This window comes from Micromonospora sp. NBC_01796 (assembly GCF_035917455.1).
GTDB lineage: Bacteria > Actinomycetota > Actinomycetes > Mycobacteriales > Micromonosporaceae > Micromonospora_G.
In genome coordinates, this window is the sequence record NZ_CP109078.1 from 3,324,748 (window position 1) to 3,552,962 (window position 228,215).

The 228,215-nt window shown below is 70.7% G+C and carries 214 protein-coding genes, 1 tRNA gene, 2 pseudogenes and 3 riboswitches (2 of these 220 only partly in view); of the genes and pseudogenes, 124 read left to right on the top strand and 93 right to left on the bottom strand.

Annotated features, from left to right (window positions below; genetic code table 11):
- From OIE47_RS15375 to OIE47_RS15405, 7 genes are all read left to right on the top strand, one after another.
- Positions 1-54: the 3' portion of a Rossmann-like and DUF2520 domain-containing protein gene (locus OIE47_RS15375; RefSeq protein ID WP_326562172.1), read on the top strand. The gene continues 912 nt to the left of window position 1, outside the view; only the last 54 of its 966 coding nucleotides appear in the window; the start codon falls outside the window, past its left edge; the stop codon is at positions 52-54.
- A 103-nt stretch (positions 55-157) separates the two neighbouring features.
- On the top strand, positions 158-1,054 hold the full coding sequence (gene panC / locus OIE47_RS15380; protein ID WP_326562173.1) for a pantoate--beta-alanine ligase: 897 nt from the start codon (positions 158-160) through the stop codon (positions 1,052-1,054).
- On the top strand, positions 1,054-1,482 hold the full coding sequence (panD, locus tag OIE47_RS15385) for an aspartate 1-decarboxylase (protein WP_326562174.1): 429 nt from the start codon (positions 1,054-1,056) through the stop codon (positions 1,480-1,482). The genes panC and panD overlap by 1 nt, the downstream gene beginning before the upstream one ends.
- Before the next feature lie 119 nt (positions 1,483-1,601).
- A complete protein-coding gene (locus tag OIE47_RS15390; protein ID WP_326562175.1) occupies positions 1,602-2,513 on the top strand; it encodes a septum formation family protein in 912 nt (303 codons plus the stop codon).
- Between the two features lie 84 nt (positions 2,514-2,597).
- Entirely contained in the window at positions 2,598-4,283 is a 1,686-nt protein-coding gene (locus OIE47_RS15395) for an L-aspartate oxidase (RefSeq protein ID WP_326562176.1), read from the top strand.
- Positions 4,280-5,215, top strand: coding sequence for a carboxylating nicotinate-nucleotide diphosphorylase (nadC, locus tag OIE47_RS15400; protein WP_326562177.1), 936 nt, complete (start codon positions 4,280-4,282; stop codon positions 5,213-5,215). The genes OIE47_RS15395 and nadC overlap by 4 nt, the downstream gene beginning before the upstream one ends.
- Positions 5,216-5,218: 3 nt before the next feature.
- A complete protein-coding gene (locus tag OIE47_RS15405) occupies positions 5,219-5,977 on the top strand; it encodes a type III pantothenate kinase (protein WP_326562178.1) in 759 nt (252 codons plus the stop codon).
- 10 nt (positions 5,978-5,987) lie between these two features.
- Here OIE47_RS15405 and OIE47_RS15410 read toward each other — a convergent pair whose 3' ends face one another.
- Positions 5,988-6,731 carry a class I SAM-dependent methyltransferase gene (locus OIE47_RS15410; protein WP_326562179.1) on the bottom strand — a complete coding sequence of 248 codons (744 nt, stop codon included), beginning with the start codon at positions 6,729-6,731 and terminating at the stop codon, positions 5,988-5,990.
- Between the two features lie 152 nt (positions 6,732-6,883).
- On the opposite strand from OIE47_RS15410, the gene lysS reads away from it, so the two are divergent.
- The 3 genes from lysS to OIE47_RS15425 all read left to right on the top strand — a co-directional run bounded on the left by lysS (position 6,884) and on the right by OIE47_RS15425 (position 12,130).
- Positions 6,884-8,338 (top strand): lysine--tRNA ligase, encoded by a 1,455-nt coding sequence (gene lysS / locus OIE47_RS15415; protein ID WP_326563105.1) that lies wholly within the window; start codon positions 6,884-6,886, stop codon positions 8,336-8,338.
- A 108-nt stretch (positions 8,339-8,446) separates the two neighbouring features.
- Positions 8,447-8,797 carry a histone-like nucleoid-structuring protein Lsr2 gene (locus OIE47_RS15420; RefSeq protein WP_326562180.1) on the top strand — a complete coding sequence of 117 codons (351 nt, stop codon included), beginning with the start codon at positions 8,447-8,449 and terminating at the stop codon, positions 8,795-8,797.
- Between the two features lie 801 nt (positions 8,798-9,598).
- The gene (locus OIE47_RS15425) at positions 9,599-12,130 is read left to right on the top strand and encodes an ATP-dependent Clp protease ATP-binding subunit (protein ID WP_326562181.1); all 2,532 of its coding nucleotides are present in this window, start codon (positions 9,599-9,601) and stop codon (positions 12,128-12,130) included.
- 157 nt (positions 12,131-12,287) lie between these two features.
- Here OIE47_RS15425 and OIE47_RS15430 read toward each other — a convergent pair whose 3' ends face one another.
- A complete protein-coding gene (locus tag OIE47_RS15430) occupies positions 12,288-13,220 on the bottom strand; it encodes an A/G-specific adenine glycosylase (RefSeq protein WP_326562182.1) in 933 nt (310 codons plus the stop codon).
- A 138-nt stretch (positions 13,221-13,358) separates the two neighbouring features.
- Between OIE47_RS15430 and OIE47_RS15435 the strand changes: the two genes are divergently transcribed.
- The 3 genes from OIE47_RS15435 (at position 13,359) to OIE47_RS15445 (ending at position 15,398) form a co-directional block, all read left to right on the top strand.
- Positions 13,359-13,871, top strand: a complete 513-nt coding sequence (locus tag OIE47_RS15435) for a glycine cleavage system protein R (RefSeq protein ID WP_326562183.1) — start codon at positions 13,359-13,361, stop codon at positions 13,869-13,871.
- 107 nt (positions 13,872-13,978) lie between these two features.
- Positions 13,979-14,527, top strand: coding sequence for a peptide deformylase (locus OIE47_RS15440; RefSeq protein ID WP_326563106.1), 549 nt, complete (start codon positions 13,979-13,981; stop codon positions 14,525-14,527).
- Positions 14,528-14,648: 121 nt separating this feature from the next.
- Positions 14,649-15,398, top strand: a complete 750-nt coding sequence (locus OIE47_RS15445; RefSeq protein ID WP_326562184.1) for a hypothetical protein — start codon at positions 14,649-14,651, stop codon at positions 15,396-15,398.
- 61 nt (positions 15,399-15,459) lie between these two features.
- On the opposite strand, the gene disA is transcribed toward OIE47_RS15445, so the two are convergent.
- The 4 genes from disA to OIE47_RS15465 form a co-directional block, all read right to left on the bottom strand.
- On the bottom strand, positions 15,460-16,644 hold the full coding sequence (gene disA, locus OIE47_RS15450; protein ID WP_326562185.1) for a DNA integrity scanning diadenylate cyclase DisA: 1,185 nt from the start codon (positions 16,642-16,644) through the stop codon (positions 15,460-15,462).
- A gap of 164 nt (positions 16,645-16,808) precedes the next feature.
- Positions 16,809-18,248: a DNA repair protein RadA gene (gene radA, locus OIE47_RS15455; RefSeq protein WP_326562186.1), complete on the bottom strand. Its 1,440-nt coding sequence runs from the start codon at positions 18,246-18,248 to the stop codon at positions 16,809-16,811.
- A 117-nt stretch (positions 18,249-18,365) separates the two neighbouring features.
- Positions 18,366-19,103: a hypothetical protein gene (locus tag OIE47_RS15460; protein ID WP_326562187.1), complete on the bottom strand. Its 738-nt coding sequence runs from the start codon at positions 19,101-19,103 to the stop codon at positions 18,366-18,368.
- 152 nt (positions 19,104-19,255) lie between these two features.
- Positions 19,256-20,143 carry a UbiA family prenyltransferase gene (locus tag OIE47_RS15465; protein ID WP_442792098.1) on the bottom strand — a complete coding sequence of 296 codons (888 nt, stop codon included), beginning with the start codon at positions 20,141-20,143 and terminating at the stop codon, positions 19,256-19,258.
- Here OIE47_RS15465 and OIE47_RS15470 point away from each other — a divergent pair.
- The 4 genes from OIE47_RS15470 (at position 20,142) to OIE47_RS15485 (ending at position 23,942) form a co-directional block, all read left to right on the top strand.
- The gene (locus OIE47_RS15470) at positions 20,142-21,008 is read left to right on the top strand and encodes a methyltransferase domain-containing protein (RefSeq protein ID WP_326562189.1); all 867 of its coding nucleotides are present in this window, start codon (positions 20,142-20,144) and stop codon (positions 21,006-21,008) included. The genes OIE47_RS15465 and OIE47_RS15470 overlap by 2 nt on opposite strands.
- Before the next feature lie 65 nt (positions 21,009-21,073).
- On the top strand, positions 21,074-22,243 hold the full coding sequence (locus tag OIE47_RS15475; protein WP_326562190.1) for an acyl-CoA dehydrogenase family protein: 1,170 nt from the start codon (positions 21,074-21,076) through the stop codon (positions 22,241-22,243).
- Positions 22,237-23,316, top strand: a complete 1,080-nt coding sequence (locus OIE47_RS15480) for a type III polyketide synthase (protein WP_326562191.1) — start codon at positions 22,237-22,239, stop codon at positions 23,314-23,316. The genes OIE47_RS15475 and OIE47_RS15480 overlap by 7 nt, the downstream gene beginning before the upstream one ends.
- The gene (locus OIE47_RS15485) at positions 23,310-23,942 is read left to right on the top strand and encodes a hypothetical protein (RefSeq protein WP_326562192.1); all 633 of its coding nucleotides are present in this window, start codon (positions 23,310-23,312) and stop codon (positions 23,940-23,942) included. Before OIE47_RS15480 ends, OIE47_RS15485 begins: the two co-directional genes overlap by 7 nt.
- 37 nt (positions 23,943-23,979) lie before the next feature.
- Here OIE47_RS15485 and OIE47_RS15490 read toward each other — a convergent pair whose 3' ends face one another.
- Positions 23,980-24,744 carry a hypothetical protein gene (locus OIE47_RS15490; protein ID WP_326562193.1) on the bottom strand — a complete coding sequence of 255 codons (765 nt, stop codon included), beginning with the start codon at positions 24,742-24,744 and terminating at the stop codon, positions 23,980-23,982.
- Positions 24,745-25,071: 327 nt separating this feature from the next.
- Between OIE47_RS15490 and OIE47_RS15495 the strand changes: the two genes are divergently transcribed.
- The 4 genes from OIE47_RS15495 (at position 25,072) to OIE47_RS15510 (ending at position 27,964) form a co-directional block, all read left to right on the top strand.
- A complete protein-coding gene (locus OIE47_RS15495) occupies positions 25,072-25,557 on the top strand; it encodes a CarD family transcriptional regulator (protein WP_121157498.1) in 486 nt (161 codons plus the stop codon).
- A gap of 66 nt (positions 25,558-25,623) precedes the next feature.
- Positions 25,624-26,328 carry a 2-C-methyl-D-erythritol 4-phosphate cytidylyltransferase gene (gene ispD / locus OIE47_RS15500; protein ID WP_326562194.1) on the top strand — a complete coding sequence of 235 codons (705 nt, stop codon included), beginning with the start codon at positions 25,624-25,626 and terminating at the stop codon, positions 26,326-26,328.
- A 35-nt stretch (positions 26,329-26,363) separates the two neighbouring features.
- The gene (ispF, locus tag OIE47_RS15505; RefSeq protein WP_326562195.1) at positions 26,364-26,837 is read left to right on the top strand and encodes a 2-C-methyl-D-erythritol 2,4-cyclodiphosphate synthase; all 474 of its coding nucleotides are present in this window, start codon (positions 26,364-26,366) and stop codon (positions 26,835-26,837) included.
- Positions 26,838-26,896: 59 nt separating this feature from the next.
- Entirely contained in the window at positions 26,897-27,964 is a 1,068-nt protein-coding gene (locus OIE47_RS15510; protein ID WP_326562196.1) for a tetratricopeptide repeat protein, read from the top strand.
- Positions 27,965-28,093: 129 nt separating this feature from the next.
- On the opposite strand, the gene OIE47_RS15515 is transcribed toward OIE47_RS15510, so the two are convergent.
- Positions 28,094-29,263, bottom strand: coding sequence for a homogentisate 1,2-dioxygenase (locus OIE47_RS15515; protein ID WP_326562197.1), 1,170 nt, complete (start codon positions 29,261-29,263; stop codon positions 28,094-28,096).
- Between the two features lie 95 nt (positions 29,264-29,358).
- Here OIE47_RS15515 and OIE47_RS15520 point away from each other — a divergent pair, with 95 nt between their 5' ends.
- From OIE47_RS15520 to OIE47_RS15530, 3 genes are all read left to right on the top strand, one after another.
- On the top strand, positions 29,359-30,216 hold the full coding sequence (locus OIE47_RS15520) for a hypothetical protein (RefSeq protein WP_326562198.1): 858 nt from the start codon (positions 29,359-29,361) through the stop codon (positions 30,214-30,216).
- Positions 30,213-31,418 (top strand): fumarylacetoacetase, encoded by a 1,206-nt coding sequence (fahA, locus tag OIE47_RS15525; RefSeq protein WP_326562199.1) that lies wholly within the window; start codon positions 30,213-30,215, stop codon positions 31,416-31,418. Before OIE47_RS15520 ends, fahA begins: the two co-directional genes overlap by 4 nt.
- 250 nt (positions 31,419-31,668) lie before the next feature.
- Positions 31,669-31,872, top strand: coding sequence for a DUF397 domain-containing protein (locus OIE47_RS15530; protein WP_326562200.1), 204 nt, complete (start codon positions 31,669-31,671; stop codon positions 31,870-31,872).
- 107 nt (positions 31,873-31,979) lie between these two features.
- Here OIE47_RS15530 and OIE47_RS15535 read toward each other — a convergent pair whose 3' ends face one another.
- Both OIE47_RS15535 and OIE47_RS15540 read right to left on the bottom strand, forming a co-directional pair.
- Positions 31,980-32,183 (bottom strand): hypothetical protein, encoded by a 204-nt coding sequence (locus tag OIE47_RS15535; protein ID WP_326562201.1) that lies wholly within the window; start codon positions 32,181-32,183, stop codon positions 31,980-31,982.
- Positions 32,180-32,767: a hypothetical protein gene (locus tag OIE47_RS15540; RefSeq protein ID WP_326562202.1), complete on the bottom strand. Its 588-nt coding sequence runs from the start codon at positions 32,765-32,767 to the stop codon at positions 32,180-32,182. Before OIE47_RS15540 ends, OIE47_RS15535 begins: the two co-directional genes overlap by 4 nt.
- Positions 32,768-32,944: 177 nt before the next feature.
- Between OIE47_RS15540 and OIE47_RS15545 the strand changes: the two genes are divergently transcribed.
- The 3 genes from OIE47_RS15545 to OIE47_RS15555 all read left to right on the top strand — a co-directional run bounded on the left by OIE47_RS15545 (position 32,945) and on the right by OIE47_RS15555 (position 34,421).
- Entirely contained in the window at positions 32,945-33,883 is a 939-nt protein-coding gene (locus tag OIE47_RS15545; protein ID WP_326562203.1) for a helix-turn-helix domain-containing protein, read from the top strand.
- Positions 33,880-34,080, top strand: a complete 201-nt coding sequence (locus OIE47_RS15550; protein WP_326562204.1) for a DUF397 domain-containing protein — start codon at positions 33,880-33,882, stop codon at positions 34,078-34,080. Before OIE47_RS15545 ends, OIE47_RS15550 begins: the two co-directional genes overlap by 4 nt.
- A 143-nt stretch (positions 34,081-34,223) precedes the next feature.
- The gene (locus OIE47_RS15555; RefSeq protein WP_442792158.1) at positions 34,224-34,421 is read left to right on the top strand and encodes a DUF397 domain-containing protein; all 198 of its coding nucleotides are present in this window, start codon (positions 34,224-34,226) and stop codon (positions 34,419-34,421) included.
- A 187-nt stretch (positions 34,422-34,608) separates the two neighbouring features.
- Here OIE47_RS15555 and bluB read toward each other — a convergent pair whose 3' ends face one another.
- Positions 34,609-35,241: a 5,6-dimethylbenzimidazole synthase gene (bluB, locus tag OIE47_RS15560; protein WP_326562206.1), complete on the bottom strand. Its 633-nt coding sequence runs from the start codon at positions 35,239-35,241 to the stop codon at positions 34,609-34,611.
- 33 nt (positions 35,242-35,274) lie between these two features.
- A riboswitch (cobalamin riboswitch) is annotated at positions 35,275-35,471 on the bottom strand.
- 144 nt (positions 35,472-35,615) lie between these two features.
- Between bluB and OIE47_RS15565 the strand changes: the two genes are divergently transcribed.
- Entirely contained in the window at positions 35,616-36,128 is a 513-nt protein-coding gene (locus OIE47_RS15565; protein WP_326562207.1) for an SRPBCC family protein, read from the top strand.
- A 54-nt stretch (positions 36,129-36,182) separates the two neighbouring features.
- A complete protein-coding gene (locus OIE47_RS15570; RefSeq protein ID WP_326562208.1) occupies positions 36,183-37,442 on the top strand; it encodes an outer membrane protein assembly factor BamB family protein in 1,260 nt (419 codons plus the stop codon).
- A gap of 36 nt (positions 37,443-37,478) precedes the next feature.
- On the opposite strand, the gene OIE47_RS15575 is transcribed toward OIE47_RS15570, so the two are convergent.
- The 6 genes from OIE47_RS15575 to hppD form a co-directional block, all read right to left on the bottom strand.
- A complete protein-coding gene (locus OIE47_RS15575; protein WP_326562209.1) occupies positions 37,479-38,474 on the bottom strand; it encodes a hypothetical protein in 996 nt (331 codons plus the stop codon).
- Between the two features lie 25 nt (positions 38,475-38,499).
- Positions 38,500-39,054: a hypothetical protein gene (locus tag OIE47_RS15580; protein WP_326562210.1), complete on the bottom strand. Its 555-nt coding sequence runs from the start codon at positions 39,052-39,054 to the stop codon at positions 38,500-38,502.
- Between the two features lie 142 nt (positions 39,055-39,196).
- A complete protein-coding gene (hisC, locus tag OIE47_RS15585; protein ID WP_326562211.1) occupies positions 39,197-40,315 on the bottom strand; it encodes a histidinol-phosphate transaminase in 1,119 nt (372 codons plus the stop codon).
- Positions 40,312-41,334 carry an RDD family protein gene (locus tag OIE47_RS15590; protein ID WP_326562212.1) on the bottom strand — a complete coding sequence of 341 codons (1,023 nt, stop codon included), beginning with the start codon at positions 41,332-41,334 and terminating at the stop codon, positions 40,312-40,314. Before OIE47_RS15590 ends, hisC begins: the two co-directional genes overlap by 4 nt.
- Positions 41,331-42,080, bottom strand: a complete 750-nt coding sequence (locus OIE47_RS15595; protein ID WP_326562213.1) for an RDD family protein — start codon at positions 42,078-42,080, stop codon at positions 41,331-41,333. Before OIE47_RS15595 ends, OIE47_RS15590 begins: the two co-directional genes overlap by 4 nt.
- 10 nt (positions 42,081-42,090) lie before the next feature.
- Complete coding sequence (gene hppD / locus OIE47_RS15600) at positions 42,091-43,299, bottom strand: 4-hydroxyphenylpyruvate dioxygenase (protein WP_326563107.1); 1,209 nt, start codon at positions 43,297-43,299, stop codon at positions 42,091-42,093.
- A gap of 133 nt (positions 43,300-43,432) precedes the next feature.
- On the opposite strand from hppD, the gene OIE47_RS15605 reads away from it, so the two are divergent.
- The 5 genes from OIE47_RS15605 (at position 43,433) to OIE47_RS15625 (ending at position 51,855) form a co-directional block, all read left to right on the top strand.
- Positions 43,433-43,948 (top strand): Lrp/AsnC family transcriptional regulator, encoded by a 516-nt coding sequence (locus OIE47_RS15605; protein ID WP_326562214.1) that lies wholly within the window; start codon positions 43,433-43,435, stop codon positions 43,946-43,948.
- Between the two features lie 83 nt (positions 43,949-44,031).
- A complete protein-coding gene (locus tag OIE47_RS15610) occupies positions 44,032-45,480 on the top strand; it encodes a hypothetical protein (RefSeq protein ID WP_326562215.1) in 1,449 nt (482 codons plus the stop codon).
- 101 nt (positions 45,481-45,581) lie between these two features.
- The gene (locus OIE47_RS15615; protein WP_326562216.1) at positions 45,582-47,252 is read left to right on the top strand and encodes a fumarate hydratase; all 1,671 of its coding nucleotides are present in this window, start codon (positions 45,582-45,584) and stop codon (positions 47,250-47,252) included.
- Between the two features lie 258 nt (positions 47,253-47,510).
- Positions 47,511-50,408, top strand: a complete 2,898-nt coding sequence (locus tag OIE47_RS15620; RefSeq protein ID WP_326562217.1) for an AfsR/SARP family transcriptional regulator — start codon at positions 47,511-47,513, stop codon at positions 50,406-50,408.
- Between the two features lie 37 nt (positions 50,409-50,445).
- Complete coding sequence (locus tag OIE47_RS15625) at positions 50,446-51,855, top strand: class II fumarate hydratase (protein ID WP_326562218.1); 1,410 nt, start codon at positions 50,446-50,448, stop codon at positions 51,853-51,855.
- 12 nt (positions 51,856-51,867) lie between these two features.
- On the opposite strand, the gene OIE47_RS15630 is transcribed toward OIE47_RS15625, so the two are convergent.
- Positions 51,868-52,515 carry an IclR family transcriptional regulator gene (locus tag OIE47_RS15630; RefSeq protein WP_326562219.1) on the bottom strand — a complete coding sequence of 216 codons (648 nt, stop codon included), beginning with the start codon at positions 52,513-52,515 and terminating at the stop codon, positions 51,868-51,870.
- 92 nt (positions 52,516-52,607) lie between these two features.
- Between OIE47_RS15630 and cysS the strand changes: the two genes are divergently transcribed.
- The 3 genes from cysS to OIE47_RS15645 all read left to right on the top strand — a co-directional run bounded on the left by cysS (position 52,608) and on the right by OIE47_RS15645 (position 58,250).
- Complete coding sequence (cysS, locus tag OIE47_RS15635; protein ID WP_326562220.1) at positions 52,608-54,023, top strand: cysteine--tRNA ligase; 1,416 nt, start codon at positions 52,608-52,610, stop codon at positions 54,021-54,023.
- Positions 54,023-55,183 carry a 23S rRNA (guanosine(2251)-2'-O)-methyltransferase RlmB gene (gene rlmB, locus OIE47_RS15640; RefSeq protein WP_326562221.1) on the top strand — a complete coding sequence of 387 codons (1,161 nt, stop codon included), beginning with the start codon at positions 54,023-54,025 and terminating at the stop codon, positions 55,181-55,183. Before cysS ends, rlmB begins: the two co-directional genes overlap by 1 nt.
- A gap of 310 nt (positions 55,184-55,493) precedes the next feature.
- On the top strand, positions 55,494-58,250 hold the full coding sequence (locus OIE47_RS15645; protein WP_326562222.1) for an Hsp70 family protein: 2,757 nt from the start codon (positions 55,494-55,496) through the stop codon (positions 58,248-58,250).
- 126 nt (positions 58,251-58,376) lie between these two features.
- Here the strand turns inward: OIE47_RS15645 and OIE47_RS15650 are convergent, their stop codons facing one another.
- The 7 genes from OIE47_RS15650 to OIE47_RS15680 form a co-directional block, all read right to left on the bottom strand.
- Positions 58,377-59,408 (bottom strand): aldo/keto reductase, encoded by a 1,032-nt coding sequence (locus OIE47_RS15650; protein ID WP_326562223.1) that lies wholly within the window; start codon positions 59,406-59,408, stop codon positions 58,377-58,379.
- Between the two features lie 214 nt (positions 59,409-59,622).
- Positions 59,623-60,324 (bottom strand): hypothetical protein, encoded by a 702-nt coding sequence (locus OIE47_RS15655; RefSeq protein ID WP_326562224.1) that lies wholly within the window; start codon positions 60,322-60,324, stop codon positions 59,623-59,625.
- Between the two features lie 102 nt (positions 60,325-60,426).
- Positions 60,427-61,077, bottom strand: coding sequence for a DUF624 domain-containing protein (locus OIE47_RS15660; protein ID WP_326562225.1), 651 nt, complete (start codon positions 61,075-61,077; stop codon positions 60,427-60,429).
- A gap of 147 nt (positions 61,078-61,224) precedes the next feature.
- Positions 61,225-62,130, bottom strand: a complete 906-nt coding sequence (locus tag OIE47_RS15665; RefSeq protein ID WP_442792099.1) for a carbohydrate ABC transporter permease — start codon at positions 62,128-62,130, stop codon at positions 61,225-61,227.
- Entirely contained in the window at positions 62,130-63,113 is a 984-nt protein-coding gene (locus tag OIE47_RS15670; RefSeq protein WP_326562226.1) for a carbohydrate ABC transporter permease, read from the bottom strand. Before OIE47_RS15670 ends, OIE47_RS15665 begins: the two co-directional genes overlap by 1 nt.
- Before the next feature lie 33 nt (positions 63,114-63,146).
- Positions 63,147-64,499 carry an ABC transporter substrate-binding protein gene (locus OIE47_RS15675; RefSeq protein ID WP_326562227.1) on the bottom strand — a complete coding sequence of 451 codons (1,353 nt, stop codon included), beginning with the start codon at positions 64,497-64,499 and terminating at the stop codon, positions 63,147-63,149.
- Between the two features lie 19 nt (positions 64,500-64,518).
- Positions 64,519-65,661 (bottom strand): LacI family DNA-binding transcriptional regulator, encoded by a 1,143-nt coding sequence (locus OIE47_RS15680; protein WP_326562228.1) that lies wholly within the window; start codon positions 65,659-65,661, stop codon positions 64,519-64,521.
- A gap of 300 nt (positions 65,662-65,961) precedes the next feature.
- Here OIE47_RS15680 and OIE47_RS15685 point away from each other — a divergent pair, with 300 nt between their 5' ends.
- The 11 genes from OIE47_RS15685 to OIE47_RS15735 all read left to right on the top strand — a co-directional run bounded on the left by OIE47_RS15685 (position 65,962) and on the right by OIE47_RS15735 (position 82,877).
- Positions 65,962-67,290, top strand: a complete 1,329-nt coding sequence (locus OIE47_RS15685; RefSeq protein WP_326562229.1) for a Gfo/Idh/MocA family protein — start codon at positions 65,962-65,964, stop codon at positions 67,288-67,290.
- A 19-nt stretch (positions 67,291-67,309) separates the two neighbouring features.
- Positions 67,310-68,743, top strand: coding sequence for a glucuronate isomerase (gene uxaC, locus OIE47_RS15690; protein ID WP_326562230.1), 1,434 nt, complete (start codon positions 67,310-67,312; stop codon positions 68,741-68,743).
- Positions 68,740-70,035 carry an enolase C-terminal domain-like protein gene (locus OIE47_RS15695; RefSeq protein ID WP_326562231.1) on the top strand — a complete coding sequence of 432 codons (1,296 nt, stop codon included), beginning with the start codon at positions 68,740-68,742 and terminating at the stop codon, positions 70,033-70,035. The genes uxaC and OIE47_RS15695 overlap by 4 nt, the downstream gene beginning before the upstream one ends.
- Positions 70,026-71,552, top strand: a complete 1,527-nt coding sequence (locus OIE47_RS15700; protein WP_326562232.1) for a mannitol dehydrogenase family protein — start codon at positions 70,026-70,028, stop codon at positions 71,550-71,552. Before OIE47_RS15695 ends, OIE47_RS15700 begins: the two co-directional genes overlap by 10 nt.
- Positions 71,549-72,826 carry a Gfo/Idh/MocA family protein gene (locus tag OIE47_RS15705; protein ID WP_326562233.1) on the top strand — a complete coding sequence of 426 codons (1,278 nt, stop codon included), beginning with the start codon at positions 71,549-71,551 and terminating at the stop codon, positions 72,824-72,826. Before OIE47_RS15700 ends, OIE47_RS15705 begins: the two co-directional genes overlap by 4 nt.
- A gap of 239 nt (positions 72,827-73,065) precedes the next feature.
- Positions 73,066-74,415, top strand: coding sequence for a pectate lyase family protein (locus tag OIE47_RS15710; protein ID WP_326562234.1), 1,350 nt, complete (start codon positions 73,066-73,068; stop codon positions 74,413-74,415).
- 110 nt (positions 74,416-74,525) lie between these two features.
- Positions 74,526-76,148, top strand: coding sequence for a pectate lyase family protein (locus OIE47_RS15715; RefSeq protein ID WP_326562235.1), 1,623 nt, complete (start codon positions 74,526-74,528; stop codon positions 76,146-76,148).
- A gap of 225 nt (positions 76,149-76,373) precedes the next feature.
- Positions 76,374-78,947 carry a pectate lyase family protein gene (locus OIE47_RS15720; protein ID WP_326562236.1) on the top strand — a complete coding sequence of 858 codons (2,574 nt, stop codon included), beginning with the start codon at positions 76,374-76,376 and terminating at the stop codon, positions 78,945-78,947.
- A 75-nt stretch (positions 78,948-79,022) separates the two neighbouring features.
- Positions 79,023-80,618: a pectate lyase family protein gene (locus OIE47_RS15725; RefSeq protein WP_326562237.1), complete on the top strand. Its 1,596-nt coding sequence runs from the start codon at positions 79,023-79,025 to the stop codon at positions 80,616-80,618.
- Positions 80,619-80,689: 71 nt separating this feature from the next.
- Positions 80,690-82,282, top strand: coding sequence for a pectate lyase family protein (locus OIE47_RS15730; protein ID WP_326562238.1), 1,593 nt, complete (start codon positions 80,690-80,692; stop codon positions 82,280-82,282).
- Positions 82,283-82,454: 172 nt separating this feature from the next.
- On the top strand, positions 82,455-82,877 hold the full coding sequence (locus tag OIE47_RS15735; RefSeq protein WP_326562239.1) for a DUF4362 domain-containing protein: 423 nt from the start codon (positions 82,455-82,457) through the stop codon (positions 82,875-82,877).
- A 7-nt stretch (positions 82,878-82,884) separates the two neighbouring features.
- Here the strand turns inward: OIE47_RS15735 and OIE47_RS15740 are convergent, their stop codons facing one another.
- The 3 genes from OIE47_RS15740 to OIE47_RS15750 form a co-directional block, all read right to left on the bottom strand.
- Positions 82,885-85,113 (bottom strand): caspase family protein, encoded by a 2,229-nt coding sequence (locus OIE47_RS15740; protein ID WP_326562240.1) that lies wholly within the window; start codon positions 85,111-85,113, stop codon positions 82,885-82,887.
- A complete protein-coding gene (locus OIE47_RS15745; RefSeq protein WP_326562241.1) occupies positions 85,097-85,471 on the bottom strand; it encodes an effector-associated constant component EACC1 in 375 nt (124 codons plus the stop codon). The genes OIE47_RS15740 and OIE47_RS15745 overlap by 17 nt, the downstream gene beginning before the upstream one ends.
- Positions 85,472-85,572: 101 nt before the next feature.
- Positions 85,573-86,538, bottom strand: a complete 966-nt coding sequence (locus OIE47_RS15750; RefSeq protein ID WP_326562242.1) for a helix-turn-helix transcriptional regulator — start codon at positions 86,536-86,538, stop codon at positions 85,573-85,575.
- 63 nt (positions 86,539-86,601) lie between these two features.
- Between OIE47_RS15750 and OIE47_RS15755 the strand changes: the two genes are divergently transcribed.
- The gene (locus OIE47_RS15755) at positions 86,602-87,717 is read left to right on the top strand and encodes an epoxide hydrolase family protein (RefSeq protein ID WP_326562243.1); all 1,116 of its coding nucleotides are present in this window, start codon (positions 86,602-86,604) and stop codon (positions 87,715-87,717) included.
- Positions 87,718-87,779: 62 nt separating this feature from the next.
- On the opposite strand, the gene OIE47_RS15760 is transcribed toward OIE47_RS15755, so the two are convergent.
- The 3 genes from OIE47_RS15760 to OIE47_RS15770 form a co-directional block, all read right to left on the bottom strand.
- Positions 87,780-88,613 carry an endonuclease/exonuclease/phosphatase family protein gene (locus OIE47_RS15760; protein ID WP_326562244.1) on the bottom strand — a complete coding sequence of 278 codons (834 nt, stop codon included), beginning with the start codon at positions 88,611-88,613 and terminating at the stop codon, positions 87,780-87,782.
- A gap of 281 nt (positions 88,614-88,894) precedes the next feature.
- A complete protein-coding gene (locus tag OIE47_RS15765; protein WP_326562245.1) occupies positions 88,895-89,215 on the bottom strand; it encodes a hypothetical protein in 321 nt (106 codons plus the stop codon).
- Positions 89,212-89,496 carry a hypothetical protein gene (locus OIE47_RS15770; protein WP_326562246.1) on the bottom strand — a complete coding sequence of 95 codons (285 nt, stop codon included), beginning with the start codon at positions 89,494-89,496 and terminating at the stop codon, positions 89,212-89,214. The genes OIE47_RS15765 and OIE47_RS15770 overlap by 4 nt, the downstream gene beginning before the upstream one ends.
- Before the next feature lie 353 nt (positions 89,497-89,849).
- Between OIE47_RS15770 and OIE47_RS15775 the strand changes: the two genes are divergently transcribed.
- The 3 genes from OIE47_RS15775 (at position 89,850) to recD2 (ending at position 93,592) form a co-directional block, all read left to right on the top strand.
- Positions 89,850-90,671 carry a helix-turn-helix domain-containing protein gene (locus OIE47_RS15775; RefSeq protein WP_326562247.1) on the top strand — a complete coding sequence of 274 codons (822 nt, stop codon included), beginning with the start codon at positions 89,850-89,852 and terminating at the stop codon, positions 90,669-90,671.
- The gene (locus OIE47_RS15780; RefSeq protein ID WP_326562248.1) at positions 90,658-90,846 is read left to right on the top strand and encodes a DUF397 domain-containing protein; all 189 of its coding nucleotides are present in this window, start codon (positions 90,658-90,660) and stop codon (positions 90,844-90,846) included. The genes OIE47_RS15775 and OIE47_RS15780 overlap by 14 nt, the downstream gene beginning before the upstream one ends.
- A gap of 529 nt (positions 90,847-91,375) precedes the next feature.
- Positions 91,376-93,592 carry an SF1B family DNA helicase RecD2 gene (gene recD2, locus OIE47_RS15785; RefSeq protein WP_326562249.1) on the top strand — a complete coding sequence of 739 codons (2,217 nt, stop codon included), beginning with the start codon at positions 91,376-91,378 and terminating at the stop codon, positions 93,590-93,592.
- Between the two features lie 85 nt (positions 93,593-93,677).
- Here recD2 and OIE47_RS15790 read toward each other — a convergent pair whose 3' ends face one another.
- Both OIE47_RS15790 and OIE47_RS15795 read right to left on the bottom strand, forming a co-directional pair.
- The gene (locus OIE47_RS15790) at positions 93,678-94,265 is read right to left on the bottom strand and encodes an RICIN domain-containing protein (protein WP_326562250.1); all 588 of its coding nucleotides are present in this window, start codon (positions 94,263-94,265) and stop codon (positions 93,678-93,680) included.
- Between the two features lie 44 nt (positions 94,266-94,309).
- Positions 94,310-94,765, bottom strand: a complete 456-nt coding sequence (locus OIE47_RS15795) for a hypothetical protein (RefSeq protein WP_326562251.1) — start codon at positions 94,763-94,765, stop codon at positions 94,310-94,312.
- A 352-nt stretch (positions 94,766-95,117) separates the two neighbouring features.
- Between OIE47_RS15795 and OIE47_RS15800 the strand changes: the two genes are divergently transcribed.
- Complete coding sequence (locus OIE47_RS15800) at positions 95,118-96,419, top strand: NlpC/P60 family protein (protein ID WP_326562252.1); 1,302 nt, start codon at positions 95,118-95,120, stop codon at positions 96,417-96,419.
- Entirely contained in the window at positions 96,404-97,042 is a 639-nt protein-coding gene (locus tag OIE47_RS15805; protein ID WP_326562253.1) for a C40 family peptidase, read from the top strand. Before OIE47_RS15800 ends, OIE47_RS15805 begins: the two co-directional genes overlap by 16 nt.
- An 87-nt stretch (positions 97,043-97,129) precedes the next feature.
- On the opposite strand, the gene OIE47_RS15810 is transcribed toward OIE47_RS15805, so the two are convergent.
- Positions 97,130-98,221 carry an ABC transporter ATP-binding protein gene (locus OIE47_RS15810; protein WP_326562254.1) on the bottom strand — a complete coding sequence of 364 codons (1,092 nt, stop codon included), beginning with the start codon at positions 98,219-98,221 and terminating at the stop codon, positions 97,130-97,132.
- Positions 98,222-98,541: 320 nt separating this feature from the next.
- On the opposite strand from OIE47_RS15810, the gene OIE47_RS15815 reads away from it, so the two are divergent.
- Positions 98,542-98,615 (top strand) — tRNA-Thr (locus OIE47_RS15815).
- A gap of 126 nt (positions 98,616-98,741) precedes the next feature.
- A complete protein-coding gene (locus OIE47_RS15820) occupies positions 98,742-99,329 on the top strand; it encodes a hypothetical protein (RefSeq protein WP_326562255.1) in 588 nt (195 codons plus the stop codon).
- Positions 99,330-99,419: 90 nt separating this feature from the next.
- On the opposite strand, the gene OIE47_RS15825 is transcribed toward OIE47_RS15820, so the two are convergent.
- Both OIE47_RS15825 and OIE47_RS15830 read right to left on the bottom strand, forming a co-directional pair.
- Positions 99,420-99,611: a hypothetical protein gene (locus OIE47_RS15825; RefSeq protein WP_326562256.1), complete on the bottom strand. Its 192-nt coding sequence runs from the start codon at positions 99,609-99,611 to the stop codon at positions 99,420-99,422.
- On the bottom strand, positions 99,608-100,177 hold the full coding sequence (locus OIE47_RS15830) for a hypothetical protein (RefSeq protein WP_326562257.1): 570 nt from the start codon (positions 100,175-100,177) through the stop codon (positions 99,608-99,610). The genes OIE47_RS15825 and OIE47_RS15830 overlap by 4 nt, the downstream gene beginning before the upstream one ends.
- 87 nt (positions 100,178-100,264) lie before the next feature.
- Between OIE47_RS15830 and OIE47_RS15835 the strand changes: the two are divergent.
- From OIE47_RS15835 to OIE47_RS15855, 5 genes and pseudogenes are all read left to right on the top strand, one after another.
- Positions 100,265-100,360: pseudogene (locus OIE47_RS15835) on the top strand (ASCH domain-containing protein); the annotation flags it as partial.
- A 46-nt stretch (positions 100,361-100,406) separates the two neighbouring features.
- Positions 100,407-100,988 carry a hypothetical protein gene (locus tag OIE47_RS15840; protein ID WP_326562258.1) on the top strand — a complete coding sequence of 194 codons (582 nt, stop codon included), beginning with the start codon at positions 100,407-100,409 and terminating at the stop codon, positions 100,986-100,988.
- 106 nt (positions 100,989-101,094) lie between these two features.
- Positions 101,095-101,331 carry a hypothetical protein gene (locus OIE47_RS15845; protein ID WP_326562259.1) on the top strand — a complete coding sequence of 79 codons (237 nt, stop codon included), beginning with the start codon at positions 101,095-101,097 and terminating at the stop codon, positions 101,329-101,331.
- Between the two features lie 107 nt (positions 101,332-101,438).
- Entirely contained in the window at positions 101,439-102,722 is a 1,284-nt protein-coding gene (locus OIE47_RS15850; protein ID WP_326562260.1) for a VWA domain-containing protein, read from the top strand.
- On the top strand, positions 102,722-103,591 hold the full coding sequence (locus OIE47_RS15855; protein WP_326562261.1) for a peptidase: 870 nt from the start codon (positions 102,722-102,724) through the stop codon (positions 103,589-103,591). Before OIE47_RS15850 ends, OIE47_RS15855 begins: the two co-directional genes overlap by 1 nt.
- A 97-nt stretch (positions 103,592-103,688) precedes the next feature.
- On the opposite strand, the gene OIE47_RS15860 is transcribed toward OIE47_RS15855, so the two are convergent.
- The 5 genes from OIE47_RS15860 to OIE47_RS15880 all read right to left on the bottom strand — a co-directional run bounded on the left by OIE47_RS15860 (position 103,689) and on the right by OIE47_RS15880 (position 106,878).
- Complete coding sequence (locus tag OIE47_RS15860; RefSeq protein ID WP_442792100.1) at positions 103,689-103,925, bottom strand: RNA polymerase subunit sigma-70; 237 nt, start codon at positions 103,923-103,925, stop codon at positions 103,689-103,691.
- Positions 103,926-103,963: 38 nt separating this feature from the next.
- Positions 103,964-104,407 (bottom strand): HNH endonuclease, encoded by a 444-nt coding sequence (locus OIE47_RS15865; RefSeq protein WP_326562262.1) that lies wholly within the window; start codon positions 104,405-104,407, stop codon positions 103,964-103,966.
- Positions 104,408-104,571: 164 nt separating this feature from the next.
- Positions 104,572-104,697 (bottom strand): hypothetical protein, encoded by a 126-nt coding sequence (locus OIE47_RS15870; RefSeq protein WP_326562263.1) that lies wholly within the window; start codon positions 104,695-104,697, stop codon positions 104,572-104,574.
- Between the two features lie 87 nt (positions 104,698-104,784).
- Positions 104,785-106,317 carry a hydroxysqualene dehydroxylase gene (locus OIE47_RS15875; RefSeq protein ID WP_326562264.1) on the bottom strand — a complete coding sequence of 511 codons (1,533 nt, stop codon included), beginning with the start codon at positions 106,315-106,317 and terminating at the stop codon, positions 104,785-104,787.
- Positions 106,318-106,392: 75 nt separating this feature from the next.
- The gene (locus tag OIE47_RS15880) at positions 106,393-106,878 is read right to left on the bottom strand and encodes an MSMEG_6728 family protein (RefSeq protein ID WP_326562265.1); all 486 of its coding nucleotides are present in this window, start codon (positions 106,876-106,878) and stop codon (positions 106,393-106,395) included.
- A 110-nt stretch (positions 106,879-106,988) separates the two neighbouring features.
- Between OIE47_RS15880 and OIE47_RS15885 the strand changes: the two genes are divergently transcribed.
- Both OIE47_RS15885 and OIE47_RS15890 read left to right on the top strand, forming a co-directional pair.
- Positions 106,989-108,788, top strand: coding sequence for a potassium channel family protein (locus OIE47_RS15885; protein WP_326562266.1), 1,800 nt, complete (start codon positions 106,989-106,991; stop codon positions 108,786-108,788).
- A gap of 395 nt (positions 108,789-109,183) precedes the next feature.
- Complete coding sequence (locus tag OIE47_RS15890; RefSeq protein ID WP_326562267.1) at positions 109,184-110,647, top strand: O-antigen ligase family protein; 1,464 nt, start codon at positions 109,184-109,186, stop codon at positions 110,645-110,647.
- 601 nt (positions 110,648-111,248) lie between these two features.
- Here OIE47_RS15890 and OIE47_RS15895 read toward each other — a convergent pair.
- The gene (locus OIE47_RS15895; RefSeq protein WP_326562268.1) at positions 111,249-111,449 is read right to left on the bottom strand and encodes a DUF397 domain-containing protein; all 201 of its coding nucleotides are present in this window, start codon (positions 111,447-111,449) and stop codon (positions 111,249-111,251) included.
- Between the two features lie 7 nt (positions 111,450-111,456).
- On the bottom strand, positions 111,457-112,308 hold the full coding sequence (locus tag OIE47_RS15900; protein WP_326562269.1) for a helix-turn-helix domain-containing protein: 852 nt from the start codon (positions 112,306-112,308) through the stop codon (positions 111,457-111,459).
- A gap of 114 nt (positions 112,309-112,422) precedes the next feature.
- On the opposite strand from OIE47_RS15900, the gene OIE47_RS15905 reads away from it, so the two are divergent.
- The 3 genes from OIE47_RS15905 to OIE47_RS15915 all read left to right on the top strand — a co-directional run bounded on the left by OIE47_RS15905 (position 112,423) and on the right by OIE47_RS15915 (position 115,386).
- Complete coding sequence (locus tag OIE47_RS15905; RefSeq protein ID WP_326562270.1) at positions 112,423-112,803, top strand: hypothetical protein; 381 nt, start codon at positions 112,423-112,425, stop codon at positions 112,801-112,803.
- A gap of 125 nt (positions 112,804-112,928) precedes the next feature.
- On the top strand, positions 112,929-113,330 hold the full coding sequence (locus OIE47_RS15910) for an SCP2 sterol-binding domain-containing protein (RefSeq protein WP_326562271.1): 402 nt from the start codon (positions 112,929-112,931) through the stop codon (positions 113,328-113,330).
- The gene (locus OIE47_RS15915) at positions 113,320-115,386 is read left to right on the top strand and encodes an amylo-alpha-1,6-glucosidase (RefSeq protein ID WP_326562272.1); all 2,067 of its coding nucleotides are present in this window, start codon (positions 113,320-113,322) and stop codon (positions 115,384-115,386) included. Before OIE47_RS15910 ends, OIE47_RS15915 begins: the two co-directional genes overlap by 11 nt.
- Positions 115,387-115,453: 67 nt before the next feature.
- Here the strand turns inward: OIE47_RS15915 and OIE47_RS15920 are convergent, their stop codons facing one another.
- The 3 genes from OIE47_RS15920 to OIE47_RS15930 are packed head-to-tail and all read right to left on the bottom strand — an operon-like array spanning position 115,454 to position 117,435.
- Positions 115,454-115,792 (bottom strand): XRE family transcriptional regulator, encoded by a 339-nt coding sequence (locus OIE47_RS15920; RefSeq protein WP_326562273.1) that lies wholly within the window; start codon positions 115,790-115,792, stop codon positions 115,454-115,456.
- Positions 115,789-116,166 (bottom strand): type II toxin-antitoxin system RelE/ParE family toxin, encoded by a 378-nt coding sequence (locus tag OIE47_RS15925; protein ID WP_442792101.1) that lies wholly within the window; start codon positions 116,164-116,166, stop codon positions 115,789-115,791. The genes OIE47_RS15920 and OIE47_RS15925 overlap by 4 nt, the downstream gene beginning before the upstream one ends.
- A gap of 42 nt (positions 116,167-116,208) precedes the next feature.
- Positions 116,209-117,435, bottom strand: coding sequence for a DUF4032 domain-containing protein (locus OIE47_RS15930; RefSeq protein WP_326562274.1), 1,227 nt, complete (start codon positions 117,433-117,435; stop codon positions 116,209-116,211).
- Between the two features lie 211 nt (positions 117,436-117,646).
- On the opposite strand from OIE47_RS15930, the gene OIE47_RS15935 reads away from it, so the two are divergent.
- The gene (locus OIE47_RS15935) at positions 117,647-118,429 is read left to right on the top strand and encodes a phosphatase PAP2 family protein (RefSeq protein ID WP_326562275.1); all 783 of its coding nucleotides are present in this window, start codon (positions 117,647-117,649) and stop codon (positions 118,427-118,429) included.
- Between the two features lie 91 nt (positions 118,430-118,520).
- Positions 118,521-119,705: an APC family permease gene (locus OIE47_RS15940; protein WP_442792159.1), complete on the top strand. Its 1,185-nt coding sequence runs from the start codon at positions 118,521-118,523 to the stop codon at positions 119,703-119,705.
- On the opposite strand, the gene nagA is transcribed toward OIE47_RS15940, so the two are convergent.
- The 3 genes from nagA to OIE47_RS15955 are packed head-to-tail and all read right to left on the bottom strand — an operon-like array spanning position 119,702 to position 122,723.
- Positions 119,702-120,811: an N-acetylglucosamine-6-phosphate deacetylase gene (nagA, locus tag OIE47_RS15945; RefSeq protein WP_326562277.1), complete on the bottom strand. Its 1,110-nt coding sequence runs from the start codon at positions 120,809-120,811 to the stop codon at positions 119,702-119,704. The genes OIE47_RS15940 and nagA overlap by 4 nt on opposite strands.
- 11 nt (positions 120,812-120,822) lie before the next feature.
- Complete coding sequence (locus OIE47_RS15950; RefSeq protein ID WP_326562278.1) at positions 120,823-121,797, bottom strand: ROK family protein; 975 nt, start codon at positions 121,795-121,797, stop codon at positions 120,823-120,825.
- Positions 121,794-122,723: an SIS domain-containing protein gene (locus tag OIE47_RS15955; protein ID WP_326562279.1), complete on the bottom strand. Its 930-nt coding sequence runs from the start codon at positions 122,721-122,723 to the stop codon at positions 121,794-121,796. Before OIE47_RS15955 ends, OIE47_RS15950 begins: the two co-directional genes overlap by 4 nt.
- Positions 122,724-122,914: 191 nt before the next feature.
- On the opposite strand from OIE47_RS15955, the gene OIE47_RS15960 reads away from it, so the two are divergent.
- The 4 genes from OIE47_RS15960 (at position 122,915) to OIE47_RS15975 (ending at position 126,362) form a co-directional block, all read left to right on the top strand.
- Positions 122,915-123,700, top strand: coding sequence for a DeoR/GlpR family DNA-binding transcription regulator (locus tag OIE47_RS15960; protein WP_326562280.1), 786 nt, complete (start codon positions 122,915-122,917; stop codon positions 123,698-123,700).
- Positions 123,701-123,880: 180 nt separating this feature from the next.
- Positions 123,881-124,822, top strand: a complete 942-nt coding sequence (locus tag OIE47_RS15965; protein WP_326563111.1) for an ATP-binding cassette domain-containing protein — start codon at positions 123,881-123,883, stop codon at positions 124,820-124,822.
- Entirely contained in the window at positions 124,819-125,829 is a 1,011-nt protein-coding gene (locus tag OIE47_RS15970) for an ABC transporter permease subunit (RefSeq protein WP_326562281.1), read from the top strand. The genes OIE47_RS15965 and OIE47_RS15970 overlap by 4 nt, the downstream gene beginning before the upstream one ends.
- Before the next feature lie 116 nt (positions 125,830-125,945).
- On the top strand, positions 125,946-126,362 hold the full coding sequence (locus tag OIE47_RS15975) for a DUF3263 domain-containing protein (protein WP_326562282.1): 417 nt from the start codon (positions 125,946-125,948) through the stop codon (positions 126,360-126,362).
- Between the two features lie 36 nt (positions 126,363-126,398).
- Here OIE47_RS15975 and OIE47_RS15980 read toward each other — a convergent pair whose 3' ends face one another.
- Positions 126,399-126,614, bottom strand: coding sequence for a hypothetical protein (locus tag OIE47_RS15980; protein WP_326562283.1), 216 nt, complete (start codon positions 126,612-126,614; stop codon positions 126,399-126,401).
- A gap of 281 nt (positions 126,615-126,895) precedes the next feature.
- On the opposite strand from OIE47_RS15980, the gene OIE47_RS15985 reads away from it, so the two are divergent.
- Positions 126,896-127,738, top strand: a complete 843-nt coding sequence (locus OIE47_RS15985; protein ID WP_326562284.1) for a hypothetical protein — start codon at positions 126,896-126,898, stop codon at positions 127,736-127,738.
- Between the two features lie 204 nt (positions 127,739-127,942).
- Positions 127,943-128,434, top strand: coding sequence for a GNAT family N-acetyltransferase (locus OIE47_RS15990; protein WP_326562285.1), 492 nt, complete (start codon positions 127,943-127,945; stop codon positions 128,432-128,434).
- 203 nt (positions 128,435-128,637) lie between these two features.
- On the opposite strand, the gene OIE47_RS15995 is transcribed toward OIE47_RS15990, so the two are convergent.
- The gene (locus tag OIE47_RS15995; protein ID WP_326562286.1) at positions 128,638-129,216 is read right to left on the bottom strand and encodes a CGNR zinc finger domain-containing protein; all 579 of its coding nucleotides are present in this window, start codon (positions 129,214-129,216) and stop codon (positions 128,638-128,640) included.
- Between the two features lie 209 nt (positions 129,217-129,425).
- On the opposite strand from OIE47_RS15995, the gene OIE47_RS16000 reads away from it, so the two are divergent.
- Positions 129,426-130,139: a type 1 glutamine amidotransferase domain-containing protein gene (locus OIE47_RS16000; protein WP_326562287.1), complete on the top strand. Its 714-nt coding sequence runs from the start codon at positions 129,426-129,428 to the stop codon at positions 130,137-130,139.
- A gap of 77 nt (positions 130,140-130,216) precedes the next feature.
- Here OIE47_RS16000 and OIE47_RS16005 read toward each other — a convergent pair whose 3' ends face one another.
- The 8 genes from OIE47_RS16005 to OIE47_RS16040 form a co-directional block, all read right to left on the bottom strand.
- A complete protein-coding gene (locus OIE47_RS16005; RefSeq protein ID WP_326562288.1) occupies positions 130,217-131,392 on the bottom strand; it encodes a DUF1996 domain-containing protein in 1,176 nt (391 codons plus the stop codon).
- A 294-nt stretch (positions 131,393-131,686) separates the two neighbouring features.
- Positions 131,687-133,981 (bottom strand): AAA family ATPase, encoded by a 2,295-nt coding sequence (locus OIE47_RS16010; RefSeq protein ID WP_326562289.1) that lies wholly within the window; start codon positions 133,979-133,981, stop codon positions 131,687-131,689.
- 78 nt (positions 133,982-134,059) lie between these two features.
- Positions 134,060-134,683 (bottom strand): hypothetical protein, encoded by a 624-nt coding sequence (locus OIE47_RS16015; RefSeq protein ID WP_326562290.1) that lies wholly within the window; start codon positions 134,681-134,683, stop codon positions 134,060-134,062.
- Positions 134,684-134,721: 38 nt separating this feature from the next.
- The gene (locus OIE47_RS16020; RefSeq protein WP_442792102.1) at positions 134,722-135,519 is read right to left on the bottom strand and encodes a GTP-binding protein; all 798 of its coding nucleotides are present in this window, start codon (positions 135,517-135,519) and stop codon (positions 134,722-134,724) included.
- Complete coding sequence (locus tag OIE47_RS16025) at positions 135,497-135,997, bottom strand: DUF742 domain-containing protein (protein WP_326562291.1); 501 nt, start codon at positions 135,995-135,997, stop codon at positions 135,497-135,499. Before OIE47_RS16025 ends, OIE47_RS16020 begins: the two co-directional genes overlap by 23 nt.
- Positions 135,994-136,470 (bottom strand): roadblock/LC7 domain-containing protein, encoded by a 477-nt coding sequence (locus tag OIE47_RS16030; protein WP_326562292.1) that lies wholly within the window; start codon positions 136,468-136,470, stop codon positions 135,994-135,996. The genes OIE47_RS16025 and OIE47_RS16030 overlap by 4 nt, the downstream gene beginning before the upstream one ends.
- The gene (locus OIE47_RS16035) at positions 136,467-139,337 is read right to left on the bottom strand and encodes a sensor histidine kinase (RefSeq protein WP_326562293.1); all 2,871 of its coding nucleotides are present in this window, start codon (positions 139,335-139,337) and stop codon (positions 136,467-136,469) included. Before OIE47_RS16035 ends, OIE47_RS16030 begins: the two co-directional genes overlap by 4 nt.
- Positions 139,324-140,550: a hypothetical protein gene (locus tag OIE47_RS16040; RefSeq protein WP_326562294.1), complete on the bottom strand. Its 1,227-nt coding sequence runs from the start codon at positions 140,548-140,550 to the stop codon at positions 139,324-139,326. The genes OIE47_RS16035 and OIE47_RS16040 overlap by 14 nt, the downstream gene beginning before the upstream one ends.
- Before the next feature lie 370 nt (positions 140,551-140,920).
- Between OIE47_RS16040 and OIE47_RS16045 the strand changes: the two genes are divergently transcribed.
- The 7 genes from OIE47_RS16045 (at position 140,921) to paaN (ending at position 150,212) form a co-directional block, all read left to right on the top strand.
- Positions 140,921-143,869 (top strand): alpha/beta fold hydrolase, encoded by a 2,949-nt coding sequence (locus OIE47_RS16045; RefSeq protein ID WP_326562295.1) that lies wholly within the window; start codon positions 140,921-140,923, stop codon positions 143,867-143,869.
- A 1-nt stretch (position 143,870) separates the two neighbouring features.
- On the top strand, positions 143,871-144,755 hold the full coding sequence (locus OIE47_RS16050) for an ABC transporter permease (RefSeq protein ID WP_326562296.1): 885 nt from the start codon (positions 143,871-143,873) through the stop codon (positions 144,753-144,755).
- Positions 144,756-144,896: 141 nt separating this feature from the next.
- Positions 144,897-145,229: a type II toxin-antitoxin system RelE/ParE family toxin gene (locus OIE47_RS16055; protein ID WP_326563113.1), complete on the top strand. Its 333-nt coding sequence runs from the start codon at positions 144,897-144,899 to the stop codon at positions 145,227-145,229.
- Positions 145,226-145,540, top strand: coding sequence for a transcriptional regulator (locus tag OIE47_RS16060; protein WP_326562297.1), 315 nt, complete (start codon positions 145,226-145,228; stop codon positions 145,538-145,540). The genes OIE47_RS16055 and OIE47_RS16060 overlap by 4 nt, the downstream gene beginning before the upstream one ends.
- Positions 145,541-145,667: 127 nt before the next feature.
- Positions 145,668-145,800, top strand: a riboswitch (SAM riboswitch).
- Between the two features lie 11 nt (positions 145,801-145,811).
- Entirely contained in the window at positions 145,812-147,110 is a 1,299-nt protein-coding gene (gene thrC / locus OIE47_RS16065) for a threonine synthase (protein ID WP_326562298.1), read from the top strand.
- 321 nt (positions 147,111-147,431) lie between these two features.
- Positions 147,432-148,472 carry a GNAT family N-acetyltransferase gene (locus tag OIE47_RS16070; protein WP_326562299.1) on the top strand — a complete coding sequence of 347 codons (1,041 nt, stop codon included), beginning with the start codon at positions 147,432-147,434 and terminating at the stop codon, positions 148,470-148,472.
- Between the two features lie 66 nt (positions 148,473-148,538).
- Positions 148,539-150,212, top strand: a complete 1,674-nt coding sequence (paaN, locus tag OIE47_RS16075) for a phenylacetic acid degradation protein PaaN (protein ID WP_326562300.1) — start codon at positions 148,539-148,541, stop codon at positions 150,210-150,212.
- A gap of 77 nt (positions 150,213-150,289) precedes the next feature.
- On the opposite strand, the gene OIE47_RS16080 is transcribed toward paaN, so the two are convergent.
- Positions 150,290-150,856 (bottom strand): GNAT family N-acetyltransferase, encoded by a 567-nt coding sequence (locus OIE47_RS16080; protein WP_326562301.1) that lies wholly within the window; start codon positions 150,854-150,856, stop codon positions 150,290-150,292.
- Between the two features lie 315 nt (positions 150,857-151,171).
- Here OIE47_RS16080 and OIE47_RS16085 point away from each other — a divergent pair, with 315 nt between their 5' ends.
- Together OIE47_RS16085 and groL are read left to right on the top strand one after the other, a co-directional pair.
- On the top strand, positions 151,172-151,375 hold the full coding sequence (locus tag OIE47_RS16085) for a cold-shock protein (RefSeq protein WP_121157415.1): 204 nt from the start codon (positions 151,172-151,174) through the stop codon (positions 151,373-151,375).
- Positions 151,376-152,152: 777 nt separating this feature from the next.
- Positions 152,153-153,775: a chaperonin GroEL gene (gene groL, locus OIE47_RS16090; RefSeq protein WP_326562302.1), complete on the top strand. Its 1,623-nt coding sequence runs from the start codon at positions 152,153-152,155 to the stop codon at positions 153,773-153,775.
- 53 nt (positions 153,776-153,828) lie between these two features.
- Here groL and OIE47_RS16095 read toward each other — a convergent pair whose 3' ends face one another.
- From OIE47_RS16095 to OIE47_RS16105, 3 genes are all read right to left on the bottom strand, one after another.
- Positions 153,829-154,023, bottom strand: a complete 195-nt coding sequence (locus OIE47_RS16095; protein ID WP_326563114.1) for a hypothetical protein — start codon at positions 154,021-154,023, stop codon at positions 153,829-153,831.
- Between the two features lie 170 nt (positions 154,024-154,193).
- On the bottom strand, positions 154,194-155,186 hold the full coding sequence (locus tag OIE47_RS16100; RefSeq protein WP_326562303.1) for a GNAT family N-acetyltransferase: 993 nt from the start codon (positions 155,184-155,186) through the stop codon (positions 154,194-154,196).
- Positions 155,187-155,232: 46 nt separating this feature from the next.
- A complete protein-coding gene (locus OIE47_RS16105; protein ID WP_326562304.1) occupies positions 155,233-157,698 on the bottom strand; it encodes a S8 family serine peptidase in 2,466 nt (821 codons plus the stop codon).
- 78 nt (positions 157,699-157,776) lie between these two features.
- On the opposite strand from OIE47_RS16105, the gene OIE47_RS16110 reads away from it, so the two are divergent.
- From OIE47_RS16110 to OIE47_RS16120, 3 genes are all read left to right on the top strand, one after another.
- Positions 157,777-159,591, top strand: coding sequence for a glycerol-3-phosphate dehydrogenase/oxidase (locus OIE47_RS16110; RefSeq protein WP_326563115.1), 1,815 nt, complete (start codon positions 157,777-157,779; stop codon positions 159,589-159,591).
- A gap of 79 nt (positions 159,592-159,670) precedes the next feature.
- Positions 159,671-160,264 (top strand): hypothetical protein, encoded by a 594-nt coding sequence (locus tag OIE47_RS16115; RefSeq protein WP_326562305.1) that lies wholly within the window; start codon positions 159,671-159,673, stop codon positions 160,262-160,264.
- Positions 160,265-160,330: 66 nt separating this feature from the next.
- Positions 160,331-160,897, top strand: a complete 567-nt coding sequence (locus OIE47_RS16120; RefSeq protein ID WP_326562306.1) for an NADAR family protein — start codon at positions 160,331-160,333, stop codon at positions 160,895-160,897.
- Positions 160,898-161,076: 179 nt separating this feature from the next.
- Here OIE47_RS16120 and OIE47_RS16125 read toward each other — a convergent pair whose 3' ends face one another.
- Positions 161,077-162,477: an FAD-binding oxidoreductase gene (locus OIE47_RS16125; protein WP_326562307.1), complete on the bottom strand. Its 1,401-nt coding sequence runs from the start codon at positions 162,475-162,477 to the stop codon at positions 161,077-161,079.
- 36 nt (positions 162,478-162,513) lie between these two features.
- On the opposite strand from OIE47_RS16125, the gene OIE47_RS16130 reads away from it, so the two are divergent.
- On the top strand, positions 162,514-162,774 hold the full coding sequence (locus OIE47_RS16130) for a DUF4031 domain-containing protein (protein WP_326562308.1): 261 nt from the start codon (positions 162,514-162,516) through the stop codon (positions 162,772-162,774).
- Here the strand turns inward: OIE47_RS16130 and OIE47_RS16135 are convergent.
- Complete coding sequence (locus tag OIE47_RS16135; RefSeq protein ID WP_326562309.1) at positions 162,771-163,433, bottom strand: HD domain-containing protein; 663 nt, start codon at positions 163,431-163,433, stop codon at positions 162,771-162,773. The genes OIE47_RS16130 and OIE47_RS16135 overlap by 4 nt on opposite strands.
- Positions 163,434-163,553: 120 nt before the next feature.
- Between OIE47_RS16135 and OIE47_RS16140 the strand changes: the two genes are divergently transcribed.
- Positions 163,554-164,756: an FUSC family protein gene (locus tag OIE47_RS16140; protein ID WP_326562310.1), complete on the top strand. Its 1,203-nt coding sequence runs from the start codon at positions 163,554-163,556 to the stop codon at positions 164,754-164,756.
- Positions 164,757-164,908: 152 nt separating this feature from the next.
- Here OIE47_RS16140 and OIE47_RS16145 read toward each other — a convergent pair whose 3' ends face one another.
- Positions 164,909-166,219 (bottom strand): aminotransferase class V-fold PLP-dependent enzyme, encoded by a 1,311-nt coding sequence (locus OIE47_RS16145; RefSeq protein ID WP_326562311.1) that lies wholly within the window; start codon positions 166,217-166,219, stop codon positions 164,909-164,911.
- 44 nt (positions 166,220-166,263) lie between these two features.
- A riboswitch (SAM riboswitch) is annotated at positions 166,264-166,385 on the bottom strand.
- 128 nt (positions 166,386-166,513) lie between these two features.
- Here OIE47_RS16145 and OIE47_RS16150 point away from each other — a divergent pair.
- Positions 166,514-167,950 (top strand): PrsW family intramembrane metalloprotease, encoded by a 1,437-nt coding sequence (locus OIE47_RS16150; protein ID WP_326562312.1) that lies wholly within the window; start codon positions 166,514-166,516, stop codon positions 167,948-167,950.
- Here OIE47_RS16150 and OIE47_RS16155 read toward each other — a convergent pair.
- Positions 167,941-168,279, bottom strand: a complete 339-nt coding sequence (locus OIE47_RS16155) for a GroES family chaperonin (protein WP_326562313.1) — start codon at positions 168,277-168,279, stop codon at positions 167,941-167,943. The genes OIE47_RS16150 and OIE47_RS16155 overlap by 10 nt on opposite strands.
- A gap of 178 nt (positions 168,280-168,457) precedes the next feature.
- Here OIE47_RS16155 and OIE47_RS16160 point away from each other — a divergent pair, with 178 nt between their 5' ends.
- Positions 168,458-169,765, top strand: a complete 1,308-nt coding sequence (locus tag OIE47_RS16160; RefSeq protein ID WP_326562314.1) for an AI-2E family transporter — start codon at positions 168,458-168,460, stop codon at positions 169,763-169,765.
- A 19-nt stretch (positions 169,766-169,784) separates the two neighbouring features.
- Here OIE47_RS16160 and OIE47_RS16165 read toward each other — a convergent pair whose 3' ends face one another.
- On the bottom strand, positions 169,785-171,842 hold the full coding sequence (locus OIE47_RS16165; protein WP_442792160.1) for an ATP-dependent DNA helicase: 2,058 nt from the start codon (positions 171,840-171,842) through the stop codon (positions 169,785-169,787).
- Positions 171,843-172,060: 218 nt separating this feature from the next.
- Between OIE47_RS16165 and OIE47_RS16170 the strand changes: the two genes are divergently transcribed.
- On the top strand, positions 172,061-172,564 hold the full coding sequence (locus OIE47_RS16170) for a DUF402 domain-containing protein (protein WP_326562316.1): 504 nt from the start codon (positions 172,061-172,063) through the stop codon (positions 172,562-172,564).
- Positions 172,565-172,601: 37 nt separating this feature from the next.
- Here the strand turns inward: OIE47_RS16170 and sigJ are convergent, their stop codons facing one another.
- Complete coding sequence (gene sigJ / locus OIE47_RS16175) at positions 172,602-173,603, bottom strand: RNA polymerase sigma factor SigJ (protein WP_326562317.1); 1,002 nt, start codon at positions 173,601-173,603, stop codon at positions 172,602-172,604.
- Between the two features lie 216 nt (positions 173,604-173,819).
- Between sigJ and OIE47_RS16180 the strand changes: the two genes are divergently transcribed.
- From OIE47_RS16180 to OIE47_RS16190, 3 genes are all read left to right on the top strand, one after another.
- Positions 173,820-174,722 (top strand): PPK2 family polyphosphate kinase, encoded by a 903-nt coding sequence (locus OIE47_RS16180; RefSeq protein ID WP_326562318.1) that lies wholly within the window; start codon positions 173,820-173,822, stop codon positions 174,720-174,722.
- A 153-nt stretch (positions 174,723-174,875) separates the two neighbouring features.
- Positions 174,876-175,502, top strand: coding sequence for a DUF47 domain-containing protein (locus OIE47_RS16185; protein WP_326562319.1), 627 nt, complete (start codon positions 174,876-174,878; stop codon positions 175,500-175,502).
- A 4-nt stretch (positions 175,503-175,506) separates the two neighbouring features.
- Positions 175,507-176,520, top strand: a complete 1,014-nt coding sequence (locus tag OIE47_RS16190; RefSeq protein WP_326562320.1) for an inorganic phosphate transporter — start codon at positions 175,507-175,509, stop codon at positions 176,518-176,520.
- Positions 176,521-176,619: 99 nt separating this feature from the next.
- Here the strand turns inward: OIE47_RS16190 and OIE47_RS16195 are convergent, their stop codons facing one another.
- The gene (locus OIE47_RS16195; protein ID WP_326562321.1) at positions 176,620-177,615 is read right to left on the bottom strand and encodes a Gfo/Idh/MocA family protein; all 996 of its coding nucleotides are present in this window, start codon (positions 177,613-177,615) and stop codon (positions 176,620-176,622) included.
- A 603-nt stretch (positions 177,616-178,218) separates the two neighbouring features.
- On the opposite strand from OIE47_RS16195, the gene OIE47_RS16200 reads away from it, so the two are divergent.
- Both OIE47_RS16200 and OIE47_RS16205 read left to right on the top strand, forming a co-directional pair.
- Positions 178,219-178,428 (top strand): DNA-binding protein, encoded by a 210-nt coding sequence (locus OIE47_RS16200; protein ID WP_326562322.1) that lies wholly within the window; start codon positions 178,219-178,221, stop codon positions 178,426-178,428.
- Positions 178,429-178,599: 171 nt separating this feature from the next.
- Complete coding sequence (locus tag OIE47_RS16205; RefSeq protein WP_326562323.1) at positions 178,600-179,487, top strand: NUDIX hydrolase; 888 nt, start codon at positions 178,600-178,602, stop codon at positions 179,485-179,487.
- An 87-nt stretch (positions 179,488-179,574) separates the two neighbouring features.
- On the opposite strand, the gene pstB is transcribed toward OIE47_RS16205, so the two are convergent.
- The 7 genes from pstB to OIE47_RS16240 all read right to left on the bottom strand — a co-directional run bounded on the left by pstB (position 179,575) and on the right by OIE47_RS16240 (position 186,879).
- On the bottom strand, positions 179,575-180,351 hold the full coding sequence (pstB, locus tag OIE47_RS16210; RefSeq protein ID WP_326562324.1) for a phosphate ABC transporter ATP-binding protein PstB: 777 nt from the start codon (positions 180,349-180,351) through the stop codon (positions 179,575-179,577).
- A gap of 20 nt (positions 180,352-180,371) precedes the next feature.
- Positions 180,372-181,409 (bottom strand): phosphate ABC transporter permease PstA, encoded by a 1,038-nt coding sequence (gene pstA / locus OIE47_RS16215; RefSeq protein WP_326563116.1) that lies wholly within the window; start codon positions 181,407-181,409, stop codon positions 180,372-180,374.
- Between the two features lie 41 nt (positions 181,410-181,450).
- Entirely contained in the window at positions 181,451-182,548 is a 1,098-nt protein-coding gene (gene pstC / locus OIE47_RS16220) for a phosphate ABC transporter permease subunit PstC (protein ID WP_326562325.1), read from the bottom strand.
- 44 nt (positions 182,549-182,592) lie between these two features.
- Positions 182,593-183,696, bottom strand: a complete 1,104-nt coding sequence (pstS, locus tag OIE47_RS16225; RefSeq protein WP_326562326.1) for a phosphate ABC transporter substrate-binding protein PstS — start codon at positions 183,694-183,696, stop codon at positions 182,593-182,595.
- A gap of 213 nt (positions 183,697-183,909) precedes the next feature.
- Positions 183,910-184,851 (bottom strand): mycothiol synthase, encoded by a 942-nt coding sequence (gene mshD, locus OIE47_RS16230; RefSeq protein ID WP_326562327.1) that lies wholly within the window; start codon positions 184,849-184,851, stop codon positions 183,910-183,912.
- Between the two features lie 68 nt (positions 184,852-184,919).
- Positions 184,920-185,900, bottom strand: a complete 981-nt coding sequence (locus OIE47_RS16235; protein WP_326563117.1) for a polysaccharide deacetylase family protein — start codon at positions 185,898-185,900, stop codon at positions 184,920-184,922.
- Between the two features lie 250 nt (positions 185,901-186,150).
- Positions 186,151-186,879: a winged helix-turn-helix transcriptional regulator gene (locus OIE47_RS16240; protein WP_326562328.1), complete on the bottom strand. Its 729-nt coding sequence runs from the start codon at positions 186,877-186,879 to the stop codon at positions 186,151-186,153.
- 261 nt (positions 186,880-187,140) lie between these two features.
- On the opposite strand from OIE47_RS16240, the gene OIE47_RS16245 reads away from it, so the two are divergent.
- The 5 genes from OIE47_RS16245 to OIE47_RS16265 all read left to right on the top strand — a co-directional run bounded on the left by OIE47_RS16245 (position 187,141) and on the right by OIE47_RS16265 (position 190,722).
- Entirely contained in the window at positions 187,141-188,247 is a 1,107-nt protein-coding gene (locus OIE47_RS16245; protein ID WP_326562329.1) for a hypothetical protein, read from the top strand.
- A gap of 250 nt (positions 188,248-188,497) precedes the next feature.
- Complete coding sequence (locus OIE47_RS16250) at positions 188,498-189,226, top strand: LmeA family phospholipid-binding protein (RefSeq protein ID WP_326562330.1); 729 nt, start codon at positions 188,498-188,500, stop codon at positions 189,224-189,226.
- Between the two features lie 81 nt (positions 189,227-189,307).
- Positions 189,308-189,385 carry an Ms5788A family Cys-rich leader peptide gene (locus OIE47_RS16255; RefSeq protein WP_311202345.1) on the top strand — a complete coding sequence of 26 codons (78 nt, stop codon included), beginning with the start codon at positions 189,308-189,310 and terminating at the stop codon, positions 189,383-189,385.
- A gap of 164 nt (positions 189,386-189,549) precedes the next feature.
- Complete coding sequence (locus OIE47_RS16260; protein WP_326562331.1) at positions 189,550-190,398, top strand: sulfurtransferase; 849 nt, start codon at positions 189,550-189,552, stop codon at positions 190,396-190,398.
- A 3-nt stretch (positions 190,399-190,401) separates the two neighbouring features.
- A complete protein-coding gene (locus OIE47_RS16265) occupies positions 190,402-190,722 on the top strand; it encodes a DUF1416 domain-containing protein (protein ID WP_326562332.1) in 321 nt (106 codons plus the stop codon).
- Between the two features lie 152 nt (positions 190,723-190,874).
- Here OIE47_RS16265 and OIE47_RS16270 read toward each other — a convergent pair whose 3' ends face one another.
- Positions 190,875-195,269, bottom strand: a complete 4,395-nt coding sequence (locus tag OIE47_RS16270) for a S8 family serine peptidase (RefSeq protein ID WP_326562333.1) — start codon at positions 195,267-195,269, stop codon at positions 190,875-190,877.
- 349 nt (positions 195,270-195,618) lie between these two features.
- Between OIE47_RS16270 and OIE47_RS16275 the strand changes: the two genes are divergently transcribed.
- Positions 195,619-196,053, top strand: a complete 435-nt coding sequence (locus OIE47_RS16275) for a winged helix-turn-helix domain-containing protein (protein ID WP_442792161.1) — start codon at positions 195,619-195,621, stop codon at positions 196,051-196,053.
- Between the two features lie 79 nt (positions 196,054-196,132).
- Here OIE47_RS16275 and OIE47_RS16280 read toward each other — a convergent pair whose 3' ends face one another.
- Positions 196,133-200,248 (bottom strand): S8 family serine peptidase, encoded by a 4,116-nt coding sequence (locus OIE47_RS16280; RefSeq protein WP_326562335.1) that lies wholly within the window; start codon positions 200,246-200,248, stop codon positions 196,133-196,135.
- Positions 200,249-200,572: 324 nt separating this feature from the next.
- Between OIE47_RS16280 and OIE47_RS16285 the strand changes: the two genes are divergently transcribed.
- The 4 genes from OIE47_RS16285 (at position 200,573) to OIE47_RS16300 (ending at position 203,516) form a co-directional block, all read left to right on the top strand.
- Positions 200,573-201,058: a winged helix-turn-helix domain-containing protein gene (locus OIE47_RS16285; RefSeq protein ID WP_326562336.1), complete on the top strand. Its 486-nt coding sequence runs from the start codon at positions 200,573-200,575 to the stop codon at positions 201,056-201,058.
- A gap of 50 nt (positions 201,059-201,108) precedes the next feature.
- On the top strand, positions 201,109-201,987 hold the full coding sequence (locus OIE47_RS16290) for a hypothetical protein (protein WP_326562337.1): 879 nt from the start codon (positions 201,109-201,111) through the stop codon (positions 201,985-201,987).
- Between the two features lie 141 nt (positions 201,988-202,128).
- Complete coding sequence (locus tag OIE47_RS16295; RefSeq protein WP_326562338.1) at positions 202,129-202,926, top strand: inositol monophosphatase family protein; 798 nt, start codon at positions 202,129-202,131, stop codon at positions 202,924-202,926.
- 26 nt (positions 202,927-202,952) lie between these two features.
- On the top strand, positions 202,953-203,516 hold the full coding sequence (locus tag OIE47_RS16300; RefSeq protein ID WP_326562339.1) for a GNAT family N-acetyltransferase: 564 nt from the start codon (positions 202,953-202,955) through the stop codon (positions 203,514-203,516).
- Here the strand turns inward: OIE47_RS16300 and OIE47_RS16305 are convergent.
- Positions 203,510-203,884: a DsrE family protein gene (locus tag OIE47_RS16305; protein WP_326562340.1), complete on the bottom strand. Its 375-nt coding sequence runs from the start codon at positions 203,882-203,884 to the stop codon at positions 203,510-203,512. The two genes, OIE47_RS16300 and OIE47_RS16305, sit on opposite strands and share 7 nt — an antisense overlap.
- Before the next feature lie 14 nt (positions 203,885-203,898).
- Here OIE47_RS16305 and mtfM point away from each other — a divergent pair, with 14 nt between their 5' ends.
- Together mtfM and OIE47_RS16315 are read left to right on the top strand one after the other, a co-directional pair.
- The gene (gene mtfM / locus OIE47_RS16310) at positions 203,899-204,003 is read left to right on the top strand and encodes a small membrane protein MtfM (protein ID WP_308714086.1); all 105 of its coding nucleotides are present in this window, start codon (positions 203,899-203,901) and stop codon (positions 204,001-204,003) included.
- Between the two features lie 29 nt (positions 204,004-204,032).
- Complete coding sequence (locus tag OIE47_RS16315) at positions 204,033-204,608, top strand: FABP family protein (RefSeq protein WP_326563118.1); 576 nt, start codon at positions 204,033-204,035, stop codon at positions 204,606-204,608.
- Positions 204,609-204,729: 121 nt separating this feature from the next.
- Here the strand turns inward: OIE47_RS16315 and OIE47_RS16320 are convergent, their stop codons facing one another.
- On the bottom strand, positions 204,730-205,587 hold the full coding sequence (locus tag OIE47_RS16320) for an aminotransferase class IV (protein ID WP_326562341.1): 858 nt from the start codon (positions 205,585-205,587) through the stop codon (positions 204,730-204,732).
- Between the two features lie 118 nt (positions 205,588-205,705).
- Here OIE47_RS16320 and OIE47_RS16325 point away from each other — a divergent pair, with 118 nt between their 5' ends.
- From OIE47_RS16325 to OIE47_RS16340, 4 genes are all read left to right on the top strand, one after another.
- A complete protein-coding gene (locus tag OIE47_RS16325; protein ID WP_326562342.1) occupies positions 205,706-206,131 on the top strand; it encodes a Fur family transcriptional regulator in 426 nt (141 codons plus the stop codon).
- Positions 206,132-206,150: 19 nt separating this feature from the next.
- The gene (gene ygfZ, locus OIE47_RS16330; protein WP_326562343.1) at positions 206,151-207,263 is read left to right on the top strand and encodes a CAF17-like 4Fe-4S cluster assembly/insertion protein YgfZ; all 1,113 of its coding nucleotides are present in this window, start codon (positions 206,151-206,153) and stop codon (positions 207,261-207,263) included.
- A gap of 86 nt (positions 207,264-207,349) precedes the next feature.
- The gene (locus tag OIE47_RS16335; RefSeq protein ID WP_326562344.1) at positions 207,350-208,189 is read left to right on the top strand and encodes a 3-keto-5-aminohexanoate cleavage protein; all 840 of its coding nucleotides are present in this window, start codon (positions 207,350-207,352) and stop codon (positions 208,187-208,189) included.
- 45 nt (positions 208,190-208,234) lie between these two features.
- Positions 208,235-209,197, top strand: coding sequence for an asparaginase (locus OIE47_RS16340; protein ID WP_326562345.1), 963 nt, complete (start codon positions 208,235-208,237; stop codon positions 209,195-209,197).
- A gap of 79 nt (positions 209,198-209,276) precedes the next feature.
- Here the strand turns inward: OIE47_RS16340 and OIE47_RS16345 are convergent, their stop codons facing one another.
- Positions 209,277-210,074, bottom strand: coding sequence for an alpha/beta fold hydrolase (locus OIE47_RS16345; RefSeq protein WP_326562346.1), 798 nt, complete (start codon positions 210,072-210,074; stop codon positions 209,277-209,279).
- A gap of 172 nt (positions 210,075-210,246) precedes the next feature.
- On the opposite strand from OIE47_RS16345, the gene OIE47_RS16350 reads away from it, so the two are divergent.
- From OIE47_RS16350 to OIE47_RS16365, 4 genes are all read left to right on the top strand, one after another.
- On the top strand, positions 210,247-210,867 hold the full coding sequence (locus OIE47_RS16350) for a helix-turn-helix domain-containing protein (protein WP_326562347.1): 621 nt from the start codon (positions 210,247-210,249) through the stop codon (positions 210,865-210,867).
- Positions 210,868-210,869: 2 nt separating this feature from the next.
- Positions 210,870-211,694, top strand: coding sequence for a hypothetical protein (locus OIE47_RS16355; RefSeq protein ID WP_326562348.1), 825 nt, complete (start codon positions 210,870-210,872; stop codon positions 211,692-211,694).
- A gap of 70 nt (positions 211,695-211,764) precedes the next feature.
- The gene (locus OIE47_RS16360; protein WP_326562349.1) at positions 211,765-212,079 is read left to right on the top strand and encodes a DUF2516 family protein; all 315 of its coding nucleotides are present in this window, start codon (positions 211,765-211,767) and stop codon (positions 212,077-212,079) included.
- Positions 212,076-212,966, top strand: coding sequence for an alpha/beta fold hydrolase (locus tag OIE47_RS16365; RefSeq protein WP_326562350.1), 891 nt, complete (start codon positions 212,076-212,078; stop codon positions 212,964-212,966). The genes OIE47_RS16360 and OIE47_RS16365 overlap by 4 nt, the downstream gene beginning before the upstream one ends.
- Positions 212,967-212,997: 31 nt before the next feature.
- Here the strand turns inward: OIE47_RS16365 and OIE47_RS16370 are convergent, their stop codons facing one another.
- Positions 212,998-213,696, bottom strand: coding sequence for a nucleotidyltransferase domain-containing protein (locus tag OIE47_RS16370; protein WP_326562351.1), 699 nt, complete (start codon positions 213,694-213,696; stop codon positions 212,998-213,000).
- Positions 213,697-213,780: 84 nt separating this feature from the next.
- Here OIE47_RS16370 and OIE47_RS16375 point away from each other — a divergent pair, with 84 nt between their 5' ends.
- Positions 213,781-214,728 carry an SDR family oxidoreductase gene (locus OIE47_RS16375; RefSeq protein WP_326562352.1) on the top strand — a complete coding sequence of 316 codons (948 nt, stop codon included), beginning with the start codon at positions 213,781-213,783 and terminating at the stop codon, positions 214,726-214,728.
- Positions 214,729-214,760: 32 nt separating this feature from the next.
- Here OIE47_RS16375 and OIE47_RS16380 read toward each other — a convergent pair whose 3' ends face one another.
- The gene (locus tag OIE47_RS16380) at positions 214,761-215,768 is read right to left on the bottom strand and encodes a helix-turn-helix transcriptional regulator (RefSeq protein WP_326562353.1); all 1,008 of its coding nucleotides are present in this window, start codon (positions 215,766-215,768) and stop codon (positions 214,761-214,763) included.
- A gap of 130 nt (positions 215,769-215,898) precedes the next feature.
- Here OIE47_RS16380 and OIE47_RS16385 point away from each other — a divergent pair, with 130 nt between their 5' ends.
- The 3 genes and pseudogenes from OIE47_RS16385 to OIE47_RS16395 all read left to right on the top strand — a co-directional run bounded on the left by OIE47_RS16385 (position 215,899) and on the right by OIE47_RS16395 (position 216,990).
- The gene (locus tag OIE47_RS16385) at positions 215,899-216,729 is read left to right on the top strand and encodes an EI24 domain-containing protein (RefSeq protein ID WP_326562354.1); all 831 of its coding nucleotides are present in this window, start codon (positions 215,899-215,901) and stop codon (positions 216,727-216,729) included.
- Positions 216,729-216,842 (top strand): annotated as a pseudogene (locus OIE47_RS16390) (macro domain-containing protein); the annotation flags it as partial. The gene OIE47_RS16385 and the pseudogene OIE47_RS16390, both read left to right, overlap by 1 nt.
- A gap of 16 nt (positions 216,843-216,858) precedes the next feature.
- Positions 216,859-216,990 carry a hypothetical protein gene (locus tag OIE47_RS16395; protein WP_326562355.1) on the top strand — a complete coding sequence of 44 codons (132 nt, stop codon included), beginning with the start codon at positions 216,859-216,861 and terminating at the stop codon, positions 216,988-216,990.
- Between the two features lie 25 nt (positions 216,991-217,015).
- On the opposite strand, the gene OIE47_RS16400 is transcribed toward OIE47_RS16395, so the two are convergent.
- From OIE47_RS16400 to OIE47_RS16420, 5 genes are all read right to left on the bottom strand, one after another.
- Positions 217,016-218,032, bottom strand: a complete 1,017-nt coding sequence (locus tag OIE47_RS16400; protein ID WP_326562356.1) for a LacI family DNA-binding transcriptional regulator — start codon at positions 218,030-218,032, stop codon at positions 217,016-217,018.
- A gap of 271 nt (positions 218,033-218,303) precedes the next feature.
- On the bottom strand, positions 218,304-219,728 hold the full coding sequence (locus tag OIE47_RS16405; protein ID WP_326562357.1) for a GH1 family beta-glucosidase: 1,425 nt from the start codon (positions 219,726-219,728) through the stop codon (positions 218,304-218,306).
- Between the two features lie 322 nt (positions 219,729-220,050).
- On the bottom strand, positions 220,051-220,812 hold the full coding sequence (locus tag OIE47_RS16410; protein WP_326562358.1) for a maleylpyruvate isomerase family mycothiol-dependent enzyme: 762 nt from the start codon (positions 220,810-220,812) through the stop codon (positions 220,051-220,053).
- Between the two features lie 226 nt (positions 220,813-221,038).
- Entirely contained in the window at positions 221,039-221,830 is a 792-nt protein-coding gene (locus tag OIE47_RS16415; RefSeq protein ID WP_326562359.1) for a class I SAM-dependent methyltransferase, read from the bottom strand.
- A gap of 34 nt (positions 221,831-221,864) precedes the next feature.
- Positions 221,865-222,629 (bottom strand): SDR family oxidoreductase, encoded by a 765-nt coding sequence (locus OIE47_RS16420; protein ID WP_326562360.1) that lies wholly within the window; start codon positions 222,627-222,629, stop codon positions 221,865-221,867.
- 185 nt (positions 222,630-222,814) lie between these two features.
- Between OIE47_RS16420 and mshA the strand changes: the two genes are divergently transcribed.
- Both mshA and OIE47_RS16430 read left to right on the top strand, forming a co-directional pair.
- On the top strand, positions 222,815-224,200 hold the full coding sequence (gene mshA / locus OIE47_RS16425) for a D-inositol-3-phosphate glycosyltransferase (RefSeq protein WP_326562361.1): 1,386 nt from the start codon (positions 222,815-222,817) through the stop codon (positions 224,198-224,200).
- A gap of 25 nt (positions 224,201-224,225) precedes the next feature.
- Entirely contained in the window at positions 224,226-224,759 is a 534-nt protein-coding gene (locus tag OIE47_RS16430) for a YbjN domain-containing protein (RefSeq protein ID WP_326562362.1), read from the top strand.
- A gap of 95 nt (positions 224,760-224,854) precedes the next feature.
- On the opposite strand, the gene OIE47_RS38010 is transcribed toward OIE47_RS16430, so the two are convergent.
- Complete coding sequence (locus OIE47_RS38010; RefSeq protein WP_442792103.1) at positions 224,855-225,265, bottom strand: hypothetical protein; 411 nt, start codon at positions 225,263-225,265, stop codon at positions 224,855-224,857.
- 27 nt (positions 225,266-225,292) lie between these two features.
- Positions 225,293-225,478, bottom strand: coding sequence for a hypothetical protein (locus tag OIE47_RS38015; protein ID WP_442792104.1), 186 nt, complete (start codon positions 225,476-225,478; stop codon positions 225,293-225,295).
- A gap of 10 nt (positions 225,479-225,488) precedes the next feature.
- On the opposite strand from OIE47_RS38015, the gene OIE47_RS38020 reads away from it, so the two are divergent.
- Complete coding sequence (locus tag OIE47_RS38020) at positions 225,489-225,746, top strand: hypothetical protein (protein ID WP_442792105.1); 258 nt, start codon at positions 225,489-225,491, stop codon at positions 225,744-225,746.
- 369 nt (positions 225,747-226,115) lie between these two features.
- On the opposite strand, the gene OIE47_RS16440 is transcribed toward OIE47_RS38020, so the two are convergent.
- Both OIE47_RS16440 and OIE47_RS16445 read right to left on the bottom strand, forming a co-directional pair.
- Positions 226,116-227,396: an MFS transporter gene (locus tag OIE47_RS16440; RefSeq protein WP_326562364.1), complete on the bottom strand. Its 1,281-nt coding sequence runs from the start codon at positions 227,394-227,396 to the stop codon at positions 226,116-226,118.
- 111 nt (positions 227,397-227,507) lie between these two features.
- Positions 227,508-228,215: the 3' portion of an MDR family MFS transporter gene (locus tag OIE47_RS16445; protein WP_326562365.1), read on the bottom strand. Its footprint extends 579 nt past the window's final position; the window shows 708 of its 1,287 coding nt (coding positions 580-1,287); the start codon falls outside the window, past its right edge; it ends in the stop codon at positions 227,508-227,510.

Consider the following 228,215-nt stretch of genomic DNA (forward strand, 5'->3'; position numbering starts at 1 on the left):
GACGCGGTGTCGCTGCTCGGGGTGCTGGCCGACCGGCAGCGGCAGTCGGTCTGATGACAACCGGCCGGGTTGACCTCGCCGCGCAGGGCAGCGTCGCCGGGCAGGGCAGCGTCGGGAGCCGGGGAAGCGCCGGCGAGCAGGGAAGCGAGGAGCGGGCATGACCGAGGTGGTACGCACCCGGACCGAGTTGGCGGCGGCGCGCGACGCGCTGCCGGGCACGGTCGCGGTGGTGATGACACTCGGCGCGCTGCACGCCGGGCACGAGGCACTGCTGCACGCAGCCCGCGAGCGGGCCGACCACGTGGTGGTGACGATCTTCGTCAACCCGTTGCAGTTCGGGCCGACCGAGGACTTCGACAAGTATCCGCGTACCTTCGACGCCGACCTGGCGGTCTGCGCGGCGGCCGGGGTGGACCTGGTGTTCGCGCCGTCCCGCGAGGAGATGTACCCGACCGGGGCGCCGCTGGTCCGGGTCGACCCCGGACCGCTCGGCGGGGAACTGGAGGGCGCCAGCCGCCCCGGTTTCTTCCACGGGGTCCTCACCGTGGTCCTCAAGCTGCTCCAGGTGGTCCGGCCGGACTTCGCGTTCTTCGGCGAGAAGGACTACCAGCAGCTCACGCTGGTCCGCCGGATGGCGCTCGACCTGAACGTACCGGTGGAGATCGTCGGTGTGCCCACGGTCCGGGAACCGGACGGACTCGCCCTTTCCAGCCGTAACCGCTACCTGTCGGCGGACGAGCGGGTGACCGCGTCGAGCCTGTCCGCCGCCCTGCGGGCGGGCGCGACCGCCGCGGCGGCCGGGGTCGGCCCCGACGTCGCGCTCGCCGCCGCCCACGAGGCATTCCAAGCCACCGGTACGCCGGGCGCGAAGCTCGACTACCTGGTTCTGACCGACCCCGACCTGGCTCCGGCCCCGCTCGCCGGCCCGGCCCGGATGGTGGTGGCCGCCTGGGTCGGCGGCACCCGCCTGATCGACAACCTGGCCGTCCGGCTCGCCGGCCCGGCCACTGATTCGCTCGGCCACCCGGCCGTTGATTCGAAGGAAGAAATCTGATGTTCCGCACCATGCTCAAGTCGAAGATCCACCGCGCCACGGTGACCCAGGCCGACCTGCACTACGTCGGTTCGGTGACCATCGACGAGGAGCTGCTCGAAGCCGCCGACCTGCTGCCCGGGGAGAAGGTGGCCATTGTGGACGTCACGAACGGGGCGCGGCTGGAGACGTACACCATCCCCGGCGCCCGGGGCACGGGTGTGATCGGTATCAACGGTGCCGCCGCCCATCTGGTGAACCCCGGTGACCTGGTCATCATCATCGGGTACGGGCAGTTCGAGGACGCCGAGGCGCGGTCGTACCAGCCTCGGGTGGTGCACGTGGACGCGGACAACCGGGTGATCGAACTCGGTGCCGACCCGGCCGGGGTGGCCCCCGGTATGGCCGACGATCTGGTCCGGGGCGACCTGGTGGCGGACGTCAGGTGAGCACACCGAACTGATGGGTCGAGCACGATCGACCACTTCGCCGAGGCGACGCAACGGCACCGGACGGCTACGCTGTGACTCAGCCGTCCATACTGGTGCCGCCCTGGGGGAGGGACGCGATGCGTCGTTGGTGGAGCGTCCCCGTCGCGGTGGGAGTGGCGGTCGTGCTGCTCAGCGGGTGTGGGAATTCGGCCGGGATCGACGGTTCGCTGATGGACGACTGGGCTCCGCTGGCGGAGGCGAAACCGTTCGTCCCGCCGGTCGGCACCTGCCATCCGGCAGACCCGGTCAAGGTCGCCCCGCTCTCGTCGTACGAGCCGGTCGACTGCACCGCCCCGCACCGGACCGAGACGGTGCACGTCGGCACCTTCGCCGGTGTTGCCGCCGGCCGGGAGGTGCCGCCGGTGGAGGGTTCGCCGGAGATTCGTACCGCCTTCGGCGAATGCGACGGGAAAGCGCGGGAATACGTCGGCAACGAATGGCGGGCTGGCCGCCTCCGGCTGGAGGTGGCCCTTCCCTCCCCGGTCGCCTGGACGGGTGGTGCGCGGTGGTTCCGGTGCGACATGGCGGAGGTGGCCAAGGTCGAGCCCACCAACGGCGTCGTCACCAGCCGTACGGCGAGCGTACGGGGTGCCCTGAAAACTCCGTCCCCGCTGGGTCTGACCTGCTACACGATCAATCGAGCGGCGAACCGGAGCATCACCGGGATGGTGGCCGTCGACTGCGCCAAGGCGCACAACAGCGAGTTCGTCGGGGTGTGGAAGGCGCCCGAGATGAACTACCCGACCAAGGACCTCGACTGGGTCCCGATCTTCGGCGAGTGCCAGAAGTTGATGGCGACGCACATCGGGACGCCCAATGACGTCAACCTTGCGTTCCGCGCCGGTGTGGTTCCCCTGCCGCCCACCCGCGACGACTGGCAGGCAGGCAACCGGGGCATCCGCTGCTACCTGGACCTGTACGGCGACGGCACGGTCAACCGCCCGCTGCGGGGCGGCGGTCTCGCGGCGCTGCCCATCCCCACCAAATAGCCGCATCAGCGATCCGATCAGATCCAGATCACCCTCGCCGCCCCCGGCGGTCGGGCCGTGCGTCGAGCGGGGTTCACTGTGCTGATGCATGTGCCGACCCTGGATCTGCCGGTGTTGCCCACGCTGCTCGCCGCACCCGCACCGGGCTGGGTGGAGACCACCGACGTGGTGGTGGTCGGGTCGGGTATCGCCGGGCTGACCGCCGCGCTCCAGTTGCGTGAGGCGGGTCTGCACGTCACCGTCGTGACGAAGGTCAACATCGATGACGGTTCCACCCGCTGGGCCCAGGGCGGCATCGCCGCCGTACTCGACCCGCTGGACACTCCCGCCGCGCACGCGTACGACACCGAGGTTGCCGGGGTCGGGCTCTGCGACCCGGAGGCGGTCCGGGTGCTGGTCGAGGAGGGCCCGGCCCGGCTGCGCGAACTGATCCGGATCGGCGCCGAGTTCGACCGCAACGCGGACGGGTCGCTGATGCTCACCCGCGAGGGCGGGCACCGGACCAACCGGATCGTCCACGCCGGTGGTGACGCCACCGGTGCTGAGGTGCAGCGCGCCCTGCACGACGCCGTCGGCCGGGACCCGTGGATCCGGCTGGTCGAGCACGCGCTGGTGCTGGATCTGCTGCGCGCACCCGGCTGGGGGGACGCACCGGGCCAGGCCTGCGGCATCACGCTGCACGTACTCGGTGAGGGCAGCGAGGACGGGGTCGGTGCGATCCTGGCCCGCGCGGTGGTCCTCGCCACCGGCGGAATGGGGCAGGTCTTCGCCGCCACCACCAATCCGGCGGTCTCCACCGGGGACGGTGTGGCGTTGGCGATCCGGGCCGGTGCAGCCGTCACCGACCTCGAGTTCGTCCAGTTCCACCCGACCGCCCTGATCAGCCCGGCCGACGCGACCAGTGTGCTCGGTGCCGCCCAGCAGCCGCTGGTCTCCGAGGCGTTGCGGGGCGAGGGGGCGTACCTGGTCGACGCGGACGGCAAGCGGTTCATGGTGGGTCAGCACGAACTGGCCGAACTGGCCCCGCGCGACGTGGTGGCGAAGGGCATCCACCGGGTGCTGGTGGCCTCCGGGGAGGACCACGTCTACCTGGACGCCCGGCACCTCGGCGCGGAGTTCCTCAACCAGCGCTTCCCCACCATCGTCGCCTCCTGCCTGGCGATCGGGATCGACCCGGCGGTCGACCTGATCCCGGTCGCGCCGGCCGCGCACTACGCCTCCGGTGGTGTCCGTACGGACCTGCACGGCCGTACCTCGATCCCGGGCCTGTACGCCTGCGGCGAGGTCGCCTGCACGGGTGTGCACGGGGCGAACCGGTTGGCCAGCAACTCGTTGCTGGAGGGGCTGGTCTTCGCCCGGCGGATCGCCGACGACATCGCGCACAACCTGCCGCCGCAGGTGCAGCCGGCGCCGGGCGGGGCCTGGCAGGGCGGCACCGGCTGGGTCGTACAGCCGGAGACCCGGACCACCCTGCAACGGGCGATGAGCCGGGGTGCCGGCGTACTCCGGTCGGCGGAGTCGTTGCGGGCGACCGCCGCCGAACTGACCGGGGTCGCCCTGAGCCGGGGTGCGCCCCGGACCGCGAGCTGGGAGGCGACGAACCTGGTCACCGTGGCGTCGGCGCTGGTGACGGCGGCGTACGCCCGTCAGGAGACGCGGGGCTGCCACTGGCGGGAGGACTTCCCGACGGTGAGCGACGAGTGGCGGGGTCATCTGGTCGGTTCGATCGGACCGGCCGGCGAACTGGTGGACACCTGGGAGGCGCTGTGAGGACCGCTACCGAGGACGCGTTGCGTACGGCCGGACTGGATCCGGTGGTCGTGACCCGGATCGTGCAGACCGCGCTGGAGGAGGACCTCGGGCCGGACCGGGTCGACGTGACGAGCGTGGCGACGATTCCGGCCGGGCAGGTCGACACGGTCGACGTGGTGGCCCGCGCCGACGGGGTGGTGGCCGGGCTGGCCGTCGCGGCGGCGGTGTTCGAGCTGGTCGGTGACGAGGTGTCCGGCCGTACGGTCGAGGTGGTCGTGCACGCCCGCGACGGCGACCGGGTGGCCCGCGGCGACGTGCTGGCGACGGTGACCGGGCCGACCCGGGTCCTGCTCACCGCCGAGCGGACCGCGCTGAACCTGCTCACCCGGATGTCCGGGGTGGCGACCCACACGCGGGCCTGGGCGGACGCCCTGGTCGGGAGCAAGTCGACGGTGCTGGACACCCGCAAGACCACGCCGGGCCTGCGGGTGCTGGAGAAGTACGCGGTCCGGGCCGGCGGCGGCACGAACAAGCGGATGGGCCTGTACGACGTCGCGATGATCAAGGACAACCACAAGCTCGCGGCGGGCGGGATCGCCCCGGCGTACCGGCGGGTCCGGGAGGTCTTCCCGGAGGTCCCGATCCAGGTCGAGGTGACTGACGTCGCCGAGGCGGTCGAGGCGGTGGAGGCGGGGGCGAAGTTCCTGCTCTGCGACAACATGACCACCGGTCTGCTGGCCGAGGTGGTGGCGGTTGTCGGCGACCGGGCGGAACTGGAGGCGACCGGTGGGCTGACCCTCGACGTGGCGGCCGAGTACGCGGCCACCGGGGTCGACTACCTTTCGGTTGGGGCGCTGACCCACTCGTCGCCTATCTTGGACATCGCACTAGACCTCCGGCCGGCAGATCACGGCCGGGACGAGGGTACGGACCTGGAGCACCGGGGCTGACGAATGCTGCTCTGCATCGACATCGGTAACACCAACACCGTTCTGGCGACGTTCGACGGCGACAAACTGGTCCACTCGTGGCGGATCAAGACCGATGCCCGGTCGACCGCCGACGAGCTGGGCCTGAAGTTCCGTGGGCTGCTCGCCGGTGACGCGGTGGAGATCACCGGGGTGGCCGCCTGTTCGACCGTACCGGCGGCGCTGCGGTCGCTGCGCAGCATGCTGGGCCGCTACTACGCCGACGTACCGAGTGTGATCGTGGAGCCGGGGGTGAAGACCGGGGTCCAGTTGGCGATCGACAACCCCAAGGAGGTCGGTGCCGACCGGGTGGTGAACACCCTGGCCGCGTACACGATCTACGGGGGGCCGTCGATCGTGGTCGACTTCGGCACCACCACCAACTTCGACGTGATCAGCGGCCGGGGCGAGTTCCTCGGCGGTGCGTTCGCCCCCGGGATCGAGATCTCGTTCGACGCGCTCGCCGCCCGCGCCGCCCAGTTGCGCAAGGTCGAGCCGACCAAGCCGCGTTCGGTGATCGGCAAGAACACCGTCGAGTGCCTCCAGGCGGGGCTCTACTTCGGCTTCGCCGGGCAGGTGGACCGGATCGTCGAGCGGATGACCCAGGAGTTGGGCGAGGTGCGGGCCGTGATCGCCACCGGTGGCCTGGCGCCGCTGGTCATCGGCGAGTGCGCCACCATCACCCACCACGAGCCGATGATCACCCTGATCGGCCTGCGGATGGTCTACGAGCGCAATCTCTGACCCGTCCGGGTCAGCGGCGGCGGGCCCGGTAGACGGTGGTCCGGTAGGGCAGGTCGAAGGTGTCCCGTCCGGCCAGGTCGGGGTGGTGCAGGGCCAGGTCGCGTACGGCCGTTTCCAGGTCGTGTTGCCGCTGCTCGGAGGCGGTCAGATAGTAGGACCGGGTGCCGACCAGCCCGACCAGGGTGTCGGCGGTGTGCTCGGTGCCGTGGTGGAACTCGGCCCGTTCCAGCGGCTCGAAGTCGTCGCCGAACGTGGTCAGGTCGGGTGCGGTGTCCACGCTCGTCCGGCCGGCGAAGTCGGCCAGCAGCCGGCTGAGCGCGGCCACCCAGGCCACCGACTCGTCCCGGCTGTTCCAGATCGGCGCGAAACGTCCGCCGGGGCAGAGCACCCGGGCGGCCTCGGCGTGCGCCCGGTCGCGGTCGAACCAGTGGTACGCCTGACCGGTGATGACCACGTCGGCGTCGCCGTCCGGGAGGGGCATCGACTCGGCGCTGCCGGCCAGCGCCGTCGTGCCCGGGGTGGCGACCGCCAGTTGGGCCCGCATCCCCCCGTCCGGTTCGACGGGTACGACCCGGTGCCCGAGCCCGAGCAGTTGCCGGGTCAGGATGCCGGTCCCGGCGGCGAGGTCCACCACCCGGACCGGGGCGGGAGCGTCCACCGCCCAGGCGAGTGCGTCCACCGGGTACGTCGGACGGAAGCGGTCGTAGGTCTCGGCGGCCGCCCCGAACGACAGCGCCTGGTCAAGATCAGCCATGGTCCGATGCTATCCCCGGGTTATCCGCTGCCCGGTCGGAAGGCACTTGAGTAGGCTCGGGGAATTCTGCCGAACTCACTGTCCTGAGGAAGCCTGCCGTGACCGAGCACATCCCCGCCCCCGCCGAACCCGTGGACGACCTTCCGGAGCAGATGCGGGTACGGCGGGAGAAGCGGGACCGCCTGCTCGCCGACGGCGTCGAGCCGTACCCGGTGGGTTATCCGCGTACCGCGACCCTGGCCGAGGTCCGCGCCAGGTACGTCGACCTGCCCACCGACACCCAGACCGGGGACACGGTCGCGGTGACCGGTCGGGTGATCTTCATCAGGAACAGCGGCAAGCTCTGCTTCGCCACCCTGCGCGACGGCGACGGGACCGAACTCCAGGCGATGATCTCGCTCGACCGGGTCGGTGCGGAGCGGCTGGAGGAGTGGAAGCGTCAGGTCGACCTCGGTGACCACGTGGGGGTGACCGGTGAGGTGATCACCAGCCGGCGTGGCGAGTTGTCGGTGCTCGCCGGCTCGTGGATGATCACCGCCAAGGCCCTGCGACCGCTTCCGGTGGCGCACAAGCCACTCAGCGAGGAGGCGCGGGTCCGGCAGCGTTATGTCGACCTGATCGTCCGGCCGCAGGCCCGCGACACCGTTCGTACCAGGGCGACCGCCGTACGGAGCCTGCGCGATTCTCTGCATGCCCGGAGTTTCGTCGAGGTCGAAACCCCGATGCTCCAGTTGCTGCACGGCGGGGCCACCGCCCGGCCATTCGTGACGCACAGCAATGCACTCAGCACCGACCTGTACCTGCGAATCGCCCCGGAGCTTTATCTGAAGCGTGCCGTGGTGGGCGGGATCGACCGGGTCTTCGAGATCAACCGTAACTTCCGTAATGAGGGCATCGACTCCTCGCACTCTCCCGAGTTCGCGATGCTCGAGATGTACGAGGCTTACGGCGACTACGACACTATGGCCAAGCTCACCCGGGAACTGGTGCAGGAGGCGGCGTACGCGGTGGGCGGCTCGCACGTCGTGACGCACGCCGACGGGACCGAGTTGGACCTGAGCGGCCAGTGGCGTACGACGACGCTCTTCGGCTCGCTTTCGGAGGCGCTCGGCGAGGAGGTGACGGTCTCCACCGATCGGGCACAGCTCGTGCGGTACGCCGAAAAGGTCGGCCTGGGGGTCGATCCGAAGTGGGTGCCGGGCAAGCTCGCCGAGGAGCTGTTCGAGGAGCTGGTGGTGCCCGGACTGCGTGAGCCGACGTTCGTACGGGACTACCCCGAGGACACCAGCCCGCTCGTCCGCGCCCACCGTGAGCAGCCAGGACTCACCGAAAAATGGGACCTGTACGCGCTCGGATTCGAACTCGGCACCGGCTACTCGGAACTGGTCGACCCCGTGGTGCAGCGGGCCCGGCTGCTCGCCCAGGCGCAACTCGCGGCGAAGGGCGACGATGAGGCAATGCGCCTGGACGAGGACTTCCTGCGCGCCTTGGAGTACGGAATGCCGCCCTCCGGCGGCGTCGGAATGGGAATCGACCGGCTGCTGATGACCCTCACCGGGCTCGGAATTCGGGAAACCATCCTCTTCCCCTTGATCCGCGCGGAGTAGTCACGTAAGTCCTGTTGAGTAATTTCCGGGTCCTATTGACGCAACGAGCGCGTTGCGGGCTATTGTGCTCTTGTTTGCGGAACACCCTGCTCGAGAGGATTACGGCACGTGGCCAAGCAGATCATTCACAAGCTTGTCGATGACCTTGACGGCGGCGACGCGGACGAGACTGTCAAGTTCTCGCTCGACGGCGTTCAGTACGAGATCGACCTGTCGAAGAAGAACGCCGGGAAATTGCGGGACCTATTTGCGCCGTACGTCGCGTCCGGCTCGAAGGTCGGTCGTGGCGGCGTTGTCGTCGGTGGCCGGGCTGCCCGCGGGCGCGGTGGCGCCACCGCGGACCGGGAGCAGAACAAGGCGATCCGGGCCTGGGCCAAGAAGGAAGGCCGGGACATCTCCGACCGCGGGCGCATCCCGCAGGAGATCGTCGACGAGTACCACGCCAAGGCCGGCCGCTGAGGCTACGGTCTGACCGGCTCCCCGCGCCGGGTCCGGAGCGAATGCGACGCTTCTGGCCCGGCGCTGGACTTTTTCCCCCAACATCCCATATGTGCGATTTGCCGTATCACCAGGAACACGCCCCCCTGCGCCCCCCACCATCACCGACCACCCCACCCACCCCACGTACCGCACCCCACCCACCCCACCCCACCCCACCCCCACCCCACCCCCGCACGAAGCAGCGCGGCGATCTTGCAGTTGTGGCTGTTCACAAATCCCATCAAGGCCACGATTCGGGCGCCACAACTGCAAGATCGTCCACGTCGCGGGTGGGGACGGGGTGGTGGGGGCTTCGGGGTGGGTGGGTGGGTGAGGGGGTGGGGGGTTGCTTGGTCGGCACGGGGGGGCTTGTCCATGCTGTTGGGGTCCGGGTGCTCGCCGTTTGATGGGCGGAGATCTCCCATCCGGCGCCCGGAGGGTCCGGAAAGATCTGCGGCCGTCGGGAACGAACCGGGCGGCGCCGACGTTGTCCACAGGCAGTGGAAGAGTTATCCACAAGCTGTGGATGGACTCGGGACTGCCTGTGGACGTCAGACCGCCCCGCTGGATTTCGCTCTACGCGTAGAGCCGGGGGCCGGGGAACACGCTCTGAGCGCGGGCAGTTGGGAAAAAACGTCGCGGACGTGGCGCATTCCAGCAACACACGACCTCAGAAGAGTCGGTTCGCGGCGATAGAGTGATGGCACGGGTGTCACCTGGACGCCCGGGCGCTGGCCCCGCCAAGATCAATGGCGCACGGCACGTGAGGAGCACGAGGGCATGTTCGAGCGGTTCACCGACCGAGCGCGGCGGGTTGTCGTCCTGGCTCAAGAAGAAGCCCGGATGCTCAACCACAACTACATCGGTACGGAACACATCCTGTTGGGTCTCATCCACGAGGGCGAAGGCGTCGCCGCAAAGGCTCTGGAGAGCCTGGGCATCTCCCTGGAGGGCGTCCGCCAGCAGGTCGAGGAAATCATCGGCCAGGGTCAGCAGGCGCCGAGTGGGCACATCCCGTTCACGCCGCGGGCCAAGAAGGTGCTGGAGCTGTCTCTGCGCGAAGCGCTGCAGCTCGGCCACAACTACATCGGTACGGAGCACATCCTGCTCGGTCTGATCCGTGAGGGTGAGGGCGTCGCCGCCCAGGTGCTGGTCAAGCTCGGCGCCGACCTGAACCGGGTCCGCCAGCAGGTGATCCAGCTCCTCTCCGGCTACCAGGGCAAGGAGCCGGCTGCGGCCGGAGCCGCGCCGGGTGAGGCCGCGCCGTCCACCAGCCTCGTGCTGGACCAGTTCGGCCGGAACCTGACCCAGGCCGCCCGCGAGGGCAAGCTCGACCCGGTCATCGGGCGCGAGAAGGAAATCGAGCGGGTGATGCAGGTGCTCTCCCGCCGTACCAAGAACAACCCCGTCCTGATCGGCGAGCCCGGGGTCGGTAAGACCGCGGTCGTCGAGGGGCTGTCCCAGCGGATCATCAAGGGCGAGGTGCCGGAGACGCTCAAGGACAAGCAGCTCTACACGCTTGACCTGGGTGCCCTGGTGGCCGGCTCGCGCTACCGCGGTGACTTCGAGGAGCGCCTCAAGAAGGTGCTCAAGGAGATCCGCACCCGCGGGGACATCATCCTGTTCATCGACGAGATCCACACTCTGGTCGGCGCTGGCGCCGCCGAGGGCGCGATCGACGCGGCAAGCATCCTCAAGCCGATGCTGGCCCGTGGCGAGCTGCAGACCATCGGTGCCACCACGCTCGACGAATACCGCAAGCACCTGGAGAAGGACGCCGCGCTCGAGCGCCGGTTCCAGCCGATCCAGGTGGGCGAGCCGTCGCTTGCCCACACCATCGAGATCCTCAAGGGTCTGCGTGACCGGTACGAGGCCCACCACCGGGTGAGCATCACCGACGCCGCGTTGGTCGCGGCGGCCACGCTGGCCGACCGGTACATCTCCGACCGCTTCCTGCCGGACAAGGCGATCGACCTGATCGACGAGGCCGGGGCCCGGATGCGTATCCGCCGGATGACCGCGCCGCCAGACCTGCGCGACTTCGACGAGCGGATCGCCCAGGTACGTCGGGACAAGGAATCCGCCATCGACGCGCAGGACTTCGAGCGCGCCGCGCAGCTGCGAGACAAGGAAAAGCAGCTGCTCGGCCAGAAGGCCCAGCGGGAGAAGGAGTGGAAGGCCGGCGACCTCGACGTCGTGTCCGAGGTCGACGACGAGCAGATCGCCGAGGTGTTGGCGAACTGGACCGGTATCCCGGTCTACAAGCTGACCGAGGAGGAGACCTCCCGGCTGCTCCGCATGGAGGACGAGCTGCACAAGCGGGTCGTCGGCCAGGAGGACGCGGTCAAGGCGGTGTCCAAGGCGATCCGGCGGACCCGGGCCGGCCTGAAGGACCCGAAGCGGCCCTCCGGCTCGTTCATCTTCGCCGGCCCGTCGGGTGTGGGTAAGACCGAGCTGTCCAAGGCGCTCGCCGAGTTCCTCTTCGGCAGCGAGGACGCCCTCATCCAGCTGGACATGTCCGAGTTCCACGACCGTTACACGGTGTCCCGGCTCGTCGGTGCGCCCCCCGGATACGTCGGTTACGACGAGGGTGGCCAGCTGACCGAGAAGGTGCGTCGGCGGCCGTTCTCGGTGGTTCTCTTCGACGAGATCGAGAAGGCCCACCCGGACGTGTTCAACACGCTCCTCCAGATCCTGGAGGACGGTCGGCTCACCGATGGTCAGGGCCGGATCGTGGACTTCAAGAACACGGTCATCATCCTGACCACCAACCTGGGTACGCGGGACGTCGCCAAGGCGGTGTCGCTGGGCTTCCAGGCCTCTGAGGATTCCGAGTCGAACTACGAGCGGATGAAGCAGAAGGTCAACGACGAGCTCAAGCAGCACTTCCGGCCGGAGTTCCTCAACCGGATCGACGACACGATCGTGTTCCACCAGCTCAACCAGAACGAGATCCTGCACATCGTCGACATCATGATCCAGCGGATCGAAACTCAGCTCCGCAACAAGGACATGGGGCTCGAGCTCACCGACAACGCCAAGAAGTACCTGGCGAAGAAGGGGTTCGACCCGGTGCTGGGCGCCCGGCCGCTACGCCGGACCATCCAGCGCGACATCGAGGACAACCTGTCCGAGCGGATCCTGTTCAACGAGCTGACCCCCGGTCAGATCGTGGTGGTGGACTGCGAGGGCGACCCGGAGAACATCGACAAGTCCAAGCTGGTCTTCCGCGGCGCGGAGAAGCCGGTGCCGGTGCCCGACGCGGTGCCCGCCGACCTCGGCAACACGGCCCCGGCCGGAGCGGACGAGTAAGCACCCAGCACCACAGCACCACCCACCAGCGCGGCCCCGGCAGGCAAAAGCCTCCGGGGCCGCTCTGCACCCTCCCCACCCCTCCCTCGCCCCACCCCTCGCCCCGTCGATCTAGGGCAAAAGCGTGTGATTAGAGATCAACAAGCAACCTTTTGCCCTAGATCGACGATGAGAGGGGTGGGGGAAGAGGGCTGGGAGGGGGAGTTATGGAGGGGGAGGTGGGGAGGGCGTAGGTGGCGTGCGGGAGGGCGGCCACCAGGCCGTCTTCGACCAGGGTGCTCAGGGCGCGGACGCGCTGGGCGTCGTCGGCCCAGACGGGGTCGAGTTGGGCGATCGGGACGGGGGCGGTCGCGTCCCGCAGGACAGCCAGGAGCAGGCCGCGTACCTGGCGGTCGGTGCCGGCGTAGCCCTGTGGGCGACGGGACGGGCCGGTCGGCGGCAGGGCGCCCGAGGCCAGCCAGGCGCAGCGGTCCGCGAGCGGGCAGTCCACGCACCGGGGCGCGCGGGCGGTGCAGACCAACGCCCCCAGCTCCATGAACGCGGCGCTGGCCCGAGCCGCCCTGGCCGGCTCCACCGGAAGCAGTTCCGCGGTGGCGACCAGGTCGGACGGGCGGGTTGCCGGACCGGCGTCCGGAGCGCCGGCCACCGCCCGAGCCACCAGCCGCCGTACGTTCGTGTCCACCACCGGGTGCCGCTGCCCGTACGCGAACGCGAGCACCGCCCGTGCGGTGTAGTCGCCGACACCGGGCAGGGCGAGCAGGGCGGTCAGATCGGTCGGGACCGCGCCACCGTGCCGCTCCACCAGCGCCACCGCGCAGTCCCGCAGCCGCAGCGCCCGACGGGGGTAGCCGAGCCGCCCCCACATCCTGATCGCCTCGCCGGGTGGATCCGCGGCGAGTTCGGCCGGCCCCGGCCAGCGGGCCAGCCACGCCCGCCAGGCGGGCAGGACGCGTACCACCGGGGTCTGCTGGAGCATGACCTCGCTGACCAGCACCGCCCAGGCGGTCACGCCGGGCTCCCGCCACGGCAGGTCGCGGGCGTTCTCGTCGTACCACCGGATGGCCACGGTGGCGAGCGTTGGTTCGGACATCGCGCCCGATCCTGTCATGGCCGTCGGGGGTGCGACAGCGGGCCGGGACGCGCCCGGGCCGTCGGCCACCGTCCCGCAGCGTGGACGGGCGGGCCGGGCGGGGGCGGGAAGCGGGCGCCGATCGGGCAGAATGCCCGGATGAGTCAGCTCGCGATCACCGTCATCGGTCATGACCGGCCCGGCATCGTGGCCGACGTGGCGGAGCTGCTCGCCCGGCTCGGCGCCAACCTGACCGACTCCACCATGACCCGGTTGCGCGGGCACTTCGCGATGACGCTGATCTGCGTCGGCCCGACCGCCGACGAGGTCGAGGCCGCACTCGTCCCGCTGCGCGCGGACGGTCAACTGCTCGCCACCGTACGGTCAGTGCAGGCGGACGGGGAGCAGCCGCCGACCGGGGAGCCGTACGTGCTCGCGGTCCACGGCGCCGACCGCCTCGGCATCGTCGCCACGGTGACCCGGGTGCTGGCCGAGTACGGCGGCAACGTCACCGACCTCACCACCCGGCTCACCGGGCCGCTCTATCTGATCGTGGCCGAGGTCGACCTGCCGCCCGGCACAGCGGGCCCGCTGGCGGACCGGTTGACCGAGGTGGCCGCCGGCCTGGACGTCGAGGTGACGCTACGGCGAGCCGACTCGGACCTGCTGTGACCGCCGAGGACACCGGCAAGGTGACCGCAGCGGAGACCGGCCCGGTGCCTGCCGGCGGTACGGCCCCGGCCGAGGGAAGTCCGGCGGCGGTCGTACAGGACGTCGGGCTGGCGGGCTGGACACCTGCGACGCTGACTGCGCTCGGTGTGGTGGGACGCGTGCTCCCCGTCGTCTGCGCGCCCGACCCGGTGCTGAGCCGGGCCGGTGCCGACGTCGACCCGACCTCGGACGAGGTGGTGCAGCTCGCCGCCGACCTCATCGCCACCATGCGTGCCTCACCCGGCTGCGTCGGGCTCGCTGCGCCGCAGGTCGGCGTCGGGGCGCGGGTGTTCGCGGTCGACGTGACCGGCCACCCCAAGGCGGTGACCGTGCACGGCACCTTCGTGCTCTGCAACGCGACCGTGGCCGAGGCGAGTCGGTGGCGGCCGGGCCGGGAGGGCTGCATGTCGGTGCCGGACCTGACCGGTGACGTCAAACGGGCCAGCCGGCTCGTGGTGACCGGCGAACTGCCCGGTACGGGCGAGGCGGTCCGGCTGGTGGCGGACGGCTTCGAGGCACGGGCGTTGCAGCACGAAATCGACCACTGTGCCGGTTTACTGTTCCTCGACCGGGTGGCCGGTGCGCACGCGGTGTACCAACGTAAGGTCTACCTGTGATCATGGGCGGATCGGCTTGGCCCACAGGGGATTCCGGGCTCTCGAACCGGCGATTCCGGCCCCGCGAACCCCGGCGCGTCGCCCGAGTCCGCCGAGTGCACCCCGATACGGTGAACGCATCATGCGTTTGACGGTTGGCCCCCTGTCACCCGCCGTCTACTGGCGGCGTCGAGCCGTCGTGCTCGGCGCGGGTTTGCTCTTTCTCATCGTCGTGCTCTGGTCGTGCACCCAGCAGCCGGACAAGCCCGGTCCGAACGCGGGCAACACCACGCCGACGACACCGGCCGAGGTGCAGCCCACCTCGTCGATACTCACGCCGGAGAGCGGTGCGCCCGCTTCGGATCCAGCGGTGGACCCGTCGGCCGGCGTCGACCCGGCAGCGGGGGACCCGCAGCAGCCGGCGGGCGGTGATCCGGCGGGCGGTGACCCGGTGGTCCCGCCGGTCGGGACGATTCCGGACGTGCCACCGCCGGCCGCCGGTTCCTGCACCGACGAGGAGATCTCGGTGGTGCCGGTGCCGCTGGCCAAGTCGATCCGGCAGGGCGGGACGGTCGGCCTGCAGCTAGAGGTCAAGAACACGTCGAACCGCACCTGTAGCCGCGACCTGGGCGCCGACCTCCAGGAGCTGTTCATCAAGCGCGGTGCGGAGCGGGTCTGGTCCTCCGACACCTGCGGGGCGAAGGGCACCAGCGTGGTGTCGCTCGCGCCGAACGTCAAACACACCTTCCAGGCCGACTGGAACGGCAACCGGGACACCAAGTGCAGCGGTGCCCTGGCGGCCGGACCGGACGCGGAGGCCGGCGAGTATCAGATCTTCGCTCGGCTCGGCACCAAGCACAGCGACCCGGTGACGTTCACCATCACGAGCTGAGCACCGGCCTTCAGGAGGTACCGACCCCGGTCGCCACCCACGCTTGGTGGCTGGCCGGGGATCAGACGTACCGCTCCAGGATGGACGCTTCGGCGAGCCGGGACAGGCCTTCGCGTACGCCACGGGCCCGTGCGTCGCCGACCCCGTCGACCGCCTGGAGGTCCTCGACGGTGGCGCCGAGCAACTGCTGGAGGCTGCCGAAGTGACCGACCAGCCGGTCGACCACCGCGCCGGGCAGCCGGGGCACCTTGGCGAGCAGCCGGAAGCCGCGTGGGCTGACCGCCGCGTCCAGCGCGTCGGAGGCACCCGGGTAGCCGATCGCCTTCGCCACCGCGACCAGGTCGATCAGCTCGGTGGCGGTGAGCAGGTCGAGTTCGACCAGGGCCTCGTCGAGCGTACGGGCCTTGCGTCCGGTGGGCAGGTAGTCGCGGATCACCAGGGTCCGGTCGGCGTCGACACCGGCCATCAGCTCGTCCAGTTGCAGGGCGAGCAGGCGGCCGTCGGTGCCTAGTTCCACCACGTAACCGGCGATCTCGTCGGCGATCCGGCGCACCATCTCCAGCCGCTGCACCACGGCGACCGCGTCCCGTACGGTGACCAGGTCCTCGATCTCCAGTGCGGAGAGGGTGCCGGAGACCTCGTCGAGCCGCAGCTTGTAGCGCTCCAGGGTGGCGAGCGCCTGGTTGGCCCGGGACAGGATCGCGGCCGAGTCGTCCAGCACGTGCCGCTGGCCGTTGACGTAGAGGCTGATGATCCGCATGGACTGGCTGACCGAGATGACCGGGTACCCGGTCTGCCGGGCGACCCGTTCCGCGGTGCGGTGCCGGGTGCCGGACTCCTCGGTCGGGATCGACGGGTCGGGCATCAGGTGTACGGCCGCCCGGACGATCCGGGTGCCGTCGCTGGAGAGCACCACCGCACCGTCCATCTTGCACAGTTCACGGACGCGGGTCGCGGAGAACTCGACGTCGAGCGGGAAGCCACCGGTGCAGAGGGTCTCGACGACCTTGTCGTAGCCGAGCACGATCAACGCGCCGGTACGGCCGCGCAGGATGCGCTCCAGTCCGTCGCGCAGGGCGGTGCCCGGCGCCATCAGCGCGAGATTGGCGCGCAGCGGGTCACCGGTGGTTCCGGGTACGTTCACGGTCACCCCCGCGCTGATGGTGCGTGCCAGTGAACCCACGGCGCTGCCGTTGGCCGGGGCACTCGCGCCAGCGCTTCTGCTCGCGTCGCGGTCGGTCGGCACCCGGACAGTCTACGGACCGGCATGCACTCGGTGCTGCCGCGGTTACTGTGATGTGCCACTGCGCCCGTTCCCTTCGCCGCGATCGGGGTCCGCGCCACTGCGGCGCCGACCATCCGGGGTTTCGTCACATTCGGTCGTACCAGGATTTATCAGGGACTTTCCGGTCACTCGGCCGACACCCGCGCGGCCTGCTGCAGGGCCGATCGTACGTCGGTGACCTCCAATACCCGCATGTTCTCCTGGCTCACTCCGGTCGATTCGGGTCCGCAGCCCTGCGGTACCAGGGCGAACCGGAATCCCAACCGGGCCGCTTCGGCCAGCCGCCGGGGCACCGCGCCCACCCGGCGTACCTCGCCGGTGAGGCCGACCTCCCCGATCGCCACCAGGTTCGGGGCGATGGCGAGGTTGAGCCCACCGGACGCGACGGCGAGCGCCACCGCCAGGTCGGCGGCCGGCTCGACCACCCGGATCCCGCCCACGGTGGCGGCGAAGACCTCCCGGTCGTGCAGGGTCAGTCGCTCCGTACGGCGTTGCAGCACGGCGAGCACCATGGCCAGCCGGGCCGAGTCGAGGCCGGAGACCGTACGCCGGGGCGAGCCGGCGACGGTGGCGCCGATCAGGGCCTGCACCTCGGTCAGCAGGGCCCGCCGCCCCTCCATCGCGACCGTCACGCAGGTGCCCGGCACCGGCTCGGTGTAGCGGGTGAGGAACAGCCCGGACGGGTCGGCCAGGCTGCTGATCCCGCCCTCGTGCATCTCGAAGCAGCCGACCTCGTCGGCGGCGCCGAACCGGTTCTTCACCCCGCGCACCATCCGCAGGGAGGAGTGCTTGTCGCCCTCGAAGTGCAGCACCACGTCGACCAGGTGCTCCAGCACCCGTGGGCCGGCGACCTGGCCGTCCTTGGTGACGTGTCCCACCAGTACGACGGCGACGCCGCGTTCCTTGGCGACCGACACCAGGGCGGCGGTGACCGCCCTGACCTGGGTCACCCCGCCCGGCACCCCGTCGCTGGCCTGGGTGGCGATGGTCTGCACCGAGTCGAGCACCAGCAGGCCGGGCTTGACCGCGTCGAGGTGGCCGAGCACCGCCCCGAGGTCGTTCTCGGCGGCCAGGTAGAGCTGTTCGTGCAGGGTGCCCATCCGCTCGGCCCGCAGCCGGACCTGGCTGACCGACTCCTCGCCGCTGACGACCAGGGACGGGCTGCCTGCCACCGTGGCCCACTGCTGCGCCACGTCGAGCAGGAGGGTGGACTTGCCGACACCGGGCTCACCGGCGAGCAGCACCACCGCGCCGGGCACCAGGCCGCCGCCGAGGACCCGGTCCAGCTCGCCGATGCCGGTCGGTCGGGCCTTGGCCGGGGCGGCGCTGATGGTCGCGATCGGTCGGGCCGGCTCGCCCGGCACGCGGGAGCTGACCACCCGGCCGGCGACCGTCGGTCCGGTGACGGTCTCGATCACCGCACCCCACTCGCCGCACTCGGGGCACCGGCCGACCCACTTGGGCGGCTGGTGCCCGCAGGCGTCGCACTGGTAGGCGGGCCGGGGCTCACGGGCCGTGGCTCGGGAGCGCGTGGGGGTCGCGCGGGGAGCGGGGGGCGGGGTCACCCCGCGACGTTAGCCAATCCGTACGACGAAACGGGCCGGTCGTGGTCACTGCCACGCCGGCCCGGTTCGGAGATCTTGTGGTGCACCGGCGTTCGCCGGCCTCGCTGTTCGGTGAGATCAGCCCTCGTGGCCGTCGCCACCGACGATCGGGGTGGCCGGCGGGGCGGCCGTCAGCGGGATCGCGACCGGGGCGGGCGTCTGGATCTGCTGACCGCCGAAGTCGAAGACAAGTTCCACCGACTGTCCCGGCCGCAGCGCCTCGTGGAGCCCGGCGAGCTGCAGGAAGCTGCCGCTGGTGGGGCTCAGCACGACGTACTCGTGTGCCGGGATCTCGATCTTCGCCGGCTGGTTGATCGGCGCCTGGCTGGTCGCGGCGGCGCTCGGCGAGGGGGAACCGCTGGCGGCCCCCGACGGGCTGCCGCTGGGCGAACCGGACGGGCTGCCGCTCGGGGACCCGGACGGGCTTCCGCTGGGCGAGGCCGGCGCCGACGGCGAGGCACTCGACGCGCTGGGCTGCGGGCTCGGGGCGAGCTTGCCGCCGAGGATCACGCCCTGGGCGCTGGTGGTGGTGACCGACACCGTCACCGGTTTCGCCGAGTCGTTGTAGATGGTGACCTCGAGCGGCGCGTCCGAACCGGCCGGGTAGCCCTTGGTGTCCTTGTAGACGACCGCGAGGTTGCGCAGCTTGAAGGCATCGTCCGCCGTCTGGGTGTTCACTCCGGAGACGGTCGGCCGCATGGCCGCGGTCTCGGCGATCTGACCCGTCCCGCACCCGGAGAGCAGCAGAGCGGCAGCGGTCGCCGCACCACCCAGCAGCAGTACGGCCCGCCGGGGTCGCCTGATCGAGCGCGTCACGTCGGTCCTCCTCGTTGCGATCCGCGCCCAGCTGACACCGAGCGCGGTGGCCATACCCGCGCAGACCGGCCTCCAGGGTAGTGGGGTGTCGTCCCGTCCCGTACGCCGACCCGGTTAACCGGTGCGTACGGCACTGACCAGCCAGAACCCGTCTACACCACCCGTCCGCTGGCAACCAGGAGCACCACGTCGATCACGGCCACCAGCATCACCGCCCGGAACACACCGATCGCTCGTTCGCCCCGGCGGCCGGCCGAGCGGCTGGCGTACCAGCCGGCCGGAAGGACCACGGCGGCGGCCGCGATCGCCGCGAGCCCCGCCCACGACGGCGGTCCGGACGGGCCGAAGACGAGCACCGCGGTCGCGCTCAGCAGGAGTACGGCGGCGGCCACCCGAGAGCCGGCCGGGCCGATCCGGTGCGGCAGCCCGCGCACCCCGGTACGGGCGTCGTCGTCAAGATCCGGCAGCACGTTCGCGAAGTGCGCACCGGCGCCGAGCAGCGCTCCCGCCCCGACCAGCCAACCGGGCGGGGCGGGCGACCCCGGCAGGGCGAGTACGACAAACGCCGGCAGGGTGCCGAACGAGACCGCGTACGGCAGCACGGAGACCGGGGTGAACTTGAGCGGCCAGTTGTAGAGCAGGGCGGAGAGCAGCGCCACGCTGATCGCCACCGCCGCGGTCGGGTTGAGCAGCAGTCCCAGCGCCGGGGTGGCGAGCGCGGCGGCGAGCCCGCACAGCAGCACCAGGTTGCGGTCGAGCGTCCCGTTGGCCAGGGGCTTGTCGGTCCGGCCGACGGCGGCGTCCCGGTCCGCGTCGAGCCGGTCGTTGAGCCAGCCGACCGCCAGTTGGGTCGCCAGCACGGTCGCGGCCACCGCCACGATGCCGCCGGGCCGGTGTCCGACCCCCCAGGCGAGCAGCGCCGACACGCCGGTCACGGCGACCGCCGGCTCGGGGTGACTCGCCCGGACCAGCCCCAACACCATTCGCGACATAGAAGAAGTCTGTTCGTTACCGGCGAGTCGTGCCAGGCTCAACGCCATGGCGAGTGAGGATCCCGAGGTGGGCGACGTCGAGACGGCGCGTGCCGGGATCCCGGTCCGGCCGCGTAATGATCCACGACAGTACGACGATCTGGCCGACGAGTGGTGGCGGCCGGATGGTGTCTTCGCGATGCTGCACTGGCTGGCGCAGGCACGGGCACAACTGGTTCCGACGGCGACCCGCGCCGGGGCGGTTCTGGTCGACATGGGCTGCGGTGCAGGTCTGCTCGCCCCGCACGTGGCCGGGCACGGTTACCGGCACGTCGGGGTGGACCTGACTCGTTCGGCGCTCGCCCAGGCGGCCGGGCACGGTGTGGTCCCGGTCAACGGCGACGCCACCGCGCTGCCACTGAGGGACCGGTGTGCCGACGTGGTGGCAGCGGGTGAGCTGCTGGAACACGTACCGGACTGGCGGGCGGCGGTGGCCGAGGCGTGTCGGGTGCTCCGTCCGGGCGGGACGCTGGTGCTGGACACGCTCAACGACACGGCGATCAGCCGGCTGGTGGCGGTGACGGTCGCGGAGCGGGTGCGCGGGGTGCCCCGGGGGATCCACGACCCCCGGTTGTTCGTCAACGCGCGGGCGTTGGTCGCCGAGTGCGCCCGGCACGGCGTGGCGCTGCGACTGCGTGGGATCCGTCCCGCGGTGCCGGGCCTGCTGCGCTGGTTGGCCCACCAGTCGGCCAACGGTGCCGGCGCGGCGGTCGGACGCTCGGCCGAGGCCGGAGGCACGTCGACCGCGCGCTCGGGTGACGACGACGGCGGCGGCGTGATCGGGCGGGTGGGCCGGGGCTGGGGTACGGCCCGGATCGTGCCGACCCGGTCGACCGCGGTCCTCTACCAGGGCCGCGGGGTGAAGAACGGGTAGGGGTTCGGAGCACGGGTGGGCAGGCGGTAGCCGGCGGTACGAGGGACGTGCAGGAGGGGGCAGGTATGGCGGTGGACGCGCTCGGAGCCGCGCGCCGGTTGGCGCCACGGTTGGCCGCGCGAGCGGCCGAGCATGACCGCGAGGGCACGTTTCCCGTTGAGGATTTCGTGGATCTCCGGGATGCGGGCCTGTTCGGGCTGATGGTGCCGGCGACGCTGGGCGGGATGGGTGCCCGCTTCGCCGAGTACGCCGCGGTCGCCACCGAACTCGGCCGGGGCAACGGTGCGACGGCACTGGTGTTCAACATGCACGCGTCGGTGACCGGTGCGCTCGGCGCGGTGACCGAGGAACTCGCCGAGGCGCTCGGCGTACCGGACGAGGCGTTGGCGGCGCGGGACCGGCTGCTCGCCGAGGCGGCGGCCGGAGCCTGGTACGGAGTCGCGATGAGCGAACGGGGTGCCGGGGCCCGGCTGTCCCAACTCTCCACGGTGTACGAGCCGGTGGACGGCGGTTTCCACATCAAGGGCGCGAAGACGTTCTGCTCCGGTGCCGGTCACGCGGACGCGTACCTGGTCGCGGCCCGGAGCGTGGCCGACCAGTCGGTGGTGTCGCAGTTCCTGGTGCCGGCGTCGGTGGACGGGCTGCGGGTCGAGCCGACCTGGGATTCGCTCGGGATGCGGGCGACCGCCTCGCACGACCTGCACCTGGACGTGACGGTGCCGGCGGACCGCCTGCTCGGCGGGGTCGAGGGCCTGGCCCTGGTGGTGGCCCAGTTGATGCCGCACTGGCTGGTGGCGAGTTACGCCGCGGTCTACGTGGGGGTGGCCCGGGCGGCGGTGGACGCGGCGGTCGCGCACGTCAACGCCCGCAACCTGGGCGAGCTGCCGGCGATCCGGGCCCGGATCGGTCGGGCGGACGCGGCGGTGGCCGCGGCCGAGCTGGTGGTGGCGGAGGCGGCCCGCCGGGTGGATTCCGAGCCCGGTGACGCGGACACCAACCGCTGGGTGTGGCGGGCCAAGCTGCTCGCCGGGACCACGGCGGCGGAGGTGGCCGCGTCGATGCTGGAGGCGGCGGGGACCTCGGCGACCCGGCGGGGTCATCCGCTGGAACGGCTGTACCGGGACGCCCGCTGCGGCTCGCTGCATCCGGCGACCTCCGACGTCTGCGCCGACTGGCTCGGTGTGGCGGCGATCGGCGGGGACCCGGACCGGGACGGGTCGGCACCCCGATGGTGAGCGGCGGCGGTACGAGCGGGTTGCCGGTGATCGCCGGCCTGGGCGTCGCCCTGCCGCCCCGGGCGACGCAGAGCGACCTCTGGACGGGCTTCTTCGCCGAGCACTTCGGCGGTACGACCCGCGCCCTGGCCGAGCGGATCTTCGCGAACTCGGGGGTGGTGACCCGGCAGGCGGCGGTGAACCCGCTGCTGGAGGACGTCTCGACCTGGCCGACCGAGCGGCGGATGCGCCGTTACCTGGTGGAGGCGTTGCCGCTGGGCAAGGAGGCGGTCGGCCGGGCGTTGACCGACGCCGGGCTCGCCGCCGGTGACGTGGGCCTGTTCGCGGTCTGTTCCTGCACCGGGTACGTCACCCCGGGCCTGGACATCCTGCTGGCCCGGGACATGGGCATGTCCACCGCCACCCAGCGGCTGTTCATCGGGCACATGGGCTGTTACGCCGCGTTGCCCGGGCTCGGGGCGGTGAGTGACTTCGTGGCCGCCCGTGGGCGGCCGGCGCTGCTGCTCTGCGCCGAGCTGACCAGCCTGCACATCCAACCGTCGTCGGCCCGGGTGGACACCCAGCAGATCGTCTCGCACGCGCTCTTCTCGGACGCGGCGGTGGCGACGGTGCTCGTCCCGGCCGGACGCCCCGGGTACGCGGTCCGCGAGGTTGTCGCGGTGACGGACACGTCGACGGCCGACCACATGACCTGGGACGTCACCGACACCGGATTCCGGATGGGGCTGTCCCCGCGGGTGCCGCAGGTGCTCGCGGTGCACGTCCGTGCCCTGGTGGAGGACCTGCTGGCCCGGCACGGGCTGGCCATCGCCGACGTGGACGGGTGGGCGGTGCATCCGGGCGGTCCGAGGATCCTGAACGTGGTGGAGCGGGAGCTGGGCCTGGGTCCGGAGGCGCTGGCGGACTCCAGGGCCACCCTGGCCGAGCACGGGAACTGCTCGTCGCCCACGGTGTTGCTGATCCTCGACCGGCTGCGGTCCATGCCCGTGCCGCCGCGCCTGGTGGTGATGCTCGCGTTCGGCCCCGGTCTCACCCTGTACGCGACCCTGCTCGAATTCTCCGCGCCGTGCTGACCGGCACAACCGGCGGCACGACCGCCGACCCGACCAGCGCCGACCCGACCAGCGGTGGCAGGAGCGCCGACCCGACCAGCGGTGGCAGGAGCGCCGACCCGACGAGGGGTACCGGTCTCCTGCTGGCCCTGGGAACGGCGGCGGTGCTGGCGGTCGGGGGCTGGTGGTGGGTTGCCGCAGCGCCCGCGCCGGCCGTGTCGGTCGCCGAACCGCCGGTCGTACCGCAGGTGGTGCCGTCGGTGGGGCCGTCCGACCTGTTCTTCCTGATCGATCCGGAGACCGGGGAGGTGGTGGTGCCCGACGCCGGCAACGTGCTGCCGGAGTTCCCCGGGACCGTGCGCCGGGACCTGTTCTCGGTGCACGAGGGGACCAGCACCGACTGGCCGGTCCCGGTCGAACCGGGTGGGCGCTACCTGTTGCAGTACGTCTGCACCGGTCCGGGCGAGCTGACCATCCGGGTCGACGGCATCCGTACGGGGAAGACCGAGACGGCGCTTGTCTGCGGGGACGGGTTCACCAGTACCGAGGTGACCGCGGCCGACGCGCGGATGGTCATCCAGGTGTCCCGATCGCGCCCGCAGCCGGGACGGGCCGAGGTGGCGATCCAGTTGCTCGCCCTGTCCTGACCCCGCTCCGGGCAGGGCGAACCCACCGGGGTCGGCCTCAGCGTCGGGTGAGTACGGGCAGGTTCGCCTGGTAGTCGGCGGGCGAGGTCAGCGTGGGCAGGACCCGGACGATCTCGCCGAAACGGTCGACCAGTACGGCCGTCGCGACGCCGGGTTGTGGTTCCACCTGGATGGCGCCGCGCAGTTCGGCGGCTGGGTCGGCCAGCGCCCGCAGCGGTGCACCGCCCACCGGTGGCGCGCTCGGCAGCGGGCTGGGTTGGGACCGGCCGCTGGTCACCACGACCACCGTGACCCCGGCTGGTGCCGCCGAGGCTGCGGCGCGTACCTGGTCGGCGCAGGCGCAACTGTCGGTGAGCAGGATGACCGCGGGCAGGAGCCCGCGCAGGGCGACCGGGGCGGCGTTCGAGTCGACCAGGTCGAGCGCGGGCAGGGTGGCGAGGGCGGGCAGCGTACGGCCGGGGCTGCCGCCGGTGCTGGTGCGCGGGGCGGCGGGTTGGCGTTGCTGGCCGGGCCAGACGACGGCGAAGAGGCTGCCGAGCGCGGCGATCAGCGCCAGCGGCATGATCAGCAGGGTGAGCCGGACCGCGCTGAGGCGGCGGGTGGAGCCGAGTCCGAGGCGTCGCCGCCAGGTCGACCGCCGGGCCCGCTGGCGCAGCTCACGGCGGACCAGTGCCGCCTCGGCGGCCAGTTCGGCGGGGTCGTCGGGGATGACGATCGGACCCCAGTCCGGCGGCAGGTCGGGCAGGCCGTCCGGCGGTCCGCCGTTTTCCGGCCAACCCTCGCTGTTTCCCGGCGTGCCCATCGTGCCCCCTGGCCGGTCACGTGATAATGGATCGGGCTCCTCGTCCAGCGTCCCGTACGGGGGCCCTTACCGCTAGTCTCCGGCGCCCCCTAAGGGGGAGAGATATGATTGAACCACCGGAACGCCCTACATCCGATTCTTCCGACTAGCCTCGCCGGCCGGTGATCCGGAGGTTACGGAGCGTGGTGGAACTCGTGGTCTGGCGGCCTGTCAAGCGGAAGAAAGACCTCTCACAGGGCCTCTGAGCTGCGCTAATGGTCAGGACTGAGGTGGGACATCGGTGCCTGAGCGTGTTACCCTAGACACAGCGAAAGGGGTTTCGAACCTATGGTTTTCAGTGTCGGCGAGACCGTTGTTTACCCCCACCACGGGGCCGCACTCATCGAGGCAATCGAGACTCGGGTCATCAAGGGCGAGCCAAAGCAGTACCTCGTCCTCAGGGTCGCTCAGGGTGACCTGACGGTCCGGGTGCCCGCTGAGAATGCCGAGATCGTCGGCGTCCGCGAAGTGGTTGGCGAAGAGGGCCTGGGCAAGGTCTTCGATGTCCTCCGGGCTCCTCACACGGAGGAACCGACCAACTGGTCGCGGCGTTACAAGGCGAATCTGGAAAAGCTGGCTTCCGGAAACCCCCTGAAGGTGGCGGAGGTTGTTCGCGACCTTTGGCGCCGGGAGCGGGAGCGGGGCCTGTCGGCGGGCGAGAAGCGGATGCTCGCCAAGGCCCGCGACATCCTGGTCGGCGAGGTCGCGCTCGCCGAGAAGAGCACCAAGGACGAGGCGGAGAACCTCCTCGACAAGGTGCTCACCGAGGCGTAACACCCGAGCAGGGATGATCCGCCTGAATCCCTCTCATGGATTCGCAGAGAAGACGAGGACCGCGACGTGACCGCGCAGCTCAATCCGCGCGGTGACGTCGCGGTCCTCGTTCCTGCGGCGGGTGCCGGCGTACGACTGGGGCCCGGCGCTCCGAAGGCGCTCCGGCTGCTCGCCGGGGAGCCGCTGCTGGTGCACGCGGTGCGCCGGATCGCGAGCGCGCCTTCCGTACACACGATCGTGGTTGCCGCGCCGCCCGCCGAGGTCGAGTCGGTGCGCCGGCTGCTGGCACCGATCGCCGAACTGACCGTGGTTGTCGGTGGCGCCACCCGACAGGCATCGGTCGCCGCCGCCCTGGCCGCCGTACCGGACGGGCCGTCGATCGTGCTGGTGCACGACGCGGCGCGGGCCCTGATCCCACCGGTGCTGGTCGAGTCGGTCGCCGCGACGATCCGGGCCGGGCACGACGCCGCCATCCCGGTCCTCCCGGTGATCGACACGGTCAAGGAGGTCGACGCCGAGGGTCTGGTGCTCGGGACCGTGGACCGGTCCGCGTTGCGGGCCGTACAGACGCCGCAGGGCTTCCGCCGGGAGGTGCTGGCCGCCGCGCACGCCGCAGCCGTCGACTCGCTCACCGACGATGCCGGGCTGGTGGAGAAGCAGGGCGTACGCGTCACCTGCGTGCCCGGATCGCCGTACGCCATGAAGATCACCCAGCCGTTCGACCTGGCCCTGGCCGAGCACCTGTTGCAGAGCCAGCCGGGCGCCGCCTGACCGGTCCCGGTCCGGCCGATCGGTACCCTGTCCCGGTGATCGTTCCCCGGGTCGGCATCGGCACCGACGTACACGCCTTCGAAGCTGGCCGGGCCTGCTGGGTGGCGGGCCTGCACTGGCCCGGCGTCGACGGGCTGGCCGGGCACTCCGACGGTGACGTGGCCGCACACGCCGCCTGCGACGCACTGCTCTCCGCCGCCATGCTGGGCGACCTCGGCGCGAACTTCGGCACCGACCGGCCCGAGTGGGCAGGCGCGGCCGGGGTGGTCCTGCTCGCCGAGACCGCCCGCCGGGTACGGGCCGCCGGGTTCGAGATCGGCAACGTGTCGATCCAGGTGATCGGCGTACGGCCGAAGATCGGTCCCCGGCGCGACGAGGCCCAGCGGGTGCTGGCCGAGGCGGTCGGCGCCCCGGTGTCGGTCTCCGGTACCACCACCGACGGCCTCGGGCTGACCGGCCGGGCCGAGGGGCTGGCCGGGCTCGCGGTGGCCCTGATCCATTCCCGTTGACGGTCCCGGCCATCCATTCCCGCCGAGGCGTGTTCGTCCGGCCCGTCTAGGCTCGGGCGGTGTCCAGCGACGCCGCACCCGAACAGCACGCCTCCGCCGACGACTACCTTCAGCGGGCCGACCTCATGGCCGAACTCGGCCGGTACGACGACGCCGTGGCCGAATTGGGCTACGCCATCACCCTTGACCAGGCGAGCGTACGGGCGTGGACGATGCTCGCCCGGGTCCAGTTGGCGGCGGAACGCCCCGAGGAGGCCCTGACCGCCGCCGACACCGCGGTTGCCGTGTCCACCGCGACGGCGGCCGTACCCGGTGCCGCACCGGACTGGGCGGCCCCACTGGTCGCCCGGGGGCTGGCCCTGGTCGACCTGCGCCGGTTCAAGGAGGCCGCCGAGGTCGCCGACGAGCTGCTGCGCCGGGGACCGGCGGACGCGTACGCCCAGCGCAGCGCCGCCGCGATCCTGGCCGATGCGCGCAACGGCCAGCCGGCGCTGAACGCGGCCTGGCGTGGGGTCGAGCTGGCTCCCCGGGAGGCGCAGGCGCACCTCGTTCTCGGCATGGTCGCCGCCCGGCTGAACCTGTTCGACATCGCCGAGCGGGCCTACCGGGAGGCGTTGGACCTCGATCCGGAGCTGGCCGAGGCCCGCAACGACGTGGGGCAGAGCCGCCTGGAGCGGCGCCGGTACGTGTGGGCGCTGGAGGAGGTGGCCGCCACCGTCGCGGTCACCCCGGTACGCACGAACAGCGCCCGGTCGGTCGGCGAGAGCCTGCTCCGCCTGGTCCTCTACGGGGCCGGTTACTCGATCGTGGCGGCGGTGCTGGTGGCGTTCATGGCCACCGGCAGCGGTGGCGGTTCGAGGGTCTGGGCGGCGCTGTTGGCGATCGTCGGCGGGGTGCTGCTGTGGCGGTTCGCCTCGGCCGTGCCCGGCCTGGTCCGGACGATCCTGCCCGAGCTGCTGCCCCGGGACCGGACCCTGGCCCTCGCGGTGTACGCCTCCCTGGCCGCGCCCGCGCTGATCCTGCTCTACGCCCTGGTCGGCTCCCCGTGGCCGCTGGTCCTGGCCATCGCCGCCGCCTCGGTGGCGGAACTGGCCGTCCTGCGCCGGTACGGCCCCGCCCCGAGCTGAGGCTCGGCCGCCGGGGCCGGCGCCCCTTCGGTGCCGCCGAGACCCGCACCCTTTCAGGGAAAGCGTGCCCACTCCCGCGCGGACGGGCACGCTTTCCGTGGAAGGGTGCGGATCTCGGTTCGGACCGGGTCAGACCGTACGGCGGGCCCAGGTCCAGGCGTAACCGGGATCCTCGACGCTCAGGCCGGGTTCGCAGAGGTCGAGCGGTCGGAAGGTGTCGACCATGACGGCGAGTTCGTCGAAGTGGTCGACGCCGATGGAGCGTTCCGCCGCGCCGGGCTGGGGGCCGTGGGTGAAACCGGCCGGGTGCAGCGAGATGGAGCCCTGTTCGATGCCGGAGCCGCGCCGGGCCTCGTAGTTCCCGCCGGTGTAGAACAGCATCTCGTCCGAGTCGGTGTTGTGGTGGTTGTACGGCACCGGGATCGCCAGCGGGTGGTAGTCCACCTTGCGCGGGACGAACGAGCAGATGACGAAGTTCGGGCCCTGGAAGGTCTGGTGCACCGGCGGTGGTTGGTGCACCCGGCCGGTTATCGGCTCGAAGTCGTGGATGGAGAAGGCCCACGGGTAGAGGTGCCCGTCCCAGCCGACCACGTCGAACGGGTGGTTGGCGTAGACGTACCGGGTCCAGCCGCGCCGGTGCTGGACGTACACCTCGACGTCCTCCTCGTCGACCAGGAACGGGTCGGCGGGGCCGCGTACGTCGCGTTCGCAGTAGGGGGAGTGCTCCAGGAACTGGCCCCGGGCGGAGAGGTAACGCTTGGGTGGGCCGATGTGCCCGGTCGCCTCGACGGTGAGCAGGCGCAGCGGCTCGGGGGCGACCGGCACGATCCGGTGGATCACCGAGGTCGGGATGATCACGTAGTCGCCGGCGGTCACCCCGAGCACACCGAAGGTCGACTCGATCCGGGCCGCACCGGACTCGACGTACAGGCACTCGTCGCCGATGGCGTTGCGGTAGAGCGGGGACGGCCGGTCGGCGACCACGTACGAGATGCGTACGTCGTCGTTGGCGAGCAGGTGCTGCCGACCCAGTACGGGGTCCGCCCCGCCCGCGTCGAGCTTGTGCGTACGCAGGTGGCGGGGCTTGAGCGGCAGGTTCGGCAGCCGGGACCAGGCGGGCGGGGTGAACTCCTCGGCGGCCACGATCGCGGTCGGCGGGTAACGGTGGTAGAGCAGCGACGAGTCGGAGGAGAAACCCTCCTGGCCCATCAGCTCCTCGGCGTACAGGCTGCCGTCGGGTTGGCGGAACTGGGTGTGGCGTTTACGGGGCAGCTCACCGACGCTGCGGTAGTAAGGCACTTTGACCTCCGCATTTGTCCCATTCAGCGGCCGACCGTGTCCGATAATCGGACGCTGTTGTCCGTTAGTCGTAGCGTCCCGTAAGTTCTCTGTTCGTGTCAACGCAGGTGCCCCGGCTCTTCGCCGGCCTGGTCGACGACGCGGCCGTCTTCCCGCCCGGCAGCGCGTCGCTGGACGACGCCGTCATCGCCCACCGGGCGCACCGGACCGCCTGGTACGCCGACCTCGTCGGCCCCCTGCTCGTCCCGGCCTCGGCACTCGTTCACCTGCCCGCCCTCCTGAGTCCGGACGAGCGGATCGAGGTGGGCGTGATCACAGACGTGCCGATCCACCGCCTGTCCGGCCTGCTCGCGGCGGCCGACCCCCGGCTGGTCCCACGGCAACTCGAAGCGGCGGTCGCCAAGCGCGGCGAGGACCCGCTGCCCGGACTGACCGAACTCCTCGCACTCGGCACCAACCTGCCGACGATGGACCTCTACGCCGAGGTCCCGCTCACCTGGGGGCTGCTCGCCGCCCTGGACCGGATCGCGCGGGCACGGGCGGACGGCGTACGGATCGCGGCGAAGTTCCGAACCGGAGGGCTCGCCGCCGAACTCTTCCCCAGCCCGGTCGAACTGGCCGCCGTCATCCGCGCCTGCCGGGACCGGGACCTGCCGTTCAAGCTCACCGCCGGGCTGCACCACGCGCTGCGGCACACCGACCCGGAGACCGGCTTCACCCACCACGGTTTTGTCAACGTACTGGTCGCCACCCTGGCTGCGGCCGAGGACGCCGAGGTGGCCGAGATCGCCGAACTGCTCGCCAGCAGCGACCCGCTGCGCCTGGTCGAGCCGGCCCGGATCCGCCGCGACCGGTCCCGGCCGCTCTGGCGCGGCTTCGGCTCGTGCAGCATCGACGAACCACTGACCGACCTGGCCCGACTCGGGCTGATGAACCAGGGGGAGACCGAGTGAGCTGGGTCGAGGGCGCGGCGGGTTCGCCGTACGACGTGCACAACCTGCCGTACGGCGTGTTCGTGCGCGGCGACGAGGGTGCGCGGCGGATCGGCGTACGGATCGGGGAATCCGTCCTCGACCTCGACGGCGCGGAGGCGGCCGGGCTGATCCTGGCCGGCGGTGCGCTGCGCGAGCCGTCACTCAACGGGTTCATGGCGCTCGGGCACGCCCAGTGGGGCACCGTCCGGCAGCGGATCGTGGAACTGCTCACCGAGACCGGGCACCGGGCGGCGGTGGCGCCACTGCTGGTCCCGCTCGCCGAGGTGGCCATGGTGCTGCCGTTCGAGGTCGGTGACTACGTCGACTTCTACTCCTCGGAGCAGCACGCGAGCAACGTGGGCCAGATCTTCCGTCCCGGTGAGCCGCCGCTGCTGCCGAACTGGAAACACCTGCCGATCGGCTACCACGGGCGGGCCGGCACGGTGGTCGTCTCCGGTACGCCGATCGTCCGTCCCTGCGGGCAGCGCTCCACCCCGGACGGTCCGGTGTACGGACCCTCGATCCGGCTCGACATCGAGGCCGAGGTCGGCTTTGTGGTGGGGCTGCCGTCCGCCCTCGGTGACCGGGTCCCGGTCGAGGACTTCGCCGAGTACGTCTTCGGGGTCGTACTGCTCAACGACTGGTCCGCCCGGGACCTGCAGAACTGGGAGTATCGCCCGCTCGGCCCGTTCCTGGGCAAGTCGTTCGCCACCTCGATCTCGCCCTGGGTGGTGCCCCTGGACGCGCTGGCGCACGCCTGGGTGCCCGCGCCGGAGCAGGACCCGCCGGTTCTCGACTACCTGCGCGACGACCCGCACCTCGGCCTCGACCTGCGTCTGGCCGTGGACTGGAACGGCAGTCGGGTGAGCGAGCCGCCGTTCGCCGGCATGTACTGGACCCCGGCCCAGCAGTTGGCCCACCTGACCGTCAACGGCGCCTCCGTACGCTCCGGCGACCTCTACGCCTCGGGCACGGTCTCGGGTGACCGGCGCGACCAGGTCGGGTCATTCCTGGAGCTGAGCTGGGGCGGCAGCGAGCTGTTGAAGCTGACCGACGGCACCACCCGTACCTTCCTCGAAGACGGCGACACCATCACCATCACCGCCACCGCACCTGGCCCGGACGGCCGCCCCCTCGCCCTGGGCGAGGTAACCGGCACCATCACCCCCGCCCGCCGGTAACCCTTCCGGGTCGCGGCAGTGCGGCTATAGCGAGCCGGACTCGCACCGACGGTCGGAGAGACAGCGCTCGTCCATCGATTGTGGAACGGGCGAGGTGCGCTGTCCGTTGCGCCCATCGCACAGGACGTCCGTAGGGCTGCCGCTGTTCTCCGGCATGTTGCACTCGGTAACGCGTGTCGCACTCTGCGCCGTGAAAGAATACCGACTTGTGCACAAATATGTGCATAAACGTGGACCAAAGGGGTATAAAATGCAGATCGATCTCGCGCGCGCGGCGTGGCGTAAGAGCACCCGCTCGAACGACCAGGGCTGGTGTGTGGAGGTGGCCGACAACATGGCCGACGTCGTGGGTGTCCGCGACTCCAAGGACGTCACCGGTCCGGTGCTGGCCTTCAGCCCGAACGACTGGTCCGCGTTCGTCGGCGCGGCACGATCCGGCGCCTTCGACGGCTGATTCAGACCAACCGCAACGTCTGGTTTCCGGGCGGCCCCGCCCATTCCGTGACTGGCCGGGGCCGCCCTTTTGCGTCCGGCGCCGGTTGCCGCCGGCACCAGACAGAATCAAGACCTCATCGGTACGGGATAAGCGGCTGCGCCGCCGTCGCGCACCTCGTACGCCCAGGCGAGTTGCGGGCAGCCGGTGGGCGTGCACTGCCAGCAGGTGCCCGGATTCCAGGTGTTGCCGCCGGGTTCGTGCTGCCGGATCGTCAGACCCGCCGCCATCTGAAGCGTCGCCACCGTGATCGGCTCAAGGTTGCGACTCACCGGGCCCTCGCCCGAGTTCTCGCCTCGCGGATCAGGGCCTCCACCCGGGCGAGGAGTTCGACACACGGTGGGTGCCGCTCGGCGGACTGCCAGGAACACTCCGGCAGATGCCCGGTGACCCAGACCTCCTGGTCGTTGGAATGCGCCCGATCGATGTGCACCCTGAGGACATGCAGGTCCACGGTTTCGCCGGGATCGCGACCGGCGCAGTGTGACCATTCGCCGGGCAGGAGCCTGATCGGCGTACCCGGGGGTGGGTCGAAGGTGCCGATCTCGACCCGCGCCCCACGGAGGAGGTGGCAGTCGCCGGGTGCGGCACACCGGTCACACATCCGGTTGTCGCGGTGCGCGTCGATGATGCGGTGCGATCGGCCTATGAGCACGGGCCAGAGATGCCGCGAGAAGATGATCATATGCGCCGCCTCGGCCAGCCGGGTCCCCGGTTGATCCCGCGACGACGGCTCGACGGGTCGGGCGCCGGACTCGTTCTCGTCGTGACGGTCGGACTGGTTGTCGGGCGGGGACGGCTGCTGTTGCGGGTCCGGATCCTCGGGATCGGACTGGCCGGCCAGGGCTGTGCGCATCTCGCCTCCAGACCCGCCCGCCCTGTCATCGGGCATGGCGAATCGCGCCCGGTTCGGGCGTGTTTCGGTTGATTATCGGGACAACCTGAGTCTTCCTCGATCCGTTTCGGTGACGCAATGGTCACCACGGGATGTGGTAGAGATAGGTACGAATAGCCGAGGCCCGACATCGGGCGAGTGCGCATCGTCTTTGCCGACAGCACGACCGGACGAGTGGACGGTGCACAGGCCGGGGGGAGCACCATGCCGGAGTCCGTTGTCGGGTCGACCGTCCCACGTCGACAGCTCGGCCGGGAACTGCGTCGACTACGCGAACACGAGGCACGCATCCCGCAGGTGGATGCCGCCCGCGCGCTGGAGTGGTCGGTCACCAAGCTGTGGCGCCTCGAAGGCGGCGAACTGGCCGTACGCGCGCTCGACGTGAAGGCCATGTGCGAGCTGTACGGCGCCGACGAGCAGACCACCACCGCCCTCACCGCCATCGCCCCGCACACCAAGTCCAAGGGCTGGTGGCACGACTATTCCGAGATCCCGCCCTGGTTCGAGCTGTTCATCGGTCTCGAAGAGGCCGCGAGCAAGCTTCGCGAGTACCACACCGATCTCGTGTCCGGCGTCCTGCAAACCAGGGAGTACGCCACGGCGGTGTTCACGAGAAGCGTGCTGAAGCTGTCTTCCGAGGAGATCGAGCGGCGTGTTGCTGTGCGGATGAGCAGGGCTCGTCTGCTGACCCGACTCGACCCGCAAGCACCGGTCTTCGACGTGATGCTCGACGAAGCCGTCATTCGTCGGCCGGTCGGGAGCGGGGCGGTGATGGCGGGTCAGTTGCGCCGGCTGGCCGAGGCAAGTGAGCTGCCCAACGTATCCATCCGTTTGCTGCCGTTCAGCGCTGGTATACACGGTGCCACGATGGTTGGCGGATTCACCATCATGGACTTTCCGAAGCGCCACGAACCCACGACAATCTACGTGGAGGGCCTGACCGGCGCCCTCTACCTGGACAAGCCAGCCGAGGCCGCGCGGTACACCCTCGCCTTCGAGGACCTCACTGCGTCGGCGCTGGACGAGGCCGCATCGCGCGACGTGTTCGTGCGCACGGCGAGGGAGTATGAGTCGTGAGCAATCTTTCAGGTGCCCGTTGGCGCAAGAGCAGTCGTTCAAACGACCAAGGTCAGTGTGTTGAGGTGGCGGACAACCTGGTGGGGGTTGTCGGGGTTCGTGACTCGAAGGACGTGGCTGGGCCGGTGCTGGTGGTGGAGCCGGCTGGTTGGGTGGCGTTCGTTGCCGGTACGAAGTCCGGTGCGTTCAAGCGCTGAGGGTGGAAGTTCATGATCCACGCGCGCTGAGCTGTTCTGCGGGTGGTCGTGAGAACAGCTCAGAGCGCAATGATCATCGTTTGACTGCCGTATGCCGCGCCAACTGACATGTGCTTCGATGTCTCGGCAGGGAGTGAGTCGTGATCAATCTTTTGGATGCCCGTTGGCGCAAGAGCAGCCGCTCGAACAGCCAGGGCGATTGTGTTGAGGTGGCGGACAACCTCGTGGGCGTAGTGCGTGTGCGTGACTCAAAGGATGCGGCTGGACCGGTGCTGGTGGTAGGGCCAGCGGGTTGGGCGGCGTTCGTTGCCGGTGCGAAGTCCGGTGCCTTCCGGCGCTGAGGGTGGGTGACGATGATCCACGCGCGCTGAGCTGTTCTGCGGGTGGTCATGAGAACAGCTCAGAGCGCAGTGATCATGCTTCGCAAGCCGGCACTTCCGCTTGACGGGTCAGTGGTTGGTGAGGCGCTGGTAGGGGATGTGTCCGGCCACTCGCTGGCGAGTCTGAGTAGGCGAGCCCGATCCAGAATCAGACGGAGGGACGCCAGCGGTCCTGGTGGATCGCCGCCGACAGGGGACGGCGTTGACGCCAGCCGTGTCGTTCCAGGTCGGGGGTCTGCTCGAAGTGGGTCACCGGGCCGAGGCAGAGCCAGGCGACCGGGCGGATGGTGGCGGGGATGCCGAGCAGTTCCCGCAGGAACGGCTCCCGGTAGAACGACACCCAGCCGACCCCGAGCCGCTCGGCGCTGGCGGCCAGCCACAGGTTCTGGATCGCCAGGCAGACCGAGTAGAGGCCGGCGTCGGCGATCGCGTGCCGACCGAGCACGGCTGGTCCACCCCGCTCCGGGTCGTACGTGACGACGATCGACAGGGTCGACTCGCGTACGCCGTCGATTTTGATCCGGGCGAAGCGTTCGGCGGCTTCGCCGTCCAGAGTGGACGCGAAGGTGTCCCGCTCCCGCTCCACGTGCCGGTGGAACTCCTGCCGCAGGTCCGGATCCCGGACCAGGACGAAGTCCCAGGGCTGGGACAGCCCCACACTCGGCGCGGCGTGCGCCGCCGTCAGGACGCGGTGCAGCACCTCGTCCGGGATCGGGGCACCGGTGAACTGGGCGCGTACGTCCCGGCGACGGTGGATGACGTCGTAGAGATCGGTGTCCAAGGCAGGCTCCCGCTGCGCTCGCGCCCCCACAGAGGGGCTGGTGACAGCGAGGCCGGTCTTCGGACTTCCGGATCTGCGCTGGTCACCCGCCTTCCCAGCCCTGTTCGGGCCAGTGGCTGCGTCTCGTACGCGTGGGTGGCAGCTCCCCGGTCACCGCGGCGGGCCCGTGCCGGAATCACACCGGCTTCCCGATTCTCCCCGCTCGCGCGGGGCACCTCGCAACAGTTCGTGCCGGTCCGAACCCTAGCGGGACCGGCTCCCGGATCCGAGTGCGGCGGGTTCGATCGTCACTCGGGTCACGTTCTCGTCGCCTTCCGCGAATGTTCGCGTTAATGGTCGGTCACCCCCCGTACGGTGGAGGTTCGGGAGGTGTGATGGCGACGGTAGCGGTGACCCGGCTGGTGCAGGCGTCCGCCGAGGAGTTGTGGCGGGTCTTCACCGACCTGCCCGGCCGATCCGACTGGCTCTCCACGATCAGCGGGATCGAGGTGCTCACCCCCGGTCCGACGCGGGTCGGCACGGTCTGGCGGGAGAGTCATCACCTGCCGGACGGCACCGAGTTGCTGGAGGAGTTCCGGGTGGAGGAGTTCAGCCCACCGCACCGGCTCACCGTCAGCTCGTCCGGCGTAGGCGTCGACTACCGGACCGCGTACACGTTCACCCCGGTCCAGGGGCGACGTCGGCGGCGGCGCAGTGGCTGGACCGCGGTCAGCGTGGTGCAGGAGGGCGCGGTCACGGCACCGTACGCCCGGCTCCTCGCGCTGGTGTTCGGCGGACTCGCGGCCCGTACCGTCGAGGGTGCGCTGCGACGTGACCTTGCCGACCTGGCCGCCGTGGTCACCTCGACCAATCATGATCATCGCGGTGATCCGGCCGCTGCCGCCTGACCTGCCAGCCGCACGTCGGGGCTGTCTCGGTAGGGTGCCCAGCGGAGGTACTGGATGCGATCGCGGGGCCGCGTGTGGGGCCGGCGCCGGCCGGCTGTGGTCGCGCTGGTGGCGGTGCTGGTCGTCGCGGCGGCAGCCGTGGTCACCTTCCGCGTGCTCGCCCCCGCCGAGGTGCTCACCCCTGCCCGCGCCGACTATCCGGCCCCGGTGCGGGCGGCGACCGGGGTGGTCGGCACGCTCGCGTCCGCCCCGCTGATCGTGGACGGCCGGTTGCGGGTCTACGCCACCGCCCGCCAGATCCGGGCCGACGAACCGGTCGACGCCCGGACCCGGCGCACGCCGTACTGGTCCTACCGGCGCTGGCCGGCCGAGCTGATCGGCATCGTGGCCAGCGGGACCACCGTGGTCAGCCGTTGGTCGGACGGCGACCTGGTCGCGCTGGACGCCCGGACCGGCCGGATCCGGTGGCGGGCCGACGGGCCACCACCAGGACACGGGTACGACGGCCGCCGCACCGGGGCGAGCACCGTCTACACCCCCGCCGGACTGATCCCGGCCACCGGCAGCGGGGGGCGCGCCGTACTGGTGGTGATCGGCGGGTCCGGGCTGCGCGGTCTGGACCTGTCCGACGGGCACGAGTTGTGGCGGATCGACATCGACGGCTCCTGCCGGGCCGGGGCGCTCACCACCACCGCCGGTCAGCTCGTCACCGTCGACGCCTGCGCGTCCCCTCAGGTGGCGGAGTTCCACGACGTGGAGACCGGCCGCATGGTGAACCGGTGGCGGCCGGAGGACGCCGGGCCGGAGTTGGCGGTGGTGCCGGTGGGCTGCGGCAACGGCGGCTCGAACTGTCCGGCGCTGCGGACCACCAGCGCCGGCAACAGCCGAGGTTGGCTGGTGGACCGGGGCGAACCGACCCCGATGCCGCTGCTCGACCCGACCGAGGCGGTGCTCGAAGGAGACGTGGCGCTCACCCCGAGCGGGAACGAACTGGTGGCCCGTTCGGTCCGGGAAGGGACCGAGTTGTGGCGGCGTACGGGGCCGGGGCCGATGCGGATCGTCGCCGTACAGCCGGGTTTGGTGCACCTGCTCACCGACGGGCACGAGTTGATCACCCTGAACTCGACCACCGGGGCGCAGCGGTCGAGCTTCCCGCTCGTCGCCGGTGACGAGGTGGTGCCCTGGCGCCCCGGTTTCGCGTACGCGGCGGACGGTTTTGTCGCGGTGGAGCGGTTGGCGCAGGCGGCGCCCCCGGACGCGGCCGACGCGCAGTTCTACGCCGCCCCGCAGCCGGTGATCCTGGCCGCCAGCTGACTCGGCGCCGGCGGCCAGGGGTCTTCCCGGTCGTGCCTAGGCCGACATGTCGTACCGGTGGCGCCGGGAACGGCGGCGGATCAGGAGCACCAGTACGGCGATCAGGATCAGGCCCACCAGTGACGCGGCGGCCAGGACCCACGGCGAGTCGAAGCGGCTCAGGGGCGAACTGGGCTTGCCGACCCTGCCCGGGTCGGGGAAGGTGATCCTCGCGGAAAGGCTCTCCTTGACCTGGCCGCTTTCCAGGTTGACGTCGATCTGCCAGGGTCCGTTGGGTATCTCGGCGGGGAGAGTCGCGAGCACCGTTCCGGACTCACCGGGTGCAAGCGTGGTGCCCTCGACCACGTCGAACGGGCCGGCTTGCATGCCGGCCGGACCGTCGGAGAGGGTGACCGAGCCGGTCAGGTCCAGGGCCCGCTCGCCCGTGTTCTTGACGGCGATGCGTACCGAGGGGACGCCGAGGGTGTCCCGGGCCGGGACCAGGTCGCCGATCTCGAAACTGGAGGGCGGCTCGCCGCCGATCCCGATGTCGAGGTAGGTCCGGACACCGACTCTGTGGATCTTGTTGACGTTCGCGTCGGGGTTGGCCTCCGAGGCGATCGAGGCCCAGATCACCGCGTACCGTTCGCCCTTCGGTGCCGCCGGTGGCACGGTGATGGTGGCCCGGAACCGGGCCTCGTCGCCGGGCTCCAGCTCCACCTTCTTGCGGTCGAGCGAGATCCACGACGACAGCTCGTTCGGGGTGCGCCCCTCACCGAACTGGAACCGGGCGTCCGCCACGGTCGCGGCGGCCGGGTACAGCTCGATCTCCTGCCGTTTGTCGGTCTTGTTCGCCACCAGCATCTGCCGCTTGACGACCGTGCCGGGTGGCAGGTGGTCGACGATGTAGCGCCGGGCGCGAGGGTCCTCGCGGCGGTCGGCCGGTCCCTCGAGCAACTGGATGCCGATGCTCCCCAGGTCGGGGTCCGGCTCGGCCGCGCTGGCCCGGGCGGGAAGGCCCAGGCCAGCGAGGCACAGCAGCGCCAGGGACACGTGACGTGCCGACCGGCTCCGGCGGCTACGCCACCGAATGCGTCACCGTCCCGGTGTAGGTGCCGGCCTGGCTGTCCAGCGGTGCGTGGACGATCAGGCTCGGGTTCCAGGTGGCGGAGTTGTTTCCGGTGCCGCCGGTGTGGGTGAAGGCGATCACCGGCACGACGTTGTCGAGCACCTCGGCGTCGCCCGCGGCGGTCTGCCCCTCCTCGAAGGTGCCGTCACCCGTGGTCGCGGTGGACTCACCCGACCAGTACTCGACCTCGCTGGCGAGGATCGTCTCCGACGGGGTGGCTGCACCGGTGGTGAAGTCGGTCGAGATCACGCTGGCCACCCAGGAGCCGTCGTCCGAGGCGCGGGAGTCGGTGACGGTGACCGGGCCGATGGTGCCGGTGATGTCGGTGCCGGGCGGGCCGCCGCCGATGTCGGCGGTGGCGGGCGCCAGGATGTCGAGAGTGCCGGCTTCGATGTCGAAGCTGACGACGGTGGTGTCGGTGGGTGCCGCCGCAGCGGGCGCTGCGGCGAACCCTACGGCCGCTACGGCGGCGGTGCCGACGAGAAGAATTTTGCCAATGCGCACGGCTCTAGCCTCGGCTTCCTTGAAGTGTCGATCAGGTCGTGGCGCCCAGGTGTGGCGCTACGGGGCACTTCGAAACATAAAGGAGCTAGAGCCGTGATACCCATAAAACGGACCAAATCGGGACTACTGCTGGCAAAGCCGATCAGAGGACCGACTCCGCGACGGCAAGGAAGGCGTCGTTCTCGGCCGGCGTACCGATGGTGACCCGTACGCCCTCGCCCGGGAACGGGCGGACGATCACGCCACGCGCCTCACACGCGCGGGCGAACTCCACCGCCCGGTCACCCTGCCCCGGCACCCCGGACAGCGGCAGCCAGACGAAGTTCGCCTGGCTCTCCGGCACCTCCGGCAGCAGCTTGCGCAGCGCCTCGGTCACCCGGTCCCGCTCGGCCACCACCAGCGCGCACCGGCGGCGTACCTCCTCGGCCTGTGCGAGCGCGGCGAGCGCCCCGGCCTGGGCGACGATGCTGCTGGAGAACGGGGTGACCACCTTGCGGACCGCGGCGGCCACCTCCGGGTGCGCGACCAGGAAGCCGATCCGCAGCCCGGCCAGGCCCCACGCCTTCGACAGCGTCCGCAGGATCACCACGTTCGGCCGGTCGCCGTACGTGACCAGCGCGTCCGGGACGTCGGGGTCGGTGACGAACTCCCGGTACGCCTCGTCGAACACCACCAGGACGTCGTCCGGAACCGCGTCCATGAACCGGTCCAGCTCGGCCCGGCGCAGGCTGGTGCCGGTCGGGTTGTTCGGGTTGCAGACGAAGATCAGCCGGGTCCGGTCGGTGATCGCACCGGCCATCGCCGCCAGGTCGTGCCCGTGCCCGCTCGTGTTCGGCACCCGTACGCTGGTCGCCGCGCTGGTCGCCGCGATGATCGGGTACGCCTCGAACGACCGCCAGGAGTAGACCACCTCGTCACCCGGCAGGCTGGTGACCCGTACCAGGTGCTCGGCGAGCGCCACCGAACCACAGCCGGTCGCGATCCGGTCCGCCGCCACGTCGTAGTGCTCGGCCAGGGCGTCCCGCAGGGCCACCGCCGCCAGGTCGGGGTAGCGGTGCATACCGGCAGCCGCCTCGGCGACCGCCTCCACCACACCCGGCAGCGGGCCGTACGGCACCTCGTTGCTGGCCAGCTTGATCGCCTCGGGCAGGCCGAGTTCACGGGCCAGGTCGGCGGGGCTGCGTCCGGGTACGTAGTTTGGCAGCCCGGCCAGGTCGGCTCGGGTCAGCCGGTTCGGCTGGCTGGGGTCGCGGCCGGTCATGACGTGGGACCTCCTGGGGTGTCGCCACGGTCTGCCGTGGGCGGCGGGGACGGGGTGTCGACCGACCGGTCGAGCCGTACGACGACGGTCTGCGCGCGTTTGTCGTGCAGGGCCTGGCGCAGCGGTCGGTCGAAGAGCACGAAGGCACAGTCGACGAGTTGCAGCAGGAAACCGAGACCGCAGCAGTACCAGAAGAAGGTCGGCAGGCCGAGCGTGTTCCACCGGCGGGCGGAGCGACCGAAACCGAGCTTCTCGTCGGTGCCGAGCGAAACGACCTTGAGCCGGAGTACGCGCTTGCCGAAGGTCTGTCCGGTGTTCGCCACCGACGGCACCTCGTACGCGAACCAGAGCGCGGCGGCGATCACCAGGATGACCAGGAGCAGCCAGTCGGCCTGTGCGCTGACCGGGGGCAGACCCTCGGTGGAGGAGTTGCCGGCCACCGACCGGCGGACGATCTCCCGGTAGACCGGGCCGATCTCCTCCACGTACCGCCAGACGAACCAGCCGTTGACCAGGACGTTGAGCAGCAGGACGGCGCCGATGTCGATCAGGCGGGCGGCGAGCCGGGCACCGAGCGGTGCCAGCGCCTTGCCGTGCGGCCGTGGCTCCTGGAAGACCGGGAACACGGAGGGCGGGTACCCCCAGGCCGGCGGCACCGGACCGCCCTGGCCGGGCGAGGGCGGACCGACCGCGCCCGGCCACGGCGGTACGCCGTTCACCGGTGGCGCTCCGGGCGGACCGGGCTGGACCGGTGATCCGGGTACGCCCGGCAGGCCGCTCGTCGGGCGCGCAGTCGGGGTGGCGGTGGTGGTCGTCCCCGTTCCACCGGGTGAACCGGGCGCGTCCGTTGCCGGTGTGCCGGGCGCCGGGCTGGTCGGCGGCTCCGGCTCGGCGGGCGGCGGACCCGGCGGCGGGGTGGCGTCGGCGGGCAGTGGCGCACCGATCCAGCCGCCGCCGTCCCAGTAGCGCTGGGTGTTCGGCTCGGCGGGGTCGGTGTACCAGCCCGGTTGCACCGTCATGGCGCCAACCTCAGTTCGTTCACCCTGGGAACCTTAACGACTGCCGTCCGGGCGGCCTTGTCGTGGAGGCACTGTTGGTACGGCTTGTCCCACAGTTGCCAGAGCACGTCGAGGTAGATCAGGAGCGGTACGAGCGAGCCGGCCAGGAACTGCACCAGGTAGCGCTTGACCGCGGCACCACGGGTGAGGGTGGCGTTCGGGTCCAGCGGCACCACCCGGATTTTCATGATCCGCTTCCCGATCGTCTGACCGGTCCGGAACATCATCTCGACGTGGTAGACGTACGCCAGCGCGAGCAGGACCACGAACAGGGCGAGCTCCATCAGCAGCATCGGCCCGAGGAGGGCGAGGAAGTCCGGCTCGACCAGGGTGCCGTCCGGGTTCGTCTCGAACAGGTCCGGCAGCACCCGGGTGAAGTAGTAGATCATCACGGGCACCGCGAGGACCATGCTGACCAGGAAGTAGATCCCGTAGTCGATCAGCCCGGCCAGGAACCGGTCGGAGAACTCGGCCAACGGCTGACCGGCCGGACTCACCGGTGGCGGGGTCGGATACCCCGGCCGGTAGAGCGGCGGTACGGCCGGCCGGGGCTGTCCGTACGGGCCGGGAGGCGGTGTGCCGTACCACAGGGCGGGCGGCGGCCCGGCCTGTGCCGGGATGTGGCCGCCCGGCGGGACCTGTCCCTGGGGGTTGGGGGTGGGGGTCCCGCCGGGCGGCGGCGACGAGGGTGGGGGCGGGGCGGTCACGCGGACAGTGTTACAGGTTCCCGCGTGCTTCCTGCTCCCGCTCGATCGCCTGGAACAACGCCTTGAAGTTGCCCTTGCCGAAGCCGAGCGAGCCGTGCCGCTCGATCAGCTCGAAGAAGACCGTCGGCCGGTCCTGGACCGGCTTGGTGAAGATCTGCAACAGGTAGCCGTCCTCGTCCCGGTCGACCAGGATCTTGCGGGCCTTCAGCTCCTCGATCGGGGCGCGTACGTTGCCGATCCGGTCCCGCAGCTCCGGGTCGTCGTAGTACGAGTCCGGGGTGTCCAGGAACTCCACCCCGGCCGCCCGCATCGCGTCCACGCTGGCCAGGATGTCGTTCGTGGCGACCGCGATGTGCTGCGCGCCGGGGCCGCCGTAGAACTCCAGGTACTCGTCGATCTGCGACTTCTTCCGGGCCACCGCCGGCTCGTTCAGCGGGAACTTGACCTTGCGGGTCCCGCTCGCGACCACCTTCGACATCAGCGCCGAGTAGTCGGTCGCGATGTCGTCCCCGACGAACTCGGCCATGTTGGTGAAGCCCATGACCCGCCGGTAGAACTCCACCCACTCATCCATCCGGCCCAGCTCGACGTTGCCCACCACGTGGTCGACGGCCTGGAAGAACCGCTTCGGCTGCACACCCGCGTCGATCATCGGCTGCCGGTTCACGATCGGTCCGCGGGCCACGAACCCGGGCAGGAACGGTCCGGTGTACTTCGACCGGTCGACCAGGGTGTGCCGGGTGTCGCCGTACGTGGCGATGCTCGCCATCCGGACCGTGCCGTACTGGTCGGTCACCTCGTACGGGGCGACGATCGCGGTCGCGCCCTGGGTGAGGGCGTACGCGTACGCGGTGTCCACGTCCGGTACCTCCAGGGCGATGTCCTGGATCCCGTCACTGTGCTTGGCCACGTGGTCCGAGCCGGGCGCGTTCGCGTGCACCGCGCCGGTCAGCACGAACCGGGCCGAGCCGCTGGTCAGCACGTACTCGGCGTGGTCCCGGAAGCCCTGCTCCGGACCCCGGTACGCGACACAGGTCATGCCGAAGGCGGTGGAGTAGTAGTGCGCGGCCTGCTTCGCGTTGCCGACCAGGAACTGGATGTGGTCGATGCCGCGTACCGGGAAGGGGTCGGCCGTGATGTCGTGGTCGACCGCGCCGACCAGCACGTCGACGTCGACGTCCTGGATGTCGGTCGATGGCCGATCGATCGCCTGGGTCATGGTCACGACTCCCTCCGTGCCGGCGCCCGCCGATGAGCACCCGTCCTGTGGTGAGGATCTCGTCCCGGTAGCCGGGTGAGCAACCGTCACGTTTTCGGTTGGTCAGCTTGCACATTCGGTATGGTGAACCACCGTGACCGCTGTACAGGATGTCCAGCTCGATCGGCTGGACGCGAGACTGATCGACCTGCTCGCCGCCGAGCCGCGGATCGGGGTCCTCGAATGCTCCCGCCGGCTGCGGGTGGCCCGGGGCACGGTGCAGGCCCGGCTCGACAAGCTGCTGGCCCGGGGGGTGATCCGGGGGTTCGGCCCGGAGTTGGCCCCGGCCGCGATCGGGTTCGGGGTGACCTCCTTCGTCACCCTCGAGATCAGCCAACGGCACGGCCACGACCCGGTCGCGGCCCACCTGCGGCAGATCCCCGAGGTGCTGGAGGCCCACACGATCACCGGATCCGGCGACATGCTCTGCCGGATCGTCGCCCGGTCCAACACCGACCTCCAGCGGGTGATCGACCAGATCGTCTCGTACGAGGGGATCGCCCGCGCCTCGACGATCATCGCCCTGGCCGAGCAGATCCCGTACCGGATGCTCCCGCTGGTCCGCTCGGCGGCGGCCGGGGGGCCGGCGGCCGGCGGGAAGTCGCGGTGAATGCCCTGATAAATCGTTAAGTCAGGACGACACGGGCGGCGAGCGTCCCGCGTTTGCCCCTCCCGCGTCGCTACGGTAGCCGGATGGCGAAGGGGAGCGCCGGGCGGAGCGCGAAGTGGTTCCTCGCCTTCATGCTGGTCGCGGTCATCGTGCTCTCGGCCACCGGGGTCTGGAACCCCTTCCCCAACCTGGTGTCCTGGATCAACCGCAGCCAGCCACTTTCCGAACCGGACGTGGTCTGGCAGCAGCGGGTCGGCGGCACGCCCAAGAGCGTCACCATCGCCGGCAGCACCGTCGTGGTCGAGCAACGCACCTTCGTGGAATCCCGCAGCCTGGCCACCGGCGGCAAGCTCTGGGAACGCAAGGCCGACTGGGCCGCGGTCGCCGGCGGCGAGACCGACCCGGTCGTCGCGACCGGAAAACTGCTGGAGAAGGGGTACGAGCTGATCGACCCCGAAACCGGTGCGGTACGCCGACGCGACACCAGGGCCAGCGGAGTCTGGACCTACCGCAACGCCCTGCTCGACGTCCGCTGCTCCGAGCCGCGCGAGTGCACCCTGAGTCGTTGGGACCCGCGCGGCACCAAACCGGTCTGGACCGCGTTCCTGCCCGGCGTCGGCACCGGACTCTTCGCCGACAACCCGGAGGTCCTCGGCACCCGACGGCTGACCACCAAACTCGTCGCCGACGACGCGAGCGGCCCGGAGACGATGCCGTCCCTGCTCGGCTTCCCCGTCGACGGCCGGGTGCACATCGTGGACACCGCCACCGGGCGGGTTCTGCGCGACGTACAGCCCGGTCGGGCCGACCGGCTGGTGGTCGTCGGCGGGCGGATGCTCCGGATCGAGGCCCGCGCCGAGGACGGTAGCTGCTACTTCACCGTACTGGCCCGGGACCCGATCACCGGGCAGGAGGTGTGGCGCCGCTCCGGGATCAACCTGCGCACCGCCAACGCCGGTGGGTGCGTACAGCGGGATGATCCGCAGGGCGGGCAGAGCGTACTGGTCGGTGTCGGCCCGGACGGGCGCGAGACGATCCTCGACGGGTACGACGGACGGGTCCTCTGGTCCGGCGCCGAAGGCGAGAAACTGCTCTCCGTCGACGACCGGTACGCGCTGGTCCGGTCGGCCGACCGGCAGACCGTCATCGGCCGTGAACTGGGTCGCGACGCCCCCCGGTGGAACCGTCCGCTGAGCCCCGAGGGCGCCTCGACCCTGACCCGCGCCGCGGCCGTACTGGTCGACGAGAAACCGAACCGGGTGATCGCCCTCGACCCGCTCAGCGGACGTGAGCTGCTCACCCTCGCCACGTCGGCGAAGGTGCTCGCGGTCGGCTCGGCCGGGATGGTGATCGGCGACGGTCGGGACATCGGTTATGTCCAATTCGGCACGGCGGCCGGTGTACCGGGGCCGGGTCCCGGCGCCCCCGGCACCTCCCCGGGACCGGACGCCGGTCCGGGTGACGTCGGGCCTACCTGCGGCGGGCCGAAGATGGAGCAGTGCCGTCCCGCCGACTCCGGCAAGGACGGTTGAGCGGCGCCACGCCCTCGCACAGCGCCGCGGAGGCCGGGGATGATGCGGGACCGACCCGGCGGCTAGGACGGTTCCGGTCGGCTGGCCTAGGCTTTCCGCTCATGAGCAGTGCCGCCGCGTTCTCCTACGCTCCCTTGCTCCCCGTCGGTGCCGACCAGACCGAATACCGGCTGATCACCGACGAGGGTGTCGACGTGGTACACGGGCCGGGTGGCCGGCGTTTCCTCACCGTGGAGCCCGCCGCGCTGACCGCGCTGACCGCCGAGGCGATGCACGACATCGCGCACTACCTGCGCCCCGCGCACCTGGCCCAGCTCCGGGCCATCATCGAGGACCCCGCCGCCTCCCCGAACGACCGGTTCGTCGCGCTCGACCTGCTGCGCAACGCCAACATCGCGGCCGGCGGGGTGCTGCCGATGTGCCAGGACACCGGCACCGCGATCGTGATGGGCAAGCGCGGCCGGCACGTACTCACCGACGGGTCCGACCACGAGGCGGTGTCGCGCGGGGTCTACCAGGCGTACACCCGGCTGAACCTGCGCTACTCGCAGCTCGCCCCGCTCACCATGTGGGACGAACGCAACACCGGCAGCAACCTGCCCGCCCAGGTGGAGATCTACGCCGAGGACCCGGACGGGCACCCGGACGCGTACAAGTTCCTGTTCATGGCCAAGGGCGGTGGCTCGGCCAACAAGTCGTACCTCTACCAGGAGACCAAGGCGCTGCTCAATCCGACCAGGATGATGCAGTTCCTGGAGGAGAAGCTCCGGCTGATCGGGACCGCCGCCTGCCCGCCGTACCACCTGGCGATCGTGATCGGCGGCACCTCCGCCGAGTACGCCCTCAAGACCGCGAAGCTGGCCTCGGCGAAGTACCTGGACGCCCTGCCCACCGAGGGGTCGATGCTCGCGCACGGGTTCCGTGACCTCGAGCTGGAGGCGGAGGTGCTGGAGCTGACCCGCCAGTTCGGCATCGGCGCCCAGTTCGGTGGCCGCTACTTCTGCCACGACGTGCGCGTGGTCCGGCTGCCCCGGCACGGCGCCTCCTGCCCGGTGGCGATCGCCGTCTCCTGCTCCGCCGACCGGCAGGCGGTGGCGAAGATCACCCCCTCCGGTGTCTGGCTGGAGCGGCTGGAGACCGACCCGGCGCGCTTCCTGCCCGACGTGACCGACACCCAGCTCGACGCCGGTGCCGAGGTGGTCCGGATCGACCTCAACCGGCCGATGGACGAGATCCGGGCCGAGCTGTCGAAGTACCCGGTCAAGACCCGGCTCTCGCTCACCGGCCCGCTGGTGGTGGCCCGGGACATCGCCCACGCGAAGATCGCCGAGCGGCTGGACGCGGGCGAGCCGATGCCGCAGTACCTGCGCGACCACGCGGTCTACTACGCCGGCCCGGCCAAGACCCCCGAGGGTTACGCCTCCGGCTCGTTCGGTCCGACCACCGCCGGCCGGATGGACGCGTACGTGGAGAAGTTCCAGGCGGCCGGCGGCTCGCAGGTGATGCTCGCCAAGGGCAACCGGTCCGGCCAGGTCACCCGCTCCTGCCACGAACACGGTGGCTTCTACCTCGGTTCGATCGGCGGACCGGCCGCCCGGCTCGCGCAGGACTGCATCAAGCGGGTCGAGGTGCTGGAGTACCCGGAGCTGGGCATGGAGGCGATCTGGCGGATCGAGGTCGAGGACTTCCCGGCCTTCGTCGTCGTCGACGACAAGGGCAACGACTTCTTCGCCGAGGTCACCAAGCCGGTCCTGACCGTCGGCCGTCGCTGACCACCGGACCAACCCGAACCGGTACGACCGCCCGGTGCACCCGCCGCAGTCGACTCCGTGGCACGGCCACGGAGTCGAGGAAAAAACGCCGACGGGTGCACCGCCCCCGATCAGGGCAGACCGACGATCGTCGGGAACCCGCTGCGCATCGTGCACCGGGCCGCTCTCGAATCACTCCCGGACCGCTATCGCCGGGCCATAACGGGCTGTGCCGGCCAGGTTAGGCTTCGGTCATCGCTGGTCGCACGAGGGCGGGGAATGCGCTTCGGAATCCTGGGTCCGCTGGAAGTGGACGGTGGAATAACGGTCACCGCGGGTCGGGACCGGACGGTGCTCACGATGCTGCTGCTGCGAGCCGGCCGGACCGTACCGGTCGACGAACTCGTGGACGCCGTCTGGGGCGACGACCCACCAGCCACCTCCCGGGCCCAGTTGCAGACCTGCGTGTCCCGGCTGCGCCGACTGTTCACCCAGGCCGGCATGGGCAACGACGTCATCGTCACCGACCCGGTCGGGTACGGCTTCCGGCCCGGCACGGTCGAGTCGGACGCACAGGCGTTCACCCGTCTGGTCGACGCCGGGCGGGTGGAGGTCGCCGAGGGGCGGCTGCCCGCCGCCCGGCAACACTTCCGGGACGCGCTGGCACTCTGGCGGGGACCCGCCCTCGGCGGGATCTCCGGTGCCGGCGTACGCCGGGCGGCGGTCGCGCTGGACGAGGAGCGGACCGTTGTCACCGAGGAGTGCGTGGAGGTCGAGCTGCGGCTCGGGCGCGACGGTGAACTGATCGGCGAGCTGACCGACCTGGTGGCCCGACACCCGCTCCGGGAGCGGCTGCGCAGCCAGCTGATGCGTGCCCTCTGCGGGGTCGGCCGGCAGGCCGAGGCGCTCGCCGTCTACCGGGACGCCCGGCGGGCACTGGCCGAGGAGCTGGGCATCGATCCCGGTGCCGAGCTGCGTGAGCTGCACCGCCGGATCCTCGCCGGTGAGCTGCCCGACCGGGTGGCCGACGACGGCGACGAGGCGACCCCGGCCCGGTGCCTGCCCCGGGACGTGGCGGACTTCACCGGGCGGGCGGAACTGCTCGGCCGGGTCCGGCACGCGATCGGGGCCGCCGACCCGGACAAGCCGGTGGTGGTGCTGGTCGAGGGGATGGCCGGGAGCGGGAAGACCGCGCTCGCGGTGCACCTGGCCACCTCGCTGGCCGCGAACTACCCCGACGCCCACCTCTTCCTCGACCTGCACGGGCACAGCGAGCGGAGCCCGGTCGACCCGGGCGCCGCCCTGGTGACCCTGCTGCGGCAGTTGGGCGTCGGCAGCGAGCGGATCCCGGTGGACTTCGAGGAGCGGCTGGGGCGGTGGCGTACCGAGCTTTCCCGGCGGCGGGCGGTGATCGTGCTGGACAACGCGGCCAGCGCGCAGCAGGTGGGTCCGCTGCTGCCGGCGGGTGCCGGGTGTCTGGTGCTGGTGACGACCCGGCGGCGGCTGGTCGGGCTGGACGGGGTGCAGCCGTACCCGTTGCCGGTCTTCGACCCCCACGAGGCGGTGGAGCTGCTGGCCCGGATCGCCGGCCCGGAGCGGGTACGGGCCGAGCCGGCCGCCGCCGCCGAGGTGGTCCGCAGGTGCGGTTACCTGCCCCTGGCGATCCGGCTGGCCGGTGCCCGGCTGGCCCACCGGCCCCGGTGGACGGTCACGGACCTGGTCGACCGGCTCGCCGACGAGGGGGCGGTGCTGACCGAGCTGGCGGCCGAGGAGCGGACGGTGGCGGGGGCCTTCACCCTGTCGTACGTCCAGTTGCCCGCGCCGGCCCAGCGGATGCTCCGGCTGCTGGCCCTGCATCCGGGTGAGTCGTTCGACGCGGCGGCTGCGGCGGCGCTCACCGGGGGCACCCCGCTGGCCGCGCGGGACCTGCTCGACAGCCTGGTGGACGGGCACCTGCTCGAAGAGCCGGCCGCTGGACGGTTCCGGTTCCATGACCTGATGCGCCAGTACGCGGCGAACCTGGTCGCCACCGATACCCCGGAGGTACGGCGTACCGCCGGGATCGGGCTGTTGGACCACCTGTTCCACCTGGTCGCCCGGGTGACCCGGCCGATGGAACCGTTGACCGTGCCGCTGACCGGGCTTGAGCCCGCCGCCCCGCTGCGCCCGGACCTGCTGCCCGCCGTGGGCGAGGGCGGGCTGGACCGGTTGGAGCCGGAGCGGGCCACCGTGGTCCGCGCCGTCCGGTACGCGATGGCCCAACAGCACGACGCGTACGCCTGCGCCCTCGCCCGGGCCCTCTGGTTCTACCTCTACCTGCGCGGTTACCACGACGACCTGATCGACACCCACCAGCAGGCGATCATCTCGGCGCAACGGCTCGGCGATCCGAACCTGGTCGCGTTGCTCCGCGTACAGGCCGCCTCGGGTTACTACGGGGCCGGGCAGTGGGCGGCGGCGAAACGTGAGCTCGAAGCGGCGCTGCCGGTGTACGAGACGCACGGGGACCTGGTCGGGGTCGCCCGGGTCCGGACGAACCTGGCCGGCGTGCTCACCCACATGGGCAGGTTCGAGGAGTCGGAGCGGCACGTGCGGCTGGCCGCGGTGGAGTGGGGCAGCGAGAGGCTCACCCTGCTCCGTCTTCCGCAGGGGCTCAGCGACCTCTACCTCCAGATGGGCCGGCTGACCGAGGCGCTGCCGCTGGCGCGACAGAGCCTCTTCCTGGCCCGGGTGTACGGCACCGACCGGAACCTGACCACGGCGCTGTGCAACATCGGCCACACCCGGGCCCGACTGGGCCACCACCGGCCCGCCCTCCGGCTGCTCACCGCCGCACTGCGGCGTGCGGTCGCCACCGACGACCGGCTCACCGAGGGGGAGATCCGGCACAGTCTCGGGCTGGCCCTGCGTGGGCTCGGGCGGGACGAGGAGGCGGTCGGCGCACTGCACGAGGCCCTGCGGATCCTCCAGGGGTTCGGCGTGACCCGGGTGCTGGTCGACTGCCAGATCGAGTTGGCCCGAGCGGTGTGGGACACGGGTGACCGGGTCAGCCCGCTTCCCCTGTACGAGCGGGCGCTGGCGTCGGCGACCGCCCTGGACTATCCGGCCGGGCGGGCGCTGGCGCGGGCGGGGATGGCCGCCTGCGAGCCGGACCTGCAACCCGTCGGCGGCCGGTGACGGGGATCATCTGCGCGTCGGCGCGAGGCGCGGCAGGATGGAACACGTGAGCACATCAGGGACAGCGGGTTACCGGGTCGAGCGGGACACGATGGGCGAGGTCGAGGTCCCCGCCGACGCGTTGTGGCGGGCACAGACCCAGCGGGCGGTGCAGAACTTCCCCATCTCCGGACGCGGGCTGGAACCGGCGCACATCCGCGCCCTGGCCCAGATCAAGGGCGCGGCGGCGCAGGTCAACGCCGAACTCGGCGTGATCGACTCGGACGTGGCGGCGGCGATCGCGACCGCGGCGGCGCACGTCGCCGACGGCGGCTACGACGACCAGTTCCCGGTGGACGTGTTCCAGACCGGGTCCGGCACCTCGTCGAACATGAACGCCAACGAGGTGATCGCCACTCTGGCCACCCGTGAGCTGGGCCGCGACGTGCACCCGAACGACGACGTGAACGCCTCCCAGTCCAGCAACGACGTCTTCCCGTCGTCGATCCACCTGGCGGCCACCCAGTCGGTGATCCAGGACCTGATCCCGGCGTTGCGGCACCTCGAACTGACCCTGCGTTCCAAGGTGGAGGAGTTCGCCACGGTGGTGAAGGCCGGGCGTACGCACCTGATGGACGCCACCCCGGTCACCCTCGGGCAGGAGTTCTCCGGCTACGCGACCCAGGTCGCGTACGGCGCCGACCGGATGGAGTCGGTGCTGCCCCGGCTGGCCGAGCTGCCGCTCGGCGGGACCGCGGTCGGCACCGGGATCAACACCCCGGCCGGTTTCGCCCCGGCGGTGATCGCGAAGCTGCGCGAGCAGACCGGCGTACCGGTGACCGAGGCGGGCAACCACTTCGAGGCGCAGGGTGCGCGGGACGCGCTGGTGGAGACCTCCGGCCAGCTCCGGACGATCGCGGTCGGCCTCTACAAGATCGCCAACGACATCCGCTGGATGGGCTCCGGCCCCCGCGCCGGCCTGCGCGAGCTGCGGATCCCCGACCTCCAGCCCGGTTCGTCGATCATGCCGGGCAAGGTCAACCCGGTGGTCTGCGAGGCGGTCCGCCAGGTCAGCGCCCAGGTGATCGGCAACGACGCCACGGTCGGCTTCGCCGGCTCGCAGGGCGACTTCGAACTCAACGTGATGCTCCCGGTGATGGGCCGCAACCTGCTGGAGTCCATCCGCCTGCTGGCCGCCGTCAGCCGGTTGCTGGCCGACCGCTGCGTGGCCGGCCTGGTCGCGAACGCTGAGGTTGCCCTGGCGTACGCGGAGGGCTCGCCGTCGGTGGTCACCCCGCTCAACCGCTACCTCGGGTACGACGAGGCGGCCTCGATCGCCAAGGAGGCGCTGGCCAGCGAGTCCACCATCAAGGCGGTGGTGCTCGCCCGTGGCCACGTCGAGGCCGGCAAGCTCACCGAGCAGCAGCTCGACGACGCCCTCGACGTCCTCCGGATGACCCACCCCTGAGGGCAGGGCCCTTCAGGCGAGGGCCCGGCCGATGGCGTGGGCGGCGGCGCGTACCTGCTCGCCGACGGTGAGCACGTCCAACGGGGCGAGGGCCACCACCCCGACACTCGCCTCCAGCCCCGGTACGCCGAGGACCGGCGCGGCCACCCCGTACGCCCCGGGTTGCAGTTCGCCCGTGGTGGCGACCGGATCGGGCTGCCCGGCGCGCCCGGCGATGATCGCCTGCCCGGCGGCCCCCCGGTCGAGCGGATGCCGCGAGCCGGTGCGGTACGCCACGTGAAACGAGGTCCAGCTCGGTTCGACCACCGCGACGGCAACCGCCTCGGCCCCCTCGACCACGGTCAGGTGGGCGGTCGCGCCGGCCTGTTCGGCCAGCCGGCGCAGGGCCGGCAGCGCGCCCTCGGCGAGCAGGGGCTGGGCCCGACGGGCCAGGTGCAGGACCCCGACCCCGAGGCGCAGCCGCCCGGCGGAGTCGCGCCGGACCATGCCGTGCTGGGTGAGGGCGCCGACCAGCCGGTAGACCACCGCCCGACCCACCCCGAGACGGGTCGCCGCCTCGGTCACCGTCAATCCGCCGGGTGCGTCGGCGACCAGGTGCAGCAGGCGCAGGCCCCGGTCCAGGGTCTGTGCCGTCTCACCCGCGTGACCCGTCGGCTCCACACCAGGCAGCGTACGGCGATGCCGGTCCCGGATCACGGCTGAGGGCTGCCGCGCGTACAACGGCCGTAACCGGTGACCGTTACCCTGGTGCGGTGACGCTACGCCTATATGACACCGCCACCCGATCGGTGCGGGACTTCGTCCCGCGGCAGCCCGGCAAGGTGGGGGTCTATCTGTGTGGTCTCACCCTCCAGGGCCCGCCCCACATCGGCCACCTTCGCTCCGGCGTCAACTACGACGTCCTGCGCCGGTGGCTGACGTACGCCGGTCTCGACGTGACCTTCATCCGGAACCTGACCGACATCGACGACAAGTTGCTGGTCAAGTGCCGGGAGCAGGACCGCCCGTTCTGGGCGATCGCGTACGCCAACGAGGTGATCCTGGCGCAGACGTACCGGACGCTGAACGTGGCGCCGCCGACGTACGAGCCACGGGCGACCGGGCACATCCCGGAGATGCACGAGCTGATCCAGGCACTGATCGACGGCGGCCACGCGTACGTGGCCGGGGACGACTCCGGCGACGTCTATTTCGACGTGAAGTCCGACCCCGACTACGGCTTCCTCTCCGGTCAGCACGTCGAGGCGATGCAGGCCGGGGCGGACGAACTCGAACGGGGCAAGCGGGACCCCCGTGACTTCGCCCTCTGGAAGGGCATCAAACCGGAAGAGCCGGTCGATGCTTCCTGGCCGTCGCCGTGGGGGCGGGGACGGCCCGGCTGGCACATCGAGTGCTCGGCGATGTGCCGCCGCTACCTCGGCGCCGAGTTCGACATCCACGGCGGCGGTCTCGACCTGGTCTTCCCGCACCACGAGAACGAGCTGGCCCAGTCCCGCTCCGCCGGGCTCCCGTTCGCCCGCTACTGGGTGCACCACGGCCTGCTCAACCTCGGCGAGGCCAAGATGGGCAAGTCGCTCGGCAACGCGCTCGACCTGGCGCACGTCACCGCGCTCGGCGTACGCCCGGTGGAGCTGCGGTACTACCTCGCGTCGCCGCACTACCGGTCCCGGATCGACTACTCCGACGAGGCGCTGGGCGAGGCCGCGGTCGCGTACCGCCGGCTCGAGGGTTTCGTCCAGCGGGCGGTGGAGCGGGTCGGCCCGGCCGAGCTGGGCGCCGTACCGGCCGCCTTCGCCGCCGCGATGGACGACGACCTGAACACCTCGGCCGCCCTGGCCGTGGTGCACGACGCCCTCCGCGACGGCAACAACGCGCTGGCCGAAGGCGACAACAACGCCACCCGCAGTACGCTGGTGGCGGTCCGCACGATGCTGGACCTGCTCGGCGTTGACCCCCTCGATCCGGCCTGGGCCGGTAACGGGCAGGACGGCGAGCTGCGGGACGTCGTCGACGCGCTGGTGGCGCTGGCGCTCGAACAGCGGACGCAGGCCCGCGCCCGGAAGGACTGGACCGCCGCCGACGGGGTGCGCGACCAGCTCAGGCACGCTGGTGTTGTGGTCGAGGACACCCCCCACGGACCCCGTTGGACGATCGGAGAACAGGACTGATGGCCGGCAATTCACAGCGGCGTGGCCGGCGGGTGACCGCCAAGAAGGGCGCTCCCGCCGGATCCGGCGGCAAGAACCGGGCCTCGCTCGCCGGCCGGGGCCGTACCCTGCCCGCCGACGAACGCCCCTGGCACAAGGGCTACTCGGGCACCGAGCAGCTGCCGCAGCGCACCGCCTGGAAGCAGGACAAGGAGCGCCGGGCCGCGGCCGAGGAGGGTCGCGCCCCGAAAACCGGTCAGCCGGGCAGCAAGGACACCACCTGGGGCGCCGGTGGCGGCGGCACCGGTCGGGGCAGCCGTGCGGCCGGGGCGACCCGGGGCGCGAGCGCCGGCCGGGGTGCCGGTGGCCGGGGTGGCGCGAAGCAGCCGAGCCGGGGACCCCGGGTCGCGCCGGGGCGCAAGTCGAACCCGGCCAAGGACGTACCGGAGCTGTTGGTCGGGCGGAACCCGGTGGTCGAGGCGCTGCGGGCGAACGTACCCGCGACCGCGCTCTACATCGCGCAGGGCATCGAGATCGACGACCGGGTGAACGAACTGGTCCGGATCGCCGCCGACCGGGGCATCGCGATCCTGGAGATCAGCCGGGCCGAGCTGGACCGGATGACCGGCGGGGTTCTGCACCAGGGCGTCGGCATCCAGGTGCCGCCGTTCGCGTACCAGCCGTTCGACGACCTGATGACCGCGGCGCTCGAACAGACCGCGCCGCTGCTGGTCGCGCTCGACGGGGTGACCGACCCGCGCAACCTCGGTGCGGTGATCCGGTCGGCGGCCGCGTTCGGCGCCCAGGGGATCTTCGTACCGGAACGCCGGGCCGCGGGCATCACCGCGACCGCGTGGCGGACCAGCGCCGGGGCTGCGGCCCGGGTGCCGGTGAGCCAGGTGGTCAACCTGACCCGGTCGTTGAAGGCGTGCCAGGAGGCCGGCTTCATGGTGGTCGGGCTGGACGCCGACGGCGAGACCGACTTGTACGACCTGGAGGCCGCGGTCGGGCCGCTGGTTGTGGTGGTCGGCTCGGAGGGGCGCGGGTTGTCGCGGCTGGTCGGGGCTACCTGTGATCTGCGGGTGAGCATTCCGATGATGTCCGAGGTCGAGTCGTTGAACGCGAGTGTGGCGGCGGCGGTGACGTTGGCTGAGGTGGCTCGGCGGCGGGCTGCTCTCTGATCTTGGTTTTGGCTCGCCGTGCGTTTTCTGCGTGGCGGGGGTTGGTGTGCGCGTGCGGTGGGGTTGGGCCCGCCGTGCCCGGTGTGGGGTTGGGCCCGCCGTGCCCGGCGAGGGCCGTCAGGCTTGATCCCCTCGCCGGTCACGGCGGGCCCAACCCTTTCGTGGCTGGCCGGGGCGGTGGGGCTGGTCAGCGGCTGGGGTGGTGGGGGCTGCTCGGTGGGTGGGGGCTGCTGGTGGGTGGGCGGTGGGGCTGCGGGGTGGCCGTAGCATTCGGGGCCGGGTAATCCTCTCGGGCCCTAGGAGTCGGTAGATGGCAGGGCAGGACGGCGGCTACGCACTCGGCGTCGACCTTGGTACGTCCAACACCGTCGCGGTGCTGCGCTGGCCGGACGGGCGGACCCGGCCTCTGCTGTTCGACGGGCAGCCGGTGATGCCGTCCGGGGTTTTCCTCGACGGTGCCGGTCTGTTGCATGTCGGGCGGGACGCGCAGCGGTTGGCCCAGGCGGATCCGGGACGCTACGACCCGAACCCGAAACGGCGGATCGACGAGCCGGGTGTCCTGCTCGGTGACGCCGAAGTGGCCACTGTGGACCTGCTCGGTGGGTTGCTCCGGGCGGTGGCGCAGGCGGCGGTCGAGGCGGTCGGCTTCCTGCCGCCGGCGGTGTTGACGTACCCGGCGAGTTGGGGTGCGCGGCGCCGGGGTGCACTGGCCACGGCGGTTGCTCGGGCGGGTTGGCCACCGGTACGGGCGGTTGACGGCGGGGCGGGTGCCGGTGGTGGCGGCACGCTGCTGGTGGCGGAGCCGGTGGCGGCGGCACGGTACTTCGCCGACGTGTTGCGGCGTCCGGTGCCGGTGGGTGCGGCGATCGGTGTCTTCGACTTCGGCGGCGGCACGCTCGACATCGCGGTCGTACGCAACGAGGGGCTCGACCAGTTTGGTCGGGCCCGGTTTGTCGTGGTCGGCTCGGGCGGGCTGCCGGAGCTGGGCGGGCTCGATCTGGACGCGGCGTTGGTGGAGCACCTCGGTCGGCTGGTCGGCGCCACGCAGCCGGAGGTGTGGCGGCAGTTGGCGCAGCCGGAGAGCACCACCGGTTGGCGCAACCGGCGGCAGTTCTGGGACGACGTACGCGGCGCGAAGGAGATGCTGTCGCGTACGACGGTGGCGCCGATCGCGGTGCCCGGCGTCGAGCAGGCGGTGCACCTGACGCGCGACGAGTTGGAGCGGCTGGCGACCCCGCTGCTGCGGCCCGCGGTCTTCGAGGCCGCCTCGGTGATCGGCCACAGTGGACTGCGCCCGGACCAGCTCGCCGGGTTGTTCCTGGTCGGCGGGTCGTCCCGGGTGCCGCTGGTGGCCCGCCTCCTGCACGCCGAGTTGGGTGTGGCACCGACGGTGCTGGAGCAGCCGGAGCTACCGGTGGCGGAGGGAGCCCTCGCCGAGCTGAGCGTGAACGCGATCGGGACCCCGGAACCGACATCCATCACCGTGGGGGCGGCGGGGGCTGTTTCCGGGGCAGCGCCGGCTGGGGCGGTGGCGGGGTCGAGCGCGTCGGATCCGACGGTGGTGGGTTCGGTTGTGCCGGTGTCGGAGGCGGGTGCGGGGGGATCGGGAGCGGCGGGTGCGGGCCGGACGGCGTACGCGGGGGGTGATCCTCGGGCGGGCGGCTCGGCGTACGCCGGGGGTGTTGGTCGGGTGCCCTGGCTGCGTGGGCGGCGCGCGGTCCTGATTGGTGCGGGCGCCGTGCTCGCGCTTGCCGGGGTGGTCACTGCGGCGGTGCTCTACTTCACCCGGGACGGCTATGCCGATATCGCCTTCGAGCCCTTCCGGGACATCGGCGAGGGCATCCCGTTGGGGGAGGAGCGGCCGTTCTACACCTACACGGCCTTGAGCGGGGACCGGGCCTACGTCGCCTACGAGCGCGAGGACAAGCGGCTGCGGGTGATCGCCGCCGAGGCCGGCACGGGCACCCGGGCGTGGCAGGTGACCACGGAGGTGAGCTCCGATCGGTGGGACGGGATCACCGCCCTGCCGGACGGGTTGGTGCTGCTCACCGACGAGGCAAGCGCCACCCAGTCACGGGAGTTGGTGGTGCTGGACCCGGCCGACGGGGGCCAGATGTGGCGGCGCACCATCAACGGTGACGACTCGGTGCTGTACTTCGACCGGACGCTGGTGCTGGTGGATCGGGTGTCCGGGCAGGTGATCGGGCTCGACCTCGGCACCGGGAAGGCGCGGTGGGACGAACCGAGCCCCAAGGACACGTACGGCAAGGCGCCGACCTCGGTCTATCCGGTCACCGTCCCCGAGGACCTGGGCGGGGCTGCCAGTCTGGCCGGTGTGCAGGCACCCGTGGGCGGGAAGGAGCCGCGGATCGTGCAGATCGGCGCGGACCGCTCGGCGCGGGTGATGGACGTGAACACCGGCAAGGTGCTCAGGACGGCGAAGGGCGCGGCGGACTACACCGACCTGGTGGTGGCGCACGACGGCCGGCTGTACATCGCGCCGAAGGACGGGGCGTACCGGGTCACCGCGTACGACCTGGAGCGGATGGGGGAGCCGACGAGCCTCTACACCGCCGACCCGCAGCACTACCCGGACCGGTTGGTCGCCTGTGGTCGGGACCGGGTCTGCCTGTTGGACCGGGAGAACTTCGACATCGAGACGACCGAGCTGCTGTCGATTCCGGCCAAGGGCGACGGGGCCGAGGAGGCAGAGCTCTGGCGCAAGCCGGCGGCCAAGGCCGACGAGCTGTTGCCGGTGGGTGACCATGTCGCGGTGGGCAGCGGCACCCTGGACACCACCACCGTCTACGGCCCCGACGGCACCCAGGTGATCAGCAAGGAGGGGATCGCGGTCCGGGTCGACGGCGGCAACCTGCTGCTGTTCGCCGACGAGCCGTCCTCCGCCTCCACCGATGTCAGCGTGGCCGGCGTACGGGTCAGCTCGAACCAGCCGGTCGAACTGGGCGAACTGAAGGGCGTACGCCCCTCGGCCTGCTCCTGGAACAGTTCGGTCATCGTCTGCCCCGGCGAGTCGGACCTCCGGTTCCGAACCTTCGTCAAGAACTAGCCGAGCCGCCCCGTCCCCGCCCCCGCCCCGCCCGCCCCGCCGATCTTGCACTTGTGGCGCCCAGATTAGGGCATTGATGCGGGTTTGTGTGCCACCACAAGTGCAAGATCGGCGCGGGGCTCCTGCCTAGCGGGGGATCCGGGCTCCGGCGAACGCCGTCTGGATCCAGTTCGGGTACGCCGGAGGCAGTGCGCTGACCTTGTCGAGTTCGGCGAGATCCTGCTCGGTGAGCGTCAGTTCGCTGGCGCCGATGTTGTCCTCGAGTTGGTCCAGCCGCCGGGCACCGACAACCACGCTGGTGACTCCGCGCTGCGCCAGCAGCCAGGCGAGTGCGACCCGGGCGCAGCTCACCTCGTGCCGGGCGGCAACGGCCCGTACGACGTCGAGTACGTCGTGCCCACGCTCGTAGTCGATGGGCGTGAAGTCGGCGAAGCCCTCCTGCGCCCGGCGCGAGCCGGTGTCGTTCACCGTGCCGTTGCGGTCCTGCTTGCCGGCGAGGAATCCACCGGCGAGCGGGCTCCACACCGTCATGCTCAGGCCTTCGGCCTCGACCATCGGGAGCAGGTCCCGCTCGGCGTCCCGGCCGACCAGCGAGTAGTAGGACTGGACCGAGACGAACTTGGCCTGGTCGTGCAGGGCGGAGATCCCCAGCGCCCGGCTGATCTGCCAGGCGGCGAGGTTGGCGCAGCCGATGTAGCGGACCTTGCCCTGGGTGACCGCGTCGTCGAGGGCGCTCAGCGTCTCCTCGAACGGGGTGATGTGGTCGAAGTTGTGGATCTGGTAGAGGTCGATGTGGTCGGTGCCCAGTCGGCGCAGGCTGTCCTCCAGCGCCTGCATCACGTGCAGTCGGGACAGGCCGTTGTCGTTGGGGCCCGGACCGGTCGGCGCGTGCAGCTTGGTGGCCAGGACAACATCACGGCGACGGTGCTTGAGCGCCCGTCCGAGCATCTCCTCGGACTCGCCCTCGCTGTAGACGTCGGCGGTGTCGATGAAGTTGACCCCGGCGTCCAGGGCGGTGCCGACCATCCGGTCCGCGTCGTCCTGCTGCAAACCGCCCAGGCTGCTGAAGATCGGGTGATCCTTGCCGCCGAAGGTCATGGCTCCCAGCGAGATCTCCGAGACCCAAACCCCCGTACGCCCCAGAAGGCGGTATTTCATCCGTACTCCCTGTTTGTTCGCTCGGTCGAGCGTGATCGCGGGCCTACCGCACCGCTGCCCCCCGATGGGCCGGACATGCTGTCCGACGGTACGTCGGACATGGTGTCCGGCGAAATGTTACACCGGCTGGCCGCAGGTCGACAGGGCGTGACGGAAGGGCCGTTGACCTGCGCGGAGAGGACCTGCGCGGAGAGAGGCGGTGGTGTCGGAGCTCTCAGACGGTGGCGGCGGCGCGCTGGGTGGCGCGGCGCAGGCACAGCATCGAGACGAGCAGGCCGGCGCCGAGCGCGAGCGCGGGCCACCAGGCGGGGTAGCCGTCCACCGAGCCGACCGCGACCACCGAGCCGACGGCGACCACCGCACTCACGAGGGTGCCGCGCAGTACGCCCCGGCTTCCGGCAGCCGTCTCCGGTCCGGCTTCCTGCCCGCGCGAACCGAGCAGCAGCACCAGCCGGCTGGCGAGCTTCAACGCGCAGAGGGCGAAGACGGGGAAGAGCAGGATCACGGTCACGAACCGGGTCGGGGTCTGCCAGCCCGGATGCACGTCCGTGCCGTTGACCTGGATGACCGTGCTCCGCCAGAGGCGTACCGGTACCTCGGTGGCAGCGGGCCCGACGGTGCCGTACGGGACCGAGATCTCGGTCCGGCCGGTCCCGCCCGGTACGTCGAGGATGAGCCGGGTGCGGGTCAGTTCGCCGTCCCGGCCGCCGGGGTGGGGGCGTACCGTCTCGGTGTCGACCACCTGCGCGACCTCCGGCCGCAGGCAGCTCTCCGGACAGGTACGGGCCCGGTCGATGGCGGTCTCCTGCACCGCCCAGCAGCCGAAGAGGAATCCGAGGGCGACCGCCACCAGCAGATAGTTACGGAGTCCGGACAGGTCGTGGGCGTGCGACGTGGAAACCGACTGTTGCGCCATGACGCGTGCCTCCGAGCTGATAAATGCCTGCCCGGCAGCCTAGTGAGCGACGCAGGTCCCCGCATCGATCGAATTGGGGATGGCGGTGGTGGCCAGGTGCTCTCAGCGGTTGGGGGACGACCGCTCGATTCGGCGTACGGTCGCGTGCAGGGCGAGCAGCGTGTAGCCGGCCAGGATCGGCGTGATCAGCGGCAGGATCAGACCGCAGAGGACGGCCACCAGCCCGAGCACCCCGGTCAGCGCGATCGGTACGACCGGTCGGGTTACCGCAGTCCGCCCGGCCTGCCGGACGGCTTCCCGCCAACCCTGCGCGTCCTGCCGACCGAGTTGCACCACGGTCAGCCCGGCGAATCCGGTCACCGCCCCGGCGAGCAGGACGGTGACCACGATCAGCGCCGGGCCACCGGGAACGACACCCCGGCCGAGGGCGAGCAGGTTCACCGTGAACAGGGCGGCGACCCCGGCAGCGATCAGGGTGGCGAGGGCACCGGGCAGCAGGGCGCGTACGAACCCGCGCACGACCGTACGGAATCCCGGCCAGCTCTCGTTCTCGCTCCAGTGGTGCACGGCCGCGCTGGCGGTGGCGACCGCGGCACCCGCGGTCAGCACCGGCAGCGCGGCCACCGTGGTGAGGATGCCGACGAGGGCCAGGTCGCTGGCGTTGCGCAGGGTGTCGCGCCAGTCCGGCCGCCGGGCCACCGACCCGCCCGGCTCCTCCGGCCACCCCGCCCCGCGCCCAGCCACCCCGGTCATCACCCATCACTCCATCCGTACCTCGTGCTCGACGAAATACCTCGCCCACCGACTACCGGCACCGCTCTACCGCGACGAAATACCCCGCCCACCGACTACCGGCACCGCTCTGCCCAACCACCGACCACCCTGCCGTGACCCTCCAATTCATCCCTTCAGACCACTGGTGTTCAGGCCTTCGACCAGCATTCGTTGGAAGGCCACGAAGAAGAGGAAGACCGGTAGCAGGGAGAGTACGGACATCGCGAACATCGGTCCGACCGCGCTCTGGCTGGTCGAGTCGATGAACAGGGTGAGCGCCACCGGCACGGTGTAGTCCTCCAGGTCGGAGAGGTACACCAGTTGCCGGAAGAAGTCGTTCCAGGTCCAGATGAACGAGAAGATCGCCGTGGTGACCAGGGCCGGGCGGCTCAGCGGCAGGATGACGTGCCGGAAGATGCCGAACGGGCTGGCCCCGTCGATCTTCGCCGCCTCGTCCAGTTCGCGCGGGATGCCGCGGATGAACTGGACCATGAGGAAGACGAAGAACGCCTCGGTGGCCAGGAACTGCGGCACCACCAACGGCAGGTACGGCCACGGGCCGCCGACCATGTCGAAGGTCCGGAACAGGATGTACTGCGGCACGATCAGCACGTGACCGGGGAGGAGCAGGGTCCCGATCATGATGGCGAACCAGAAGCCGCGCAGCCGGAACTTCAGCCGGGCGAAGGCGTACGCGGCGAGCAGGCAGGAGACCGCGTTGCCGAGCACGGTGAGCAGGCTGACCATCGCGCTGTTGAGGAAGAACCGGCCGAAGCTGACGTCGAAGTTGCTCCAGCCGTCGGGGTAGTTGCCGGGGGTGAACTCCCGGGGCAGCAGCCCGATGTTGTTGACGATCTCCTCGGGTGACTTGACCGACGTACCGATCATCCAGAACAGCGGGTAGAGCACGACCGCGAGGATCGCGACCAGGATGAGCAGGCGGCCGAGGTGCCGGCCGGTGCCGCTGGGGCGCCGGGTCGGCGTCGACGCCGTTGCCGGGGTCGTGACCACGGCCTCGGTCTGGGTAACCATCAGCGGCCCTCCCCGTCGGAGTAGTGCACCCAGAACCGGCCGGTGCTGAACAGCACGATCGTGATCACCGCGATGGCGAGGAGGAAGACCCAGGCCATCGCCGAGGCGTAGCCCATCTCCAGGTCGACGAAGCCCTTGATGTAGAGGTTGAGCGTGTACATCAGGGTGGAGTCGACCGGCCCACCGGTGCCGTTGCTGAGCACGAACGCGGAGGTGAAGCCCTGGAAACCGTTGATCGTCTCGAGCACCAGGTTGAAGAAGATGACCGGTGAGAGCATCGGCAGGGTGACGCTGAGGAACTGCCGGACCTTGCCTGCGCCGTCCACCGACGCGGCCTCGTACAACTCGGTCGGCACCTGCTTGAGCCCGGCCAGGAAGATCACCATCGGTGCGCCGAACTGCCAGATGGCCAGCACCATCAGGGTTTCCAGGGCCCACTCCGGGTCGTTCACCCAGGGCTTGCCCTCGATCCCGAATAGGCTGAGGAACGAGTTGAACGCACCGTCCCGGTTGAACATGCTGACCCAGACGATGGCCAGCGCCACGCTGCCGCCGAGCAGCGACGGCAGGTAGAACAGGCCGCGGAACAGCCCGACGCCGCGCCAGGCGCGGTTGAGCAGCAGTGCCACGCCGAGGGCGGCGGCCAGCTTCAGCGGTACGGCGATCAGCGCGAACGAGAGCGTCACCTGCACGGCGTGCCAGTACGACGCGTCGCTGGTGAACATCCGTTCGTAGTTGGCCAGCCCGACCCACTCGATTTCCGACCAGGGGGTGAGGATGTCGTAGTTGGTGAAGCTCAGGTAGAGCGACAGAAGCATGGGGACCGCCGTGATGGCCATCAGGCCGATCAACCACGGCGACAGGAAAACGTACCCGGCCAGACCCTCGCGCTGCCAGATCCGTCCGGACCCGCGCTGGTCAGCGGGGGTCCGGACGGGGCCGGTGGCGCGCGGAGTCGAGCTGGGCGCCGTGGTCAGCGCCACGAGCCGGCTCCTCTCCGAGTGGTGCGCCGATCGTCAGGCGATCGCGCTCTTGCAGATCTCCAGGAACGCGCCGGCGGACTGTGACGGTGACTGGCGGTTGTACTGGACCTCTTCGGCCGCCTTGATCAGCTCGGCCCGGATCTTGCTGTGTCCCTTGAGCGGGACCTGGGGGGACTGGCCGAACTTGGTGGCCAGCTCGGTCTCCACGTCGATGGAGAGCTTCATCGCCGGGTCGGTGACCCCCTCGCTGACCGACTTGCGTACGTCCAGGTTGGACGGCAGCCCACGGTCGGTGCCCAGGATCTTGCCCGCCTCCGGGTCGTTGACCAGGAAGTTCAGCACGTCGACCGCGACGTCCTTGTGCTCGCTGCTGCGGGCCACCGAGTAGTAGAGCGAGGCCCGTGCCCACTGTGCGCTCGGGTCACCGGGGTAGGCGACGACGCCCAGATCGTCCTTGGTGGCCTTCTTCAGCTCGGGAAGTTGGTTCGCCCAGACGAACGAGGTCGCGGCCTTGCCGGTGACCACCAACTGCTTGGTGATGTCGGTGGCGTTGCCCTCGTGGATCACGTCGGCGGTCGGGGTGGCACCGCGCTCGCGGGCGCCCTTCCACAGGTCGAACCACTTGGTCACGTCGTCGGCGGTGAAGCCGAGTTCCTTGCCCTTGTACAGGTCCTTGCCCTGCTGGCGCAGCCAGACCCAGAACGCCTTGTAGTCGGCGCTCGGGTCCATGGTGCCGGGGACATTGGCCGTCCTGGAGACGTTCTCCGCCCAGGTGATGAAGTCCGCCCAGCTCATGCCGGTGGTCGGCTCGGGCAGGTTGTGCTTCTGGAGCAGGGTCTTGTTGTAGACCAGCCCCTGGGTGTTCTCACCGCCGGCGATGCCGGCCAGCTTGCCGTCGACGACGCCGTACTGCCAGAGGCTCTCCGGGAGCTTGGTGACGTCGAGCTTCTTGTCGTCCTTGTACTTGGTCAGGTCCAGGGTGACGTTGCGCGACGCGTACTCGGTGAGGAAGTTGTCGTCGATCTGGAAGATGTCCGGCGCGTCACCGCTCGCGGTGAGGGTGGCCAGCTTGTCGAAGTAGCCCTGGTTGGCCTGCCAGGTCTTCTTGAACGTCACGTTGGGGTGCTTGCTGGTGTAGAGGGCGAGGGCGTCCTCGGTGAGCTTGGCCCGCGCCTCACCGCCCCACCAGAAGACCGACAACTCGACCGGTGTGTTCGGGGCGGCGGGACCGTCGTCTTCGTCGCCACCGCAGGCCGCGGTGCCGAAAACGAGCGGTAGGACGATGGCGGCGGCCACCAGACGGTGGATCAGGCCGCGACGGGGGAACGGGGTACGGTGATCGTGCGCGGCACGTTCGTCCGCCATCGGGGGTGTTGCGGGGTGCATGTGCGCTCACTCCTTGGCGTTAGGAGGCGACAGCTTCGGGGTTGACCGCGGCCGCGTTGACCGGGTCCGCAGGGCTGTGCGGGCCCGGGTCAGCGGTTGTGGTGGTGGCCGCGGGGCTGGTCCGGCCGGGAACGGCCGGTGGGCGGGGCCCCGTCGAGTCGCGGATGACCAATTCGGTCTGGAGCATTACCTGTGCGGTGGTACGACGGTCGTCTGCTGCGACGGTCCTGTTGCCACCCCGGTTGCGATGGGCGGCGGCACTGTCGTGTTGGAGCAGCATGTCGACGGCCGTCCGGCCGGCGGCCGCTGTTGGTGTGGCCACCGTCGTCAATTTCGGCCGGACCAGTCGGCTCAGCGCGATGTCGTCTATGCCGACGACGCTGACCTCCTGGGGCACCCGGATCCCGAGCGAGTCGAGCCCTTCCATCAGGCCGATCGCCATCAGGTCGTTGTAGGCGAGGACAGCGGTGACGCCCGCCCGGCGGACCTGTTCCGCGTTGGCGATGCCACCACCCTCGGTGGGCGGGTTGGGGCCGAGCACGGTCAGCGCCGCGTCGGCGGAGCGGGCGGCGGCGGTGGCCGCCCGGCGGATCTCACGGCTGGTCCAGGATCCGCGGGGGCCGCCGAGCAGGGCGAGGTTGTGGTGTCCGAGCCCGGTCAGGTGCTCGATCGCCAGCCTGGCCCCCTGTCCGACGTCCATCACCACCGCCGGTAGTCCGGTCACCTGACGGTTGATCACGACCAGCGGCACCTCGCGGCTGAGCTGCTCGATCAGGCTGTTGCTCATGCGGGGGCTGCAGAGCAGGATGCCGTCGACCTGTTTGGCCAGCGCGTGGACCAGGTCCTCCTCGGCGGCCGGGTCCTCGTTCGTGTCGGCCACGAAGATGTGGTAGTCGCGGTGCCGGGCCTGGCTCTCGGCCGCCTTGATCAGTGGTGGGAAGAACGGGTTCGCGATGTCGGCGACGATCAGGCCGATGTTGTGCGTACGGCCGGTGATCAGCGCGCGGGCCGCGCGGTTGGGTCGGTAGCCGAGGTGCTCGGCGCAGGCCAGCACCCGGAGACGGGTCTCCGGGTTGACCAGGTGCGGGGCGGAGAACGTGCGGGACACGGTGGAGATGTGCACGCCGGAGGCACGCGCGACGTCTCGGATGGTGGCTGGCACGCGAGTCCCTTCGCTCTCCACGCCGGCCGGTGTCCGGTGGCCGACGGTTGTGCTCGTCATCACATTGGGTGTCGCCAATTAATGCAAACGGTTGCTCCGGTGTCAACGGGTCTTGGTTACGGGTTTGTTGCGGCGAGCATCCTTCGATGCCGTCATACCTTCGTAAATCCGGAGAAAATACGCCGGTTTGTTGTCGATCGTTGACGACGAGAGTCCTCACGTGGTTACTTCGGCTGCAAACCTTTGCAGTCACACCGAGGCCACCACCGGCCTTTGGCAGTCACACGGAGGCCGAGCGGGATGTCCACAGAACCCGGAAAACGACTTCGTTACGCCGTCGTCGGCACCGGCGCGCGGGCCGAGATGTTCGTCCGCGCGCTCGTGCTCGACCACCCCGCGACCGCCGAACTGGTCGCGTTCGCCGACGTCAACCAGGCCAGGATGGACGCGCACAACGAGTGGCTGGAGGAACTCGGCTTCGACTCGGTGCCGACGTACCTGGCCGTCGACTACACGACCATGCTCGAGAAGGAACGGGTCGACGTGGTCCTGGTGACCACCGTGGACCGGGTGCACGACGAGTACATCGTGGCCGCGCTGCGCTCCGGTCGTGACGTCATCACCGAGAAGCCGATGACCATCGACGTGCCCCGCTGCCAGCGGATTCTCGACGCGGTGGCCACCACCGGCCGAAAGGTTTCGGTGGCGTTCAACTACCGCTACAACCCGTTGCACGAGAAGGTGCGCGAGGTGCTCGCCGCCGGCGAGATCGGCGAGATCGGCTCGGTCCACTTCGAGTGGCTGCTCGACGTCCGCCACGGCGCCGACTACTTCCGACGCTGGCACCGGGAGAAGGCCAACTCCGGCGGCCTGATGGTGCACAAGGCCAGCCACCACTTCGACCTGGTCAACTGGTGGCTGGACGCGGTGCCGGAGGAGGTCTACGCCTCCGGCCGGCTCTTCTTCTACGGCGAGAACGGCAAGCGCCACGGGTACGCCCGCGACTACGACCGGGCGCACGGCTCCCCGGCCGCCGCCGGTGACCCGTTCGCGCTGCACCTGGCCAGCCACCCCCGCCTGCGGGCGCTCTACCTGGACGCGGAGGCCGAGGACGGCTACCACCGGGACCAGAACGTCTTCGCGCCCGGCGTCACCATCGAGGACGACATGTCGGTGCTGGCCAGGTACTCCAACGGCGCCACCATGACCTACCACCTGACCGCGTACGCGCCCTGGGAGGGCTACCGGGTGATGGTCAACGGGAGCAAGGGGCGGCTGGAACTGGAGGTCGTGGAGAGCGACTTCGTCAGCCCGTACGCGGCCGGTGAACTCAAGGGCGCCGCGCTGCACGGCGTACAGGCCGCGATCGAGGAGGGCTGGGCGAAGCTGACCGTCCGGCCGTTCTGGGAGCAGGCCCGACAGGTGCCGGTGTCCGGCTACACCCGTACCGGTCACGGTGGTGCCGACGTACGGATGACCGGGGTGCTCTTCGGTGGGCACCCCGACCCGATGGACCGTGGTGCCACCGCCCGCGACGGCGCGTTGGCGCTGCTCACCGGCCTGGCGGCGAACCGCTCCTTCGAGACCGGCCAGCCGGTCCGCGTTGCCGACCTGCTCACCATTCCCTGATCACGAGGAGCCCGCTTCCGTGCCCCCACTACCAGGAGCCGACCTGCTCCTCCCGGCCGAGCCCACCCAACGGGCGATCGCGCGGGAGCTGTACGCGTTGGCGAAGGACCAACCGCTGATCTCCCCGCACGGGCACGTCGACCCGGCCATCCTCGCCGAGGACGCTCCGTTCCCCGACCCCGCGCGGCTGATCATCGTCCCTGACCACTACCTGACCCGGATGCTGCTCAGCCAGGGCATCCCCCCGGCCGACCTGGGCGTGCCCACGGTCGACGGGGCGCCGGTGGAGACCGACGGCCGGACCATCTGGCGCCGGTTCGCCGCGAACTGGCACCTCTACCGGGGGACCCCGTCGCGGCTCTGGCTGGAGCAGACGTTCCGCCAGGTCTTCGGGGTCACCACCGCGTTCGGGCCGGTGACCGCCGACGAGATCTACGACGAGATCGCGGCGCGGCTGGCCGAGCCGGCGTTCCGCCCCCGGGCGCTGTTCGAGCGGTTCAACATCGAGACCCTGGCCACCACCGAGTCGCCCCTGGACGACCTGGGCCGGCACGCCAAGCTGGCCGCCGACGGCTGGGGCGGACCGGGCGGACGGGTGATCACCACGTTCCGGCCGGACAACGTGGTCGACATGGAGTTCGACGGCTGGGCCGAGAACGTCGAACGCCTCGGCGCCGTCGCCGGTACGGACACCGCGACGTACGCCGGTTACCTCGAAGCCCTGCGGGTGCGCCGGCAGGCGTTCATCGCGGCCGGGGCGACCTCGTCCGATCACGGCCACCCGACCGCGCTGACCCTGCGGTTGAGCCAGGCCGAGGCGGCCACCCTGTTCGACCGGGGCCGGCTCGGCACCGCCACGCCCGAGGACGCCGAGGCGTTCCGGGCGCACATGCTGGTCGAGTTCGCCGCGATGTCGATCGAGGACGGGCTGGTGATGCAACTGCACCCCGGCGCCGTACGCAACCACAACCGCTGGCTGTACGGCCGGCACGGGCGCGACGTCGGCGGCGACATCCCGCAGGCCACCGAGTACCTGCACGCCCTCACCCCGCTGCTCGACGCGTACGGCAACGATCCCCGGCTGCGGTTGGTCGTCTACACCCTGGACGAGTACACCTTCACCCGCGAGCTGGCCCCGCTGGCCGGCGGTTACGCCGCGCTCTACCTGGGCGCGCCGTGGTGGTTCCTGGACTCGCCCGAGGTGCTGCGCCGGTTCCGCGAGGCGGTCACGGAGAGCGCCGGCTTCTACAACACCGCCGGTTTTGTCGACGACACCCGCGCGTTCTGCTCCATCCCGGTACGCCACGACGTGTCCCGCCGGATCGACGCCGGCTTCCTGGCCCGGCTGGTCGCCGAGGAGCGGCTGCCGCTGGACGAGGCCGCCGAGACGATCGTCGACCTGGCGTACCACCTGCCCAAGCGGGTCTTCAAGATCGGGGAGAAGCTGCAATGACGGTGACCATCACCGCCGCCGAGGTGCACGACGTACGGTTCCCGACCGCGGCGGCCGGCGACGGCTCGGACGCGATCAACCGGGGCGACTACTCGGCCAGTTACGTCGAGCTGCGCACCGACGACCCGAGCGGGGTCTTCGGCGCCGGGTTCACCTTCACCAACGGTCGAGGCAACGAGCTGACCTGCGGTGCCATCCGAGCGCTCGCCCACCACGTGGTCGGCCGTACGGTGGAGGAGATCTTCACCGATCCGGTGACGTTCTGGCGCTCGCTCAGCGCGGACGTGCAGTTGCGCTGGCTCGGCCCGGAGAAGGGCGTCATCCACATGGCGACCGGCGCCCTGGTCAACGCCGTCTGGGACCTGCGGGCCAAGCTCGCCGGCAAGCCGATGTGGCGCCTGCTGGCCGAGCTGCCGACGGAGGAACTCGTCGCCAGCATCGACTTCCACCACATCAGCGACGCCATCACCCCGGCCGACGCTACCGCCATCCTCGACAACGGACTCGTCGGGTTGAAGGAGCGGCTCGCCGAGCTGGAGGAGAGTGGCTTCCCGTCGTACACGACGTCGGTCGGGTGGCTCGGTTACCCGGACGAGAAGGTGCGGGCGCTGACCCGGGCGGCGTACGCCGACGGGTGGCGGGCGATGAAGATGAAGGTCGGCGGCCCGATCGAGGACGACGTAAGGCGGGCCCGGATCATCCGGGAGGAGATCGGCCCGGACGCGCTGCTGATGATGGACGCCAACCAGGTCTGGGACGTGGACGAGGCGATCGCCAACATGGAGCGGCTGGCCGAGGTGGAGCCGTACTGGATCGAGGAGCCGACGCACGCGGACGACGTACTCGGGCATGCCCGGATCGCCCGCGCGGTGGCACCGGTACGGGTGGCCACCGGCGAGGTGGCGGCGAACCGGGTCATCTTCAAGCAGCTGCTCCAGGCCGAGGCGATCCGGGTCTGCCAGATCGACGCCTGCCGGGTCGGCGGGGTCAACGAGGTCCTCTCGGTGATCCTGATGGCGGCCAAGTTCGGGGTGCCGATCTGCCCGCACGCCGGTGGGGTCGGCCTCTGCGAGTACGTCCAACACCTGGCGATCTTCGACTACCTGCGGGTCGGCACCTCGCTCGACGGCCGCATGGTCGAGTACGTCGACCACCTGCACGAGCACTTCGAGGACCCGGTACGCACCCGCGAGGGCCGTTACCTGCTGCCGGAACTGCCCGGTTACAGCGCGACGATCAAGCCCGCCTCGATCGCCGAGTTCAGCTTCCCGGACGGCCCGGCATGGCGGTGACCGTCGGCGCGTCGCCGCTGGGGCTCGGTGCCCTGCGCCGGCTGCCGTCCGCTGCCCGCCCGCTGGTCCGGCCCGGTACGGTGCCGGCCGGCATCGTGCACCTCGGCCTCGGCGCGTTCCACCGGGCCCACCAGGCGGTCTACACCGAGCAGGCGGTCGCGCGGGGCGGTGGCGACTGGGGCATCGTCGGGGTGGCGCCGCGCAGCACCGAGGTGGTGAACCAACTCGCCGCGCAGGACTGCCTGTTCAGCGTCACCACCCTCTCCGGCGCCGGCAGCGAGACCCAGGTGATCGGGGCGCTCGCCGGGGTACGGCACGCGCCCAGCGATCCGGGCGCGATCGTGGCCCTGCTGGCCGATCCGGCGATCCGGATGGTCACGCTCACCGTGACGGAGAAGGCGTACCAGCTCGATCCGGCCAGTGGCCGGTTCAGCCCGGACGCCGAGGTGACCGCCGACCTGACCACCGACCGGGACCCCCGTACGGTTCCCGGGCTGCTGGTCCGTGGCCTGCTCGCCCGAGCGGTCGCCGATGCCGGTCCGCTGGCCCTGGTGAGCTGCGACAACCTGCCGTCGAACGGCAAGCGGCTGCACAGCCTGGTCGGCCAGGCGCTGGCGATGCTGGCCGAGGCGGCAGGTGGGCGCAACGGGGCCAACGGGGCACGGGCGGAGCGGATCGCCGACTGGCTGCGTACGAACGTGACGTATCCGGGGACCATGGTGGACCGGATCGTCCCGGCGAGCACGGCGGAGACGTTCGCCGCCGCGCAGTCCGCGCTGGGCTTCACCGACCTGGCCGCGGTGGCGGCGGAGCCGTACCGGCAGTGGGTGATCGAGGACGACTTCCCCGGTGGCCGTCCGGCCTGGGAGCAGGCGGGGGCGGTGCTGACCGACGACGCCGGACCGTGGGAGCGACTGAAGCTGCGGGCGCTCAACGGGGTGCATTCGGCCACGGCGTACCTGGGTGCGCTCGCCGGGCGGGAGACGATCGCCGACGCGCTGGAGATCCCGTACCTGCGTGAGGTGCTGCGTCGGCTGATCGCCGAGGACGTGGCGCGCAGTTTCAGCCCGCCGGACGGGGTGTCGGTGGTCGACTACGGTGAACAGGCGCTGGCCCGGTTCGCCAACCCGGTGATCCGCCACCGGACCATCCAGGTGGCGATGGACGGTTCGCAGAAGCTGCCGCAGCGGATGCTGCACACCCTGGTCGACCTGCGGGCCGCCGGACACTCACCCCGGTACGCGGCACTGGCGGTCGCCGCCTGGATGCGGTTCGTCCAGGGGCGTGCCGACGACGGCACCCCGCTGCCGTTGGACGACCCGCTCGCCGACCGGATCCGGGCGGCGTTGGCCGCCGGGAAGGACACCCCGGCCGGGGTGGTCGACTCGCTGTTCGCGCTGACCGAGGTCTTCCCGGCCGAACTCGCCGCCGACGAGGTGGTCCGCGAACTGGTGCTGGAGTGGTTGACCGCGCTCGACCGGCACGGGGTCGAGGCGACCCTGGCGGGTGCGAGATGACCGGGGTCGCCCACGGTCAGGTGCCAGGACGGGTGCGGGCCGCCGAAGAAAGCCTCGCGGACCGGCGAGGCGGGACGGGATCCGGGCCGCCCCGAGTGGCGTTGATCGGTGCCAGCGGCCACGGCCGCTGGCACCGGCAGGTCATCGCCGAACTGGGCGGTGCCGGTCGGCTGGAACTGGTCGCCCTGGTCGACGTACGGCCGGTCGAGCCGTTGCCGGACGCGGAGACCGCCGAGACCTCGGCGGTCTTCACCGACCACCGGGAGATGCTCCGGACCGTCCGCCCGGACGTGGTGGTCGTGTGTACGCCGCCGCACACCCACCTGCCGATCGCCCTGGACGTGCTCGCGTCCGGGGCCGATCTGCTGCTGGAGAAGCCACCGGTGCTCGGTACGCACGAGCACCGGGCCCTGTCGATGGCCCGTGCCGCCAGTGGCCGGCCGATCCAGGTCGGCTTCCAGGCGCTCGGCTCGGCGGCCCTGGCGGAACTGCTCGCCGCCGTCGCCGACGGCCGCCTCGGTACGGTCACCGGCATCGCCACGGTCGCCTCCTGGCAACGTACCGACGCCTACTACGCCCGGTCCCCGTGGGCCGGGCGGCGCAGCCTCAACGGGCATCCGGTGCTCGACGGCGCGCTGGTCAACCCGCTGGCGCACGCGGTCATGCAGTGTCTGGCGGTGGCCGCCGCCGTGCCGTCCCGGCTCGGTGTGCGGGGAGGCGATCCGATCGCGGTCGAGCTGGAGCGGTACCGGACCCGGCCGATCGAGGTGGACGACACCGCCTCGCTGCGGGTGACGCTCCGCTCCGGTCTGCCGGTGGTGGCGGCGGTGACCCTGGCCGGGGAGGAGTTCATCCCCGGTGAGGTGATCGTGCGCGGCACGGCGGGTCGGGCGGTGCTGGAGTATCCGACCGACCGGCTGCTGTTGCCCGGCGACCCGGAGCCCCGCGAGGTGCCCGGTCGGGTGGGCCTGTTGGCGAACCTGCTGGACCACCGGGAGGACCCGGAAGGGGTGCCGCTGATCGTGCCGCTGGACCGTACGGAGGGTTTCACCGCGCTGATCGAGGCGATCCACGCGGCCCCCGAGCCGACCCTGCTGGGCGGCGGGAACGTGCTCGGTACGGGCGAACCGCCGGACAGGGTGTGGTCGATCCGGGGTGTGAACGGGGTGCTGCGGCAGGCCGCCGAGTCGGGTGCGCTGCTGCACGAGTTGGGCGTGCCGTGGGCGGTCAAGCCGTACCGGGTGGCGCTGGGCGAGGAGACGGGCAATGGCTGAGCCGCGTACGGAAAACCGGCTGCAAATTATTGGGACAGCCGTGCGGTAGGAATCGGACCGAATACCCACTTCTCGGCCAGCGGGCGGCCGAGACAATTAATATTGCCTCCATTCCCTGCAACATAACTGCACACGTAGCACATTGACTCATGTGACTGCGTTTCCTTACCGTCTGTTTGTGAACAGGTTTCGTGCGCGTTACGGAACCGGAAATCGACAGGCAGACGCGGAGAGTGCAGATGCGACTGATCAGGTTGACCGCCGTACTGGTGGGGATCTCGCTCGCGGTAGTGCCGGGAACGGCCGTAACCGCAGGTGGATCACATGACCGACTGTCCTGGGGAGCCCGTCTGCTGGGCCGGCAGGCACTGCCGGTGAATGACGGCTGGGCCGCCGCCGGACCTGGTACGACCGGCGGTTCCGCCGCCACCGAGGACCAGATCCACGTGGTGGACAGCCGTACCGAACTGGTGGCCGCGCTCGGTGGCGACAATGCCACCAACCGGAGCAACGCCACCCCGAAGATAATCTACGTCCAGGGTTCGATCGACGGTTACGAAGCCGCCGACGGAACGCTCCTGGACTGCGCCGACCTGGCCGATCCGGAATACAGCCTGCCCGCCTATCTGGCCGCGTACGACCCGGCGGTGTGGGGGCGGGTGGCACCGAGCGGGCCGGTCGAGGCGGCCCGGGTGCGGTCGGTGGCGAACCAGACCCGACAGACCCAGATCAACGTGGGGCCGAACACCACCATCATCGGGCTGCGGGGTGCCACGCTCGCCGGGCTGACCCTGATGCTCGACGGGGCCAGCAACTCCATCGTCCGCAACCTCACCTTCGACGACGCCCGCGACTGCTTTCCGGCCTGGGCGCCGACCGACGGCGAGAACGGCAACTGGAACTCCCAGTTCGACCAGGTCTCGGTACGCCGCAGCGAGAACGTCTGGGTCGACCACAGCACCTTCACCGACGGCGACAACCCGGACTCGGCGCAGCCGGTCTACTTCGGTCGGCCGTACCAGGTGCACGACGGTTCGCTGGACATCACCCACACCGCCAGCCGGGTCACCGTCTCCTACAACCGGTTCACCGGCCGGGACAAGGTGATGCTGATCGGCTCGTCGAACACGGTCGGCCCGGACGTGGGCCGGCTCAACGTCACCCTGCACCACAACCTGTTCGCCGGCACCCTCCAGCGCCTGCCCCGGGTGCGGTTCGGCCAGGTCGACCTCTACAACAACCACTACCAGCTCGCCGGCGGCGACTTCCAGTACGCGCTCGGCGTCGGCGTCCAGTCGGCCCTCTACGCGGAGAACAACTTCTTCGCCGTCGCCGACGGGATCGCGCCGGAGGATCTGCTCTACGACTGGGGCGGCACCGCGCTCACCGAGCGCGGTAGTTGGGTCCGTACCGATGGGGGTTGGCCCCGGCCGACCAGCCTGCTCGACGCCTACAACAGCACCCACGACCCGGACCTGGGCGCGGACGCCGGCTGGACCCCCACCCTGCGCGCCACCCCGCCCCTGCCCACCGCGTTGGTTCCGTTGGCCGTCCAGCTCCTGGCCGGCGCCAACCGCCTACCCGTCTGACCCGGTGGGAAGGGCCCGCCCGTCCCGCGGGCCCTTCCCACCACCCGAACCCGTCCCACCCCGAACCCGTTTCACCCCCAACCCTGTTCCACCACCACAGGAGGCCCACTGTGAAATCGATCCGGACCCGGGGACGACCGACCTGGCGTGTGCTCGCCGCGACGGTCGCCGCCGGCACCCTCAGCGTCGCCGCGGTCACCTTCGGGATGCCGTACGCGTTCGCCGACACGCTGCTGTCGGACACCTTCGAGGACGGCAACTCCAACGGCTGGTCGAAGTCCGGCGGTAGCTGGTCGGTGGTGACCGACGGCTCGCTGGTCTACCGCCAGTCCGGGCAGAGCAGCGACGCCCGCACCCTGGTCGGCCAGCCGAGCTGGGGCGACTACGGCGTCCAGGCGCGGGTGAAGCCGACCGGCTTCAACGGCGCCAACCGGCACGTCGGCGTGGTCGCCCGTGCCCAGAGCAGCAGCAGCTACTACGCCCTCGTGGTGACCAGCGGCGGCGCGGTGCAACTGGTCAAGCGGGCCGGCGGCGACCCGGTCGCGCTCGGCACCGGCTCGGCCGCGGTGCCGGTCGGCACCTGGGCGACCCTGCGGCTGGACGCCGTCGGCAGCTCACTGCGCGGGTACGTCAACGGCAACCTGGCGGTCCAGGCCACCGACACCGGCTTCAGCTCCGGCCGGGCCGGGCTTGCCACCTCGTACGCCAGCGCCTCGTTCGACGACGTCGAGGTGGCGACGGTGACCGGCCCGCCGCCGACGACCGGCCCGACCACCGGCCCTACCCTGCCGCCGACCGAGCCGCCGCTCGATCCGGGCGCCCCGCCGATCGGCTTCGCGTCGGTCAACGCGCTCGGCCAGAACGGCACCACCGGTGGGGCCGGCGGCCCGACCGTCACCGTCGACACCCCGGCCGAGCTGCTGGCCGCGATCGCCCAGTCGGGACCGCTCAACATCCGGGTCAGCGGCATGATCGCGCTGCCCGGACCGATGCACGACGTGACCTCGGACAAGACCATCGTCGGTGTCGGGGCCAGCTCCGGGATCACCGGCGGTGGGCTCAACATCGGCATCCCGGTCAGCAACGCGACCAGTCCGCCCGCCGACGCGGTGCACAACGTCATCGTCCGGAACCTGAACTTCCGCAACACCGTGGACGACGCGATCAACGTGCAGATGTTCACCCACCACGTGTGGATCGACCACAACGACCTGTCGCTCGGTTACGACGGTCTGATCGACATCAAGCGGGGGGCCAGCTACGTCACGGTCTCCTGGAACCACACCCACCACCACACGAAGAACATGCTGCTCGGCCACGACGACAGCAACGCGGCCCAGGACGTCGGTTACCTGAAGGTGACGTACCACAACAACTGGTTCGACCGTACGCCGCAGCGCAATCCGCGGGTCCGGTTCGGTGAGCCGGTGCACGTGTTCAACAACTACTTCGTCTACAACACCGACGTCGGTGTCGCCTGCCAGCTCAACTCCGGCTGCGTTGTCGAGGGCAACTACTTCGAGGACGTCGAGGTGCCCTGGTCGGTCAGTTACGCCGGATCACGGGGCCGTCTGGTGGCCCGCAACAACGTACTCGCGGGCACGAGCGAGCCGGGTGACTCCGGCGGCACGGTGCAGGAACCGAGCACGTACTACAGCTACACGGTCACCGATCCGAACAACATCAAGGCGGTCGTGACGGCCGGTTCCGGCACGGGCAAGATCGGCCTCTGACGGCCGTCGGGGTCGGCCGCCGCCGTACGGCGGCCGAACCCTCCGGTGCGCGCCGGGAGCGGTACGGGCGAGTCGGCCCGGTTCTCCCGCATCCCTCCCGGCGTGGCGCCGATCGATCCGAGTGGGCCAGGGACGGCACTTTTCCCAAGGGCGAACCCTGCCCACAAAGATCGAAAGTTATCGATCTATCTGCCTACCTGGGCGGATAGCCACCAAGGAGGTTCAGTGACAACCACAGAAACCCGGCGCAGGCATCGCCGCGGTCTCCTGATCGCGGTCGGCGCGGCAGTCGCCGCGGTCGCCCTGGCGCTCGGCATGGGCGCCACCGCCTACGCCGCGACACTCTTCTCCGACGACTTCGAGGACGGCAACTCCACCGGCTGGACACCCTCGGGCGGAAGCTGGTCGGTCGCCACCGACGGCTCCAGGGTCTACCGGCAGAGCGGCACCAGCAGCGACGCCCGCTCCATCGCCGGTACGGCGAGCTGGACCAACTACTCGGTCCAGGCGACCGTCAAGCCGACCGCCTTCAACGGGTCCAACCGGTTCGTCGCCCTGCTCGGCCGGGTGCAGAGCAGCACCAGCTACTACTACCTGGCCCTGCGCAGCAACAACACGGTCGAGCTGAAGCGACTCTCCGGCGGCTCCTCCACCACCCTCGACACGGGCAGCGTGACGGTCAGCGTCGGCACCACGTACACGCTCCGGCTCGACGTCAACGGCAGCTCGCTGCGGGGGTACGTCAACGGCACCCTGCTCACCGAGGGCACCGACAGCCAGTACGCCACCGGCCGGATCGGCGTCGCCACCTTCAACGCCTCGGCGAACTTCGACAACGTCGTGGTCTCCTCCGGCGGAAGTGACCCGACGCCGACCCCGACCAACCCGACCCCGACCCCGACCACGCCGACTCCGACCCCGCCCGGCAACCCGGGCAGCAACGTCGCCGACGGCTGGGCCTCGGTCGACGCGTGGGGCCAGAACGGCACCACCGGTGGTGCGGGCGGCCCGACCGTCACCGTCACCACCGCCTCCCAGTTCATCACCGAGGCGGCCTCGACCGGACCGAAGATCATCCAGGTCAGCGGCCTGATCGCGCTGCCCGGACCGATGCACGAGGTCACCTCCGACAAGACCATCGTCGGCCTCGGGGCGAACTCCGGCTTCACCGGCGGTGGGCTCAACATCGGCCTGCCGATCGACAACGCGATCACCGCACCCCCGGCGAACGCCGTACACAACGTCATCCTGCGCAACCTGAACTTCCGGGACTGGGCGGACGATGCGGTCAACGTGCAGATGTTCTCGCACCACATCTGGATCGACCACAACACCTGGACCACCGGGTTCGACGGCGGCGTCGACGTCAAGCGCGGCTCGTCGTACGTGACGATCTCGTACAACCACGCCGACGGCACCGACAAGAACATGCTGCTCGGCCACGACGACGGCAACGCCGCCCAGGACACCGGCCGGCTGAAGGTCAGCTACCACCACAACTTCTTCGACAACACCAACCAGCGCAACCCCCGGGTCCGCTTCGGCGACCAGGTGCACGTCTACAGCAACTACTACCTGAACACCGGCAACTACGGGGTGGCCGCCACCGAGGACTCCGGCGTCATCGTCGAGGACAACTACTTCGAGAACGTCGACGACCCGTACCACCTGGGTGAGGCGTCCTCCGGGGACGGGCGACTGGTCGCCCGGAACAACTGCCTGGTCAACTCCGGTGCCGGCGAGACCGGCGGCAGCGTCACCAACCCGCCGTACCCGTACACGATCGGCACCGCCTGCGACACCAAGGCCACGGTGACCGCGCAGGCCGGGGTCGGCAAGGTCGGCCTGCCCGGCGGCCCGACCAACCCGCCCGCCACCACCCCGCCGGCCACCACGCCCCCGGCGACCACCCCGCCGGCCACCACACCCCCGCCGACCGGGCCGCCGCAGACCGGCCTGATCGGCTGGGCCGCGCAGAACGGTGGCACCACCGGCGGTGCCGGCGGCTCGACCGTCACGGTGACCACCGGGCAGGCGCTCGCCGACGCCCTGGAGTCGTCGTCACCGCTGATCATCCGGGTGCAGGGCTCGCTGAGCTTGCCCGACACCATGAACGACGTCCGGTCGAACAAGACCGTGCTCGGCGTCGGCACCAACGCGACCCTGGACAACGGGCTGAACGTCAGCTCCGCGACCAACGTCATCATCCGCAACCTCACCTTCCGGGGCTGGGACGACGACGCGATCAACGTGCAGGGCTCGCGCAACGTCTGGATCGACCACAACACCTTCGACAGCGGCTACGACGGCGCGGTCGACGTGAAGCGGGAGTCGGACTTCGTCACCGTCTCCTGGAACCGGGTCGTGAACCACACCAAGAGCATGCTGCTCGGCCACGACGACGGGCACACCGCCGACATCGGCCACCTGCGGGTGACGTACCACCACAACTGGTTCGACGGCAGCAAGGAACGGCACCCCCGGGTGCGTTTCGGCGACCCGGTGCACGTGTTCAACAACTACTACTTCGGCGCTGACTACGGCGTCGCGTCCACCATGGGCGCGGGCGTCCTGGTCGAGGGCAACTACTTCGAAAACGTCACCCGGCCGACCGCCGTCGGTTATGCCGAATCGGACCCGGGTGACCTGGTCCAGCGCAACAACTTCTTCGTCAACTCCGGTGCCCCGGAGAGCGCGGGCGACGTAGCGGCCATTCCGTACGCGTACAGCACGGACGCGGCGGCGAACGTCAAGTCGATCGTCACCGCGGGCGCGGGCGCCGGTCGCATCAACCCCTGACCCACCAAACCCGTCCCCATACCGGCGGGGCGGCGGCCGCAATCCGTCGCCCCGCCACCCAACAACGGAGGAATCGTGCACGTACCGAAGAGAGCAAGCCTGCACCGGCGCGGCCTGCTGGTCGCGCTCGGTGCGGCCGGAGTGGCGGTGGCACTCACCGTCGGTCTGACCACGGCGGCGCAGGCCGCCACGCTGTTCGCGGACAACTTCAACGACGGCAACGCCGACGGCTGGTCGAAGTCCGGCGGCGACTGGTCGGTGGTGACCGACGGTACGGCCGCCTACCGGCAGGGCAACACCGGCAGTGAACTCGCCCGTGCCTTCGCCGGCCAGACGAGCTGGACCGACTACCAGGTGCAGGCCAGGGTCAAGCCGTTGGCGTTCAACGGCTCGAACCGCGTGGTCGGCATCGCGTCCCGGTCGAACAGCGCCACGAAGATGTACCGGCTGGCGCTGGTCAACAACAACCGGGCCGAGTTGCAGGCGGTCAACGGCAGCGCGGTCACGGTGATCGGTTCGGCCTCGGTCTCGGTCTCCGCCGGCACCTGGTACACCCTGCGGCTGGAGGCGAGCGGCAGCACCATCCGCGGCTTCGTCAACGGCAGCCAGATCGGTTCGGGCAGCAACAGCGCCCAGACCGCCGGCCGGATCGCCCTGGTCACCACGTACGCCAGCGCGGTCTTCGACGACATCTCGGTGGACAGCAACGGCGGCACCACGCCGACCACCCCGCCGACGTCGGGCCCGACCAACCCGCCGACGAACCAGCCGACCACCCCGCCGCCGACCACCGGTCCGACCCTGCCTCCGCAGACCGGGCTCGTCGGTTGGGCCACCCAGAACGGCGGCACCTCCGGCGGTGGCAGCGCCTCACCGGTCACCGTCTCCGACTCCGGCGCCCTGACCACCGCCCTCGGCTCCACCAGCGCCTCGGTCATCCGGGTCTCCGGCACCATCTCCTGCTCCGGGATGCTCCGGGTCCGGTCGAACAAGACCATCCTCGGCATCGGTTCCGGGGCCACCATCTCCGGTTGCGGATTCAACATCAACGGTGACCGCAACGTCATCATCCGCAACCTCAACTTCCGCGGCTGGGACGACGACGCCATCAACGTCCAGGAGTCGGCCACCAACATCTGGATCGATCACAACAGCTTCACCGACGGCTACGACGGCGCCGTCGACATCAAGCGCGGCTCCGACTTCGTCACCGTCTCCTGGAACCGCGTCTTCGGCCACGACAAGAACATGCTCCTGGGCCACAGCGACGACAACGGCAGCCAGGACATCGGCCACCTGCGGGTCAGCTACCACCACAACTGGTTCGACGGCAGCACCCAGCGCAACCCACGGGTGCGGTTCGCGAACCCGGTGCACGTCTACAACAACTACTACTACAACAACAGCGGGTACGGCGTCGCCTCCACCGAGGGTGCCGGCGTCCTCGTCGAGGGCAACTACTTCGAGAACGTTCCGGACCCGTACCACCTGGGTGAGGCCGACTCCGGCCCCGGCACCCTGGTCGCCCGGAACAACCACTTCGTGAACTCCGGCACCGGCCAGACCGGCGGCAGCGTCGCCAGCATCCCGTACTCCTACCAGCTCGACACCGCCAGCAGCGTCAAGTCCATCGTCACCTCGGGCGCCGGCACCGGCCGGATCGGCCTGTAGACAAACGATCGGCAGGGGCCCCTTCCTGTTCGCGGAAGGGGCCCCTGCCCACAGCGTGGCCGGAGGGCTCCGTGATACCTCGATCCCGACTTCGGCGGGGCGGACTGGTCGCTGCGGCGGCCGGCACCGCGACCGCCCTGCTCGTCGCGTTCGGCGGCGGCTTCGCGTACGCCGACACGCTCCTCGCCGACAACTTCGAGAGTGGAAACTCCAACAGTTGGTCCAAGTCCGGTGGTAGCTGGTCGGTGACCGGTGACGGCTCGCAGGTGCTGCGCCAGTCGAGCACCAGCAGTGACGCCCGAGCCACCGCCGGCACCGCGACCTGGACCAACTACACCGTGCAGGCGCGGGTCAAGCCGACCGCGTTCAACGGAACGGACCGTTCGGTGGGTCTGGCCGCGCGGGCGCAGACCTCGTCGAGCTACTACGCGCTGGTCCTCTCCAACGCGGGGCGGCTGGAACTGCGCGAACGTTCCGGCGGTACGCAGGCCGTACTGGCCTCGGTCGCGGCCACGGTGACCGTGGGCGGATGGCACACCCTGGCGTTGGAGGTGAACGGCAGCAGCCTGCGCGGCTGGCTGAACGGCACCGCCCTGCTCAGTGCCTCCGACAGCAGTCTGCCCACCGGCCGGGTGGGGCTGGTCACCGCGTACGCCAGTGGTTCCTTCGACGACGTGACGGTGACCGGTGCCGGTGGCACGCCGCCGACCACCACCCCGACGGCGACGCCGACCGTACCGCCGACCACCGGGCCGCCGACGAACCCGCCGCCGCAGACGCCGGCCGGGCTGGTCGGTTACGGCGCGGTCAGCGGGCGCGGCCTCGCCACCACCACCGGCGGAACCGGCGGGACCGTGGTCACGGTGACCGACGCGGCCGGGTTCGAGACCCAGGCGGGGAGCCGGGAGACGCTGGTCATCCAGGTTTCCGGGATCATCACCCTGGACGACGCGGTCTACGTACGCTCCAACAAGACCATCGTCGGGATCGGCGCCAACTCGGGCTTCACCGGTGGCGGGCTGAAGATGTCCGGCCAGCAGAACATCATCATCCGGAACCTGAAGCTCTCGTTCCCGGTCGGAGTTGACGCGATAACTGTGCAAAACAGCCATCATGTCTGGATTGACCATAATGAGCTGTGGAGCGACCGGGCCCACGACATCGACTACTACGACGGGCTGATCGACATCACCCACGCGTCGGACTTCATCACGGTCTCCTGGAACATCCTCCGGGACCACTGGAAGACCTCGCTGATCGGGCACGACGACGACAACGTCACCGAGGACACCGGGCACCTGACAGTGACCTACCACCACAACCACTGGTCCAACCTGGACGCCCGTGGCCCGAGCGTCCGGTTCGGCACCGCGCACGTCTACAACAACTACTACTCGAACGTGGTCAACGGGGTGCACTCCCGGATGAGCGCGCAGGTGCTGGTGGAGAACAACGTCTTCCGCAACACCGGTACGCCCGTCAAGACCACCACCCTCTCCGTCCAGGACGGGTACGCCGTGGAACGCGGCAACGACTTCGGCGGTGGCGTCAACAACATCACCCAGGTCGGCAGCTTCACCACCCCGCCGTACACGTACCCGCTCGACCCGACCTCGTCGGTGATCGCCGCGGTCACGTCCGGCGCAGGCACCGGCCGCATCTGACGGTCGCCGCAGGCACCGCGACGATCTTGCACTTGTGGTGGTACACAAATCCGGATGAGTGCCGTGATCCGGGCGCCACAAGTGCAAGATCGTCGAGGGAATCGGTGGTGCGGGCATCCGCGCCGTCGCGTCAAAGCCCTTGTCACGGGGTTGGACGAGGGAAGATGTCCTGGTGAAGCGAGTTCTGTACCTGGCAGTGGCCGCGGTCGCGCTGTCGGCATGCGGCGGACCGAAGGCGCCGGCCACGGACGTCTCCGCCTCCGCCGTCGCGGGTTCGGGGGAGGTCACGGACTGTGGGACCTTCGTGCTGTCGCAGGGTGAAGGACTTTCCGAACGTGCCGTCCGGTGCTTTGTGGACGCCGTGCAGGCCGGGCGTCCCGTACGGCTCAAACAGACCAGTCCCACCACCGAAGGCGACCCGATCATCACCACCTACGAGGCGGGCGTCGATGGCCGGGTCGAGATCGTCACGGATTCCCGGCAGGACAACTTCGGTCCGCAGATCATCAGCCGGCACACCTGCACCGGGCCAACTCCCCGACCGGGGATGGTCGACTTCGCTCAGTGTTCCGAGCCCACTCCGATCGAGAGCTGACCGTACGTCAGCCGGGCCGGTGGGCCTGCTCGTACGCCCGGTGGCGTTCCTCCCACTGTCGTGCGCTGGCGACACCCGCGTACGCCCCGACCGCGAGGCAGGCCGCGAAGCCGAGGGCGACGAGGATTCCGTACCAGATGAGTGACCAGTCGGCGCGGTAGTAATCGGAGTTGTTGGAGACGTACTCCCAGAAACGCGCAGGCCCCCACTCGCGCAGGAGTTCGAAATCGGCCCGCGGTCCTTCCCTCGGCGGGCGGGCTGTCACACCGAAGAGCACCATGACGGCGACACCGAAGATCGCGGCGCGTACGGATGGCAACCACGACGACGGTCTACCCGGCTCCGGGTGGTAGGCGGAGCCCAACCGATGGCCGCATCGGACGAGAACGAACGCGGCTGCTCCTCCCAGGGTCAGGGCGTAGAACGTCAGCACCTTCGCGGTCTCGAAGTCACGGCTGGAGAGGCACCAGGCCAGCCAGACCGCGATGACGAGGATGAGACTCCAGCCCCCGGTGACGGCCAGCGCGCGAAGGACGGCCCGGTAGCGCGCGGCCCCGCTGAGTCGGCTGGCCTCGGCGGCGGACCACTGCTCGGCCCGGCGACGCAGGTCCTCCCGCTCGGCCTCCCGCTGGCGCTCCGACTCGACCCGGTCGCGGGCGGTTTGCTCCGCGACCGGGGCCAGATCCGCCTCCAGCAGCGCCCCGAGCACCGTCTCCCGACCGCCGGCGGCGGTGAGCAGTCGTTCGTACCAGGGGATGGAGACCTGCGGCGGTGACCCGGTGGGCAGGTTTCGCGATATTTCGGAGACCCGGTCCTGGGGCAGTAGGCCGAACAGCAGTGCACCCGGACCGTTCGTGGCGGCCCATTCGGGCACGTTGCCGCGTACATCGGCGTAGCCGAGTTCGAACCGCATCTTCTCGACGGACTTCTCCCACGCCCGGCGGGCCCCGTCCCACTTCCGCTGCACACCCTGCAACCCGTCGAGTTCGGCGAATCCGGAGAGGGCGTCGAGCAGCCCCGGCCGGGACACCTCCTCGAAGAGGCGTCGTTCGACATCGTCGGCGTCGACCCGGGTGCCAAGGCAGCCACGAGCCAGCATCTGGTACGTGACGTGGTGCCCGAGGTAGGTTGCCGCCCCGTCAGGATCGAGCCAGCGCAGCAGGTGCAGCACTTTGAGATCGGCGGGAAGTTTCCGGTCGGTGAGGTACCGGTCGACGAGCGCGATGCGTCCCTCGACGTCGTCGGCCACGGGGTCGTTGAACTGGCGTAGCCACGCCAACAGCTCGGTCCAGCTCTCCGAGGGAGCCGCCGGCCGGGCCGTCCGGGGGAAGAGGTGTTCGGCGGCGGTCGCCCAGTTCCGGCGGATCGTCGCGGCCAGGTCCTGCTTGGTGAAATGCAGGGCACCGGCGAGGACGAGTGGCTGGGCGACATACGCCTGCCGCATCGAGATCCGAGGCGGAGGAGCCGGGGGCGGCGCTGCCGGTTCGGCGGTCCGGGCCGCCGCCGCGTTTCGAGTGAGCGCGAGCTGGTGGGTCATCCCGCCGAAACGCTGCTCGGGCACCGGCAGCCCACGCTGGCGTACGTTGTGCCGCAACTGCTTGAAGACGGCATCCAGCGACAACAGCTCACCCGCGTCCGGTACGCCGCTGCCCAGGACATGCAGGAGTTCGCCGGTGAAGGAGGTGTGGTGCGCACCCGGCGGGGCGAGTGCCTGGGCGTTCGCGGCGGTCGCGGTCAGGACATAGGTGCCCTCGATCTCCAGTTGCTCCGCGGTCGCGGCCCCGGCGCCGCTCATTCCCTGGATCGCCCGGCCGCTGAAGCAGCAGTCCAGGACCACCACCTTGTTGACCGCCTTGCTGTCCATGACGAGGTCGCGAAGCAGTTCGTAGTCGAAGCCGCTGACCGGGAGGTTGGTTTCCCCGGTGTTCGTCAGGCCGAGATACAGCTTGCCGCGCGGCGCTGTCCGCCCGTGCCCGGCGAAGTAGACCAGCAGGGTGTCCTCGGTGTTCGCGGCGTGGTCCAGCAGCATGTTGTAGAGGGAGACCGGATCGGGTGGATCGGCCAGCATGACGCAGCGGTCCGGGGCGAACCCGCCCAGCAGCGGCGCGGTCAGGGTGGCCCGGAGATCCGTCAGGTTGTTGCGTACGGCCGGCAGGTCGGGGAGCTGGTCCGACTGGTACGTGGCGGTGCCGATCAGGAACGCGCGGGAATGCTCCGGGTCAGGTAGTCGGGTCACCGTCGCCCACTTCCCGCTGCTCGGCGAACTCCGCCATCAGCCGCTTCGCTTCCGCCGGCCGTTTGGCGCTCAACTGCACCGTGGTGCCGTCGGGCTTCGTCACCGTGATCGTGATGTCGGTGCGCCGTTGGTCCAACCACAGGGCGACCGACTGCGCCACCGCGGCCCAGAGAGCGCCCGCCCCGGAGATGACGGTCGCGATCTGAACGGTGATCTCCAGGCCGGATCCCATGGTGCCGGGAGCCGAGGGTCCGCTCTCCAGCCGTACGAGCCCGCGCAGGGCGCGTTCGGCGCGCAGCCACTCCCACAGGTCTTCCAGTTCGGCGTTGTTACCGCCAGCATCGATCCGTACCGACATTCCGGAACTCCCTCCGCCCGACGGTCCATCCACTCGACATCCGGAAAACCCGCTCCGGTAGGTGAATGTATCGGTGGAGGGCATGTGTCCCCGACCGTGTCTCACCGGCCGGGGGTGGCCCGGCCGTAGCGTTCGCTCAGCGTACGGAGATAGTCGACGAGTTCGGGGGGCTCGGTGACGTCGAAGTCGACGCCGAGCAGGCCGAGGTACACCGCGAGCGTCTGCACGCTGTCCGCCCCGGTGTTCAGCACACAGGTGCGATCGTCCACCGCCTCCACCACCCCCACCGCCGGGTTGATCCGCTCGGCCACCACGGTCGCGGGCGCGTGCACCAGGACCCGGGACCGGTAGCGCCAGGCCGCGGCCGACACACCCCTTGCGACGTACGCGGCAGCGCCTCCCTCCGGCGGGTCGCGCGGCGGAAAACGTGGCCCGGTGGGCGTACGGGGGTGGATCCGGTCGACCCGGAACGTACGCCAGTCCTGCCGGTCGACATCCCAGGCGAGCAGGTACCAGCGGCGTCCCCACGACACCAGCCGGTACGGCTCGACCACCCGAACCGCACTCGACCCGTCATGGGCCCGGTAGTCGAACCGGAGTCGTTCCGAGTCCCGGCACGCCCCCGCGAGCACGATCAGTACGGCCGGGTCGACCACCGGTCCTGGCTGGTCCGCCGGCACCGGCTCGGTGTACGTCTGCAACGCGTTGACCCGGTGCCGTAGCCGGGCCGGCAGCACCTGTTCGAGTTTGGTCAGCGCCCGTACCGACGACTCCTCGATCCCGGCGACGGTGCCACCGGCTGCCGTACGCAGCCCGACCGCCACGGCCACCGCCTCCTCGTCGTCGAGGAGCAGCGGCGGCATGGCCGCACCCGCGCCCAGGCGGTAACCACCGTCGGTGCCCCTGCTGGCGTGCACGGGGTAGCCGAGGTCCCGCAGCCGGTCGACGTCGCGGCGTACGGTCCGTTCGCTCACCTGGAGGCGTTCGGCCAGCGCGGCACCGGCCCAGTCCCGCCGGGACTGCAACAACGACAGCAGGCGCAGCAGCCGCGCCGAGGTCTCCAACATGTTCCCGAGTCTGGCAGGGCTTCCGGACAGAAGCTGACCGGAAGGGTCCGTAGCGTGGTTGACATGAGCGAGAACACCGAGGTCAAGCCCTTCCGCATCGACATCCCGCAGGCCGACCTGGACGACCTCCGGAACCGGCTGGACCGCACCCGGTGGCCGGACGAGATCCCGGACGCCGGCTGGGACTACGGCGTGCCGGTGGCGTACGTGCGTCAGCTTGCCGAGCACTGGCGGGACGGGTACGACTGGCGGGCCTGGGAAGCGAAGATCAACCAGTATCCGCAGTTCACCACCGAGATCGACGGCCAGAACATCCACTTCCTGCACGTACGCTCACCGCACGCCGACGCGCTGCCGCTGATCCTGACGCACGGCTGGCCCGGCTCGATCGTGGAATACCTCAACGTCATCGAACCGCTGACCAACCCGGCCGACGGGTCGCAGGCGTTCCACCTGGTGATCCCCTCGCTGCCCGGCTTCGGCTTCTCCGGACCGACCCGTGAACGGGGCTGGAACCGTTACCGCACCGCCCGAGCGTGGGCGGAGCTGATGCGCCGGCTCGACTACGACCGGTACGGCGCGGCCGGCAACGACGGCGGTTCGTTCGTCGCCCCCGAACTGGGCCGGATCGCCCCGGAGCACGTGGTCGGCGTACACGTGACCCAGATCTTCTCGTTCCCGTCCGGCGACCCGGCCGAGTTCGCGAAGATCACCCCGGAGGACCAGAAGGCGCTGGAGGTGCTCCAGTGGTTCTACGACAACAAGATGTCGTTCAACACCCTGCACTCGCAACAGCCGCAGACCCTGTCGTACGGGATCTTCGACTCGCCGGTCGGCCTGCTCGGCTGGAACGCCCAACTCTTCGGTGACACCGCCGACGTCGACGCCGACTTCGTCCTGACCAACACGATGTTCTACTGGCTGACCGGCACCGCGACCTCGGCCACCCGGTTCTACTACGAGGACGCGAAGGCCGAGCACCCCACCGAGCCGACCACGGTGCCGCTCGGGTTGGCGATGTTCGAGGGCGACTTCGTCTCCATGCGTACGTTCGCCGAGCGCGACCACCGCAACATCGTGCACTGGAAGTCGTACGGCCGCGGCGGCCACTACGCCGCCCACATCGCCCCCGAGGTGCTCGCCGACGACCTGCGCACCTTCTACGCCAAGCTGCGCTGACCGTGGGAGCAGCCCTGACCCGGGTCCACCGCCGGGTCAGGGCTCTGCTTCCGGTACGGCGGCTACCTCAGGTCGGCGTAGACGATGTCGTGGTCGGAGTACGGCGAATTGACGACGGTCACGCCGGGCGGGGCCATGTTCTTCCGGAGGAAGATGTAGTCGAACTTCTTGCGCGGGGGACCCGCGTCCGCGGTCGCCTTGCACGTGAAGCTTGCCTTGGCGCCACAGCTCGGGTCGGCGTCCCGGTAGTACACCCACATGGGCTGCATTTCCGACGAGTGCGGCTGCGCGTTGAAGTCACCGAGCACGATCGAACCGGCGTACTGTCTCGCCACCTCAACCAGGGTTCGGACCTGCGCGGCCCGGAGCTTGCCCTGGCCGTGCTCGGACAGATGGGTGTTGAACACCCGGGTTTTCTTCCGGTTGACCGTCGTCTCCACCCACATGTAACCCCGAGCCTCGGTGCCGCCGTCGGCATAGAGCTTGTTGCCCTTCTTGGTTATCGGCGCCGCCGAGATGATTGCCTGCCCGAAGGCGTTCCCGCCGAAGAGTCCGCAGTTTGCCCGGTCGTTGCGCACCGTGCCGTACGCGATGTGGTACTGGAGTTTGTATTTGCTCTTCAGGATCGCAACCGTCTTCTTGACGTCCTCCCGGCACGCTTCCTGCATACCGAGGACCTGTGGTTTGAACCGGGCGATCTCCTTCGCCTTCTCCTCCGGTCCGCCGTCCTTCCCCACGTGGATGTTCCACGTCATCACACGATTGGACTGGGCCGCGGTCGAGTTGGCGGCCGAGGCCAGCACGGCGGTGCCGGCGATGAGTGCGCCGACGAGTGCGGTGGCCAACGCGAGTGGCAACACCTTCGCGGTGAGCAGGTGCCGTCGTACTGATTGCATGGGTGACTCCCTCACGACGTCTGGTCGAAGTCGACGAACGACTCGAATCAGCAAAACGTCTGCCAGGCGTTCGGTGAAGGCTCGGGGCTGTACGGACCTGTCCGGGTCAGAAAGGAGCGATTTCCGGGGCCGACGGAACAGCGCTCGAACGGAACAGCACTCGGACCGAACAGCACTCGGGCCGAACAGCGCTCGGACGGAACAGCATCAGGACGAGACGGCACCTGGACGGGACGGCACCTGGACGGAACAGCACCGGGACGGGACAGGTTCGCCGTAGTTCAGATGGCGCGACGCCGTCGACCTCGCTGTCTGGCCTCGTGTGCGATCAGCCAGCCGAGAATGCGCACGTGGAGGCCGGTGGCGTCGGCTCGCTCTCCTGCCTCCACCACCACCGTGTCGAGCTCGGCCAGGGCCGTGGTGAACTGCAAGCCGAGATACAGGTACAGCTCGATTCGACGGGCGGGCAGGTACGCCGCCACCAGGTTGAGCCGGGCATCCGGGCAGGGCCACGGGCGGGCGTCGATTCGGCAGATCCAGAGCGGCCGGAGCGGCGTGTGCTCCGCCAACTCGGGGATGATGAGGTCGCCCCGGTCGCTCATAGCGGCGGAAGTTCCCGTTCCATGAAGTGGGGCGTGACCAGGTTCAGTCGGGGCGAAATGCGGCCGGGAAGGGCCTCGTGGTGGACCGCGACGGACAACTCCTCGCCCTCGGCCCGGTCCAGGATCTCGATCCCGCACAGCGTCACCCATTCCGTCACGAACATGTCGATCCGGTCCGGAAGGCGCGTCACTCGAAGGGTCAGCTCACCCCTGCCGGGCTGAAGCCTGTCCTCGCCCTCCCGGTGGTATTCGGACGGCTGGAAAGTCAGTACGTCGCCCACCCGAAGAGTCGTCATCGGCGTTCGTTCCATCCTGTTGTTCCGTAGCACGTTCGTTGGCCCAGGGTCCATGGGCGTTCCTGGAAGCGGGTGGTTTCCTCCGTGGCCCACGCGGGACGCACCGGGGGCGGGGGAACCGGTGGTACGGGGGCCGGCGGTGCCGGTGGCGCTACGAGTCTCAACAGCCAGTCGGCCCAGATCTGCCAGACGAACATCTCGCACCTCCTCGAGGTTGAATCCGAGCGGTTCTACGTAATGACAGTCTTCTAAGGACGGCGCTATTGTCGGAAGACGTTCACGCAGGTACCGACCTTCGTCTGGCGATCACACCTTCCCCCTGTTGGTGCTTGGCGATCATGACTGAATATCTGGAGGCGCAATGGAACGCGAAGATCCCCTTGCCTTTTGTTCGTGATCAACTCCGCAGGCAGCGCGCCTTGCGCAACATGTCGCAGGAGGAATTCGGCAGGCGGGCGAACTACTCGGCATCCACCGTCTCTGCCGTGGAGACCGGCACCCGCTCGCTCGACCTGCCGTACGCCAAGCGAGCCGACGAAATCCTGGACAGCGGCGGCTTGTTGGAGTCCCTGCTCAAGTCGGCGCAGGGCGACGGTGAGCCCACGTGGTTCAAGCCTTGGGTGGAGGCCGAGCGCCAGGGGAGGCAGCTCCGATTCTTCGAGCCGATGCTGATCCCCGGCCTGTTCCAGACCGAGAACTATGCCCGCGCGGTCCTGCGCTTGGATGACACCCTTCCGGAGTCCGAGGTCGAGCAGCAGGTGGCTACCCGGATGGGGCGGCAGGAGATCCTGACCCGCGAGCGGCCACCCCAGATCGTCGGCGTCATCGACGAGTCGGCGTTGCGCCGTCGCGAAGCGATCATGGGTGAGCAGCTCGCGCATCTGTTGCGCATGGCCGAATTGCCGCACGTTCATATCAACGTGGTGCCACTGACCGCCGGCCTGCACATCGGGCTGTCTGGACCGCTCATGCTGGTGATGCTGACGGACGGGACCTGGGTCGGTCACCTGGATCATCAGCTCGGTGGATCGCCGATCGCCGCTGAGGAGGAAGTGGCTACGCTTTTAGCGAGGTGGGAAGGCGTGCGGGGCATAGCCCTTCCCGAAGATCAGTCAGTTGCCCTGATCAAGGAGATTGAGAGCCAGCATGGACCTCAGTAGTGCTCGGTGGAGGAAGTCCACCAGAAGCAACACAGGAGGCGGGGGCTGCGTCGAGGTGGCCGACAACCTGCCTGGCGTGGTGGCCGTTCGGGACAGCAAGGACCCGTCCGGGCCGGTGTTGACCTTCGAGCCGGACGCGTGGCGTGGCTTCGTCGACCGGGCGAAGCGGGCCTAGACCTCACCAACCCGGAGAGCCCCCGCCCCGACGGCCGGGGGCTTCTCTGTATCCGCACAGGATGACCCCACACCCGCCGACGTTCTGCCCAGCGCACCTTCTCCGTGATCCCGAAGAGTTCGGCCGGTCATAGCGAGCCGAATTCTCCACGATCATGGGAGCGCCTACCGGAAGCTCCGCGGGACAGGCTTCCTGTTCAGGTATCGGCCAGGTTTTCAGTCCCGGTCAGGGCCAACGGTCGCTCGACGCCGCCGCAGGCGTATACCTCGGTGAGGACGTACATCAAAGATGATGTGAATACATCATTTTCGATGTAGAAAGAAAACGCGTTATAAGACCGCCGACAGCCGACAGTCATCGGTCAACCGCGATCAAGTCCTGCTGGACCCCGGTCCGGCATGATGTCCGGGTGAGCCTGACCGCGACCGGCCCCCACGGCCCCGCCGGAGCAACCGGAGCCGGAGCAACCGGAGCAACCGGAGGCGCAGCACCCGGAGCCGGAGCAGCCGGAGGCGCGGCAACCGGAGCCGTGCCGGCGACCGGTCGGGCGCCCGGTGTGGTGCTGGACGCGGTGTTGGAGCGGATCACGTACGCCAACGAGGAGACCGGGTACACGATCGCCCGGGTGGCGACCGAGCGGTCCGGCAACGACCTGCTCACCGTGGTCGGGGCGCTGCTCGGTGCGCAGCCGGGGGAGAGCCTGCGGCTGGTCGGGCGGTGGGGCTCGCACCCGAAGTACGGGCGACAGTTCGAGGTGCACTCGTACACGACGGTGCTGCCAGCGACGATCCAGGGCATCGAGCGTTATCTCGGCTCCGGGCTGATCAAGGGGATCGGCCCGAAGATGGCCGCCCGGATCGTGGAGCTGTTCGGGGCGGACACCCTCCGGATCATCGAGGAGGAACCCGGCCGGCTGGTCGAGGTGCACGGCCTCGGCAAGAAACGTACGGCGATGATCGGCGCCGCGTGGGAGGAACAGAAGGCGATCAAGGAAGTAATGATCTTCCTTCAGGGCGTCGGAGTCTCCACCTCACTGGCCGTACGGATCTACAAGAAGTACGGCGACACGTCCGTGGCCGTGGTCCGGGACGAGCCGTACAAGCTGGCCGCGGACGTGTGGGGGATCGGCTTCAAGACCGCCGACACCATCGCCCAGGCGGTCGGCATCCCGCACGACAGCCCGCAGCGGGTCCAGGCCGGCATCCAGTACACCCTCTCCGAGGCGACCGACAGCGGCCACTGCTACCTGCCCGAACCGAACCTGGTCGCGGACGCCACCGAGATCCTCCAGGTCCCCGCCGACCTGGTCCGCACCTGCCTGGACACCCTCGCCACCGACGAAGGCGTCGTACGCGAACAGGTCCCGAACCGCAGCACCGAGGGCGCGACCATTCCGGCGGTGTACCTGGTGCCGTTCCACCGAGCCGAGACCGCGCTGGCAAACAGCCTGCTCCGGCTGCTCAACCATCGCAGCGACCGGATGCCGGCGTTCGCCGGGGTGGACTGGGAGAAGGCGCTGCGCTGGCTGCGTACCCGGACCGGGGCCGACCTGGCCGAGGAGCAGGAACGGGCGGTCCGGCTCGCACTCACCGCGAAGGTCGCCGTCCTCACCGGCGGACCCGGCTGCGGCAAGTCCTTCACTGTCAAATCGATCATCGCCCTGGCGGCGGCGAAACAGGCGAAGATCGTGCTGGCCGCGCCGACCGGTCGGGCCGCGAAGCGGATGACCGAGCTGACCGGGCATCCCGCCGCCACCGTGCACCGACTCCTGCAACTGCGCCCCGGCGGCGAGCCGACCCACGACCGGGACAACCCGATCGACGCCGACCTGATAGTGGTCGACGAGGCGTCCATGCTGGACCTGATCCTGGCCAACAAGCTGATCAAAGCGGTCGCGCCCGGCGCTCACCTGCTGCTCGTCGGCGACGTGGACCAGCTCCCCTCGGTCGGAGCCGGTGAGGTGCTGCGCGACGTACTCGGCGCCGAAGCCATCCCCCGGGTACGCCTGACGAAGATCTTCCGCCAGGCACAGGAGTCCGGGGTGGTGGTCAACGCCCACCGGATCAACGCCGGCCAGCCGCCGGCGATCGGCGAATATCCCGACTTCTTCCTCTTCCCGGTCGACGAACCGGAGGAGACGGCGAAACTCGTGGTCGACATCGTCGCCCGGCGGATCCCGCGCAAGTTCAACCTGCACCCACGCGACATCCAGGTACTCACCCCGATGCACCGGGGCCCGGCCGGAGCCGGCAACCTCAACACGATCCTCCAGGAGGCGCTCGCTCCGCACCGGGAGTCAATGCCCGAGCGGCGGCACGGGGCCAGGGTCTTCCGGGTCGGTGACAAGGTGATCCAGATCCGCAACAACTACGACAAGGGCAGGGCCGGGGTCTTCAACGGGACCGTCGGCGTGATCACCGCCCTCAGCGGCGAGGACCGCCAGCTCACCGTCCGCACCGACGAGGACGAGGACCTGACGTACGACTTCGACGAGCTGGACGAGCTGCAACACGCGTACGCCATCACGGTGCACCGGTCCCAGGGCAGCGAGTACCCGGCGGTCGTCATCCCGGTGACGATGAGTTCGTACACGATGTTGCAGCGCAACCTGCTCTACACCGCGGTCACCCGGGCCCGGAAGCTCGTCGTGCTCGCCGGCTCGCGCAAGGCGATCGCGATCGCGGTCCGTACCGCCGGGACCGGCCGCCGGCACACCGCCCTCACCCACCGGCTGACCACCTCGTAACAGTCGGTCCCGGCCCGCCCGCGCACACGAAGGTGTGCCGGCCGATCGGCGGGGGCTCGATCAGGCCGGCACACCGGTCCGCAGGTCAGGCGATGGTGAACTGCATGTTCGTCTGGTTCTTGTAGCGGCAGTCGTAGAGCGCCAGGTTCGCCCCCTGCTTGCGGCTGTTGCCGTGGATGTTCAGGCACTTTCCGGTGTAGCCCGTGCGGGTGGCGATGTAGCACCGGTTGCCCGGCGCCGCGCAGTTTATGAAGAACATCTGGCGGAATTCGTAGTCGCACTTGCGCTGGACGATCGTGACATTGTTCTTCGCAGCGCCGTTGGTCGCCCAGCACCAGCCGGCAGCCCACTGCGGGCGGACCGCGTAGATGAACGGGTTGCCCTCGTCCGACAACGGGACGATCTCGAACCGCTGGGTCTTCTTACGCGGGTCGCATGACCGCTGCTGGATCTTCGCGCCGTTCGCGCCCTTCTTGGTGGTGCTGGACACCGTCAGACACAGGCCACTGTTGCCCGCCCGGATCTGGTGCACACCGGTCACCGGCCCCGCCGCGGTACGTGAGGTCGTACCCGCCGTCCGCGCCGCGGCGTTCGCCTCCGGCTCGGGCTTGAGGTTCGCGACCGCGATGTACGCGGTGGCCACCAGGGCCACCAGACCGAGCACCTGGACCATGCGTGGTACCCGGCGGACTACTCGGGGAATGCCAATTCGGCGAATCATGCCGCACCCTTCGTGTTGCAGTATCGTTGGAAGTCACTGCCCTGATAGAGGCAGACCAGTACGCGCACATCCCGTACATTCCGCAGCGATTTGTTCACGCTCGCGGACCGTTTGGTGTGCGTGGTCTTCAGTCGGATCTTCTTCACCTTGTTCGTCTTGCAGTCCACATAGGTGAACCAGGCGATGGCGCCGTGCGAGTCGCTGTCCCGGGTGTCCAACAGGGTCCCGGTGACCTTCGCGTCGTAGCAGCGTCCGTTCTTCTTCCAGGTGACCCGACCGGAGATTCCACCGCCCTGCCCGGAGTCGGCGGTCCGCAGGTCGATGTTCCATGCCTTCTTGGGCGGGGCCGCCGCGCTGGCCACCACCGAACTGGCCAGCAGGCCCGCGATGATGAGTGTTATCGCGCCGAGGAGCGCCAGGACGCCCTTGCGTCCGGGAGGAATTCGTTTCATAGCTTCTCCTGTTCGTGTCGATCCAGAGTGGAATTCGGTGGTCCGGGGGTGCACTCAGGCAACCAGGAAACAAATCGACGGTTCAAGCCGATTCGCGGGCGGGACTGTACGGGACCTTCCGCCCCTGGCCGAGCAGCGAATCCGACCGGTCCGGGACAGGCACCGGACGGGCCGCTGGCAGCAACGGGACGGCCGGTACGGGCCGGGACGCGTACGCCACGGTGGTCCGAACTTTCCCGTACGGCGCCATTCCTGACAGGACAGGGTGCGGCACTGTGCACTGATTCCCATGCGCGGGCCGAGCAGGACTCCTCCGCGAATACGTCAGCATCGGCTCTGGAGGTCGACGACATTGAGAAGAATTCGCAAGGTGCTGCCACTGCTGTTCGCGACGACCCTGATCGCCGGGGCAATCGCGCTCACCACCGGCCTCGCCAGCGCGGCTGGTAACTGCACCGGAAACGTCAACAAGAAGGCGTTGTGCCACGCCCAGGAACAGGTGGGGAAGAAGTGCAGTTGGGACGCGTCGCAGACAAAGACCCTGGCGTGTGCCCGGATCAGCTATGAGGCGTACCGCAAGGCGGGACTGAAGGGGAACTACCTGCCCGCGTCCGGCAGCTACAACCAGGGAATCAAGTTGGGCTGGACCGTCCCGGTGAAGGACCGTAAGGCCGGGGACCTGCTCTACTTCAACGAGTTGGACAAGGGTGTCGACCGGGTCGGGATCTACGCCGGAAACGGCAAGGTGATCATCCCTACGGGTTCGCCGACCTCGAAGAATCCCGAGACCGTCAAGTCCACCGAGCTGACCCCCGCGCGGATCAAGCTGCTCTCGAAACTGGCGGTACGCCCCGTCCTCGCCGATCCCAAGATTGACACGATTCGGGTGAACACCGCCATCGCGGAGAAGAACCCCACCGATCCGTGCCCCGAGCCCGACGGCGATGCCCCGGAGGGGGACGAACCCACCGACGACACCGAGACTCCGGAAGGCGACACCGCCGCGCCGGAGGACGGCACCGAAACTCCGGAAGGCGACACAGCCGCGCCGGAGGACGGCACCGAGACCCCGGAAGGCGACACCACCCCCGAGGGGGACAGTGCTCCCGAGGGCGGCACGGACGCTTCCGATGGGGAGACGACAACCAGCACCTCCGGCGGCACCACCACGACCACGACGACGACAACCACCAACGACGGAACCACCACCACGACCACCACCACGACCGGCGGCGACCCCGCCGACGCCGATCCGGCGCCCGAAGGCGCCGCAACCGACCCGGCCCCGGAGGCGCCCGAGGGCGATGCGGGTGCGGATGCCCCGGAGGGCGACGCGGACTCGGAAACGCCCGAGGGTGACACGGACGCCGACAACCCCGAGGGCGACGGCGACAGCCCCGAGGGAGACGCCGATGGCGACGCGGGTTGCGCGGAGACCGACGAGTCGACGACAGAGGAAGACCCGGGACCGGGCGACGAGTCGACCACCGAGCCGGCCGACGACTGCGTCGACACCGACGTGGTCGACAACAAGATCGTGATCATCGACCCGTCCGACGTGCTGGACAACAAGCCCGGCGTCGTGGAACCGGCTATGCCTGGGGACGGCGGCGCCGGCACGAACTCCGAGGAGGAACCATGCGACCGACCCTGATCCGGAACCCCTGGCCCGGACTGCAACCCTTCGCCAGGCTGATCTTCGCCCTGGTCCTGATCGGCGGCGCCCTGCTCGGTCTGAGCAGTCTCGCCAGTGCCGCAGGAAAGTCGTGCAGCAGCGGCAGTCCGGGCGAGCGGGCGGTCTGCCGGGCCGAGCAGCAGGTCGGCGACCGGTACGCCATGGGCACCGAGGGGCCCAACACCTTCGACTGCTCCGGTCTCGCCTACTACGCGTACAAGGGAACCGGGGTGGGGTTGAAGCGTACGACCGCGGAGGCGCAGTCCCACAAGGGGAAGACGGTCTCGGTCAAGAACCTCCAGAAGGGTGACCTGCTCTACTTCGACTGGAACAACGACGGGAACGCCGACCACGTCGGCATCTACGCCGGCAAGGGCAAGATGGTGCACGCGTCGTCCGGGTCCGGCAAGGTCAAGAAGGTCGCCCTGACCGCGTACTACAAGAACCACCTGGACACGGCCAAGCGGCTCGCGCCGACCAAGCCGACCAAGCCGAAGGTCGACCCGAAGAAGCCGTCGACGGGCGAGACACAGCCACCCAAGCCGGAGCCGACGCCCAGCCCGGTCCAGACCTACATCGAAATCAACCCCGCGTACGGGTGAGACGACCCGTCCCGCTTGTCGGGCGTACGCGAAAGGGGCGGTCCGCTCGCGCGGACCGCCCCCTTTGTTGTCGCCTGTCGTGCTACCTCAGATGCGCGCACCGGTGGTGGCGTGGAAGGTGTGGTTCTTGCCGGTACGCGGCTTCACGTAGACGGTGTCGCCCATGTTCGGCATCGTCCGCCGGTCGGTACGGACCACGAACCGCTCGGAGGTGCCGTTGATCGTGGCGGTGCCGTAGATGTTGGCGTCCGAGCCGAGGTCCTCGACCAGCTCGACAACCACCGGCAGGCCACCCTCGGTCGGGCTGACCAGGTCGCAGTCCTCGGGGCGGAAGCCCACGGTGACGTTGCCGTTGCCGCCGTCGGCCTTGGCCGCCTCGATCTGCTCACGGGTGAGCGGGACGAGCAGCTCGGCGAAGTTCGCGCCGGTCTCGGTCAGCGGGACGGTCTTGATGTTCATGGCCGGGGAGCCCATGAAGCCGGCCACGAAGACGTTCGACGGGGTGTCGTAGAGCGCACGCGGGGTGTCGACCTGCTGGAGCACACCGTCGAGCATGACCGCCACCCGGTGACCCATGGTCATCGCCTCGACCTGGTCGTGCGTGACGTAGACGGTGGTGATGCCGAGCTTGGCCTGCAACGACGCGATCTGCGTACGGGTCTGCACCCGCAGCTTGGCGTCGAGGTTCGACAGCGGCTCGTCCATGAGGAAGACCTGCGGCTCGCGGACGATCGCCCGGCCCATCGCCACCCGCTGGCGCTGACCGCCGGAGAGCGCCTTGGGCTTGCGGCCCAGGTAGTCGTCGAGCTGGAGCAGCGCCGCCGCCTCCTTGACCCGCCGGTCGATCTCCGCCTTCGAGGTCTTGCGGAGCTTCAGCGCGAACGCCATGTTCTCGTAGACCGTCATGTGCGGGTAGAGCGCGTAGTTCTGGAACACCATCGCGATGTCCCGGGCCTTCGGCGGCAGGTGGGTGACGTCCCGGCTGTCGATGAAGATCGAGCCGTCGTCGACGTCCTCCAGGCCGGCGAGCATCCGGAGGCTGGTGGACTTACCGCAACCGGAGGGGCCGACCAGGACGAGGAACTCGCCGTCGCCGATCTCCAGGTCGAGGTGATCGACGGCGGGGCGTTCGGTACCCGCGTAGATGCGGGTGGCCTTGGAATAGGTGACCGTAGCCATGGTGAAGCGCTTCCTTTCACCGGCAGGAACGTGCCGGACGATCCGAGTGAAGGAGCTTCCGGCGAGGGGGGCCGCACCGGTCCGGCGACGCGCCGGGGGCCACTGGGGTGGTCGGCGTGTCGTCCGTGTCACGCCACCGTAATCCGCCCGGCCCACCCTGCCAAGGTCAGAGGCGTACGGAGAGACGCGATCGACTCACATTTCGGGCATCAGGGCACGGCAAGCCATCAATGGGTACGGCGATCGTGCCGAACTTGTCGGTCGGCGACCGTGGCGGCGTGGGGATCGGCAACCAGGTAGCTATGCTGACCCGGAACACTGCCCCTGTAGCTCAGCTGGCCAGAGCACCCGCCTTGTAAGCGGGATGTCGCCGGTTCGATCCCGGCCGGGGGCTCTTACCTACCCTGACCTGCGTGGAACGGGCCGCCGAGCAGGCGGGACGGTCCCGTACGGCGTCCCGGACTGCCCCGTACCCGTTCCGCCTCGACGGGACGACGGGCGAACAGCTTGCCTGATCGGCATGACACGCATTCGAGCTTTTCTCGGCCGGAAGACGGCCCAGTTCGGTCTTCTCGCGGTGGCCCTGGTGGCCATCTCCGGCCTCGTTGTCGTTAACGGCGACCTGGCCCAGGCGCGGGCCAACGACCGGGCGGTGACGACCACCTACCTGCTCCGGGGCAAGGGCCCGGTCACCAACCAGAGCGATCAGCTCTACGTGACCAGCGGCACCCAGGCCACCTGCAAGAAGGGGAAGAAGTACCTGCTCACCGCGACCTGGTACGCCAGGAACGTGACGAAGACCAGCGCGTACATCGACAAGGTCGTGGTCCGCTACAGCGCCGGGATCAAGGGGAAGTCCGTCTTCCTGGCCAAGGGGGAGCTCTACGACGCCTCCGGGAAGAACTACTGGGGAGCGGGCACCGCCGATCACGTCAAGATCTCCGGCGGAAGGTCACTGACCGTGACGCACCACATCCGTAAGACGGTCAGCTTCGCCAAGGGCCCGGTCACCTTCAAGAGGTACGCGACCGTCGGCGGGACCGGGCAGGAAGCTGTCTGGTGCCACGGCCCGGCCGCACTCCAGATCCAACTGCGCCCGTCCCGCTGACCGTCCCCGTCCGTCCGTAACCGAGCCGTCCACGACCCCCGTCAGAGCAGCGCGTCGGCCACCCGGCCGGCGCGCTGCTTCCGGTCGGCACTACGGGGAGACGAACGGTGGCCCGGTCAGCGTCGGCACCGGGGTCGGTGGTGCGGTCGGCGGAACGTCGCGCTGGGAGAGCCAGCGCAGTCCCAGGAGGATGCCGGCGACCACCAGCCCGATCAGTAGCGCGGCGATCAGCACCGGACCCAGGTCGTGTCCCGCGCCGCGCGACGGCTGTCCACCCGTCACAACTGCGCCAGTACGGTTCGGGCCGCCGTGACCGCGGCCGCCAGCGCCAGGGGCTCGGTGGAGGGTTTCACGTGGTAGGTCACCTCGACCATGTCGCCGTCCTGCACCGCCAGCACCTGCACCTCGACGTCGTCGGGATCGTCGCGCCGGTCGGGGAGGACGGCGTAGGCGTACCGGCCCAGTCCGGTCACGTCGACCACGCGGTCGGTGCCCTGCGAGTGGAAGCGCTTGCGTCCGCCGAACGCGTCCTGCGCCTCGGTCGACGGGGTCCGGAAGCTGCTGGGGCCGAAACGTTCCACCGAGATCCGCAGGTTGCCGTCGTTCGGGGCACCGTCCGTTCCCGAGTTCCAGACGCAGCCCGTAAGCCGGCTCTGGTCCTCGCCGGGGACGGCCTCCGTGTCCGGGTCGGGCACCAGTTGGACGAGCAGACCGCCGGGAACCAGCCCGCAGGCGGCGGGCGGCGGGGCCGGGTCGAAGGGCTGGCAGACGACCAGGTAGCTCAGCGCCGCGGCGGCGACCCACACCGCGAGCGCGACGGGCGTGGAGACCCGGGGAAGTGCCGGCATCACGCCAACCTAGTCCACATCGGCCGATCCGGGCGTCGAGCAGTCCTGACCGGTCCACTACCGCGACCATGTCGGTAGCCTTTGGGGATGCATGACCTGCCGAAGGCCGAATTCGCCTTTCCCGGGCCACTGCGCGACCAGTTGGTCGCGGCCATCCTCGACGGCACGAAGACCTCGACCACCTCTCCGGAAATCGACTGTCAACGCGAGCAGGGCGAGTGGTTCTGACATGGCATACCACTACCTGACCTCGCCGACCCTGGCCCGCGTACCGGCCCTGCTCGACTTCGTCTCGGCCAAGACGGGTGAGCCGAGTCCGGGCACCAGTGCCCGGTTGACCTCGTACTTCGTCGACAACAGCGATGACGGGGACTTCCTCGACCACACCGACGTGGTGGCGCGGGCCCAGGAGGGGCTGCCGGCGCGATTGGTCCGGGAGGCGGACTACCTGACGGCGAGCGTACGGATCCCGATCTTCTCGGCCGCGTTCGTGGCGGCGACGCGTACGGAGTTGGAGCGGGATCTGGAGTTCCACCGTTGCGTGGTGCGCTGCGAGAACGAGGAGTACGACGACTTCTCGGTGGCCCGGGTCAGGACCGTGCTGCCGTTGATCGACGAGGCCCGGTCACAGCAACGCCCGGCGGCCGGTGGTGGCCCGCCGATCCTGACCGAGCCCTTCTTCCGGGAGGAGTACGCGGACCGGTTCCTGATCGCCCGCGACGCCCGCTACCGGACCCTGGTCTGCAGTCCGCGCCTGGTGGAACTGGTCCAGTCGCACAAGCTCCGGGTCCGGTTCACCGCCACCGCCTGAGGGGCGGTCGGCCGGTGCCCGGGGCCGCCGTTATGAGATTGATTCATGACTATTTGCGCCGAACGGGGGATAGTGCCTATTCGTCCAGCGCTACCACACTGACCTGGTGGAACGCTCACTCACGGCAGCCATGTTGGCGATCGGTGTGGTGCTCGGGCTCACCGCCGGCATCGCGTACGCGGTCGCCCGGCGATCCTGGGCCGACTACCGCAAGACCAGGGCGAGCGTCCCCGGCATGCGCAAGGCGGCCTGGGTGTTGATCCGGATCGCGGTCAGCAAGGGCGGCATCGTCCTGCTGCTCTGCATCGCCGCCGCGAGCTGGGCCGCGACCAGCGACAACTGACCGCCGGTCGACGCCTCTGCGCGGGCGTCGCGCGGCAAACGTTACCGGCTGTCGGATTCGGTCGATACCACGGAGATCGCCCGTTCGGTCCTCACTAGGATCGCGGCGTGATCATCATGAGACGGTCCATAGCGGTCCTCTTAGGACTGCTGGCCGCCCTTACGCCACTGGGTATTCCGCCGGCCTCGGCCGGTGAACCCACCTCCGAGCCGCCCAAAGTGGAGCTTGTGCTCGATGTGAGCGGGTCGATGCGAGCCAACGACATCGACGGCCGCACCCGGATCGCCGTCGCGCAGGAGGCGTTCCACGAGGTGGTGGACGCCCTCCCCGACGAGACCGAACTTGGCATCCGGGTGCTCGGCGCCACCTACCCCGGCGACGACAAGAAGATCGGGTGCCAGGACACCCAGCAGATCGTCCCGGTCGGCCCGGTCAACCGGGAACAGGCCAAGGCCGCGATCGCCGGGTTGCGCCCCACCGGATTCACCCCGGTCGGGCTCGCGCTGCGCGGCGCCGCCCAGGACCTCGGCACCGGTGGGACGACCCGCCGGATCGTGCTCATCACCGACGGCGAGGACACCTGCGCGCCGCCGGACCCGTGCGAGGTCGCCCGTGAACTCGCCGCCCAGGGCACCCACCTGGTCGTCGACACGCTCGGCCTGGCCCCGGACGAAAAGGTACGCAAGCAGCTCGTCTGCATCGCCGCCGCGACCGGCGGAACGTACACCTCGGCGAACAGCGTCGAGCAGCTCAGCGACCGGATCAAACAACTGGTCGACCGGGCGAACGACACCTACACCCAGACCCCGGCGCTGGTCACCGGCACCGGTGCGTGCGCCGACGCGCCGATCCTCAGTCCCGGTGTCTACACCGACCGGGAGAAGTTCTCCGAGCACCGCTACTACCGGGTGCCGGTCCGGGCCGACCAGGAACTCCGCGCCTCGGTGAGCGTGGCCCTGGACCGCCCGCTCAACCGCGACTACGGCGTACTGCTGCGGGCCACCGCCGCAGACGGCCGGGAACTCGTACGCGGCACCGACGCGGGCAGCGGTCGTACGGACGTACTCTCCACCGGCCTGCGCTGGTCGGCGTCGGAGCCGGACGAGGAACCGAGCGAGGAGCCGACCGAGGGGGCCACCACGGTCGCCGAGACCCCCACCGTCTGCCTGGTGGTCAGCAACTCCTTCTCCGCCCAGAACGCCTCCACCCAGGTCCCCGGCATGCCGGTCGAGCTGACCATCGACGTGGTCGACTTCTCGCCCGCCCCGAACAGTCCCGGCCTCGGCCGAGGCTGGGTGCTGCTGGCCCTGCTGACCATCGCCGGTCTGCTCACCGGCCTGATCGCCGGCTGGCTGACCCGCTGGTGGGTCGCCACCTGGAGGGAGAACTGATGCCCCGGACCGAGACGACGAGCCGGATCGGCGCGACCGCGCTCGCCGTGGCCGCCGGGATCCTGCTTCCGGCCGGCGCCGCGGTGGCCGCACCGGCGTCCCCGCTGCCGACCCCGTCACCCGGCGCGGTCACCGTCACCAAGGCCGGCACCTCGTTCCTGACCGCCACCGGCATCGGCGCCGGCCAACCGGTCAACGTCGCCGGATCCACCGGCGACTACCTCTACTGGTCGTTTTCGGCCTCGTCCGGGCAGACCAACGACATCGCGATCAACGTGACGCTGCCACCTTCGGCGGACCGGCACGGGCCGTCCACCTGGGCGGTCGACGTCTTCGACGGGCTGCGACGCCGGCAGGCGTGCACCGCCGGAGCCCAGGCCCCGACGGTCCCGGCCACCGAGACGACGGTGGCGCTCAACTGCACCCTGCGCCAGGTCCGGGCGTGGGCCGAGCCGTGGTCCGGTGACCCGCTGCCCGGCACCTACTACGTCCGGCTGTCCACCACCGACCTGCCGGAACAGGACCTCGGCCTGCCGATCCAGGTGGCGCTGCTGGTCGGGGCATCGGACGACGACAACATCACGCCCGAGGACGGTGACCTGAAGACGCCGCTCGTACCGGCGGTGCAGCCCGGAGCGATCGTGCCGGCCGGCGGGACCGCCGTCACCCCGAGTACGAGTGCCAGCCCCGACCCCGCCGCCCAGGCCGCGAACGAGGACGAGGGCTTCTTCTTCGGGTGGTTCGACGGGTGGTTCGACGGGTTCTCGTCCCGGTGGATCTGGACCGCCGCCGGTGGCGTACTGGCCGCGGTCGCCGGGGTGGTCGGGTTCGCCCTCACCCGGCGTCCCCGACGCCCCGTGGTGCGCTGACCGGCCACGTGAGCTAGCGGTCGACAGTGGTTGGGAAGGGTCCCCGGTGCATCGGAATCCGATGACGAGGGACCCTTCCTCACTCTTCCCGAGTCGGCTACGGCTCCTGGCGGAAGAGCCCGCCGCCGCCGTACTTGCGGTGGGCGGCCTGTTTGGAGACACCGAGCGCCTCGGCCACCTGAGCCCAGGAGGCACCGGCCACCCGCGCCCGGCGTACGAGCACCGCCTCCATCCGCTCGACCCCACGGCGCAACCCGGCCGCGGCCCGCAGGCTCTCCAGCGGGTCGGGGCCGGTGCTGAGTTCGAGCAGTTCCCGGAGCGGTTCGTCCGACACGCCGTCAATATACGCTGACGGACCTGTCCCCGGCCCGGTCAGAGGCGTACCAGTGCCGCCCAGCCGGGGACCGTCGGCTCGTACCGCAGCGGCATCCCCGCCTCGGCCGGCGTACGGTCACCCTTGCGCTGGTTGCAGCCGTAACAGGCCGCGACGGTGTTCTTCCAGGTGTTCCGTCCACCTCGGGAGCGGGGCAGGACGTGGTCGATGGTGGTCGCCCGCGCCGTGCAGTAGGCGCACCGGCTCCCGTCGCGCAGGTGCACCCCGGACCGGGACCAGGCCGGGCCCGAGCTGAACCGCCAGCGGGTCACCACGTACCGGACCAGGCGGACCACCCGGGGCATCGGGAAGACCCCGATCCGCCGGTCGGGCTCCGCCTCGTGAATCTCGGCGACCCGGCGACAGAGCATCCGGATCGCGTGCTGGAGACTGACTTTGTGTAGTGGGCCGAGGTCGGCGTTGATGACGAGCACCGCGTCCACCGGGTCCTCCTTTCGATTCGTAATCCGTGGGCCTCGAGATGGAATGGATCGACCGGCGACTTCTCGTCGGCGGTTAAGGATTCGTCGGCGGTTACGGATACAGAAAGCCGCCCGGATCCCGTACGTGCTGGGTGGGCGGCTGGGTCGCGGTGTCGACGTCGATGTCAGCCGCGAGGCCCGTCCAGCTCGTGTTCCGTACCGTCCGCGTACCAACAGGTGGGCCGGCTGTGGTGGGGCAGGGCGGCGACGAGCGGTCGGAACCGCATCGCGCTGACGCCTGTCACCCTCATGCCGACCCCTCGCTCGGTGGTTGTCCCTGACTGCGTAAACGGTAATTGCGTACACCGCCGAGCGGCAACGGATTTGATCAGAATTCGTCAGGGTTTGGCGAGCAGGCCGCGTCGGCGTACGGACCAGAGCGGTTCGGGTGCCGTACCGCACCGGCGCAGGATCCGGTTCGCGGCCAGGATGCCGGTCACGGCGGCCCGTTCCATCAGCGCGCTCGGCAGGTCGGTCCGGATCCCGTCACCGGCCAGGAAGAGCCCGTCGGCATCGGTGAGCACGGTCGGGCGGTCGGCGTGACCGCCGGGGCGGAACGAGGGGGCCTGCCGCTCCACCCGCGCCCGCAGCTCCACCACGGGCAGCCGGGCCACCTCCGGCCAGAGCCCGATCAACTCGGCCCGCATCCGCATCGCCAGCTCCTCCGCCGGCAGATCCTCCGCGCAGGCGTACGCGTGCAGTTCGACCACCGCGCCCCCGGTCCGGTCGGCCCAGTCCCGGGCCCCGGCCTCCAGCCGGTGGTAGAGCGTCACGGAGTCGAGCGTCGGTTGCCGGGACACCCCGCTGAACACCGCCCGGTCCGGTGCCACGTCCCCGGCCAGCCAGTACCGCGCGACCGCGTACGGGGGTCCGGGTGCGAACTCGGCGACCCGGGCGGCGAGGCTCGGCGCCTCGGCGGCGAGTTCCGGTGCGGCGGCGAGCAGGTCGCGCAGGGCCGGCGGGTCGACCGCGAGCACCAGGAACTCGGCCCGGTGCAGGGCACCACCGGCGGTGACCTGCCAGCCGCCACCGTCCCGCCGGTTGATGCCGGTCACCGGCGTCCCGGTGTGCACCTTTCCCCCCACGACCCGCAGGTACGCGGCCAGCGGGCGCCAGATCGCCGAGTCGTAGTCCCGGTCCGGGGCGTCGAAGGCCAGCCCCTCGGCGTTGCCGAGCAGGTAGAAGTGGAAGTTCGCGACCAGTTCGGCGGCGGACATGTCGTGCTCGTGGTTGAAGAACGAGTGCGCGAACACCTCGAAGAGCATCGCCCGCGCCCGGTCCGGCAGGCGCAGCGAGTCGAGCAGGTGGGCGGCGGTGGTCCGGTCGAGTTCGGCGTAACTCCGCTCCGGGTGGTACGCCAGCAGCGGCAGTGCCGCATTTCCGTCCATAGTGCGCAGATCGCGCAGACGCAGGCTGGGGCTGCGGGCGATCAGGGCGAGCAGGTTCAGCGGCGGCGCACTCGGCAGCCGGGCGAACTCCTCGGTCGGCCAGTCCGCCGAAAGGACCGGGTAACCGGGCACCGGACGCAGGAACCCCAACGCGGGATCGATCCGGCGCAGGATCGCCCGCCAGTTGTAGTACTGCCGGAAGAACGCGTGGAAACCGTGGTCGACGCCCTGGGCGGTGCCGTCGGCGAGTCGGTCCGGCCAGGCCGCCAGGCGCCCGCCCAGGGTTGGCCGGGCCTCCAGCACGGTCACCCGTACGCCACGTTCGGCGAGCACCACGGCGGCCGAGATGCCGGCTATCCCGCCGCCGACCACCAGCGCGTCGACCCCGTTCGGCACTCGGGGCGTACCGGCGGCGCCGCCCTCGGGATCGACCCGGACCGGGTGTACGCCGAGCAAACGGCCCAACCCTCGCGACAGCTCCATGGATCCCTTCCGATGCAAGCGCAGTCAGTGTCCCCCTTTTCCGGCGTGAGGAGGAGGCCCTTCCGGTACAAATCCCTACTCCGGGGGGCGGCAGGCGGGTGGGCGGTCCGACGGGGGCCAGACGTACGGGAGGTCGGGCGGCAGGTCGCCGAAGCGGGGGCGGTAGAAGTCCGGGTCCTTGCGCAGCAGCGACACCCGATGGCTCAGGTGCAGGTCCTCCCGGCCGAGCCAGGGCGGCAACTCACCGGCGGCGGCCAATTCGGGCTGGGAACGTACCCGGTCGATGCCACAGGCGGCGGTCAGGTCCACCATCAGGGTGCCGGCGACGGTGTCCGCCCGACCGGTGCCGGACCACACGTCGCAGACGTCCAGCCCGTACCGGACCAGTGCCTCCTCGTACCCGGCCCACATCTTGACCGCCGGATGGTGCCGCCAGCCGTACCGGGGCCAGGTCAGCCCCCGCAGCACCTGGAGCGCCTCGACCCGTTGCTTGCCCAGCCTCAGCGGATCCAGCGACCGGGCGCTGTCCCCGAAATCCGGGTACGGCAGGAACGTCTGCATTCCACTCCACTACCCGCGACCGGCGCCCGCACGCCCGGATGACCGATCGCCCACGCCCGGCGACGGTTCGGCGGGCAGCGATGGATGATCGTGGTGGCTACGATCCGGGCATGGCGGACCCGTGGCGCAATCGGGCCCGGCGCGCGGTCGAGACCCGACTTCGCGACGGGCTGCGGACCAACGAGGGCCGTCCCCACTATGTTGTCTGCGGCCAGGACGCCCTGGCCATCCATCTGGTCAACGCACTGCTCGCCGAGTCGGTACGGGTAACCGTGATCGTCCCGACCCGTCGCCGGGCGGACGGCCCGGACATCCGCGCGATCCGGGGCGTACGGGTGATCTCGGCCGATCGGCTCGACGAGGAGACCTTCCGGACGGCCGCGCTGGCCGGGGCGCACGGGTTGGCCCTGATGCACCAGGACGACGTCGGCAACATCCATGCCGCCCTCTGCGCACAGGAGGTCGAACCCCGGCTGCGGCTGGTCCTGCGCATGTTCAACACCGGGCTCGGCAACAGCGTACGGCCGCTCTTCGCCGACTGCGCGGTGCTCTCCGACGCCTCGATGGCCGCGCCCACCTTCGTCGCCGCGGCACTCGGCGCGGTGACCCCGACCCACTTCCGGTACCGGGGCCGGACCATGACCGTGGCCCGGCGCACCGACGTACGCCCGGAGCACGTGGTGTGCGGCCTGGCCGACACCACCGACCCCCGGCACGTACGGATCCTGCCCGCGGACGAGGCCCAGGCGGACCTGGTGCTGGCCGAGGCGACCGGCCAACCGCCCGGTACGGAGGTGGCCGCGCGCCGGATCAAGCGGGCCCGCCGCCGCCAGCGACGCCCGACCGCGGTGTTCTGGCGGGCCCTGCGCTCGTTCGCCACCCGCAAGATCGGCATCGCCACCCTCGCGGTGCTCGGGGTCATCGTGGTGTTCGGCTTCCTGCTCGCCCACGCCGAGCGCGTCAGCGTCGCCGAGGCGCTTTACGTCGCGCTGGTGACCACGATCAGCGGCGCCGACCCGGATCCGGGAAAGGCCGCGTCCGCGCAGGTCATGCAGGTGGTGCTGAACCTCGCCGGGCTGGCGCTGATCCCGCTGATCACCGCGGCCGTGGTGGACGGCATGGTCAACGCCCGGCTGGCGCTCGACGACGGCCGGCTTCGCCGGCCCCGCAAGGACCACGTGGTGGTGGTCGGGCTCGGCAACGTCGGAACCAGGGTCATGTGGCAGCTCCACGACCTCGGCATCGAGGTGGTCGCAGTCGACAAGGACCCGGAGGCGCGGGGAGCGACGGTCGCCCGCCGGTTGAACATTCCGCTGATCGTCGGCGACGGTGCCCGGGAGGAGATCCTGGAGGCCGCCTCGGTGGCCACCTGCCAGGCGTTGGTGGTGGTCTCCACCGACGACGTCACCAACCTCCAGGCGGCGTTGAACGCCCGGGCGGCCAAGTCCGACCTGCGGGTGGTGCTCCGCCTGTACGACGGTGACCTCGCCGACCGGATCCAGAAGGCATTCAACATCAACATTTCCCGGAGCGTGTCGTACCTGGCCGCGCCGTCGTTCGCCGCCGCCCTGCTCAACCGCGAGATGATCGCGACCATCCCGATCAGTCGGCACGCGCTGCTGGTCGCCGAGGTCCCGATCACCGAGGGCGCCGCGCTGATCGGCCGCGAACTCGTCCAGGTCGACCAGGCCGCCGGCGTACGGGTGATCGGGCTGACCCCGGCCGGGCAGCCGAACCTGCTCTGGTCCCCGTCGCGTACGCACCGGCTCGGTGCCGGGGACCGGCTCCTGGTGGTGGTCCGCCGGGCGGCGCTGAGCGCACTGCTGAAGCAGGCGAACCCGCCGGTCGTCGACCCGGAACCGCCGGCACTGCCGACCCAGCCGCCGTTTCCCGCCGGCAGCCCCGGCTGAAACGGCCCCGCGTACGGGATGCTTTCGGTCTGCCCGGTGGACGCGAACGGTGTGCGTCGGCGGGGCGCGGAGATCGTGGGACGGATCAAAGAACACGGCCGAGTGCTGCGTATTGTTTCCTGGGGATTGCGGGAACAATTCGCCGTCCGACGAAGTCGAGGATTCCGGCCGCCCGCCGCGTCTCGGTGAACACCCGGAAGCCGGACGGTGCTGCCTACGTGGCCGGGCGGCAAACTCGGCCGTCGCGCCGAACCCCGCGGTTGTGGCGATGAACGGCTCGACCATGCCGAGACGGTTGTCCCTGGACTGGGCTCAGGATCGCGACCGGTCCACTCCGTGACCCGGTCGGTGCGTAGTATGCCACGGTGCGAGTATGGACTGACAGGGTTAAGAGCGTGCCGCGTCGTACGCGCTACCTCAGCCTGGGCCTCGGCGTACTGGCGGTCGCGTTGCTGGTCGTCGGCAGGTGGGACCTCTCGCTCGCGGTCGGTGCCGGTGCGCTGCTCGCCTGGGGGATGAAGGATCCCGCCCGGGTCACCTGGGCCATATTCGTCGTCGCTTTTGCCGTACCGGTAACCATCAACTTCGGCTATCCGACCAATCCTTCGTACACGCTGCTGCTCCTGCTTTTTGTTCTTGCCGTCTGGGGCGGGGTGCTCCGCAACGGAAACGACAGGTGGGACCCGAAGCTGTTCGGGGCGGTTCTCCTGCTTCCGTTGTCCGCGCTGCTCGCGGGCATATTGCACTGGCACGGAGCCAAGCCGATTATCGTCGGTATCGCGCCCCTACTGGCCATCGGGGCACTGTGCTGGCGCGTCATCGAGGAATCACGCCGCGACCCCCGGCTGATCGCCCGGATCGCGGAGGCGCTCACCTGGTTCAGTGTTGCCGTCGCCATCTTCGCCAAGTACCAGAGCATCTCCGGCACCTGGCCGATCTTCGATCAGCTCGCGTACCACTGGACCTACACCTCGCTGTTCGACCCGACCCGGGCGGCAGGGCTCTCCGGGCATCCCATCATCTACGGGACCTTCGCCATGGCGATGGCACTCGTAGCGCTGATCCTCCGGGGCAGGTACTGGTACGTCCCCTTCACCGCGAACCTGGTGGGGCTGGTGCTGTCGGGCACCCGGAGCGCATGGGTGGGCATGTTCCTCGCCCTGGTCCTCTGGCTCTTCTACGAGTGGCGCAAGATCTCCTGGCGGGGCGTGGGCACCACGGTCGCGATCGCCGTGGTCGCCTTCGCTTTCGTGGCGCTCAGGCCGTTCCCGCACTCCTCCACCCCTTCTTCCTCGTCGTCTTCTTCCTCTTCCTCGCCGAACAGCTCCACGCCCACTCCGCGGTCGGTCGACTCGGTCCGGGCGGCCGGGGCACGCATGTCCGACCCCATCGGTTCGGCCAGCGCGAACGCGCGCTTCACCCGTATCGGCGCGGTCTGGGACGGCATCACGGACGACTGGTCCACGGTCGTCTTCGGCCACGGACCCGAGGCCAACGTGCGCTACCTGGAGACCACCGGAATCGACGACGGCCAGGCGCAGGTTTTCGACAACACCTATCTGAGCTTCTGGTACAACTACGGGCTTCTCGGCCTGATCAGTCTGTTCCTGGTCATGCTGGGCGCGTACCTGCGCTTCCGGTCCCTGCCCGCGCGCGTGCTGCTCGTCGGCCTCGCGGCCCAGGTGTTCTTCTTCGACGTGTGGCTCTGGATCGGGGCGGTGGCCGTGTTCCTCCTGGCGGTTGCCATGGGCGCCTCGGGCAACCCGGCATGGTCGACCAAGCCGCTGCGGGAACTCGTTCCGGGGATCCCGCGGCCCCGGACAGAACAGGACGTCGACAGGGTGACCGTGCAGTCCTGACCGGCTCGGCCGTACCCGAAAGCTCACTGCACCGAACGACGGCGCCGGTACGTTCACCGGACGACCTGCTCGCTGATCTGCTGTCGCAGAATCATCCAGGCTTCTTGCAGAGGTAGTAGTGGTGGTCAGAGACGAGGTTCGGGAGTTTGTTCGGTTGAGTCCACTTACTTCGGAATCGGACAATTCCGAAGATGGTGATGAGGCATTCGATGAGATGGAACGAGCTTTGCATGCAATCGAAAAGCCTGTCACTGACGAAGAGGCTCGCGTGTTACTTGGATCCTTTGGTGAGGATAATTGCTTCGGATTGGCTTGGACACTGTTGCACTTGATTGAATCGGCCCCATCGCCGATGGTGACATCCGAGCCACCCGTGGGTTCGAACCCCTGGATTATGAGGATGTGGATTCGTTACAGGAACAGCATAGCGGACTAGCTCAAGAATCGTCGTCGGCTTATTCGGGGCGCGGGCGAGGCGTAGGTACGGTCTTCAGATTGCGGGAGCGCTTGCGTGGTTTCACGAGGTTGGGAGCACTGCTTCCGGCCGGTTTGCTTCGTATTCAATGGCAGATGCCATGTGTCGGAGAGCCGGGTAAAGCGTTCATTCGGGACCGCTGGTAGGGGTATGGGTGGCGAAGCGAGCCCATGCGGTGCGCCCGAAGGTGAGTACGGGCCCGTCCGGATCTTTGGAGTCGCGTACGGCGATGGCGTGCGGTAGTTCGGCGACCTCGACGCAGTCGGTGTCGGAGCCGCTGCGGCTGGACTTGCGCCAGACCACGTCACCGAGATCCGCAGCGACCATCAGGGCCTCACTCTCGTTCGTGCTCCGTTGCGATGCGCGCAACGAACTCCACCGACCTGGCCGGGCTGAGCGCCATCTTCGCCAGCTTATCCGCCGAGCGTCGGAAGGCTTCCACCTGCGACGGTTCCTCCAGGAAGAGGCTCGACATCCTGTGCTCCAGGTGCACGACGGCCGGATCGCGAACGAAGTCGAGCACGACAAACGGACCGTCCACCCCGATGTGCCCACCGACACCGAACGGCAGCACGGACAACGTCACGTTGGGCCGCTCGGCCGCCTCGACCAGGTGTCGAAGTTGCCGGACCATCACCCTCGGCCCACCGAGTACCCGGCGTAGGGCGGACTCGTCCACGATGACGTTCAACTCGGGTGGCTCGTCGCGGGACAGGATCGCCTGCCGGCCGAGTCTCGCCGCAACCCTGATCTGGGCATCCGCATCCGCCACGTCACACGCCCGCATGATCGCCTTGGTGTAGTCGGGTATCTGGAGCAGACCGGGTACGAGCATCGGCTGCCAACTGGTGATCCGGGTCGCCTCGGTCTCGAAGCGGATGAACGTACGTGACCACGGCGTCAGCCCGGTCCCGTACGTCTCCCACCAGCCTCGGTCCTTGCCGCGTTCGGACATGGCGAGCAGGCGCTTGCGTTCGTCACCGATCACGCCGTAGATCACGAGCAGCGAGGCGACATCCTCCGGCGGGATGCCCTGCTGGCCGGTCTCCATCCGGGACAGTCGGGACGCCTGCCAGCCGAGCTGTGCGCTCACGGCGGCGCCGGTCAGACCCTTGGCCTTGCGCAGTTGTCGCAGCTCACCGCCGAGTCCACGACCGACAACGGTCGGCGCGTTCTGCTTCGGCATGTCCACTCGCCTCCACCCCGGGGGTATTGACATCCGTACGCCAGAACGCCAACCTAATCGCAAATTGCTGTGACAAGCAACCCTGTGGTGATCATTTGTGTGAGGAGTGTCAACATGAGCGATCTCAAGCCGTACCGCTACGTGCCGCCCTGGGCTCACCCGTACGACCCGGCGGACTCGCCGGGGCCGATCGAGTCGGTGTTGGAGCGGTTCCGGCGCGGCCGTCCGGAGGAGCCGGAGCCGAGCGACGCCGAGATCGAGGCCAGCCGGTACACGATCGTGCTGGTGCCGCCCGAGGCCGCCGAGAAGATCGGGTACGACCGTTCGGACGTGGGGCTGCGGATGTTCCGTGACGGCGACTGGGACCACAACCCGAGCGACCTGGACGAGGCGGCCGACCTCGTCCAACAGGCGTGCGGCGAACCGATCACCCTGGTCGAACACCACTCCGACCTGACCTACTGGACCGCCCGACTCCGTCCGGCCGCCGATTGAAGAGCGGTTCATCCCATCGGGGTGATGCGGGAGCAACCTCTGCCGGGTCAGGCTGACCCTGACCCGTATCCGCTGGGCGCCCCACCGGGCCGGGTGGCCTGGCCAGGTGAGAGGGAGGCGAATGGGTGGACCCGACGGCGGAGTATTTCGCGGGTCCGGCGCGGCAGCGTGCGCACCTGCTGCCCCGCGGCTTCTCGGCGACCGTACGTCTCGATCTGCGCCGCCCGGACGGCATGGCCCGCTGGTATCTCACCCTCGGTGAGGACGGCATCTCGATCTGGCCCGACGGTGAGCGGGAGGCGGACTGCGTGTTTGTCGCCGACGGCGCGGTCTTCGACGGGCTGGTGACCGGAGGCGACGTGACAACGGCCCTGATGCGGAACGACCTGAAGTTTCACGGGTCGCAGCGAATCCTGACCTACTTCGAACGCCTGCTGCCCGGACCACCCGACTCGCACGGGCCCGAACGGGTCGCCGGCAGAAGCGGGCACCATCACGTCGAGGGTGGCCGGGACCGTGCACGCTAACCAGATTTCCATCCTGGAGGGGCTGACCTACATCGTCAGCGAGCGCAACGGAGACGTGAACCCGGCTCCGGGCGAGCCGGCCGGGTTGTACTTCCTCGACACCCGCTTCCTGTCGAAGTGGGTTGTGACGGTCAACGGGGAGCGCCTGACTCCGCTCTCCGTCGACGACCTGCAGTATTTCGAGGCGAAATTCTTCCTCGTGCCCGGGGAACCGACGCACTACGTCAGCTCGACCCTTTCGGTGATGCGCCACCGTTCGATCGTGGGCGGTCTCGCGGAGAAGCTGAGCATCCTGAACAGCGGCGAGGAGCCGGCCGAGGTGACGATCCGGCTGGAGGCGGCGAGCGACTTCGTCGACGTCGACCTGATCAGCCAGCCCGGCGTACCCGATGATTCGATACGGGGAAAGAAGGGCCGGTTCGACCACCAGATCGGTGACCGCTACCTCCGCCTGTTCTACGTACGTGAGGACTTCTACCGGGCGACCGTCATCCAGACCAGTGAAGCGGCGGAGATCGATCAGGACGGGCTGACCTTCACCGTCCGGATCCCCTCGCAGGGAAGCTGGTCCACCCAGTTGCAGGTGGTGACCGACCTCCGCGCGCCGGGCGCCGAGGACATCCATGGCAAGGATGCCCTGATCCGCCGCACAAAAGAGGGCATGCGGGAGGAACTGGACCAGTGGATCGCCCAGGCGCCCCGGCTGGAGTGCGACTTCGACCCGCTCACCGAGGCGTACCGGCGAAGTCTGATCGACCTGGCCGCGTTACGGCTCCCGGGATTCGACGCGAGCGGATGGTATCCGGCCGCGGGCCTGCCCTGGCTGAACACGATCGTCGGTCGGCAGAACATCATCACCAGCATCCAGTCGCTGCCGTACCTGCCGGAGCTGGCCGCGACCACACTCCGGACGCTGGCGACCTTCCAGGGGACGAAGCTCGACGACTTCCGGGAGGAACAGCCGGGGAAGATCCTCCACCTGACCAGGTGGAACGAGGCCGCCGCCTTCGAGGAAACCCCGAACGCCCGGTACTTCGGCTCGGTCGACTCGACGCCGCTGTTCGTGGTGCTACTCGACGAGTACGAGCGCTGGACCGGCGACGCGGCGCTGGTCCGCGAGCTGGAGAAGGAGGTACGCGCGGCGCTGCGCTGGATCGACGAGTGGGGGGACCTGGTCGGCGACGGCTACCTCTGGTACCAACCTCCACGGGCGGCGGGCGAGCAACCCAACCAGTCCTGGAAGGAATCCGAGCTGGCGATCTGCTACGCCGACGGCCGGCTGCCCGGGTTCCCCCGGGCCACCTGCGAGGTGCAGGGCTACGTGTACGACGCGAAGATGCGCGGTGCCCGGCTGGCTCGTACCCTCTGGGGCGATTCCGCGTACGCCGACCGGCTGGAACAGCAGGCCGCCGAGCTGCGGGAACGGTTCAACCGGGACTTCTGGATGCCGGACCGGGGGTACTACGCCCTGGCGCTGGAGGCCGACGGCAGCCAGGTGGACGCGCTCGCGTCGAACCTGGGTCACCTGCTCTGGAGCGGCATCGTCGACCCGGACCGGGCGCAGGCCGTGGTCGACCACCTGCTCGGGCCACGGCTCTTCTCCGGCTGGGGAGTGCGCACGCTCGCCGTCGGGGAGGCGAAACACAATCCGGTCGGTTACCACGTCGGTGCCGTCTGGCCGTACGACAACTCGATCATCGCCGAGGGTCTGCGCCGGTACGGGTACGCGGCCGAGGCGGGAACCATCGCGATGGCGATGTTCGAGGCCGCCAGCTACTTCCGGGGGCGGCTGCCGGAGGCGTTCACCGGCTACGACCGCGAACTCACCGTGGCGCCGGTGCGCTATCCCACCGCCACGAGTCCGCAGGGGTGGTCGGCCGGGGCGGTGCTGTCGCTGCTGCGTACCGTCCTCGGCCTGGAGGCGCACGGTCGTCACCTGGTGGTCAACGCCGCCCTGCCGCCCGGCCTGGCACAGGTCGCCCTGCTCCGGGTACCCGGACCGTGGGGCACGGCAGACGCACTCGGCCGCGCCAACACCCCCACGCCGTACTCCTGACCGTCAGCGGCCGTTGCCCATGCGGTCGGCAACCTGCTGTTGGGTCAACCCCCAGGCCCGGTACGCCTTAGGCGACGAGGTAGGTGGAGTCGTCGAATTCGGCAGTGACGCGCAGGCGTCCGCCAAGGGCTTCGACGTAGGCACGGAGGACGGATACCGACACTGTGTCGAGTTTCCCGCGTTCGACATCGGAGACCCGGGGACCAGAAACCCCCATGACCTCGGCCACCTCGCGTTGGGTAAGGGCGCGGTTGCGACGCACCTCTGCCAGCCGGTACGCGTGGATTTCGTCGTCTAGGCGCTGCTGGCCGGCGGCGCGCTCGGCGTCGGTGCGGATCGGATGGCCTGCGGCGCGACGGATTTCCTCGGCGCGACGCTTGGCTTCGTCCCACGATATGGCGCTCATTGATAGTTCCTCGTTTCCAGTTCGGCCAGGTGGATGTCGTAGCGGCTGTCTGCGAGCGGGATTGCGGTCTCGTACCAGCCGCGCCAGTTACCGGCCTTGTCACCGGCGACGAGTAGCACTGCTCGTCGTACCGGGTCGAAGACGAACAAGATCCGAACTTCGCTGGATCCCGTTGATCCTGGCCGCAACTCCTTCATGTTGTGGTGCCGCGAGTGCTTCACCCGATCGACCAGTGGGCGACCGAGCACCGGTCCTTCCGATGCCAGGCGGTCGATCGCGTCTTCGACGAGATCGGCCGTGTTGGGATCGTTCTTGGTCAGGTCGTTGAACCACGCCGCAACGTCCTCGACCAGCAGGATCTGCCATCCGCCCACCCCTAGAGCTTAACCCCAGGGTTAAATCCTTGCCAGTGGTTCCTATCCCGTGACGGCTGGTACGGGTACGCCGAGCACCGCCTGCTCGTCCGGCCGGTGCACGAGCACATCGGCCAGGAACGACTGCACCGCCGGTGCCAGGCCCACGTCCCGCCCGGCCTGCTCGGACAGCCGCCACCGGTGCTCGATCACCTGCACGAACAGTTCCGCCGGCTCCAGCTTCTTGCGCAGATGCCCCGGCACCGCCCGTACGACGGGTTCGAAGACCTCGGTCAGCCAGCGGTGCGCGGACTGTTGCTCGTCGGACAGGTCGCTCTCGGCGCGGTAGGTGTCCAGGTCGTTGAGCAGGCGCCGGGCCTGGTTCTCCTCGGCGTCGAGCCCGGTCAGCCGGAGCAGTCGCCGGCTGTGGTAACCCGCGTCGACCACCTTCGGTCGGACCAGGTACCGCCCGTTGTCCACAAGGGACATCGCCACCTCGGCGACGTCGAAACCCATGTCGTTCAGCCGCCGGATCCGGCCCTCGATGTCGTGCCGGTCGTCCCGTTCCACCTGCTGCTCGTACGTGATCTCGTGCCAGAGCCGCTCGTAGCGTTCCACCACCTGGTCGGCGACCTCCTCCGGGTCGATCGCCTCGTGCAGCAGTCCCGCCGCCTGGAGGTCGAGCGCCTCACCGAAGATGTTCACCCGGGCGATCTCGATGTCCTCGCTGCGCTGCCCGTTCGACAGTTGGGTACGCAACGCGCCGGTCTCCGCGTCGACCAGGTAGGCGGCGAACGCCCCGGCGTCCCGGCGGAACAGGGTGTTCGACAGCGAGCAGTCGCCCCAGAAGAAACCGGTCAGGTGCATCCGTACGATCAGCGCGGCGAGCGCGTCCAGCAGCCGGGTCATCGTCTCCGGGCGCAGCGTGTGCGAGAACAGCGCCCGGTACGGCAGCGAGAACTGTAGATGCTTCGTGATCAGTACGGGATCCAGCGGCTCCCCGTGCTGGTCCACCCGGTCGGCGACGATCGCGATCGCCTGCACGGACGGGAAGTCGATCCGTTCCAGGGCGCGGAGCAGGTCGTACTCGCGTTCGGCGACCCGTTCCCCGGTCTCCTTGACCGCGTACACGGTGTTGGCGAGACGTACGAAACGTACGATATGCCGGGAAATGCCCTGCGGAAGTGCCACCAGATGGTCGGCCGGCCACTGCTCCAGCGGCGTCGACCACGGTAGGTCGAGCAGCGCCGGGTCAACGAGGGCCGAAGTGATGCGCACGACCCCAAGCATGCCGCCTCCGCCCCCGTTACCACCCCCCACCGTGTCCCGTCACACACCCCTCACCCCCCACCCCGGGGGACCCGCACTCATGTAGAGAAAACGTGCCTTGGGAGGGCGCAATTACCACTCTTTCTCTGTAAGTGTGCGGATCTTGGGGGGAGGGGGTGGAGGGTGTGTGCGGGCACGAGGGGTCCGCGCGGGGGCGGGGTAGCGTGGGCGGGTGCGAGAGAGCGGGCGGGGGACCGGAACGGTACGGCGATCGGCGCTGCGGCTGCGACCGGTGTACCCGGCCGGCTGGTGGTTCGACGCCCTGCTCCTGATCGGCCTGGCCGGCATCACCCTCGCCCTCGCCAACGGCCACCTCTACGGCCTCGACCAGTCCGTACGCGAGTGGAGCGACACCCACCGCCCCGACGTCGCGTACTGGATCGCCCGGGTGTTCAACTACCTCGGCCAGGGCGGCTGGCTGCTCACCCCGCTCGCCGCGATCCTCGGCATCGCCACCGGCCTGCGCTCCCGCTCGATCCGCCCCCTGCTGGTGGTCGCCGCCGCGTTCGTCGCCACGTACGTCACCATCGGGCCGTTCAAGATCTGGACCGACCGGGCCGCCCCCAGCTCAAAACTGCCGCCCGAAGAGTCCGTCAAGATCTTCAACAACCATCTGCCGGTGGGCGAATACAGCATGTCCTACCCGTCCGGGCACGTCGCCAACGCCATCATCTGGTACGGCGTGATCTCCCTGCTCCTGGTCGCCCTGCTGCGTACGCTGGGCCGACCGCACCCGCCCGCGGGCCTGGCGCTGGCGATCCGGATCGCGCCCCCGGCGATCGTCTTCTGCACCACCACCTACCTGAGCTTCCACTGGATCACCGACAGCGTCGCCGGACTCCTGCTCGGCCTCTTCGTCGACCGGATCCTCACCCGGGTGCCCTGGGACGACATCCCACTGCCGAGGCTGCCCGGCCACGTCGACCGACCCGGAGTGTTCACCTCCACCTCCTAGGCTCCCGTCCGTGGAACAACAGGGGGCAGCGTCGGCGCGGCTCGACCGGCGGCTCGGCGTACCCGACGCGGTGGTCATCGGACTCGGGTCGATGCTCGGGGCAGGCGTTTTCGTGGTCTTCGCCCCGGCGACCGCCGCCGCCGGGAGCGGGACCGGCCTGCTGATCGCACTGGCAATCGCCGGATTTGTCGCCTACTGCAACGCGACCAGCTCCGCCCGGCTCGCCGCCCGCTACCCCGAATCCGGCGGCACCTACGTCTACGGCAGGGAACGGCTCGGCGACCTCGCCGGCTTCCTCGCCGGCTGGGCCTTCGTCGCCGGCAAGACCGCGAGCTGCGCCGCGATGGCACTCACCATCGGGGTCTACCTCTGGCCAGGGCAGGCCAGACCGGTCGCGGTGGTGGCCGTACTCGCCGTCACCGTGGTCAACCTCGGCGGGATCGCCAAGACCGCCCGCGCCACCCGGTGGCTGGTCGCCGCCACCCTCACCGTGCTCGTCGCGGTCACGGCCGTCGGCCTCACCACCGGGTCCGCCGACGCGTCCCGGCTCGCCGACACCGCCGGCACCACCGGGTACGGCGTACTCGGCGCCGCCGGGCTGCTCTTCTTCGCCTTCGCCGGGTACGCCCGGATCGCCACCCTCGGCGAGGAGGTACGCGACCCGGAGCGGACCATCCCCCGCGCGGTACCGCTCGCACTCGGGCTGGTCCTGCTGGTCTACCTGGCCCTCGCCGGGGTGACCCTGTCCGTGCTCGGTGCCGACCGGCTCGCCGCCTCGTCGGCACCGCTGGCCGACGTGGTGACCGCCGCCGGCCTACCCGCCCTCGCCTGGCTGGTACGCGTCGGCGCGGCGGTCGCCGTCACCGGCGTACTGCTGGCGCTGGTCGCCGGGGTCGGCCGGACCATGCTGGCGATGGCCCGACGCCGTGACCTGCCCGGTGCGCTCGCCGCCGTACACCCCCGTCGACGGGTCCCGCACCGGGCCGAACTGCTGGTGGCGGGCGTGGTGATCATCCTGGTCAGCCTCGGCGACCTCCGTACGGCGATCGGCTTCTCGAGCTGCACCGTGCTGGTCTACTACGCGATCACGAACGCCGCCGCCCTCACCCTCGGGCGCGACGACGGCCGGCGGCTTCCCGTACAACCGCTGGCCGTGTTGGGGCTGGTCGGCTGCCTGGTCCTGGCCGCCACCCTCCCGCTCGGCAGCGTCCTCGCCGGCCTGGCCGTCCTGGGTGTGGGCGCCCTGACCCACACCCTCATCGCCCGAGGTCGTTAGCGGAGCCAGGTACCGGCGCGCATGACGCGGACGACCTGGAGGTCCTCGTCGAGTTCGACCAGGTCGGCGCGGTGACCGGGCAGCAGGGCACCGAAGTTGTCGCCCTGGCCGATCGCGCGGGCGGGGGTGGTGGAGGCCATCCGGCAGGCGTCGGGCAGGGCGATTCCGGCGTCGACCGCGCGGCGCAGGGCGGCGTCCATGGTGAGGGTGCTGCCGGCGATGGCACCGTCCCGGGCCAGCCGGGCCGCCCGGTCGGCGACCACGACCGTCTGGCCGCCCAGCTCGTACTCGCCGTCGGGCATGCCGGCGGCGGCCATCGCGTCGGTGATCAGGGCGGACCGGTCCGCGCCGCCGACCGAGGCGGCGAAGTTCAGCGTGCCGTCGTGCAGGTGGATGCCGTCGGCGACCAGTTCGCAGACCACGCTCGCCGCGCCGAGCAGCGCGAAGACCGGGCCGGGTTCGCGGTGGTGCGGGGCGCGCATGCCGTTGAACAGGTGGGTGGCGACGGTCGCCCCCGCGTTCACCGCGGCCATGGTCTGCTCGTACGTGGCGTCGGTGTGCCCGACCGCGGCGACCACACCCCGGTTGACCAGCAGCCGGATCGCGTCCAGCGCGCCCGGACGCTCCGGGGCGATGGTGACCATGCGGATCGCGCCCTCGCCCGCGTCGAGCAGTTCGCCGAGTTCGTCGAGCGACGGGTCGCGCAGGAACTCCGGGTTCTGCGCCCCGCACCGGGCCTGCGACAGGTACGGGCCCTCGAAGTGGATCCCGGCCAGCACCCCCTCCTTGACCAGCGGCGTGAACGCGGAGGTTGCCTGGTGCATCAGCTCGGTCGGTGAGCTCACCAGGCTGGCCAGCAGGGTGGTGGTGCCGTGGGAGAGGTGGAAGTCCGCCGCCCCGCGGGCCGCTTCGGCGTCCCCGGTGGTGAAGGTGTGCCCGCCGCCGCCGTGGGTGTGGATGTCGACGAAGCCCGGAACGATCCAGTTCCCGTCCCGGATCGACGGATACTCGGCAACCGCGGTGATCCGCTCGCCGTCGAACTCCACACACCCCTGCCGGATGACTCCGGTCGGGGTAACCACCTTGCCAGTCACGCGATCCGTCACGAGGGCTCCTACTACCTGTCGGGGATGGGGGCGGTGCCGATGGCGTCGAGGGCGAGCAGTGCGGCACCGAGGCAGCCGGCTTCGTCGCCGAGGGCGGCCCGTACCAGCTCGGGTTCCCGGTGGAAGGTCAACCGGGCGCGCAGGGCGGCGCGCAGCGGGACGAGCAGTTCGTCACCCGCCTCGGCCAGGCCGCCACCGACCACCACCACCGCCGGGTCGTAGAGCGCCTGCGCGATCAGCAGCCCGTCGGCGAGCGCCTCGACGGTCTCCTGCCAGATCCGGGTGGCGAGCTTCTCCCCGGCCGTCGCCCGGCGTACGACCTCGGCCGCGCTCGCCGGTTCGCCGGCCAGTTCGGTGTAACGGCGGCCGACGGCGGCGGCCGAGGCGATCGCCTCCAGGCAGCCGACCTGGCCGCAGCCGCAGCGGGGTCCGTCCGGTCGGACGACGATGTGCCCGAGTTCGCCGGCCGCGCCGTGGGCGCCGACGTACGCCGTACCGTCGATGGTGAGGGCTGCGGCGATGCCGGTGCCGATGGCGATGAAGAGGACGTACCGGCCGCCCTGGCCGGCACCGATCCGCGCCTCGGCGATGCCGCCCGCGCGTACGTCGTGGCCGAGCGCCGCCGGCAGCCCGAGGCGTTCGGTGACCAGGGCCCGCAGGGGTACGTCGCGGAAGCCGACGTTCGCCGACCAGACCGCCACCCCGGCGGCCTCGTCCACCACACCGGGTACCGCGATGCCGACCGCGACCGGGTCGAGCCCGTCGGCGCGGGCCCGGTCGGCCAGGCCCTCGGCCACCCCGAGGATGGTCTGCACCACGGCTTCGGGGCCGCGATCGGCGCGGGTGGGGTGCCGTTCGGTGTGGTGGTTGGTGCCGTCCGGCCGGACCAGGGCGCACTTGATGCCGGTGCCGCCCACGTCGAGCGCGATCACCACGGAGGGTTGGGCGGAGGGGGTGGGCCGGGCCGCCGGGGCGGCCTCGGTCACGTCAGCACCACGGAGCGGGTGAGGTTGCGCGGGGTGTCGGGGTCCAGGCCACGGCTGACGGCGAGGGCCACCGCGAACCGCTGGGCCAGGATCAGGTCGGCCATCGGGTCGAGCGGCGTACGCCCGGCGGCCCAGTCACCGAGCACGGTGTGGGTGCCGTTGGTGCGACTGTGGACGAAGGCGGCCCCGGTGCCGGCGATCTCCTCGGCCAGCCCCTCCGGGATGTCACCGAACGCCCACACCATCCGCCCCGGGCCGGCGATCGAGATCGGGCCGTGCCGGTAGTCCATCGCCGGGTACGCCTCGGACCAGAAGGTGGCCGCCTCCCGGCACTTCAGGGCGGCTTCCTGGGCGAGCCCGATGGTCCACCCCCGACCGAGGAAGGTCGCCTGTTCGATCTGGGCCGGGTCGACCGGCAGCGGTGCGCGTACGGCCACCTCGGCGTCGTGGGCCAGGGCGGTGAGGTTCTCGCCGAGATGTGCCCGGAGCAGCGCGAGTGCGCTGGTGGCGAAGCGGGTCTGCACCACTGACCGCTCGTCGGCGAAGGGGAGTCGTACGTCCGCGCTGGCGAGGTCGACGGCGGGTGAGTCGGGGTCGCCGACGATGACCGTGGCGGGGGTCCGGCCGTGTACGGCGACGAGCAGGTCGAGGACCTCGGTGGTGGTGCCGGAGCGGGTGATCGCGATGATCCGGTCGTAGTGGCGTCCGGCGGGGAACTCCGATGCCTGGAACGCGTCGGTCTCGCCCTGGCCGGCGCGTTCGCGCAGGGCGGCGTACGCCATGGCGATGAACCAGGAGGTGCCGCAGCCGACGACGGCGACCCGCTCACCCCGTCGGGGAAGTGCGTCGGCCGACGGGCCGGCGAGTGCGGCGGCCTGTAACCAGCAGTCGGGCTGGCTGTTGATCTCCGCGTCGACGTACGCCATCAGGGCTCCTCGCTGGCGAGAAATGCTGCGCGATACCGTTCGTTCCGCACGTCTTTCGCGCGTTATTCTGCTCGAAACATGTTCGACCTGGCAACTGTGCGCAGGTTCGCGCAAGCGCTCTCTTTGCGCCACCGTAGTTTCGCGCACTAGTGTGCACGCAATCAATCACCGTACGTGCATGGAGGCTCGCGGTGGACCGGTACGCGAGATGGAACGCCCTGCTGGAGCTGCTGACCGAGAGCGGCCGGGTCAGCGTGGAGGACGCCGCCGCGCGGCTCGACGTCTCGCAGGCGACCATCCGGCGTGACTTCGACCAGTTGGCCCAGCAGCAGATGATCAACCGGACCCGTGGTGGCGCGGTCGCCAACGGGGTCTCCTACGACCTGCCGCTGCGCTACAAGACGGCCAAGCACTCGGCCGAGAAGCAACGCATCGGGACCGCCGCCGCCGCGCTGGTCTCACCCGGCATGGTGGTCGGCCTCAACGGCGGGACCACCACCACCGAGGTCGCCCGCGCCCTCGCCGTACGTCCGGACCTCAACACCAGCGCCGACGGTGCACAGCTCACCGTGGTCACCAACGCCCTGAACATCGCCAACGAGCTGCTGGTCCGGTCCCGGATGAAGGTGGTGGTGGCCGGCGGCGTCGTCCGACCACAGTCGTTCGAACTGGTCGGCCCGCTCGGCGGGGCGCTCCTGCGCGAGGTCACCCTGGACGTGGCCCTGCTCGGGGTGGACGCGATCGACGTACAGCTCGGGGCGGCGGCCCACCACGAGGGCGAGGCGTCGATGAACAACCTGATGGTGGCCCGCGCGAAGCGCGTCGTGATCATCGCGGACTCGTCCAAACTGGGTGGTCACGCCTTCGCCCGGATCTGCCCGGTGGAACGGGTCGAGACCCTGGTCACCGACTCCGGGGCGGATCCCGCCATCGTCGAGGGCTTCCGCCAGGCGGGCGTACACGTCATCACCGCCTGACCAGTATCGGGCATTTTGGGTGTTCGGGGCTTCTTCCGCTGACATATCGACTACGGTGGCGCCAGTCATGACCGCTTGCACGGGAGGTCGGCGTTGACGGCCGTACTGGAGATCGAGGGTCTGCGGAAGACCTACCGGAGCAGACGCCGTGGCACCCGGCACGCCCTGGACGGATTCGACATGCTGGTCGAGGCGGGGCAGGTGCACGGCTTCCTCGGGCCGAACGGCTCCGGCAAGACGACGACCCTCCGTACGCTGCTCGGTCTGATCAAGGCCAACGGCGGCCGGATGGCGCTCCTCGGCCGTGAGGTGCCGGCCGCCCTGCCCGACGTCGCCGGCTCGGTCGGCGCGATCGTGGAGAGTCCGCAGTTCTTCCCGAACTTCACCGCACAGGACACCCTCTCCCTGCTGGCCGGTGCCGGCGGGGTCCCGCAGGCACGGGTCGCCGAGGTCCTCGAACTGGTCGGGCTCCGGGACCGGAGCAAGGACCGGGTCAGGTCCTACTCGCTCGGCATGAAACAGCGGCTCGCGGTCGCCTCGGCCCTGCTGAAGAACCCGCGCCTGCTGATCCTCGACGAGCCGGCCAACGGCCTCGACCCCGGCGGCATCCGGGAGATGCGGGCGCTGATGCGCAACCTGGCCGAGTCCGGCATGACCGTCGTGCTCTCCAGCCACATCCTCGGCGAGGTCCAGCTCATCTGCGACTCCGTCACCATCATCTCGCGCGGCCGTCGGGTCGCCGCCGGTCCGGTCTCCGAGGTCCTCGCCCAGCACGCCGGCAGTGGCCTCCGGGTACGCCTGGAAGCCGCCGCCGAACTGCCGCTGGCGGCCGAGGCGCTGACCCAGGCCGGTGCCAGGGTGAGCACCGAACCGGACCACCTGATGGTCTACGGCGTCGAGCAGCCCGCCTGGGTCAGCCGTACGCTCGCCGGCCACAACCTGTACGTCAGCGAACTCGCCCCGGTCACCGCCGACCTGGAGAGCGTCTTCCTGGACCTGACCGCCACCGCGCCGGTGCCCGGTCAGCATCGCCAGGTCGACGAGTCCGCGCTCGTCGGCGGCACCGGCACCGATCCAGGACCCGCCGGATCCGGCGGTACGCCGGGAGGTTGGGGAGTATGAGCCTCTACACGACCGAACTGCGCCGGATCTTCAAACGCCGGGTCACCCGGTTGATGCTGGCCCTGCTGGTCCTCGGGCTGGCCGGGATCGCGATCGCCTTCACCGTGAACAGCCACAAGGTCGGCCCGGCGCAGGTCGCCGCCGCCGAGGTCCGGGCCGAGGCGGCGTACCAGGAACAGATGCGGTACCACGCGGAATCCGTACGCGCCTGCGAGGCGGCCCAGGCGGCCGGTGCGGGGACCGACCAGTTCCCGCCCGACTGCGGCCGGGACTGGGCGCCGACCAGGGACAACTTCCAGGCGCAGTGGTTCATGCCGTACCAGTTCGAGTTCCGGGAGGAGTTCGGCGCCTTCATCGCGATCTTCGCCGGCATCCTGGCGCTGTTCGCGTTTGTCGTCGGCGCCTCGTACATCGGGGCGGAGTGGCACACCGGCGGGATGACCAACCTGCTGCTGTGGCGGCCGAAGCGGCTGACCGTCCTGTTCACCAAGCTGGCCGCCCTGCTCAGTACGCTCCTCGGCCTCAGCCTGGTGCTCGGTGCGCTGTGGACGGCCGCGTTCTGGCTGATCGGCCGGTTCGACGGGATCACCGGGAAGATGACGCAGGGGGTCTGGGAGTCGTTCGCGCTCTCCGGTCTCCGCGCGGTCGGCCTGGTGCTAGCGGTCGGCGCGATCGCCTTCGGCCTGGCCTCCCTGGGCCGGCACACCGCGATGGCGCTCGGCGTCGCCGTGGGCGTCACCGTGGTCAGCGAGATCGGCGTACGGACCATCATGGGCCTGATCGGCACCCCGTTCGGTGACCGGTACGTCCTGTCCACCTATGCGCTGGCCTGGTTCGAGAAGAGGTGGACCCTCTTCGACTACGACGCGTGCAACTTCCGGGGAGGCGAGTGCGTACCGGGTGAACTCGTCGTCACCTGGCAGGACTCGGGCCTGGTCTTCGGCATCGGCACGGTGGTGGTCCTCGCCGCCGCGATCTGGTCCATGCGCCGCCGCGACGTCACCTGATCCGGACCGTTCGTCGACGAAGCTCGCGGTTCGGGGATCTGGGAGTTCGGGCCGGGCGCGATTAGGCTGGTGGGGCCGTGCGACGGGTGCGGCTGCCGAGGTCTGCGAGGAGCGCCATGAAGCCGGGTGCTGACGCTCCAGCCACCGACGACGACAATCCCGCGGCGCAGACTCCGGCGTCGACCACCGCGCCGGTCGTACCCGGACAGCGGATCGCTCCGGAGCACCGAACCGATCCGGAATCGCCCGATCACGAGCCCGATGACGCCGAAGCGGCCGAGCAGCCGGCAGCCGCGAAGACCGTCGGGCTGACCGAGCGGGAGCAGGAGATCCTCGTCTTCGAGCGGCGGTGGTGGAAGCACGCCGGAGCCAAGGAGCAGGCGATCCGGGACTCCTTCGACCTGTCCGCGACCCGTTACTACCAACTGCTCAACGCCCTGCTGGACAACCCGGCCGCGCTCGCCGCCGAGCCGGTGCTGGTGGCCCGACTGCGCCGGCTGCGCGCCGCCCGCTCCCGTACCCGCCGCCGCTGACAGCCGATCACGCTGGCGGCAGGACGGGAACGGGTGTTACTTCTCGTACGTCCGAAGGCCGTTGCCGAGCGCGATGAACGTGGGCGCCCACTCGCCGACGAAGATGCCCCAGCGGTCCGCGCGGTCGATCTCCGCACCCTTTTCGAACTGCTTGGACATCAACCAGCAGCCGAATGACAGGGCGATGCTGGCAAAGCCCGCCGCGTAGCAGTGGTCCGACTTCAGCCCCATGTCGTGCAGCTTCTGCAACATCTGGCCCCCCAATCGCGCGGTGTCGTCACCCGGGCGTGGGCGGGCACACCGTTCACGCTTGACGTTACCGTCGGTGATGGCGAAGGATCCTCGTGTTCGCGATAACCGTCCGCCCGGCACGTACTTTCACCGGCTGCGCGGGTATTCCGCGCGTGGGAAGGGACTCATTCCCTGAGAGTGTCGGGTCCGTTCGGGTAGACATGGATCAAGGCGAAACTTCCTCGACAACCCTTCGATCGAGCGCAGCCCCGCTGCCTCGCGGCAGAGCCGGAGACCTCAGGATGATGCAGGTATGGTCCGCCTCCGAAGCGGCACCGGACCGACTGGCCAACGAGGATCACGTCTTCCAGTACGGGCAGCTCGTCGGCGTACTCGACGGGGCGACCGTGCCGGAGGGCTTCGACACCGGTTGCGTACACGGTCCCGCGTGGTACGTCCGCCGGCTCGCCGCGCGGATCGGCCTGGTCGCCGCGGACCGTCCCGGCGCCACCCTGATGGAGATCCTCGCGGGCGCGATCGACGCCGTACGCGGGGACCACGGCAACCGGTGCGACCTGGGTCATCCCGGCACCCCGTCCTCCACCGTCTGCATGATCCGGCAGGGCAGCGAGCACGTCGACTACCTGGTGCTCTGCGACAGTCCGCTGGTCGTGGACCTGGGCAGCCGGTTGCAGGTGATCACCGACGACCGGTTGGACACGACCATGGTCGGGGTGAAGTCGGCCGCGTTCGCGGGCGGGGCGGGCAACGACGACAGCGACCCGCAGGCGGGGTTCCGCCGCTCGGTGACCTGGCAGCGGCAGCAGATGAACACCCCGGGCGGCTACTGGGTCGCCGCCGCCGACCCGGACGCCGCGTACCACGCCATCGGCGGCGGGCTGTCGCTGACCGGGCCCGACCGGGTACGCCGGGTCGCCCTGCTCACCGACGGTGCGTCGTACGCGGTCGACAAGCTGGGCCTGTTCGACTGGCACAACCTGTTGGCCCTGCTCACCGCCGAGGGGCCGAGCGAGTTGATCCGGCGGGTCCGTGCCGCCGAACAGGACAACGGCGACGGCCAGGACCGGCACCGGTTCAAGCGGTACGACGACGCCACGGCCGCCCTGTGTCGCTTCGACCGCTGACCCGCTGCTCGTCCGCTCTCACCGATCCCGTCCCAGATCGGAGCGCCACCGGAGCCGATCGACGTGGCGGGGCTACTGTCGGTCACCGCCGCCCCGGCCGTTCATGCAGCCGCGCAGGCTGTACCGGACAGGGCCTCTCGGCGTAACGGCCGCGCTTGGCCAAAGCGGTGGACGAGGCGGGTGCGCGCCGGGAACACTCCGAACGTGAGCAGCAACGTACAACTGACGCCGATCGACGAGCAGACCCTGGAGCCGTTGCTGTCAGTAGCCGTCGCGGAGGCGGAACCCGACGACGTGATGCCGCCGGTCGAGGCACCGGCCGGGTGGTCGCACGCACGGCGGGAGGCGTTCCGGGAGTTCCACCGGGCGCGCTTCGACGGCCTGGACGGCAACGCCCGTACGCTGATGTTCGCGATCATGGTCGACGGTGACGTGGTGGGCATGATCCGGATGAGTCACCACGACAAACCGGCGACCATGGAAACCGGGATGTGGCTCGGCAAGTCGGCCCGGGGTCAGGGCATCGCCGCCACCGCGTTGCGACTACTGCTCGCCGAGGCGGTCGGCGCCGGCGCCCGCCTGGTGGTGGCCGAGACCACCGCCGACAACGCCCCCGCCCTCGGCGTCCTGCGCCGCGCCGGCGCCGAGTTCGACCGCAACGGCGACGCGGTCCGCGCCCGCATCCGCCTCGGCTGACCACCCCGGTCCCCCACCCCGCCCGCCCCGCCCGCTCCACCCTCCCCGCCCACCCCGCCCGCCCTCCCCGCCCTCCCCGCCCGGCGATCTTGCAGTTTGGGTGCCTGAAATTGCGGCATTAGTTCGGACTTGTGAACCACCACAACTGCAAGATCGCGGGCTTTCGTGGGGTGGGGTGGGTGGGGGTGGGGGTGGGGAGGGGGTTAGGCGGTTTTGAGGCGGTTGCGGTAGGCGCGCATTGAGGCCTGGGAGCCGCAGGTGGCACTGCAGTAGAGGCCGGAGGTGTTGCGGGTCTTGTCGAAAAAGCCGGAGTGGCAGGAGGAGTTCTTGCACACCTTCACCCGCGACCAGCCGCCCCGGGCGGCGAGGTCCGCGACGGCGGCGAAGAGCGAGCCGAACGCCCCCGGTACGCCGGACTGGGACGCGACGAGCGTGCAGCCCTCGGCACTGATCCTCGGGGTGAGCGGGTAGCGCTCCGCGATGCGCTGGAGATATGCCTCGGCGTCCGGAACCGCCGTTTCGTCGTCGACGCAGCCGGCGTGCGACCGGAGGATCGTGACGAAGGCCGCGCGTAGCTCCTGGGCGGCGACTGCGTCGGAGTACGTGGCGGAGGGAGCGGCGTCGGCGAGGCCGGCTCTGGTCAGCCAGTCGGCCAGCCCGGTCCGGCCGTCGAGCAACTCGGGTTGTCCGTCGCCCGTGGGGCGGGTGTTGACGAAGCCCAGGATCAGATCCGAGCTGTCACACACGCTGGGCGCACAGGCGTCCGCCTCCGTTCCCGGCATGGTCAACCACCTCCTCGTGCGACAAAACTACCGTACCTCGGGCCTGATGCCGAGGTGATGAGCTAAGTCACTACGGCAATAACGCACACGATGCTGCTCGACTTGCCGTTAGGACCGAAGGTGATACGGTCGTTGCAGCGGCGCGGTTCGTGGCGCGCCCGACACCGATCGGCGGCCCGTTGTGGGGCCGCGTCACCCAGGGAGTATTCATGCCATCGATTCTTATGATCCTGACCTCGGCCCGCACCTGGAGCCTGCGGGACGGGGGTCAACGCCCCACCGGCTTCTGGGGCGAGGAGTTCGTGGTGCCGCACCGCCTGCTCACCGAGGCCGGAGTGAACGTCACCATTGCCACCCCCGGCGGACTGGTCCCCGTCGCCGACGAGTTCAGCCTGGTGCCGGAGACGAACGGGGGCGACGTCGAGAAGGTGGCCGACCTCAGGGCGTACCTGGAGCGGGTCGCCCACCTGCTGGAAAAGCCCGCCCGGCTGGAGGACATCGACCCCGCCGACTTCGACGGTGTACTCATCCCCGGTGGTCACGGCCCGATGCAGGACCTGGCGGTGAACCCCGACGTCGCCCGGGTGCTGGCCACCCTGCTGCCCGACGAGAGCAAGGTGGTCGCCGCTCTCTGCCACGGCCAGGCGAGCTTCTTCTCCGCCGGCAACCCGGACGGCAACTGGCTGTTCAAGGGACGCAAGCTCACCGCGTTCACCGACGAGGAGGAGACCCAGACCGGTCTCGCCGCCAACGCCCTCTGGCTGTTGGAGGAGCGGCTCCGTGGGGGCGGCGCCGAGTTCACGTCCGGTCCGGCCTGGGGGTCGTACGTGGTGGTCGACGGCAACCTGGTCACCGGTCAGAACCCCGCGTCCGGCGAGGCGGCGGCCAAGGCCATCCTGAAGGAGCTGGCCGACCGCGCCTGAGCGCCCGGCACCGGCCGCGAAACGCACCCGCCGGCTCACGGCGCTGTTCTGCCGTGAGCCGGGGAGTCGCGTCGGTGTTACTTCTGGTACCCGTTGTTGTCGCAGGTCCTGCGCTGGAAAACGCAGTTCTTGGTGCGCTTGTTCATGGTGGTGGTGTCCCACATGACAAACGCGTCACCGTGCATCGACGAGGCGCTCTTGCCCTCCTTGTCGGAGGAGAGGTAGTAGCCCGCGGGGGTGCCCTTCACGCCGTACTGGATGTCGAAGGTGATCGCCGGGATCTTCACCGGGTGACTCGACGGGCAGGCGTCGCCGGAGGGGTACGCCACGTGGTCCTTGTGGTTGGGGCTGTCCAGGTGCTTGCCGTCCCAGCACCCCGGGAACTGCATCATGAAGTGCAGCGTGGCGTCCCCGCCGCAGATGGGCCAGTTGCCGTTGGTGCTGCGGGCGATGCCGTCGAGGTCGCCGGGGCCGTAGAAGGCGCAGTAGAACTGGCCGGTCGCGCCGCGCGGCGTCGGCGTCCTCTTCTTGGCGTCGCCACTGATCATGCGCAGGCCGTTCGGCATTGGCAGCTGACCGGCCGGGTTCTTCGTCTGCGCGCGGTAGTAGACCCGGAAACCCGTGGTCTCGACCGGCTGGCCGGTTCCGTTGTCGTAGAGCGTCGGCACCCAGTAGGCGGAGTGGTCCTGGATCGGCTTGCAGGAGGTGGCCGTGAACTTCGTCAGGTCCTCGGCCACGGTGTGCGCGTCAACGGCCTTGTTGCCGACGAACGAGTGCATGTGCGAGGCGCCCGGAAGGCCGGGCACGACGATCGGGTCGTCCGGCAGCCGGTGGCTGTACTGGCAGTCCGCGCGGAACTCCGGGAGATTGCCCACGCCGGCCGGAACGGGGTCGATCTTCAGCGCGTTGTACGCGTTGACCTGTGCCTTCCACGCCGCGTCGTCAACCGGGAGCCAACCGGGCGCGGTGTTCTTCGGCCTGGTCACGGCCTGCGGCCCCGCCGCCCCCGCCGCTGCCGACGGCGACGCCCCGCCGGCCGGAGGGGCCGACCCCGATGCCGCCGGGGTGGCCGACGGCAGCGAGCCGAGCGCCTCCGTCTGCCCGGGCTGACCGTTCGTCTGCCCGGTCGACGGCGAGGCGTACGCGAGGGAGTTGGCCGCGTTCGCCGGATCGGGCTCGGCGGCCGGGTCGCCACCCAGGTACACGGCTGCGGCCGCGACGACGATCACGACCGCGGCCGCGCTGGCGGTCACACCGGCGACCATGCTCAGCCTGTTACCGGCGAGTCGCCCCAGGAGGCCGGGACGTGGCGGCGGACTTGCGTCGGGTTCGCGGAACGAGCTGTATGACACGGGTTACTCCCCAACAAGCAAGACACGACAAGCTGACCGGACGGCCACGGCCGCCGTATGTTAGGCGCTTTCGACCCGTACCCGAAAGTTTCTTAAAGCCTTCTTAAAGCGGGTAGCGAGAATTGTCCTTCGAAGGCATCGAAGGACCATTCCTGCACATGGGGATTACGAAAAAACAACTGACAATATCGTGGGTCAGCCGGGACTGTGCTGCTCCGCGTACGCGGCGAGCCAGGCGACCTGGACGGGATCGAGCGACCCCCGTACCCGTTTGCGGGCGGCGGCGACGTGCGCGGCGGTGACCGTGGCCGCGGACAGTGACTCCCGCATCGCGACCAGCGCGGCCTCCCGGATCAGCGCCGCACAGTCGGCCGCCGAGAACCCGTCCAGCGACTCCGCCACCGTCACCAGGTCCACGTCCGGTGCGAGCGGGACCGGCTTCGCCACCGCGCGCAGGATGTCGGCCCGGCCACCGGCGTCCGGCGGCGGTACGTAGACCAGCCGCTCCAGCCGGCCCGGACGCAGCAGCGCCGGGTCGACCAGGTCGGGTCGGTTCGTCGCCCCGACCACTATCACGTTCCGCAGGGTCTCCACCCCGTCGAGTTCGGTCAGCAGGGCGGCGACCACCCGGTCCGTGGTGCCGCCGTCGGTGGCCTGGCCACGGGTCGGGGCGAGCGCGTCCACCTCGTCCAGGAAGATCAGTGTCGGTGCGGCGTCGCGGGCCCGGCGGAACAGTTCGCGTACGGCACGTTCGCTCTCGCCGACCCACTTCGAGAGCAGTTCGGCGCCCTTGACCGACAGCACGTTCGCCCGCCCCGAGCCCGCGAGCGCGGTGACCAGGAACGTCTTGCCGCAGCCGGGCGGGCCGTAGAGCAGCACCCCGCGCGGCGGCTGCACCCCGAGCCGGGCGAACGTGTCCGGATAGGTGAGCGGCCAGAGCACCGACTCGGTCAGCGTCTCCTTGACCTCCGCCATGTCACCGACGTCGTCCAGCGTCACCGTCGCCAGCCGCAGCGTCGACGACGACATCGAGGTGGGGCGGACCACCTCCAGCGCGGCGGTGAAGTCGAGCATCGCCACCACCGGCGAGGCGTCCGTGCGTTGACGCAACGCCGCCCGGACCCCGGCCTCGCGGGCCAGCGCGGCCAGGTCGGCGGCGACAAATCCGGGTGTACGGGCGGCGACCTCGTCCAGGCGTACGTCCTCGGCGAGCGGCATCTGCCGGGTCAGTACGGTCAACTGCTCCCGCCGCAGGGCGGTGTCCGGCAGCGGCACCGCCAGTTCCAGCGACAGCAGGTCCGGGGCGCGCAGCGACGGGTCCACCGCCTCCGGACGGCTGGTCGTGCAGACCACGGCGGCACCGGCCCGGATCGTCTCGCCGAGCAACTGCCGGAACACGGTGGCCAGCGGACCCGGCTGCTCGTACGGGGCGAGCGCCTCGACATCCGTCACCAGGAGTACGGCCGGACCGTCGGCGCGTACCGAGGTGGTGACCTCGTCCAGCCGGCGGGCGGCGGCGTCGTTGGTCAGGGCCGCCAACTCGGGTGCCCAGATCGCCTCGACCCGTGCTCCCACCGTGCCGGCCACCGCTCGGACCAGCGCGGACTTGCCGGACCCGGCCGCACCGGTGATCAGCACACCGAGGGAGACGGTGGTGCCGAGCCGCCCCAGCACCTCTCCGTGGTGGAAGCCGAGGTCGAGCAGCTCGCTCAGCGCCTGCGCCTGGGCCCGTACGCCGGGCAGGTCGGCCAGGCTCGGCGTCGGTTCCGCCACCGGTTCGGCGGTGGCGGTTCGGGGCGGGGTGCTGTTCGCGAGGGGGGCGGTGTTCCGGTCGGGGAGTGGCAGCCGGGCCCGTTCCGTAGCGGCGTTCGCGGTCGCCCCGGTGCGGGCGGCCGGTGCCGGGGCTGTGCTCGTCGGGAGGTCGTCGGACCAGCCGACAACGGTGTCCATGGTGACCAGGGCGGCGGACGAGGGCTCGGCGGCGGTGACGGTGACCAGGGTGCTGGTCCAGGCGTACCCCATGGTGTTGGCCAGGCTCCGCCGGGCGGCGTCGAGCAGGGCCCGCACCCCCTCGTCCGGCAGGACGTCCCGGGGCAGCAGCGACACGTCGTCGCCCACGGTGACCAGCTTGCCGAGCAGGGCGAGCCGGAGCAGCTCCGCCCGTACGACCGCGGTGACCTCCGGCGGTCCGGCCAGGACCACCCGACGGGCGGCGACCACCGGCGCCGGTGCGACCGTCACCGGGTCACCGGCGCGCACGCCCAGGTTGCCGAGCAGGAGATCGTCGGCGTGCAGCAGGTCCCGGCCGGTGCCCGTCTCCGCACGGGCCACGATGCCGGCGGTGGTACGGCGACCGGTCAGCCGTACGGGATCACCGGGATGCAGCCCCAACGCGGTCAGTACGGTCGGATGCAGCCGGACGATGCCCCGGCGGGCGTCCAGGGTCGCCGATCGCAGGTTCGCGGTGAGAATGAGATCGGGCTCGGCCACCGGCCGAGCGTAGCCGCCGGAAGCACCCCGGATCCGTCTTCCCGGGCTCGCCCCGTCGTTACGGCCCGGCCGGGCACGTCACTGCTCGTCGGAGCCGCCGAGCAGCGACGGGTCCCGCCGGATCAGTTCGGCCAGCCGGGCGGCCGAGTCGACCGACGACTCGCCGGGCGCCGCCGCCCAGCCCGGCATCGGCTGCACCGGCAGCGGCCAGGTCGGCGGGGCCGGAGCCGGTACGGGTGCCACCGGTTCGTCGGCCGGGACCACCGTCACCCTCCCCTCCGACCAGCCGACCCGGATGGCGGCGTGCGACGTACCCTGCTCCATCGACAGGCGGACGGTGAGGCCCGGATGGTGGGCGACCACCCGCCGGACCGCGTCGGCCACGTCGTCGACCGGGGTGCGCTGCGCCGGCACGGGCGGCCGGACGCTCGCGCCCGCGGACCGGAGGTTCTCCGTCGACGAGCGGATGGTCTCGGCCGGGGGACGGAGACCGGCGTTCGGGGACCGGGTGGGTTCGGCCTGGTAGCGGTTGCCCTCGACCGGATAACGGCCGCTGTCGGCCGGCGGGTGGTTGCTCTCGGCCGCCGGGCGGGGTGCGTCGACCGGGGGTCGATCACCCTCCGTAGGCGCGCCGGAGCGCCGCCGCAGCAACTCCTCCCGCCGGGCCATCCGGGCCAGCGCGTCGTCCAACTCGCCTCGCATCACGCCACCTTTCCCGACCGTCGTGCCCTGGTCACGGGCTACGACTCCCGCTCCCGGATCGCCCGGTCCAGCGCACGGTCCAGGACGACCAGCAGGGCGTCGCGTACCGATAGCCGATCCCGGGCGTCGAACCGCACCAGCGGCACATGTTCGCCGATCGCCAGCGCCCACCGGATCGAGTCCAGGTCGTGGGCGAGCTGTCCGTCGAACGCGTTCACCGCGACGACAAAGGGCAGTCTCGCGCGCTCGAAGAAGTCGATCGCAGGGTAGCAGTCATCCAGCCGGGCGCTGTCGACGACAACCAGCGCCCCGAGGGCCCCCCGGGCCAGGTCGTCCCACATGAAACCGAACCTGGACTGACCGGGAGTGCCGAAGAGGTAGAGCTTCAGACTGCGGTCGATGGTGACGCAGCCGAAGTCCATCGCCACGGTTGTCGTGGTCTTCTCCGACCGGGTGCCGGGGTCGTCCACGCCGATTCCGGCGGTGGTCATCTCCGCCTCGGTGGTCAGCGGTGCGATCTCCGAGATGGCACCGACCGTGGTGGTCTTACCGACGCCGAAGCCACCGGCGATGAGGATCTTCACCGGGATCGGCGCGGACTTGGGACGACCCGGTGCGGCTCCGCCGGCCCCCATCGGCTCCCCGTAGTCGAGACCGGCGCTCGGGCGGGCGTGCCGGGCGGCGGGCGCGGACGGCCCGACGTACCCGGCCGGGATGGCGTTGCCACCCGGTCCGCCGTGGCTGGCCGGTCCGCCGTACCGACTCGGCGCACTGTTGACGGGGGAGCTGGCGGCCGTCGGGGCGGCCAGCCACTCAGGAGATCGCACGAAGTCCATCGATCACTCGCAGAATGAGGTCGGGGTCGTGGGCATCCTCGATGTCATAGGTGTGCACATCGAGGTGACCGGTGGCCCGGAGGTCACCGACCAGAATCTTGGTTACGCCGAGATGCAACCGCAAGCGAGCGGAGATCTCGGCCACCGACATCGGTTCGGCGCAGAGCGTGACGATGTCCTGTAGCTCCGGTGCGAGTCGACCCAGCGGCGGACTGGTCCAGGAGGGCCCGTCCGGCCGGGCGGTGACCTGCGTCTCCAGGCAGATCGCCGGGTCGACGCTGTCCACCCGGCCGGCGGTGAGGACAAACGGCCGCAGCCCCTGTGGCACCGGGGCGCCGAACCCCGACTCCGCGTTGGAGACGTCGCTGTCGATCTCCGGATCGGGTTCGCCGGGTCTCGACGCCGCCGCCTGCAGGTAGGGGCGGATCCGGATGGCCGGCTCGGGCTCTCTCCCCGCGCCGGCCGCGGGCCGGGTCACGACTGTACGGAGTTCTTCAACTCGACGATGAGCCGAGGCGTGAGCGCACTTCCCGCCCGGCCCGCGAAGAGCGTCATCTCGTACGCGACCGTGCCCAGGTTTGCTGAGCGGTCAGCGACGACGCCGAGTACGGAGCCACTGCTGATCGAGCTGACCAGCAGATAACCGTCGGTCATGTCCACGATCACCCGATTCAGTCCGCCGAGTGAGTACCAGTTGGCCGCGCCCCCGGCGAGGCTGGTCATGCCGGAGACGACCGCTGCGAGTCGCTCCGCGTTGGACCGGTCCTTGATCGCGGACATCGCCATCAGCAGTCCGTCGGACGAGACCGCGATCGCCTCGACCACCCCGGCCGTGTTGGTGGTGAACGAGTCCAGCAGCCAGTTGAAGGTCCGGGCTTCCTGGCTGAGCTCTCCGGTGGCCGCACCGGACTGCTCACGGTCGATGCTGTCGCGGATGAAGGGGCTGGTCATCGTGGTGTTTCCTCTTCGTGACGGTGGTCGGTACGGACTTCGCTCAGGGCACGGGCCACCCCGGCCTCGAACTGGGTGACGAGGTTCCGGACCTCATCCGGGTTGTCGGGGCGGCTGCCGGACCGGTGCCGGTCCCAGCGGGGTGCCGGTCCGGTCGGCTCCAGGTTGCGGCCCGGTACCCGCCGGGTGAGCTGCACCGGTCCCGCCGCTACCGGGGCCACCTCCGGTGCCACGCCCCGGGTCGCCCCCTCCGGCTCCCCGACCGGGGAGGTCGTTCCCGGCTGCTGGCGCTGCGCCCGTCGTACGCCGGCTTCGAACTCCTCGATCAGCGCGCGGACCACGGAGGGGTCGGCCGGCTGAGGGCCGCTGTTGCGGCCCGGTCCCCGGCCGGCCGCGCCGGGTCCGTTGTTGGCGGGCAACTGGGCGCCGGGGACCCGCTGGCGCAGTCCGAGCGCCTTGGCGGCACCGGCTTCGTCGGCCGCCGTCGCCGCCTCCCGGGTGTCGCCCGACCCGGCCGGGGCGGTCGTACCGTCGACCGGTGCCCCGGCGAACGCGTTCCATGGCACGCCCGCCGCCAGCGACCGGCTGGCCCGGTCCAGCAGCGCCGCGTCGAACACCGGCTCCACCAGGCTCTCGACCGGCAACGCGTCCAGTTCCGTACGGGCCCCGGCCGGCGCCTCGACTCCGCTGCGCCCGGCTCCCGGTTCGGGTTCACCCGGCCCGCTCGGCGTGAGCTGCACCGGTGCGACCTGGGGCGCCGTGAGCTGCGAGGGCTCGGTCTGGACCGGCTCGGTCTGGACCGGCTGGGCCTGCGCCGGTTCGGCCTGCACCGGTGGGGCGAGTGGCGTGCTGACCAGCGCCCGGATCGGGTCGGCGACCGGTCCGATCGGCGCCGGTTTCCGGGTCGGCAACGTCCCGGCCGGGGCCGGATCCGCGTTCTGCACGACCTCCGCCCAGGTCAGTGATGTCGTCGGTACGGTGGCCCGCGCCACCGCGACCGCCGACGACTCGGTCCGGCGGGCCACCAGGAGCCGGTCGGCGATCTCGATCTCCACGGTCACCCCGCCGCCGGAGGTCGCCGACAGGGTCACCTGCCAGCCGTGCCGGCGGGCCAACCGACCGACCACGAAGAGTCCGAGCACCTCGGTCGGGGCCAGGTCGAGCCGTTCCCGCAGGGTCAACCGGGCGTTCTCCTCGGTCAACCGTTCGCCGGTCATGCCGATGCCGTGGTCGACCAGGGTCAGCTTCACCCCGCCCTCGACCACCTCGCCGGTGACCGTCACCCGGGTGTGCGGCGGGGAGAAGGCGGTGGCGTTCTCCATCAACTCGGCCAGGGTCAGTACGAGATCACCGATGACCGCCGGTGCCACGCCCATGTCGACCCGTACCTGGACGTCGACCCGGGTGTAGTCCTCGATCTCACCGAGGGCGAGCCGGACGACGTCGCCGAGCGGCATCGGCGCCACGTGCCCGTCGGCGCCGGCCGAGCCGGAGAGGACAACCAGGCTGCTCGCGCTGCGGCGCAGTCGGCTGGAGACGTGGTCGAGGCGGTAGAGGTGCTGCAGTCGGGTGGGGTCGGTCTCCTGGTGCTCCAACCGGTCGATCAGGGCGATCTGCCGGCCGACCAGGTTCTGCGTCCGCCGGCCGACGTGACCGAACATCTGCGCCACGTTGCGCCGGCTCGCCGCCTGCCGTTCGACCAGGCGGGCCGCCGTACCCTGCACCCGGTCGAAGGCGCGGGCCAGGTCGCCGATCTCGTCGCGGGCCCGGATGTCGACCGGGTCCAGTCGGATCGAGGTGGCCGACTCGGACTCGTCGTCGGCGATCCGGACCAGTTCCCCCTCGGCGACCCTGGCCACCCGGTCGGCGGACTGGGTGAGCCGGATCAGCGGCCGGGCGACCGTACGGGCCACCGCCAGGCTGAGCAGGACCACCACCAGGAGGGTGAGCAGAACCAGCCCGCCGACCCAGTACGCAGTGGTCAGCGCCGCCCGCTGTTCCGCCGTCACCTGGCGGATGACATCGGTGACGATCCGCTTCTCCACGAACTGCCCGAGGGTGATCAGGGAGGCGACCGCGGGGAAGAGCCGTTGCATGCTGAACCCGGCGATCGTGCCCTCGGGGTCCTGGACGAACCGGGTGAGGAACTCGCTGCTGGTCCGGTTCGCCACCGCGTCCTCGACCAGCCGGTAGAGCGCGTTCTGTTCCGGTGTGGCGAAGGCGCTGAACCGGGTCGTGTTGACCGTCAGGGCGGCCATGTTGCCGACGTACGCGGTGATCGCGGCCTGGTCCTTGCTCGCGACCACGAGCACGATGATCGACGCCCCGGCGCTGATCCCCTCGTCCGTACGGAGCACCGCGTCGAGTGCGACGACCTGGCGCCCCTGCGGCGTGGCGGTGTCCACCCCGTCCATCAGGTGCAGGGATTCGATCAGCGCCACGTTGATCGGCCCGAACTTGCCCAGGACCTGCTCCGGGGTGGCCTTGCGGCTGAGCACCGCGGTACGCAACTCGGCGAGCTGCTGCACTCCGGCGATCGCGGTCGACACCCGGTCGGTGAGCTTGTCCCCGAGGTCGGCGCGCAGGTCGGCGATCTCGTCGCTGACCGTGGCCGACTGCTGGATCAGCGTGGAGCGGGTGGCGTGGCCGAGCAGGTAGCCGATGGAGAGCAGCCGTTCCTGCTGCAACTCCTGCACCAGCGAGCCGATCCGGCCGGCGGTGCGTACCGCCTCGGCGGTGTCGGCGGCGCGGCTGGCCTGGCTCACCCGTTCGACGACCACCGGTACGGCCAGGCCGACCATGGTGATCAGCGGGGTGATGACCAGCAGCGCGAGCTTGGCCCGGATCCGGAGCCTACCGAGCAGCATCGGAACGCCCCCAACCGCCGGGGCCGTCGGAACCGGCACCGGCCGTGGCGACCGGACGACCGGGCGGTTGCGTGCCCGGTGCGCCGGCCGGTCCGGAGGCGGACCATTCGGCGAGTGCGTCCCAGCGGCCCGGTTCGGCGCTGACCGGCTCGGCCACAGGGCCGTCCGGGGTGCCCGGTGCGGCCGGTGCGGTGCCGCGACGACGGCCGCTGAGCACGATCGCCGTGGCCAGGCCGGCCATGAGCACCAGTGCCAGGGCGGCGGCGCCGTAGGTGACCTGCTGGTCGCGGGCCAACCGGTTGTTGCGGGCGTCGATCAGGGCGGAGAGTTCGGTGAGGATGATCGCGGAGAGTTGCTCGGCGGCGGCGTGGGCGGTCACCCGGGCCCCGGCGATCTGGGTCAGATCGGCCTGGGAGGTGCCGTCGGTCAGCGCGGCCGACGCGCTGAGGGCCTCGGTCGCGCGCTGGTAGCTGTCGAGCTGGTTGAGCAGGTTGCCACCGAGGTTGGGGCTGTCGGTGCTCTCCACCGCGGACTGCAGGGAGTCGATCAGGTCGGCGGCCGGGTCGAGCAGCGACGTACGGGCGGCGGTCAGCTCGGCGACCGTGGTCAGGCGTTCGGTGGACCGTCGGGCCGCTCCGATCACCGCGAGGTCGGCGAGCCGTCCGGCGGCGACCATCGCGTTGGGTAGTTCCTCCCCGACGGCATCCTGGAGGTAGTACGAGTCGGCCTCGGGGTCGCGCATCAGTCCGGAGCTCTCCCGCACCTTGGCGTAGAGGGCCAGCAGCAGGTCGGCGGCCTCGCGGTAGACGGTGTACGCGGCCTCGGGGTTGCTGGGTCCGCCGCGGTCGGGCAGGGCCTCGATCTTGGCCCGTACGCCGGCCCACCGCTCGCGGGTGCGCAGTTCGGCGCCGAGCCGGGTGTCGACGGCGGTGGTCCGTTCCACCGCCGTGGCCAGGGCCTCGCGCAGCACCGGGCGGCCGGCCACGGTCGCCGACTGGGCCTCGGTGAGGGCCACCGTCACGTCGGCGAGCGAGCGCAGATACTCGACCCCGTGCTGTTCCCGGCCGGCCAGTTCCTGATCGGCGTCGACCGATCGCTGTAGCTGTACGAAGAGCACGGCAACCGGCACCAACAAGATCACCACGAGGAACAGGCGCAGTGCGTTACCGGGCGCGTTCGGCCATCGTCGGGGCCGCTGCGCGGGAACTGTCATCGTGTATCTCCTCCGGCGACGGCCAAGGTCCGGTGGTGGGCGCCGAGGCCGCCGGGGTCCCGCCCACCGGAGCGGAAAACTAACTGAACGTCCGACTCCGTCCGTCCATCACGAACAGTCAGTTTCACGTCAGTTGCGGACCTGTGGTTGCGGGTACTCATATTCGTGACTCTGCGTGCTTATTGTCGAGCGACATGTATCGATTGAGCTTAATGTCCTGGTAGATCGGAATTCACATAGTCCGAATTTGTCCTCCCGTGCTCGGCCTTGGGATGTTCGTACGATGCATTTCGATCACCGATCGGGTTGACCGGACGGACGTACGGCGGATCTCAGCCCCCGCACAGGTTCCGGCCCGTACGGTGTGCCCATGCCTTCCGCGCTGCCGTCCCGGCTCCGCCGTGCCCTCCACCGTGTCCGGTCGGCGGCGAGCCGCCTGGGGCGACGTCGACTCGGCGCGTCCGCCCTGGTCATAGCGCTGCTCGCGGCCCTGGTCGGGTGGGCGGTCTGGCCCGAGGGCGTTTCCTTCCGTACCGAGGACCGCATGATCAGCCTCCGGTCCGGACCGGACGGAAACCAGCCGATCGACCTCGACACCACGCTTTACCTGCCCGATCGGGCCACCGCCGCGGACCCGGTCCCGGCGGTCCTGTTGCCGCACGGCTTCGGTGGGACAAAGGAATCGGTCCGCTCCGACGCCGAGGAGCTGGCCGAACACGGGTACGCGGTGCTGGCGTACACCGCGCGGGGGTTCGGCCGCAGCGGCGGGGAGATCCACCTGGACAGTCCCGACTTCGAGGTACGGGACGCCTCCCGACTGCTCGACTGGCTCGCCGCCCGGCCGGAGATCCGTACCGACACGACCGGTGACCCGAGGGTGGGAGTCGTCGGCGGTTCGTACGGCGGCGGCCTGGCGTTGCTGCTCGCCGCCGCCGACCCGAGGGTGGACGCGATCGTCCCGATGATCACCTGGCACGACCTGGCCGCGTCCTTCCTGCCCGAGTCGAGCGGCGGATCCACCCTGGAGGGGGTGTTCAAGAAGGGCTGGGCGGGCGTCCTGTTCGGCAGTGGCGGCAACGGTCCCGGCGGACTCGGCGGTCTCGGACCGGGCGGCACCAACCCGGCCGGAGGGCCCGGCAACACCGCGTCGACCACCGGGCCGACCGCCGCCCCGACGGTCACGCCCAGCGTGGCCCCCTCGACCCGCCCCGGTCCGGGGATCGGTCCGGGGACCGCCCCCGGAGCCGGGGTGAACAATCCGGGCTGCGGCCGGTTCGCCGCCGACGTCTGCGCCGCCTACCTGGAGATCGCCACCACCGGGCGGGCGAACGAGCAGGCGGTCGCCCTGCTGCGCCGGTCCAGCCCGGCCGGCGTACTCGACCGGATCAAGGCGCCGACGCTGCTGATCCAGGGCGAGGCCGACACGCTCTTCCCGCTCAGCGACGCCGACGCCAACGCCCGTGGCATCGCCGCCGCCGGAACCCCCGTACGCGTGGCCTGGTTCACCGGTGGGCACGACGGCGGTGCCGGCCCCCAGACCGACCAGGACCGGACCAAGTTCCTCACCGTGCAGTGGCTCGACCACTACGTACGCGGCGACGCCGCCAACCCCGGCACCGGGTTCACCTGGTCCCGGCTGGCCGGCTTCGACGCACTCGACCGGGGCCTGGTCGCCACCGGCTTCCGAACCGCCGACTACCCCGGCCTGACCGGCACCGACACGGCGGCCGGCGGCGGCACCCGCACGGTCGCGGTGGGCGGACCACCGCAGCAGGTCGCGAACCCGCCGAACGGCAACCCGGCCGCGATCTCGACCGTGCCGTTCGCCGGTGCGCTGTCGAGCGTGGTCGGCGGGGTGGCCGGGGACCTGCCCGGCCAGCACGCCCGGTTCGTCACCGAACCGCTCACCGATCCGGTCGACGTGGTCGGCGCGCCGACGGTGTCGATCCGGGCCGCGTCACCGACCGGCGAGGCCGTCCTCTTCGTCAAGCTCTACGACATCGGCCCGGACGGAACCGCCGAACTGCCCAGCGGCCTGATCGCCCCGGTCCGGCTGACCGGCCTCCCGGCCGACCTGACCGGTGCCGCACCCGCGCGGGTGACCCTGCCGGCGATCGTGCACCGGGTCGAGGCCGGACACCGGTTGGCGCTGGTCGTGGCCACCTCCGACCAGGGCTACGCCACCCCGGTCGAACCGACCGTCTACTCGGTCGCGCTCGGCGGCGACCAGATCACCCTGCCCACGGTGACCGGGGAGCCGATCCCCACCACCGGAGTGCTCTGGCGCTGGGCGCTGGCCGCCCTGCTCGCCGCGATCGCGGTCGGGCTCGTCGTGGTCCTGCTGGTGGTCCGCCGCCGGCACCGCCGCCACGACACCTCCGTGACCGCGGAGTACGCGGACATCCCGCTGGTCATCCGCGACCTGCGCAAGGAGTACGCGGACGGCTTCGTGGCCGTCTCCCGGGTCGACTTCGAGGTGCACCGGGGGCAGGTGGTCGGCCTGCTCGGGCCGAACGGTGCCGGCAAGACCACCACCCTGCGGGTGCTGATGGGGCTGACCCAGCCGACCGCCGGCAGGATCTTCGTCTTCGGGCACCGGCTGGTCCCCGGTTCGCCGGTGCTCTCCCGGATCGGCTCGCTGGTCGAGGGGCCCGGATTCCTGCCGCACCTGAGCGGGATCGAGAACCTGCGGTCGTACTGGCGGGCGACGGGGCGGCCGCTCGCCGACGCCCACTTCGAGGAGGCGCTGGAGATCGCCGGCCTCGGTGACTCGGTGCACCGCAGGATCAGGACGTACAGCCACGGGATGCGGCAGCGGTTGGCGATCGCCCAGGCCATGCTCGGTCTGCCCGAGCTGCTGGTGCTGGACGAACCGACCGACGGGCTCGACCCGCCGCAGATCGCCGAGATGCGCCGGGTGCTGCGCCGGTACGCCACCGGCGGCCGGGCGGTGCTGGTCTCCAGCCACCTACTGGCCGAGGTGGAGCAGTCCTGCACCCACGCCGTGGTGGTCAACAAGGGCACCATCGTCGCCTCCGGACCGGTCGACGAGATCGTCGGCGAGTCGCCCAGCGTGCAGTTCGACGTCAGCGACCCGGCCGCCGCTCGTGCCGTACTCGATCGGCTCGACGGGGTGGAAGTGCTGTCGAACGGGGACGGGACGCTGGTGGTGGACGTGAACGGGACCGCCCGCAGCGAGGTGGTCGCCGAACTGGTCCGGGCCGGGGTGGGGGTCGACCGGGTGATGCCACGGCGCCGACTGGAGGACGCGTTCCTCGCCCTGGTCGGCGACAACTCACGGGGAAGCGGGGACCGCTGACATGGCCGGCACGGATCAGGTGACCGTCGAAAGCGCCGGTGCGGCGACCGGCTACCGGCCGGGGGCGACCCTGTCGGTGGTTACCGAGTGGCGCCGCCAGTTCGCCCGGCGACGTACGCAGTTGACCCTGGCGGCGATGGTCCTGCTGCCGCTGATCGTGCTGATCGCGTTCCAGTTCAACTCGGGCGGGGACGACGACAACGGCAACAACGAGTTCGCCAGCCTGATCGACCTGGCCACCTCCGGCGGGCTCAACTTCGCCCTGTTCTGCATCTTCGTGTCGTCGTCGTTCCTGCTGGTCGTCGTGGTGGCGCTGTTCTGCGGCGACACGGTGGCCAGCGAGGCGAGCTGGGGCAGCCTGCGTTACCTGCTGGCGGTGCCGGTGCCCCGGTCGAGACTGCTGGCGGTGAAGCTGGTCGTGGCGCTGGCGTACTCGGCCCTGGCCCTGCTGCTGCTCGCCGGCACCGCCCTGGTCGCCGGCATCCTCCGCTACGGCTGGGAGCCGTTGCAGAGCACCGTCGCCGCCCAGATCCCCGCCGGTGAGGGCCTGCTCCGGTTGCTCGGTGTCCTCGGCTATCTGGCGGTGGCGTTGCTGGTGGTGGCCGGGCTGGCGTTCCTGCTGTCGGTCTCCACCGATGCTGCCCTGGGAGCGGTCGGCGGCGCGGTGCTGCTCTGGATCCTCTCCAGCATCCTGGACCAGATCGAGGCGCTCGGTGTGGTCCGCGACTTCCTGCCGACCCACTACAGCACGGCCTGGCTGGGCCTGCTCTCCACCCCGATCCAGACCGACGACCTGGTACGCGGCTGCATCTCGGCGATCAGCTACGCCACCATCTTCTGGAGCCTCGCCTTCTGGCGCTTCACCCGCAAGGACGTGGTGAGCTGACCGCGCTGCGGCTCGGGTCCGGGCAGCCCGTTCCCGTGGACGTGTTGTTTAGTCCGACCTATACTTTGTCTCGTGTCGAGGTCGGTGCCGCAGCGGTGGGCCATCAAGGTGACCGGCGACGTCCGGGAGTGGCTGCGAGAGATGAGGCGCACAGATCCGGATGCCTACCGGTCGATCAACATCGCTCTTGACATCCTCGCCGAAACCGGGCCGGGGCTTGGTCGGCCGCTCGTGGACACACTGCGAGGCTCCTCGATGGCGAACCCGAAGGAGTTGCGGCCCCGGTCCGGCCGCGACGTCGCGGTACGCATTCTGTTCGTGTTCGATCCCTGGTCCCAGGCTGTGCTGTTGGTTGCCGGCAACAAGGCCGGGAACTGGGTCAACTGGTACGACGAGGCGATCCCGCTCGCGGAAGACGTGTTCGCTGACTGGCTCATCGGTGAGACCCAGCGTAGGCAGGAGAAGCAGCAATGACCGATTTCCACGACTGGGACGAGATCCGTGCCGAGCTGTACGACGGCGACGAGGCGGCGCTGGGGGTCGAACGTGCCCGTACCGAGGCGTGGATCAGCGCCTTCCACCTGGCAGAGGAGCGTAAGCGGCTTGGTCTGACCCAGCGGGACGTCGCCGAGGCCATGGGGGTGACGCCGGGACGGGTCAGTCAGATCGAGAACGGTGATCTCGACGTCAACGAGGTCGCGACGCTGGCCCGGTACGCGCAGGCACTGGGTGCGAAGCTACGGATCATCTTTGACTACGGCACCGACCTGCGGCAGATCGCCTGAAGGGACTTGGGTGCCTTCGACCGGCTCCGCCTGGTGTGGACGAGCCCGGTGGGGTCTGGGTCACAGGGAGTGTGGGGATGCTGGGCTGGGGCGGGATTCACCCGTAGGATCAGGCGTACAACTGAATACCTCATCCAGAGGGGCAGAGGGATACGGCCCGATGAAGCCCCGGCAACCACCCACCGGCTCGATGACGAGTCGGTCGTGGCAGGTGCCAAGTCCGTCCCCGCCGCACCGCGCGGCGTTGGGAAAGATGAGAGGACGGCATCGCATGACTGCGATCCTTGGCGAAACCCAGACTCCCACCACCGGCGAAACCCCGACGAATCCGGCGCGCGCGCTGGTCTGTCGGGGCTGCGGGGCGCAGTATCCGTTGATCGCGCAGCATGCCTGTTACGAGTGTTTCGGCCCGCTCGAGGTCGCCTACGACCAGGAGGCGCTGGCGAAGGTCACCCGGGCGGACATCGAGGCCGGGCCGCAGAACATCTGGCGGTACGCCGCACTGCTCCCCGCCGGGCAGGACCCGACCACCCGGGTCACCCTCGACCCCGGCCTGACCCCGCTGGTCGCCGCCCCGCACCTGGCCGCCGAGCTGGGCATCACGGCGCCGCTCTGGGTCAAGGACGACAGCGCGAACCCCACCCACTCGTTCAAGGACCGGGTGGTCTCGGTGGCGCTGACGGCCGCGCGGGGTCTCGGCTTCAACCGGTTCGCCTGCGCCTCCACCGGCAACCTGGCCAACTCCGTCGCCGCCCACGCGGCCCGGGCCGGGGTCCCCTCGATCGTCTTCGTCCCCGCCGACCTGGAGCAGGGAAAGATCATCACGACCGCGGTCTACGGCGGTGACCTGGTCGCCATCGACGGCTCGTACGACGACGTGAACCGGCTCTGCGGCGAGCTGGTGGAGACCGACGAGTTCGAGGACACCGCGTTCGTCAACGTCAACGTCCGCCCCTACTACGCCGAGGGTTCCAAGACCCTGGGGTACGAGGTGGCCGAGCAGCTCGGGTGGCGTATCCCCGAGCAGGTGGTCATCCCGATGGCCAGCGGCGAGCTGCTGACCAAGATTGACAAGGCGTTCAGCGAGCTGGTCGAGATCGGGCTGGTCGAGGCGCCGGCCAACGGCTGGAAGGTCTTCGGCGCCCAGTCGGCCGGGTGCAACCCGATCGCGACCGCCCTGCACCGGGACACCGACACGATCGTTCCGGTGAAGCCGACCGGCATCGCCAAGTCGCTCAACATCGGCGACCCGGCCGCCGGGGTGTACGCCCTGGAGGCGGTGCGGCGTACCGGGGGTTGGATGGAGTACGCCGACGACGACGAGATCCGTGACGCGATCCGGCTGTTGGCGCGTACGACCGGGGTGTTCGCCGAGACGGCGGGTGGGGTGACGGTGGCGTGCCTGCGCAAGCTGGTGGCGAGTGGACGGCTCGACCCGGCGGCCGAGACGGTTGTCTACAACACCGGCGAGGGACTCAAGACGATCGATGCGGTGGCGTCGCTGGTGGGGCCGACGTACCGGGTGAAGCCGTCGCTGAAGGCCGCCCGCGAGGCCGGTCTGCTGGGCTGAACCCGCTGGTCGACGGCTGACGGCGGTCCGCTTTTCGGAGCCTGCCGTCAGCCGATCGGACTGGGGCAACTAGGTTGATCGGTGGATGTGTCGGATGCGGTGGGTAGCTGCCGATTTGCCACCCGTTAGCAAAATACCCCGACGAGGGCTTGACGGCGCGAACCGGGCGACGCAAAATGCTCCGTGCGGGAGGGCGTATCGCCGTAGACTTTTGAAGTTCTTACGACCCAGCGCCGGAGGCGTTGTGCGATCGTCCTCCCGACCAACCACCCCGGACTAATTCACTCGCGTTCATCGCGAGGGCCGGGCACCCTCGGGGACATGGACACTGCCGCCACCCCCGCAGGCCTCACCATCACGCCACTCGACGTCGCCGACGACCACGCGGTCGAGCAGGCGTACGCGCTCAGGTCCGCGATCCTCGCCGCCGACCTGCCGGACTTCCCGCCACTCTGTCGCCAACGCTTCTTCGGTCAGCTGCGCCATCCGATGCCCGGCGAGGAGGAGCGGTTCGTCCTCGCCCACCTCGACGGCCGGGCGGTCGGCTACCTGAGCATCGAACTGCCCCAACTGGAGAACACCGAGAACGCCTCGCTGGACATCGAGGTGCTGCCGGACTACCGGCGCCGGGGGATCGGCCGGGCCCTGTACGGGCACGCCGTGCGTACGGTCCGGGAGCTGGGACGTAAGCGGGTCAACGGGTTGTCCAAGGGCCCGCTGCCCGGTGAGCCGGCCCGAGTGGAGCCCGGTCGGGAGTTCGCCACCTCGTTCGGGGCGAAGAACGCCCTGGTCGACATCCGGCGCCGGCTCGACCTCGGCACGCTGGACCAGGCGCACCTGGACGAACTGCTGGCCGCGTCGTGGCTCAAAGCCGACGGGTACACGCTGGTGCGGTGGATCGGTCCGACGCCCGACGAGTACCTCGACGACATCGCCTACCTCGACGGGCGCCTGATCCAGGACGCGCCAATGGGTGACCTGGAGTGGGAGGCCGCGAAGCCCGACCGGGAACGGATCCGCAAGGTCGACGACCTCCTGGTCGTACGCGGCCGGCGGTTGTACAGCAGCGTCCTGCGCCACGACGCCACCGGCAGGGTGGTCGCCTGGACGATGATCGATGTCGGCGCGACCCCCGACTGGCACGGGTACCAGCAGATCACCATCGTCGACCCGGACCACCGGGGCCACCGGCTCGGCACCATCGCCAAGATCGAAAACCTGCGGTACACCATGTCGCACCAACCCGCCCTGCGGATCATCGACACCTGGAACGCCGGCGTGAACGACCACATGATCTCCATCAACGAGGCCATCGGCTTCCGCCCGGTCGACGCCTGGAACAACTGGCAGCTCACCCTCTGACCGACCGGCCGAAACGGTGGAGGGCACAGCGAGGGGGTGTCGGGTGCGCTGGTGCATGATGACGGGATGACGGAGACCCCGCATCCCCTCTACGCCACGCACGCCGACACCCTCGCCCGGGCGCTGACCGCGATCACCGAACGTGGGTACTGGTCGGCCTTCCCCGAGTCGCCCAGCCCCCGGGTGTACGGCGAGACCGCCGCCGCCGAGGGCGAGGCGGCCTTCCGCGCCTACCTGGACGCCGACTTCCCGCTCGACCAGCCCGGCACCACGGGCCGGGTGGCCACCGAGGCCAGCCCCCTCGGGATCGACCTGGGGGTGCGCTACCCGCACGGCACCGCCGACGCGCTGATCGGCGCAGCCACCGCGGCCCTGCCGGCCTGGCGTGACGCCGGGCCGCAGGCTCGGGCCGGTGTCTGCCTGGAGATCCTGGCCCGGCTGCACCGGCACATCTTCGAGCTGGCCAACGCCGTACACGCGACCAGTGGGCAGGCGTTCGTGATGGCGTTCCAGGCCGGCGGGGCGCACGCCCTGGACCGGGCGCTGGAGGCGATCGCGTACGCGTACGCGGAGATGACCCGGCACCCCGGCACCGCCGAGTGGGAGAAGCCGGCCGGTAAGGGCGACCCGCTGCGGATGGTGAAGACCTTCCACGTGGTGCCCCGGGGTGTGGCGCTGGTGATCGGGTGCAACACGTTCCCGACCTGGAACTCGTACCCCGGTCTGTTCGCCTCGCTGGTCACCGGCAACCCGGTCGTGGTCAAGCCGCACCCCGGTGCGGTGCTGCCGCTGGCCGTCACCGTCCGGTACGCCCGCGAGGTGCTCGCCGAGGCCGGGTTCGACCCCAACCTGGTGCTGCTCGCCGCCGAGGAACCGGGTGAGAAGCTCGCCACCACGCTGGCGCTGCGCCCCGAGGTCCGGATCATCGACTTCACCGGCTCGACCGAGTACGGCGACTGGCTGGAGGACAACGCGCGCCAGGCCGCGGTCTACACCGAGAAGGCCGGCGTCAACACCATCGTGGTCGACTCCACCGGCGACTTCGCCGGCATGTGCCGCAACATCGGCTTCTCCCTGACGCTCTACAGCGGACAGATGTGCACCACCCCGCAGAACATCCTGATCCCGACCGCCGGGATCGAGACCGACCAGGGGCACAAGACCTTCGACGAGGTCGCCGCCGGTATCGCCGGTGTGGTCGAGAAGCTCACCGGCGACCCCGCCCGCGCGGTGGAGTTCACCGGGGCGATCGTCAACGAGGGTGTGCTCGCCCGGCTGGACGAGGTGGCTGGCGTCGGTGAGGTCGTCCTGGCGTCGCGTACGGTCGAGCACCCGACGTACCCCGGCGCGGTTGTGCGTACGCCGACGATCGTGCGGCTCGGCGCGGACGCCGCGTCGACCTACGGCCGGGAGTGGTTCGGACCGATCTCGTTCGCGATCGCCACGGACTCCACCGCGCACAGCCTGGAGATCCTCCGGGAGACCGTGGGTGAGCGGGGGGCGCTGACGGCGGCGGTCTACGCCACCGACGAGAAGGTGCTCGACGCGGCCGAGTCGGCGGCGGTGGACGCCGGGGTGCACCTGTCCTGCAACCTCACCGGCGGCGTTTTTGTCAACCAGTCGGCGGCCTTCTCCGACTTCCACGCCAGCGGTGCCAACCCGGCGGCGAACGCCGCGTTGACCGACGGCGCGTACGTCGCCAGCCGTTTCCGGGTGGTCCAGTCCCGCCGCCACGTCTGACCAGGTGTCGGAAAGGGCTCCTTCTCCGTACGGGGAAGGGGCCCTTTCCTGCGTCGTGGCCTGCGGTGACGGCCGGGTCAGGCGCGGCGGCGCAGCTGTAGCTCGGTCAGGGCCGCGATCCGGGGGTGCGGCAACCGGACGCCGGTGTCCACGAAGCCGAGCCGCTGGTAGGCCCGGATCGCCCGGTTGTTGCCCACCACCACCTCCAGCATCAGCTCCGGTCGCCCGGATGCCCGGGACCAGGCCGCCACCGCCTCGATCAGGTCGGCGAGCAGGCCGGTGCCCCGCCAGGTCGGGGTGAGGTAGACGGCGAAGATCACGGTGAGACCCGGCTCGGCGGGTGCCGCGTGGCCACCGGCGTGCCCGACGAGCCGGCGATCGGGGTGGCCCGACGGTGGTTCGGCGACGAATGCGGCGATCTGGCTGCCGAAGGCGTTCTGGCGCACCCGGTTCGCGTACTCGGCGTGTGGTCGGGCCGCCGCCTCGGCGACGGTCTCCAGGAAGGCGAGCGGCGAGTCGGCGAGCATCTCCAGCCGCAGCGCACGCATGCGGGCGGTGTCGGCGGGCCGGATCCGGCGGACGACCGGCCGGGGGTCGGACGCCTCCGGTGGGGCGGTCGTGGCGGACGCAGGCAGGCTGGTCATGGGGCATGCCTACCCTCGACCGACCCCGGCGGGCAACCGGATTGCCGATCACGGTCGTGTCGCACCCCGCGAGATACATGATCAATTGTACGACGTAAAGACGTCTGACGATGCCAGCACAATCGCCGCCAGTGGGGGTACGTGCCCCGCCTGATGTCCCTTTTGGGGTAGTGCACTGCGGTCGGACCTCGTGTAGCGTGCGATTTCGGTTGCTGAATTCGAGGATCGATATGGGTCCCGAGTCGGCGGCTCCGGTCGGCGTACGCCGGCACCGGGGGTGTTTGACCCAGCACGATCGAAGTGAGGAAGTGCACCGTGGCACAGGGCACCGTCAAGTGGTTCAACAGCGAAAAGGGCTACGGCTTCATTGCGGTCGACGGCGGGCAGGACGTATTCGTCCATTTCTCCGCGATCGAGATGGATGGCTACAAGGCGCTCGACGATGGACAGCGGGTGGAGTTCGAAATCGCCCAGGGCCAGAAGGGGCCTCAGGCGGAGAAGGTGCGCCTCCTCGCCTGACCCGGTTCGCCTGAACCGACCGGTCGGGTGTCCCGGCCGAATGAACCGATAATCGCAGCCGGATTCGATATCGACAGGGCGCCGGTCTCCCGTGGAGTACGGCGCCGCTGTCGCATCCCTGCCCCCGACCGATGGCCCGCCGTCGCGTGTCCGTCGATCCCGGGTCCCGGTCCGGCTGTGCTGCTCCCGCTGACGACCCTCCATGGCGGGATGGCTCGTGTGGTGTCCGAGCCTGTGCCGTTCCGGGGCCGTTCATCACGTTTGGCCGACATGACCGGCGGGTCCGCTCGATGTTCACCCGTTTGTTGCCCGCCTGCACCCGTACGTCGTCCGTGTGACGCCCGTGGCGCGTCAACCCGTACGGGCCGCCGTGGGCTTGCCCGGCTCCGGGACGATGTTGCTGGTCGGCGGGGTGACCGATCGCGCGCGGAGGTACGGCCGACCGGCCCCGCTCCGGCCCACTCGCTTGCACTCGCCATGGGAGAGTGCTAAACAAGTGATTGGCACTCGCGCGGTGTGAGTGCCAGAGGTCGGGGCGGTTAGGGCCACGGTCGCGTCACCGGTGACGGAGGCGGGGCACAAGGCCGGTCGTCGCGGGCTGTCCGGCCCGACCGACGGACGTCACTGCCGCCTAGTGCGCGGGAGTCGGTCCGGTGCGATCGCGCCGGACCAGACCGCGCGCCAGCGCAGTAGTGACGTCCGAAGGTGCGAAGTCAGGCGGCCGATCCGGGACCAACCGGCTCGGGTGGCCGTGAGTGTCCAGGAGGACAACGCCGTATGGCCAAGATCATCGCGTTCGACGAAGAGGCCCGCCGTGGCCTCGAGCGGGGCATGAACCAGCTCGCCGACGCCGTCAAGGTGACGCTCGGCCCCAAGGGCCGCAACGTCGTGCTCGAGAAGAAGTGGGGCGCCCCCACCATCACCAACGATGGTGTGAGCATCGCCAAGGAGATCGAGCTCGAGGACCCCTACGAGAAGATCGGCGCCGAGCTGGTCAAGGAGGTCGCCAAGAAGACCGACGACGTTGCCGGCGACGGCACGACGACGGCGACCGTCCTGGCCCAGGCGCTGGTCCGCGAGGGCCTGCGCAACGTCGCGGCCGGCGCGAACCCGATGGCCCTGAAGCGGGGCATCGAGGCTGCGGTGGCGGCGGTGGCGGAGGAGCTGGCCAAGCTCGCCAAGGACGTCGAGACCAAGGAGCAGATCGCCTCGACCGCGTCGATCTCCGCCGGTGACACCACCGTCGGTGAGATCATCGCCGAGGCGATGGACAAGGTCGGCAAGGAAGGCGTCATCACCGTCGAGGAGAGCAACACCTTCGGGCTCGAGCTCGAGCTCACCGAGGGTATGCGCTTCGACAAGGGCTACATCTCGCCGTACTTCTGGACCGACCCGGAGCGTATGGAGGCCGTCCTCGACGACCCCTACATCCTGATCGTGAACAGCAAGATCGCTTCGGTGAAGGACCTGCTCCCGATCCTGGAGAAGGTCATGCAGTCGGGCAAGCCGCTGCTGATCATCTCCGAGGACGTCGAGGGCGAGGCCCTGGCCACCCTCATCGTCAACAAGGTGCGGGGCACCTTCAAGTCCGTCGCCGTCAAGGCTCCGGGCTTCGGCGACCGCCGCAAGGCGATGCTGACCGACATCGCGATCCTCGCGGGTGGCTCGGTCATCAGCGAGGAACTGGGCCTGAAGCTCGACGGCATCGGCCTCGACATGCTGGGCCGCGCCCGCAAGATCGTGGTGACCAAGGACGAGACCACGATCGTCGACGGTGCCGGTGACGCCGACCAGATCCAGGGTCGGGTCAACCAGATCCGCGCCGAGATCGAGAAGAGCGACTCGGACTACGACCGCGAGAAGCTGCAGGAGCGCCTGGCCAAGCTGGCCGGCGGTGTTGCGGTGATCAAGGTCGGCGCGGCCACCGAGGTCGAGCTCAAGGAGCGCAAGCACCGTATCGAGGACGCCGTTCGCAACGCGAAGGCGGCCGTCGAAGAGGGCATCGTCCCCGGTGGTGGCGTCGCGCTGGTGCAGGCCGGCAAGACCGCCTTCGACAAGCTGGACCTCTCGGGTGACGAGGCGACCGGTGCGACGATCGTCAAGATCGCGCTCGACGCCCCGCTGCGCCAGATCGCCGTCAACGCCGGCCTCGAAGGTGGCGTCGTGGTGGAGAAGGTGCGCAACCTGGAGCCGGGCCACGGCCTGAACGCCGCGAACGGTGAGTACGTCGACCTGCTCAAGGCCGGCATCATCGACCCGGCCAAGGTGACCCGTTCGGCGCTGCAGAACGCGGCCTCGATCGCGGCACTGTTCCTGACCACCGAGGCAGTGGTGGCCGACAAGCCGGAGAAGAACCCGGCCCCGGCTGCTGCCCCCGGCGGCGGAGACATGGACTTCTGAGTCCGACGCAACATCGGTAAGGGGCGGGCCGCGACTGCGGTCCGCCCCTTACGTCATGTCGGCAGTCGCCGCTGATTGCGCTGCTTGTCCGCTCGGGAGAACGGCTTTCTGATCTGGATCGGCGCGTCGACCATCTCCAGCGGTTCGTCGGATGAAAGCTCGTCCAACCGCTCCATTTCCGCCCGCTGCTCCGCGTCGCCGTAATCGAGGCGATGTGCCGGCGTTTCGGCGGGGATCTCCGATGCCATCCTGGCCCAGGTGGCCGGAGGGAGATCGTCAGTCGGTTCGTCGTCCTTCGCCATGACTGCCTCCTTGGCTCAAACGGTAGGAGCGAAGAGGCAGTGGTGCTGAGAAACGGCACTATAAACGGATATCTCCTATTCGCCCTTTTAGGGCGAGTCTCCGGATCCGGTGCCGGTCAGAGTTGCTTGCGGTAGAGGAAGAAGACCCGTTCGATCCGCGCACCCGAGTTGCTGGCATAGAACGGAACCGGGCCGACCCAGCCGATCTCCGCCCGCTGGTGTCCGGCCGCCCGCTGGTCGGCCAGGCACCGCCGCAGCAGCACCCCACCGATCCCCAGCCCCTGCGCGGCCGGTGCCGTACCCATCGGCCCGAACCAGCTCGGCCGGGACGACCCGTACGCGGCGAAGCCGAGCACCTCCACCTCCGGGCTGCCGGCGGTGCCGCTCGAGCTGTCGGCGGCGGTGTCGACCCGGTCGCGTACGGCGATGTGGCAGCCGGCTCCCGTCCGCCCGATCGAGTCGGCGACCTCGCCACCCCAGGCCACCCCGAAGGTCTCCTGGGCGAAGCCCACCAGCATCGCTGCGTCGTCCGGCTCGGCCCGGCGTACCGTGATGCCCTGCTCGGCCAGCCGTTGCTCGGCGGACTCGGTGCTGCGCAGTGCCGGCGACTCGTCGTACGACAGGTCGGCGGTCATGTTCCAGGCGGTGTTCTCCTGCTGGTAGCCGAGCGCCATCGCGGCGCAGATCGCCGGCGTGTAGCGCACGTCGATGCCGGGCCAGACGTAGTGGGGAGGATTCCCGGCCAGCAGCACCTCACCGGCACCGAGGCCGGACAGCGCACCCTCGATCCGGGCCAGCAGAGCCCGCCCGATCCCGCGTCGGCGGTGCGTGGGGTGCACCGCGATCAGGTCCACGTGACCCAGCGACGAGTCCCGGTGGGCGATCGAGCCGAGCACCACGCCGACCGTGGCGGACCCGACCACCGCCACGAAACCGACCGTACGGCGGCGGGTCGGAGCACCCGGCAGCGTGGTGGTGTCCCGCAACCGGGCCACGATCACGCCCGCCTCGGCCGCGTCGTCCGGCAGGTCCAGCGCCTCGCCGCAGAGGGCCACCACCGAGGGCACGTCGTCGTCGGTCAGCTCGATGATCGAGAAATCGTGATCCACGACCGCCGACCCTAGGACATGCCGGCCCTGCTCTGCTGCCCGCCCCTCAGCCCTGCTGGGCGGCCCGGACGGCGGCGTACGCGTCGACGAGGCCGGCGCCGGTGAGGTTGCTCGGCAGGCCGCAGGTGGGTTCGGACACGGTCGAACCACCGTCCGGTGACGGCACCGGGGTGGCGGTTTGCCGCAGGATCCGCCAGGTCCGGTCCAGGTCACCGACGAGGGCCGGGTTGGCCGACCACATCAGCGCCACCACCCCCGCCACGTGCGGGGTGGCCATCGAGGTGCCGCTGAGGGTGGCGTACCCGCCGCCCGGCATCGCGGACAGCACGTCGGCGCCCGGCGCGACCAGGTCGGGCTTGGCCGCGTCACCCGCCGCCGGCCCCCGGCTGGAGAACGGCGCGACCTGCCGATCCCGGTCCACCGCACCGACGGTGAAAACATCCGCGTACGGGGCCGGCGGGTCGTCGATCGATCCGCAGACCGGCCCGGTGTTGCCCGCTGCGGCGGTGAAGAAGATGCCGGCGGCGGCGAAGGCGGCGGTCGCCGGACGGAGTGCCCCGGCGTCGCAGCCCTCGATCGGCGGGCAACCCCACGAGTTGGTCAGCACCTGCGGGGCCCGGTCCGGCCGGCCGTCGGCGAAGGGGTCACCACCGTTCGGGAACGGTGCGAGCATGAACTGGAGACAGTCCAGGTAGTGCGCCGGATTACCGAGGTTGCGGTCGAGGTTGACGCAGCCGATCCAGCGGGCGCCGGGAGCTACCCCGACGTTCTCCGTACCGACCGCGGTCGCGAGCGTGTGCGTACCGTGACCGCCCTGGTCGGTGGGGGAGCGGGTGCCGTTCCACGGGTCGAACCAGGAGTCGTCCCCGCCCCGGAACCCGGCGGCGAGGGCCGGATGGCGGCCGTCCACACCGGAGTCCGAACTGCCGACCACGATGCCCGAACCGGTCGCCCCCAACTGCGACCAGACCCGGTCGGCGCCGATCCCGGTCAGGTTCCAGGGCGGTACGGATGGTCCGGTCGCGCCACCGTGGCTGGTCCCCGGAGGCTCCGGCAGCGGGCGCAGTTGCTGGCTGAGCAGCACCCCGTCCACGTCGTCCCGACGGGACAGCCAGGCGCGTACGGCCGGGCCACCGTCCACCTCGATCGCGTTGACCAGGTAGTACGGCGTGTAGTCCAGCCGCCACCGGTCGAGCTGGCGGCGCAGGTCCACCTGCGTCCGGGACGCGGTGTCGACCAGCCGCCGGTAGACCTCACCGACCCGGCCCGGCTGACCGGCCACCCCGGTCGGACCGGCCCGAAGATCGCCGAGGGACGCCTGCTCCTTCAGCACCACGAAGAGTTTCTCACCGTGGAAACCCGGCTGCCCCGGTCCGAGGTAGACGGCACCGGCGCCCAGCAGCACCACCGCCGAGGTGACCGCACCCACCCACCGGCGGGGAATCCAGCCCCGGGTACGGCCGAACGCGACCCCGTACGCGGTCCCGAGCAGCAGCGCCACCGCGAGCGAACCGCCCGTGGCGACCGCCGCCCAGAACGGTATGTCCCGGCTGCTCGCCAGCAGGATCGAGATCTCCTCCGGGTCCACGAAGGCCAACGGACCGAGTACGGCGAGGCCGACCAGCCAGCCCACAGGGGCGGGGTCGGCGGGTGGGTCCGCGTCCGGTCGGGTGAGTCGGCGGAGGGCGGCGAGGGTGAACCCGGTTGCCGGCAGGACGAGCAGCGTGGCGAGTTGCGTACCGGCTTGCCCGGTTCCGCCCGCGACCAGCGCGAGGGCGACGCCGACGACCAGGCCGCCGAGCAGCACCAACCGGGCCGGGCCGGCGGGAGAACCGTCGGCGGTGTGCTCGTACCCGGCCCAGAAACGGCCGTCGAGCAGGTTGGCGACGAACCACCCGATGGTCGCCGAGGCGGCCAGCGCCAGCGCGGTTTCGAGCAGACCGCCGAGAGCACCGAACCAGACCCAGGGCAGCAGCAGCGCCAGCCCGGCCGCGATCGCGAAACCGGTACCGGCGGACCATGCTCCGGATGTGGCGCGGGGGCGGCCGGCGCGCCAGCGTACGAGCGCTGTCGCCACGGCCGCGGTCCCGGCGAGCGCGGCCAGGTAGGCCTCGTTCTGCGCGGGTGGGATGGCCCGGAGCAGGCCGAAGGCGCCGAGGGCGAGCGCACCGACCAGCCACACCCGCCCGGCGGCCCGTACCGGGACGGCTCGGGGCAGTACGGCGAGCAGCACCGCCGGTACGCCGACCAGCACCGTGTTGACGATTCCGGTCACCGGCCACACCCAGGCCGGCTGGGTCAGCCCGGCGACCAGCAGCACCTGTTCGACCAGCCAACCGACGGCCTGGGCGCCGACCGTCACCGCGACCGCCCAGCACCCGACGAGCACCGCGGCCACCACCGGCCACGGACCCCCACCCGGCCGATCCGCCGCCGGCCCCGGCGACCAGGGCGGCGGGCCGCCCGGTGGAGGGGACGGTTCGTCGGCGGGCTGCGGGGGTCCGACCTGCATGTCCGAAACAGTACGACGGACCGGAAGCGCGACCTGTTCACCGGATGCGGTTAACGTGGACGGGTGCGCGATCCGAACATCTCCCGGTACACCGCCGGCCAGCTCTCTCCGATCCGTCGGGCGGCGGATCTGCGTCGCCTGCGTGGCGAACGGTTCGACGTACTCGTGATCGGTGGTGGGGTGACCGGCGCGGGTGCCGCCCTCGACGCCGCGTCGCGCGGACTCCGGGTCGCCCTGGTCGAGGCGCGGGACTATGCCGCCGGTACGTCCAGCCGATCCAGCAAGCTGATCCACGGCGGCCTGCGCTACCTGGAACAACTGGAGTTCGGGCTGGTCCACGAGGCCCTCACCGAACGTGGTCTGCTCGCCACCCGGCTCGCCCCGCACCTGGTCCGGCCGGTGCCGATCCTCGTCCCGCTGCCGTCGGGCGCCGGGCCGTCGGCACTGCCCGCCCGCGCCTGGCGGCGCTCCTACTACGGCGCCGGGGTGGCCGCGTACGACGCGTTCGCCGGCCTGTTCGGGGGCGGCCGGGGCATGCCGCTGCACCGCCACCTGAGCCGGGAGGGAGCCCGCCGGCTCTTCCCGAGCCTCCGGGCGGACGCGGTCGCCGGGGCGATCCGCTACTACGACGGCCAGGTCGACGACGCCCGGCTGGTGGTCACCCTGGCCCGCACCGCGGCCAGCCTGGGCGCGGCCGTGGTGACCAGCACCCGCGCCGTCGGCCTGATCCGGCAGGCCCGGGAGGTGACCGGGGTACGGGTACGCGACATGGAGGCCCGGCCCGGCTCCCCGGACGCCGAGTTCGAGGTGTACGCCCGTACGGTCATCGCCGCGACCGGGGTGTGGAGCGACGACATGTCGCGGATGCTGGGCGACATCGGCGCCCGCCCCGGACTCCGGGTGCGTTCCTCGAAGGGCGTCCACCTGGTGGTGCCGCGCTCGGCGATCACCGGCGAGGCCGGGCTGATCCTGCGGACCGCCACCTCGGTGCTCTTCGTGCTCCCCTGGGGCGGCCACTGGATCATCGGCACCACCGACACCGACTGGCGACTCGACCGGGCCCACCCGGCGGCCTCCGCCAGCGACATCGACTACCTGCTGGAGCAGGTCAACGCCGTACTCGACCGGCCGCTCACCACCTCGGACATCGAGGGTGTCTACGCCGGGCTGCGCCCGCTGCTCTCCGGCGAGGCGGACTCCACCTCCAAGCTGTCCCGCGAACACGCGGTGGTCGAGCCGATGCTCGGGCTGCTGCTGGTCGCGGGCGGGAAGTACACCACGTACCGGGTGATGGCCAGTGACGTCGTCGACCGGGCGGCCCGCCGGCTCGGCCTGGTCCGCCCGTCCCGTACGGCCGACCTGCCGTTGCTCGGGGCGGACGGGTTCCCGGCCATGTGGCGGGACCGGGCCGACCTGGCCCGCCGGCACGAGGTGCAGGTCGGGGTGGTGGAACACCTCCTGGAGCGGTACGGCACCCTCACCGTCGACCTGCTCGCCCTGATCGCGGCCGATCCACTGCTCGCCGCGCCGCTCGCCGGTGCGCCGGAATACCTCGCCGCCGAGGTCGCGTACGCGGCCAGCGCCGAGGGGGCGCTGCACCTGGACGACGTACTGACCCGGCGTACCCGGATCTCGTTCGAGACCGCGCACCGGGGCACCGAGTCGGCCGAACACGCGGCCGAGATCATGGGACGGGTCCTCGGCTGGGACGCCACGGTCCGGGCCCGCGAGGTGGAGCACTACCTGGGCCGGGTCGAGGCGGAACGGCAGTCGCAGCGGATGCCCGACGACGCCACCGCCGACGCGGCCCGGCTCGGCGCACCGGACGTACGCGGTTTCGCCGCCGACCGGGGTGCGGGGGCCGACGTCGCCGGGGCCGAGGCGACGAGCTGACGCCGGTGCCGACGGACAACGGGTCCGGCGCGCCCGTGCTGGGCTGCGCCGGAGCCGGTCTGCCCGTACGGTGTGTCGAATGAGCGCCCGGCTGTGGCAACGTGCGGTGCCCGTCATCGCGATGAGCCTGTTCCTGATGCCGTTGGCGGCCTGCGGGGAGGCCGACCAGGACCCGCCCGTCTGGGAGGCCGGCTCGCCGACCACGGCGAGCGAACTGCCGACCGAGGCCGCGCCGCCGCCGAGCCCGGTGACGCCGTCGCCCACCGCCGCCTCGCCCACCCCGAAGGCCAGCGCGACGCCCCGGCCGAGCGCGAGCCGGACCACCAAACCGCCGGCCATCGGCACCGCCCGAGTCTCGGTCGTACGGACCGCGGCCGGTCAGGGTGCCCGGACCCTGTCCGTCGAGGGCGACGGACGGTGGAGTTACCTGGCGGGTACGCGGGACGACAACGGCACGCTGAACCAGTCCCAGCGGGAACGGTTGCAGGCGCTGCTCGCCGACCCGAAGCTCGACGCCGAGGCTCGGGAGCGGGACCGACCCCGCTGCCGCGACGCCGCGTCGTACGCGCTCAACACCGGCTCGACCACCGTGCTCTGGCAGGCCTGCTCCAACGGGGCACCGGCGACCGCCACCGCGATCGTCCGGCTGCTGGAAGGCGCCACCCCACTCTGACCGCCCGAACTCCGCCGCGCCGAAATCGAATGGTCCCCCCGGACGTGTCTCTGGCAACCTGTCGCCATGTCCGAGACCGTCTCACCGCCGCGTGACGTCGACGAACTGCTTCTGCTGGCGCGGCGCGGCGTACGGCTGCGGTTTCTGTTCTTCTGGGGTCACCAGCCGCAGCGTGACGGCGGCCCGGGGGCGGGTTGCCTGAGCCAGTGGTGGCCGTCCCCGTTCGTGGTCGAAGGGGTCCGGTACGCCACCGCCGAGCACTACATGATGGCCGGCAAGGCGCGGCTTTTCGGCGACGAGTCGATCGCCGAGCAGGTGCTGGTCGCACCGAGTCCAGGTGCGGCGAAGGCCCTGGGGCGCCGGGTGCGGGGCTTCGACCAGGCGGTCTGGGAGGCACACCGCTTCGATCTGGTGGTGGCCGGCAGCGTGGCCAAGTTCGGGCAGGACCCGGACCTGCGGGACTACCTGCTCGGCACCGGGAGCCGGGTGCTGGTGGAGGCCAGCCCGGTCGACCGGATCTGGGGCATCGGCCTGGCCGGGACGGACCCGGCGGCGGAGGACCCGGCCCGGTGGCGTGGGCTCAACCTGCTCGGATTCGCCCTGATGCAGGCCCGCGCACAACTCTCCGGCTGAACCCCCGCCAGCCGGACCTAAACGACGAACCCCACCCCCCGGGGGCAACACCGATTCCCTCGACGATCTTGCACTTGTGGCGCCCGGATCAGGGCACTTCTCCAGATTTGTGAGCCACCACAACTGCAAGATCGCCGTGCCTGGCCGGTGTTGCGGGGGGAGGGGGGAGAGGGAGGGGGTTAGATGACCTTGCCGGGGTTGAGGAGTCCGGTGGGATCGAGCGCGTTCTTGATTGCGTGATGGACCCGGATGCCGACCGGGCCGATCTCGCGGGCCAACCAGTCCCGCTTGAGCAGGCCCACCCCGTGCTCTCCGGTGCAGGTGCCGCCGAGCGACAGGGCGAGTTCCATGATCGCGTCGAACGCCCGCTGGCTGCGGGCGACGCTGTCCGGGTCGGCGCGGTCGACCACGATCAGCGGGTGCATGTTGCCGTCCCCGGCGTGCCCGACGACGCCGATCAGCACCTCCTGTTCGGCCGCGATCCGCTCCACCCCGTCGAGCAGCGCGGCCAGGGCGGTTCGGGGCACGGCCACGTCGTCGAGGAAGAGCCCGCCGTTGCCGCCGGGGAAAGCCTCGGCGGCGTACCGCTCCATCGCCGGGTGGGCCAGGCGCCGGGCCTGGAGCAGGGCCGCCGCCTCCACCGCGTCGCTCGCGGCGAACACCTCGTCCGCGCCGGCGGCGGTGCAGACCTCGGCGAGCCGGTCGAGGTCGGCCGGGGCCCGCGACCCGGTGTCGACCGCCGCGAGCAGCAGGGCACGTGCATCCGTACGCAGACCCATCGGCCGGTACGCCTCGATCGCCCGCAGGTGGGTCTGGTCGAGCAGCTCCAGCAGGCTCGGGGAGAGCCCCTGGGCGGAGATCTCGGCCACCGCCGCCCCGGCCTCGGCGATCGACCCGAAGACCGCGACCAGGGTCAGTGACTCCTCCGGGGCGGGACGCAGCGAGACGGTGATCTCGGTGATCACCCCGAGGGTGCCCTCCGAGCCGACGAAGAGCCGGGTCAGGTCGTACCCGGCCACCCCCTTGGCCGTACGCCGGCCGGTGCGCAGGACCTCACCGGAGGCGAGGACCACCTCCAGGCCGAGGACGTACTCGCCTGTGACGCCGTACTTGACGCAGCACATGCCGCCCGCGTTGGTGGCCACGTTGCCGCCGATGGTGGACGACTCCCAGGAGCCCGGATCGGGCGGGTAGCGCAGCCCGTACTTCGCCACCTCGCCGGCCAGGGCGGCGTTGACCACGCCGGGTTGCAGGACGGCGATCCGGTTCACCGGGTCGATCTCCAGGATCCGGTCCATCGCGGTGGTGCTGACCACCACCGCCCCGTCGACCGCGTTCGCCCCGCCGGCCAGCCCGGTCCGCGCTCCCTGCGGGATCACCGGTACGCCGTGCGCCGCCGCCACCCGCACCGTGGCGACCACCTCGGCGGTGCCGGTGGGGCGTACCACCACCGCGGGCAGCCCCGACGCGCACAGATCGGCCTCGTCGTGGCGGTACCCGGCGAGCAGGTCCGGGTCGGTCAGTACGGCCGCCGTACCGAGGGCCGCACGAAGGTCGTCGAGCAGGGGGGATCCGGCCATGGGTGGCAGGCTAACCGCCGGACTACCGTGACGGCCATGGTGTACGTCGACCCACCCGCCTGGCCCGCCCGTGGCCGACTCTGGTCACATCTGGTCAGTGACGTGTCCTACGCCGAGTTGCACGTGTTCGCGGAGATGATCGGCGCACCCCGCCGCGCGTTCGACCGGGACCACTACGACCTGCCGGACAACCGGTTCGCGATGGCGGTCTGGCTCGGCGCCCGGGTGGTTCCCGGCCGCGAGATCGCCCGCCTCCTGCGCGCCGCCAACCTCCGCCGCCCCAAACACCTCGCCTAACCACCCCACGCGTGGCCCCGCCAGTGGAGGTGGGTGAGTTCGCGGGTGAGGTTTTCGCGGGCGGGTTGTTCCCAGCGGGCGGCGAGGTGGGGCAGCCGGTAGCGGGTGGGCAGGTCGAGCAGGTCGCGGAGCACCGCCGCCCGACCGGCGCGGAAGTTCTCGTCCGGCACGTGGTGGTACTCGCGGCGGATCGCGGCGGCGTACTCGTCGTAGGCGGCGGCGGGAGCGGCGAGGATGGCGAGGTCGGCGTCGCAGAGCAGCGCCCCGGCCCGGTCGGTCGGCTCGACCCGGTGTCCGGCGGTGAGCAGCACCAGGCGTTCGACCTCGGTCACCGCCGAGGCCGGCAGGCCGAGTCCGGTCAGTAGTTCGGTGGCGAGGCCGGCGCTGGCCCGTTCGTTGGTGTCGCCGGGCGACTGCGGGTCGTAGACCGCGTCGTGACACCACGCCGCGAGGCGTACCGAATCGGCGTCGCCGGTCCACCCCGCCTCGGCGTCGACCACGTCCAGTACGGCCACCAGGTGCCCGACCGTGTGGTAGTGCCGATGCGGCTCCTCCCACCGCCGGAGCAGGTCCTCCCCGGCCGCGCTCAGATCAGGCTCGGCGGCGGTGGCCCCCGCACCCCGTACGGCGGCCCGCCACCGTTCGACCAGTCCGGTCACCGGATCGCCCCGATCACCGTGGTGACCGGCGACGGGGTGCTCGACCCGGTCGTGACCGATGTCGGGGCGAATGCGGTGCGTGATGGGGATTGAGCGGGTTGATGTTGGGTAGTCCCGGCCATGGAGTCCGCCCGGAACAAGGTCCGCTCAGCCGCAGACCTTGACAGTGAGCGGGTCAACCACGTGGTGAGCGAGCTGGGCGAACGCTCGAAGACCACGGTGCAGGACCGGGTGCATGCCGTACGGGCCAACTTCGTACTCGCCCTCCAGGCGGGTGTGGCAGCCCTGCTCTCCTGGTACATCTCGCACGACGTCCTCGGCAACACCGACCCGGTCTTCGCGCCGATCTCGGCGGTCGGCACGCTCGCCGCCTCGCTCGGCCAGCGGCTGCGCCGAACCGTCGAGCTGATTCTCGGGGTCGCGGTAGGGATCGGGATCGGCGACCTGCTGATCATCGTGGTCGGCAGCGGACCCTGGCAGCTCGGACTGATCGTCACCCTGTCCATCATCGTCACCATCTTCCTCGGCGGAAGTGTCGCCGTCGTGACGCAGGCGGCGGCCACCGCCGTACTGCTGGTGGCGCTGGCACCGAAGATGAGCAACGTCGAGTTCCCACGGGTCATCGACGCGCTGGTCGGTGGCGGGGTCGGGCTGTTCGTGGTGGCACTGCTGCTGCCACTCAACCCGCTCCGGATCGTCGACCGGGCGGCCAGACCGGCGCTGGAGACCCTGGCCGAGCAACTGACCGTGACCGCGGAGGCGCTGGCAGAACACGACCCTGTCCGAGCCTCGACGGCGCTGGACCGGCTCCGCCGGGTCGAGGAGTACATGGACGGCCTCCAGGAGGCGCTGGAGGGGGGCAGGGAGACCGCCACCCTCGCGCCCGCCCGGTGGAACCGCCGCCGGGCCCTCACCCGGTACGCGGAGAGCGCCGAGTACATCAACCACGCCGTACACAACAGCGGGGTGCTGGTACGGCGGGCGGTGACCGCGCTGGAGGACGACGAGCCGATCCCGGCCGCGATGGCGTCGGCGGTGCGGCAGTTGGCCGACGCGGTCCGGCTGCTGCACCAGGAACTCGGCGCGGGGCTGGACCCGGAGGCCGCCCGGGAGCGGGTGCTCCGTTCGGTCACCGCGGCCGGTCGCGCGTACTCCGAGGGGGTGGGCTTCTCCGGCAGCGTGGTCGTCGCCCAGATCCGGACCACCGCCAGCGACGTGCTCCGGGCCACCGGGATCGAGCGGACCGAGGCGAACCGCCTGGTCCGCCGGGCGGTGAGCACCCAGACCAGCCCGACCCGCAGCTCCCGCCCGTCGGCACACTGACCCGACCATGCGGCCGTTGGCGCACTGAGCCGACCATGCGGCCGTTGGCGCACTGACCCGACCGCGCGCCCGTCTGCCCACCGAGCTGGCCGTGCGGCTTCGCGTCAGCCCCCGGAGCGGGCGGGCAGCGCCCGGACTGCGGCGGCCTGCCGTCAGCGTAGTTCGGCGAGGGCGTCGAGCAGCCGGTCGACGTGGGCGGCGGTGCTGCCCAGGCCGATGCTCGCCCGCAGGGCGGTCGGCGGCAGGTCGGACCGGCCACTGCGCGCGGCGGCCTCGCCGAGCAGCCGTCGGGCCAGCGGGTGGGCACAGAACAGGCCGTCGCGTACGCCGATCCCGTGCCCTCGGGCCAGCTCGGCGGCGACCTCGGCCGAGTCCCGACCGGCGACCACGAAGGAGACGATGCCGACCCGTGGCGCGTCGGCGTCGAAGGTACGCAGCTCGACGATCCCCGGCAGGGCGTGCAGCCCGGCCCGCAACCTGGCCAGCAGGTCCTGCTCGCGGGCGTGCAGGTCGGCCCGGTCCGCCTCGTCGAGGGCCGTACAGACCGCGGCGAGGGCGACCGCACCGAGCAGGTTCGGGGTGCCGGCCTCGTGGCGTCCGGGGCCGTCCGCCCAGCGCACGTCGTGGGTGGCGGTGCCGACACCGAGGGTCGCCCCGCCGCCGAACAGGTACGGCGGCGCCGCGTCCAGCCAGTCCGCCCGTCCGGCGAGCACTCCGGTGCCGAACGGGGCGTAGAGCTTGTGCCCGGAGATCGCCACGTAGTCGATCTCCGATCCGGCGATGTCCACCGGCGCGTGCGGGGCGAGCTGGGCGGCGTCGACCGCGATCCGGGCGCCGTACCGGTGGGCGACGGCGGCCAGTTCGGTCACCGGCCACCGTTCGCCGGTGACGTTGCTGGCGCCGGTGACGGTGACCAGGATCGGGTCGGCCGGGTCTGACTCGCGGCGCAGTTCACGCAGCGCCTGGCTCAGGGCCGTCACGGCGGCGGCGGGCGAGGCGGGGACGGGCAGTCGTACCGTGTTCGGCCAGGGCAGCAGGTTGGCGTGGTGCTCGCCGCCGAAGGTGACCACGGTGGTGCCGGCCGGGACCGCACGGGCGAGCAGGTTGAGCGCGTCGGTGGTGTTCCGGGTGAAGATCACGTAGTCGTCGGCCCGGGTGCCGAGGAAGTCGCCGACCGTCTGCCGGGCCCGCTCGTACGCGAGCGTGCTGCGCTGGGACAGCGCCCCGGCGCCCCGGTGCACGCTGCCGTACCAGGGCAGGAGCTCGGCCACGGCGTCGGCTGCGGCACGGGCGCAGGGTGCGGTGGCGGCGTAGTCGAGGTTGACCAGGTCGGGCACGCCGAGGACGTCGAGCGGTCCGGCGGGTGCGAGCGGCGCGACGGTGACCCCGGTCGCGGCCGTCGGGCGCGGCGCGGCGGTGCGCGGGTCGACCGGGGAGGAGACGGGTACGAGAGTGGAACGCATGGGTACGACCTCCGGCAATCCGGGACCCCGGTTGCTGAGGGTGGGGTCCGCGCTTGCCCAGCACACGGATCGGGCTGGGCCCGGTCATCACCCAGGGCACCCCACCGCGAACTCGACGAGGGTTGCCGGCCAGCAAGCTGGGGCTTCGCCCACCGTCCGGTCGAACCTCCGGCGTCTCGCCGGTGGTCGGTCGGGTCGGTGTGCGTTGGTCGCTGGCACTCGTGACCTGCCTGGCAGCATAACCGGACGGATTGCGGTCCGACCAGCGGGTCGAGGGGTGACTACGCTGGCGTCATGGCCGACACCCCGCCCGGCGGAGATCCCTACTCGCCGCCGCCGATCCCGCCTGCCGCGCCGACCCCGCCGGTCAGCGCCATCCCGCCGAGGGTGGCGAAGTTCTCCGGCCGAGGGCTGACCTGGCGGCGTGGTCTGGTGCTCGCCGGGGTGATCCTGCTGATCGCCGGCTGTGCGGTCTACATGGCGATAACCCTCGGCGACGACCTCGGCCTGCAGGCGCTGATCATCGGGCTGGTGGCCGCGATCCTGCCGGTGCCGGTGCTGATCGCCTGCTTCCTCTGGCTCGACCGGTACGAGCCCGAGCCGATGGTCTACCTGATCTTCTGCTTCGCCTGGGGTGCGTTCGTCGCCACCGCCGCCTCGCTGAACGTGAACCGGGAGACCGCCGAGTTGTTCGCCGGGTGGGGGCTGCCGGACTCGCTGGTGGCGGTGCTCGGGGCGCCGTTCATCGAAGAGTTGACCAAGGCCCTCGGGCCGTTCCTGCTGCTGCTGTTCCGCCGCCGGGAGTGGTCCGGCATCACCGACGGGATCGTCTACTGCGGACTCTCCGCGGTCGGCTTCGCCATGGTGGAGAACATCCTCTACCTCGGCGGGTACGGCTACGCCGCCGGTGCCGACCAGTACGGTCCGGCGACCGGGGTGCAGAACGTCTTCGCGATCTTCATCGTCCGGATCCTGCTCACCGGGTTCGCCCACCCGCTGTTCACCTCGATGACCGGAATCGGGCTCGGCATCGCGGCCCGCTCGGCGGACAAGCGGGTCCGGATCTTCGCCCCGCTGGCCGGTCTCCTGGCGGCGATGATGTTGCACGGCACCTGGAACCTGATGCCCTCGCTGGCGGCGGCACTCGGGCAGAACCTGATAGTGCTCTACGGGTACATCGGCGTGATGGTGCCGATCTTCCTCGGCATGGTCGGGCTGGCCGTCTGGCTGCGTGGCTGGGAGGGCCGGCTCACCGAGCGCCGGCTGCCCGACTACGTACGGGCCGGCTGGCTCAGCCCGCCCGAGGTGGCCGCCCTGGGCAGTCTCGGCCGGCGGCACTCGGCCCGGCGCTGGGCCCGGCGGGTCGCGGGGGAACCGGGCCTGAAGGCGATGCGCGGTTTCCAGTTCTCGGCCACCCGGTTGGCTCTGCTGCGCGACGGGATGCTGCGCGGGCTGGACACCAAGCCGGCCGACCGCGCCCGCACCGCGTACGAGGAGCGGCAGTTGCTCGACGCGATCACGGCGTACCGGTGGGCGTTCGTGGGTCGGGACCCGCAGGCGCCGGTCGGGGTCTGGGACGGGGCCCGTTACCACCTGAACTTCCCGGACGGGGTGCCGCGCACGGTGGAGGCGCCGGCCGAGCCGGTGGTGCCGATCCCGGTGGTGTTCACCCCGCCGCCGGCTCCGAGCCCCTACGGTCCGTACGGCCCGCCGCCGCCCGGTTACAGGTAGAGCCCGGTCGAGTCGGTGTCCACCCGCTCGGCGGCGACCGCGTGCACGTCGCGCTCGCGGAGCAGGACGTACTCCCGGCCGTGCAGTTCCACCTCGGAGCGGTCGTCCGGGTCGAACAGGACCCGGTCACCGGAGACGATCGAGCGGACGTTGGGTCCGACACCCACCGCGGTCGCCCAGGCGAGGCGGCGTCCGATCGAGGCGGTCGCCGGGATGACGATGCCGGCGGTCGAGCGCCGTTCACCCTCGCCGGCCTCCAGGCGTACCAGGACGCGGTCGTGCAGCAGGCGGATCGGTAGGCCGTTGTCGAGGTCTGGGTCGGCGGTCACGACCGGAACGGTACCGCTGCGACCGTGGCGACGGTGGTGGAGGTCGAGGTCACGGCCGACGGGTGGGTTGCGCAGCCGCCGGTAGGGGCAAACTGGGGGAGAATTCAGGGCTCCGTCGGGACGTTCCGTCGTGTTCCTGCCGGTTACCGTAGGTAAGCCGGTTCGCCAGCCAGGAGGTGTGCGCTTGAGCCGCTTCGAGCAGCTGCGGGCAAGGGCCCGCCGCGCGTACGAGTCCGGCCGTGACTCGGTCCGGGCCGCGCGTCCGGCCGCCGGTGAGCGGGTGACAGTGGCCGACGAGCCCCCGGCGCCGGAGCAGTACGTGTCGCCGGTGCCGCCGCCCCGGGCGCCGATCGCCGGTGACGAGGTCGCGTCGGTGCACTCCTCAACGTCGAGCCGCGACGACGCGGACGTGCCGAGGGCGCTGCGGATCGCCGGCGCCTGGTCCTGGCGGTTGCTCGCGATCGGCCTGGTCACCTATGCCCTGCTCAGGGTGATCGGCACGATCCGGATCGTCATCATCCCGCTGATCATCGCGCTGCTGCTCTCCGCCCTGCTCGCCCCGGCGGTGGGCTGGCTGCTGCGGGCCCGGTTCCCGCGTTCGCTGGCCACCGCACTGGTGCTGGTCGGTGGCCTGGCCGCGGTGGTGGGCACGCTCACCCGGGTGGTGACCGAGTTCGTCGGCGGGGTGCCGGAGCTGAGCAAGAACGCCTCCGAGGGCATCCGGCAGATCCAGGACTGGCTCCGTACGGGACCGCTGCACCTGTCGGACAACCAGCTCAACTCGTACATCGACGAGGCGCAGAAGTGGATTGACGAGAACACCCAGGCGCTGACCAGCGGTGCGCTCTCCACCGCCACCACCCTGTTCGAGCTGCTCACCGGCGCCCTCCTGGTGCTCTTCGCGACCTTCTTCTTCCTCCGCGACGGGGGCAGGATCTGGCGCTTCATGGTCCGGCTGCTCCCGGTCAACGCCCGGTGGCGGATCGACGACGCCGGGCGGGCGTCGTGGGCCACCCTGGTCGCCTACGTACGCGCCACCGTGCTGGTCGCCTTCATCGACGCCGTCGGCATCGGCATCTTCCTGGTCATCTTCGACGTGCCGTTCGCGTTCCCGCTCGCCGCCCTGGTCTTCCTCGGCGCGTTCATCCCGATCGTCGGGGCCACCCTCTCCGGGGCGGTCGCGGTGCTGGTCGCGCTGGTCGACAGCGGCCCGGTCACCGCGGCGATCATCCTGGGCGTGGTGATCGGGGTGCAGCAGATCGAGGGCCACATCCTGCAACCGCTGATCATGGGGCGGGCGGTGGCGATCCATCCGCTCGCGGTGATCGTCGGGATCGCCGCCGGAGTGGTGCTCGCCGGGATCGTCGGCGCGCTGATCGCCGTACCGCTGATCGCCGTACTCAACACGGCCGTGCGGCGGTTGGCCCACCGGCGCCCGCCCGAGGTCCCGCCGGACGCGGTGGTGGTCGCCTCCACCGCTCCGTGACCGGCTACGGGGGCGTGGGTCAGTCCTTGGCGAGGCGTTGCAGTGCGCCCCGGGCCACCTCGGGCCGGGTGGTGTACCAGAACGGTGGCAACGAGCGGCGCAGGAACGCACCGTAGCCACGGGCGGTCTCGAGCCGGGAGTCGAGAACCGCGACCACGCCCTTGTCGCCGGTCGACCGGATCAGCCGACCCACACCCTGGGCCAGCCGGACCGCCGCGATCGGCACGCTGACCGCCGCGAAGCCGGACCCGCCGGAGGCGTCGACCGCCGCCGCGCGGGCCGCCGCCAACGGCTCGTCGGGTCGGGGGAACGGCAGCCGGTCGATCACCACGAGCTGGCAGGCGTCGCCCGGCACGTCCACGCCCTGCCAGAGCGACATCACGCCGAACAGGCAACTCGCCCGCTCCTCCCGGAACCGGCGGACCAGCAGCGGCAGCGACTCCTCACCCTGGAGCAGGACCGGCAGGTCGGTCCGCGCCCGGAGCAGCTCCGCGGCCTGCTGCGCGGCCCGCCGGGAGGAGAACAGCCCGAGGGTACGGCCACCGAGCGCGGTCACCAGTTCGAGCAGTTCGGTGCCGGCCGCGTCGGGCAGGCCGGAGGCGGCGGGGCGGGGCAGGTGCGCGGCGACGTACAGGATGCCCTGTCGGCCGTAGTCGAAGGGTGAGCCGACGTCGAGCGACCGCCACCCCGAACCCGACTCGCGTTCGATCAGGGCGGCGTCCCCGGCAGCCTTCGGCGCCGGTTTGGCCTTGCGGGCCGGGGCGGTCGAGGCGGCCAGCGCGGAGGCGGCCGGCGACGGCGGGTCCACGGTGACCGGGCCGAGGCCGAGGGCGCGGGCCACGGTGTCGAACCGGCCGCCGAGGGCCAGCGTGGCGGAGGTGACCACCACGGTGCGCTCGTCGTACAGCTCGTTGGCGAGCATGCCGGCGACGGAGAGCGGCGCGACGACCAGGGCCCGGCGTCCCGCCCCCGGACCGTCCGACTTCTCCACCCAGGCCACGTCGTGCTCGCCCTCCTCCAGCAGCCGCTGCGAGGTCTTGGACAGGTCGTCGAGGACTGCCTTGGCCTGCTGCTTGCGTACCGGATCGGGGTCGTCGGCCTTGATGTCGCCGACCTTGTCCAGGGCCGCGCGGGTGGCCGCGTCGAGCAGGGTGCACGCCTCCCGTAACGGACCCGGCAGTCCGGCGGTGATCCGCCCGGCCGGCGCCTCGGCCAGCCCGACCGAGAGCGCGTCACCGGCGGCGATGAGCGACTCGGCGATCTCCGGGGTCAGCAGCGGCCGGGCCCGGCGGGCGGCGCGGTCGACCAGCTCCGGTACGAGTTCGGCCTGCGAGGCGGAGGAGACCCGGTCGGCCAGCTCGTGCGCCTCGTCGACCACCAGGAGCTTGTGCGGCGGCACGATGTGCCGGTCGGCCAGCAGGTCGACGGCGAGCAGGCTGTGGTTGGTCACCACGATGTCGGCCTCGCGGGCCCGGACCCGGGACGCCTCCGCGAAGCACTCCGGCCCGTACGGGCACCGCCCGGCACCGACGCACTCGCGGGCCGGCATCGACACCAGCCGCCACGCCTGGTCGTCGACGCCCGGATCGAGCTCGTCCCGGTCGCCGGTCTCGGTCTTGTCCGCCCAGGCACGCAGCCGCTCGACCTGCTTGCCCAGCCGGCCCGCCTCGCCGAGCCACTTCATGCCCCCGCCACGCCCGGGCGTGTCGAAGAGGGTGTCCTCCGGCTCGTCCTCAGTGGAGTTGTCCAGCCGGGCCAGGCAGAGGTAGTGGTGCCGGCCCTTCAGCACGGCGAACGTCGGCCGACGGCCGAGGACCGGCTCGACCGCGTCGGCGAGCCGGGGCAGGTCGTGCTCGACGAGCTGGGACTGCAACGCCAGGGTGGCGGTGGAGACCACCACCGGCCCGTCGACGGTCAGTGCCGGCGCGAGATAGGCCAGCGACTTGCCGGTGCCGGTGCCCGCCTGGACCAGCAGGTGCTCGCCGGTGGCGATGCTCTCCTCGATGGCCGAGGCCATGAGCTGTTGACCGGGCCGGGCCGAGCCGCCGGGCACCGCGCCGACGGCGGCGGCGAGCAGTTCGTCGGTGCTCGGCCGACCGGCGCGCCGCCGCCGACGGGTGGTCGGTGCCGGGGCCTTCGCGGAGTCGGCGCTCCCGGAGTCGGCGGTGTTGTTGGCGGTGGTCGGAGCGGTCACCGTAGGACCGTACCTGGCCGTCCCGACACCGACCGCGCACCTCGGTTGGCGAAGGGTCTTCGCACGGGCGCGGAGTGGGGGGCATCGGTTAGGGTGCGGGCATGTCGAGCGATGTGGTCCGGGTCGTTTACACCAAGTACGACGGCACCGCGCACCGGGACTACCCTGCCCGCCGGCTGACCGAGGACGACCTGGGTGTCTGGCTCGGGGTGACCGCCGGAACCGAGTCGGTCTACCACGGCCGACCCTCCGTGGAGCAGATCCCCTTCGTGCTCCTCGTGCCGCACTCGGCGTGGTGGACCGGCATGTTCAACCCTCCGCCGAGGACCAGCGAGGTCTACTGCGACATCGCCAGCCCGGCCCGCTGGGAGGGGGACACGGTCAACCTGATCGATCTGGACCTCGACGTGGTCCGGCGTCGGGGGACCGGCGCGGTGGAGTTGCGCGACGAGGACGAGTTCGCCGACCACCGGGTCCGGTTCGGTTACCCGGAGGACGTGGTGGTCCGGGCCGAGGCGGCGGCCGAGTGGCTCTACGACGCGCTCGGCGACGGGACCGAGCCGTTCGCCACGGCGTACCGGAAGTGGCTCGCCCTGGTGCTCTGAACGCCGCCTCCGGGCGACCATGCCCGAGCCGGGCGGGTCAGCATGGGGCGGGCCACTGCGGCGTGTCAGGTCCGAGCGCCGGCACCCGGCTCAGCTTCTCCGGGTTCTGTTGGTGGAAGATGCCGGTGATCCTGCCGTCGGCGACCGTGTACCAGGTCACCACCCGCAGCCGCCGGTCGTTGCGGTAGTCCCCCTCGACCTGGAGCCCGAGCGAGCCGTTGACCAGCACCGGCAGGGCCCGGGCGGCGGTGGTGTCGAGCACCGTACGGCGGACCAGGCCGAGCGCGAACCGGGCCACCTTCAGCACCCCGACAACCGGGTTGCGGGCGCTCGGGGCGTGACCGCCACTGTCGCCGACGAAGACCACGTCCGGGGCGAGCACCGCGACCAGCCGGTCGAGGTCGCCCGATTCGGCGGCGGCGAGGAAGGCGGCGACCACCCGCTGCTGCTCGGCCAGGTCGGCGGTGTGCCGGGGCCCGCCCTCGGCGACCGCCCGCCGGCCCCGGGAGGCGAGCTGCCGGGCGGCCGTCGGTGTGCCGTGCAGCACCTCGGCGATCTGGGTGAACGGCACCGCGAAGACGTCATGCAGCACGAACGCGACCCGCTGCTCGGGGGTGAGCCGTTCCAGCACCACCAGCAGCGCGATCCCGACCTCCTCGGTCTGGGTGACTCGTTCGGCCGGGTCGGGGGCGAAGCCGCCGGCGTCGGGGAGGTGTCCGGCGGCGCCGGGGGCGGCCAGTCCGGGCGTGTCGGGCAGCCGGCTGATCACCGGTTCGGGCAGCCACTGACCGACGTACGCCTCGCGGCGTACCCGGGCCGAGCGGAGCAGGTCGAGGCAGATCCGGCCGGTGGCGGTGGTGAGCCAGCCGCGCAGGTCGCGGATCTCGGCGCGGGCCGCCGGGTCGGCGAGTGCCCGTGCGTAGCGCAGCCAGGTTTCCTGGACCGCGTCCTCGGCATCGGCGCGGCTGCCGAGCATGCGGTACGCCACCGCGGTCAGGTGGTCCCGCTCGGCCTCGAACTCGGTCGCCAGGTCCCGCACGGCCGCCCCCCTGCCTGGATCGCTCTCCCGGTCGGTGCTCCGCCGCGAATTCTCCCCCTACTCCGACGGGGCCTGCCAGCGCGCTACTCCCGGTGGAACCGGCTGTCGTGCTCCTCCGGCGGAACGGGCCGGCGGGAGGCGACTCGGGGCTCGCGTCGCGGCGGGGCCTCCGGTCGGCGATGATCGGGGTATGACCAGACGTGGTGTGGTGCCGGCATGAGCGAGCCGAGGCGGTCCGTCCGCGACCTGCTGCGGGTGCCGACCGGCGGGACCGGGCTGGACCTCGGGGCGATCCACCCGCGTACGACGCCGGGGTTGCCCCGGGCCGGGGTGGTCGGCAGCGATCCGAAGGCCTGGGCGCGGGCCCGGGTGCAGGAGATCGGGGCGGACCTGGGTCGGCAGCAGGAGATGCTGTTCGCCTCGGCGAAGGTCGACCCGGCGTCCGGGCGCAGGCTGCTGCTGGTGCTCCAGGCGATGGACGCGGGCGGCAAGGACGGCACCATCCGGCGGGTGGCGGGCACGATGAACCCGCTCGGCCTGCAGATCAGGTCGTTCGGGCGGCCGACCGAGAAGGAGCTCAACCACCACTTCCTGTGGCGGATCCGCCGGGCGCTGCCGACTCCGGGATACGTCGGGGTGTTCAATCGATCACACTACGAGGACGTCCTGGTGCCGCGGGTCGAGTCGCTGGTCCCCGAGCACACCTGGCGGGCCCGGTACGACGAGATCAACGAGTTCGAGCAGGAGCTGGCCGACGGCGGGGTGACCCTGCTCAAGGTCTTCCTGCACATCTCCTACGACGAGCAGTTGGAGCGCCTGCGCAGCCGGCTCGACGACCCGGAGAAGCACTGGAAGTACGAGCCGGCGGACGTGGACACCCGCGCCCGCTGGGCCGACTACCAGGCCGCGTACGCCGAGGCGCTGGCGCGTTGCAGCACCTCCGGATCACCCTGGTTCGTGGTCCCGGCGAACCGGAAGTGGTACCGCGACTGGGCGGTGGCGAGCCTGCTTCGGGAGACCTTCGCGGGCATGCACCTGACCTATCCGGCACCGAGGTTCGACGTCGAGCGGGAGCGGCGGCGGTTGCTCGAGATGCGCCCGGAGCCGGTGGAGGCCTAACTGTCGCTAGATGAACAGCAGGTGAACCAATGGTGAATCACACCTGGCCAGAGGTGGGCCGGTGGTTGCGCGATTTTGTCGTTTCCTAGCATTCCCCAAGGCAGGTCCGTTGACGCCCGCCACCCCCACCGCCGACGCGACGAGGTCCGTGCCGTGAAGTTTTCCTTCCGCCCCACCGAGGGCGCCTTCTACGAGCTCTTCACCAGGGCCGCGCAGAACCTGGTGCGGGGTACCGAGCTGCTGAACGAGCTGGCCCTGCCCGGGGTCGACGTGCAGTCGGTGAGCGAGCGGCTCACCGAGGTCGAGCACGACAGCGACCAGATCACCCACGACCTGTACAAGAAGATCAACTCGACCTTCATCACGCCCTTCGACCGGGAGGACATCTACCGGCTCGGGTCCCTGCTCGACGACGTGATGGACCACCTCGAGGCGGTCGGCAACCTGCTCTACCTCTACGGGCTGACCAAGCTGCCGTCGCTGCCCCGGGAGATGCACGAGCTGGTGAACGTCCTCGACCAGCAGGCGAAGCTCACCGCCGAGGCGATGCCCCGGCTGCGCTCGATGCGTGACCTCGAGGACTACTGGATCGAGTGCAACCGGCTCGAGAACGACGGCGACCAGGCGTACCGGATGCTCCTGGTCCGGCTCTTCTCCGGCGAGTACGACGCGCTGACCGTGCTGAAGATGAAGGAGGTCGCCGACGAGCTGGAGGCGGCCTGTGACGCCTTCGAGCACGTGGCGAACACCGTCGAGACCATCGCGGTCAAGGAGTCCTGACCCGGTGTCTCCTGAACTGATCGCCGTACTCGCGGTGATCGCCGTCGCCATGCTCTTCGACTACACCAACGGCTTCCACGACGCCGCGAACGCGATCGCCACCAGCATCTCCACCCGGGCACTCACGCCCCGGGTCGCGCTGGCGATGGCGGCGCTCGGCAACTTCATCGGCGCCCACCTCGGCGGCAACGTCGCCAAGACCGTCGGTGACGGCCTGGTCGAACTGCCCGCCGGGTTGGCCAGTCTCGGGGTGGTCTTCGCCGGGGTGCTGGGAGCCATCTGCTGGAACCTGCTCACCTGGTACTTCGGCATCCCCTCCTCGTCCTCGCACGCCCTGTTCGGCGGGCTGGTCGGTGCCACCCTCTGCTCCGGCATCTTCAACGTCGGCGGCTCGGTGCTCTGGAACGGCATCCTGCTCAAGGTGGTCCTCCCGATGGTGGCCTCGCCGCTGGTCGGGTTCGGACTCGGGGCGCTGATGATGCTCGCGGTGATGTGGGTCTTCCGGAAGGGCAACCCGGCGAAGCTGAACCGGGGCTTCCGCTGGGCCCAGACCGTCTCGGCGATGGCGATGTCGATCGGGCACGGCATGCAGGACGCGGCCAAGACCATGGGCATCGTGGTGCTGGCCCTGTTCGCCGGCGGTTACCAGGACAGCAGGACGCACATCCCGGAGTGGGTGTTCTGGACCTCGGCGACCGTGCTCGCCCTCGGCACGTACGCGGGTGGCTGGCGGATCATCCGTACCCTCGGGCGGAAGATCATCGACCTTGGTCCGCCGGAGGGCTTCGCCGCCGAGACGGTGGCCAGCATCGTGCTCTTCACCACCTCCCGGCTCGGCCTGCCGATCTCCACGACCCACACCATCACCTCGGCGATCATGGGCGTCGGCGCGACCAAGAAGCTCTCCGCGGTCCGCTGGGGCGTGGCCGGCAACATCGTGATGGCCTGGATCCTCACCTTCCCCGCAGCCGCCGGCATCGCCGCCATCTGCTACTTCGCCGTCCGCCCCCTCTTCTGACGGGTACGCCCGAAGCACGCACTTGTAGAGAATGAGGGGCTATCCGCGTGCGGACAGCCCCTCATTCTCTGTATGTGGGCCCCCGAAGGGGCGGGCGCGTCAGGGGTAGGTGACACCGATCTGGGTGCGGATGGTGTCGAGGAGGTCCATCACGTCGAGGGTCACGGCGTGGGGGACGAGAGAGCTTTCCTTCAGGCCAGCGGCCAGGCAGCGCTGCACCTCGGCGGCCTCGTACTGGTAGCCGTTGCCGACCACCTCGGCCGGCAGCAGCTCCGGCTCGGCGCCCGCCCGGTGCAGGGTCGCCCCGCTCGGCCGGAAGAACGGCTCGCCCAGCTCGATCCGGCCGGTGGTGCCGGTGATCGTCGCGGTCAGCGGGGTCGCGCCGACGATGCCGCAGCTCAGCGATGCGACCGCGCCGGAGTCGTACCCGAAGACGACCCCGGTGTTCTCGTCGACCCCCTCCGGGCCGAGCGCCGCCCAGGACCGGATGTGGTCCGGCCGCCCGAGCACCAGGTGGGCCAGGCTGATCGGGTAGACCCCCAGGTCGAGCAGGGCCCCGCCGCCCAGCGCCTTGGCCCGCATCCGGTGCTCCGGCGGGAACGGCCCGGCCACCCCGAACGCGGCCTGTACGGCGGTCACCGAACCGATCGCGCCGTCGGCGATCAGGTCCAACACCCGCAGTACGGTCGGGTTGCACCGCATCCACATGGCTTCCATCAGGAAGACGTCCCGCTTCCGGGCGGTCTCGATCAGCGTGGTGCTGGTCGGCAGGTCGAGGGTGAACGGCTTCTCGCAGAGCACCGCCCGCCCCGCCTCCAGGAGCGTCATGGTGGCGTCGTAGTGGGCGGCGTGCGGGGTGGCCACGTACACCACGTCCACCTCGTCGTCGGCGGCGAGTTCCGCCCAGGAGCCGTACGCCCGGGGGATGTCGTGGTGGTCGGCGAAGAGCCGGGCCGCGTCGAGCGATCGGGAGCCGACGGCCACCACCTCGGCGTCCGGTACGAGTCGCAGGTCCTCGACGAACCGGGCGGCGATGTTGCCGGTGGCCAGGATGCCCCAGCGCGTAACGCGCCCGGGGCCAGCTTGCTGATCCATGTCACCCCTCCAACCACGGGCCGCCGGCTACCTCCGGCAATCTCGCACCCGTGAGAACAGCCCGAAGCATCCCCCGTGACCCGGCACAACACCAACCGCAGGGTCTGCTCCTGTGTTGGGTGGGGCTATCCGCGTTCGGCTAGGCGGGCAATGTCAGGAAGCGTCGCCGAGGGTCGCCGACCGACACATCGGGCAGGTCTTCGACCGCGTCGGACAGGCACATTGAGAGGTAGAGGGCGGCTGACAGGGTCGGCTCGCCAGCGAGTTCTTCCCGTCGAGGGGGGCACGGCCAGTCAACGCCGCAGGCCCGGCAGCGCCACGAAGGCCGTTCGGCCACGTGGGTGCTCACCAGCGCCCCCGATTGGGCGTGTTTGGCGTCGGCTCAGCAGGCTGGGGGCGGCTGAGCCGGTCTGGACAGTGCCGCCAGCGGAGGCCGCACCGACACCACCGACTGAGCGGATGGCGCCGACGGTGGAGGGGACCTGACGGGATCGGCTGCGGCTGACGTCGAGTACGCATAACGTAATCTTGCGGCCTCAATTAGGCATGCGTCAAGCCCCGGTAGGCAAGCGTCAAGTGCGCCCCCGCCGGAAGGTGCCCGCAATGAACCTGGAGCTATGGGCCGCGCAGGAAGTCGGCGATTTCCTCAACGTCTCGCGTCAGCGCGTGTCGCAACTCGCGACGCAGCACGACTGGCCCGAGCCGATCGCCACCCTCGCTGTCGGCCGCATCTGGCTCGCCGACGACATCCGGGCATGGGCCGCGAGGCATGGCCGCCCCGTACCGGTGGACGAGCCGGACGAGGGTGCATAGCCGTCCACGCCCCGCGACATGTGCTGCTCGTAGTTCATGATCGACGCGCGGTGAGCTGTCGTGTTGCCACTCCCACCGACAGATGAGAGCGCGTGGATCATCCGGACGACAGCCAGGATCCGGGCCTGCCAGCGCGTCCACCAGTCAAGATCGCCGGTTAGGCTCGGCGGCATGACTATCGACAGCGGCGGGTCGCCGACTCGACCGGCGGTCACCCCGCCGACGTACGCCGCACCGGAGTCGCTGGTCGAACACGCCCGCCGGTTCTACGCCGAGGGCGGGACACCGGCCACACCCAGGATGGCCGCGACCGTACTGCTGGTCCGCCCGGCCCCGGCCGCCGACGGCGAGGCCGGGGACGACTTCGAGGTGTACGTCATCCGCCGGCTCGTCACGATGACGTTCGGCGGCATGTACGCCTTCCCCGGCGGCGGCGTCGACCCGTCCGACTCGCGGGCCGCGCTCGACTGGTCCGGTCCTCCGGCGGCGAGTTGGGGTGACCGGTTGGGACTGGCCCCCGACGCCGCCCAGGCGGTGCTCTGTGCCGCCGCGCGGGAGGTCTTCGAGGAGGCCGGGGTGCTGCTCGCCGGACCCGGTGCCGGCACCATCGTCGGCGACGTGAGCGGAGCCGAGTGGGAGTCGGCCCGGCAGGCGCTGGTCGACCGGCGGGCGAGCTTCGCCGACCTGCTGAGCGAGCAGCGGCTCACCCTCCGGGCGGACCTGCTGCTGCCCTGGTCGAGGTGGGTCACGCCCGAGTTCGAACCGCGCCGCTTCGACACGTACTTTTTCGTGGCCCTGCTGCCGGCGGGGCAGCGGACCCGCGACGTCTCCGGCGAGGCCGACCACACCATGTGGATCCGGCCGACCGAGGCGCTGGCGCGGGCCGACGCGGGCGAGATCTCGATGCTCCCGCCGACCAGGGTGACGCTGGCCGAGATCGCCGCGTCCGGTGGGTTGGCCGGGCTGCCGGCCGCCTCGGCGGAGCGGAACGCCGCCACCCCGGTGCTGCCCCGGTTCGAGTTGGCTCCGGACGGCACCGGCCGGTTCCTGCTCGGCTGAGGCCGAGCCCGAAGGATCGGAGAGACGGAAGCGGGCTCCCGGCGACCGAGTGGGTCGCCGGAAGCCCGGTGAAGGTCGTGCCGCCGATCAGCCGAAGCGGCCGGTGATGTAGTCCTCGGTCTTCTTGACGCTCGGGTTGCTGAAGATCTTCTGCGTGTAGTCGTACTCGATCAGGCGGCCGGGGTCACCGGTGCGCTCGATCGAGAAGAACGCGGTACGGTCCGACACCCGGGCCGCCTGCTGCATGTTGTGCGTCACGATGATGATCGTGTACTGGTCCTTCAGCTTGAACATGAGGTCCTCGATCGCCAGCGTGGAGATCGGGTCCAGCGCCGAGCACGGCTCGTCCATCAGCACGACCTGCGGCTCGACCGCGATCGTCCGGGCGATGCACAACCGCTGCTGCTGACCGCCGGACAGGCCCGCGCCCGGCTTGCCCAGCCGGTCCTTGACCTCGTCCCACAGGTTCGCCGAGCGGAGCGCCTTCTCGGCCGCGTCCTCCAGCACCGACTTGCGGCGTACGCCGTTGAGCTTCAGCCCGGCCACCACGTTGTCGAAGATCGACATGGTGGGGAACGGGTTCGGGCGCTGGAAGACCATGCCGATCAGCCGCCGTACGGCGGTCACGTCCACGTCGTTGTCGTAGATGTTCTGGCCGTCGATGGTCAGCTTGCCGTCGACCCGGGCCCCCGGCAGCACCTCGTGCATCCGGTTGATCGAGCGCAGGAAGGTCGACTTGCCGCAGCCGGACGGCCCGATCAGGGCGGTCACGGTCTTCGGCTCGACGGTCAGGTTGATGTTCTCGATCGCCTTGAACGACCCGTAGTACGCGGTGACGCTCTCCGCCTCGACACGCTTTGCCATGGTGGTTGCCCCTCCGGGGTTCATCGGGAGATCTGGCTGCGGCGAGCGAGCAGCTTCGCCGCGATGGTGAGGACGAGTACGAGGGCCACCAGGGTCAGCGCGGCGGTCCAGGCCCGGTCGGGCGAGTACCGTCCCGCCTCGGTCGCCTGCCCGTAGACGAACAGGGACAGCGACGACTGGTTGTTCTCGAACGGGTTGAAGTTGATCGCCGCGGTACCACCCGCGACCAGGAGCACCGGAGCGGTTTCCCCGGCGGCACGGGCGACGGCGAGCATCACGCCGGTGACGATGCCGGGCAGTGCGGTCGGGAGCACGATCTTCATGATCGTCTTCCACTTCGGGATGCCGAGGGCGTACGAGCCCTCCCGCAGCGGAGCCGGGACGAGCCGGAGCATCTCCTCGGTCGACCGGACGATCGTCGGCAGCATCAGCACGCTCAGCGCCAGTGCGGCGGCGAAACCGGAGTAACCCGGCCGTCCGTCCGCGCTGAAGTGCGGGGAGACGATGAGCACCCAGAACGCGAGGATGAACAGACCGGCGACGATGGACGGGATGCCGGTCATCACGTCCACGAAGAACCGGATCGTGTTGGCGAACCGGCCCCGGCCGTACTCGACGATGTAGATCGCACCGGCGACACCGAGCGGAACGGTGATCAGCGTGGCGATGCCGACCTGCTCCAGCGTGCCGATGATCGCGTGGTACGCGCCACCGTTCGCGTCCCGGGCGCCGATGTTGTTCATCGAGCTGCCGAAGAAGTCGCCGTCCAGCCGCGCGGTTCCCTTGGAGACCAGCGTCCAGACCACCGAGCTGAGGGGGAGTACGGCGAGCACGAACGCGGAGTGGATCAGTGCACTCCAGGTCCGGTTGTTCGCCGCCCGCTGCCCCTCGACGTTGCGAGCCACCAGATAGAGCGCGACCAGGTAGAACACGGCGCCGAGGACGATCGCCAGCACCCAGCCGCCGATGCCGGTGCCGTAGACCACGACGGCCGCGAGAACCAGCGCGAGTACGGCGATGCCGAGCGGTGCCCACTTGGACAGCCGCCGGCCGCGCAGTTCAACCCCGGTTCCGCTGGGGCTGACCAGGGTCGAGGCGCTCACGCTGCCCCCTCGGTGAATTCGCGACGGCGGTTGAGGATCACCCGGGCGGTCATGTTGACCACCAGCGTGATGGTGAACAGGACCAGGCCGGAGGCGATGAGGGCGCCCCGGCCGATGTCGTTGGACTCACTGAATCCGTTGGCGATGTTGGCCGCGATCGAGTTGCCACCGGACTGGATGAGGTTGAACGAGATGGCGAAGGTGGCGCCGAGGGTCATCGCCAGGGCGATCGTCTCGCCGAGCGCGCGACCCAGCCCGAGCATGACCGCGGCGACCACACCCGGCCGCCCGTACGGCAGCACCGAGGTGCGGATCATCTCCCACTTGGTGGCGCCCAGGGCGAGGGCGGCCTCCTCGTTGGCCGTGGGGGTCTGCATGAAGACCTCGCGGGAGAGCGAGGTGACGATCGGCAGGACCATGATCGCCAGGACCAGCGCGCCGAGCAGGATCGCCCGGCCGAACGGCCCCTCCCCGCCGAAGAGCGGGATCCAACTGAAGTATTTGTTGAGCCAGACCGAGAGGTCGGTGACCGGTCCGCTGAACACGTCGCGACCCCAGAGCCCGAACACGACACTGGGTACGGCAGCGAGCAGGTCGATGAGGAAGCCCAGGGTGTTGGCGATCCGCCGGTGGGCGTAGTGCGAGAGGTACAGCGCGATGCCGAGGGCCACCGGCACCGCGAGCAGCAGCGCGATGACCGCGCTCAGCACGGTGCCGAAGGCCAGCGCGGCGATACCGAACCGGGGCTCGCCCTCGTTCGGCGCCCAGTTCTTGAAGGTGAAGAAGTTCTCGTGGTTGGCCTGTAGGGCCGGTATGGCCCTGCTGACCAGGAAGATCGCGATCGCCACGATGATGACCAGCACCATCGTGCCCGCGGCCAGGGTCAGCACGCGGAACAACTGCTCGGCGCCGAATGCGCGGCGCCGGGGCAGGGCACCGCCGCCGCCCAGTCCGCCCCCGTCGGGAGCACGGTGGGACGGTGTCGCTGAATACTCGGCCGATTGCGCCGAAGCACCGGCGGGTCGGTCGTGACTCGTTGTCACGCCCGATCCGCCGGTGCCGGCGTCGGCCGAGCGGGGAGGGGTTTCACCCATCTGCTCGCTCGCTCCGTGTGGTGTCCGGGGGCTGGGTTACCGGGTCAGGCGAGGGTCTTGACCGCGGCCTCGACCTTGGTGCGGACCGACTCCGGCAGCGGGGCGTAACCGAGGTCGGCCAGATCGGCCTGACCCTCGCTGCTGGCCGCGTGCCCGAGGAAGCCCTTGACCAGCGCCAGCTTGTCGGCGGCGAGGCCCTTGTTGCAGACGATCTCGTAGGTCACCAGGACGATCGGGTACGCCCCGGCCTCCTTGGTGCTGTAGTCGATCGACAGCTTCAGGTCGTCGCCCTGGCCGGTGACCTCGGCGCTGGCGATGGTCTTGCCGGCCGACTCGGCGTTCAGCGCGACGAACTCGCCGGAACCGTTGGCGACCTTGGCGGTGCTGAGGGAGGAGTTCTCGGCGAACGAGAGCTCGACGTAGCCGATGGTGCCGGCGGTCTGCTTGACCAGGGCGGCGACGCCGTCCGAGCCCTTGGCGCCGGTGCCGCCCGGTGCCTTCCACGCCTTGGCCTTGCCGAAGGTCCAGTCGGTCTCGGCGGCCTTGCTCAGGAACGCGGTGAAGTTGTCGGTCGTACCCGACTCGTCCGAGCGGTGCACGGCCTGGATGGCGGTCGACGGCAGGGTCGCGCTGGGGTTGTCAGCCTTGATCGCGGCGTCGTCCCACTTGGTGATCTTGCCAGCGAAGATCTGCGCCAGGGTGGCCGGCTTGAGCTGCAGGTCGGTCACGCCGGTCAGGTTGTAGGCGATGGCGACCGGGCCGATGACCATCGGCAGGTGGATGGCCTTGCCCGACGGGCACTTGGCGTCGGCCTGCGGCTGCTCGGTGTCCTTGAGCGCAGAGTCCGAGCCGGCGAAGTCAGCGGTGCCGGCGATGAAGGACTGGATGCCCGCGCCGGAACCCGAGGGGTCGTAGTTGATGGTCACGCCGGTGCACTGCTGCTGGTAGGTCTTGACCCACTCGGCAACGGCGTTCTTCTGCGCGGAGGAACCCGCGGCGTTGATGGTGCCGGTGGCGCAGTCGGCTGCGGCGGCGGACCCGGAGGCCGAGGAACCGGCGGGCTCGTTGTTGTCCGAGCCGCACGCACTGAGTGCAAGTGCCGCAGTCAGAGCGAGGCAGGCAAGAATGCCGTGCCGCTGGAGCTTCACCTGAGGGGTTTCCCTTCACATGGACGGAGCGCCGGGAACTGGTGCCCCGGGAGCCGGCTATCCGCTGGCTACTACGCAAGTTAGAAGTGCCAGGTAGCCGGTTTGCCGGGCGCGAGTGAACGGGGAGTGAACAGGTGCGGCCGGCTAGATGGACCGCAGCTGAGGGCGAGTTGTCCGTTCCGTGAACTGAGGGGCGGGAGTTCGCTACGTCCGTTATGCGGCGCGTTGGTACTGCACGTGCGTCGTCCAACGGGAAAAGCCGAGTCGCCGGTAGAGCGCCACCGCCGAAGCGTTGGATTCGTCCACGTAGAGCATCACCCGGGTCAACCCACGGTCACCGAGATGACGCAGTCCGGCCGAGGTCAGGGCCTTGCCGAGGCCGAGACCGTGGGCCTCCGGTTCGACACCGACCACGTACACCTCGCCGACCGGTTCGCGCCGGACCCCGTCCGGTTCGACCCCGTCCGGCTGACCGTGCACCTTGGTCCAGTGGAAGCCGAGCAGGCGACCGGTCGACTCCTGCACCGCGAGCAGGAAGCCGGCCGGGTCGAACCACGGCTCAGCCATCCGTACGGCGAGGTCGGCCGAGGTCCACCGGCCCTGTTCGGGGTGTTCGGCGAAGGCCCGCCGGTTCACGTCGAGCCACGCCTGTTCATCCGTACCGGGACGGAACGCCCGCAGGACAACTCCGTCGGGCAGGGTGGGCTCGGCGAGGTCCCGGCCGAGCGGCCGGCGCATCTGCCACAGCTCCCGGGTGCGGGTGAACTCCAGGTCGAGGGCGAGCGCGGCGGCTGACGGGTGGTCGCCGTGTGCCCAGAGCCGCAGTTCGATGCCGACGCTCGCGGTGGTCAGCGCGGTGACCAGGGCGCGGCCCACTCCGGACCGCCGGTGGTCCGGATGTACGACGAGTTCCGCCTCGGCCCCGGTCGGGTCACCGGTCCGGTCGAGCTGGGCGTAGCCGACCGCCGTTCCGTCCTGGTCGCGTACGACCAGGTGGTCGACGGGGGCGGGGTCGTCCGGCCGGAGCCGGAGCGTCACGTGTTCGGACAGGGGGAGCGCGCCGTCGGCGCGGTCCGCTGCCCGTGCCAGGGCCAGGATGTCCCGGATCTCGGCGGGGCCGAGTCGATCGGTCCGGACTACCTCTGGCACGCCCATGGTCACCCGGCCACCGTAGCCCGAGGGCGCCAGGTGCGGCGGGTGGGATCACCGGGCCGAGGGCGACGTCACTGTGGTGGCAGGTGCGGCGTGCCCGTGGTTGCCGACGGGGTGGGCGTACGGCCCGACGCCTCCGGTCCGGCCGCTCGCGTGTCCGACCGGTCGGTGTCGGAGGAGGTGTCCCGGGGCAGTCCGGTCGGCAGGGACTCCAGCTCGAACCGGCGGAGCAGGTTGGGCAGGATGGTCCGGAGCGCGGCGACCGTCTGTTGCCGGTCGCCGCCCGCGTCGTGCATCAGGACGATGGCGCCGGCACCGACGCCGCCCGTGACGGTCGAGGCGATGCTGCCGGCACCGGGCCGGGTCCAGTCCCGGGGATCCACGGTCCAGTGCAGCGAGGTCATCCCGAGTTCCCAGGCGGTTGCCACGACTGAATTGGTCCAGTTACCGCCGGGCTGGCGGAAGTAGACGATCCGGGCTCCCGGCACCGCCGCCCGGATGGCCGTGTTGGTACGGGCCAGATCCGTCCGGATCGCCGTACGGGACCGGGCGCCGAGCGCGATGTCGTGCGACCAGGAGTGGTTGCACAGGGTGTGACCGGCGTCGGCGATCGCCCGTACCAGTTCGGGGTGGGCGGCTGCCTGCTGGCCGACCAGGCAGAAGGTGGCCTTGACCCGGTACTTGGCGAGCAGGTCCAGCACCTGGGGGGTGTAGCCCGGGTCCGGCCCGTCGTCGAAGGTGAGCGCGACCTCCCGTACGCCGGTGCTGATCCGGCTGCCGTACGGGCCGCCCTTCTCCAGGGCGAGCCGGGGGCGGTCGTCGGTGGGGATGGTCTCCCCGTCGGGGTTGGTGGGCGCGACCGACGAGGGGCTGGCCGACGGGGTGGCCGGTGCCGGGGTGCCGGTGGGGGACGGCGTGCCGGTGCCGACCCCGGGCGGGCCGGGTGTGGCGGCGACGCCGTTGCGGTCGGCTGCCGGGTCGGAGGTGCTGAGGGTACGGCCGAGCACGTACACGCTGCCGAGCACGGCGCCGACCGCCAGGGTGAGCACCATGATCAGTCGCAGGTGGGCCGAGCCAGCTCGGCGGTGTCCGTACTGGTAGTAGGCCGACGCCCGGCCACGTATCGATGCCACTGCCGTCCCTCCTGACGCCGCACCTGAAAACTCAGGGTACGTACGTTTTTGTCAGGTAAGAGGCGTTTCCAGGCATTAGACCGATTTGTCGAGCCTGACACGCCGAACGCCACCCAGTTGTTACACCGGATGGCGTTCGGGAGAGCTGCGGTACGGGGGTGGTGACGGATCAGACGGACATGGCCGCCGCCACGGCCGCCTCCGACTCCGACAGGGAGCGGGACGACGACGGCGGTACGACGAACTTGTAACCGACCTGGCGGACGGTGCCGATCATCGACTCGTACTCCGAGCCGAGCTTGGCGCGCAGTCGCCGGACGTGGACGTCGACGGTACGGGTGCCGCCGAAGTAGTCGTAGCCCCAGACCTCGCGCAGCAACTGGTCCCGGGTGAAGACCCGGCCCGGGTGCTGGGCGAGGAACTTGAGCAGCTCGAACTCCTTGTAGGTGAGGTCGAGCGGGCGACCCTTCAGCTTGGCCGCGTAGGTGTCCGGGTCGATCGAGAGCTCACCGGCCCGGATCTGCCCGCCGGCACCGGCGATGGCGTTGGTGAGCCGGCCCACGGCGAGCCGCAGCCGGGCCTCGACCTCGGCCGGCCCGGCGCTGGCCAGGATCACGTCGTCCACGCCCCAGTCGGCGTTCAGGGCGATCAGTCCGGCCTCGGTGACGACCGCGATCAGCGGTACGCCGAGCCCGGTGGCGTGCAACATCCGGCAGGTGGCCCGAGCCTCGCTCAGCTCGGAGCGGGCGTCCACGAGTACGGCGTCCGGGCTGGGCCCGGCAACGAGGGTCCGGACGTCGCGGGGTGCGGTACGAATCGAGTGGGGGAGCAGGTCCAGAGCGGGCAGTACGGCCGAGGGCTCGCCTGCACGCGCGGTGACCAGCAGCAGGATCTCCACACATCACCTCCGTCCCGGCGGCGCATCGCCGCGCGGTGGGCCAGCGTGTCTCCGGCTCATGGCCGGCTGGCGTCACTGGTCAATGGTGTCGGTCCCGGCGTCGCTGACGGGGCGGGGTAAGGCCCGAGCTTATCGGATCCGTTGCGGACCGATCCCGGACGATCGCCCCTTCAGCTGTGTTCTCTGACTCAACGGGGGAGGTTTTTACCTCCCCGTAACCAGAATCCGTGCGTCTGCGGCCCGATCTGGCACGATCAGTGCGTGTTCCCCTCGACGTCACCCGAGACCGGTCGCGATTCCTGGGCCGACGGGCCCCGTACCGGGCCGGCCGGACCAGCGCCCGGCCCTGCCCCCCGTGGCGGTTACCCGCCCGGGCCGGGCCAGTCCGGCATGCCCTACGACGAACCGCCGGTCGCGGTGGAGGAGGAGCCGGAACTCGAGACCGGCCGGCGGCGGCTGCGCGGCAAGCGCGGGTCCGACGACCCCGTACCCGGTAGTGGCCTCGACCCGGACACCGACGACGAGGACGAGGAGGAGATCGAACCGGTCCCGATCCGCCGTCCGCTCGCGCTGGCGGTCGCCGGTTTCGCCGGCCTGCTCGGCCTCGGGCTGGTCTTCGGCGCGCAGACCTCCGGTCCGGGCGCCCGGGTCCCGTTCGCCCTGGTGGTGTTCGGGGTGCAGTTGCTCTACATCCTGGCCTGGACGATGGCGATGCGACCGCCCGCGCTGCCACTGGTGGCCGGGGTCTCGGTGGCGGTCGCCGCGGGAGCGGACGTGGCCGCGATCGTGCCGGACGTGGCCGCCCTCGGGCCGGTCGGCTTCGTGGCGGTGGCCGGGTTCGTGGCCGGTGTTCTCGGCCAGTTGGTCCGCCGGACCGACCGGGCGCGGGTCACCGAGTCGCTCGGTGCCACCCTGCTGATCGTCATCGGGGTGGTCGCGTTCGCGAGTCTGATCGTGCTCAGCCGGCTCCCGATCGGCACCCAGGCGATCTTCGTCTGCCTCGGCGGGAGCGGGGTGGCCCTGGTCGTCGCCCGGCTCACCGACGCGGTTCTGCCCTGGCCCCGGCTGGCGCCACAGGTGCCCCGTGGCGCGGCCGGGGTGGTCCTCGGCGCGATGCTCGGCACCCTGGCCAGTAGCCTGATCGGCGGTTACGTGGTCGGCTTCACCCCGACCAGCGGTGCGATCGTCGGGCTGGTCGCGGCGACCGCGGCGGTCCTCGCCGATCTCGGTGTCGGCTACTCCGAGGCGGGACGCCTGATGGCCGGTGAACCGCCGACGATGTGGGTGGCCCGGCACATGCAGGGCCCGCTCGGCGGCTTCGCTCTGGCCGCCCCGGCGGCGTACGCGATGAGCGTCTTCTTCCTCTGACACACCGACAGGGCAGGCATCCGGGCATCGACACAACCCCTCGGCCTGCCGTAGGGGATCATGGGATTTCCCGGGTTGAGCCTGACGCGGGCCGGGTACATAAGCGGTTCCCGATCGGTCGCTCCGCCGATCCGGGCAGGCGGAGGCGGGTGGCGTGGCAGACAGTTATCCGGCACAGGGTGAGAGTTATCCGCGGCGGTTGCCCCGGTCCCACCGGACCGAGGACCGCCCGCGTCGGCGGGGTCGCAAGGTGCTCATCGTCCTGCTGATCCTGCTGCTGGTGCTCGTCGCCGCGCTGGTGGTCGCCGACCGGTACGCGGTCGGCTTCGCCGAGCGGGAGATCGCCACCCGGATCAGCCAGGAGACCGCCCGGCAGGGGATCAAGACCGGTCCCCCGGACGTGACGGTGAACGGCACGCCGTTCCTCACCCAGGTGATCGCCGGCAACTACGAGTCGATCGTGATCGTGCTGCGGGACGTCGAGGCACCGGTTCCCGACGTGCAGGCGACGGTGGCCCTGCCGGAACTGCACGTCGACGCCCGGGACATCGCCGCGTCGATCAACACTTTGCGTACCGGGCAGGGGCAGGTGACCGCCGGGACCGTCAACGGCACCGCGACCATCTCGTACGACAGCGTGGTGAAGCTGATCGACCAGCCCGGCATCCGGTTGCGGGAGGAGGGCGGCAAGCTCCTGGTCGACGCTCCGCTCCAGTTGCTGGGGCAGCAGTTCACCGTGCACGGTGCGGCCAACGTCAAGATAGAGGGCGCCGAGGTGGCGCTCAGCTTCAGCAACGTGACCGTGGACGGACTGCCGGAGATCCCGCTGGCCCGCCTGGCGGTCCAGGAGGCGGCCCGCCAGATCGGTTTCCGGGTCCCGCTGCCGGAACTGCCGTTCAACCTCCAGGTGCAGGAGGTCACGCCGCTGCCCGAGGGGCTGGCCGTACGGGCCACCGCGAAGGACGTACCGATCAGCTAGCCCGCGTTCACCCGTTCGTCGCCGTCCCGGATCGTGGTTGGCTGGTGACGCGAATATTTCCGGCTGGTAAGCTCCCTGCCCATGGGGACGCTCCTCACCAAACGGCGCGCGGTCGACCTGTGCCGCGTGGCCACCTGCCTGTGTCGCCCCGTCATCTGACGGCGGGGCTGCTCTCGCGTACCCTCTGATTTCCCTCACGCCCGGCAGCGGCGCCGTCGCACGAACCCGTGATCCTCTCGCTATGGGTCCCGCGCGTGGTGCGACGAAAAACATCGATACCCGCGCTGGCTCACCAATCCGTCATCCTTATTAGGAGTGATCTGATGAGTCGCGACACCGCACTCGTCTCGGCCGACTGGGCCGAGAAGAACCTCGACACCCCGGGCGTGGTCTTCGTCGAAGTTGACGAGGACACCACCGCCTACGACGGCGGCCACCTCGCCGGTGCGATCAAGCTCGACTGGCGCAAGGACCTCCAGGACCCGGTACGCCGGGACGCGGTCAACAAGGAGCAGTTCGAGGCCCTGCTCTCCGAGCGCGGCGTGAGCAACGACGACGTCGTGGTGCTCTACGGGGGCAACAACAACTGGTTCGCCGCGTACGCGTACTGGTACTTCAAGCTCTACGGCCACCGCGACGTGAAGCTGCTCGACGGCGGTCGCAAGAAGTGGGAGCTGGACGCCCGTCCGCTGGTCAAGGACGCCGTCTCCCGCCCCGCCACCCAGTACGTCGCACAGGAGCCGGACCTGAGCATCCGCGCCTTCCGTGACGAGGCCGTCGCCGCGATCGGGGTCAAGAACCTGGTCGACGTCCGGTCCCCCGACGAGTACGCCGGTCGCCTGCTCGCCCCCGCGCACCTGCCGCAGGAGCAGTCCCAGCGGGCCGGTCACATCCCGACCGCGGTCAGCGTGCCGTGGTCGAAGGCGGCCAACGAGGACGGGACGTTCAAGTCCGACGACGACCTCCGCAAGATCTACGGTGAGGCCGGGCTGGACGACGGCCTCGACACCATCGCGTACTGCCGGATCGGCGAGCGCTCCTCGCACACCTGGTTCGTGCTGAAGGAGCTGCTCGGCCACCAGAACGTGAAGAACTACGACGGATCCTGGACCGAGTACGGCTCGCTCATCGGCGTCCCGATCGTGCTCGGCGACGAACCGGGGAGGGCCTGAGCCATGACAGCTCCCACCGCCGCCGGTTGCGCGGCTCCGGACCAGTCGGCCCCGCTGCCGGCCGGTCTGGACCTGAACCGGGAAACCGTCATCACCGGCGTGGTACGGGCCGACTCGGGCGACGCCGTTCCCGGCGCCTACGTCCGGCTGCTCGACTCCACCGGCGAGTTCACCGCCGAGGTCGTCACGTCGCCGGAGGGCCAGTTCCGGTTCTTCGCCGCACCCGGCACCTGGACCCTGCGGGCCCTGTCCCGCCACGGCAACGGTGACGTCCTGGTCACCGCCGGCCGGGGCATCAACGAGGTCGGCGTCACGGTCGTCTGACCGGCGACAACAGCAGCGGATCCCCGCCCGGGCCGGTTGGCTCGGGCGGGGATCGCTTTTTGCGTACCGGGTTGCCCGCACACGGCGGTGGCCGCCGGACTCGGGTGAGTCCGACGGCCACCGTGGATCAGTAGCGGGTCAGTCGGTCGGGATCAGATCCCGCCGACCCGGGTGTCGCAGGGCGTCACCGGATCCAGGGTGAAGTTGATCGTCGAGACGAAGCCGGCCGAGATGGTGATGCGCTGCACCTCGGGAATCCAGCCGTCCTTGGCGACGATCAGGTCGTACTTCCCCTTCGGCAACCAGAGGCCGTAGGCCCCGGCGGCGTCGGAGGAGAGGGTGTAGCCGGTGTCGGGGTTGCCGTTCAGGTTCGCCCGTACCGTCGCCTTGACCGGTACGTCCGCCCCGGAGCAGCTGTCGCCGAGCACCGTGCCCTGGACCTTGCCCCAGCCGTTCGGCGGAGACACGTTCATCTCCACCGGGACCGACGAGACCGGGTACGGGGTGTCCGAGCCGAAGCCCAGCTCGGCGGTGTACGTACCCGGCTGGAGGACGCCGGCCTCGGCCGTGGCGGTCAGGGTGACCGTCACCTGCTTCGAGGCGCCCGGAGCCAGGGTGAAGGTGGACGGGGCCGTGGACAGCCACGACACGTCGCCACCGGCCTCGTCACAGAGCTCGAGACCACCGAGGTACTCGGTCTCCACCGAGCCGACGAAGGAGCTCGGCGAACCACCGATCTTGTACGCACCACACGCACCGGCACCCCGGTAGCGGGTGAACGCCGCGTTCGGCAGGTTCTGCCAGGCGCCGGTCGCCGGGTCGTACGCCACCGTCCGGTTGGTGATGGTGGCGGAGTTCGCGGTGACCCCACCGGCGATGACCAGCAGGCCACCGGCGGCGGCGTACTGCGAGCCCCACAGGTCGATCGGCAGGTCCGGCAGAGCCGACCAGGCGTTGGCCGCCGGGTCGTACTCGAACGCGTCGGTGGTGGTCGCCGAACCGGCCGTGCCGCCGCCGCAGTAGACCTTGCCACCGATGCCGCCGCAGGACATCCAGCCGATGACAAACGGGTAGTCGGCACCGGCGCTGAAGGTGTTGCTGGCCGGGTCGAAGATCACCGTGTTTTTCGTGCTGGTGCAGGTACCGTCGGCGCAGCCACCGACCAGGTAGATCTTGCCGTCGAGCACCGCCGTACCGGCGGCCGAACGCGCCGCCGGGTTGGTGACGCCGGCCAGGGTGCTCCAGGTGCCCGCCGCCGGGTCGAACACGTCGACCGAGGCGACCGGGGTGCCGCTGGCGCTCCAGCCACCGAGCACGTAGAGCTTGCCACCGACGGCCGCCGCGGACGCCTTGGAGCGGGCGCTCGGCATGTCGGGCAGCGTGCTCCACGCGTTGGTTCCCGGGTCGAGCACCCAGGTCTTGCGCTCGTTGCCGCTGCCGGAACCGCCACCGACGGAGTAGATCTTCCCGTCGATCACGGCTGCGGCGTTGTCGAAGACCGCGGCCGGGGTGTTGGCAACCCGGGTCCAGGCGGGGTCGATCGCGGGAGCGGCCGCCGCCGAGTTACCGGCCGGGCCGTACGCGACGCCGTTCTGGGCCGGGCTGAGCCCCTTCACGCTGTACTCGTTGAGGGCCGCACCCTGACGGGACAGGAGTTCGAACGTACCGTCCCGTTCCAGCACCTCCACCTCGGCCGGCGCGTTGCCGGTGTTGGTGACGGTCACCTTGGCGGTACGGGTGCTGCCGTACGGCTGGTGCGACTCGATCTGCGGCGGGCTGACCGAGAGCCGACCGGCCTTGAGGGCGTAGTCGGTCCGCTTGACGTTGTCCGCCACCACGGCGACGTTCTTCGTCAGCGGCCGGTACGGCGCCTTGCTCGCGGTGAACGGGTGGGTCCCGGTCACGCTGGAGAAGAACGAGTAGAAGCCGTCACCGATGTTCGGGTCGTCCGCCGTGGCCGCCGAGACACCCTTGTCCGCCGGCACGTCGTCGCTGGTCACGGTGACGCCGTTGAGCGCGGCACCGGTGTTCTGGTCGGTGGTGAAGCCGGCCACCAGGCCACCGGGCAGCGGGGTGCAGACCCGGTTGACGACGGTGACGTTGTCGACCTCCCACCACCAGGCGAAGGTGCCGTTGAACCGGAACCGCACCTGGGCGGTGGCCGCCCCGGCGAGCCCGGTCAGCGGGACCTCCTCGACGCGCGGGCCGCGCCGGCTGGCCGTCTGGTGCCAGATGTTGGTCCAGGTGGTGCCGTTGGTGGAGACGTCGATGTCGGCCGTGTCGGTGATCCCGACCGCCCGCCAGTCGCTGTTGAACTTCAGCACCGGCGCGCTCACCCCGGACAGGTCCAGCGTCGGGGTGACCAGGTCGGCGTCCTGGGTGTTGCCCGTGCCCAGGATGTCGCTGTCGATGATGGCGAAGTTGCCCGAGCCACCGGTCTGGTTGCCCCGGTTACCCGGGTCGTCGAACTCCCAGCCGCCGTCCTCGGTGCGGTTGACCACGGACCATCCGGCCGGGGTCGTCTCGGCGTCGAAGCTCTCCGAGAGCAGCGGGGCGCCCAGGTTGGCCGAGTATCCGGCCGCCAGGCAGTCCGCCGCCACCGGCACCGCGACGTCCAGGGTCTTCGCCGCGCCTTCGAGGACGAGATCCTTGGTCACGGCCGCGTAGCCGGCGGCCTTCGCCGTCGTGGTGACGGCGTACGTGGCGTTGCCCGGCACGGTGAACGAGTAGCGACCGGTGAACGGGTCGGTGAAGATCGGCCCACCGGGTCGACCGGCCACCTCGAGCTTGGCGTAGAGCGGCCAGCCGTGGCCGGAGCCGTCGGTGACCTTGCCGGAGACCGTTACCAACTGCGCCCCGACCAGGGCGAAGTCCTTCGTCACCGAGGTTCCGTCGGGAACGGTGACGGTAGCGGTCTGGGTGTGGAACCCGAACGCCGCCACGGTGAGCGTGGCGTCGCCGGTCGGCAGCCGCAGCGTGTACTTGCCGTCGGTGCCGGTGGTCGCGGTACGGGAACCGGTGCTGACGGTCGCGCCGGCGATCGGCTCGCCGCCGTCGGCCTCGGTCACCGTGCCGTTCACCTCACCGGCGCCGCCACGCGGGGCCTCGAAAACCGCCTCGTACGCGTTGAGCCGGCCCTCACCGAAGGTGTTGTTGTCGTCGACGGTGCCGCCACAGGTCAACGCCTCCACGTCGGTGGCGGTGTCGTCGAGCAGCGCCTCGGTGGCGGCGATGTCGTTGCGGATCGCCGGTGCCGCCGACCAGATCAGTGCGACCGTACCGGCGACGTGTGGTGCCGCCATCGACGTGCCGTTGAACGCCGAGTAGCCGCCGCCCGGAACGCTGGACCGGACGTTGCTGCCCGGTGCCGAGATGTTCGGCTTGATGGAGCCGTCGATCGAGGAGGTGCCCCGCCCGGAGAAGGACGAGATGTTGTTGTTGACGTCGTAGGAGCCCACCCCGTACGCGTTGGGGTAGTCACCGGGGTTCTCGGTGGTGTTGCAGCCGAGGTCCCCGTCGTTGCCGGAGGAGAAGTTGGGGAAGATCCCAGCCGCCCGCCAGGCGGCGACGGTCTGCTCGTACCACTCGTCGCCGCGGCCACCGCCCCAGGAGTTGTTCACGATGTCGGGGCGCAGGTCCGGCCGGGGGTTCTGGCCGGTGATGTCGGTCGGGGCGACGACCCACTGGCCGGCGGCGAGCAGAGACGCCTCGGAGCAGCCGGTGGTCTCGCAGCCCTTGGCCGCGATCCACTTGGCGCCGGGGGCGACGCCGACCTGGTTGGCGCCACCGTCGTCGCCGACCATGGTGCCCATGGTGTGCGTACCGTGGCCGTTGTTGTCACAGGGGACATCCCCGGCACAGATGTTGGCCGGGTCGAAGAAGTTGTAGTTGTGGTCGAAGTTGCCGCCGCCGAGGTTGCCCCGGTACTTGCCGACCACGGCCGGGTGGGTGTAGTCGACGCCGGTGTCGATGTTGGCGACAACCACGGTCTCGCCGCGTACGCCGAGCTCGTTCCAGACCCGCGGGGCCTGGATGTTGTTGATGTTCCACTCGACGGCGTTGGTGCCCGCGCCGGTCGGGTCGGCCGGGGTCGGCTTGATCAGCTCGTAGCTCCGGGTCGGCGCGATCCGCTCGACCTCGGGACGTGCGGCGATCGCGTTGACCAGCGCCAGGTCGCCGGAGCTGACCTGGAGGGCGTTGGCCACCCAGAACGCCTTGTAGCTGGCCTTGCGGTCCTCGAGTGCGGCCCGCAGGTCGCGCTGGGTCCGGTCGGCGGTGCTGGTGAGCTGCTCGTAGACCTTGGTGGCCCGGGCGTCCGCGTCCCCGAGAGAGGCCGCGGCGCTCAGGTTGGCCTTTTCGCGCAGGTACACCGTGAAGTTGGTGTTGCCCTTGGCGCTCAGCTCGCTGAGCACCTGCGGGTCGACCGCCGCGGTAGCTGCGGGTGCCGCGAAGGCGAGTGCCGGTTGGGCGGTGATACCGAGTACGACAGCCGAGACGATGGCGAATGATCGCCAGAGTCTGGATCGGCTCCCTGTTCGGTGTGACATGTATTCCTCCCCACTTTCGGCCTCCCGATCGGTTCGGGACGCCGGCCGCGGTGTCGGGTTGTCCGGCACCGCGTAGCACGCGTGGGGGCCTCGTTGGACACGCAGAGCATCCCCCACATCGGCTAGGAGTCATGCTCTGGCGCGTAGCGGTAGTGATCAATGGATGTTGTCGGCCAGTATTCGGGCAGTAACTGGTCGAGTTGCGGGCGGCCGGGGGGAGATCATGGCATCGGTCGGTGTCGTTGTTGACTCCATCGATCAAAGGGGATTGGCTGTCCCCACGCTGCGGACGGGGAGGTTGCGGGTGTCCAACAATGAGGTTCCGCTCGTCGTGTGCGTGTCGTCGGACGTGGCGGTACGGGAGCGGGTGGTCCGCCGGCTCGACGACTTCGGCACGGTGGTGATCTGCGCGGACCTGTCGGAGTTGCGGGCAATGCTCTTTCCCGGTACGGCCACCGAGCCGGGAGTCGGGTTGACCCCGGTCAACCTGGGAGAACTCACCGTCGACCCGGGCGGCCACCTGGTCACCTGGCGCGGGGAGCCGCTGGCCCTGACCCGGCTCGAACGGGAGTTGCTGGCCCGGCTGGCGACTCCGCCGGTCGGGGTCTGGACCTACGAACGGCTCTTCGGCTCGGTCTGGGGTGGGGCGTACCTCGGCGACACGGCGATTCTGCACTCGGCGGTGAAGCGGTTGCGGCGCAAGCTGCGTGCGGTCGAGGGCGGTCCGCAGGTGCAGACCGTACGGGGTGTGGGTTACCGGCTCGCCTTCGGTCGGGGCGCCTGAGCGGGCGGCCGGGAACGACGGTGGCCGCCGTACTCAGTGCGAGTACGGCGGCCACCTCCGTGCGTGGGACCAGGGTGGATCAGAAGCCCCGGTTGCCCTTCGGCTGCACGGTCAGCGTGATGCCGAGCGTCGGCACCGCGTACGGGGTGTCCGCCCGCAGTGCCAGTTGCGCCAGGTAGTCACCGGGCTGGTTGATGCCGTGCGCGCCGTTGGCGACGATCCGAAGCGTGATCGCCTTCGACGCACCGGGTGCCAGGGTGAACCGGTTCGGCGAGGCGGTCAGCCAGGCCACGTCCGTGCTCTCGTCGCAGAGCCCGAGCCCGGTCATCCGCTCCGACTCCGGCCCCGCGAGCGGTGCGAACGCCGCTCCACCGATCTTGAAGCCGCCGCACGCGCCGGCGCCCCGTACCCGGGGGACCAGCGTGTTCGGCAGGTCCTGCCAGGCGTTCGCCGCCGGGTCGTAGCCGATGGTCCGGTTGGTGAGCGTCTGGCCCTCGTCGATCACACCGCCGGCCAGCACCAGCCGGCCACCGGCCACCGAGTACTGCGAGCCCCAGAGGTCGATTGGCAGGTCCGCGATCGGGGACCAGGTGTCGGTGTCCGGCGCGTACGCGTACCCGTCGGTGTAACCCGACTCGTGGCTGAAGCCACCGGCGCAGTAGACCCGTACGCCGATCGCCCCACAGGACTGCCAGGCGACCTCGTGCGGATAGGCGGCCTTAACCCGGAACGTGTTGCCCGCCGGGTCGAAAGCGACCACGTCGGTGCTGGCGTTGCAGAGGAAGTCCAGGCAGCCGCCGACCAGGTAGACCTGGCCCTCGATCACGGACGCGGTGCCCGCCGCCCGCGCCGCCGGGTTGCCGACGCCGGGCAGTGTCTGCCAGGCACCGGTGGCCGGGTCGAAGACGTCGACGGCCGGTTCGGTACCGCCGTCCGGGGTCCAGCCGCCGAAGACGTACAGCTTGCCGTCCACCGCCGCCGCGGCCGGCTTGTACCGGCTGTGCGGCATGTCCGGCAGGGTCTGCCAGGCGTCGGTGGCCGGGTCGTAGACGTACGCCTCCCGCTTCTCCTCCCGGTCCGTCGTGCCGCCGCCGACCGAGTAGACCTTGCCGCCGACCAGGGCCGCCGCGTTGTCGTAGACCGGTGCCGGCAGGTCCGCGATCCGGCTCCACGAGTCGTCCAGCGGCGTCACCGCCCCGGTACGGGCGGCCGGCTTCCCGGAACCGGCGAACATACCGGCGCTGACCTTCGGCACCTTGTATTCGGTCAGCGGGGCACCCCTACCGGCGGCGAGTGCGGCGTAACCGCCGTCGCGTTCCAGCACCTCCACAGTGGTCGGGGCGCTGCCGGTGTTGGTGACCGTGACCTCGGTGTTGCGGCTGCTGCCGTACGGCAGGGTGGTTTTGATCTCGGTGCTGCCCAGTGCCAGCCGGCCGACCTTCAGGTCGAAGTCGACCCGACGGGCGTCACCGGTCGCGATCGTGCTGCTCTTGCTCCGGTTCTGGTACGGCGCCAGGCCCGCGACGAACGGGTGCTTGCCGTCGACCAGGGTGGAGAAGAACGAGTAGAAGCCGTCCCCGATGCTGCGGTCCTCCGGGGTGGCCGCCGAGACACTCCGCTCGGCCGGCCGGTCCGGGCTGCTGACCGGGACCCCGTTCAGCCCGGCGCCGGTGTTCGCGTCGGTGGTGAAACCGGCGACCAGGCCACCCGGCACCGGGGTGCAGGTACGGTCGACGACCTCGACGTTGTCGATCTGCCACCACCAGGAGTACTCGCCCCGGTAGCGGAACCGGATCTGCGCGTTCGCCTGGTTGGCGAGGGTCGGCAGGGGCACCTCCTCGGCCGCCGGGCCACGCCGGGAGACCTGCTGCATCGCCACGCCGACCCAGTCGACACCACCGTTGGTCGAGACGTCGATGCTGGCCGCGTCGCCGTTGCCGCCGATGTAGAGGTCGCTGGCGAAGCGGAGTACGGGCGCGTCGACCGTGCTGAGGTCGATGACCGGGCTGACCAGGTCGGTGTCCTGCGCCCTGCCCAGTCCGTAGTGGTCGCTGTCGGCGATCGCGAAGCCGCCGCTACCACCGGTCAGGTTCTCCCGGTTGCCCGGGTTGTCGAACGCCCAACCACTGTCGGCCCGGTTCACCACCGACCAACCGGCCGGGGCGCCGGGACCGGCGAAGCTCTCCGAGAGCAGGGTCCGGCCGATGCCGGCGGTGTAACCGTCGAGCTGGCAGGCGACGGCCGCCGGCACTCCGATGTTCGCCGTCCTGGCCCGGTTGGCCACGGTGACCTCGGTGCTGACACTGCGGTACCCGGCGCTCACGGCGGTCGTGGTCAGCCGGTAGGTGCCGCCGGCCGGCACGGTGAGCGAGTAGCGGCCGCTGGTCGGGTCGGTGAAGACCGGTCCTCCGGGGCGGCCGGCGACCTCGATCCGGGAGTAGAGCGGCCACCCCTGGCCGGAGGCGTCGGTGACCTTTCCGGAGAGGGTCACCAGGGGGAGCGCGGCCAGCGCGAAGTCCAGGGTGACCTGGGTGCCGGCGGCGATCACTGTCGCGGTCTGGCCGGTGAAGCCGTACGCCTCGACGGTGGCCGTGTACGTGCCTTCGACCACCGGAAGGGTGTAGTGACCGAACTGGTCGGTGCGGGCGGTACGGCCGTTCACCGCGACCGTGGCGTTGGCGATCGGCTCGCGGCTGCCGAGTACGGCGACCGTGCCACTGATCCTGGTGACCGGTCCACGCGGGGCGGCGGTGACCGCCCGGTAGACGTCGAGCCGACCCTCGCCGAAGTTGTTGTTGTCGTCGACCGTGCCACCGCAGCCGAGCGACTCGACGTCGATCGCGGTGTCGTCGAGCAGCTTCTCGGTGGCGGCGACGTCACCGCGCAGCAGTGGGGCCGCCGACCAGATCAGTGCTACCGCGCCGGAGAGGTGCGGGGCCGCCATCGAGGTGCCGCTGCTGATGCCGTACTGGTTGCCGGGGATGCTGGAGACGATGTCGACGCCGGGTGCGGAAACGTTCGGCTTCGGCTGGCCGTCCACCAGGGACGATCCTCGGCTGGAGAACTCGGCGATGTTGTTGTCGACGTCGTAAGCGCCGACCGCGTACGCCTCCGGGTTGTCACCGGGGGAGTTCGCGGTCCCGCAGCCGTACTCGCCGCTGTTGCCGGCGGAGAAGGTGGGGAAGATGCCGGCGGCCCGCCACGCGGCGATGGTCTGCTGGTACCAGAGGTCGTTCTGGCCACCGCCCCACGAGTTGTTCACGATGTCGGGGCGCAGGTCCGGCCGGGGGTTCTCACCGTTGAGGTCGGTCGGTGCGAGGATCCACTGACCGGCGGCCATCAGCGACTCGCTGGAGCAGCTCGCGGTCTCGCAGCCCTTGGCCGCCATCCACTTCGCACCGGGCGCGACACCGATCTGGTTGCCGGCACCGTCGTCGCCGACCATGGTTCCCATGGTGTGGCTGCCGTGCCCGGCGTTGTCGCAGGGTGCCTGGGTCGGGCAGACGCCCGCCGGATCGAACCAGTTGTAGTTGTGGTCGAAGTTGCCGTTGCCGAGGTTGCCCCGGTACGCGCCCACCAGTGCCGGGTGGTCGAACTGGACGCCACTGTCGATGTTGGCGATGACCAGGCCCTCGCCCCGGTCGGCGTACTCGGACCAGACCCGGGGCGCGCCGATGTTGGTCACGCCCCAGCCGATGCCGGTGACGTCCTGCGGTGCTGCCCCGCTCGACTTCGGTTCGACCAGCTTGTACGTGCGCGCCGGTTCGATCCGCTCCACCTCGGGGCGGGCGGCGATCGCGTCGACCAGGGCCCTGTTGCCCTGCACCTGCACCGCGTTCGCGATCCAGAACGACTCGTGTTCGGCCTTGCGTCGGGTCAGCTCGTCGAGCAGCCCGCGCTGCGTACGCGTCGCGGTGCCGGTGAGCTGCTGGTAGACCTGGCCGGCGCGGGCGTCCGCGTCCCTCACCTTCGCCGCGTTGCCGAGCTGCGCACGTTCGCGCAGGTAGACGACAAAACTCGCGTTGCCCTTGGTGCTGAGTTCGGTCAGCACCTGCGGGCTCACCGGGGCGGCCGGACCGGCTGCCGCGGCGATCGCCGGTTGGGCCGTGATGCCGAGTACGACGGCCGAGACCATGGCGAGCGACCGCCAGAGTCTGGACCGGCTCGCCCCTCGGCGTCCCAGTCGGTGTGTCATCTCTCCTCCACCTCCGCGGCGCCCCGACTGCTTCCGGAGCGCCGTCCACGCCGCTCCGGGATGTCCGGCGCGGCTGGGGCGGGTGCGGGGCCTGACTGCGACGTTGGAGGGGGTCCGCGCACCGGCCCAGGAGACATGGTCGGGGTCGTTTTGACCATGATCAAGACCGGAGGTAGGCAGTATTCGGGCAGTATTAAGCCCGAATTCAGTCATCTTGACGTCCCTGGGAGGGTGCCCATCCAATTGGGAGGGTGCCCACAGGCCGTTGACTCCGCCGACCGGAGCGCGTTGGCTGATGCGAGCCGATGCACGGGGAGGATCCGGTTGACTGAGACCGAGGTACCGCTCGTCGTATGCGTGTCCACCGACGCGGCCGTACGTGCCAGGGTACTGCGCCGACTCGACGACTTCGGCCGCGTACTCATCGTCGCCGATCTGGCGGAACTGCGGGCGACGCTGTTCCCCCCGGAGGGTGCCCCGACGGGCCCGCCGACCCTGCCGTCCGCCCTGCCGGTGAGCATCGGCGAACTCTTCGTCGACCCGGTCGGCCACCTGGTCACCTGGCGCGGGGAGCCGTTGGCGCTGACCCGGCTGGAGCGTGAACTGCTCGCCCGGCTGATCGGACCGCCGCTGATGGTCTGGACCTACGAGCGGCTGTTCGACTCGGTCTGGGGTGGTGCCTACCTCGGGGACACGGCGATTCTGCACTCCGCGATCAAGCGCCTGCGCCGGAAACTCCGGGCCATCGAGGGCGGTCCGCAGGTGCAGACCGTACGCGGAGTCGGCTACCGGCTGCTGCCCGTACTCTGACCGCCGGGCGGCCGTACTTTGACCTGCCCTGACGTGTCACGATGGCGGGCGTGAGTACAGACGCGGCGGTGTACCCGCCGCCGGCCAGCCCACCGGAGCCGGGGCCGGCGTCCCCCCGATCGCGGCGACGTTGGCTGCTCGTCGGGGTGGCCGCCTGGGCGGTTCTGCTGCTCCTGGTCGCCTATGTCTCGATCCGCCGCGACGCCCCCACCGTCCGGGAGCAGCGCGACGTCGTCGCCGCCCTGCCGGTGCTCCGCCGGGCCATGGGCCTGCTCCTGGCCGGCGCGGGATCCGACCCGGTGGTCGAGATCAGCGGTCCGGCCATGGAACGGGGCTGCCGGATCACCCCGGTACGCGACGGCGGGGAACTGGTCGGCACCATCACCCTGCGGACCGCCGAAGCCGAAGCCCCGGCCCTGCTGGACCGGGTGGCCGAGCACCTCCCCGACGACTACCGGGCCCGGGTACGGCACAACCCGACACTCGGCACCCACACCCTGCGCGCCGACGCGGGCGAGTTCGTCGCCATCTACGGCGACGTCACCGACCCCGGCGTTGTCGAACTCACCGCGGAAAGCGGCTGCCGACCCGTCCCCGCGAACTTCGACTTCGTCGAAAACATGATGGGTCTGCCCATCGACGCCGAACCCGGCCGGGTGCTGGCCGCCCTCGGTCTGGCCGCCCCCACCCCCGCACAACGCGTCGGCAGCATCCCCTGCCCCACCGGCGGCCTCGTCCACACCGCCACCGCCTCAGCCCCCGGCACCCCAACCCCCGCCGCCCTACGAGCCCTGCCACCCCAGGGCGCAACGATCATCACCGCCGACCCCAACCTCCACGCCTACCGCACCCCCACCCTGAGCGTGGTAATCACCCTCACCCCCACCCAAACCCAAACCAAGGTCCAAACCACCACCCCCTGCCCCTGACCCCCTTCCGGCGTTGATCATGAAGTTAGCGCAGGTTTTCGTCGCCTACGGCGTCGCTAACTTCATGATCAACCGGGTTCGATGGGTGGGTGGGGGTGGTTTGATCATTGGGGGAGCACTGCTTGCGGAGGGGTGTCGGGGATGACCGATTACGGGGATCTGTTGCCGGTGGCGCACGCGGCCGTCGACCTGGCCCGGGACATGATGCGTACGCTCCGGCCGGGGGTGCTGACCGGCAAGGGTGACCGGGACATGGCCTCCGAGGTCGACTACGCCATCGAGCGGAAACTCCGCACCTTCCTGGCCGAACGTACGCCGCAGGTCGGCTTCCTCGGCGAGGAGGAGGGGACCAGCGGGGCGGGTGACGACCTGACCTGGTCACTCGATCCGGTCGACGGCACGGTCAACTTCGTACACGGGTCACCGCTGTGCGCGGTCTCGCTCGGTCTCATCGAGCGGCGGCGGTCCGTACTCGGGGTGATCGACCTGCCGTTTCTCGGCAACCGTTACTTCGCCGCGCTGGGGCACGGCGCCTTCGTCGACGGGGAGCGGATCCATGCCAGCCGGACCGGCGACCTGACCGAGGCGCTGGTGGCGGTCGGGGACTTCGCCGTCGGCGAGGGTGCGGCCGGGCTGAACGAACACCGGCTGGCGATCACCGCCGCCTTCGCCGAACAGGCCCAACGCGTACGGATGTTCGGCTCCGCGGCCATCGACCTGGCCTGGCTCGCGCACGGGCGGCTCGACGCGTTTGTCATGTTGAGCAACAAGCCGTGGGACACCAGTGCCGGCGTGATCATCGCCCGGGAGGCCGGCGCCCGGCTGGCCGACCTGGACGGCACCCCGCACACCGCCGACTCCGGCGCGACCATCGGCGCCAACGAGGCACTGCTGCCGTCGGTGCTGGCACTCGTCCGACAGGCCGCGCCGGTCCGCTGACCCGTTCGGGGCGGCACAATGAAGCCATGTACATCCGTACGGCCCGGATCGACGAACTGCCTCTCCTGCAGGAGATAGAGCGCGCCGCCGGGAAGTGTTTCCGGGACATCGACATGGTGGAGATCGCCGAGGACGACCCGCCGAGCCTGGCCGAGCTCACGGCGTACCAGGAGGACGGCCGGGCCTGGGTCGCGGTCGATCCGAGCGACCACCCGATCGCGTACGTGATCACCGACGAGGTGGACGGGAACCTGCACGTCGAGCAGATCTCGGTGCACCCGGACAGTGCCCGGCGAGGGGTGGGACGACGGCTGCTGGAACACCTCGCCGCCGAGGCGACCTCCAACAAGGTGGGTGCGCTGACCCTCACCACCTTCGTCGAGGTGCCGTGGAACGCGCCGTACTACGCCCGGTGCGGATTCCGGCCCCTCGACCCCGGCGAGCTGACCCCCGGACTGCGGGCGATCCGGGACCGGGAGGCCGCGCACGGGCTGGACCGCTGGCCGCGTACGGCGATGCGGTGGGACCTGTCCGGGCGGGACGACCAGCCCACCGACCTGTCGGGGCGGGACGACCGGCCGGGTCAGTAGACCAGCGCCTGGGCGCCGTCGGCCATCGCCTCCTCGACGAAGGCCGCCGCCCCGGCGATCCGTACGCCCGGCAGGACGTCCGCCTCGCCGATCTCCCGCCGGGCCGCGCACTGGGAGCAGACGGTGACCCGACCGCTGGTCAGGATCACGTGCAGCAGTTCGGCCAGCGGGGCCGAGTGGGGCAGCTCGAACTCGGCCGCCCGGCCGGGCAGCGCGAACCAGCTCGACTCCCCGGTGAGCCACAGCGACACGTCCACTCCCGAGGCGACGGCCGTGGCGGCGACGGTGAACGCCTGGGCGCACCGCTCCGGCGAGTCGGAGCCAGCCGTGGCCTTGACGACGAGAGTGCGTGCCATACCGACCAGCATAGGATGACCTTGTCATGGTTACCGAGATTGGGTTCGTCAGCCTGCTGGTGGCGGGCTTAGGCCTGCTGGCCGGTGGCCTGGTCTATCTTGCGGTACGAATCTCGAGAGGACGCTGGTGAGCGCGGAGAGCACCTCCCCGGACAATCCGATGGCACCGCCGCCGTGGCTGAACGCGCCACCGGTCGACCCGTACCCCTTCGAGGAGACGTTCGACCTGCGGGTGGGTCCGGACCTGCACCCGGCGCTGCTGGGGCTGCTGCCGTACGTCGGACTGTGGCGGGGGCGCGGGCGCGGCGGCTACCCGACGATCGAGGACTTCGACTACGCCCAGGAAATCAAGATCAGCCACGACGGGCGGCCGTTCCTGCACTACGAGTCGCGCGCCTGGCTGCTGGACGGGGACAGCCAGCCGATCCGTCCGGCCGGGCGCGAGGTCGGCTGGTGGCGGCCGGTGATGGTCGACGGGCGGGCGACCGACGAGGTCGAGGCGCTGATGAGCACCCCGACCGGGATCATGGAACTGCACGTCGGCAAGCTCGACGGGCTCAAGCTCGAACTGGTCACCGACGCGGTGGTGCGTACGGCCACGGCCAAGGAGGTCACCGCCGGTCACCGCCTCTTCGGCATCGTCGAGGGTGCCCTGCTCTACGCCCAGGAACTCGCCGCCGTCGGCCAGTCCCTCTCCCCCCACCTCTCCGCCCGCCTCACCCGCGTCGGCGGCTAACCCCCCGCCACCGCACCCCCGCCACCGCGAGGAAGAGCGCTGATACAGAGAAAGAGTGGCTATTCCGAGCCGGATAGCCACTCTTTCTCTGTATTAGCGCGGGAGGGGGAGGGGGTGGGGGTTAGGCGGTGGGGAAGCCCAGGAGGTCGCGGAGCGCGGGGGTGTGGGAGGACGGGGGGAGGGGCATTCCGTCGAGGGTGCGGATCTCGGCCAGGCCGCGTACGGACGAGGTGAACCACGCACCGAGGCAGACACCCTCGCGCAGCTCGGCCGGGGTGATCATGCGTTCCTCGGCGGACAGGCCGAGCGAGCCGGCGTGGGCCAGCAGCCAGGCGGCGGTCACCCCGGGCAGGATGCCGGTGCTGGCGGCCGGGACCGTGCAGAGGGTGTCACCGGCCAGCCAGACCAGGTTGGCGCTCGGCCCCTCCAGGGCGTAACCGTCGGTCGAGGTCCAGAGCACGTCGTCGACCCCGTTCGCCGCCGCCCAGCGGTGCGCCGCCTGGCTCGTCCCGTACGACGTCGACTTGACCCCGGCGAGCAGCCAGGGCAGCCCGGCGCGGGCCCCGGCCGCCACCCCCAGCGGCAGGGTGGCGACATTGACCCCGGCGGTCCGGGCCAGCCGCAGCGCGGGCGCGACCGGCGACAGGGTGGCGAACACGGTCGCCGGCCCGCCGCTCACCGGTCCCCGGGTGCAGACCAGCCGGAGCGCGCCCTCGGTCCTTGCCGGCCAGGCCGCGCAGGCGGCGTCCAGCAGCTCGGCCAGCTCGGTGGCGTCCGGCAGCAGCAGGTCGACCGAGGTGGCGGCGCGGGCCAGCCGGGTCAGGTGCTCGTTGCGCAGCCACGGGCGACCGTCGCGTACGTGCATCGTCTCGAACAGGCCGTCGCCGTGCAGCACCCCCCGGTCGTCGGCGCGCACGATCGGCTCGTCGGCCGGCAGCACGCCCCGGCCCAGCACGGCGACTATCTGCTGCCCGGACACGACTCCAGAGCGTAGCGGTGGCCGGGGAGCCGGACCGGGCAACCGGGCAGGGCCCGCCGAATCGGGTACGTCGATGCCGGAATCGGTGGACACCGGCCGGGGGAACTACACTCGTACGGTGTCGGAATCATCGCTGGCCGAGATGTTGCGCTCCCGTGGGCTGCGCCTGACGGCGCAGCGGCAACTGATTCTCGAAGCCGTCCTCGAACTGGGCCACGCCACCCCGGAGCAGGTGCACACGGCGGTACGGGGTATCGCCGCCGGAGTGAACATCACCACTATTTACCGAACGCTGGAATTGTTGGAGCGGCTCGGCCTGGTTACCCATACGCACCTGTCGCACGGTTCTCCGACGTACCACGCGGCCGGTGAGGACCAGCACGTCCATCTGGTGTGCCGGTCCTGCGGGGAGGTCGAGGAGATGGAGCCGGAACTGCTCCGGCCGCTCGCCGACCAGTTGGCCGGTGAACGAGGGTTCCAGGTCGACGTAGGGCACGTGGCACTTTTCGGCGTCTGCCGGAAGTGCGGGGAGCAGCAGGACTAGTCGACGGCGGGGTGCACCAATGATCGACATCGCGGGCGCGGTGGCCATCGAGGTACTGGACGAACAGACGCCGGACCAACCGGGGCCGGAACACGTCGCGGCCGGCGTACGCGGAGTCGCCGCCCACTACGGCGACCCGATGCGCGAGCAGCGTCACCTCGCCACCGACGTGGGCCTGGTCGACCGGTCCCACCGGGGCGTGATCGCGGTCCCCGGCGTGGAACGGGCGAGCTGGCTGCACACCCTGACCACCCAACACCTGGCCGACCTGAGCGCCGGGCAGGGCAGCGAGCTGCTGGTGCTGTCCCCGCACGGGCACATCGAGCAGCACGCCATGGTCGCCGAGGACGGCGAGACCACCTGGCTGGACACCGAGCCCCGGGACACCGCCGGCCTGCTGACCTACCTGGAGAAGATGCGCTTCTTCACCCGGGTCGACCCGCGCGACGCGACCCCCGAGTGGGCGGTGCTGTCGCTGGTCGGCCCGCGCGCCACCGAGGCCGTCGGCATCCTCGGCGTCACCGGGCTGGAGGCGCCGGACGCGCTGCCGGTGCCGGGTCCGAAGTTCGCCGGCGGGGCCGTGCCACCCCGACCGACCACGAGGTACGACGTACGCCCGTTGCCGGGTGGCGGTTGGGCCCGCCGGGTGGAACTCGGGGTCGACCTGCTGGTGCCCCGGGGCGAGGTGGACCGGGTGGTCGCCGACCTGACCGGGGCCGGGGTGCCGCTCGCCGGGCTGTGGGCGTACGAGGCGATCCGGGTGGCCGCCCGGCTGCCCCGGGTGGGCTTCGAGACCGACCACCGGACCATCCCGGCCGAGGTGGACCTGATCGGTCCCGCCGTACACCTGGACAAGGGCTGTTACCGGGGTCAGGAGACGGTGGCCCGGGTGCACAACATGGGTCGGCCGCCGCGCCGGCTGGTGCTGCTGCACCTGGACGGGATCAGCTCCGACCAGCTCCCCGCGGTAGGCACGCCGGTGGCGAACGGTGACCGTACGGTGGGCTTCGTCGGCACCGCCGTACGCCACTTCGAGCTGGGGCCGGTGGCGCTCGCCGTACTGAAGCGGAATGTGCCCGAGGACGCCCAACTGCTGGTCGACGGGACGGCGGCGGCGATCGACCCGTCCTGAGCGTCGGCGTCCCCGTCGCGGGTTGGCGGCGGGGGCGTACCGCTGGTGTGGTGGGTGCCGGACGGGCCCTGGTTAGGATCGCCGGCATGACAACAGGGACGTTGATCACGGTGGCCCCGACCGGGGCGGAGTCGACCAAGGCCGAGGTGCCGGCACTGCCGGTGACCCTGGACGAGCTGGTGTTGACCGCGAAGGAGTGCGAGGCGCTCGGCGCGGCCGTGATCCACGTACACATCCGGGACAACCAGGCCCGGCCGACGCTCGACCCGGCCCGACTGCGGGACACCGTCGCCGCGCTGCGGGAGAACACGGACCTGATCGTGCAGCTTTCCACCGGCGGTGCGGTGACGGACCCGGAGGTCGAGCGGCTGGCCGTGCTCGACGCCGGCCCGGAGATGGCGTCCTGCACCATGGGTACGGTCAACTTCGGCGACGACGTGTTCCTGAACCGGTGGGAGTTCATCGTCGAGCTGCACACCCGGATGCAGGAACGCGGGATCGTCCCCGAGTACGAGATCTTCGACCTCGGCCAGCTCACCACCCTGCGCCGGCTGCTCGACAGGTACGGCCTGCCGGCCGGTGGGCACGTGCACGTCGACTTCGTGATGGGCGTACCGGGTGGCATGCCGGGCACCACCGAGGCACTGGTCGCCTGCCGGCAGGCGCTGCGGGACCTGCCCGAGGGCAGCACGTTCTCCGCCACCGGTATCGGGCGCAGCACGATCTCCGTACTGCTCGCCTCGCTCTCGACCGGTGGTCACCTCCGGGTGGGCATGGAGGACACCGTCACGTACGCGAAGGGTCGGCCGGTCGAGTCGAACATGCAGTTGGTGGCGCGTGCCGTCGGCTTCGCGCAGCTCGCCCAGCGGCCCCCGTTGACCAGTGCGCACGCCCGTGAGCTGCTGGGACTTCCGTCCCGAAACTGAGGGCTCCTTAAGGTGCCGGTCGGGGCACTCGCTACCGTCTGCGCCATGGCACAGAGCTACACGGGCGGGGAGCCGCTCGCCGAGGTGGTCCGGTCCGGTTTTGTCGAGGGGTCGCACCGGGGTTCGGTGGTGGTTCTCGACGCGGGCGGCGAGGTCGTGTTCTCGGCCGGCGACGTACTGGCGCCGATCTTCCCGAGGTCGTCCAGCAAGCCGTTGCAGGCGATCGGGATGCTTCGCTCGGGTCTGCGGCTGGTCGACTCGGCCGACCTGGCCCTGGTCTGTGGCAGCCACTACGGCGAGGACTTCCACCTGGTCCGGGTCGGTGCCCTGCTGCGCAGCGCCGGACTGACCGAGGCGGCCCTGCGGTGCCCGCCGGACATGCCGATCGGCGAGTCGGCGCGGGCCGCCGTGTACCGGGCCGGTGGTGGCCCGGCCAGGATCCAGATGAACTGCTCCGGCAAGCACGCCGGCATGCTGCTGACCTGCCTGGCGGCGGGGTGGCCGGTGGAGGAGTACTGGCGGCCGGAGCACCCGTTGCAGCAGCGGTTGCGGGCCGCGGTCGAGGAGTTCACCGGTGAGTCGGTCGCGGCGGTCGGGGTCGACGGTTGCGGTGCCCCGGTGCTCGCGGTCTCGTTGACCGGGATGGCCGGTGCGTTCCTGCGGTTGGTGTCGGGTGTGCCGGGCTCGGTGGAGCGGACCGTCGCGGACGCGATGCGTACGCACCCGGAGCTGGTCGCGGGCACCGGTGCCGAGGACACCCGACTGATGAACGGTGTTCCGGGCCTGCTCTCGAAGGTGGGTGCGGAGGGCGTCGTGGTGTGTGCGGTGCCCGGCGTCGGCGCGGTCGCGATCAAGATCGACGACGGTGCCTCCCGCGCCCGGCAGCCGGTGCTGGTCGCCGCCCTGCGCCGGCTCGGCGTGACCGCCCCCGTCCTGGACGAGATGGCCGAACTTCCCCTGTTCGGCGGCGGCACCCCGGTCGGCGCGGTCCGCGCCCTCCAGCCGTGAGGAGCGGCCCCTTCCCGTTGTTTCCGGTCCGGGAACCGGTGTTCCCGTCCGGGAAGGGGTCGCTCCGGACCGGGGCGGGCTAGCCGAGGAAGGCCAGGAGGGCTTCGTTGACCGGGGCGGGGCGCTCCAGCGGGAGCAGGTGCGCGGCGTCGGGTACGTCGGGCAGCCGGGTCGCCAGGGACGCCTGCGCGGCGATCAGGTCGGCCAGTACGCCGATGTCCGGTATATCTTCGGCACCCGCTCCGACCAGCACCGGAACCCGGATCTCGGCGAGCCGCCCGATGGCGGGTGGGTCGAGTTCGCGTACCGCCACGTTGCCGAGTGCGGCCTCGGCGGCCAACGCACGGCGATCCATCTCCCGCGCGAAGTCCAGGAACGCCGGGTCCGGGTCCTCCGGGCGGCGCCCCGGCCCGACCACCCAGAAGCGCACCTCGGCCTCGGCGGTGGCGTCGAGGTCCTCGCCGTCGACCTCGCCGATCAGGGTGTCCCAGAGGTTGTTGGTCTCGTCGGACCATTCGTGGCCGGACACGGCCGAACCGAAGAGGGCGAGCGCGGCGACCCGGTCGGGATGGGCGAGCGTGGTGTCGATCGCCACCGCGCCGCCGAATGAGCAGCCGACCAGGGTGGCCCGTTCGATGCCGAGTGCGTCGAGGAACCCGACCACGTCGTCGTGGTGGGCGAAGGGGTGCTCCGGCAGGTCGGACTCGCCGTACCCGCGCAGGTCCAGGCTGAGTACGCGATGCCGGCCGGCGAGCGCCTCGACCTGGCCACGCCACATCCGGCGGTCGGCGATGCCGGCGTGCAGCAGGACAACCGGGGTGCCATCACCCAGGTCGTCGTAGGCCAGCGTGGCCCCATCCAATTCGATCTTCGACATCAGGCGGACGTTACGCAGTTACGTGGGCGGTTTGCAACGTGATTGCCCGACCTGCGGTGGCCGGCGTACTTCGTGACCTGGGTGGGGGATCGAAGGTCGGCCATGAGACTTTGCTAACTCTGGCAAGCGTTTTGCTTGCAGGAGCTAGCACTCGCGAACTACCGTCGGACGCATGGCGAACCCCAAGGACCTGCCCCGCGACGTCGGTGGGTTCATCCGTGACCTGCGACGCAACGCGAAGATCTCGCTGCGCCAGCTCGCCGACCAGGCCGGGGTCAGCAACCCCTACCTGAGCCAGGTCGAGCGCGGACTGCGCAAGCCCAGCGCCGAGGTGCTGCAACAGCTCGCCAGCGCGCTGCGGGTGTCCACCCCCGTGATGTACCTGCGCGCCGGCCTGCTCGACGACAAGGAGGGGCACGGCGTACTCGCCTCGATCGCCGCCGACGCCGACCTGACGATGCCGCAGAAGCAGTCCCTGAGCCAGATCTACGAGACCTTCCGGCGGGAGAACGCCCGCCAGGCCGAAACCGCCGCCCCGACCGAGGCAGCCGCCCCGACAACCGCGCCGACGGAAACGACCGCGCCGGCCGAGGCAACCGCGCCGACGGAGGCAGCCGCGCCGACGACAGCGCCGACACCGGGCGACGGCGGCAGCGAGGCCGTGGACGACGTACTCGAATCGGTGGCGCGGACCGAGACGGGCACCGCGCCGGCCCCGAACGCATCCCAACCAGCCAAGCGAACCGCCCGCAAGGCGGCCCGGAAGACCGCTCCCGCGGTCGAGGAGGAGTAGTCATGACCGACCCCCGGACCAGCAACCGCATCCCCGCCCCGCTCTACGCCGTCGCCGGTGTCGGCGACCTCGCCCTCCAGCAGCTCCGCAAGCTGCCCGCGGTGGTCACCGAGCTGAGCGAGAAGGCCGCCGTCAGCACCGCCGAACTCCGCGACAAGGCCGTCACGGGAACCGGGGAACTGCGCGAGCGCGCCGTCACCGGCACCACCGGGCTGCGCGAGCGGGCGGCCACCATCACCACCGCCGAACTGCGCGAGACGGCCGCCACCCGCGCCGCCGAGCTGCGCGAGCGGGCGGTCACCGGCACGGCCGAGCTGCGCGAACGGGCGACCGACGCGCTGCGTACCGCGAACACCACCGCGGCCGGGCTCCGTGGCCGCGCGGCCACGCCCGAGCTGGACGTCCGCCGGCTGCGTACCGCGGCGATCCGCAACGCAGCCGTGGTCGTCTCCGGCGCCTACACCGCCTCCGAGCGGGCCGCCGCCGCGTACGAGGCCCTGGTCGCCCGGGGCGAGCGGGTGGTCGGCGCGGCCGGCACCCCGGCTACCGCCCCGCACCACACCGCACCGAAGTCCGCGGACATGGACGCGCCCGAGGTGCCCGCCGAACTGACCGCCACCCCGGAGGTCCTGGCCAGCAAGGACACGGCGGCCAAGGCCGCCGCGACCAAGGCCACCCCGAGCCCGGCGGCGAAGACCCCCAAGGCGCCGACCACCAAGGCCACCGCCGCAAAGGCGCCGGCCACCGCCAAGGCGCCGGCCGCGAAGACCACCGCGACCAAGGCGACCAGGTCGGCCAAGAGCACCGCGACCACCGACGAGAAGTAGGCACAGGTCGGACAGGCCCCGGGTACGGCATGTAGCCCGTACCCGGGGTTGCCGACATAAGCTTCACGGCATGGTTACTGCCGCGCCGATCTTCTACTCCGACGTACGGACCGTCATCGAGTTGGTGCTCCTCGTCTTCGCTCTCATCATCGAGGGAGTGGCGCTGGTGCACGCCATCACCCAGCGATCGGACGCCTTCCCGGCGATCGGCACCCTGCCCAAGGGCGGCTGGATCGCCATTCTCGGCGTCTGCCTGGCGCTGACCCTGCTCGGCTTCGGCGTACTCAGCATCTTCGGCCTGATCGGCATCGCCGCCGGTCTGATCTACCTGCTGGACGTCCGGCCCGGACTGCGTGACCTGACCGACGGCAAGGGCTTCTGGTGAGAGATTTCCGCTGGCCTCCGCCGCCGGACGGCGGGCCTCGGACGTACGGACCCGGTCCCAGCGCACCCCGGACCGGGCGACCGGCGCTGCCCGAACCGGAGACGGAACTGGTCACCACCCCGCACGGCGTACGGCTGGAGCGGCTGGTCACCGGCGCCGGTGATCCGGTGACCGTCTTCGCGCACGGGCTGGGCGGCGGCATCGCCGTCACCCGACCGTTGGGCAGTGCGGTCAACGGCCGGCGGGTGTTCTTCCAGTTCCGGGGCCACGGCCGGTCGGACGCGCCGGACGGCGAGTGGACCTACCTGGACCTGGCCCGCGACCTGCGGGCGGTCGCCGACCTGAGCCGGGCCACCCGGGCGGTCGGCGTCAGCCTCGGCGCCGGTGCGCTGACCCGGCTGCTGCTGGAGAGCCCGGAACGGTTCGACCGGGCCGTCTTCTTCCTGCCGGCGGTGCTGGACGAACCTCGGCCGGCGGCGGCCCGCGAGCGGTTGACCATGCTGCTCGAAGCGGTACGCAGCGGCGACCCCGCGACGGTGGCGGAGGTGGCTTCCGCGGAACTGCCGGCGGCGGTACGGAACACCCCGGCCGGTTGGGCGTACCTGCGTCAGCGGATCGACCAGTTGATGCGGGACGGGTTGGCGGACGGGTTGGCGAGCCTGCCGGACCAGGTGCCCGTACGCGACGCCTCGGCCCTCGCCGCCGTCACCGCCCGCGCCCTGGTGATCGGTTGTGCCGGTGACGAACTCCACCCGGTGGCGGTCGCGGAGCAACTCGCCGCCGCCCTGCCGAACGCCACCCTGCACGTGTACGACCGCCCCGGTGTGCTCTGGACGCACCGCGCCGACCTGCGTGGACGCGTCTCCGAGTTCCTGAACGGGCAGTAGTCCCGGCGCGGTTTCCGCAACGACGAGACGGTCAGTCGGCGGGTCGGCCGTAGCTGGCCGCGCGTACGTCGAGCAGCCAGCGTTCCACCGTCTCCTCGTCCGGCCGCTCCGGCAGCGGCGTACGGATGGCGTCGAAGTCCCGTTCGGCCTCGGCCAGGAGGTTCCGCGCCCGGTCGACCCGGCCGGCGGCGACCTGCTCGCCGAAGTCCACGAAGGATCGCGGGTCGTCCAGGCGGATCGGCAGGTGGCCGGTGGCGTAGAGCAGCCGGCCCTGGTGCAGGAGCCGGGCCAGGTGCCGGGCGTGTTTGGCGGTGCGTCGCCGGGTGTCGGCCGAGAACGAGCCGTCGCCGCGCGATTCGAGCTTGCGGAACTGCTGGCCGGCGTAGCCGAGGTAGGCGGACCGGACCCTGGGCGCCGCCAGGAATGCCGACCGGATCCCGATCAGCCGGTCGCCGAGGTCGGTCCGGGTTTCGTAGAGGTCGTCGGGCAGCCAGGCGAGTTCGGTCGCGGTCGGGTTGCCGCTCAGCGCGAGCCGGCACCACTTGCCCGCCTCGTGCAGCGTCCGGTCGGGTGCCGTGGTCACGATCGACTCCCTGGGCGGATGCAGCCCGTGGAAGGCGACCGTGGGCGCGGCGAACAGGCCGAGCCGGTCCACGTCGGAACCGGGACCGGCCAGGCCGTACGCGGTCGAGCCGACGATCCCGGCGAGCAGCAGGCGCATGCCGGACATGATCGCGTACGGGACCGGGCGGGTGGACGGAGTTGTTGGTAATCCGGCCATCGGCTGTCAGGTATTGCTGGTTACCTCGACGGTATGACCGAATCGAACCAACTCGGTACGACCGAATCGAACCGACCACTCAGCGGGAAGATCGCGCTCGTCGCCGGTGCCACCAGGGGCGCCGGCCGGCAGATCGCGGTGCAACTCGGCGCCGCCGGCGCCACCGTCTACGCGACCGGGCGCAGCACTCGCGGCCAACGGTCGGAAATAGACCGGCCCGAGACCATCGAGGAGACCGCCGAACTCGTCACCCGGGCGGGTGGCGTCGGCATCGGGGTTCCGGTCGACCACCTGGAGCCGGAGCGGGTGCAGGCCCTGGTGGAACGGATCGACCGGGAGCAGGGCCGGCTGGACGTGCTGGTCAACGACATCTGGGGGGCCGATTCGATGATCGGCTGGGACCAGCCGGTCTGGCAGCACTCGCTGACCGACGGGTTGCGTACGCTCCGGCTGGCGATCGACACCCACCTGATCACCAGCCACTACGCGCTGCCGCTGCTGATCAGGTCGCCGGGCGGGCTGGTGGTGGAGATGGGCGACGGCACCCGCGAGTACAACGACAGCACGTACCGACTGAACGCGTTCTACGACCTGGCCAAGGTCGCGGTCACCCGACTGGCCTTCAGCCAGGCCCACGAACTGCGGGAGTACGGCGGCACCGCGGTCGCGCTCACGCCGGGCTGGCTGCGCTCGGAGACGATGCTCGACCTGTTCGGCGTCACCGAGGAGAACTGGCGGGACGCGACGGACAAGCAGCCGCACTTTGTCATCTCGGAGTCACCGGCGTACGCCGGTCGGGCCGTCGCGGCGCTGGCCGCCGACCCGGACCGGGCCCGCTGGTCCGGCCAGTCGCTCTCCAGTGGCCAACTCGCCCGGGTGTACGGCTTCACCGACCTGGACGGCAGCCAGCCCGACGCCTGGCGGTACATCGTCGAGGTGCAGGACCTCGACCGTCCCGCCGACGCCACCGGCTACCGCTGATCGGTGCGGCCGACCGCGGCCCGACAGGCGCGTCACGGTCGTCGGTCCGGTGACCCGTTGAGCGGTCGTTCGTCCGGTGGTCGGTAGAGCGCGCTGAGTCGGACCGCCGCCTCGGCGAGCCGGGTACGCAGTGCCGGCGGGTCGAGCACCTCCACCTCCGGTCCGAACCGGAGCAGCATCGGATAGGCGATGTCGAGCGACTCGACGGGCAGGCGGGTCACCACCCAACCCTGCTCGTCGGGTTCGCCCGCGCCGGCAAGTGCCTCCTGCGCGGCCGGTGGCTCGACCACGTACCGCATCGTGCGCAGTCCGGCCGGGCTCAGCCGTACGCTGATCCGTTCCGGGAACATGGCCCGGACAAAATTGCTCACCCCGGCCGACCAGAACCCGGCCAGGTCGAAGCTCTCGTCCCGGTCGAAGCCATCGGTGGTGACCTCGACCCCGGTGACCCGGTCCACCCGGTACGTCCGGTGGTCGTCGCCGACCCGCCCGACCAGGTACCAGACCCCGCCCTTGAGCACCAGCCCGTACGGCTGCACGGTCCGGGTCACCTCACGGTCGCGCCGATAGCGCAGCTCGATCACCCGGTCCTGCCAGACCGCCCCGGCGAGGTCGCTGAGCAGCGGCGGCGGGTCGGCGGTCCCGAACCAGCCGGGTACGTCCAAATGGAACCGTTGACCGGAGCGCTGTGCGGCGTCCCGCAGTGGCGGGGGGAGTGCGGCCAGGACCTTCAGTCGGGCGGCGGCGACCGGTTCGGCAAGCCCCATCTCGTCGACCGGTCCGGGCAGCCCGGAGAGGAACAGCGCCTCGGCCTCGGCGCGACTCAGCCCGGTCAGTCGGGTCCGATAGCCGCCGACCAGCCGGTAACCGCCGGCCCGCCCCCGATCCGCGTACACCGGCACCCCCGCCGCCCCCAACGCCAGCACGTCCCGATAGACAGTCCGCTCCGAAACCTCCAACTCCCCGGCCAACTCCGCCGCCGTCATCACCCCCCGCCCCTGCAGCAGCAACACCAACGAAATCAACCGAGCCGCCCGCATCCCCCCATCCTCCCCTCCGGCCCCGCCGACCTCCGTTGATCATGAAGTTAGCGACGGGTTCCGGCTTGAAAACCGTCGCTAACTTCATGATCAACGGGTTCTGGTGGGTGGGGCAGTAGGGTGCTGGGGTGTGGGGGTAGCCAAGATCGCGGTTCCGGCTGTTGGGGTGGTGGGGCAGTTTTTTGGCGGGGCCGGGTTGCTGGTGCGGGGGCTCGGGATGTACGCCCGTACGCCACGGCTGGTGTTGCTCGGGATCCTGCCGGCGCTGATCACCGGAGGGCTTTTCCTGGCCGGGTACGCCACACTGATCTACTTCGTCGACGACCTCGCCGGACTGGTCACCCCGTTCGCGGATGACTGGGCGAGCTGGGCCCGGGACCTGATCCGGGTGCTGGCCGGGTTCGCGTTCCTGGCCCTGGGGGCGGTGCTCGGCGTACTGACCTTCACAGCGGTCACCCTGGTCGTCGGCGACCCGTTCTACGAGGAGATCTCCGCTCGAGTCGAGGCTCGATACGGCGGAGTGCCGGGTGAGATCGAGGTTTCCTGGTGGCGGTCGCTGCGCCGGAGCATGGTCGACTCGCTGCGACTGGTGACCCGTTCCGTGCTGCTGGGCGTACCGCTGTTCTTCGCGGGTTTCATCCCGGTGGTCGGGCAGTTTGTCGTACCGGTGATCGCCGCCGCGGTCGCCGGCTGGTTCCTCGCCCTGGAACTGGTCGGCGCCCCCTTCTACCGCCGGGGGCTGCGGCTGCCCGACCGACGGCGGCTGCTGGGCGCGCAGCGGCCGGTGTCGCTCGGCTTCGGGGTCGCCGTCTTCTGCTGCTTCCTGATCCCGCTCGGCGCGATCCTGGTCATGCCGGCGGCGGTGGCCGGCGCCGCCCTGCTCGCCCGCCGCTCGCTCGGCGAGTCCATCGACGAGCCGGGCCGGTGGACCGAACACCCGTCGCCGAGCGTGGAGTCCTGATGGAGATCATCCTGGTTCAGGGTGACATCACCACGGTACGGGTCGACGTCATCGTCAACGCCGCCAACTCGTCGCTGCTCGGTGGTGGTGGAGTCGACGGCGCGATCCACCGGGATCTACCGCTGGCCGGTGGATGACGCGGTCCGGCAGGCGCTGACCGTGTTACGGGCAGCCCGGCCGGCGAACCTCACCGAGGCCCGCCTCGTGCTCTTCGACGCCGCCACCCTCGCCACCGCGGAACGGGTACGAGACGCCGGTTGAAGCTGTGCCGTACCGGCGCGGCCGGTCAGGCGGAGTCGCGGAGGATGAGTTCGGTCGGCAGGACCACCGCCGGCTCGACCTCCTCGCCGGCCGCGATCCGGAGGAGTTGCCGGGTCATCTCCCGGCCGATCTGCAGGATCGGCTGGCGGACCGTACTCAGCGGCGGATCGGTATAGCGGGCCGACTCGATGTCGTCGAAGCCGATCACGGCCACGTCGTCGGGCACCCGGCGACCGGCCTCGCGCAGCGTACGCAGGGCGCCGTGCGCCATCAGGTCGGAGGCGACGAAGACCGCGTCGAGGGTGGGATCGTCGTCGAGCAGTTGGCGCATGGCCAGCGCCCCGGACTCGCGGGTGAAGTCGCCGACGGCCACGATCGACCGGCGGCGGGAGTCCTGCAACTCGGTCCGGTAGCCGGCCAGCCGCTCGATGCCGGCGACCATGTCCTGCGGACCGGCGATGGTGGCGATCCGGCGCCGACCCGAGTCGAGCAGATGGCGTACGGCCTTGGCCACCCCGCCGATGTGGTCGACATCGACGTACGGCACCGGCACGGTGGCCCGCCCCAGCGGCCGACCACCGCAGACGACCGGGATGCCCATCCGGGCCAGCGCGCTGGGCAGTGGGTCGGCACCGTGTAGCGAGGCGAAGAGCACCCCGTCGACGTGCCGACCCATCGCGTAGCTCTCCACCCGGTCGTGGCTGGCGGTGGAGCCGGCGAGCATGAGCACCAGTTGCTTGTCCGCCGCCTCCAACTCCTGGCTCACCCCCCGGATGATGCCGGGGAAGAAGTGGTCGTCGGAGAAGACCCGGGTGGCCGCCTCGGGCAGGATCAGCGCGATCGAGTCGGTTCGCTGGGTCACCAGGCTGCGGGCGGCCAGGTTGGGGACGTACCCCAGCTCCTGGACCGCCCGACGGACCGCTTCCCGGATCGGTTCGGCGACCGTGGTGGAGCCGTTGACCACCCGCGACACGGTCGCCCGGGAGACACCGGCGCGCCGCGCCACCGCCTCCAACGTCGGTCGCTCCCGCGCCATGGTCATGCCACCGACTCGCTTCGCTCGCCGTTGGCATGACCGAGTATCGGGCTGAGCCTGCTGATTCGCTCGCTCCGCTCACTCATGGGCACCGACTCGCTTCGCTCGCCGGCGGCATGACCCGATCTGGGGCTGAGCCTGCTGATTCGCTCGCTCATGTCCCCCGACTCGCTTCGCTCGCCGTTGGCATGACCGAGTATCGGGCTGAGCCTGCTGATTCGCTCGCTCCGCTCGCTCATGCCACCGCCTCCTACTTCCACTCGCCGTGCCGGCCGAATTAGAGGCCGTTGCGCCGGATGACCTCTTGGTACCACCGTGCGCTGTCCTTGAGCACCCGCCGCTGGGTCAGGTAGTCGACGTGAACGATCCCGAACCGCTTACGGTAACCCTCGGCCCACTCGAAATTGTCCAGCAATGACCATACGAGATACCCACGGAGGTCGACGCCCCTCGAAATGGCCTCGTGTGCGGCACGAAGGTGCCCGTCGAGGTAGTCCACCCGGTCGGCGTCCGGCACCCGGCCGTCGGCGTCGGGGTCGTCGCGGTTGAACTTGTCCGGGAAGGCGGCGCCGTTCTCGGTGATGATCATCGGTACGCCCGGGTAGTCCTCGGAGATGCGTACCAGCAGGGTGGTCAGGCCGCGCGGCTCGATCATCCAGCCCATGTCGGTGAGCGGGCCGACCGGGGCGACGAACTCGATCCCCTCGGTGCCCGGGTAGGCGCCGCCGCCACCGGTCGCGCCGTCGCGGGCGGTGACGTAGGTGGGCTGGTAGTAGTTGATGCCGAGCAGGTCGATCGGGACGTTGATGATCTTCTCGTCGCCGTCGCGCAGGTGGCTCAGGTCGGTGAACCGGGCCACGTGCTCCAGCACGTCGGCCGGGTACTCGCCCCGCAGCATCGGGTCCAGGAAGATCCGGTTGGCCAGGCCGTCGACCAGCCGTACCGCCGCCTGGTCCGCCGCGCTGGCGGGGTCGACCGGGATGGCGGTGGTCGGGTTGAGGGTGATACCCAGGGTCTGCGCGCCGGCCGCGCGCAGCGCCCGACCGCCCAGGCCGTGGGCCAGCAACAGATGGTGTACGGCCTTGAAGGCCGCCGCCGGGTCCTCACGACCGGGAGCGTGTACGCCGTTGCCGTACCCGAGGTAGGCCGAGCACCACGGCTCGTTCAGTGTGGTCCAGGTGCGGACCCGGTCGCCGAGTCGGGCGTAGACGGCGGTGGCGTAGTCGGCGAAGTACTCGGCGGTCGCCCGGTTGGTCCAGCCGCCCCGGTCCTCCAGGGTCTGCGGCAGGTCCCAGTGGTAGAGCGTGACGATGGGGTCGATGCCCCGTCCGATCAGCTCGTCCACCAGCCGGTCGTAGAAGTCCAGTCCGCGCGGGTTGACCGGGCCGGAGCCGTCCGGCTGGATCCGGGGCCAGGCCACCGAGAAGCGGTACGCGTGCAGCCCGAGGTCGGCCATCAGCGCCACGTCCTGCGGGTACCGGTGGTAGTGGTCGCAGGCCACGTCGCCGGTGTGGCCGGCGTACACCTTGCCCGGCGTACGGCTGAAGGTGTCCCAGATCGACGGGCCGCGCCCGTCGTCCTGGGCCGCACCCTCGATCTGGTACGACGCTGTCGCCGCTCCCCAGACGAAGCCCTCGGGGAAGCGCACCGCCGCCTCCGCCGGTGCCGGGAGCACCGCTTGCTGCGTGTCAAGAGTGGTCATACCGTTACCGCACCTTTCCTGATGCCGCCGAGGATCCCGCGACGACGACGTGAACGACGAGCAGCGGCACCCGGGCGGTCGCGGCGCCCGACGCAGGTCCGCGTGCCATCCGAGCGGTGGCCGTTCGACGGGCGCGCGGGGAGACTTCTCTTCCGAGCGTGAACGCGGGTTACCCGAGTGTCAAGAGAGCGCTCTCACAAAGTTACACGGTGCCTCCACGTGATACGCGGGCGTAGTCATGGGCACCGCCGATCGGCGCCCGGCCCAGTATCGCCGGCCGGGCGCCACCCGTGGGGGACGGGAAAGATAAAGGCTGAGAAACTCAGCCGGCCCGCAGACCCTGGAGCAGGGTCACGTCGCCGGAAACCTCGAGTACGTCGAAGTTGATCCGACCCCAGAGGGCAAGCAGCAGGTCGCTGGCGTTACCGGTGACGTGGGCGCGGGCGTGGTGGTCGTCGCTGTCCAGGATCGTGTCCGTGTCCAGCAGGGCCACGCCGGTGCCCCGCAGCCGCAGGTACCAGTCCTGACCCGCGTCGACCGCGACCAGTTGCACCACGCCGTACCGGGGCTCGGGGGAGCGCCGCCGGCCCGCCGGCAACCAGGTGTCCAGCACCTCGCTCACCCCGTCGGCGGCGAGCTTCGCCTCGATCGGCTCGGCCGAGGCGATCGCCAACTGGGCGTCCCACCGGTGCACCGTGGTCTCGAGGGCCATCCGGCGCGGCCAGAACCCGACCTTCTTCGGCTGCGGCGCCCAGTTCCAGGCCGGCGTCTCCGGGTCGAGCGCGTCGAACGCGGTGAGGAGCTGGTCGTACTCGTGCTGCCACCACTCCAGCCCGGCCGTGCCGGAGGGCAGACCGTCCTCCACCGGCGGTTGGCTCGGGGCCTCCACCCCGCCGCCGGTCACCACGCCCCGGACCCAGCGGTAACGGGAGCCGAGGTGGTGCACCAGGTCGGTGGTGGTCCAATCGGGACAGGACGGCACCGGGGCATCCGGCGGCGCCTCGGCCACGGCCGCGCGGAATGCCGGCCCGTCCGCCCGCAGCGCACCGAGCCAGAAATCCTTCGTGCCGTGCAGTCTGCTCATCACGATCCTCCCGCGCTACCGGGCCACCAGAAGGGTCGCCTGGCTCGCCTCCAGCCTAGGGTGAACAACGCGCCAGACGTTAACGCCCATTCGACCAACGCCGATTTTGGCGCGCCAATCGGTCCCGCAAGAACAATCGGATTAAATCGTACAAGGCTTATGGCGGGTGGAACCGCTCGGGCGGGCGGGACCGCGAGCCGCCAGCTCAGGAGCGGGGGCGGCGGGGTCAGGGTGCGACGGCGGACCAGGCGACGGTGATCTCGCCGAGCCGCCACCGGGCCGTCCGGTCGAGCACCGGCCACCCGGCGTCCCGAACCGAGGCGACCGTACGCAACCAGCGCTGCCGGGGACCGAAGGTCCCGTACGCGGCCGCGTCGCGCCACCCGTCGTCCAGCGCCCGGACCAGTGCGTGGACCCCGGTACCCGGCACGTTGTGGTGGATCAGCGCCTTCGGTAGCCGCTCGGCCAGCGCCGCCGGACTCTCCAGAGTGGCGAGCCTCGGCGCCAGGGTCAGCGACCGTGGCTCCCCGCTCCCGTCCACCAGCACCCAGGTCGCCAGCCGCCCCAACTCGTCACAGGTGCCCTCGACGATCAGCCCGTCCGGGGCGAGCCCGGCGGCCATCGTCCGCCACGCCGGGCCGACCGCCGACTCCTCGTACTGGCGGAGCACGTTGAAGACCCGGACCACCACCGGGCGCAGACCGGCGAGTTCGAAGCCACCACGGGCGAAGGTGAGCCAGGGTGGGTCGGCCGAGGCGGCGGCGGCTGCCACCCGTACCGGATCGATCTCCAGCCCGACCACCCGGACGTCCGGCCGGACCGCGACGGCCAGCCGGGCCCGCAGCTCGACGGCGGTGACCGGGGTGGCGCCGTAACCGAGGTCGACCACCAGCGGATCCACCGCGTCGCGCAAGGGACCGGCGCAGCAGGCCGCGATCCAGTTGTCCACCCGGCGCAGCCGGTTGGGATTGGTCGTGCCCCGGGTCACCACCCCCAGCGGCCGGCGCGGCGGTGGCATCAACCCGTCCGGTGGCGTCGGCTCGGCGGCGGCATCAGGTCACCCGGTGCACCTTGTGCTGGGCCGCCTGGGCGACCGGGCGGACCACCAGCCGGTCCACGTTGACATGTTGCGGTCGGGTGGCGCACCAGGCGATGCAGTCCGCGACGTCGTCCGCGACCAGCGGCTCGGCCACCCCGGCGTAGACCGCCGCCGCCCGCTGCTCGTCCCCGCCGAAGCGGTGCAGCGCGAACTCGTCCGTCCGGACCATGCCCGGGTCGATCTCGATCACCCGGATCGGCCGCCCGACCAGTTCCAGCCGCAGGGTACGGGTGAGCGCGGTCTGGGCGTGCTTGGCCGCGGTGTAGCCACCGCCACCCTCGTAGACGTCCAGCCCGGCGGTCGAGCTGACCACGATCACCGTCCCGGCGCCGGAGGCCTCCAGCACGGGCAGCACCTCGCGGGTCACCCGCAGCGTGCCGAGTACGTTCACGTCGTACATCCACTGCCAGTCGGCGACCGAGGCGGACTCCACCGGATCGAGGCCGATCGCCCCACCGGCGTTGTTCACCAACAGCTTCACCGGCCCCGGCAGCCCGGCCGCGGTACGCGCCAGGGCCGCCACGGACTCGTCCGAGGTCACGTCGCAGACGGCGGCGGTGGCCGTACCGCCGTTCTTCTCGATCTCTTCGACCAGTTCGGCCAGCCGGTCGGCGCGACGGGCGGCGGCCAGGACGTGAAAGCCCTCGGTGGCCAGCCGCCGGGCGGTGGCCGCGCCGATCCCGCTGGAGGCACCGGTGACGATCGCGACAGGAGTCATCCGGGCATTGTTTCCCATCGACGGGCCCCTCCGGCCGCAGGGCGGCGGATGAGGTCGGTCACCCGTGCGGGTACCGGGATGAATGGTTCTGGCTTGATCGGGAAGATGAGGTTCGACGTAACGGTTGATGTCTGGGGCGCCCGGATCATGCCGGACCGCGTGTCACCTTGACCAAAGGAGTGGTTGTGGCGGAATCGCACACGGGCGTCGGGCGGCAGCGGGGCGCCCGGCCATGGCCGACACCGGCCCGGATCGCCACCGTTTCCGTGCACACCTCACCGTTGCACCAGCCGGGCACCGGCGACGCCGGTGGCATGAACGTCTACATCGTCGAGGTCGCCCGGCGGCTGGCCGACGCCGGTGTCGAGGTGGAGATCTTCACCCGCGCCACCGAGAGCGGCCTGCCGCCGGTGGTCGAGATGGCGCCGGGGGTCCTGGTCCGGCACGTCACCGCGGGCCCGTTCGAGGGCCTCGCCAAGGAGGAACTGCCGGGTCAGCTCTGCGCCTTCACCAACGGGGTGCTGCGGGCCGAGGCGGCCCACCCGCCGGGCTTCTACGACCTGATCCACTCGCACTACTGGCTTTCCGGGCACGTCGGCTGGCTGGCCAAGGAACGCTGGGGCGTACCGCTGGTGCACACCGCGCACACCCTGGCCAAGGTGAAGAACTCGCGGCTCGCCGAGGGGGACCGGCCGGAGCCGAAGTACCGGGTGATCGGCGAGGAACAGCTCGTCGCCGAGGCCGACCGGATGGTGGCGAACACCGCCGTCGAGGCCCGCGACCTGATCGCCCGCTACGCGGCCGACCCCACCCGGGTCGCGGTGGTCGAGCCCGGCGTCGACCTGGACCGCTTCCGGCCGGCTCCGACCGGGTCGGGCACCGACGGCCGGGTCGCAGCCCGCCGCCGTCTCGGCTTGCCCGAGTACGGGTACGTGGTCGCGTTCGTCGGCCGGATCCAGCCGCTGAAGGCACCCGACGTGCTGCTGCACGCGGTCGCCGCGCTGCGTGAGCGTGACCCGCACATCGCCGACCAGTTGACGGTCGTGATCGCGGGCGGCCCGAGCGGGAGCGGGCTGGACCGGCCCACCGCCCTGATCGAGTTGGCCGCCTCCCTCGGCATCACCGAGTCGGTCGTGTTCCGGCCGCCCTGCACCGGCGAGGACCTGCCGGACCTGTACCGGGCGGCAGACCTGGTGGCGGTGCCGTCGTACTCCGAGTCGTTCGGGCTGGTGGCCCTGGAGGCGCAGGCGTGCGGTACGCCCGTTGTCGCCGCCGCCGTGGGCGGCCTGGTCACCGCCGTACGGGACGGGGTGAGCGGGATCCTGGTCGACGGGCACGACCCGGTCGACTGGGCCCGTACGCTCAGCGGCCTGCTCACCGCGCCCGGTCGGCGGGCGGCGCTCTCCGCCGGTGCGGTCCGGCACGCCCAGGACTTCTCCTGGACCAGGACCGCCTCCGGGCTGCTCGCGGTCTACCGTGGTGCGGTGGCGGAGCACCGGGACAGGCTGGCGTCGGAGTTGGGCGGAACCGGGGTCGGGGCGAGCGTGGTGCTGCCGGCGGGGGTCCGGTGAACCCGACGACCGGGTGGGGCGACCGGTGACCGGGCGGGACGAGCGGGCCCGGATCGGTGCGCTGATCGAGTCCGCCTGCGCCGAGCGGGAGCTGCCCTGTGAACCGACGGGTGAGTTCGCGTACGCGGTCACGCTGCCCGGCACCCACAAGCTCAAGACCATCTGCAATCTGATCGTCGGGGAGCACGCGCTGCGGGTCGAGGCGTTTGTCATGCGCCAGCCCGACGAGCGGCGCGAGGAGCTGTGGGCCTGGCTGCTGCGGCGCAACGCCCGGATGTACGGGGTGGCGTTCTCCATCGACGCCGTCGGCGACGTCTACCTGACCGGCCGGGTGGGCCTGGGCGGGGTGGACGAGGACGAACTGGACCGGCTGCTCGGTTCGGTGCTGAGTTACGCCGACGATTCGTTCGACACGATGTTGGAGATCGGTTTCGGTACGGCGATCCGCCGGGAATGGGATTGGCGCCTCAAGCGGGGCGAATCAGTCGCGAACCTGGCGGCGTTCTCCCATCTTTTCGAGCCGTCGAAATCCGTCGAGCCTGATTTGGACCGCCCCTGACGGGTATGGCAGCGGTGGCGCACGGACGATCGGGTACGCGCGCCCCATGCCGATGACAGACTGTCCAGGGAGCGTGAGAATCTCATGGCTCAAGCTCAACGAAGCAGTTCGAGTCGCGGCGGCAACGCGACCGCGACCAGGAACCGGACGATCAGCGCCGGAAGCAGCAGTCCGAGTGACATCGCCCAGATGACCGCCGAACAGATCCGTGGGCAGCTTCGCAAGCGCGGCGTCACCGGTATCTCGGCGTTGCGCAAGGGCGACCTGGTGCAGGCCCTGGCGAGGGCGCTGCGCAACGAGGGGCGTCGCGGCGGTGGTTCGGCGAGGACGAGCACCCGTCCGGCGAAGCGGACCGCGTCGGCGGCACGCAGCACCAGTCCGGCGCGCAAGAGCACCGCGTCGGCGCGTACGACCACCTCGGCGGCGCGCAAGAGCGCCTCGACGGTGGCGCGCAAGGCCACCTCGGCCGCGCGTAAGAGCACCTCTCCGTCGCGGAGCAGGACCACGTCGGGCGGGGTGAGCGCGTCGGCCCGTCAGCGCCGCTCGTCCCCGTCGAAGGCGTCACCGAGTACGGCGGCGCGTACCGCCGAGCGGGCGAAGGCCGCGGCGGCGAGCGGGATCCGGATCGGTCGGACCATGTCCCGCTCGCTGAAGTACGCCCAGCCGATCTCCTCTCCGGACCAGAAGCCGGAACGGCCGGGGCGGAGTCTCGTCACCACCAGTCACGAGGTGATCCGGCGTTGGGCGCAGGCCCGTAAGGCGAAGCCGGCGACGATCGAGGGTACCGAGCGGGATGGTCGGGCCGGCGTACTGACGTTCAACTTTCCGGGTTGGCGGGAGGGTGGCCGGCTGAAGCAGATCACCTGGGATCAGTGGTTCAAGACGTTCGACCTGCGTCGCCTGAATTTCATCTACCAGGAGAGGCGTTCGGACGGTAAGCAAAGTAACTTCTTCAAGCCGGAATCACCGGACCGTGAGGATGGCTGAACATGGTGGAGTTGGTTCGTGGACGGCACCGCTGAATGCGGGTGTCGTGTGACCGGCGAAACAGTGACTGAGCTTGTGCCGGTTACGGACCGCGAACTACCGTGAGCGCGGGCGCCACGCTCGGAACGGTTCGGGGGAACCGCGAATCGATCAGATTCGAGCACGAGTGGGCGGCGCCCGGGGGACGGGTGGCACTAAGCCGTTGGGGGACGGCGCCACCTGACACCGGCGGTGTGAGCGGGCGACGCTTACGGGGGTGAGTGTCGCCCGCCGCCGCCGGGCCGCACAACGAAGCCGGCGCGTGAGAACTCATTCCGCGCCGGCTTCGGCGTGCCCTACACAGCCTCGCTGTTCGGCGACAGCTCCGGGCTATTCCGCGACCGCTTCGGCGGCGTGCGGCAGCGGCCCGGTCGGGGTCGCGGATCGGATCGCCGCGACCCTGCGCTCGCGGGCCGGACCGGCGAGCAGGTGCCCGAGTGCGGCGGCCAGCCCGAGACCACCGGCGATGATCCAGTGCCAGTCGCCGAGGTACTGCAGGCTGACCCCGCCCACGGCCGGCGCGACGAACGCCGCCGCGGGGAAGGTCAGGTAGAACACCGACTGGTAGCGGGCCCGCAGTACGGCCGGGGCCAGTTCCGCGTTGATCTCCGCGTTCGGCGGCGCGGCCAGCATCGAGCCGACCGTCCAGATCACCGCCGCGGTCAGGTAGACCGGCAGGTGGTCGGCGAGGGCCAGCGCCCCGAACCCGACGGCGAGCAGGGCGGTCGAGACGGCCAGGACCAGGTGCTTGCGGTACCCGTCGATCAGCCGGGGCACGAACAGTTGCCCGACCACGATCAGCGCGCCGCCGAGTGCGACCACCACGCCGTACGACGCCGGACTCAGGCCGTCGGCCCGCATCGCCAGGGGCATGATGGTCGAGGTCTGCGTGGTGAGCACGGCCAGCACGAAGGTCAACCCCACGAACACCATGAACGTACGGTCGGTCAGCGCGGTGACCAGCCCGGCCTGCCGTCGCGGAATCCCACCGGCTCGTGTCCCCGGCGCGGTGGCCCGTCGGCGGGTCTCCCGGCGCAGCGTCTCCGGTACCTTCCACGCGATCAGCCCGGTGGTGATCAGCGTGGCGGCGGCGTCGACCAGGAACAGCGCCAGGAAGCTCGTCTCGGCGAGCAGTCCGGCGAGGAACGAGGCGGCGGCCATCCCCAGGTTGAAGGCCCAGAACTGGAGGTTGAACGCCCGTGACCGGCGGTCGGAGGGCACCACGTCGATGATCGCCGCGACGAACGCCGGCCCCGGCATCGAGTGCACCACCCCGATCAGCCCGGCGAGTACGGCGATCGCCGCCAGGTCGGTGGTGAACGCGAGTACGGCCATGCCGAGCGCGGCGGCCAGGTGGGACCAGACCAGGGTGGCCCGTCGTCCCCAACCGTCGGCGAGCACCCCGCCGAGCAGTACGCCCACCGCACCGCCCGCGCCGTACGCGCCGACCACCAGACCTGCCAGCCCCTCGCTGGCTCCACGGCTGTCGGTCAGGTAGAGCGACAGGAAGAGCATCGCGAACGCGCCGACCCGGTTGATCAGCAGCCCGGTCCAGAGGTACCAGTAGGTGGCGGGGAGTCCTCCGGCGGTTTCGCGCAGCCAGCTCCGCACCGCGTACCTCTTCTCGAAAGTTTCTTTCCAGTCCAGTCCGATCCTAAAAACCCCACCACCCCGAACACCACCGTGCCGAATGTCACCCGGCTCCGACGGCCGAGCGGGGGGTCAGGCGGCCTGAGAGGTGAGGACCGGGGCGGTGGCGTCGGGCTGGACGGCAGGGCGGCGGAGTTCCACCGCGCGGCGCTCGCGTACGGGTCCGGAGAGGAGGTGGGCCACGGCCAGGGCGAAGCCGATGGCGGCGCAGCCGAGCCAGAGGGTCGAGTTGCCCAGGTGCTCGCGTACGAGGCCGCCGAGGATCGGGGCACTGAACCCGGCCACCGACCAGGAGAGCGCGAAGACCCCCTGGTAACGCCCGCGTTTGCCGGGCAGGGAAAGCTCGGCGATCAGGGTGGAGTTGGACGGTGAGTTGAGCATCTCGCCGAGGGTCCAGGTCAGCACGGTGAGCGCGTAGAACCAGGCCGCGTCGGCGAAGGCGGTCAGGCCGAACCCCACCCCCATGATGATCGCGGCCAGCGCGAGTACGTGCGACCGGCTGCGACCCCGGATCAGCCGGGGGACAAAGAGCTGACCGCCGACGATCAGAATCCCGTTCAGGGCGATCACGGTCCCGTAGGTCGAGGGGGCCAGCCCGTCCTCTCCCATCGCGATCGGGAGCATCGAGATGTGCTGCACGAAGACCAGCGCGGTGAAGAGGTTGATCAGTACGAAGCCGAGGAAGACCCGGTCACCCAGGACGCTGAGCAGCCCGTCCCCGGCCCGCCCGGTACGCGTACCCGGGGTTGACGGAACGCGACCGACGGGGAGCCGGCGCGG

Bases quoted from the DNA above. Each gene is read 5' to 3' on its own strand.
- OIE47_RS15480 (WP_326562191.1), top strand. From the start codon at position 22,237: ATGGTGAGCGGCGGCGGTACGAGCGGGTTGCCGGTGATCGCCGGCCTG.
- OIE47_RS15885 (WP_326562266.1), top strand. From the start codon at position 106,989: ATGGCGGACCCGTGGCGCAATCGGGCCCGGCGCGCGGTCGAGACCCGA.
- OIE47_RS16335 (WP_326562344.1), top strand. From the start codon at position 207,350: ATGACAACAGGGACGTTGATCACGGTGGCCCCGACCGGGGCGGAGTCG.
- OIE47_RS15495 (WP_121157498.1), top strand. From the start codon at position 25,072: ATGGTTTTCAGTGTCGGCGAGACCGTTGTTTACCCCCACCACGGGGCC.
- groL (WP_326562302.1), top strand. From the start codon at position 152,153: ATGGCCAAGATCATCGCGTTCGACGAAGAGGCCCGCCGTGGCCTCGAG.
- OIE47_RS15700 (WP_326562232.1), top strand. From the start codon at position 70,026: ATGGCGGTGACCGTCGGCGCGTCGCCGCTGGGGCTCGGTGCCCTGCGC.
- OIE47_RS16150 (WP_326562312.1), top strand. From the start codon at position 166,514: ATGGCCGACACCCCGCCCGGCGGAGATCCCTACTCGCCGCCGCCGATC.
- OIE47_RS15475 (WP_326562190.1), top strand. From the start codon at position 21,074: ATGGCGGTGGACGCGCTCGGAGCCGCGCGCCGGTTGGCGCCACGGTTG.
- paaN (WP_326562300.1), top strand. From the start codon at position 148,539: ATGACGGAGACCCCGCATCCCCTCTACGCCACGCACGCCGACACCCTC.
- OIE47_RS16355 (WP_326562348.1), top strand. From the start codon at position 210,870: ATGACCGACCCCCGGACCAGCAACCGCATCCCCGCCCCGCTCTACGCC.
- OIE47_RS15870 (WP_326562263.1), bottom strand. From the start codon at position 104,697: ATGAGGGTGACAGGCGTCAGCGCGATGCGGTTCCGACCGCTCGTCGCC.
- OIE47_RS15435 (WP_326562183.1), top strand. From the start codon at position 13,359: ATGAGTCAGCTCGCGATCACCGTCATCGGTCATGACCGGCCCGGCATC.
- OIE47_RS16140 (WP_326562310.1), top strand. From the start codon at position 163,554: ATGGAGTCCGCCCGGAACAAGGTCCGCTCAGCCGCAGACCTTGACAGT.
- OIE47_RS15755 (WP_326562243.1), top strand. From the start codon at position 86,602: ATGAGCGAGAACACCGAGGTCAAGCCCTTCCGCATCGACATCCCGCAG.
- OIE47_RS16405 (WP_326562357.1), bottom strand. From the start codon at position 219,728: ATGACCACTCTTGACACGCAGCAAGCGGTGCTCCCGGCACCGGCGGAG.
- OIE47_RS15390 (WP_326562175.1), top strand. From the start codon at position 1,602: ATGCGTCGTTGGTGGAGCGTCCCCGTCGCGGTGGGAGTGGCGGTCGTG.
- OIE47_RS16095 (WP_326563114.1), bottom strand. From the start codon at position 154,023: ATGGCATCGGAGATCCCCGCCGAAACGCCGGCACATCGCCTCGATTAC.
- OIE47_RS16400 (WP_326562356.1), bottom strand. From the start codon at position 218,032: ATGACCATGGCGCGGGAGCGACCGACGTTGGAGGCGGTGGCGCGGCGC.
- OIE47_RS15530 (WP_326562200.1), top strand. From the start codon at position 31,669: ATGCAGATCGATCTCGCGCGCGCGGCGTGGCGTAAGAGCACCCGCTCG.
- OIE47_RS15650 (WP_326562223.1), bottom strand. From the start codon at position 59,408: ATGAAATACCGCCTTCTGGGGCGTACGGGGGTTTGGGTCTCGGAGATC.
- OIE47_RS16270 (WP_326562333.1), bottom strand. From the start codon at position 195,269: ATGTCACACCGAACAGGGAGCCGATCCAGACTCTGGCGATCATTCGCC.
- OIE47_RS16375 (WP_326562352.1), top strand. From the start codon at position 213,781: ATGACCGAATCGAACCAACTCGGTACGACCGAATCGAACCGACCACTC.
- OIE47_RS15565 (WP_326562207.1), top strand. From the start codon at position 35,616: ATGGCGACGGTAGCGGTGACCCGGCTGGTGCAGGCGTCCGCCGAGGAG.
- OIE47_RS15830 (WP_326562257.1), bottom strand. From the start codon at position 100,177: ATGCCGGCACTTCCCCGGGTCTCCACGCCCGTCGCGCTCGCGGTGTGG.
- OIE47_RS15795 (WP_326562251.1), bottom strand. From the start codon at position 94,765: ATGAAACGAATTCCTCCCGGACGCAAGGGCGTCCTGGCGCTCCTCGGC.
- OIE47_RS16030 (WP_326562292.1), bottom strand. From the start codon at position 136,470: ATGACCAGCCCCTTCATCCGCGACAGCATCGACCGTGAGCAGTCCGGT.
- hisC (WP_326562211.1), bottom strand. From the start codon at position 40,315: ATGACCGGCCGCGACCCCAGCCAGCCGAACCGGCTGACCCGAGCCGAC.
- OIE47_RS15905 (WP_326562270.1), top strand. From the start codon at position 112,423: ATGAGCGATCTCAAGCCGTACCGCTACGTGCCGCCCTGGGCTCACCCG.
- OIE47_RS15540 (WP_326562202.1), bottom strand. From the start codon at position 32,767: ATGCGCACAGCCCTGGCCGGCCAGTCCGATCCCGAGGATCCGGACCCG.
- OIE47_RS16260 (WP_326562331.1), top strand. From the start codon at position 189,550: ATGAGTCGCGACACCGCACTCGTCTCGGCCGACTGGGCCGAGAAGAAC.
- OIE47_RS15855 (WP_326562261.1), top strand. From the start codon at position 102,722: ATGCCCCGGACCGAGACGACGAGCCGGATCGGCGCGACCGCGCTCGCC.
- pstB (WP_326562324.1), bottom strand. From the start codon at position 180,351: ATGGCAAAGCGTGTCGAGGCGGAGAGCGTCACCGCGTACTACGGGTCG.
- OIE47_RS16035 (WP_326562293.1), bottom strand. From the start codon at position 139,337: ATGCTGCTCGGTAGGCTCCGGATCCGGGCCAAGCTCGCGCTGCTGGTC.
- OIE47_RS15975 (WP_326562282.1), top strand. From the start codon at position 125,946: ATGAAGCCGGGTGCTGACGCTCCAGCCACCGACGACGACAATCCCGCG.
- OIE47_RS15900 (WP_326562269.1), bottom strand. From the start codon at position 112,308: ATGCCGAAGCAGAACGCGCCGACCGTTGTCGGTCGTGGACTCGGCGGT.
- OIE47_RS16300 (WP_326562339.1), top strand. From the start codon at position 202,953: ATGTACATCCGTACGGCCCGGATCGACGAACTGCCTCTCCTGCAGGAG.
- OIE47_RS15665 (WP_442792099.1), bottom strand. From the start codon at position 62,130: ATGGTTACCCAGACCGAGGCCGTGGTCACGACCCCGGCAACGGCGTCG.
- OIE47_RS16350 (WP_326562347.1), top strand. From the start codon at position 210,247: ATGGCGAACCCCAAGGACCTGCCCCGCGACGTCGGTGGGTTCATCCGT.
- OIE47_RS15710 (WP_326562234.1), top strand. From the start codon at position 73,066: ATGCGACTGATCAGGTTGACCGCCGTACTGGTGGGGATCTCGCTCGCG.
- OIE47_RS16130 (WP_326562308.1), top strand. From the start codon at position 162,514: ATGGTGTACGTCGACCCACCCGCCTGGCCCGCCCGTGGCCGACTCTGG.
- OIE47_RS15940 (WP_442792159.1), top strand. From the start codon at position 118,521: ATGCTCGGGGCAGGCGTTTTCGTGGTCTTCGCCCCGGCGACCGCCGCC.
- OIE47_RS15775 (WP_326562247.1), top strand. From the start codon at position 89,850: ATGACTGAATATCTGGAGGCGCAATGGAACGCGAAGATCCCCTTGCCT.
- OIE47_RS16105 (WP_326562304.1), bottom strand. From the start codon at position 157,698: ATGCAGGTCGGACCCCCGCAGCCCGCCGACGAACCGTCCCCTCCACCG.
- OIE47_RS15610 (WP_326562215.1), top strand. From the start codon at position 44,032: ATGGCGAAGGGGAGCGCCGGGCGGAGCGCGAAGTGGTTCCTCGCCTTC.
- OIE47_RS15425 (WP_326562181.1), top strand. From the start codon at position 9,599: ATGTTCGAGCGGTTCACCGACCGAGCGCGGCGGGTTGTCGTCCTGGCT.
- OIE47_RS15750 (WP_326562242.1), bottom strand. From the start codon at position 86,538: ATGTTGGAGACCTCGGCGCGGCTGCTGCGCCTGCTGTCGTTGTTGCAG.
- OIE47_RS16015 (WP_326562290.1), bottom strand. From the start codon at position 134,683: ATGCGAGGCGAGTTGGACGACGCGCTGGCCCGGATGGCCCGGCGGGAG.
- panD (WP_326562174.1), top strand. From the start codon at position 1,054: ATGTTCCGCACCATGCTCAAGTCGAAGATCCACCGCGCCACGGTGACC.
- OIE47_RS16200 (WP_326562322.1), top strand. From the start codon at position 178,219: ATGAACCTGGAGCTATGGGCCGCGCAGGAAGTCGGCGATTTCCTCAAC.
- OIE47_RS15685 (WP_326562229.1), top strand. From the start codon at position 65,962: ATGTCCACAGAACCCGGAAAACGACTTCGTTACGCCGTCGTCGGCACC.
- OIE47_RS15410 (WP_326562179.1), bottom strand. From the start codon at position 6,731: ATGGCTGATCTTGACCAGGCGCTGTCGTTCGGGGCGGCCGCCGAGACC.
- OIE47_RS15810 (WP_326562254.1), bottom strand. From the start codon at position 98,221: ATGGCTACGGTCACCTATTCCAAGGCCACCCGCATCTACGCGGGTACC.
- OIE47_RS15820 (WP_326562255.1), top strand. From the start codon at position 98,742: ATGACACGCATTCGAGCTTTTCTCGGCCGGAAGACGGCCCAGTTCGGT.
- OIE47_RS16205 (WP_326562323.1), top strand. From the start codon at position 178,600: ATGACTATCGACAGCGGCGGGTCGCCGACTCGACCGGCGGTCACCCCG.
- OIE47_RS15405 (WP_326562178.1), top strand. From the start codon at position 5,219: ATGCTGCTCTGCATCGACATCGGTAACACCAACACCGTTCTGGCGACG.
- OIE47_RS15430 (WP_326562182.1), bottom strand. From the start codon at position 13,220: ATGTCCGAACCAACGCTCGCCACCGTGGCCATCCGGTGGTACGACGAG.
- OIE47_RS16315 (WP_326563118.1), top strand. From the start codon at position 204,033: ATGGCACCGCCGCCGTGGCTGAACGCGCCACCGGTCGACCCGTACCCC.
- OIE47_RS15745 (WP_326562241.1), bottom strand. From the start codon at position 85,471: ATGTCGGTACGGATCGATGCTGGCGGTAACAACGCCGAACTGGAAGAC.
- OIE47_RS15875 (WP_326562264.1), bottom strand. From the start codon at position 106,317: ATGGAGCTGTCGCGAGGGTTGGGCCGTTTGCTCGGCGTACACCCGGTC.
- OIE47_RS15970 (WP_326562281.1), top strand. From the start codon at position 124,819: ATGAGCCTCTACACGACCGAACTGCGCCGGATCTTCAAACGCCGGGTC.
- OIE47_RS16170 (WP_326562316.1), top strand. From the start codon at position 172,061: ATGTCGAGCGATGTGGTCCGGGTCGTTTACACCAAGTACGACGGCACC.
- OIE47_RS16050 (WP_326562296.1), top strand. From the start codon at position 143,871: ATGGCCGGCACGGATCAGGTGACCGTCGAAAGCGCCGGTGCGGCGACC.
- OIE47_RS16120 (WP_326562306.1), top strand. From the start codon at position 160,331: ATGTCCGAGACCGTCTCACCGCCGCGTGACGTCGACGAACTGCTTCTG.
- hppD (WP_326563107.1), bottom strand. From the start codon at position 43,299: ATGACCCAGGCGATCGATCGGCCATCGACCGACATCCAGGACGTCGAC.
- OIE47_RS15465 (WP_442792098.1), bottom strand. From the start codon at position 20,143: ATGGCGTTGAGCCTGGCACGACTCGCCGGTAACGAACAGACTTCTTCT.
- OIE47_RS16180 (WP_326562318.1), top strand. From the start codon at position 173,820: ATGAGCGAGCCGAGGCGGTCCGTCCGCGACCTGCTGCGGGTGCCGACC.
- OIE47_RS15445 (WP_326562184.1), top strand. From the start codon at position 14,649: ATGCGTTTGACGGTTGGCCCCCTGTCACCCGCCGTCTACTGGCGGCGT.
- OIE47_RS15615 (WP_326562216.1), top strand. From the start codon at position 45,582: ATGAGCAGTGCCGCCGCGTTCTCCTACGCTCCCTTGCTCCCCGTCGGT.
- OIE47_RS15645 (WP_326562222.1), top strand. From the start codon at position 55,494: ATGGCAGGGCAGGACGGCGGCTACGCACTCGGCGTCGACCTTGGTACG.
- OIE47_RS15470 (WP_326562189.1), top strand. From the start codon at position 20,142: ATGGCGAGTGAGGATCCCGAGGTGGGCGACGTCGAGACGGCGCGTGCC.
- OIE47_RS16000 (WP_326562287.1), top strand. From the start codon at position 129,426: ATGCCATCGATTCTTATGATCCTGACCTCGGCCCGCACCTGGAGCCTG.
- OIE47_RS16115 (WP_326562305.1), top strand. From the start codon at position 159,671: ATGAGCGCCCGGCTGTGGCAACGTGCGGTGCCCGTCATCGCGATGAGC.
- OIE47_RS16360 (WP_326562349.1), top strand. From the start codon at position 211,765: ATGGTTACTGCCGCGCCGATCTTCTACTCCGACGTACGGACCGTCATC.
- OIE47_RS16195 (WP_326562321.1), bottom strand. From the start codon at position 177,615: ATGGATCAGCAAGCTGGCCCCGGGCGCGTTACGCGCTGGGGCATCCTG.
- OIE47_RS15570 (WP_326562208.1), top strand. From the start codon at position 36,183: ATGCGATCGCGGGGCCGCGTGTGGGGCCGGCGCCGGCCGGCTGTGGTC.
- OIE47_RS16345 (WP_326562346.1), bottom strand. From the start codon at position 210,074: ATGTCGAAGATCGAATTGGATGGGGCCACGCTGGCCTACGACGACCTG.
- OIE47_RS16265 (WP_326562332.1), top strand. From the start codon at position 190,402: ATGACAGCTCCCACCGCCGCCGGTTGCGCGGCTCCGGACCAGTCGGCC.
- OIE47_RS15955 (WP_326562279.1), bottom strand. From the start codon at position 122,723: ATGGCGTACGTCGACGCGGAGATCAACAGCCAGCCCGACTGCTGGTTA.
- OIE47_RS15780 (WP_326562248.1), top strand. From the start codon at position 90,658: ATGGACCTCAGTAGTGCTCGGTGGAGGAAGTCCACCAGAAGCAACACA.
- OIE47_RS16255 (WP_311202345.1), top strand. From the start codon at position 189,308: ATGGGGACGCTCCTCACCAAACGGCGCGCGGTCGACCTGTGCCGCGTG.
- panC (WP_326562173.1), top strand. From the start codon at position 158: ATGACCGAGGTGGTACGCACCCGGACCGAGTTGGCGGCGGCGCGCGAC.
- OIE47_RS16280 (WP_326562335.1), bottom strand. From the start codon at position 200,248: ATGACACACCGACTGGGACGCCGAGGGGCGAGCCGGTCCAGACTCTGG.
- OIE47_RS16040 (WP_326562294.1), bottom strand. From the start codon at position 140,550: ATGACAGTTCCCGCGCAGCGGCCCCGACGATGGCCGAACGCGCCCGGT.
- mtfM (WP_308714086.1), top strand. From the start codon at position 203,899: ATGGTTACCGAGATTGGGTTCGTCAGCCTGCTGGTGGCGGGCTTAGGC.
- OIE47_RS15980 (WP_326562283.1), bottom strand. From the start codon at position 126,614: ATGTTGCAGAAGCTGCACGACATGGGGCTGAAGTCGGACCACTGCTAC.
- OIE47_RS16070 (WP_326562299.1), top strand. From the start codon at position 147,432: ATGGACACTGCCGCCACCCCCGCAGGCCTCACCATCACGCCACTCGAC.
- OIE47_RS15590 (WP_326562212.1), bottom strand. From the start codon at position 41,334: ATGACGGTGCAACCGGGCTGGTACACCGACCCCGCCGAGCCGAACACC.
- OIE47_RS16305 (WP_326562340.1), bottom strand. From the start codon at position 203,884: ATGCTGGTCGGTATGGCACGCACTCTCGTCGTCAAGGCCACGGCTGGC.
- lysS (WP_326563105.1), top strand. From the start codon at position 6,884: ATGCGGGTACGGCGGGAGAAGCGGGACCGCCTGCTCGCCGACGGCGTC.
- OIE47_RS16060 (WP_326562297.1), top strand. From the start codon at position 145,226: ATGACCGATTTCCACGACTGGGACGAGATCCGTGCCGAGCTGTACGAC.
- OIE47_RS15675 (WP_326562227.1), bottom strand. From the start codon at position 64,499: ATGCACCCCGCAACACCCCCGATGGCGGACGAACGTGCCGCGCACGAT.
- OIE47_RS15765 (WP_326562245.1), bottom strand. From the start codon at position 89,215: ATGAGCGACCGGGGCGACCTCATCATCCCCGAGTTGGCGGAGCACACG.
- OIE47_RS15805 (WP_326562253.1), top strand. From the start codon at position 96,404: ATGCGACCGACCCTGATCCGGAACCCCTGGCCCGGACTGCAACCCTTC.
- OIE47_RS15880 (WP_326562265.1), bottom strand. From the start codon at position 106,878: ATGCAGACGTTCCTGCCGTACCCGGATTTCGGGGACAGCGCCCGGTCG.
- OIE47_RS16080 (WP_326562301.1), bottom strand. From the start codon at position 150,856: ATGACCAGCCTGCCTGCGTCCGCCACGACCGCCCCACCGGAGGCGTCC.
- ygfZ (WP_326562343.1), top strand. From the start codon at position 206,151: ATGATCGACATCGCGGGCGCGGTGGCCATCGAGGTACTGGACGAACAG.
- OIE47_RS16420 (WP_326562360.1), bottom strand. From the start codon at position 222,629: ATGACTCCTGTCGCGATCGTCACCGGTGCCTCCAGCGGGATCGGCGCG.
- OIE47_RS16020 (WP_442792102.1), bottom strand. From the start codon at position 135,519: ATGGACTTCGTGCGATCTCCTGAGTGGCTGGCCGCCCCGACGGCCGCC.
- OIE47_RS15920 (WP_326562273.1), bottom strand. From the start codon at position 115,792: ATGAGCGCCATATCGTGGGACGAAGCCAAGCGTCGCGCCGAGGAAATC.
- OIE47_RS15930 (WP_326562274.1), bottom strand. From the start codon at position 117,435: ATGCTTGGGGTCGTGCGCATCACTTCGGCCCTCGTTGACCCGGCGCTG.
- OIE47_RS16380 (WP_326562353.1), bottom strand. From the start codon at position 215,768: ATGCGGGCGGCTCGGTTGATTTCGTTGGTGTTGCTGCTGCAGGGGCGG.
- OIE47_RS15965 (WP_326563111.1), top strand. From the start codon at position 123,881: ATGCTGGTCGAGGCGGGGCAGGTGCACGGCTTCCTCGGGCCGAACGGC.
- OIE47_RS15490 (WP_326562193.1), bottom strand. From the start codon at position 24,744: ATGGGCACGCCGGGAAACAGCGAGGGTTGGCCGGAAAACGGCGGACCG.
- OIE47_RS16045 (WP_326562295.1), top strand. From the start codon at position 140,921: ATGCCTTCCGCGCTGCCGTCCCGGCTCCGCCGTGCCCTCCACCGTGTC.
- OIE47_RS16370 (WP_326562351.1), bottom strand. From the start codon at position 213,696: ATGTCCGGCATGCGCCTGCTGCTCGCCGGGATCGTCGGCTCGACCGCG.
- OIE47_RS15840 (WP_326562258.1), top strand. From the start codon at position 100,407: ATGGCATACCACTACCTGACCTCGCCGACCCTGGCCCGCGTACCGGCC.
- OIE47_RS15760 (WP_326562244.1), bottom strand. From the start codon at position 88,613: ATGCAATCAGTACGACGGCACCTGCTCACCGCGAAGGTGTTGCCACTC.
- pstC (WP_326562325.1), bottom strand. From the start codon at position 182,548: ATGGGTGAAACCCCTCCCCGCTCGGCCGACGCCGGCACCGGCGGATCG.
- OIE47_RS16415 (WP_326562359.1), bottom strand. From the start codon at position 221,830: ATGCCACCGCCGCGCCGGCCGCTGGGGGTGGTGACCCGGGGCACGACC.
- OIE47_RS15395 (WP_326562176.1), top strand. From the start codon at position 2,598: ATGCATGTGCCGACCCTGGATCTGCCGGTGTTGCCCACGCTGCTCGCC.
- OIE47_RS16295 (WP_326562338.1), top strand. From the start codon at position 202,129: ATGACCGATTACGGGGATCTGTTGCCGGTGGCGCACGCGGCCGTCGAC.
- OIE47_RS15790 (WP_326562250.1), bottom strand. From the start codon at position 94,265: ATGGTCCAGGTGCTCGGTCTGGTGGCCCTGGTGGCCACCGCGTACATC.
- OIE47_RS15660 (WP_326562225.1), bottom strand. From the start codon at position 61,077: ATGACCGGGGTGGCTGGGCGCGGGGCGGGGTGGCCGGAGGAGCCGGGC.
- OIE47_RS15695 (WP_326562231.1), top strand. From the start codon at position 68,740: ATGACGGTGACCATCACCGCCGCCGAGGTGCACGACGTACGGTTCCCG.
- OIE47_RS16145 (WP_326562311.1), bottom strand. From the start codon at position 166,219: ATGCGTTCCACTCTCGTACCCGTCTCCTCCCCGGTCGACCCGCGCACC.
- OIE47_RS16340 (WP_326562345.1), top strand. From the start codon at position 208,235: ATGGCACAGAGCTACACGGGCGGGGAGCCGCTCGCCGAGGTGGTCCGG.
- OIE47_RS15705 (WP_326562233.1), top strand. From the start codon at position 71,549: ATGACCGGGGTCGCCCACGGTCAGGTGCCAGGACGGGTGCGGGCCGCC.
- OIE47_RS15620 (WP_326562217.1), top strand. From the start codon at position 47,511: ATGCGCTTCGGAATCCTGGGTCCGCTGGAAGTGGACGGTGGAATAACG.
- rlmB (WP_326562221.1), top strand. From the start codon at position 54,023: ATGGCCGGCAATTCACAGCGGCGTGGCCGGCGGGTGACCGCCAAGAAG.
- OIE47_RS15895 (WP_326562268.1), bottom strand. From the start codon at position 111,449: ATGGTCGCTGCGGATCTCGGTGACGTGGTCTGGCGCAAGTCCAGCCGC.
- OIE47_RS15985 (WP_326562284.1), top strand. From the start codon at position 126,896: ATGATGCAGGTATGGTCCGCCTCCGAAGCGGCACCGGACCGACTGGCC.
- OIE47_RS16055 (WP_326563113.1), top strand. From the start codon at position 144,897: ATGAGGCGCACAGATCCGGATGCCTACCGGTCGATCAACATCGCTCTT.
- OIE47_RS15655 (WP_326562224.1), bottom strand. From the start codon at position 60,324: ATGGCGCAACAGTCGGTTTCCACGTCGCACGCCCACGACCTGTCCGGA.
- OIE47_RS15625 (WP_326562218.1), top strand. From the start codon at position 50,446: ATGGAACACGTGAGCACATCAGGGACAGCGGGTTACCGGGTCGAGCGG.
- OIE47_RS16125 (WP_326562307.1), bottom strand. From the start codon at position 162,477: ATGGCCGGATCCCCCCTGCTCGACGACCTTCGTGCGGCCCTCGGTACG.
- OIE47_RS16235 (WP_326563117.1), bottom strand. From the start codon at position 185,900: ATGGTGCTCACCCTGGCGGTCGGCGCCGTGCTCGGCAGCGTGTACGTG.
- mshD (WP_326562327.1), bottom strand. From the start codon at position 184,851: ATGGGCGTGCCAGAGGTAGTCCGGACCGATCGACTCGGCCCCGCCGAG.
- thrC (WP_326562298.1), top strand. From the start codon at position 145,812: ATGACTGCGATCCTTGGCGAAACCCAGACTCCCACCACCGGCGAAACC.
- OIE47_RS15995 (WP_326562286.1), bottom strand. From the start codon at position 129,216: ATGCCGGGAACGGAGGCGGACGCCTGTGCGCCCAGCGTGTGTGACAGC.
- OIE47_RS16410 (WP_326562358.1), bottom strand. From the start codon at position 220,812: ATGAGCAGACTGCACGGCACGAAGGATTTCTGGCTCGGTGCGCTGCGG.